This is a genomic window from Streptomyces sp. NPDC091271, assembly GCF_044757505.1.
Classification (GTDB): Bacteria; Actinomycetota; Actinomycetes; order Streptomycetales; family Streptomycetaceae; genus Streptomyces.
On record NZ_JBIVVD010000007.1, the window covers coordinates 280,508 to 507,641 of the forward strand.

Consider the following 227,134-nt stretch of genomic DNA (forward strand, 5'->3'; position numbering starts at 1 on the left):
CGCGCAACCGGTGACCGTGGCAGCGCCGTGCAACCGGTGGCGGCCGGGCGCCCCGGCCGCCACCGATGATGCCCGCGACAGGGGTCAGAACTCCTCGTGCGTATCGGGGTCCCCGCCGAAGCGGTGAGGCGGCCGGGCCCCGATCAGGTCCAGCTCCCGCTGTGTCAGCTCGAAACCGAACAGATCGAGATTCTCCCGCTGCCGCCCGGGATCCGCGGACTTCGGGATCGGCACCGCCCCCAGCTGCGTGTGCCACCGCAGCACGACCTGGCCCGGCGTCACACCGTGAGCCCCGGCGGTGGCGACCACCTCGGGCGCCTCGAGCACCTGGCGCCCCCGGGCCAGCGGACTCCAGCTCTCCGTGACGATGCCCTTCGCGTCGTGCACCGCCCGCAGCTCCTCCTGCGGGAGCAGCGGATGCATCTCGATCTGGTTCACCACGGGCAGCACACCCGTCTCCCGCTCCAGCCGGTCCAGGTGCTCCGCCGTGAAGTTGGAGACACCGATGGACCGTACGAGGCCGTCCTCACGCAGCTTGATCATCGCCTTCCAGGTGTCGACGTACTTGTCCACCCGGGGCAGCGGCCAGTGGATGAGGTACAGATCGACGTACTCCAGCCCCAGCTTGCCGCGCGACTCCTCGAAGGAGGCCAGCGTCTCCTCGTAGCCGTGGTGGCGGCCGGGCACCTTGGTCGTGACGAAGACGTCCTGCCGCGGCACCCCGGAGCTCGCGATGCCGCGACCGGTACCGGTCTCGTTCCCGTAGTTCAGCGCGGTGTCCACGAGCCGGTAGCCGGCCCGCAACGCCCCGGCGACGGCCTGCTCGGCCGCTCCGTCGTCGAGTGGCCAGGTGCCGAGGCCGACCGCGGGGATGGTGCTGCCGTCGTGGAGATTGCGGACCGGGGGCGGTGTCTGGCTCATGGTCTCCCATTTCGTTCGCGTACCGTCCCCGCCAGCGTAGGACGGGCCGTCGGGCGCGGCGCGCGGCGGCCCGGACCCCGTCAGCAGAGGTCGTTGTGCCACTCACCGTCCTCCCGAACCCAGGAGGACCGCTCGTCGTACTCCGGCTCGCCCACGCCGTAGGTCACCCGTGCGTCGTTCTCGTGGACGCTGTCCACGGACAGCCGCTTCAGGGTGTACGTCTTCCCGAGCTGCTCGGCCGTCTGCGTCGCCCGGTCGACGAGCGCCTCGAACTGAGCCTCGGACATGTCCTTCCGGCAGCGCGTGGAGACGAGCGCGTAGGCGGCGTCGGTGTCCGGCTCGTAGTAGGCCGCCACGTACGCGCGCACGGACGATTCCAGTGCCGCCGTGTCCACCGGGGTGGTGGGCGACGTGGACGGACCGGTGGAGCGGGACGGGGACGGCGCGGCTCCGGGGGGCGTTTCCGGTTCCTGGGTGCAGGCGGTCAGTGCGGCCAGAGCGACGAGCACGGAGAGTCCGGCACGAGTGATGTGTGTGGTGCGCATGCACCCTATGTATCGAAGGTGCGTGCGAGTCGTCGGCGATGTAGTCGATCTGTGACCGTGGAATCGCGGCGGACCTCGCCGGGCGGGCCGATGACTTTCGCCCGAAAGTGGTGTCGGAACAGGTGGAAGCAGACGGACTGCCGGGACCCATGACCCCTGGCACGAGGCGAAGGAGCGGGACCATGGCGAAGCTGACCCTCACCACGTTCGTGTCCCTCGACGGCGTGATGCAGGCGCCCGGAGGCACCGACGAGGACACCAGCGGCGGCTTCGAGTACGGCGGCTGGCTGGTGCCCTTCGCGGACGACGGCATGGCGGCCTTCGTCAACGAGGTCTTCGACCGGTCGGGCGCCTATCTCCTCGGGCGGCTTACGTACGACATCTTCGCGGCCTACTGGCCCCGGGTCACCGACCCGCAGGACCCGATCGCCACACGTCTCAACACCCTGCGCAAGCACGTCGTCTCCACCACCCTGACCGACCCGGAGTGGGAGAACACGACGGTGGTCTCCGGCGACGTGCCGGCCGAGGTCGCCCGGCTCAAGGAACGGACGGCGGAGGGTGAGCTGCAGATCCACGGCAGTGGCACACTGGCGCGGTCCCTCCTGGCGCACGGCCTGATCGACGAGGTCAACCTGCTCGTGTACCCGGTCTACCTGGGCGGCGGCAAGCGGCTCTTCCCGGAAGGCGGGAAGCCGACGGCCTTCGAGCTGACCGGTGCCCGGACCACCGGAAGCGGCATCGCGATCCACACCTACCGGCCGACGGGACCTGCCCGGTTCGGAGACTTCGAACCCAGGGCCTGACAAGGGCCGGGCCAAGGTTCACCACTCGCGAGGCGGTGTCCAGTCGGGGTGGCGCCCCAGGGCGGACAAGAAGAGGGGGAGCGTGCCGGTCCCTTCGTCCGGAGGGACGGCAGGGCGGAACGCGGAGCCCGGAACGCGCCGTGCGTCACCGTCCGGTACGGCCCGTGCGAGCGGCAGGGCCGCGCGGAGCACAGGTTCCGGCAGGCGGACGGAGAGCCCGAGAGCGGCGGCCACGTCCCACGCGTGCGCCACGTAGTCGATGAAGTGGAAGCCGATCGCCCGGAGACCGGGCACCGCCCGCTCACCGATCTCCGGCAGGGCGAACGGTCTTCCCGGCAGGCCCGGGGCGGCGAAGGCGTCCAGGACCGCGTCGGCGGCGACCCGGTAGGCGCCGGCCGGGTCGTCCCCGAGATCCGGGAGCCGCCAGGCACCGGCGTCGCTCCCTTCTCCGCGCGCGGCCGCCGCGAAGCCGTGATGCTGCGCGGTCATGTGTTCCACCAGCTCCCGCAGGGTCCACCGGTCACACGGGGTCGGCCGCCGCCAGTCCTCGGGGCGGGCCTGTGCCACGACACGGACGGACTCCAGGACGGCGGTGCGGTCGAGCAGGACGATGTCCATCGCTGCCTCTCAGTTCCAGGGCTCGGTGCCGGTCAGGATCCGCTCCGCGCACGCCCGGACCGCCGTCGGCCAGGGGCCGGTGTCCGGGCCGGAAAGCGCGGAAGGTGTGGCCTCCCTGAGGTTCGACCGCATCACTCCGCGCCCTCGGCACGCCCGGACGATCCGCATGTGGTCCGGGCGGGCGACGAATCGCGTCAGGGAGGCCTCGTCGGTCCGGACCGTGACCGATCCCGAACGGTTCAGCCGGAGGCCGGTGCCCGCCCGGAGCCGGACGGCGACCGCCCCGGGCGTCTGCGGCCGGCTCCGCCGCAGTCGAAGGCCCTCGACCGCGGGGGTGCCCCACAAGCGGTGCGTGACGAATTCGGTGACGCTGACGACGACGGCCGAGCCGGGATCGATGCCGTGCGCGGCGGGGCCGTAGGTCCAGGACGTCTTCCGGATACCGGACGGCATGGCCGTACCCTCCGTCGAGGTGGACGGGCCGGACCCGTGTCCGGCCTCCCGGGTGACCATATAACTAAACGAACGGTCGTGCAGCTATTTCCGTCCAGGGGCCACCGGCAGCGCGGAAGGGTCGGTGGCGACAGTGTGCAGCCGCCCCAGGATGGCCCGCGTCGCCTTGGTGTAGCCCGGGTTGTTGTTGTGAAGCACGGACTCCGCGTTGGCCAGTTCCATGAACGCGATGAGCTCGAAGGCCAGCTGCGAGACGTCCGTGTCCGCGACGAGTTCCCCCCGCACCCTGGCCTCCTCGAGCGTCTCCTCCACGAAGGTGACCCAGCCCGTCTGCGTGGAGGCCAGCGCGTCGTGCACCTTGCCCTCCCGGGAGTCGAACTCGGCGATGGTTGCGTAGAAGAAGCAACCGCCACTGAACACCCGGCGCTGCGAGTAGGAGAGCCAGCTCTCACACATCCGCCAGACACGGCCCAGCCCGGGCGGAACCGCCCTGGTCGGAGTCAGCACGTGCTCGACGAAGACGGTCACCGCGGCGCGCACCGTGGCGAGCTGCAGCTCCTCCTTGGAGCCGAAGAGGGCGAACACCCCGCTCTTGCTCAGCTTCAGCTCCGTGGCCAGCCGGCCGAGCGACAGGCCCTCCAGTCCCTCGGTCGAGGCGACGTGGACCGCGCGCCCCAGCACCAGCTGCCTGGTCTGGTTCCCCCGCTCGACCCGTCCGTCCAGCCGCGCTCCACCCATGTGCCAACTCCGTGTGTCCGAGCGTCCCAAGACCGACATTCTAGGAGGAGCCGACACCCCCGGGGGACCGCTTCCAGCAGTGACGAACCCTGCGAACAGGTGGCCGAGTCACCCTGCGGACAGAGCTTTCCGAGCGCGGCGGCGTTCGGTACGGTGATCGCTCCCCGTGTGAGCCGGCGAGGTCTCCACATCGCTCCCCTTGTGGAGAACCAGGAGAACCAGGTGTCCGCTGCCGTCCTGCCCGCACTCGCCCCGCCCCGCCGCGCGTGGGTCACCGATCTGCCCCTCCTGCTCGTCGCCGCGGTCTGGGGGGCCAGCTACCTCGCGGCCAAGGGCATCACCACGACGCACACGGTGATCGCCGTCCTCGTGCTCCGCTTCGCGATCGTGCTGCCCGCCCTGGCCGTCGCCGGGTGGCGCGGGCTGCGGGCGCTGAGCGGCGCGCAGTGGCGGGGCGCCGGCCTGCTGGGGCTGGTGCTCAGCGGGATCTTCCTGCTGGAGACGTACGGGGTCGTGCACACGTCTGCGACCAACGCGGGGCTCATCATCAGCCTCACCATGGTCTTCACCCCGCTGGCCGAGGCCGCGGTCACCCGGGTCAGGCCGCCGGCCGCCTTCCTGGCGGCGGCGGGCCTCTCCGTCGCGGGCGTGGTGCTGCTGACCCAGGGCGCCGGCTTCACCAGCCCCTCGGCAGGGGACCTCCTGATGCTGCTCGCGGCCGTCGCCCGTACGGTCCACGTCCTCGCGATGGCGCGCATCAAGTCGGTCCAGGACGCCGACTCGCTCTCCCTGACCACGGTGCAACTCGGCAGTGCGGTCGCCGTCTTCGCCGTACTGGCCGCCCTGCCGGGGACCGGGCCCGCGCCCTGGACTGTGGCGGCGGGCTTCGGCGCCGCCGAGTGGGCGGGGCTGCTCTTCCTGTCCGTGTTCTGCACGCTGTTCGCGTTCTTCGTGCAGATGTGGTCGGTACGCCGCACCTCTCCGTCCCGCGTCAGCCTGCTCCTCGGTACGGAGCCGCTCTGGGCCGCGGCCGCAGGCATCGCGATCGGCGGCGAGCGCCTCGGCGCGCTGGGTGCGCTCGGCGCGGTACTCGTGCTGACGGGCACCGCGTGGGGGCGCCGCCGCGCGGACGTCACGTCCTGACGCCGCGTCCAGCCCTCGCGTCCCGCGTCACGTCCTGATCGAGTCCGCCGCGATCATCACGGCTCCGCCGGTCACGACCAGCACGATGTTGACGAAGAGTCCGTAGCCGTCGAGGAAGTCGAGCTTCGCCACCAGGACCCACAGCCGGAACCAGCCTGTCCACTCGTACAGCAGTCCTGCGGCGCCCTGCGCGAACACGATGAATCCCACCGACTCCACGAATTTCTTCATGGTCCGAGCCTGGAGTTGGCCGCCCCGGGCCCGCGTCGGCCACAGGTATGCGGCTCACCGACGGAAGTCTCGGATCGTACGACTTCGGTATCTCCCTGGCACGGACAGACGTCTCCGGGCCCTCCACGTGCGTAGTTTTGTCGACATGACACGTACGGAGTACCGCTGGCTGCTGCCCTCCGCCCTGGCCGACGACGAACTGTCCGGCTCCCGGGGCGGCTCGCGGCGGACCGTGCGGGACTGGGCCGTCGACATCACGGCCTTCCTCTGCGCCGCGGGCTTCGGGATGATCGCCCTCGCGGCGATCGAGGCCGACCCGACGACACCGGACGGTGTCGTTCTCGCCGACTCGCTCATCGGGGCGGCGTCGTGCTGCGTGCTCTGGGTCCGGCGCAGGTGGCCCGTGGGAGTCGCCGTCGGCCTCACGGTGCTCAGCCTGGTGGAGCCCGTCGCGGCCGGGGCCATGCTGATCGGGCTGTTCAGCCTGGCCGTGCACCGTCCGTACAAGCAGGTCGCGCTCGTCGGAGCGGGCGCCCTCGTCGTCGCGCCCGTGCAGCCGATGCTGCGCCCGGATCCCGAGGCGTCGCTCTTCGCCTCCACCGTCATCGGGGTGCTGCTCGTCCTCCTCGTGCTCAGCTGGGGCATGGTCGTACGGTCGCGGCGGCAGCTGGTCGTCACCCTGCGCGAACGCGCGCGCCGGGCGGAGGCCGAGGCCGCGCTCCGGGCCGAGCAGGCGCAGCGGCTGGCGCGGGAGGCCATCGCCCGCGAGATGCACGACGTCCTCGCCCACCGGCTGACGCTGCTCAGCGTCCACGCCGGCGCCCTCGAATTCCGGCCCGGCGCGCCCCCGGCCGAGGTCGCGAGAGCCGCCGGAGTCATCCGCGACAGTGCCCACGAGGCGCTCCAGGACCTCCGCGAGATCATCGGTGTGCTGCGCGGACCCGGCGACAGCGACGACGGCAACAGGCCCCAGCCCACGCTCGTCACCCTGGACGCCCTGATCGACGAGTCCCGCTCGGCGGGCATGGCCGTCACGCTGGCCAACAGCGTCCACGACCCGGCACGGGCGCCCGCGGCCACCGGACGCACGGTCTACCGCATCGCCCAGGAAGCGCTGACCAACGCCCGTAAGCACGCGCCCGGAGCCCCCGTCGACGTCACCGTGGCGGGCGGGCCGGGCGACGGGCTGACCATCGAGGTCCGCAATCCCGCCCCCACCGAGCCCTTCGAACCGGTCCCCGGATCCGGTCAGGGACTCATCGGCCTCACCGAACGGGCCGGCCTGGCCGGCGGCAGTCTGGACCACGGACCGCGTCCCGGCGGCGGATTCGCGGTCAAGGCCCGGCTACCGTGGCCGGCATGAGCACTCCTACGTCACCGGACAGGCCACCGGTCCGGCTGGCCGTCATCGACGACGACCCGCTCGTGCGTGCCGGACTCGCCCTGATGCTCGGCGGCGACAGGGGCATCGACCTCGTGGGGGAGGGCGCCGACGGCACCGAGGTAGCCGCCCTCGTCGCCCGTACCCACCCCGACGTCCTGCTCATGGACATCCGCATGCCGGGCATGGACGGGCTGGCCGCGACCGAGGAGCTCCGGCGCCGGCCCGGCGCGCCCGAGGTCATCGTCCTGACCACGTTCCACGCCGATGAGCAGGTGCTGCGCGCCATCCGGGCCGGGGCGGCGGGCTTCGTCCTGAAGGACACCCCGCCGGCGCAGATCGTCGAGGCGGTCCTGCGCGTCGCGGCGGGTGAGCCCGTCCTCTCGCCCGCCGTCACCCGCAGGCTCATGGCCCGCGCGGCGGGAGACCCGGCGGACGACCGCCGGGGCCGCAGGACACGCGCCAGGCAGCGGTTCGCCGAGCTCGGGGAGCGCGAGCAGGACGTGGCCTCCGCGGTCGGCCGGGGCAGCTCCAACGCCGAGATCGCCGCCGCGCTCCATCTGAGCGTCGCGACGGTCAAGGCGCACGTCTCCCGGATCCTGGCCAGGCTCGAACTCAACAACCGTGTCCAGATCGCGCTGTTGGTGCACGACGCGGGTCTCCTCCATGAGGACGAGGACGGGGCGCCGGACAGCCGCCTAGGCTGAACCGGTCAGACCGGAAGAGGGGGCGGGACGATGACAGTGGTCGATCTGCGCGGGGCGGCGGACTTCGGCGCGAATCCGTACCCGTACTACGCGAAGCTGCGCGCCGAGGGGCCGGTGCACCTGGTCCGTACCGACGACTTCGAGCGGATCTGGATGATCGTCGGTTACGAGGAGGCCCGGGCGGCCCTCGCGGACCAGCGCTACAGCAAGGACTGGCGTACGACGGAGCGCTTCTCCGCGTCGAGCAACCCGATCAACGCCAACATGCTGGAGATGGACGCCCCGGACCACACCCGGCTGCGCAGACTCGTCGCACGCGAGTTCACCGCCCGGCGGATCGAGGCGCTGCGCCCGCGCGTCGAGCAGATAACCGGGGGCCTCCTCGACGCGATGGTGCCCGCCGGGAGCGCGGACCTCATCGACGCGTTCGCCTTCCCGCTGCCGATGACCGTGATCTGCGAGCTCCTCGGCGTACCCGACATCGACCGGGACGCCTTCCGCCAGATGTCCAACGCCATCGTCACGCCGGTCTCGCCGGAGAAGGAGAGCGAGGCGGTCCACGCGATGGGCGCCTATCTGGAGGAGCTGATCGAGGACAAGCGGTGCGCCCCGGGCGACGACCTCATGAGCGCCCTGATCCAGGCACGCGACGACGAGGGTGACCGCCTGTCGCCGGACGAACTGATCGGCATGGCCTTCCTGCTCCTGGTCGCAGGACACGAGACGACCGTGAACCTGATCGCCAACGGCGTACGCGCACTGCTCGACCACCCGGACCAGCTGGCCCTGCTACGCGCCCGGCCGGAGCTGATCGACGGCGCCGTCGAGGAGATGCTCCGCTACGACGGGCCCGTGGAGACAGCCACTTTCCGCTTCACCCGCGAACCCGTCGCCATCGGCCCGGTCGTCATACCGCAGGGCGAGGCCGTGCTGGTCGCCCTGGGCTCCGGGGACCGGGACCCCGGCCGCTATCCGGACCCGGACACCTTCGACATCCGGCGTGAGGCGCAGGGGCACCTGGCCTTCGGGCACGGCATCCACTTCTGCCTGGGCGCACCACTGGCCCGGATGGAGGGCCGCATCGCGATCCGCGCCCTGCTGGAGCGCTGCCCCGGACTCGTCAGGGACCCGGACGGTGGGGAGCCCGACTGGCTGCCGGGGCTGCTGCTCCGGGGCGTCCGCCGCCTTCCGGTGCGCTGGTGAGGTGAGATGGCGCCCATGACCGCACTCTCCGTGGACACAGCACAGCAGGTACTCGACAGCCAGCCGTTCAGCGGGCTCGTCGGCGCGCGGATCACGGCGTTCGGGGACGGCGCGGCCGTCCTCGAGGTCGACGTGCGTGAGGAGCTCACCCAGCAGAACGGCTTCCTGCACGGCGGGGTGCTCTCCTACGCGGCCGACAACGCGCTGACCTTCGCCGCCGGGACGACGCTCGGAGCGGCCGTCCTGACCGGTGGTTTCTCGATCCAGTACGTCCGTCCGGCGAGCGGCCGCACCCTGAGCGCCCGTGCCGAGGTGGTCCACACCGGCCGCAGACAGGCGGTCGTGCGCTGCGATCTGTACACCGTGGACGACGAGGGGGCGGAAACCCTGTGCGCGGTCGCGCAGGGGACCGTTCTCTCCGCCCGCCCGGTCTGAAAGGAAACGCGTTGACCACCCAGGCCCTGTTCGACCTCGGCGCCTTCGGCGAGGACTTCATCCGCGACCCGTATCCCGTCTACGCGCGCTTACGCGCCCTCGGGCCGGTGCACCGGGTCCGCATCCCGGAGGGCGCGGAGGCCTGGCTGGTCGTCGGGTACGAGGCGGGGAGAGCCCTCCTCGCCGACCAGCGGCTCTCCAAGGACTGGCGCGCCGCGTCGCCCTCGCTGGGCGTCGGAAAGGTGTCCGTGGGCACATCCATGCTGGGCAGTGACGCCCCGGTCCACACCCGGCTGCGCAGGCTCGTGGCCCGGGAGTTCACCCCGCGCCGAATGGAACGGCTCGTCCCGCGCGTCCAGGAGCTGACGGACGCGTTCCTCGACTCCATGACCGACGGCCCCGGCCGGTCCGCCGACCTGGTCGAAGCGTTGTCGGTCCCCCTGCCGATGGCCGTCATCTGCGAGCTGTTGGGTGTGCCGTCCCTGGACCGGCAGGCCTTCCGCGCATGGTCCGACACCGCTGTCTCGTCCCTCGACGCCGAGGCGCGCGGCCGGGCCAAAGCCGCCATGACCGCGTATCTCGCCGGGCTGGTCGAGGAGAAGCGCGCGGCCCCCGGGGACGACCTGATGAGCGCGCTGATCCACACGTCGGACGACGACGGCGACCAGCTCTCCACCGACGAACTCATGGGCATGGCCTGGCTGCTGCTCGTCGCCGGACACGAGACCACGGTCAACCTCATCTCCAACGGTGTCCTGAGCCTGCTGACGCATCCCGGGCAACTCGCGGCGCTGCGCGCGGATTTCGGACTGATCGACAACGCGGTCGAGGAGACGCTCCGCTACGAGGGGCCCGTCGAGACCCCCACCTACCGCTTCACCACCGAGCCGCTCGACGTCTCGGGCACGGTGATCCCCGGCGGTGGCGAGCTCGTCCTGGTCGCGATGGCCGACTGCGACCGCGATCCCGCCCGCTACCCCGACGCCGACCGCTTCGACATCACGCGGGACGCCCGCGGGCACGTTGCCTTCGGCCACGGCATCCACTACTGCCTGGGTGCGCCACTGGCCCGCATCGAGGCCCGCACCGCCATCCGGTCGCTCCTCGAACGTTGTCCGGAGCTGCGGCTCGACGCGGACCCGGCCGGCCTCTCCTGGCGTACGGGCATGCTGATCCGGGGCCCCCTGAGCCTGCCGGTGGCCTGGTAGCGGGCTCACGGCCCGGTCCACGGCAGGGGGAGCGGCGTCAGTCCTCGGCGATCTCCGCCATCCGTACGGGACGGCGCTCCCGGCGCGACAGCTCGCACGCCTCGGCGACGCGCAGCGCGTGCAGCGCCTCCCGGCCGTCGCACGGGTTCAGGAGCTCGCCGCGTACGACGGCGAGGAACGCGTCCAGCTCCGCCTCGTACGCCGGGGCGAACCGCTCCAGGAAGCCCGGCCACGGCTTGGCGGGCGCGGGCGGCCCCTGCGGCTCGGCGGACGTGAGCGGCGTACGGTCGTCGAGGCCGACCGCGATCTGGTCCCGCTCGCCCGCCAGTTCCATGCGTACGTCGTAACCGGCCCCGTTGCACCGGGTGGCCGTCGCCGTGGCGAGGGTGCCGTCGTCCAGGGTGAGCAGCGCCGCCGCCGTGGCCACGTCGCCCGCCTCCCGGAACATCGCAGGGCCCGCGTCGGACCCGGTGGCGTACACCTCGGTGACCTCACGGCCCGTCACCCAGCGCAGGATGTCGAAGTCGTGCACCAGGCAGTCCCTGAACAGCCCGCCGGAGAGCGGGAGATAGGCGGCGGGCGGGGGAGCGGGGTCGGAGGTCGCCGCCCGTACGGTGTGCAGCCGGCCCAGGGACCCGCCGCGCACGGCGGCGCGCGCCGCGGCGTAGCCCGCGTCGAACCGGCGCATGAAACCGAGCTGGAGCTCACTGCCCGCCCGCTCGACCTCGCGCAGCGCGCCCAGCGTGCCCGCCAGGTCCAGCGCGATGGGCTTCTCGCAGAAGGCGGGCACACCGGCCCGGGCCGCCCGGCCGATGAGATCCGCGTGCGCCGAGGTGGCCGAGGTGATCACGACGGCGTCCACTCCCGAACCGAGGACCTCCTCCGCGGACGCGAGGGCTGTGGCACCCGTCCGTGCCGCGACCACCGAGGCACGGGCGGTGTCGGGATCCGTCACCACCAGGGAGGCGACCGCGGGATGGTGTGCCAGGACGCCCGCGTGGAAGGAACCGATGCGGCCCGTGCCGATGAGTCCGATGCGCATGGACCCAACGTGCCGCCCCCCAGGCGCACTGTCAACTATATGTCCTGACAAATCGAAGGGTGTGGTGCGACCGTACGGGGTACGCTCCGTGCCGTGCCCAAACCCGCTGCCGACTCCGCCGCCCTCGGGCTGGGTGTGGACCGCACCAGCCCCGTCCCGCTCTACTACCAGCTGGCCCAGCAGCTGGAGGCGGCCATCGAGCAGGGGCGGCTCGCACCGGGCAGCCTTCTCGGCAACGAACTGGAGCTCGCCGCACGGCTCGGGCTCTCCCGGCCCACCGTCCGCCAGGCCATCCAGTCCCTCGTCGACAAGGGGCTCATGGTGCGACGGCGCGGTGTCGGCACCCAGGTCGTGCACAGCCGCATCAAGCGTCCGCTCGAACTGAGCAGCCTCTACGACGACCTGGACACGGCCGGCCGGAAACCGGCGACCCGCGTCCTGCGCAACACGGTCGAGGCGGCGGCACCCGAGGTCGCCGCCGCGCTCGGTGTCGAGGAGGGCAGTGACGTCCATCTCGTCGAGAGGGTGCGCTACGCGCACGACGAGCCCGTGGCGCTCCTGCGCAACCACCTGCCGCCGCAGCTGCTCGACCTCTCCACCGAGCGGCTGGAGGCGACCGGTCTGTACCGGATGATGCGTGCCACAGGAATCACCCTGCACAGCGCCCGGCAGACGGTGGGGGCCCGCGCCGCCACCGCCGAGGAGGGCGAGCTGCTCGCGGAGCCCGCGGGCGCGCCGCTGCTGACCATGGAACGCACCACTTTCGACGACGGCGGGCGGGCGGTCGAATTCGGCTCGCACGTCTACCGGGCCTCGCGGTACGCCTTCGAGTTCCAGCTGCTCGTCCGCCCCTGATTCCCCGGTCGGCGGCCTCCGGTAAGAATGTTCGGACAAAAACGTTGACGCGGTCATGCTAGGTCGCTAGAACGACGGGAGGGCGCGGCCCGCGCCCCTGCCGGTCCACACCGGTCCGGGCTCGGGGATACTTGGCCCGCCGGGCGGCGAGTCCGCCCTCCCCGGCTTCACCAGGCAGCACAGCGAGCAGCACAAGAAGGGCACGGCGTCGTGGCAAGGGTTCGGACAGGGGTACGCGCGATGGGCGCCGTGCTGGCAGCGGTACTGGCAGCCTCCCTCGCGGGATGCAGCAGCACCGGCGGCAAGCGGGCGGAGGAGCGCGCCGCTCAGGCCGCCGAAGGCCGGTCCGCGGTGAACACGCCCCGCTGGACGTTCGCCATGGTCACCCACTCGGGTGATGGCGACACCTTCTGGGACATCGTCCAGAAGGGCGCCAAGCAGGCGGCCGACAAGGACAACATCAACTTCCTCTACTCGCACAGCGACGAGGGCCAGCAGCAGGCGGAGCTCGTCCAGACCGCGATCGACAAGAAGGTCGACGGCCTGATCGTCTCGCTGGCCAAGCCCGACTCGATGAAGACCGTCGTGGCCAAGGCGGTCAAGGCGGGCATCCCCGTCATCACCGTGAACTCGGGATCCGCCGAGTCCAAGGCCTTCGGCGCCCTGACCCACATCGGCCAGGACGAGTCCATCGCGGGCGAAGCCGTCGGCGACGAGCTGAACACGCGGAAGCGCAAGAAGGTGCTCTGCGTCCTGCACGAGCAGGGCAACGTCGGCCACGAGCAGCGCTGCGCCGGGGCGAAGAAGACCTTCGGCGGAACGATGCAGAACCTCTACGTCGACGGCACCAACATGCCCGACGTCCAGGCGTCCATCGAGGCGAAGCTCGACTCCGACAAGAGCATCGACGCGGTCGTCACCCTCGGCGCCCCCTTCGCCGCCGCAGCCGTCAAGGCGAAGAAGACCGCGGGGAGCGAGGCCGAGATCGACACCTTCGACCTCAACGCGAGCGTCGCCACCGGGCTGAAGGACAAGAACCTCGGCTTCGCCGTCGACCAGCAGCCGTACCTCCAGGGGTACGAGGCCGTCGACCTGCTCTGGCTCTACCGCTACAACCAGAACGTCCTCGGCGGCGGTCTGCCCGTCCTGACCGGCCCCCAGGTCATCACCCGCGACGACGCCGACGCGCTGGCGGAGTACACGAACCGGGGGACCCGATGACCGCGACCGGGCAACCGGCGGCGCCCCACACCGACGAACGCCTGCTGCGCACCTCCCCGCTGCGCAAGCTCCTCGGCAGGCCCGAGCTCGGCTCGGTCGTCGGGGCCGTGGCCGTCTTCCTCTTCTTCGCGATCGTCGCCGACAGCTTCCTGCAGGCCTCCAGCCTCGGCACGGTGCTGTACGCGGCCTCCACCATCGGGATCATGGCGGCGCCCGTGGCGCTCCTGATGATCGGCGGAGAGTTCGACCTGTCCGCCGGTGTGATGGTGACCAGCTCCGCGCTGATCTCCTCGATGTTCAGCTACCAGATGACTGCCAACGTCTGGGTCGGCGTCTTCGTGTCCCTGCTGGTCACGCTGGGCTTCGGCGCGTTCAACGGCTTCATGCTGACCCGCACCAAGCTCCCGAGCTTCATCATCACGCTCGGCACGTTCCTCATGCTGACGGGCCTGAACCTGGGCTTCACCAAGCTGATCAGCGGCACCGTGTCGACCAAGGCCATCGGGAACATGGAGGGCTTCGACTCCGCCCGTAAGGTCTTCGCGTCCTATCTCACCATCGGCGACGTCGAGCTGAAGGTCACCATCCTGTGGTGGGCGGCGCTCGTCGCGATCGCCACCTGGATCCTGATCCGCACCCGCTTCGGCAACTGGATCTTCGCCGTCGGCGGCGAGTCCGACGCCGCACGCGCGGTCGGCGTCCCCGTGATCCGCACCAGGATCGGGCTCTACCTCGGGGTCGCCTTCGCCGCCTGGGTCTCCGGGCAGCACCTGCTGTTCTCCTACGACGTGGTGCAGTCCGGCGAGGGCGTCGGCAACGAGCTGATCTACATCATCGCGGCCGTCATCGGCGGCTGTCTGATCACCGGCGGCTACGGCTCCGCGATCGGGTCCGCCATCGGCGCGATCATCTTCGGCATGACCAGCAAGGGCATCGTCTACGCGGAGTGGAATCCCGACTGGTTCAAGTTCTTCCTGGGAGCGATGCTGCTCCTGGCCACCCTGCTCAACGCATGGGTACGCAAGCGTGCGGAGGCGACGAAATGACGGCCACCCAGGCTCCGGCCCCCCGGGACACGGCCGGCCCGGCGCTCGTCGAGCTCGACGGCGTCAGCAAGTACTACGGCAACATCAAGGCCCTGGAGAACGTCTCGCTGGAGGTGCGAGCGGGGGAGATCTCCTGCGTCCTCGGCGACAACGGCGCCGGCAAGTCCACCCTCATCAAGATCATCGCGGGGCTGCACCGGCACGACGCCGGGACGTTCCTGATCGAGGGCGAGGAGACCACGCTCGCCAACCCGCGCGACGCCCTGGACCGGGGCATCGCCACCGTCTACCAGGACCTGGCCGTCGTTCCGCTGATGCCGGTCTGGCGCAACTTCTTCCTCGGCTCCGAGCCGACGAAGGGCTCCGGCCCCTTCAAGCGCCTCGACGTACGGCGGATGCGCGAGACGACCCGCGCGGAACTGCTGCGCATGGGCATCGACCTGCGTGACGTCGATCAACCCATCGGCACCCTGTCAGGCGGTGAACGCCAGTGCGTGGCCATCGCCCGTGCCGTGTACTTCGGGGCCAAGGTCCTCGTCCTCGACGAGCCGACCGCGGCGCTGGGCGTCAAGCAGTCGGGGGTCGTGCTCAAGTACGTCGCGGCCGCCAGGGACGCCGGGCTCGGCGTGGTCCTCATCACGCACAACCCTCACCACGCGTACCTCGTGGGCGACCGTTTCGTGCTGCTCAAGCGTGGCGCGATGTCCGGGAGCCACACGAAGGACGACGTCACACTCGACGAACTGACCCGTCAGATGGCCGGTGGGAGCGAGCTCGACGAGCTCAGCCACGAGCTCGAACGAGCCCCCTCGCCGGACCACCTCGGCGGCCGGCCCGTCGGTGACGACACCCCGTAAACCGCGTTCCGCACCCCCCGCCCCGGGGCCGAGGACCGGTTCCGGGGGTGGGGGAATGGCAGAATCGTGTGCGGCGGGCGCCGTCCGCCGCCGGACGGATCACCGACCGGCCCCCCGACCTGCGCAGGGACGATGAGCACGTACCGCGACTTCACACACCGCGGCTCCGCCCGCGCCACCGTCCTGCGGACCGTAGGCACCAAGGAGCGGCGCTCGCACCTCACGGCACCCAGGGTTCCCACAGTCGGCATCGACATCGGCGGCACGAAGGTGATGGCCGGAGTCGTCGACGCCGACGGCAACATCCTGGAGACCCTGCGCACCGAGACGCCGGACAAGTCCAAGAGCCCCAAGGTCGTCGAGGACACCATCGTCGAGCTGGTCCTGGACCTCTCCGACCGGCACGATGTGCACGCCGTCGGGATCGGTGCGGCCGGCTGGGTCGACGCGGACCGCTCCAAGGTGCTGTTCGCCCCGCACCTGGCGTGGCGCGACGAACCCCTCCGCGACGCCATCGCCTCCCGGCTGGTGGTCCCCGTGATGGTCGACAACGACGCCAACACGGCGGCCTGGGCGGAGTGGCGCTTCGGCGCCGGCCGCGGCGAGGACCACCTGGTCATGATCACGCTGGGCACCGGCATCGGCGGGGCGATCCTCGAGGACGGGCACGTCAAGCGCGGCAAGTACGGCGTGGCGGGTGAGTTCGGCCATATGCAGGTGGTGCCCGGCGGGCACCGCTGCCCGTGCGGCAACCGCGGCTGCTGGGAGCAGTACAGCTCGGGCAACGCCCTCGTGCGCGAGGCCAGGGAGCTGGCCGCGGCGGACTCCCCGGTGGCGCACGGCATCATCGAGCGGGTCAAGGGCAACATCCCGGACATCACCGGGCCGCTCATCACCGAACTGGCCCGCGAGGGCGACGCCATGTGCGTCGAGCTCCTCCAGGACATCGGCCAGTGGCTCGGCGTGGGCATCGCCAATCTCGCTGCCGCCCTCGACCCGTCCTGCTTCGTCATCGGCGGGGGCGTCAGCGCCGCCGACGACCTGCTGATCGGCCCGGCCAGGGACGCCTTCAAACGCCACCTCACCGGCCGCGGCTACCGCCCGGAGGCCCGCATCGCGAAGGCCCAGCTCGGCCCCGAGGCGGGTATGGTCGGCGCCGCGGACCTCGCCCGTCTGGTCGCCCGCAGGTTCCGGCGGACCAACCGCCGCCGGGTCGAGCGCTACGAGCGGTACGCGCAGTTCTACGACCAGGCCGCGAGCACCATCCGGAACACGCGCAGCACCCGCCCTGTCGAGTGACCGGGGGCCGCGCGCCGCGGCTCCCGGCCATCCGCACCCCGCTCCGTACCGCAGCTTCGAGGGATCACCGATCATGACCGCAGCCGAGCACCACATCGTGCCGCGCCAGCCTCCTACGTCCGGCTCTTCGGGGTCGTCCGGGTCGTCCGGGGCGTCCGGTTCCTCGGGCTCCGCCGGCGCCTCGGGTTCTTCGGAATCCTCCGGGGACGGCGGCGGCACGCCCCCGGAGGACCGGCGCAGGGTGGTCAGACGGCGCCTGATCACGCTGACCATCATCGTGCTGCTCATCGGCATCCCGGCCGGCTATCTGGTGATCTCCGCGGGCCAGAGCCGCCGTTCCGGCAAGGACAAGGAAGCCGAGGCCGCAGCCCAGGGGCTGCGCGAGGACTGGCCGTCCGGCATGCAGCGCCGGATCTTCGAGCTGCCCGTTCCGGGCAATGCGCAGGGAGTCCAGTACTACGAGACGAACAACTGGAAAGCCAGCCGGATGTACGTGAAGTTCCGTACGACCTCCGCCGGGCTCGACCGCTTCCTGAGCGGTGTCGGCACCGGCCGTGCCGCGCTGGAGACCGGCAAGGTCACCATCGGCGAACGGGACATCAAGATCACCGGGTGGTATTTCGGACCGGGCGTCGACTGGGCCGGCACGGTCCACAAGAACAAGGACCCGCGCCCCACCCAGAACATCACCGTCAACATGACCGATCCGGCGGCCCCGGTCGTCTACGTGGTCTCCGCGTCGACCCCCTGACGGGAAGCGGACGGGCCGCTCATTACCCTGGAGCGAGTGAGTGAAGTGAGCGAGACGACCCCGCAGCCCGCCCGGCCCCCGCGGACGGCCAACCCCGAGCCCCTGCAGGGCGAAGTGATCCGGCAGCTGCCCCAGGCTCCCCAGCCCGTGCCCGGCCAGGCGTACGCGCAGGCCGCCGGCCCGACGGCTGCCCAGCCGCCGCAGGCGGCCGCCCCGCCTCCGCAGCAGGTGCCCGCCCCGGCCCCGCAGCCGGCTTCCGGGCCGCAGTACGCCCAGCCGTACGCGGGTCGGTCCGCCGCGGCACAGCCGTACGACCAGCCGCAGGCCCCGCAGCCCGCGCCGGCCCAGCCGTACTCGCATCAGCCCACCGGCCCGCAGCATGCTCAACCACAGGCCCCGCAGCCCGCCCCCGGGCCGCACACCCAGTCCCAGCCGCAGGCCCCGCAGCCGCCCCAGGGCGGCCCCGGCGGTGCGCAGCCGGTCGGTCCTGCGGCGCAGGGGCCGGGGGCCGGTCCCGGACCGCAGACGGCGCAGGGGCCCGGGCGGCTGCTCCAGTACCGCTTCGACGGTCCGGAGGACGCCCCCGTCCTGGTCATCGGGCCCTCGCTCGGCACCACCTGGCACATGTGGGACCGCCAGATACCGGAGCTCTCCCAGCACTGGAGGATCTTCCGCTACGACCTCCCCGGGCACGGCGGAGCGCCCGCGTACCCCGCCGCGGCGGTCACCGACCTCGCCGACCGTCTCCTGGCCACACTGGACAGCGTCGGCGTCCAGCGCTTCGGATACGCCGGCTGTTCCATCGGCGGCGCAGTCGGCGCCGACCTCGCGCTGCGCCACCCGCACCGGGTCGCCGCCCTCGCGCTCGTCGCCGCGTCGCCCCGCTTCGGCACCGCCGACGAATTCCGGCAGCGCGGAGTGATCGTCCGCAGCAACGGCCTGGAGCCGATCGCCCGGACCTCCCCGGAGCGCTGGTTCACCCCTGGCTTCGCCGCCGCCCAGCCGGCCATCGTCGAGTGGGCCGTCCAGATGGTCCGCACCACCGATCCCGGCTGCTACATCGCCTCCTGCGAGGCCCTGGCCGCCTTCGACATCCGTACGGAACTGCCCCGTATCGGAGTGCCGACCCTCGTCCTGGTCGGGGCGGAGGACAAGGTCACCGGTCCCGCCGAGGCCCGGACCCTGGTCGCGGGCATCCCGGACGCCCGGCTCGCCCTCGTCCCCGGCGCCTCCCACCTGGCCCCGGTCGAGCAGCCCGCCGCCGTCACCGACCTGCTGCTGATGCACTTCTCGACCGCCTGGCAGGACACGCTGGCATCGATCCCCGTGCCGCCGTCCCCGGGCTTCTCCGCCCCGTTCGCCCCCGTCGTCCCCGTCGCGGAGATCGCGGCCGCGGCCGACCTGCCCGACGCCTCCCCCGCGGGACGCAGCGACCGGTACGACCGGGGGATGAAGGTCCGGCGTGAGGTGCTGGGCGACGCGCACGTGGACGCCGAGACTGCCGCGTCCGACACCTTCACCGACGACTTCCAGGACCTCCTCACCCGCTACGCCTGGGGCGAGATCTGGAGCAGGGAGGGACTCGACCGCAGGGCCCGCAGCTGTGTCTCCCTCACCGCCGTCGTCGCGTCCGGGCATCTGGGCGGGCTCGCGCAGCACGTCAGGGCGGCCCTGCGCAACGGGCTCACACCGGTCGAGATCAAGGAGGTGCTGCTCCAGACCGCCGTCTACTGCGGCATCCCGGCGGCAGGCGCGGCGTTCGAGATCGCGCAGTCCGTGATCCAGGAGGAAACCACCCCGCCCGCGTAGCAGGATGGGTGCATGAACGCTTCGTCTCTCACCCTCACCAAGAAGATCCACTCCTGCGTCCGCCTGGAGCGGGACGGGCAGACGCTCGTCATCGATCCGGGTGGGTTCGCCGAGGACGACGCCGCGGTCGGTGCCGACGCGATCCTGGTGACGCACGAACACCCGGATCACTTCAACGAGGCGCGGCTGCGCGCGGCGTTGGAGGCCAACCCCGCCGCGCGCGTGTGGACCCTGCGCAGCGTGGCCGAGCAGGTGTCCGCGGCGTTCCCGGGGCGCGTGCACACGGTCGGCCACGGCGACACGTTCACCGCGGCGGGACTCGACGTACAGGTGCACGGAGAACTGCACGCGGTGATCCACCCGGACATCCCGAGGATCACCAACATCGGCTTCCTCGTGGACGGTTCGGTCTTCCACCCCGGCGACGCCTTCACGGTGCCCGACCACCCGGTGGACACGCTGATGCTGCCGGTCATGGCCCCCTGGAGCAAGATCTCGGAGGTCATCGACTACGTGCGCGAGGTGAAGCCGCGCCGTGCGATCGACATCCACGACGCCCTGCTCACCGACCTCGCCCGACCGATCTACGACACGCAGATCGGCGCGCTGGGCGGCGCGGACCACGGCCGGCTGGCACCGGGCGACGCGACCCGTCTCTGACCCGGCTGTCAGTGGGAGCGGTTAGGTTTACTGCATGCGCATCGCCACGTGGAACGTCAATTCGATCACCGCCCGGCTCCCCAGGCTGCTGGCCTGGCTGGAGAGCAGCGGCACGGACGTGCTCTGCCTCCAGGAGACCAAATGCACGCTGGAGCAGTTCCCCGCCGAAGCGCTGCGCGAGGCGGGTTACGAGTCCGCGGTCAACGCCACGGGCCGGTGGAACGGCGTGGCGCTGCTCTCCCGCGTCGGCCTCGCGGACGTCGTGACGGGCCTGCCCGACGGCCCGGACTACGAGGGAGTGCAGGAGCCGAGGGCGGTCTCGGCGACGTGCGGCCCCGCCCGCGTCTGGTCGGTCTACGTCCCCAACGGCCGTGAGGTCGCCCACGACCACTACGCCTACAAGCTGCGCTGGCTGGAGGCCCTGCAGAAGGCCGTCGCCGCGGACGCGGCGAAGGCGCTGCCGTTCGCGGTCCTCGGCGACTTCAACATCGCGCCTACGGACGAGGACGTCTGGGACCCGGCGCTCTTCGTCGGCGCCACACACGTCACCCCCGCCGAGCGGGCGGCGCTCGCGGCGCTGCGCGAGGAAGGGCTCTCAGACGTGGTGCCGCGCCCCCTCAAGTACGACCACCCGTACACCTACTGGGACTACCGCCAGCTCAGCTTCCCGAAGAACAAGGGCATGCGCATCGACCTGGTCTACGGCAACGCCCCCTTCGCGGCGGCGGTCAAGGACAGCTACGTCGACCGTGAGGAGCGCAAGGGCAAGGGAGCCTCCGACCACGCCCCGGTGGTCGTGGACCTCGACGTCTGACGGCCGGCCCCAAGTGTCAACTTCGGGTTGACGCACCATGGGTGTCAACCTAGGGTTGCCCCATGACGAAGCCTCTGCGTCCCAATCCGCCCATCCGCCTGGACGACCTGATCGACGCGATCAAGGAGACCCACAGCGACACCCTGGAGCAGCTCTCCGGGGCGGTGGTCGCCGCGGATCACCTGGGTGAGATCGCCGACCACCTCATCGGCCACTTCGTGGACCAGGCGCGCCGCTCCGGCGCGTCATGGACGGACATCGGCCGGAGCATGGGCGTCACCCGGCAGGCCGCCCAGAAGAGGTTCGTGCCCAAGAAGCCCGGCGAGGCCTCGGACCTGGATCCCAGCCAGGGCTTCGGCCAGTTCGACCAACAGGCCAAGAACGTCGTCGTGGGCGCCAGCAACGAAGCCCACGCCGCCCGCAACGACGAGGTGGGGGTGGCGCACTTGATCCTGGGCCTCCTGGCCGAGCCGGACTCCCTCGGTGCCCAGGTGATCGTCGGGCAGGGGGTCGCACTGGAAGCGGTCCGGGAGGCGGCGGCACTCGCCCTGCCGGCCGCGGCCGGCGAGGTCCCCGAGCTGATCCCGTACGACGCCGGGGCCCGCAAGGTCCTCGAACTCACCTTCCGGGAGGCCCTGCGCCTCGGTCACAACTTCATCGGGACCGGGCACATCGTGCTGGCCGTGCTGGAGTTCGAGGCAGGCGCGGGCGTGCTCACGGGACTCGGCGTCGACAAGGACGTGGCGTCGTCCGACGTCGCCGCGGCGGTCGCCGCCGAAACCGGGGAGCCGGCCCCCGACGCCCGGAGCTGAGAAACGCGAACGCGCTGCGGATGCCGCCCTTCGCCGGGGCGGCATCCCGCGTCTGCGGATCGCCTCAGTGCACGGAGAACCCGCCGTCGACGAAGAGCGACTGCCCCGTGACGTAGGAGGAGGCGGCACTCGCGAGGAACACCGCGGCGCCCTCGAAGTCCTGGGCCAGCCCGTTGCGTCCCACCATCGTGCGGGCGGCCAGCGCCGCCACCCGCTCCGGGTCGGACGACAGCCGCTTGTTGAGCGGCGTCATCACGAATCCGGGCACCAGCGTGTTGCAGGTGACCCCGTACGGCGACCATGCCTCGGCCTGCGAGCGGGCCAGCGACTCCAGCGCACCCTTGGAGACCCCGTACGCCCCGCTCTGCACGAACGCGCGGTGTGCCTGCTGGGAGGTGATGTGGATGATCCGGCCGAAGCCACGCTCCGCCATACCCGGACCGAAACGGCGGCCCAGCAGATAGGGGGCCTTGAGGTTCACCGTCATCGTGGTGTCCCAGACGTCCTCGTCGAGCTCGCTCATCGGCGGCCGCAGGTTGATGCCCGCGCAGTTGACGAGGATGTCGGGCTCGCCGAACGCGGCAGCCGCCCCCTCGCCGGCCGTACGCACGCCTTCGGTGGTCCCGAGGTCGGCGCTCACCCATGCCGCCCGGCAGCCGTCGGCGTCGAGTTCGGAGACGGTCCGCACCAGTTCCGCCTCCCCGCGTGCCACGACCACGACGCTCGCGCCGGCGTGCGCGAGGGCCCCCGTGATGGCCCGGCCGATGCCGGAACTGCCGCCGGTCACCACGGCGACCCGGCCGTCCAGTGAGAAGAGTTCGGAAAGATAGTTCTGCGACGTCATCCTCGTACATTAAAGAGGTGGCCGGCGGGTGTACGGGGCGGGTCCCGGAACCGGAACGATCGCGCGCCCTGCGGTGCCGAAGCCGTCCGGGGTGGGATCCTGGTGCTATGAACATTCCCTTCCTGGACAACTGGCGGAAGCGCCAAGGCGGTACACGGGCGATGGCTCTCGCGGCCGCCGTCGAGACCGATCCCGACGGCGTGGCCGAGCTGTTCGCGGAATGCGAGTTGCTGCGCGCCCGGGCAGGGCAGTGCGGCCTCGAACTCGATGACAGCCCCGCCTCGTTGTCCGCGCTCGACCAGCTGACGCCGATCTGGCGGGACGACCCGGAGGAGCTGCCCTGGGTGGGTAACGACGCGGGACTCTACCTCGGCACCGTACTGGTGCGTACCGTTCCCGGGGCCGCCTGGGACATCCTGGCCGGCGGCAAGCCCGTGGTGCGCCTGGGTTCCGGGCGGGAGATCGATGTGGTCGCCGCCGGTCTGGACTGGGCGATGTCGGGAAGCCCCGAGCTCTCCGAGATGTACGCGGAGTCGGCGGAGAGCGGCCCGGAGGCCAAAACGCGATAAACAGCCTTATGCGCCGCCGGTGCGTGTCGGCCCCGAAGCGCGTGTTCACCCCGGATAGTTTGCGCTGACCTCGACACAAGCGATAAGTGGGTAGGGCAGCGTATGGCCGTCGATCCGTTGATCGAGCTGCGGGACGTCAACAAGTACTTCGGGAAGTTGCACGTACTGCAGGACATCAATCTCACCGTCGGCCGCGGGGAGGTGGTGGTGGTCATCGGCCCCTCCGGATCGGGTAAATCAACGCTCTGCCGGACGATCAACCGGCTTGAGACGATCGAGTCCGGTCACATCGCCATCGACGGCAAGCCGCTCCCCGAGGAGGGGAAGGGCCTCGCGGAGCTCCGGGCCGAAGTGGGCATGGTCTTCCAGTCGTTCAACCTGTTCGCCCACAAGACCGTGCTGGCGAACGTCTCGCTGGCGCAGCTCAAGGTCCGCAAGCGCAAGAAGGACGAGGCCGACCAGCGCTCCCGGGAACTTCTGGAGCGGGTCGGGCTGGCCTCGCAGGCGGACAAGTTCCCCGCTCAGCTCTCCGGCGGCCAGCAGCAGCGCGTCGCCATCGCCCGCGCCCTCGCCATGGACCCCAAGGCGCTCCTCTTCGACGAGCCCACCTCCGCGCTGGACCCCGAGATGATCAACGAGGTCCTCGAGGTCATGCAGCAGCTCGCCCGGGAGGGCATGACCATGGTGGTCGTCACGCACGAGATGGGCTTCGCCCGGTCCGCCGCCAACCGCGTGGTCTTCATGTCCGACGGATGCATCATCGAGGACCGCACGCCGGAGGACTTCTTCACCTCCCCGGAGAGCGACCGCGCCAAGGACTTCCTGTCCAAGATCCTCAAGCACTGACAGGGGGCACCGTGTTGCGTACGAGGAACATCGCGGCCGTGCTGGTCTGCCTCCTGATCGCCGCGCTCGCCGCCGGCTGCGGCAGGGAGGGCAGCCCGCCGGTCAAGGGGCCGAAGGCGGAGGCCTTGCCCCGGTACAAGGTCGACACCACCTTCCGGCTGCCGGAATCCAAGACCTGGAAGAAGGCGAAGAGGCGTGGCCATCTCGTCGTCGGCGCCAAGGAGGACCAGCCCTATCTCGGCGAGAAGGACCCGGCCACCGGGATCTACTCCGGCTTCGACATCGAGATCGCCCGCATGATGGCGGCCTCCCTCGGCTTCGATCCGGACACGATCCGCTTCCGGACCATCGCCTCCGCCAACCGGGAGACGGCACTCCAGAACGGGCAGATCGACTACTACGTCGGCACCTACACGATCAACGACATGCGCAAGAAGATCGTCGGCTTCGCCGGGCCCTACTACATGGCCGGCCAGGGGCTGCTGGTGCGCACCGACGAGAACGACATCCACGGCCCGCAGGACCTGGCGGGCAAGACCGTCTGCTCGGCAGCCGGGTCCACGCCGTACCAGCGCATCGCCGCGGACTTCCCCGAGGCGGATCTCGTCGCGTACGACACCTACTCGATCTGCGTCGACAACCTGCTGACCTTCCAGGTCGACGCCGTCACCACGGACGACGCCATCCTGCTGGGCTTCGCCGCCAAGGCACCGGACGAGATGAAGGTGGTCGGCAAGCCCTTCTCCGAGGAGCCGTACGGCATCGGCGTCCCGCGTGGTGACAACGCGCTGCGCGCCGCTCTCAACGACGCCCTGGAGGCCAACGAGAAGAACGGCAACTGGAAGAAGGCGTTCGAGGCGACTCTGGGCCTGTCCGGGGTACCCGCCCCGAAACCGCCGCCCATCGACCGCTACCCGTCGAACTGAGGGGCCGGCCACCACCATGGATGTACTGACAGAGAACTGGTCGCTCTACGGCAAGGGCTTCCTCGGCACCGTCGAACTCACCGTCTACGCCTCGATCCTGGCGCTGGTGCTCGGCTTCGTCATGGCCTCGTTCCGGGTCGCGCCGGTCGGCTCGCTCCGGGTGATCGGCACCGTCTGGGTCGCGGTGCTCCGCAACACCCCGCTGACACTGCTGTTCTTCGCCGTGCTGCTCGGTCTGCCGCGCTTCGGCCTGGTGCTGCCCTTCCAGGTCTTCGCGGTCCTCGCCCTCGGCTGCTACACCTCGGCCTTCATCTGCGAAGCCCTGCGCTCCGGCATCAACACCGTGCCCACGGGACAGGGCGAGGCGGCCCGGAGCCTGGGCATGTCCTTCAGCCAGACACTGGGCAACGTGGTGCTGCCCCAGGCCTTCCGCTCCGTGATCCCGCCGGTGGGCTCGACGCTCATCGCCCTGGCCAAGAACTCCGCGATCGCCGGGGCCTTCAGCGTCACCGAGCTGCTGGGCACCTACAAGACCCTCAACGAACTCGGCTACAGCATCATCTGGTCCTTCATCTGGATCGCCGTCGGATATCTGATCATCACCCTCGCCATCAGTGCGATCTTCAACGTGTTGGAGAAGCGCTGGGGAGTCGCCCGATGACCCACTCCACCGCCTCCGCCTCCGCGCTCTACGACATCCCCGGGCCCGCCACCCGCAAGCGGCACTTCCTCTACGGGATCATCTCGACGGCCGTGATCCTCGCGCTGTTCGGCTGGGTCCTCTATCTCCTCTTCGACACCGACCAGTTCACCAGCGAGAAATGGACGCCCTTCACCTACAAGGGCATCCAGGAGCTGCTGCTGCGCGGACTCGGCAACACCCTGAAGGCTTTCGCGTACGCGGCGGTCCTCTCCCTCGCACTCGGGGCTGTACTCGCCGTCGGGCGGCTCTCCGACCACAGACCGGTGCGCTGGATCTCGACGCTGCTGGTCGAGTTCTTCCGGGCCATGCCCGTACTGGTGATGATCTTCTTCATCTTCGTCGCCCTCAAGGTCCAGCCGCTGCCGGCGCTGGTGGCCGGACTGACCCTCTACAACGGGTCCGTGCTCGCCGAGGTCTTCCGGACCGGGATCAACTCCGTGGAGCGGGGACAGCGGGAGGCTGCGTACGCGCTGGGCATGCGCAAGACACAGGTCACCACCCACGTCCTCTCCCCGCAGGCCGTCCGCGCGATGCTGCCCACCATCATCAGCCAGCTGGTGGTGGCGCTCAAGGACACCTCGCTGGGCTATCTGATCACCTACGAGGAGTTCCTCCACGCCGGCAAACTGATCGCGTCGAACCTCGACTACGATCTGCCGTTCATCCCCGTGGTCATGGTGATCTCGCCCATCTACATCGGTATGTGCATGCTGCTCTCCTGGTTCGCCACCTGGGTGGCCAGACGGCAGCGGCGCAACCCGAAGACGGAGGGGACGGGCGTCGCCGCCGCCGAACCCGGAACGGTGCTGCCGGGCCGTCTGCAGTAGCCCTCGATCCGCCCGGCAGCAGCCGGTGATCACTCCTCGTACCCGGAACCGTTACGCCGTTCGTAGCGGTGCCCGGTGGGGGAGAAGGTCAGCTGCGCGCCGGCCGGGTCGCGGCCGCTGCGGCGAGGACCGGCGAAGGTCACGAGGCGACGTGTGACCGGCCTGGAGCCGTGGGCGTGGAGCGCGGCTCCACGCCCACGGGAAACGGCCGTCCCGATGCCGGATCGTTCCGCGGAGAGACGGGCTGTCATACCCCCCGGCCGCACCCGGTCGCCCCCCGAAGGGAGATCGTAGAATCCTCCTCGCGGGCACGGCGAACGACCGTTCCCGCAGGGGATTTGTCATGCGTTACGCCGATGGGCCCAGCACGCACCGGGAGATCCGGATCTCCGCCGGCCCCGCGCGCGTCTGGGAGATCGTGGCCGATGTCGAGGCCATGGCCGGATGGAGTCCCGAGCTGCTGGAGGTGGAGTGGCAGGACGGCGCCACCTCCCCCGCGGCGGGCGCGCGCTACATCGGGCACAACGAGCACCCCGTGAACGGCCGTTGGCGCACCATCGCCCACTTCACCGAGTTCGAGCCCGGCCGGAACCTCACCTGGTGCGTCCTGGACGTCGACGGCCGGTACGGCGAGACAGCCGAGGACCCGGAACACCGGATGGCGACCTGGTCCTTCACACTCGCCCCGGACGGCGACGACACCGTGCTGCGTCAGTCGGTCACGATCGGGCCCGGCCGCAGCGGACTCAACGCCTACATCGAGCGCACGCCCGAGCACGAGGAGGCGATCATCGCCTACCGCTTCGACGAACTGGGCAAGGGCATGGACGCCACCCTCGAGGGCATCAGGGCCGCGGCGGAGCACCGGCAGGGGTGAGGGCGGGCCAGGTCCGGCAGTGCGGGCGCCGGACTGCCACGGAATCCTTCGACGTCAGGGAGTTCGGACATGGAGCCCCGGCCGATCCGGTGTCCATCGTCAGGCACGCCGTGTCGTCCATGACCCCTCCTTCGCCGCATCGAGCAGGACCTGGCAGGTGTAGCGGAACTCCTCCGTGAGCCGGGTCGCCTCGGTGACGAGGACGCCGTACGGGACAGTGGGGTCGGAGAGGGACAAGGACAGGCGGTCGGTCACCTCGATCACCTCGTCGCGGCGCGCCTGGGCCTCGTCGGTGAGGCGGTCCAGCCGTTTCGCCTGCTGCAGCAGGGTCGTCTCGTCCAGCGTGGTCAGCACCTCGGTGACCGCGCCGCCCGCCTCCAGGAACGCCCCGTACCGCTGCAGGAAGGGCTGGAGGGCCTCGCCCCCCTCGCGGGACCGGTCGAGGCCGCGGGTGAGGGCGGCGACCTGGTAGAGCATGCGCTCCAGGGCGCCGAGCACGGCCTCGTACCCCTGGAAGCCCGGGTGGCCCCGGTAGCGGCGCCACAGGCGCCGGGGATTGAGCAAGGTGCTCTCCTTGGCCGTCCGGAGTCCGGACTGGGCCTGCTTGATCATCTCGCCGGTACGCGCCGCGCGGTCCCGCCAATCCGCGGCGGTGTCCTGGTCGGGCACCCGATCGGCGAGCACCGGATAGATGTCGGTGAGGAGGTCGTGGAGGGTCCGAGCGAGGTTGCGGATGCTGTACTCGGCACTCCGGTAGCGCAGGGGAGGGGCGACGAGGATGTTGACGGCAGTGCCGATCGCACAGCCGATGAGTACGAGCACCACGATCTCCCCCAGCCGGAAGAACCGTTGCGAGTCCCCTGACGACGAGGTGTAGGTCGAGAAGGCGAAGAAGGCGGCGGTGGCCACCTGCGGCCCCTGGACACCCAGAACGGGCCAGCGGCCGATCGCGAGGGCGATGAGGGCCACCAGCACGAAGGTCAGCAGATCCGGGCCCGCCAGGTAGCCGAGTGCGGCTTGGACCAGTACTCCCGCGACGACCGCACCGACGTACCGGAGCGACTGTACGACCGAGCGGTAGACCGTCACCTGCATGATCAGTACGGCGGAGAACGGTGCGAACGCCGGCGAGGCGGCGTCGAGGACGTCGTACGCGATCACCCAGGCGAGGGTGGCGGCGAGGGTGCTCTTCCCGACGACCAGCAGGGTCGCGCGCTCGTCGCCCGCGTACGAGAAGGCGCGCTGCCACCACCCGGCCGCGGCGGTGAGCCGCCCTGCTCCCGTGTGCTCGCTTGCAGAGCCGTCAGCCATGAACGTCCACGTCCTCCTTCGATCAGAACCCGCTGGGGCGGCCGGGTCCCCCGGGGCGGATGGGGCCAGGGGAGGACATATCTGTTCCCCGAACGGAGCGGCCAAATCCACTTCGGCCCGTCAGTCGTCGGGAGTCCCGAGGAGGAGTGCCCCGACTGCGTCGACTACGCGTCGAAGCGCCGCCGAGCCGCTTCGATCTCGTTCAGGTACCGGCGGGTCCACGCGCACATGCCGTTGACCGTGTCGCGCAGCGCGGCGCCCGCCTCGGTGAGGCGGTAGTCGACGCGTGGCGGCACCTCTGCGTAGACGGTCCTGCGGACCAGCCCGTCACGTTCGAGCCCTCGCAGCGTCCGGGCGAGCATCTTGTGGCTGATGCCTTCCACCACGTTCCGCAGTTCGGTGAACCGGAGGGTCCGCTCTCCCAGCACGTTGATGATCAGCAGGGCCCACTTGTTGGCCACACCGGCGAAGATCTCGCGGGCCAGGGAGTCGGCTCGCGTGACGTCCCCCTCATCGGATCCGCGACCGACCTGCTCGGTAACCACGAGGTTCCCTTCTCACTGCAAAGTGCGTTCTTCCATGTCAGAGCCTACTCACCTACGGTTTCTGAGTAACCGAAAGTAACCGCCGCCCGTATACGGGCCGCGGCTGACACGAGGTGGAACCGCTCATGAGCATCCTGAGGACGTACGCCCGCCTGTGGACCGACGACCTCGACCGAGCGCTGCCGCTCCTCGCGGAACTCACCGGCGCGCAGCCGGATCTGCGGCTGGCGTTCCACTCCGTGGAGCTGGCCGCCATCGGCGACTTTCTCGTCATCGCGGGCCCGGCCGAGGAGCGCGCGAAGTACGCGCATGCCTCCGCCACCGTGGTGGTCGAGGACCTCGACGCCCTCGCCACGACCCTGAGGGCCGCCGATGCCACCGTCACCACTCCCACGACGAGTGGCCCGACGGGGCGGTTCCTCTACGCCCGCCACGCCGACGGGGCGGAGGTCGAGTACGTCGAGTGGACCCCGGAGCTGGTGCGGCGGCTCATCCCCCGGTGACGGCGCCGGGTGGAGGCCGTCAGGCCGCGCCGGTCTCAGCCGGAGGCGCGGTGGGAGGTGCGGGGCGCGGCGGGCAGTGGGGCCTGTGCCGCGCGTGTCACGTCGCCGACCAGTTCGACGACATCGGGGCCGTACGCCTGGGAGTTGACCACTTTCAGGAGCAGCACGAAGGATCCGCCGCGGTGCTTGCGCTGGAGCTTCTCGTAGTTGCGCATCAGATACCGGGAGGCGGCCTGATTGGTGATGGCGCGCTGGCCGCAGAGGAGGAAGACGGGCCGGGCGTCCGGGCCGCCGGTGAGGCGGGCGAGCAGGACGTGTTCGGAGGTTCCGGGCTCCAGCCGGTAGCGTTCCGAGCCCACCTGGAAGGCGGCGCGGTCGGGGCCGGGTTCCGGCCCGGTGTTGATCTTCACGCCCGGCAGCAGGGACTGAAGGTGCGCGGCCATCCGCCGGTTCGACCCCGGGCCGCCGACGCAGAACTCCGTACGTTCGCCGAAGCCCTGCTGGGCGGTGTCGTGGGACACGATCTGGGCGTGTGCGGCGCAGTCCTTGATGAGAGCGGAGAGTTCGAGCAGCGCGAAGACGTCGTGGCGGTGGACCGCGCCGTCGCCGCCTGCGTCGCGGTTGACGACGAGCAGGCACTCGGAGTTCCCCGGCAGCCCGAAGAAGGCCTGCTTGCGGCGGAGTCTGCGCCGCCACAGGTACGTCCGGGCGAGCCAGCCGACGGCGGCGCTGATTCCGGCGGCTATGAGACCGAGCACGATGTTGCGCACGTCGTCATTCATGAGCGGGCATAGTAGCGGCCGTTCGGACGTGTGGCCGAGGCGGTCCTGACGATGCGGGTGTTACGGCGTTACCCTGCGCGGACGATCCTTCACAGGAGGTACGGATGCGTCATTCCGTCGGCCGGAATGTGTCGTTCCCACTCGTGATCGCCGTCATCGGCTCGCTCGGCGCAGCGGCCCCCGCGGCCTCGGCGCCACCCGGGCCGCCTCCCAAGTCCCCGGTGGCGGTGGGGTACGGGGGGGCGGTGTCGAGTGTCGACGCGGACGCCTCGGCGGCCGGTATCGAGGTGCTCCGCAAGGGAGGCAACGCCGTCGACGCGGCGGTCGCCACCGCCGCCGCACTGGGCGTGACCGAGCCCTACTCGGCGGGGATCGGAGGCGGTGGGTACTTCGTCCACTACGACGCGAGGACGGGCAGGGTGCAGACCGTCGACGGCCGCGAGACCGCGCCACGCAGCGCGGACTCCTCGCTCTTCCTGGAGAACGGGAAGCCGATCCCCTTCGCCGACGCCGTCACCAGCGGACTCGGGGTCGGCACGCCCGGCACGCCCGCCACCTGGGAGAAGGCTCTCGACGCCTGGGGCAGCAAGCCGCTCGAGCGGCTGCTCGAACCGGCCGAGCGACTGGCGCGCGACGGCTTCGTCGTGGACGAGACCTTCCGCTCCCAGACCGCCGCCAACGAGGCCAGGTTCGCCGACTTTCCCGCGACCGCGGAACTCTTCCTGCCCGGCGGCGAGTTGCCGGTGACCGGATCGGTGTTCAAGAACCCCGACCTCGCCCGTACGTACAGGACACTGGGCCGCGAGGGCGTCGACGAGCTGTACCGGGGCGACCTGGCCCGGGACATCGTGTCGACGGTACGCAAGCCGCCCGTGGACCCGGCGGCGACACGTGTGGTGCGTCCGGGAGATCTGACGACCGGGGACCTGAGGTCCTACCGCGCTCTGCACCAGGCCCCGACGAAGACCGCCTACCGGGGCCTCGACGTGTACGGCATCGCGCCGTCCTCGTCAGGGGGTACGAGCGTGGGTGAAGCCCTCAACATCCTGGAGGCGACGGACCTTTCGAAGGCGAGCGAGACGCGGTACCTCCACCGCCTGATCGAGGCGAGCAGGATCGCGTTCGCCGACCGGGGGCGCTGGGTGGGCGACCCGGCCTTCGAGGACGTCCCGACGCGGGAGCTGATCAGCCAGCGCTTCGCCGACTCGCGGGAGTGCCTCATCAAGGACGACGAGGTCCTCACCAGCCCGCTCGCTCCGGGCGACCCGCGCCACCCGGCACGCTGCGCCACGGGAGGCAGGGCCGCCCCCACGACGTACGAGGGTGAGAACACGACGCACCTGACGACCGCCGACAAGTGGGGCAACGTCGTCGCGTACACCCTGACGATCGAGTCGACGGGCGGCAGCGGTATCACCGTGCCGGGGCGGGGCTTCCTGCTCAACAACGAGCTGACCGACTTCTCGTTCGCGCCCGCCGACCCGGCGGTCCACGACCCGAACCTGCCGGGCCCGTCCAAGCGTCCGCGCTCGTCGATCTCGCCGACCGTGGTGCTGGAGCACGGGAAGCCCGTGCTGGCCCTGGGGTCGCCGGGCGGTGCCACGATCATCACCACCGTCCTCCAGTCGTTGACCGGCCACCTGGACCGAGGACTGCCGCTGGTCGACGCGATCGCCGCGCCCCGTGCCAGCCAGCGCAACTCGCCGACGACCGAGATCGAGCCGGGGCTGTGGGACAGCCCGGTGCGCGGAAAGCTGGAGGCCCTCGGACACGTGTTCAAGGAGAATCCGGAGATCGGGGCGGCCACCGGCGTCCAGCGGCTTCCGGACGGGCGCTGGCTCGCGGCCGCCGAAAAGGTGCGGCGCGGCGGTGGCTCGGCCATGGTGGTGCATCCGGGCGGTCGTTCGTGACCGGTCGGCGGTAGCTGCGGCCTCGGGGCCGGTATGTCGCGCTCAGCAGCGTCGTACCGGCCCCGAGGTCTTCACACGGCCGGCCGCGTCCATGGCGCGCCGCCGTCGGCAAGGATGAGCCCGCCGGGGCTCCTCGCGTCCAGTGAAAGGGCACCCACGACCGTGCGTACGCGAATGCTGGTCCTCTCCGCGCTCTCCGGCGCCGCTCTGCTCGCCTCGGCACTCCCCGCCGCCGCGGCCGGGGACGGGGGGAGCCCGGTCGGTGCGGCCGAACTGCTGGCCAAGGTGAAGAAGTGCACCCGGATCTCCCAGGGGGAGTACCGGACCGATCAGAACGCCGCCGCCACGGTCCCGGTCTGCGGGACCGACGATGCCGTGTTCTGGGAGGCCGACATGGACATCGACTGCGACGGCCGGATCACGACCGCCTGCAACACCAGGACCGACCCCGCGTTCCAGCCCCGGACGGCGTTCCAGGGGGCGGACGGCAAACCCCTGGACTCTGCCAGGGTGCCGTACGTCGTCGTCCCCGGCCCCGGGCCGCTGTGGAACTACGCCAGGTCGGGGATCAAGGGCGGTGGTGTGGCCGCCGTCATCCACGACGGCAAGGTCCGCTACGCCGTCGTGGGGGACACGGGGCCCACCGGGATCATCGGCGAGGGTTCGTACGCCCTGGCCGAGGCGCTCGGCATCGATCCGGACCCCAGGACCGGGGGTACGGCGTCCGCCGTCACCTACATCCTCTTCAAGAACTCCGAGGCGTCGCCGATCGAGAGCCCCGCCGCCGCGGTGAGCGCCGGTGAGACGCTCGCCCGGAAGTTCGTCGGGGCGTCCTGAGCGGCGTGCGGTCAGAGGGCCGTCAGGACGCGGCCCTCGACGGATCTGTCTGTCCTGAGTCACACCGCGCCAATTACAATACCGGCCCTAGCGGTATTAGAATGACGGCATGGTACGGAACCCCCTGACACCCGAAGAGCGCCGTCGCGGCGAGCGGCTCGGCGAAGTGCTGCGTGCGGCGCGCGGCGGACGCAGCATGGTCGCGGTCGCGGCGAGCGCGGGAATCTCGGCCGAGACGCTCCGTAAGATCGAGACGGGCCGGGCCCCCACCCCCGCCTTCTTCACGGTCGCGGCGCTGGCGGGAGCCCTCGGGCTGTCGATGGACGAGCTGCTCGCGCTGTGTGTGCCGGTGCCCGTCCCCGGGCCGCTGCCGGAGCCGGGGGAGCTGCCGCTCACGGCGTAGGCCGAGTAGTGTCGCGCCCGTGACTCTCCAGGACTTCGCCCGCAGTGAGTACGTCAGTCTGACCACGTACCGGAAGGACGGCACGCCCGTCGCCACGCCCGTCTGGGCCGCGGCGGACGGTGGCGTGCTGTACGTCTGGACGCGGTCCGACTCCTGGAAGGTCAAGCGACTGCGCAACGACAGCCGGGTCCTCGTCACCGTCTGCGACGCCCGCGGCCGCGTCGCCGAGGGCGCGCCGAGCGCCGAGGGGACGGCCCGGCTGCTCGACGGCACCGGGACCGCGGCGGTCCGCAAGGTCCTCGCCCGCAAGTACACCTGGAAGTTCTGGCTCGTGGACTGGCCCGCCATGGTCGCGCGACTCGGCAAGCGGCCCCACACCGGGATCGCCGTCACCCTCTGACGGGGGCGCGCCGGCTCCTGCCGCGCTCCGGACGCACCCTGTCGGAAAAGCGTGCGTAGTCCTCCCGTAACACGCCTGCGGTCGAATGCCCGCGGACTGGAACGCTCCAGTCCCTGGCGACCGGTGAGGGCGACGGTGACAGTGGATCAGCGTGCTGTGGAAGTAAGGGCGTTCGCGGAGTACCTACGGGGCCTTTCTGACCTGCTCGATCCCGGGCAGGGCTGGTACGGGGTCTTCTGCGCGCGCGACCCCGACGGCATGCGCGCCTGCTTCGACGGCTCGGAGGTCCCGCCCTGGGACGTGGTCGAGTCGTTGCTCCAGGACCTCGCCGCCGTGCGCGGCACCGTGTACGCCGCGCGGGAATCCGTACGCGCCGCCGCGCTGTGTGCCGCGTCGGCGGCCGCCTACGACAGGCGGCCGGGTGGCCGGCAGGCCCTCGTCGACCGGCTCGGCGTGATGCTCCGGGAGCAGTCGTACGCGGCCCGGCGGATGCGGGCGGCCGGGGCGGACGGGGCGCTTGAGGCGTACGGGGAGACGGAGGCGATGGCCTGGGCGCGGGACGATCACGCCCGTGCCACGGCCCGCTGCGCCGAGCTCCGCAACCGGCTGGCGGCAGTGGAGACGACGGTCCCGGACGACTGGTTCCGGGGTCAGGGGGACGCGGACGCGCCGGGCCCCGGCAGCGCGCCCACGGTTCCCGGCCCCCGCCTCCCGGAGGAGCCCGCGGCCCACGCCGCGCAGCGTGGTCAGGAAGCGGGGCCGCAGGCCGGGCCCGCCTCCGCGAGGAAGCGCCGGAAGCCGGGCGGGGCGCGCTTCGCGGGCCTGGACCTCGACGACGGGGCGGAAGCCGGGCCGGTTCCGTCGGGCGTGCCCGGGCTGCCGGCCCCCTCGCGGGCCGCCTCCGTCCCGCGCGGGGCCCGTTTCGGCGGCGCCGCGGCCGAGGACGACCCCGGTCCGGCCGCGCCGCCGGCGGCGGAACCCGACCCCGTCGCCCGCCGGGCCGCCGAGGACGCCGTCGCGCTGCTCGTACGGCTGCGCGCGGAAGGCCGCACCGGAGAGGCGCATGTCGTGCTCTGCGAGGCCGCCGCGTGGCCCGCCGGACATCTGCCGGTGCTCGCCGTCGCGCTGCACGGGGCCGGCCTGGACGCCGACCGGGCGACCCTGCTGTGGGAGGTGTCCTCGCTGCCGCCCGCCGAACTCGCCGCCGCCGCAGGCGCGCTGGCCGCAGCGGGCCGTGCCGACGACTGCGGGCAGCTGCTCCGGCAGGGTGTCGCCCGCCCCGCCGGCGAGATCGCCGACGCCGTGGTCGCACTCGACCGGGCGGGCCTGGAGCCGGAGGCGCGTGCGCTGCTGGGCGCGTTCGTGCGCGCACGGACCCCGCAGGACGCGGCCCGCGTCGCCGAGGGCGGACCGCGTCACCTCGTCCCCCAGTTGCTCGCCGCGGCCCGGGAGGTGTCGGCGGCGCGGGAGTGGGATGTGATCCACGCGCTGCGGGTTGCGGGCATCGCGGCACCGTAAGGCCACGAACCCTGTGGTCCATGCACGTCACCAGCGTGCGCGGGCTCGGCGAGATAAATCCGAAATCACCCTTTATCGTCGGTCGAGGCAGCGCCGCACACGTGGCACATGTCCCCCCAGTGATGTGGAGGCACCATGCTTACCCAGGAGATCACTCTCACCGCGACACCGGCCCAGACCAGCACGCTGAGCGCCCTGATGGCGGAGCCCGAGGCGGCCGTCAGCGACGCTCCGCTCTACACCCCCGAGGGCGCGGGCCTCCTGCTCGCACTCCTCCTCCTGTCTCCCAAGGAGCCGAAGGAGCCCCGGGGCAAGTGAGTTCCCACTCCGCATTCGCCGAGGCGGCCGACGCCCTGGCAGACAGTGTCCTCGGTGCCCTCAACGGCACCGGGGGCGCTGTGCAGCTGGCGCGGTACGTCGACGACGCCCCTGACACCCTCGCGGCGCTGGCGGCCGTCCGGGTGCTGGGGGCCGACGTCTTCAGCCCTCATCTCCTGGCCGCCCACCCGCTCCCGGCGCAGGACGCCGCCGTCGTGCTCAAGGCCTTCGACGCCTTCCCGCCGTCCGACGCCCCCGAAGAGGCGGCGGTCGCCCGGCGTGACCACGCCACCGCGGTCCTGTTCGCCCGGCTCTCCGGGGACGACACCCTGAGCGCTGTCGTGCCCGCACCCGCGGACGACGCCGGGGCCGGTCCTGGCGAGGACTGGAGCGGCTGGTCCGTGCGGATGGCGCAACTCGCCCCGCTCGCCACGCTCGGCCTCGACGGCCCGGTCCACGAGGCGGCCCGCCGCGACGTCCTGTCGCTGAGCCGCGGAGTCAGCCGCTCGATCCTCCGCCGCGACTTCCCCACCGCCGTGCGCCTCGTCCGCTGGCTGGCATGGCTGCGGCACGAGGGCGTGGAACTGCCCCTGGACCCGGACATCGCGGCCGAGCACGTATGGCTGGTGGGCGGGGCAGGTCCGCGCGCCGCCCTGGACCTGGCGATCGCCCGCCACTTCCTCGAACAGCGGCCCGGCACGGCCCCCAAGGAGGCGGCACACACATGACGACGATCCCCGAGCCGGTCACCCGGGCTGCCCGCACCATGGCGGACCGGGCACTGTCGTGGCTGCACGCCAACCGGAACCTCGGCGGCCTGCCGCCCGGCACGACCGAGACCATGGCCGACCCCGACAGCGTCTACAAGCCCCTGGGGGAGACCACCCTCGCCGCCTCACTGATCCTGCGCGACGGTGTCGCCGGACCGGGCCGCCTCGCCGCCGCCCAGAGTCTGATGGACTTCACCTGGGAACAGTTCAGGGGCGGCGACATGATCTACGAACGCCAGCTCCGCCACACGCTGATGACGGACCCGCTGGAGATGTACGCCCCCTTCGTCCGCTGCGGCTACCGCCACGAGGCGCTGGACCGCCTCCTCGTCCACCGCTCCCGCATGCGCTCCGTGAGCAGCGTCGAGGTCCTGCCGAACCGGCGGCTCGCCGTCGCCAACGCCGCCCGGGTCGTGGGCCTGGAGCACACCGAGGACCTGGACGCGCTGGCCGGAGCCACCTGGCTCGGTGCGCGGCCGGAGCCGTGGGCCATCAACTGGATCACCGCCTACGCGATGACCCACACCGTCTTCCACCTCACCGACTGGGGCGGCAACCCGGGCGGACTGCCGCCCGAACTCGCCGACTACGTACGCACCTGGCTCCCCGTCTGGATCGACATCTGGCGCGAGGTGGGCCAGTGGGACCTGGTCACGGAACTGCTCGTCGTGGGCGCCTCGATCGAGGACCCCTACTGCCGGGCGGAGGACTGGGAAGCCGTCGCGGCGCTCCAGCACGAGGACGGACTCGTGCCCCGCGACAGCGACCCGGTGGACGACGACCCGCAGCGGCGCTTCACGGACCATCAGCACACCGTCGTCGTCGCGGCCGTCGCCGGATCCATCGCCCTCGCCCGGGCGGCGGGGCAGCGGTGACGGCGTGACACCACCGCCGCTGACCACCGCGCTCCAGCCTCTCCTGGCCGCGGCCCAGGGGCCGGCGACGGTGGTCGCGGCGGTGCGGGGCGCCGAGCGGACGGTGCTCTGCCGGGGCCCGGCGGGGGAGGACAGCCGGTTCGAGACGGGCTCCCTGACGAAGACGTTCACCGCCCTGCTGCTCGCCGAGCTGGCCGCCCGGGGCGAGGTCCGCTACGGCGACCGAGCCGACCGCTACCTGCCCTTCCGGCTCCCCGGACCCCCGCTCACCCTCCTCCACCTCGCCACCCACACCTCCGGGCTGCCACGGCTGCCCCCGGGGCTGCTCGGCCGGGCGGTACGCAGCGGATGGCTCAGCAACCCGTACGCCGGCTTCTCCGAGGACGACCTGCTCGCCTCGCTGTGCCGTACCCGGCTGCGGCACCGCCCCGGTAGCCGGGTCCTGTACTCCAACTTCGGCGGCGGCCTGCTGGGCCATGTACTCGCGAGGGCTGCCGGTGGGGCCGGCAGCGACTATCCCGCCCTGCTGGCCGAGCGCGTCACCGGCCCCCTCGGTCTCACCGACACGGACTGCGACCCCAACCGCACCCAGATCACCGGGCATTGGCACGGCCGCCCGCGCCCCGCCCTGCTCATGCCCGGGCTGACGGCCGCCGGAGCCGTACGGTCCAGCGCCCGCGACCTGCTGCGTGTCCTGGCCGCGCTCCTGGACCCGGACACCGCCCCGCACCCCGCGCTGCGCACCGCGCTGGCGGAGGTGCAGCGGCCCCGGCTGAGCATCCCCAGAACCGGTTCCCGGCTGTGTCTCATCTGGAACCTCCGTCCGCGCCCGTCCGGCGCGCTGCTCCACCACTCCGGAGGCACCCGCGGATTCACCGCCTTCGCGGGCTTCCTCCCCGGCTCGGCCACGGGCCTCGTGGCCCTCACGAACACGGCTCCTACCCCGCTCGCACCGTTCGTCCAGTCCGCCTACGGAGCCCTGCGGGGACTGGACGCCACCCCCTCCGGGACGGTGTGGACCGCTCGGGTGTGAAACATGATCGACTCCGCCGGTTCACGGCGATGGTCTTGCCCCGTTGTGTGACGGGGCTTACGTTCTCCTCCTATGCACCGTGTCTACGGGCGTAGAGAACGTAGAGGCTCTCTGACGCCGCGTCGAAGGAGCAGCTCATGTCCCACGTCGTACGCGCCGCACTCGTCCAGGCGACCTGGACCGGCGACACCGAATCCATGATCGCCAAGCACGAGGAACACGCCCGCGAGGCCGCCCGGCAGGGTGCGAAGATCATCGGCTTCCAGGAGGTGTTCAACGCCCCCTACTTCTGCCAGGTCCAGGAACCCGAGCACTACCGCTGGGCGGAACCCGTCCCGGACGGGCCGACGGTCGTGCGCATGCGCGACCTCGCCCGGGAGACGGGCATGGTGATCGTCGTGCCGGTGTTCGAGGTCGAGCAGTCCGGCTTCTACTACAACACCGCGGCGGTGATCGACGCCGACGGCACGTACCTCGGCAAGTACCGCAAGCACCACATCCCGCAGGTCAAGGGGTTCTGGGAGAAGTACTACTTCAAGCCCGGCAACGTCGGCTGGCCGGTCTTCGACACCGCCGTCGGCAAGGTCGGCGTCTACATCTGCTACGACCGGCACTTTCCGGAGGGTTGGCGCCAACTCGGACTCAACGGAGCCCAGTTGGTGTACAACCCGTCCGCCACCTCGCGTGGTCTCTCCGGCTATCTCTGGCAGCTCGAACAGCCCGCGTCCGCCGTCGCCAACGAGTACTTCGTCGCAGCGATCAACCGGGTCGGCCAGGAGGAGTACGGCGACAACGACTTCTACGGCACGAGCTACTTCGTCGACCCGCGCGGGCAGTTCGTCGGTGACGTCGCGAGCGACAAGGAGGAGGAACTCGTCGTACGGGACCTGGACTTCGGGCTGATCGAACAGGTCCGTCAGCAGTGGGCGTTCTACCGGGACCGCAGGCCGGACGCATACGACGGGCTGGTGGAGCCGTGACCGGACTGCACGAGCGGCACCTGGCCGTCAGCCCCGACTGGCTGTCCCTCTACTACCGGCATCCCCTGGAGCTCACCCACGGGGAGGGCCGACACGTCTGGGACGCGGACGGCAACCGCTACCTCGACTTCTTCGGCGGCATCCTCACCACGATGACCGCGCACGCCCTGCCCGAGGTGACCAAGGCCGTCTCCGAGCAGGCCGGCCGGATCATCCACTCCTCGACCCTCTACCTCAACCGCCCGATGGTCGAGCTCGCCGAGCGGATCGCCACGCTCTCCGGCATCCCCGACGCCCGGGTCTTCTTCACCACTTCGGGCACCGAGGCCAACGACACCGCCCTGCTGCTCGCCACCGCCCACCGCGGGTCGAACCAGATCCTGGCGATGCGCAACAGCTACCACGGCAGGTCGTTCTCGGCCGTCTCCATCACGGGCAACAGGTCCTGGTCGACGACGAGCCTCTCGCCGCTGCAGACGCTGTACGTCCATGGCGGGGTCCGCACCAGGGGACCGTACGCGGAGCTGAGCGACGAACGGTTCATCAAGGCCTGCGTGGCCGACCTGGAAGACCTCCTCGGGCACACCCGGGGCGTCGCGGCACTGATCGCCGAACCCGTGCAGGGGGTCGGCGGGTTCACCGCGCCGCCCGACGGGCTGTACGCCGCCTTCCGCGAGGTCCTCGACCGGCACGGCATCCTGTGGATCTCCGACGAGGTGCAGACCGGCTGGGGGCGCACGGGCGACCACTTCTGGGGCTGGCAGGCGCACGCTTCGAGCGGGCCGCCGGACATCCTCACCTTCGCCAAGGGCATCGGCAACGGCATGTCCATCGGAGGGGTGGTCGCCCGCGCCGACGTGATGAACTGCCTGGACGCCAACTCCATCTCGACGTTCGGCGGCTCCCCGGTCACCATGGCCGCCGGACTCGCCAACCTCTCGTACCTGCTGGAGCACGACCTCCAGGGCAACGCCCGGCGGGTCGGCGGCCTGCTCATCGAGCGGCTCCGTGCGGTCGGCGCGGGCTCACCGGCCGTACGCGAGGTGCGCGGCAGGGGGCTCATGATCGGCATCGAGCTCGTGAGGCCGGGCACCGACGAGGCCGACCCGGACGGAGCGGCGGCCGTACTCGAAGCGGCCCGCGCGGGCGGGCTGCTCATCGGGAAGGGCGGCGGCCACAACACCAGCGTCCTGAGGATCGCGCCGCCCCTGTCGCTCACCGTCGCCGAGGCCGAGGAGGGCGCGGAGATCCTCGGCCAGGCGCTGCACGCGGCCACCTGAGGGCGGGAGCCCCGCGGCACCTCCCCGGCCGTGGGGCAGCCCGCTTCCCCGTACGTCATCACGCACCGGGCCTGCGTGTGCAGGCCGGTTCCGCCACCGCGAGGAGAGGTACATGAGCCGCACCGTCATCCACGGCGGCCTCGTCATCACCGCGTCGGACGAGATCCACGCCGACGTACTCATCGAGGGCGGGCGCGTAGCCGCCCTCGCCGCCCACGGCACCGACGTCGCGGCCGGCTGGAGCGCCGACCGGAGGATCGACGCCACGGGGAAGTACGTGATCCCGGGCGGCGTCGACGCGCACACCCACATGGAGATGCCGTTCGGCGGGACCTACGCCGCCGACACCTTCGAGACCGGCACCCGGGCCGCGGCCTGGGGCGGCACCACCACGATCGTCGACTTCGCCATCCAGACCATCGGCCGCTCGCTGCAGGAGGGGCTCGACGCCTGGCACACGAAGGCCGACGGCAAGTGCGCCGTCGACTACGCCTTCCACATGATCCTCTCGGATGTGAACAAGTCCTCGCTCAAGGAGATGGACCGCCTGGTGGCGGAGGGCGTCACCTCGTTCAAACTGTTCATGGCCTACCCGGGAGTGTTCTACAGCGACGACGGCCAGATCCTCCGAGCCATGCAACGGGCCTCCGGAAACGGCGGCCTGATCATGATGCACGCCGAGAACGGCATCGCCATCGACGTACTGGTCGAGCAGGCACTCGCGGAGGGGCGCACCGATCCGCGCTACCACGGCGACGTGCGCAAGGTGGCCCTGGAGGCCGAGGCCACCCACCGCGCGATCCAGCTCGCGAGGGTCGCCGGATCGCCGCTGTACGTCGTCCACGTCTCCGCCGACGAAGCCGTCGCCGAGATCGCGGCCGCCCGCCACAAAGGGCTCCCGGTCTTCGGTGAGACCTGCCCGCAGTACCTCTTCCTCTCCACGGACAACCTCGCCGAGCCCGATTTCGAGGGCGCGAAGTACGTCTGTTCGACCCCGCTGCGCCCCCGGGAACACCAGGAGGCGCTCTGGCGGGGGCTGCGGAACAACGAGCTCCAGGTCGTCTCCACCGACCACTGCCCCTTCTGCTTCACCGGTCAGAAGGACATGGGCCGCGGTGACTTCTCCAAGATCCCGAACGGCCTTCCGGGGGTGGAGAACCGCATGGACCTCCTCCACCAGGCCGTCGTCGACGGCCATATCTCGCGGCGGCGCTGGATCGAGATCGCCTGCGCCACCCCGGCTCGGATGTTCGGCCTCTACCCGAGGAAGGGGACGATCGCGCCGGGCGCGGACGCGGACATCGTCGTCTACGACCCGGAGGCCGGGCAGACCATCTCCGCCAGGACGCACCACATGAACGTCGACTACTCGGCGTACGAGGGAAAGACGGTCACCGGCCGGGTCGAGACGGTGCTGTCGCGCGGTGTCCCGGTCGTCGAGGGCGGCGCGTACGTGGGCCACGCCGGTCACGGGGCCTACGTACCGAGGGGGTTGAGCCACTACCTGTGACCGGTGGCGTCACTTCTCGGTCCCCGTGCCCGGGGCGGCGTCGCGGTGGCGGTGTCCGGGGAGCATCTCCTGCACCTTGGCCTTGAGCCCCTGCTTGATCATGCCGCCGCGGTCACTGTCCCCCTTGACGATCGAGGACACCACCGCCTCGGCCTGTTCCCGGGTGGCGTGCGGGGGGATGGGCGGTACGGCAGGGTCGGTACGGAAGTCGATCACGAAGGGACGGTCGGAGCCGAGTGCCTGCCTCCATGCCGCCTCCACCTGGTCGGGCTTCTCCACGCGGACGCCACCGAGACCGATGGACCGGGCGAAGTCGGCGTAGGGCACGTCGGGAAGGGCCTGGGAGGGCAGGAACTGGGGGGCGCCGGACATGGCGCGCATCTCCCAGGTGACCTGGTTGAGGTCCTGGTTGTTCAGTACGGCGACGATCAGCCGCGGGTCCTGCCATTCCGGCCAGTACTTGGCGGCGGTGATGAGTTCGGCCATGCCGTTCATCTGCATGGCGCCGTCGCCGACGATCGCGATGGCCGGACGCCCGGGGTGGGCGAACTTGGCGCCGATGACGTACGGCACGCCAGGTCCCATCGTGGCGAGCGTGCCGGACAGGGAACCGCGCATCGTCCCGCGGATGCGCAGATGGCGCGCGTACCAGTTGGCGGCCGAGCCGGAGTCGGCCGCCAGGATCACGTCGTCGGGCAGCAGCGCGTCAAGGGTGTGCACGACGTACTCGGGGTTGATGGGGTCCGCCTCGACGGCGGCCCGCCGCTCCATGACGTCCCACCAGCGGGCGGTGTCCTTCTCGATCTTCTTGCGCCAGGCGCCGTGCTTCTTACGCTCCAGTCGCGGCAGCAGTGCCTTGAGGGTTTCCCTGGCATCCCCGACGAGGTTGACCTCGAACGGGTACCGCATTCCGACGTTGTGGGGGTCGATGTCGATCTGGACGGCGCGCGCCTGGTCGAACTCCGGCAGGAACTGGCTGTAGGGGAAGCTGGAACCCACCACAAGGAGTGTGTCGCAGTCCTGCATCAGCTCGTAGGACGGCCGGGTGCCGAGCAGGCCGATCGAGCCGGTGACGTAGGGCAGGTCGTCAGGCAGAGCGTCCTTACCGAGGAGCGCCTTGGCCACGCCGGCCCCGAGGACGTCGGCGAGTTCCTGCACCTCGGCCCGGGCGCCTCGCGCGCCCTGGCCGATGAGGAGGGCGACCTTCTCGCCGGCGTTCAGGACTTCCGCTGCACGGGTGAGCTCCGTGTCGGCCGGGACCGGCGCGTACGAGGGCATGCCGAGACTGGACGGCACCATCTTGAACGCGTGGGTGGGCGGGGAGTAGTCGAGGTCCTGGACATCGGCCGGGATGATCACGGCCGTCACCGTCCGCCTGCTGTAGGCGGTGCGCATCGCACGGTCGATAACGTTGGGCAGCTGTTCGGGGACGGTCACCATCTCGCAGAAGTCGGAGGCGACGTCCTTGTACAGGCTCAGCAGATCGACTTCCTGCTGGTAGGAGCTGCCCATGGCGCTGCGGGCGGTCTGCCCGACGATCGCCACCACGGGGACGTGGTCCAGTTTCGCGTCGTACAGGCCGTTGAGCAGATGGATCGCGCCGGGCCCCGAGGTCGCGGCACACACACCGACCTTGCCGGAGAACTTGGCGTAGCCGACGGCTTCGAACGCGGCCATCTCCTCATGCCGGGCCTGAACGAACTGGGGCTTGTTCTCGGCGCGGCCCCACGCCGACAGGAGCCCGTTGATTCCATCGCCCGCGTAGGCGAACACGTGGTCGACCTCCCACTCGCGCAGGCGTTGCAGGACGTAGTCGGACACCTTCATCTGGCGTTCCTCTCATGCGCTGGTGTTACAGGCGGTCACGATCAGGGGGCGGCGGCGCCGCGGGGCAATCCGTACCACCGCCTGCCTGCACGTAACGGATACCTGGTGCCCGCTGAGGCGATTGCCAGACACCCGCCCGGACGCCGAACAGGGCTGAGGGAACACCTCCGGGGGAGGGACGAGCCGGCGGTGGCACTCAGTTACCCTCGGCCTCGGCGGGCTGTTGGGCCCAGGCGGAGGCGATCGTCTCCGGGGTGGTGGAGCGGGGCAGACCTGTCAGGTCCTGCAGCTGGGTCGGTCGGTACGGGGTCGGGCCGTGCCACTCCAGGAGCATCACGGTGGCATCGTCGTCGAGGCGGCCGCGGTGATACGCCAGGTGGTGCCCGATCAGCCGGCGCAGGGTTTCGGGGACGGGGAGGCCGTCGGCGTGGTGGCGGATGAGGAAGTCGGTCAGGCCGTCCAGGCCGAACTCCTGCCCTCCCCGGTTACGCGCCTCCGTGATGCCGTCGGTGTAGAGCACCAGACGGTCCCCGGGTTCCAGCTGGTCGCTGCGCAGGGTGCCGGGCAGGTCCAGGCCGGTCCCCAGGGGAGGTGCGGGCGGGCAGGACAGGTGCACGACGGTGCGGTTGCCGCGGATGACGACCGGGGGGTGGTGGCCGTAGTTCGTCCAGGTCAGCACTCCGGTGGTCAGGTGGAGGTCGGCCAGGATGCTCGTGGCGTAGCGGCTGCCCGCGAACTGCTCGGTGAGGGTCGCACCGACGCCTTCGGCCGTTTCGAGAAGACCGGCACCCTGGCGACGGTGGTTACGGGCCGCGGCGAGGGCGAGGTTCGCGGTCAAGCCGGCGGCGGTGTCGTGCCCCATGGCGTCGAAGACCGACAGATGCACGGTCTCCCCGGTCAAGGCGTAGTCGAAGGCATCTCCGCTCACCTGGTAGGCCGGTTCCATGACCGCGCTGATCAGGAGACGGTCGGTGGCGAAGGTCCGCGGCGGCATCAGCTGCCATTCCATCTCCGCGGCGACCCGCATCTTCCGGCGGCGGACCAACCGGGAGTACGAATCGCTCGTTTCCCGCTTGCTCTCCAGGAGGAGGGCCACGAGCCCGGCGAGCCTGTTCAGATCCTCGTCCGCCTCGACCTGCGCGCCCGGCACACCGACCCGTAGCACACCCAGACGCTCCGCGCCGTCCAGCAGCGGGACCCACCACTGACCCTTGGCGGAAGCCGAGGCCGGAAACACCCTTCCCAGCTGGAAGGCTCGTCCCGCCACCGTCCCGTCGACGGACAACTCAGCCGGGACGTCGGCACCACCGGGGCCGATGTCGACGTTGCCGGCCAGTAGGCACAGCCGCTCCTGTTGCAGATCGGCCAGATAGATCCGCACCTGAGGCCAGCCCGCCCCGGCAGCGTGCGACGCCACCGTCCCGGGCAGCTGCTCCAGAGTCATCAGATGACTCGCAGCGATCAGGTCGCCCAGCAAGTGTGCACGCGCCGCTTCCACGCTGTTCATCAACGAACACCCTAGGTCCGCGAAAGGAGGACATGTCCCTACGACACCGGATGCGGGGGAAATGCCGCCGAGCCCGTCGGAACCGTGGTGTCCCGGCGCCGGGTCAGGGTGAGGTCCGCTGGTCGTCGCTGTCCTGGCGGAGCCGGTCGGTGTGGCGGGTGACCGTGTCGACGCGGGCGGCCAGGTCGGGGTGGCCGGCCGACAGGTGCCGACGGGTGTCCGTGAGCGGAGCGATGAGGTTGACCGCTTCGTTGTCGGCGAGGGCGGCGGAGAGCCGGGCGGTCGAGGTGCCGGGGAGGTCGGCAAGGGCGGTGATCTGGCCGGCGAGCTGCCGCAGGTCGGCGGCATTCTCCCGAGCCCACGTGGTGACGGTGCGGTCGGCGGCGCGGTGGTTGCGGGTGGCTTGCACACGTTGTTCGCCGGTGGTGCCGGGAGCTCCGGGGCGTACGCGCAAGTAGCGGCGCTCGGCTGCCTGGCGGCTGGCGACCCCGAGGGGATGGGCGAGGTCGGCCCAGCTCGTGCCCGCGGCGCGGGCCGCTTCGATCAGTCCCGGCTCCCATTCGGCCAGTTGGTCGCGGAGTTCGCGCAGAAGAAGCAGGGCGGCCACAGCCTGCTCGGAGTTCGCCTGCCCGCCCTCTGCCAGGTGCGGCCCTGGTCTCCGAGCGGCCCGGACGGCCTCGTCGATGGTGTTCAGCGCCGCTGCGGCCGCGGCGAAGGAGGCCGGCTCGCCGCCCGAGGGGGAGGGGTTCATGAAAGCTCCTTACGGCCGTCATCCGAACAGTGACATTGGAAGTTGTCATCCATTGGACGACATGCTACAACGGTGTCAGACGAAGCGCATTGGCAGTTTCTGCCTGACCAGTGGAGGTGTTTTCGCAATGTTGATGCGCACTGACCCGTTCCGCGAACTCGACCGTCTCGCCCAGCAGCTCACGGGCGTTTCCGGCACCTGGTCCAAGCCGTCGGCGATGCCGATGGACGCGTATCGCGAGGGCGAGGAGTACGTGATCGCCCTCGACCTGCCCGGCGTCGCAAAGGACGCGATCGATATCGACGTCGAACGGAACATGCTCACCGTCAAGGCTGAGCGCCGTCCCGTCGCGACCGGCGAGGACGTACAGGTGGAGCTCTCCGAGCGGCCGCTGGGTGTCTTCTCCCGCCAGCTGGTCCTGGCTGACACGCTGGACACGGAGCGCATCAGGGCCGACTACGACGCAGGGGTGCTGACCCTGCGGATCCCGATCGCCGAGCGGGCCAAGCCCCGCAAGATCGCCATCGGCGGAGAACCCGATCACAGGCAGCTCGGCACCTGAACCACCCGTGCTCACCCGCCCGCAGGACAGCTGAACGCGGGAGGCGCTTCACCGCAGGCCCCTCCTCGGTGCTCGGCACCCCGTGTGGCGGGTGAGCCTCAGGCCAAGCCTGTCGTCGGCCACCCGACGTCGCTGAGCAGCTACCCAACCGCAGCGCGGCTGCCGGCCCCTGCCCGGTCGCAGCGGCAGCCGCCCCGTCGAGAAAGGCATTCCACCGATGCGCTCCCTGCGTGAACCGTCCCGTGCCACCGCGGGCGTGACGTTCGATCAGATGTTGGAACGGATCAGGTACGAGGGTGCGTATCCCACGCGCGAACGAGCCGAGGCCGTCACCCACGCCGTGCTGTCCGGACTCGGCCGGCAGCTGACCGGGGCCGAACGTGCCGATCTCGCCGCCCGCCTGCCCGCCGAGGCCGCCCTCCCCCTCACCGCGCAGATCTCTGACCCCGACCCGCTCACCGGCTGGGGATTCGTCAAGGACCTCGCGGCTCGCACAGGCGGAACCCCCGCCACCGCGCGGTGGGACGCCGGAGCCGTCCTCGCCACGGTCGGCCATCTCGCCGGTTCCGGTCTCCTCGATCGCGTCCTCGCCCGGCTCCCCTCCGGATACGCACTGCTGTTCGGGCGGGCAGAGCTCATCCAGGCCGCGTGAACGGCTTCGGCGAGAGACGGTCGAGGGCAGGGAAGCTCTTGCGCACGGCCACAGTCCGTGCGCCGCGACGGGGCGAAGGCCGCCAGGTCGCGACAAGGGCCCCCGCCAACAGCAGTTCGGCGATGTCGCCGCCGTAGTACATGATCTCCGCACCACCCCGCACCTGGCTGACGGGTGCGCGCACGTCGATCAGGAACCCTCCGTACATCAGCTGGGAGATCGGCGCGTGCGCCGCGACGGCGACGCCGAGCGCCACCAGGCGGGCCGGCACGCCCGGTCGGCCAGGGGCAGGGTCCGGGCCGGCGATGGCGTGGGCGAACAGGCACCCGGACAACAGGAAATGGGCGAGCACCAGCCGGTGCGGGCCCGGTGCGTCCATCGTCGCGTTGTAGACGGGCGTGGAATAAAGGACCGCGAGAGTGCCGGTGCTCAGCACCAGGGCGGGGACCGGGTGAGTCACCAGGCGCACCGGCCGGCTGTGCAGGAGACCGGTCAGTCTCCGGGCCCGCCTGGCGGGCAGCGTCCGCAGCAGGAGGGTCACCGGCGCTCCGAGGACCAGGGCGAGCGGCGCGTACATGCCGATGAGCAGGTGCTGCACCATGTGCCCGCGGAAGTCCTGGTGGGCGAACGTGGACACGGGCGGGAGCAGAGCCGCGGCGAGCAGGGCGCATCCGGTCAGGAAGCCGGCCGACCGCCACCGGCACCACCTCCGTACGGGATTGCGTCCGTGCGCCCGGTGAACGAGGAGGAGATAGGCGCCGGCGAGCAGAAGCACAGCGGTGAGGGGCGGAAGAACCTCCCACACCTCACTGCTGCCACCGCGGCCATGGCCATGCGTGCGGTGCGCGTCGCCGCCCATCAGGCGCTCTGCCCGGAACCCTCGGGAGGCGCGTGTGTGCCTGGGTCGAAGGGCTTGCCGCCGCGCCGCACGAGATGGCCGGCGACGAGGAGGATGACGCCCAGGAGCAGAAAGCCCATGTCCCACCAGATCCGGTGAGGGCCGCCGTGGACGTGATGGATGCCGAGGATCTGGTGGTCCAGGAGGCCCTCGACGATGTTGAACAGGCCCCACCCCGCGAGGACCCAGCCCCACAGCACACGTGAGGTCCACACCCGGCGCCGGTTGTGGGTCACGCGGCTGTAGAGGATGCCCAGGCCGAGCAGGACCGCCAGCCAGCAGATCGCGTGGAAGACGCCGTCCCACACGGTGTTCATCTCCAGCCCCGACACCGTGTTCGGTGAGTAGTACTTCACCCCGATCCGGTCGTCGTTCGTACCGGTCAGCATGTGGTGCCACTGGAGCAGTTGATGCAGCAGAATGCCGTCGACGAACCCGCCCAGCCCCACGCCCAGCACGATCCCCGGCAACCGGATGCTCCTGGGCGCGATGCCCGGTGGCGTCTCACGTGTACGGGTGGCCATGATCGGTCTCCTCCGCGTCAGGGAGCCCGTCCTCAGGCCTTGGACCTACCGGCCCTGCCGGCCGGCCTCTTCGCGGCCGCCTTGCGGGCAGGGGACGCGGCCTTGGCGGCCTGCTGCTCGGTCGTGGTACCGGCGGTGGAGAGAGAGCCGCCGGTGCTCTCCAGGTGAGCCCGGACGAACCACTGGAACTGCTCCAGGGAACGGAGATGCTCGATGAGAAGGTCCTCGGTGACCGCATCGATCGAACCGGCCTTGGACGCCGCCGCCCGGTGGTCCTTGATGACGCCGGTGTAGACGAGGTCCAGGGCGCCGAGGTGCGCGAGGGTGTCGGCGCGGCCGATGCTGTAGTCCTCCCAGGTGCGCCCGGCCACCAGGGCGCCGGGGGTGCCCTGCGGTTCACCGCCGAGCGCGGAGATGCGCTCCGCCGTGCCGTCGGCCATGGCCCTCACGGCGGCTGTCTGTGGGTCGAGCATCTCGTGGACGGCGATGAAGTGAGGACCCACCACGTTCCAGTGGATGTGCTTCAGGGTGAGCGCCAGATCGTTGAGGGCGTGCAGGCGCGTGCTCAGCAGTGAGATGAGCTGCTTGCCCTCCTTGGTGGTGAGGCCGGGGACGGTGTAGCCAGGGGTGGAAACTGCCATGACTTCTCCCTCTATGGTGATTTACGCATTTCCCTCTGCCCTCTCCTGGGGGATCCCTAACAGAGGGGCGGTGGTCCGCGCCGCAAAGCACCTGCGGGGGTGACGCCCGTCTGCCCACTTGCCTGGTCACTGCTCCGGGTCCGGGAGACGCTGTCGCCAAGTCCACGGGTGTGTTACCCGAATGCGTCGCCCACGAGCCTTAATGTGAAGGGGATTTCCCCTCTCCTTGCGTCGGAGGCAAGTGTGTTCAACGGGACAGTGCAGGCATTCAGTAGTGAAAAAGGCTATGGCTATATTCTGCCCAGTGCGGGTGGACCGGAGATCATCGTCCATTTCTCCGCCATCATGGAAGGCACGTGCACGGAGCTCGCGGCGGGTCAGTCCGTCTGCTTCGACGTCGTCCAGGGGCAGCGCGGACCTCAGGCCGAGCGAGTACAGATCCGGTAGCCGTGGTGTCCGCGGGATTCAGATGCCGCTCATCAGCCGGACTTCCACGCGAGCGCCGACAACCCGCGTCTCGAAGGCCGGCTGGGGTGCGGTCGCGGGCCCGCCCACGTTCCAGCCGTCGGCCAGCCGGAAGACACTGCCGTGCCAAGGGCACCGCACACAGCCGTCGCTGACAGTGCCCTCGGACAGCGGGCCTCCCATGTGACTGCACGCATCGGCGAGGACGTGCACCTCGTCGCCGCTCTCGCGGACGACCACGACGGGCACTCCGTCGACATGGCGCCGGACCGGCCGGCCGACCTCGAAGTCGGACACGGCGCCGACTTCGTGCCACCCGGCGCCCACCGTGTTCGAGACCGATTCCGCGTGGTTGGCCCCCGACGCCTGGCGGTACGCCAAGTGGCCGCCGAGCGCGCTGCCGACCCCGACCACGGACAGTCCCGCGAGCCCGAGGGCCTTCCCCAAGCCGGAGCGCCCCCGCAGGCGAGCGACCAGCGACCCGCCGTACAGAACCACGGCCGTGCCGTTCACCGCCGCGTGGACGAGTCCCACACGCTTCTGCCGAGGCCCCTGCTCAGCCCAGTCGACCCAGCCCGTGAGGGCCGCCGGCGCGGCGGCCGCGATCCCGACGCCGATCAGGACACCCGCCGCGCGTCGCTGCCCGGGGAGGCAGTCGAGCACCGCTGCGGAGAACCAGGTGCCGATCGGCACCTCCACCAGTACCGGGTGGACGGGGTGGCCCAGCCAGCGTCCGTGCAGCACGTCCCGCCAGGCGCCCAGGGGAAGTGCCCGGACGCGGTTGCTCACCAGCTCGACCGCCGAGTCGAGCGCGGAGGCGCGTTCCAGCCGGTCCATGCCCCGGAGGACGCGGCCGGGGCCGAGCGGCGACGGCAGCATGCGGCGCACCGCCCGGAGCGCGGTGCCACCGGTACGACCGCGGTCATCGATTCCTGAAGTCTCGTCCATACAAGGCGGGTAACCGCTCACCGACGCCGAAAACGGTCTTGCCGCTATGTCCCTCCGAAGGGGGAGACTGTGTGGAGGCCACACGTCCCGCGTCAGTGTTCGGCGGACTCGACGGCGTCCCTGATGCCGTGCAGGGCTTCCTGGAGGCCGTCGTCGATCTGTCGTCCCTCGGCGCTCTCGGTGTGGAGCTCGACCGTGAGCTTCGACGTGTCCGCGCCGTCGCCGGGCACGACGTGGAGACGGCCGCGATAGTCGTGAGGGCCGGGTGCGCCCCATTCGAGACTCCTGCCGTCTTCGATCACACGGATCCAGGCCTCGCTGGTGACGTCCTGCTCAGGGGCGTCAGGCGGGTCGATGTGGGCGGTGACGGTGACCTGGTCACCGCCGTGCGGGCGGACGGAAGTCAACCGCGGCAGATAGGCGGGCAGGTTCTGCACGTCGGCGAGGTAGGAGAACAGCCGCTCCGGCGGCACTGTCACTGTGATCGTCTTGTCGTAGTCGCCCATGCCTCTCGCTCTGCCCGCCCCGGTCTCCCGCCGAAACGCAGCCCGGCCCGTGTCGCTCGCGTGGCGCAGCGACCCGCGCCGCTCCCGGGCGGCCGGGCGGTCCCCGCCCGTGCGTGCGGCAGCATGAGCAGGATGAACTCTCGTACGCAGCCGGATCGGACGCCCGACGGCCGGTACATCGTGGTGAACGGCCGGCGGTGGCGGGCGACGGACCCGGAGATTCCCGAGGAGGTCGCCGCCGGTCTGCGCCGTCACCTCATGGCGGCCCGGCGTGCGGTGGCCGCCGCGCGCCGGAACGAGGACTCGGCGGCCGAGGCCGCGGCGCGAAGCCGGGTGCACACGGCGAAGGTGGCGCTCGGTGAACGCGGCACGCCGTGGTGGGAACAGCCCGTCACCGAGCGGCGCCGGCGCTGGGAAGCCGGGGCCGCCGAACTCGATGCCGACGGGACGGAGGAGGCACCTTAGACGCCGGGGCGGGCGGGGTACGAAGGGCGCGGCGGGACGGCCGCCGAAGGCGCACGCTGTGCGAGCTCTACTCGTCCCAGGGGATCTCCGTCGACGCGAGGTAGGTGAGCCCGCGCTGCTGCCAGAGACGCGCGTGGCGGGCGACCCGGACGCGGTGGTCGTCCCAGCGGGGTGCCCTTCCGGCCCACGCTGCTGCCGCGACGGACGGAAGGCGCGGCAGCAGCAGGACGGTGACGTCGTCGAGCCCTTCGACCGACTCGCTGAAGACGGTCGCCTCGACGCCGGCGACGTGGTCGTCGGGGATCGCGTGGGAGGCGGGGTCCCAGGCGGCCGTGTGCTGGACGCCGAGGGGCCGGTAGGCGGGGAATCCGACACGTGCCGCGGTCGAGGCCTGGGCGGACGGGACGACCTCGGGGGCGTACGCGCGGTCCAGGTAGAGGTGGGACTGCGGGGACAGGAGTACGCGGCCGCCGCCTTCGAGGATGCGGGAGAGGTCGTGGTCGCTGGGGGCGAAGAACCGCTTGAGCGCCGCGATCAGCTCGGGGGTGTGGCCCGCCGCGAGAAGTTCGGGGCGGCCGGCGAGCTCCTCCGGGGTGTCGGGCAGGTCCATCATCGGCACGTCCACCCAGAACTGCGCGATGTCGTCCGGGCCGATGCCGGCGCGTGAGGACTCCTGCCAGGCCAGTGGGCGCTTCCCCGACTCCCGTACGAGCGAGCGCAGTTCACGGATCGCGTGCGCGAAGCTGTCCGGGGTCGCCCCGACCGCCTCGTCGCCGCCGACGTGCACGAACGGGCCGTCGGTCAGCCGGCACACGTCGGCGAGCACCGAAGCCACGGCCTCACGGGTGCCCGGGTCCGCGAGGTCGAGCGGTGGGACGTACGGGAAGCGCCCTTTCAGGCCCTCGGGCGCCGGGGCGTCCGGAAGGCCGGGCAGTGCCTCGCGCAGGGTGGCGCAGTGGCCGGGCAGGTCGATCTCGGGGACGACCGTCACGAAGCGTTCGGCGGCGTACTGCTGGAGGGCGTCGTAGTCCTCGGCCGTGTAGAAGTCGCGCGGGGTGCCGTCCGGCCCGGCGGCGGTGAGTTCCGGGGTGCCGGGGATCTCGAGGCGCCAGCCCTCGTTGTCCGTGAGGTGCAGGTGCAGCACGTTGAGCTTGTAGAGCGCCGCCAGATCGATGACGCGGCGCACCTCTGCGGGTGTGAGGTGGTGGCGTGCCGGGTCGATCAGGAGGCCGCGCCAGGCGAAGCGGGGAGAGTCGCGCAGTTCCTGGCAGGGGATGGGGCCGGTGGAGGTGGCGATGAGCTGGAGGGCGGTGGCCGCGGCCCGGAACACTCCGGTGGGGGTGGCCGCCAGGCAGGTGATGCCGGACCCGGTGACCGTGAGGCGGTAGGACTCGTCGACGGGTTCGGCGGCTCCGCAGGGGGCGACGCCCACCGTCCGGCCGTGCGGCCCGGGTGTCTCGTCGAGGGCGAGCGTCAGGGTGGCCGCCGCGGTGTCCGCGCGGTCACCCAGGTGGGGTTCGAGCAGCGTCCGGACGGTCCCTGCCATCGCGGTCAGGCGGTCGTCCGCCGCGTGGATCCGCCACGGCCCCGTGGCGTGCGGACCCGGGCCGGGGGCGGCCGCGTCCTGCCGCTCGGGCTGGGGAATGACGGCGTTCATGGTCTCCTCCACCGGCTGCTCTCTGCGGATGTGCGGACTGGGATCCCGCGGTGGGGCGCTGAGGTCGTTGCCTCTTCCTGCAGGCCAGGTGCGCCTGTACGCTAACACGAAAACCGATCAATGAACGCTTTTCACGGGGCGGGGGCCGGCTCACGCGGTCCTCCGCCCCGCTGCGGAAGGAGCTCCCCTATGACGCCCCCGACCGGGCCAGGACTCGCACTCCCGGATGGCTTCCTGCTGGGCGCCTCCACCTCCGCCCACCAGGTCGAGGGGAACAACGTCTCCAGCGACTGGTGGGCCATCGAGAACCGGCCCGGCACCTTCGTCGCGGAGCGCAGCGGAGACGCGGCCGACAGCTTCCACCGCTGGCCCGAGGACATGGACCTGCTCAGCGAACTCGGCTTCAACGCCTACCGGTTCAGCATCGAGTGGGCCCGTGTCGAGCCCGAGCGCGGACAGGTGTCGCGGGCCGCCGTCGCGCACTACCGCGCCATGGTGCGCGGAGCACTGGAGCGCGGGCTGACACCGGTGGTGACCCTGCACCACTTCACCTCCCCGCGGTGGTTCAGCGCCCTCGGCGGCTGGGCCTCGCCCGACTCGGCGGACCTCTTCGCCTCGTACGCGCGCGTCGCCACGGAGATCCTCCTGCCGGGCGTGCGGCACGTCGCCACCATCAACGAACCGAACATGATCGCGCTGATGCACACGCTGATCCGCGGGGCCGGGCTCGCGTCGGGAGACAGCACCGGACGGGCGGCGGACGGTGAGCGGACCGGTGCCGCGCTCGACCCCGGTTCCGCGGAGCCGGACGCCTCCGTCGCGCAGGCGCTGATCCGCGCCCACCGGGCCGCCACCGCCGTCCTGAAGGCCGCCGACCCGACGCTCCAGGTGGGGTGGACGGTCGCCAACCAGGCCTACCGAGCCGAACCCGGCGCGGAGGAGGCCATGGCGGCGTACGCCCGGCCACGGGAGGACGTCTATCTGGAGGCCGCCCGCGAGGACGACTGGATCGGAGTCCAGGCCTACACCCGCCACCGGGTCGGGAAGGACGGCCCGCTGCCCGTCCCGCCGGGTGCTCCCACCACACTCACCGGCTGGGAGGTCTACCCCGAGGCGCTGGGGGAGGCCGTACGGCACACCGCGGACGTCGTCGGCCCGCGCGTCCCGGTCCTGGTCACGGAGAACGGCATCGCCACGGCCGACGACGAGCAGCGCATCGCGTACACCACGGGGGCCCTGGCGAGCCTGGCCTCGGCCATGCGCGACGGGATCGACGTCCGCGGCTATCTGCACTGGAGCGCCCTGGACAACTACGAATGGGGCTCCTACCGGCCGACGTTCGGGCTGATCGCGGTCGACCCGCGGACCTTCGCGCGTACGCCCAAGCCGTCCGCCGGATGGCTCGGCTCGCTCGCCCGGGCCGGCCGCATCCCGGACGGACCTGACGGACCCGGCGCGCCCGACGGACTCCCGGCGACCGGGCCCGCCCGTGTCCGCGGCGCCGGTTAGGCTGCTGGGCATGGCGAAACGGGGCCCGTACGAAAAGGGCGAGGCGAAGCGCACCGAGATCCTGCAGGCGGCTCTGGAGATCTTCGCCACCGAGGGATACCGGGGCACCTCGCTGCGCAAGGTGGCCGCGAAGTGCAGCCTCAGCCTGCCCGGCCTGATGCACTACTTCAGCTCCAAGGAGGATCTGCTCACGCAGGTCCTCCGGATGCGCGACGAGACCGCCCGGGCGCGGCAGGACGAGCGCACCAGCCCGGAGAGCTACCGCGAGATCATCCGGGAGGGGGCGAAGACCCCGGGCCTGGTGGAGCTGTTCGTCTCCATGGCGGCAGCGGCCGGCGACCCCGGGCACCCGGCGCACGCGCACTTCGCGGAGCGTTATCCGGTCCTGCGTGAGCGTGTCGCCGGCTATGTCCAGGCGCGGATGGACGAGGGGCGGATGACCACGGAGATCCCCGCCGACCGGCTGGCGGTGCTGCTGCTCGCGGTGGCCGACGGCATCCAGCTCCAGTGGCTCATCGACCGTACGACGGACATGGAGCAGCCGATCGACGACATCATGCGGTTGCTCGCGCTCGACGCGGAGGGCTGAGAGGAGCGTGGGCACCGGCGATGGCCGCCGGTACCCACGCTCCTCCTCGCGGAGGCCTGTGACGGTGTCAGGCCGGGGCGGGGAGCCCCGCGGCTTCCATGACAGCCGTCGTCCACGGCACCCACCGCGGGTCGGGGCCGGCCGACGGCTCCCAGGTCATCGCCGTGCAGACGTAACCGACCGCGAGTCCGCTCTCCGGGTGGGCCATGCCGAGGCGGCCGCCCGCGCCGGCGTGCCCGAAGGAGCCGGTGCCCAGCAGGGGCTCGCCGGGGCGAGGCAGTTCGAAGCCGAGCCCGAAGCGGGAGCGGTCGGGGCCGTCGAACCGGTGCAGCGGCGCGGGCTGCGGCAGATGGTCGGTGTGCGGGGTGCGCGCCAGGTCCAGGGCGCGGGGTGACAGCAGCCGTATGCCGTCGACGCGGCCGATGAGCGCGGCGTACAGCCGGGAGAGGGATCGGGCGTTCCCGATGCCGCCGGCGGCCGGTATCCCGGCGGCCCGCCCCTCCCTTCGGCCCAACGCATCGATCACACCGGCCACTTCGGCCGCCGAGGCCCGCAACGAGGTGCCGAGCGGGTGGTCCGGCGCCAGGCCGAACCCTCCGACAGCCGCCGCGATCCGCTCGGCTGTGGGCGGCGGGCCGGCGGACTGAGGTACGAACCGGTGCTCCTCCCGCTGCGGCAGGCCGATCCACAGATCCAGGCCCAGCGGCCCGGCCACCTCGTCGGCGAACAGCCGGCCGATGCTCCGTCCCGACACCCTGCGGACGACCTCGCCGACCAGATGCCCGTAGGTCAGCGCGTGGTAGAGGAACGCCGACCCCGGTTGCCATACGGGCCGCATCGCCGCGAGCGCGCGTGTCCGCGCTCCGCCGTCGAGCAGGCCGGGCAGCGGTGTCCCCCCGGGGTCGGCTGTGAACGCGGGGAGGCCCGCCCGGTGGGCGAGCAGGTCGGCGACCGTGGTCTCCCCCTTGCCCGAGGCGGCGAACTCCGGCCAGGAGCGGGCCACCGGTGCGTCCAGGTCCAGGAAGCCGCGCTCGCTGAGGAGGTGGGCGCAGACGGCGACCAGGGCTTTGGAGACCGACATCAGGACGCAGACGGAGTCCGGGCCGAACGGCCGGGGTCCAGGGGCTCCTGTGCCCGGGCCCCCGGCGGCCGGGCTCCCTGCGCCCGGGACCTCCGTGCCCGGGCCCCCGGCGCCTGTGACCGCCGCACCCGTGGACCACAGGTCCACGACCAGCCGGCCGTGGTGGTGCACGGCCAGCTGGGCGTGACCGGGATCCCGCGCCTGGCCCTGTGCGAAGGCCTCCCGCACCGCCTCCCAGCCCGGCCGCACGCTTCCGGCCACCGTCGGGTGCCCTGTCATCTCACCCGTCCCCGGCGGGCGTGCCGGCTGCGGCCAAGGCCGTCAGCTCCGCCACCCCTTCGGGCCCCACGGGGCTCTGCGGGAACTCGGCGACCACCTCCAGGGGCATACCGGCGAGGAACCGCGCCATCGTCGGGTTCTCCATGGCGCCGGCGGCTGCTCCCGCCGCGGCCCGGGCGGCCATGAACCTCTCCATCAACAGCGGACCACCGACCGGGTGGTTCAGCCATTCCGCGATCGTGCTGCGGCCGCTCAGTGCGACGCCCGACGGATCACCCTCCACGCTGATCACGGCCGACCCGCGGATGTCCCGGGAGGACGCGCCGGCCTCGATGCCGTAGTCGCCGCCCTCGACCCGCCAGCCGGCCTCGCGTGCGCTGTAGTAGGCGAGTTCACCGCGCGGAATCCCGACGGCGACCTCACGGCTCTCACCGGGGGCCAGGGTCACGGACACGAAGCCGCGCAGCTCCCTCGGGGGGCGGGCGACCGTGGACCCGGCCGGTCCGCTGCTGTAGATCTGGACCACTTCGCGTCCGGGGCGCCGGCCCGTGTTGGTGACGGTGACGCTCGCGGAGAAGGCGTCACCGTCCCGCTCGACCCGCAGGCCGGAGTACGTGAAGGACGTGTACGAGAGGCCGTGCCCGAAGGGGAAGGCGACCTCGCGTGCCGCGGCGTCGTAGCCCCGGTATCCGACGAAGACGCCTTCGCCGTAGCGGACATGCCCTTCCTCCCCCGGGAAGGAGAGATGGCTCGGTGAGTCCTCGAGGCACAGCGGGACGGTCTCGGCCAGCTTGCCCGACGGGTTGACGGCGCCGAAGAGCACCCGGGCCAGGGCGCCACCGCCCGCCTGTCCCAGCAGCCAGCCCTCGACCAGGGCGGGGACGGTGTCGTGCCAGGGAGCGGTGCGCACCACGCCGCCGTTGGAGAGCACGGTCACCACACGCGGGTTAGCCGCGACCAGGCGTTCCAGCAGCAGGAGTTGCTCCTCCGGCAGGTCGATGTGACCGCGGTCGAACCCTTCGGACTCGTCGGCGGCCGACAGGCCCAGGAAGACGACGACGGTGTCGCAGGCAGCCGCCAGGCGCACGGCCTCGTCAGCCAGGGCCCCGGCCGTATCCGCCGCCTCGCCGCCGGGGGCCGGACAGCCGGGGGCGAAGTCCACGCGGGCACCGTCGGCAAGTTCGCGCAGCTTGTCCAGGGGCGTGTCGAGCCGGGTCGGGGTGACCTGGGAGCTGCCCGCGCCCTGGTAGCGCGGCGTGCGTGCCGGCTCGCCGATGACCGCGACGCTGCCGCTCGACGGGTCGAGCGGCAGGACGTGCCGCTCGTTCTTGAGGAGGACGACGCACCGGTCGGCGGCCTCCCCGGCGAGACGGTGGTGCTCGTCGGCCGACATCCGGGGGCCGGGGCGCCCGCCCTCGCCCGCCCGCCGGGCGAAGAGGGCCAGCCGCTCCACGGAGGTGTCCAGCACCGACTCGTCGAGCTCTCCCGCCGTCACCGCCGCGACGACCTCGGCGTCTGTGCGGCCGTGCGTGCCCGGCATCTGGAGGTCGAGCCCGGCGCGGAGTGCGGCGACCCGGTCGCGTACGGCCCCCCAGTCGGACATGACGACGCCGTCGAAGCCCCACTCGGTACGCAGGATGCCGGTGAGCAGCCGGGAGTTCTCGGAGAGGAGCGTGCCGTTCACCGCGTTGTAGGAGCACATGACGGACCAGGGGCGGTCGCGGCGGACGATGCGTTCGAAGGCCCGCAGATAGATCTCGCGCAGCGGGCGCTCGTCGATGTCCGCGCTGACGCGCATGCGGTCGGTCTCCTGGTTGTTCGCCGCGTAGTGCTTGAGTGCGGCGCCGACGCCCGACTCCTGGAGCCCCCGGACCATCGCACCGCCCATCTCGGCAGTCAGCAGCGGGTCCTCGGAGAAGTACTCGAAGTTCCGCCCGCACAGCGGGGACCGCTTGATGTTGATGCCGGGCCCGAGCAGGACACGGATCCCGTGCGAGGCCGCCTCGTCTGCGAGTGCACCCGCCACGCGGTGGGCGAGCTCCGGGTCCCAGCTGCTGCCCAGCGCCACGGCCGGCGGATAGCAGGTGGCCGGGGCAGCACTGTGCAGATCGATCTGGCCCCCGTCGCCGCTCTCCTTCGGGAGCCGCAGCCCGTGCGGACCGTCGGACATGGTGACGGCGGAGATGCCCGCCTCCGGCGCGGCCGTCGTGACGAAGTCACCGGCGCCACTGGTCAGGGACGCCTTCTCGGTGAGGGAGAGCCGCGGAGCGGCCGGTTCCGTGGCCGGGGGAGGAGGGGGCTGCTGGGTCATGCGGCACCTAACGGGTCGGGGCGGGAGGAGCGGCTGGGCGGCGGCCGGCCGGGCGGTGCCCGGTCCCGGGCGATCTGAAAACCGTAAATTGATCGGTTTTAGACGTCAAGGGGGCGCGTCGCACGTCAGTCGTGCGGCGGGCATGCGGTGCGCGGGTTCCCGCGCGACCCCTTGACGGTTAGAAACCGTTCAACGTACGGTTTTCGCGCTCGAGCCGCGCCGCTCCGGGACAGTGCAGTGCACAGCGTCCTGAGGCCGCGCCTCCTTTCCCTGAACGAAACGAGGAACGGTCATGCCCCCTGCCGGTCAGCCCTCTTCACGGGCCGGACTCTCCGCCCGCTCCCGCCGGGCGGTGCGCGTCCCGCTCGCCGCCGTCACCGTCATGGCCGCGCTGGCCGCCTCCGCGGGAGCCGCCTCCGCCGGCCCCGCGGAACGCCCGGGCGTGAGCGGGAAGGAGGCCGTCCGGTACGTCGCGCTCGGCGACTCCTTCAGCTCCGGACCGGGCGTACCCGACCAGACCGACGCGACCTGCGGCCGCTCGTCCAGGAACTACCCGTCCCTCGTCGCGGCGGAGCTCGGCGCCGCCTCGTTCACCGACGCCACCTGCGCCGGGGCCGACACGAGCCATATGACGAACCCGCAGGAGACGGCGCCTCCCCAGCTCGACGCCCTGCGGCCCGACACGACCCTCGTCACCCTCGGCATCGGCGGCAACGACCTCGACCTGGCCGGCATCCTCACGCGCTGCGTCATCCTCGGCCAACTGGCCCCGTACGGCGCTCCCTGCAAGAGCAGCTACACGCTGCTCGGCACCGACGAGATCGGCTCCCGCATCGCCACCACGGCCCCGAAGGTCGCCGCGGTGCTCGCGGAGATCCACGGCAGGTCACCGAACGCCAGGGTGCTGGTGGTGGGATACCCCGCGATCTTCCCCGACGACGGGACGGCCTGTCGCCCGACGGTGTCCCTCGCGACCGGCGACTTCCCCTGGATCAGGGACAAGGAGAAGCAGCTCAACTCGATGCTCGCGCAGCAGGCGGGGGAGCGGCGGGGCGTGTACGTCGACGCGTACGCCCCCTCCGTCGGGCACGACGCGTGCAAGCCGGCCGGCGTCCGCTGGATCGAGCCCGGGGACACGGCGGAGGCGGCCGGGTTCCATCCCAACGCCGCCGGGCACAGAAGCACGGCCGATGCCGCACTCGCGACGCTCACGCGCTGACGGGGGCGTCCCTCCCCGCACCGTCGTCGGGGTCGAGCCCGAGCCGGGCCAGGAACGCGCGTACCAGCGCCTCCATCGGCACGGCCTCGGGCTCCAGCAGCCACTGTGTCTGGAGGCCGTCCATCAGGGCGAGCAACTGGACGGCCACCACGCCGGGTTCCACGTCGGGGGGCGAAGCGCTCTCGGCCTGCAGGGCCCCGACGAGTCCGGTCAGCTCCGCCCTGACGACGCGGTAGCGCTCCCTGAAGTAGTGATGCGCGGGATGGCCCGGGTCGGTCGCCTCGGCGGACAGCTTCGTGTAGAGCGCGACCATGCCGTGTGTCCGGCTGTTGCGCACCACCAGGTCGACCAGGCCGCGCAGCCGGTCGGACGCCTGCGCCGGTGTCCCCGGCCGGACGATGTCGGGGAAGACGGTCTGCGCGTCCGTACGGTCCCGCTGCGCCAGCACCTCCAGGAGCATGGCCTCCTTGCCCGGGAAGTGGTGGAGCAGCCCTGCGTGGGTCATCCCGGCGTGCGCGGCGATGTCGCGCAGCGAGACCGCGTTGAAGCCGGTTCGGGAGAAGAGCTCCGTCGCCGAGTCGAGGATGCGGGCGCGGGTGCGCTCGCCCTTCGTCAGGCGTTGCGGGACATCCTCGGGTCGGTCACTCAACTCGGCGGCCTCCTGCCGTCGTGGGGCAGCCGTCCGCCCTGCCGCTCGCAGGGCCGGCCTCGAGGGCGGTCCACCGCGACTGTCCTGACCTGCGGGTTCGTCATGCTCACCCGGAATTTACCAGGCGAGCGAACTCGTGCCGTAAAAACCTACCAACTGGTTAATTCCGTGTGTAGGCTCACCGCCACTCTCACCCGGGACGTCCTTCCCCGGCCCTCCAGACGGAGCGAATCCATGAGCAGAACCACTCGGAGCGGGGCTCTCGCCGCCGCCCTGGCGATGTCCCTCGCCCTCGCGGGATGCGCGGGCTCGGCCACCAAGAGCTCCGGCGACTCGCAGCTGGACATCGCCACGCTGACCTTCCCTCAGAGCCTGGACCCGGCGCACGCCGTGGGCAGCGCGCTGCCGTTCTTCCAGGCCGCCTACGACACCCTGGTCAAGCGGGAGCCGAACGGTGACTTCAGCCCGATGCTCGCCACGGAGTGGACGTACAACGAGGACGCCACCGAGCTCGCCCTCACCCTGCGCGAGGACGTGAAGTTCGCCGACGGCACGGCCTTCGACGCGGCCGCCGTCAAGGCGAACATGGAGCACTTCAAGAAGGGCGGCGGGGCCGACGCGAAGTGGCTGAACGGTCTGGAGGCCGTCGAGGTCGTGGACCCCACGCATGTGACGCTCGAGCTCGAGCAGGCCGACCCGGCCATGCTCTTCTACCTGAGTGACGCGGCGGGTCTGATGGCGAACCCCGCGAAGTTCGCGAAGGCCGACAGCCTCAAGACCACCCCTGACGGCACGGGCCCCTACCGCCTCGTCAAGGCGAGGACGACCATCGGGACCAAGTGGGTCTACGAGCGGAACAAGGACTACTGGGGCGAGAAGGCACCCTACGAGAACCTCGCGATCAGCTTCTTCGACAACGAGACGGCGATCGTCAACGGCATCAGGACCGGCCAGGTCGACGCGGCCCTCCTGCAGAGCGCCGACCAGCAGATCAGCATCGAGTCCGACCCCCGGGTGAAGACGACGAAGCAGGAATTCGACTTCCAGGGGCTGCTGCTGTTCGACCGCGCCGGCGCGCTGACCCCCGCCCTCAAGGACCCCCGGGTCCGTCAGGCGCTCAACCTCGCGATCGACCGCGACACGATGCTCTCCACCATCCGGCAGAAGCGGGGCAAGGTCACGGCCCAGGTCTTCGGCCCCGACACCCAGGGCTACGACCCGAAGCTGGACACCCACTGGTCCCACGACCCGGCGAAGGCCAAGAGCCTGCTGAAGGCCGCCGGTTACGCCAAGGGCTTCGAGCTGAAGCTTCCCCGGATCTCCGCGATCGTCAACGACGCCCTGGCCGCGTCGCTCGTGACCGACCTCAAGGCCATCGGCATCACGCTGGTCTGGGACGACCTCGACGGCAGCTCGGCCGTCCAGAAGGTGTTCACCGACCGCGCCTACTCCGGCATGGTCATGAACATCGGGCAGTCCTCGTCCGACTGGGTCGTCGTCAACGAGCTGGTGACTCCCGGTGCCTTCAACATGTTCGGCACCACCGACGCCACCGTGCAGAAGCTGATACCGCGGATCCGGACCGGCACCGGCGCGGAGGCGAAGCAGGCGGCGACGGCGCTCAACACGCACCTCGTCGAGGAGGGCTGGTTCGTGCCCTTCTACCGGATGACCTACCTGCACGTCTCGGACGGCACGGTGAAGATCACCCCGCAGTCCGGCATGGCCGTTCCGTCGATCTACAACTACGCCCCCGCCTCATGACGCCCCGCCGGGGGCCGTCCCCGAGGCGGGACCGCCCCCGGCGGCCGGCCGCGCACAGCCGAGTGCCGAACAGATACCGAGTGCCATGCTGAACTTCATCGCCCGAAGGATCGCGGCGGGGGCTGTGCTCCTGGTCGTCATCTCCCTCCTCTCCTACCTGCTGCTGTCCGTCTCCGACGCGGACGTCGGCAGGCAACTCCTCGGCCAGGGCGCCGACCAGGCTGCCGTCGACGCCAAGAACGCCTCGCTCGGCCTGGACCGGCCCGTCCTCGTGCAGTACGCCGACTGGCTGGCGCACGCCGTCCGCGGCGACCTGGGCACCTCCTGGTTCACCAGCGAGGACGCCGGGACCGCGGTCGCAGGCCGGCTGCCGGTCACCGCGAGCCTCACGCTGGGAGTCACCCTCGTCACCACCGTCGTGTCGTTCCTGCTCGGCGTCTGGGCGGGCGTCCGGCGCGGAGCGGCCGACCGCTTCGTACAGATCCTCGGGGTGGTCGGGTACGCCCTGCCGGGATTCCTCGTCACCCTGGTGATCGTCCTCGTCTTCGCGGTCAACCTGAACTGGTTCCCGGCGATCGGGTACACCCCGTTCACCGAGTCGCCCAGCGCCTGGCTCTCCACCGTCACACTCCCGGTCCTGTCCCTCGCGGTCGCCTCCGTGGCGGGGGTCTCGCAGCAGGTCCGGGGCGCCGTCGTCGACGTGCTGCGCCAGGACTACGTCCGTACGCTGCGCGCACGCGGACTGCCCACCTCCCGGATCGTGTTCCGGCACGTCCTGCGCAACGCGTCCGCGCCGGCGCTCTCCGTCCTCGGCATGCAGTTCGTCGGCCTGCTCGGTGGTGCGGTGCTCGTGGAACAGATCTTCGGGCTCCCCGGCATCGGAAGCATGACCGTCACCTACACCACCCGCGGTGACATCCCCGTGATCATGGCGCTGGTCATGTTCACCGTGATCGGCGTCGTCCTGATCAATCTCCTGGTCGACACCATGATCGGCTGGCTCAACCCGAAGGCGAGGGCCGCATGAGCGAGAACCTCCCGGCCAACGCGGCTGCCGCGTCCCACCCGTCCGCCCCGGACCCAGGCTCCGCCGGCGGCAGTCTGCGCAGGCTCCTGCGCAACCCGCTCGGCGCGATCTCCGCAGGGATGCTCCTCCTGCTCGTCGCCGGCGTCGTCCTCGCGCCCCTGATCGCACCGCAGGCCCCGGACGTCTCCTCGCTCGGCGACGCGTTCGCGGCGCCCGACGGAGCGCACCCCATGGGCATGGACTCCGCGGGCCGGGACATCCTCTCGCGCATCCTGTACGGCGGACGCAACACACTGGGCGGGGCGGTGGTCGCCCTGGCGATCGCCCTCGCCCTGGGAGTGCCGTCCGGCCTGTACGCCGGTTACTACGGCGGCCGGTTCGACTCCGTCGCCAACTGGGCCGTCAACCTCGTCATGGCGCTGCCCGCGATGGTGGTGCTCCTCGCCTCCCGCGCCATCCTCGGCCCCAACGTCTGGGTGCTGATGATCGTGCTCGGGGTGCTCGTGGCCCCCGCCTTCTTCCGTCTGGTCCGCGGCATCGTCGCCAACGTCCGCAAGGAGCTGTACGTCGACGCCGCGAAAGTCTCCGGGCTGTCCGACACCCGCATCGTCGCCCGGCACATCCTGATCGTCGTCCGCGGCCCCCTCATCATCCAGGTGGCCCTCGTCGCCGGAATCGCCATCGGTCTCCAGGCCGGTCTGGAGTTCCTCGGCGTCGGCAGCGGCTCGGCGGCGACCTGGGGCGCGATGCTCAACGAGGCGTTCCAGAACATCCAGCGCGCGCCCCTGCTCATCCTCTGGCCCGGACTGGCCCTCGGCCTGACCAACGGCAGCCTCGTCCTCCTCGCCGGGGCACTGCGCGACGTACTGGAGGACCGCGGAGGCGAGCCGGCCGGGCGGCGGCGCAGGAGGCCCCGCACCCAGGCAGCACCGCCCGCGCCGGTCGTGGACAGCCCGTCGGAACCGGGCGCACTCCTCTCGGTCCGTGGCCTCACCGTCACCTACGCCCGCCCGGACGGTACGGGCAAGGAAGTGGTGCACGGCATCGACCTCGACGTGCACCCCGGCGAAATCGTGGGCCTGGTGGGGGAGTCGGGCTCCGGGAAGACCCAGACCGCCTTCTCGGTGCTCGGGATCCTGCCCGAGGGCGGGCGGGTCGCCTCGGGCAGCGTCATGATCAAGGGCCAGGAGGTCGTCGGGCTGCCCGAGCGCGCTCACCGCGGGCTGAGGGGAGGCACCGTCGCGTACGTGCCGCAGGAACCCATGAGCAACCTCGACCCCGCCTTCACCGTCGGCAGCCAGCTCATGGAACCCATGCGGCACGTCCTCGGCATCTCGCGCAAGGAGGCCGCCGAACGGGCTATCGACCTGCTGCGTCTGGTGGAGATCCCCGACCCCGCGCGGACGATGCGGCTGTACCCCCACGAGATCTCCGGGGGCATGGCCCAGCGGGTCCTGATCGCGGGCGCCATGTCCTGCGACCCGGAGCTCCTCATCGCCGACGAGCCCACCACGGCCCTGGACGTCCGGGTCCAGGCCGAGATACTCGGTCTGCTGCGCAGGCTCCAGCAGGACCGGGGCCTGGGCGTGCTTCTGGTGACCCACAACCTCGGCGTCGTGGCGGACCTCTGCGACCGCGTCGCCGTGATGAGCGACGGCAGGATCCTCGAGACCGGAACGACCGACCAGGTCCTCCGCTCCCCCAGGGACCCCTACACCCGGACCCTGCTCGGCGCGGTCCTCGACGACGCCCCGGTCCGGGCGCCCTGGCAGCCCCGAGAGGCGAGGAGGACCACCGCATGAGCAGCACCGCCACCACCGAATCCACCGTCCCCGAGGCCCTGTTGCGGATCAGGGACCTCCGGGTCTCCTTCCCGGGCAAGGGATGGCGCGCCCCGCGCACCGAGATCCTCAAGGGCGTCTCCCTCGACATCCGGCCGGGCGAGACCCTGGGACTGGTCGGCGAGTCGGGCTCGGGCAAGACGACGATCGGGCGCGCCGTCCTCGGGCTCGTGCCGGCCCGCTCCGGCAGCGTCACCTTCGACGGCGAGCGCATCGACACGGCGAAACCCTCGCGCCGCCGTGAGCTCAGCCGCGACCTCCAGGTCGTCTTCCAGGACCCGTACACCTCGCTGAACCCCTCACGCACCGTCGGGGACACGCTCAGCGAGCCCCTCCTGGGGCACGGTGCGAGCGTCCGGGAGGCACGCGGCCGGGTGGGCGACCTCCTGGAGCGGGTCCACCTCCCACCGGACGCGGCGAGCCGCCTGCCCAGGGAGTTCTCGGGCGGCCAGCGTCAACGTGTCGCCATCGCCCGCGCGCTGGCGCTGCGTCCCCGGCTCGTGATCTGCGACGAACCGGTGTCCGCGCTCGACCTGACCACCCAGCGCACGGTTCTCGAACTGCTGCTGGAGATCCAGGAGGAGACGGGCGTCGCCTACCTCTTCGTCACCCACGACCTCTCCGTCGTGCGCTTCATGAGCCACCGGGTGGCTGTGATCAAGGGCGGGTCCCTCGTGGAGACGGGAGACGCCCACGACGTCACCACCGACCCCCGGCACCCGTACACCCGGGCCCTCATGCTGTCCGCTCCCGTGGCCGACGTCGCGGAGCAGCGGCGTCGCAGGGAGTCGGCCGCCACCCTCGGCGGGGAAGCGGCCGCACCGACCGCCGACGCCGGCTGACGCCTACGGGGCGGGGCAGGGCCGGCCCGTCGGGAGGTTGCCCGACGAGCCGGCCCGGCACCGCCCCGTAGGTACGGCGCACGGGCTCCGGGGGGAGCCCGTTCACCGGGTCTCGGTGACCTCCATGAAGCCGAGTGCGTCGACCAGCGCGCCCAGATCGAGCTCCGGGCCGCGCCGCAGGGAGCCGAGCGCGGGGGCGGCGGCCGCCGGAGTGCGAGCGGGGTGCGAACCCGTCGTCGGCCGCGCGCCGCCCTCGTCCTGCTCCGCGGCCCCGAACCCGGCGCCCGCGCGGGGCCGGCGGGGATCGTCGCCGGCCCTGGGGAGTACGGAAACGGGTGCCGGGGCCACTGATCTCAGCGCGGCCTTGCGTACGGCCCAGAGGAGGTCGGCGGGATCGGCGGTCTTCGCCGACACGGCCAGGCGTTCGGCCGCCTCCAGGAGGACGCTGCGGGCCAGTTCCCCGTCGTTCTCCAAGGCGTCGAGCGAGACGGCGGCCGTGAGCCAGCGGTCGTCGCCGACGGCCTGGCTCACCAGTTCGGTGAGCAGTTCGTGGCGGGTGACCGGAGGGCGGGCGACGGTGGGGTGCATGGACAGGTCCTCCCGAAAGCGCGGCGAATGGAAGGTGCGGGCAGGTCGGACGGTGTGGCGCCGGGCGCGCCCGAGGAGCCGGATCAGCCCGCCGCCGGCCACGGCGCGGGGGCCGCCCACGGCGCGGGGGCCGCCTCCGACAGCGGCGGGAAGGCGAAACCGGTGGGAGCCAGAGGGCCGGGCCGCTCCGGGATGCCCGCCGAGAGCAGGTACACGGCGAACTCCTCGTCGGAGTCGACACCGAGGAACCGTTCCACCTCGCTGTCGGCGAAGGCGACCGTCTGGAAGGGGCCCAGACCCAGCCCGGTGGCGGTCAGGGCGAAGGTCCGGCCGTAGTGGTCGGCGTCGTGCATCCACCGCCGGTAGGCATGGGGGTGGCGGTACTTCCACGCGAGCCGGTCGGCGACAGCCGTGGTGAAGACCGTGAACGCGCCCTCGTAAGCAGGCTCCTGATGGTAGGTCAGCTCGGCCACACGTTCGCGGGAGGCGTCCGTGCCGAGCAGCTCCAGGGCATGTCGGGCGGCCGAGTAGTGGTAGAGGCCCGGCTGGACCCCCTCGACGTCGTAGGCCACGACGTACGCCTCGGCCTCGTGCCGGCCGCCGGCCGGGGAGCCGGCCCTGGCCCGCTGGGCGCCGGAAGGGCCGCCGTGGAGGGAGCGGTGCGGGGCGAAGCTGTGGAAGAGCAGGGTGCCGAGCTGGTCGAGCGAGACCGGGGCGCCGCTGAATCTGCGGTGGCTGCGCCGGGTGGTGAAGGCCGGCCCGGCCGGTGCGGCCAGGCGCAGCGGCCTGCGCGGCAGCAGCACGACGGGGCTGCCGGGGTACTCCTTGAAGATGCCGGGGGAGCCGTCCTCGCCCACGAGGTCCTCGGCGAGCTCCACGCGGGCGGGGGAGTGCACCAGGCGCTCGGCGTCCCGGGTCTCGTGGAACCGCCCGGCGACGGTGTCCCGGCGGTCCCGCAGTGGGGGAGCGTCCTCGTACGGCACCAGCACACCCAGCTCCGTGAGGGTTCCCACGGCGCTGCGGACCCGGTCGTGCTGCTCGGCGGGGAACCGCCTCGCCAGCTCGTCCGTGTCGGTCCCCTCGCCGGCTTTCGAAAGGAGGTCGAGCAGATCGGGGGTGATCTCGATCCAGCGACGCTCCCCGGGAATTCCCATGCGTAACCCGTCCGGATGCCAGCTGCAGACCAGGTGATCCCGGCGGCGGACCTTCATGGTGGAATCTCCTTGTCTGTTTCTGGACGCACCGGGGGCGTTGCGGCGGAAGGCGATTGTTGATGCGGCGGGGCGTGTCCGGCTGCGGGACAGGGTCCGTCTCGCAGCCGGAACGCTTACCGCCCAGGCCCCTCGTCAGTCGTGCGGGGGTATTTCCCTGCCTCCCCTCGAATTACCGAACCGGCGAGGTGAGTTCTCCGCGTTGATTAATGACACCACTCCGCGGACGCCGGGTACATACATTTTCGGAGGTACTCTGTGCGCTATCAGAAATCCTGAACCCGTATCAGGAATTCGAAATGCTAACTTTCCTTCGGCTTACGGGAAATGAACGCGAAGGCGAGCACGGCGGCCAGCGCGGACACCCCCGCCACCACCCACAGACCGGTGTGGATGCCCACGTTGAACGAGGCGCTGACGGCCTCCGTGACCTCAGGCGTGGAACGGCCGGCGCTGTTGCCGCCCTCGCGCGCCACGGCCACGACCTGCGTGGCGACCTCCGGGGGCACATGGGCGGTGTCGAGCCGGTCCGGCAGCGCGCCGATGAACCGTACGGCGAGCACCGAGCCCAGGACGGCGGTGGCGAGCACCGAGCCGACCTGACGGAAAGCGGTCACCGCGTTGGAGGCCGCGCCCATCTGGGCCGGCTCCGCCACGGCGAAGGCCGCGGCGGTCGACGGGGCGACCACGAGGCCGCTGCCCAGGCCGAGCAGCGCCAGGCCGACGGCCGTGATCCCGTACGTGCTGTCGGGCTGCTGCCGGACCAGGACGATGGCGGCGGCGGCCGTGACCAGTGAGCCCACGGCGAGCAGCCGGGCGGGCCCGACCTTGCCCGCGATCCGCTGCGCCACCAGGGTGGACAGGACGAACGCGACCATCGCGGGCAGCAGCTTGAGGCCGGTGGCCATGGGCTCGGTGCCCTGGACCCGCTGCAGGAACAGCACCTCGAGGAAGACGACGCCGACGAAGGTGAAGAGCGCGCTCGCCGCGACCACCAGCGTGGCGGACAGCGGGACCGAAGCCATCATGCGTACGTCCAGCATGGGCACCGGCGCCCGCCGTTCGACCAGGACCAGTGCGGTCAGGGCGACCACCGCGACCACCAGGGTGGTCACCACCACCGGGTCGCCGTAGCCCTCACGGCCGCCGACCGCGATCCCGTACACCAGCGTGCCGAGGCCGACGACGGACAGGAACTGGCCCGGCAGGTCGAGGGCGCGGTCGGGGACCTTCGTCTCCTTGACCGCGTAAAGGGTGACGGCCACGGTCACCACCGCGAGCGGGGCGTTCACCAGATACACCGCGGGCCAGTCGAACCGGTCCAGCAGCGCACCGCCGAGCAGCGGGCCCACGGCGAGGCCGACGCCGGACATGGACACCCAGATGGTGATGTAGCGCAGCATGCGCGGCAGATCGACGAAGAACGTCGTGGTGATGATGGCGAGTGACGTCGGCAGCACCAGCGCGCCGCCGACCCCGCTGATCGCCCGTCCGACGAGCACCTGCGGGAAGCCGCTCGCGGTCGCCACCACGAGTGAACCGGCGGCGAGCGCGACCACGCCGATGACGAACACACGGCGTCGGCCGAAGCGTTCGCCCAGTGCGCCACCGGAGAGCACACAGGCGGCCACGACCAGGGTGTAGGTGCTCGACACCCAGCTCAGGTCGGCGGGGGCGACGTGCATGTCCACCTGGAGGGCACGCAGGGTCGAGATCGCCGCCGTCACCTCGATGAACGACATGAACAGCCCGAGGCAGGCGGCGGTCAGCACCAGCCCGCCGCGCGGGATCACCGGCTTCGGGGGCGTGTCGGCGGGAGCCTGTCCCGTGACGGCGCTCATCGGCCCGCCTCCTTGTCGGCCAGCCGCTTCACCGCGTCGTCCCAGCCGGCGGGCAGGCTCTCGCGGGCCGCCGGGTAGAAGACGAACACCGAACGGGCCATCACCTTGCGGAGCCGGCCGACGATGCCCTTGTGCGGGTCCGAGCGCGAGAACGTGTCCAGGGCCTCCTGGTCGCTCCACGCCGACAGGGTCCAGAAGGTCTTCTTCAGCGGTTCGGCCCGCAGCGAGGCGCCGATGACGCCGGGCGCCGACCGCACCTGCTTCCAGACCACGAGGGACAGCAGGAAGAACCGGGGGACGTGGAGCAGCGAGCTGACCTGAAGCTTGGACGCCATGACCACGGCTTGGCCGGAGTCGGCGGTCGCTTCGTCGGCGGCTGCCCCTGGCATCCAGGGAATGGTGGGCATGGAAGCCTCTCCTCTACTACTGCGACATGACACAGGGCTCTGGGGGCAGGGTTACCTGCCTCCTACAAGAGCCCACCCTGGCCTCGATCCGGACAGTCACGAAGGATGAACTTCGGATGGTGCGCGGAGTTGGCCGAATAGCGGCTACGAGCGCAGAGACGTTCGAATCCGGACACCGTTCTTTCAGCCCATCGGATCTTCCGATGGACACTCGGGCATCCCCGATCCGGTGATTGACCCCCGCGCGGCGGCAGACCTACGTTTCTGGCCATGCCGGCCCCGTCGCCGGACACAGTTCACACCGCCGTCGTCACACCCCGCCGTCGCAGCGACGCCGCCGTCACACCGGCCGTCAACGCCGCAACGGGGCACAGGCGAACTCTCCGCCCCAGAGGTCTCACTCCTCTGCGCCCCAGCCGTCGTCGCGCCGCCGCGACCGGTTCCACGAGTACCGCTCACGCCGAAGGGCTGCCTGCCATGACCACCCGTGTCGCTGTCGTCGGTGCCGGCATATCCGGACTGTCCGCCGCCCACCACCTGCCGGACGACGTCGAAGTCACCGTGTACGAGAAGGACGACCGGCCCGGAGGTCACGCGCTGACCGTCGAGGTCGAGGAGGAGGACGGCCGGACGATCGGCATCGACACCGCCTTCGTGGTCTTCAACTCCCGTACCTACCCGCAGATCACCGCGTTCTTCGAGGAGATCGGCGCCCCCGCCCTGGACCACACGGGCGGATTCGACTTCTTCGACCTCGACCGTGGCCTCGACTACGGAACGACCGAGTTCGAACTGACCGAGGAGGAGATCGCCAAGCGCTATCCGGCCGACTTCCTCACCCTGTGGCGGGACGCCGAGCGCTTCCACCGCGAGGCCCCGCGCGACTTCCTGCGCAAGCGCACCGACATGGCGCTCGGTGAGTACCTGAGCAGGGGCGGATACTCCGACGCCTTCAAGTACGGCTACGTCGTGCTGCTCGCCACCGCCGTCTGGTCGGTCCCCGCCGAGCTCATCTGGGAGATGCCCGCCACGACCGTCATCGCCTTCTTCATGTCCCACGACCCCGGCGGCCTCGGCGGCCGCACGGTCAACTGGAAGACGGTGGCCGGCGGCAGTATCGAGTACGTACGCAGGGTCGTCGCCGGCATCCACGGCAAGGTCCGCACCTCCAGCCCGGTCACCCGGGTCCGCGAGGAGGCCGACGGGGTGGTCATCGGCACGGCCGACGGCGAGGAGCGCTACGACTACGCGGTCCTGGCCTCGCACGCGGACCAGACACTCGCGATGCTCGAACAGCCCACCGCGCTCCAGGCCGACATCCTCGGCAAGGTCCGCTACAGCTCCACCAGCGCCGTCCTCCACACCGACCCGGCGGCCATGCCGCCCAACCGCGAGCGCTGGCAGAGCTGGAACTACGGCCTCAAGACCGTGGACGGGCGCACCCGCACCTGGGTCGCGTACTACATGAACTCGCTCCAGGGCTTCACCGCGAGCAAGGACTACTTCGTCACGCTCGACTCGCCCATCGTCCCCCGGGACGAACTCGTCATCCGCGAGCTGCCGTTCACCCACCCGATCATCGACCTGGACGTGCGCACCATGCAGCGCACCATCTACTCGGTCAACGAGACCGGACGCGTCAAGCTCGCCGGTTCGTACTTCCACTCCCCGAAGATCGGCCACGACCTCATCGGGTCCCACGAGGCCGGCTTCGTCTCAGGGCTGAAGGCCGCCGAGTCCATCACCCGTGATCTCCGTCCCCACGCCGTCAAGAAGTGAATCGAGGTACTCCCATGCAGACTGTCACCGTAACGGAAGCACAGGCCTGGCTGGTCGAGAAGCTGGCCGTCCGCCTGGAGGTCGAGGCCTCCGAGATCGACGTCGAACGTTACTTCGACGAATTCGACCTCGACTCGACCGAGGCCCTCATCCTCGCCGGCGAGCTGGAGAAGTGGCTCGGCTTCGAACTGGAGGCGACCGCCCTCTGGTACCACCCGACCGTGGCCGCGCTCTCCGAGCACATAGCCGAGGAGAGCGCGAACCATGTCGCCGCGGCCTGACCCGTCCGCACCCCGCCCCGTACTGCGCACCCTGCGGGACGCGGGCGGGAACGCGGCACACCGGATCTGCGCCGTCCACCCGGGCGCGCTCGCGGCCGGTGAGTGGGAGGCGCTCGCCGGGCAGCTGCCCGATGACACCGCCCTGTACCTGCTCGACCTGGGCAACGTCCCCGAGTTCCTCGCCGCGGCCCTCGACCCCCGCGCACCCGTCGTGTCCGTCGGGGCGCTGGCGGCCCGCTGCCTCGACGAACTCGCCGCTGCGGGCGCCGACTCCGCGCCGTTCTCGCTCGTCGGCTGGTCCTTCGGCGGCGTCGTCGCCTACGAGATCGCCACCCGGCTCGAAGCGGCCGGGCGCGGCGCCGTCCTGCGGGACCTCGTCCTGCTCGACAGCATCGCCCCCGTCCCCGCCTTCAAGCGCACCGACGAACTGCTCGACGCCTCGATGCTCCTCGACTGGTTCGCGATGTACCTCGGGGCGAAGCGCCGCAGCCCCTTCACCGTGAGCGTCCCGTCCCTCGCCGCACCCGAGGACGGACTGCCCCAGGTGCTCGACGCCGCCGTCGACCAGGGGCTCCTGCCGCGGGGCACCGAACTCGCCGGACTGCGCAAGCTGTACGCCGCCTACCAGGGCGGCCTGTCCCGTAACAACCGCTGCACCGCCCCGTACGAGCCGGGCCCCATCGAGCGCCCCCTCACCCTCGTCAAGCCGGAGCGCTCACTGCTGCCCGACAGCGGGGACCTCGGCTGGAGCGGGCTCAGCGCACATCCCGTACGACAGGTGGCCGTCCCGGGCGACCACTACACCATGCTCCGGGACCCCGAGGCCGTGAGCGCGCTCGCCGGACTGCTGGCCGGCTCCGCCGTCGTCTGAACACATCCCGCGGACCCGCGCCCTGCCCACCCGCCGAACTTGAACGAGAGGACCGTCGTGCACCACTCACGTCTGGCCGAGACACCCATCGCCATCGTCGGGTTGGCCGGCCTGTTCCCCCAGTCGCGCAACGTGCGCGAGTTCTGGCACAACATCGTCGACGGCAACGACTGCATCGAGGACGTACCGGACACCCACTGGAACCTCGACGACTACTACGATCCAGACCCCACGGCCGAGGACAAGACCTACGCCCGGCGTGGCGGGTTCCTGCCCGAAATCGCCTTCAACCCCATGGAGTTCGGCCTGCCGCCGAACACCCTGGAGGTCACCGACATCCTCCAGCTCCTGTCGCTGACCGTCGCCCGCGACGTCCTGCGCGACGCGGGCACCGAGGGCTCCGGGTGGTACGACCCGACCCGCACCGGGGTCATCCTCGGCGTCACCGGCGCCAACTCCCTGACGCAGCCGCTCTCCGCACGGCTCCAGACGCCCGTCCTCAAGGAAGTGGTCCGCAGCGTCGGACTGAGCGAGGCCCAGGCCGAAGAGGTCGCCGAGCGCTTCAAGAAGGCCTACATCCCGTGGGAGGAGAACTCCTTCCCCGGCATGCTCGGCAACGTCGTCGCCGGCCGCATCGCCAACCGCTTCGACCTCGGCGGCACCAACTGCACCGTGGACGCGGCCTGCGCCAGCGCACTCGCCGCTGTCAAGCTCGCCGTCAGCGAGCTCGTCGAAGGCCGATCCGACCTGATGATCACCGGCGGCTGCGACGCCGAGAACACGATCCTCATGTACATGTGCTTCAGCAAGACCCCGGCGTTCTCCAAGAGCCAGATCATCCGGCCCTTCGACGAGTCCGCCGACGGCACCCTGATCGGCGAGGGCATCGGCATGCTCGCCCTCAAGCGGCTCGCCGACGCCGAGCGCGACGGCGACCGGATCTACTCCGTACTGCGCGGCATCGGCACCTCGAGCGACGGCCGATTCAAGAGCATCTACGCCCCGCGCGCCCAGGGCCAGCAGCTCGCCCTGCGCCGCGCCTACGAGGACGCGGACGTCCCCGCCGGCTCCATCGAGCTCTTCGAGGCGCACGGCACGGGCACCGCCGTCGGCGACCACACCGAGCTGTCCGCCCTCGGCTCCTTCGTGGCCGAGGGGCAGGACGCCCGCGGCTACGCCGCCATCGGAAGCGTCAAGTCCCAGATCGGGCACACCAAGGCGGCGGCCGGCGCGGCCGGACTGATCAAGCTCTCGCTCGCCCTGCACCAGAAGGTCCTGCCGCCGACCATCAACGTCGAGCAGCCCAGCGCCGCCGTCGACCCCGCCGAGACCCCGTTCTACGTCAACTCCCAGGCCCGGCCCTGGATCGCCGACCCGGGCCGCGACAAGCGGCGGGCCGCCGTCTCCTCCTTCGGCTTCGGCGGCACCAACTTCCACATGGTCCTGGAGGAGCACGACACCACCGGCGGCAAGGTGCTCGGCCCCGTCGCCCGCACCGGCCTCTGGCACGCCGCCGACCCCGAGGCCCTCGTCCGGCGCCTGGAGCAGGGCGCGGCACCCGACCCGCTGGGGTGGGTGCCCGCGGGCGATGCGCGCATCGGCATCGTGGCCGGCTCGGACGAGGAGTTCGAGACACTGCGCGCCACCGCCGTCGAGCTGCTGCGGGCCAAGTCCGGCGCGGACGCCTGGCAGCACCCCAAGGGGATCACCTACCGGCGCTCCGGCGTCCCGGCCGGCACGAAGTCCGCCGCGGTCTTCGCGGGCCAGGGCAGCCAGTACGTCGGCATGGGCCGCGAGGCCGCCCTCGCCGTCCCGCCCGTGCTCGCCGCGTACGACAGGGCCAACCGTCTGACCGCGGGGGCCGAGACGCTCGGCCGCGTCGTGTTCCCGCCGCCGGCCTTCGACGACGCCACGCGCAAGGCCCAGGAGGAGTCGCTGCGGCGCACCGAGTTCGCCCAGCCCGCGATCGGAGCGCTGTCCGCCGGACAGTTCGCCTGGTTCAAGGAGCTCGGGTTCGCCCCCGACGGTGTCATCGGACACTCCTTCGGCGAACTGACCGCCCTGTGGGCGGCCGGCGTCCTCGACGACGACGGATTCACCGAGCTGGCCCGCGCCCGCGGCCTCGCGATGGCCCCGCCCGCCGACGCCTCCGGCTCCCACGACCCCGGCGCCATGGCCGCCGTACGCGGCGAGCTGAGCGCGGTCGAGGCACTCGTCGCCGGCTACCGCGACGTGTCGGTCTGCAACATCAACGCCCCCGGACAGATCGTGGTCGGCGGCCCGACCGCGGAGATCGACCGCCTCGTGGCGGACGCCGCGAACGGCACGATCCCCGCGAAGCGGCTCCCCGTCTCGGCGGCCTTCCACACCCGGTTCGTCGCCCACGCCGCCGACGCCTTCCGCGAGGCGGTCTCGGGCGTCGCCTTGAACGCCCCGCGCATTCCCGTCTACGCGAACACCCCGGGCGCCTCCTACGGTGCCGACCAGGCCGAGAGCCGCCGCACGCTGGTCGACCAGCTGCTGCGGCCGGTCGCCTTCGCCGACCGCATCGAGGAGATGTACGCCGACGGCTTCCGGGTCTTCGTGGAGTTCGGCCCCAAGCGGGTCCTCTCGGACCTCGTGGACCGCGTTCTCGAGGGCCGCGAGGGCGTGCGGACCCTCGCGGTCGACGGCGGCCCCGCCAAGGACGGCGAGCTCGCCCTCAAGCGCGCCGTCATCGAACTGGCGGTCCTGGGCCTCCCGGTCTCCGGCATCGACAACCACAGCGCCGAGGTGCCCGAAGTGCCTGCGGGCAAGGGCATGGCGATCCCGCTGCGAGGCATCAACTACGTTACGGAGGCCCGCCGTTCGGCGTACCGCGACGCGATCGCCGAGCCCTCGCGCGAGGCGACGCCGACGGCGCAGCCGGCCGCCCAGCCGGCTGCCTCGCCCGTGTCCGAGCCGGTGACACAGTCGGCGGAGGGCGGTGCTGAGGTTCTGACCGCGGTGGCCCGAGAAGGGCTCGACCTCCAGGCCGAGATCCTCGACGCGCACGTCGAGACGATCCGCGAGGCGGTGAAGACCCTCGAACTGTCGGTCCGTTCCGGCACCCACCCCGACGCCGACGCGGCGCTGCGGCTCATCGAGCAGCACGGTGCGTCGATCACGTCGGCACACGAGCGCGCGACGCGGCTCCTGATCGACGCGCTGAAGAGCGAGGAGGCACCTGCGGCCGCGCCGGTCGAGCCTGCCGTTGCTCCGGTGGTGGCGGAGCCTGCGCCTGTACAGGCCGAGACCTCTCCGGCGCCTGCCGCTCCCGCTGCTCCGGTGGCGGAGGTGGATGCTGCGGTGTTGGGGGCGCTGCTGGAGGTGGTGGCGGAGAAGACGGGTTATCCGGTGGAGATGCTGGAGCCGGGTATGGATGTGGAGGCCGACCTGGGCATTGACTCGATCAAGCGGGTTCAGATCATGGGGGCGCTTCAGGAGCGTTTCCCGGTCTCCGATGAGGTGGATCCGGAGCGCATGGGTGAGCTGCGGACCCTGGACGACATCGCCGGCTTCCTGGCTTCCGCCTCCGGTGCGACCGCTTCGGGTGAGCCTGCTGCCGCCCCAGCTGCCGCTGCTCCCGCTCCCGCTGCTCCCGCTCCCGCTGCTCCCGCTCCCGCTGCTCCCGCTCCCGCTGCTCCCGCTCCCGTCGCTCCTGCCGCTCCTGTGGTGGTGGAGTCTGCCGTCTCTGCGCCGTCCGACGAGGTGAACGCCGCTGTGTTGGGGGCGCTTCTCGAAGTCGTGGCGGAGAAGACGGGTTATCCGGTGGAGATGCTGGAGCCGGGTATGGATGTGGAGGCCGACCTGGGGATCGATTCGATCAAGCGGGTTCAGATCATGGGGGCGCTTCAGGAGCGTTTCCCGGTGTCGGGTGAGGTGGATCCGGAGCGGATGGGTGAGCTGCGGACGCTGGACGACATCGCCGGCTTCCTGGCCTCGGCCTCCGGTGCGACTGCCCCGGTTGCACCTGTCACCGCTCCGGCCCCTGCTGAGCCGGCTCCGGCCGTCGCTGCTTCCGTGCCCGTGACTGAGGTGCCTGCTGCTTCTGGCGAGGTGGATGCCGCTGTGTTGGGGGCGCTGCTGGAGGTGGTGGCGGAGAAGACGGGTTATCCGGTGGAGATGCTGGAGCCGGGTATGGATGTGGAGGCCGACCTGGGGATCGATTCGATCAAGCGGGTTCAGATCATGGGGGCGTTGCAGGAGCGTTTCCCGGTGTCGGGTGAGGTGGATCCGGAGCGGATGGGTGAGCTGCGGACGCTGGACGACATCGCCGGCTTCCTGGCCTCGGCCTCCGGCGCGACGGCTCCGGCCGAGCCTGCCGCCGCTTCCGTCCCCGCTGCTCCCGCTCCTCTTGCTCCTGCCGTCTCTGCGCCGTCCGACGAGGTGAACGCCGCTGTGCTGGGGGCGCTGCTGGAGGTGGTGGCGGAGAAGACGGGTTATCCGGTGGAGATGCTGGAGCCGGGTATGGACGTCGAGGCCGATCTCGGGATCGATTCGATCAAGCGGGTCCAGATCATGGGGGCGCTCCAGGAGCGGTTCCCGGTCTCGGGTGAGGTGGATCCGGAGCGGATGGGTGAGCTGCGGACGCTGGACGACATCGCGGGCTTCCTGGCATCCGCGTCCGGTGCGAGCGCGCCTGCTGAGCCCGCTCCCGCCCCCGCTCCTGTGGTTGCGGAGTCTGCGGTCTCTGCGCCGTCCGGCGAGGTGAACGCCGCTGTGTTGGGGGCGTTGCTCGAAGTCGTGGCGGAGAAGACGGGTTATCCGGTGGAGATGCTGGAGCCGGGTATGGACGTGGAGGCTGACCTCGGGATCGATTCGATCAAGCGGGTCCAGATCATGGGGGCGCTCCAGGAGCGGTTCCCGGTCTCGGGTGAGGTGGATCCGGAGCGGATGGGTGAGCTGCGGACGCTGGACGACATCGCCGGCTTCCTGGCCTCCGCCTCCGGTGCGGCCCCAAGTGGTTCGGCCGCAGAGAGTTCCGGCCCCGCCGTGGAGTCCCCCCTCGTCATCACCTACCCCCAGGCGGACGGCGTGGGAAGGACCTTCGCGGCCGTACGCGAACTCCCCGCGGTCTGCCGTGTCGTACGGGCCTACGCGGAGCAGCCCGTCGCCCTCGTCCTCGACGACGGGTCGACGCTGACCCGGCCGCTGGTGGCCGGTCTGCGCGCCGACGGCTGGAGGGTGGAGGTCGTCGTACTGCCGGGCGCCACCACATCCGCGGGTGAGGCCGACTCCGTCCGCCCGCTCCGTACGTGGGACGAGAAGGAGCTCGCCGCGGCTGTCACGGCCGAACGGCTCGACCTGGTCGTGCAGATGGCCGCCGAGGCCGGACAGGAGTGGACCGAGGCGGCACGCCGTCTGGCGCACACCGTCCTCGTCGCCAAGCTGACCCAGGGCCCGCTGAAGGCAGCGGCCGGTGACCGGGCCGCGTTCGTCGCGGTGACCCGGCTGGACGGAGCCAACGGCTACCGCGGCAGCGGCACCGGATCCGCCCTCCTCGGCGGTGTGAGCGGACTCGTCAAGACGCTGGCGATCGAGGTCCCCTCGCTTTTCACGCGCACCGTGGACTTCGCTCCGGGTCTGGACGACCGCACCGTCGCGGCACGCTTCCTGGACGAGATCCACGACGTGTCGGCCGACCTCGCGGATGTGGGTGTCGACCCGGAGGGACGCCGCACGATCGTGCCGTCCGCCGAGCCGCCGGCCGCTCACGTGACGGCCGTACAGGAGATCGGCGCCCGGGATCTGCTCGTCGTCACCGGTGGCGCCCGCGGCATCACCGCGGACTGCCTCCAGGCGCTCGTGCAGGCCCGCCCCGTGGGTCTGCTGCTGCTCGGCCGTAGCCAGGTGACCCCCGAGCCCGAGTGGTCGGCGGGTGTCGACGGCGCGGCGCTCAAGGGCCTCATCGCCAAGCGGATCACCGCCTCGGGGGAGAAGGCCACCCCGCGCGGTGTCGAGGCCGTCTACCGCGAGCTGACCGGCAGCCGCGAGATCCAGGCCAACCTCGACCGGCTCCGGGGGACCGGCGCCACTGTCGAGTACCTCGTGGTGGACATCACCGACGCCGCCGCGGTCCGGACCGCTCTCGCTCCGTACGCCTCGCGTGTCACGGGTGTCGTGCACGGCGCCGGTGTCCTGGCCGACCGGCTGATCGCGGACAAGACGCCGGAGGAGATCGCCCGGGTCCTCGGTACGAAGATCGTCGGCCTCGGTCACGTGCTGGACGCACTCCGCGGCTCGGCCGACCTGCGTCACCTGGTGTTCTTCTCCTCGGTCGCCGGATTCTTCGGCAACCGGGGCCAGTCGGACTACGCCGTGGCCAACGAGGCGCTCAACCGTCTCGCGGTGCGCCTCAGGCAGGAGCTGCCCTCGGCGCGCGTGACCTCCGTCAACTGGGGTGCGTGGGACGGCGGGATGGTCACCGACGACCTGCGCCGGATGTTCGCCTCGCGTGGTGTGGCGCTGGTTCCGGTGGCGACGGGTGCGGGCATGTTCGCCGAGCAGTTCACCGCCGCCCGCGGCCAGGACACGGTCGTCGTCGCCGGGCCGCTCACCCCGCTGTCCGCTCCGCCGGCCGAAGGCTCCCCGGCCTCGCCGACCCTGCTCGTCGACCGTACGCTCGCGGACATCTCCGCAGACCCCCTGCTCGCGGACCACACGATCGGCGGCAAGCGGGTGCTGCCCGCCACCGCCGCGCTCGGCGCCCTCGTCAACACCACCGAGAGGGTGACCGGCAAGCAGGTCACCGAAGTGTCCGCGTTCAAGGTCTTCAAGGGCCTGGTGATGGACGCGGCGGAGGGTGAGGGAGCCGACGCCTCACGGCTGCGGCTGTTCATCGAGCCCGGACCGGCCACCCGCCCGCACGCGATCGAGGTACTGGCCTCCGCGGTGGACGACGCCGGACGGAGCAGGCCGTCGTACGGGGCGAGCCTCTCCACGGACGTGCCGCCGATGCCCGCGGACCGTACGGACCTCGCCCGTGCCGCGCGTGCGGCGACCCGTACGGACGCCGCTCCGCTGTACCGGGACGGCACGCTCTTCCACGGTCCGGCGCTGCGCGGGATCCGTTCGGTGCTGGTCGCGGAGGAAGGACTGCTGCTGCTCGGCGCACGGCTCGGTGACGGGCGGCCGGCCCGCGGTGCCTACCACGGCCGGTTCCACAGCCCGGTCATCGCCGATCTGCTCCTCCAGTCCGCGCTGGTCTGGGTGCGACGGTTCCGTAACCGCGCCTCCCTGCCGATGGAGATCGGCAGCGCCCGCTTCCACGCGGAGCTCCCCTCCGACCAGGAGTTCCTGATCGCGGTGGAGAACGTCACCTCCGGGCCGAGCGGCATCAGCTGCTCCATCACCGCGCTCGACCGGGAGGGCCGTGTGCTCCAGGTCCTCGACGGTGTGGTGGTCGTGGAGGACCCGCAGCTGGAGGGCAAGTTCGGAGCGGCGGAAAGGACCGGGACCGCCGCCGTCTCCGTCTGACGGCGACCGGGCGGGTCCGGCCCCGGCCCCCTCCGGGGCCGGACCCGCCCGGTACCTCCCGGGCCGCACGGGCCCCGTGACCGACGGGACGCCGGTCCCCTGGTGACCCGGCCCGTACCACCCCACTCCCGACCCCTGACTCCCGAACCGAACCATGCGGACACCCGGAGGCTGACCCAACCATGGGCAAGTACGCGATCGTCGGCCTGGCCTGCCTCTTCCCGGGGGCCGGGACACCCGACGACTACTGGCGCAACCTGATCGAAGGTGTGGACTCACGCACCGACGGGGACGACCGTGTCTTCGGGCACGCCCCGGAGGCCCGGGAGACCGACCCCGAGGACAGGCACCGCATCTACTGCACCAGGGGCGGTTTCCTGGACGAGTACGACGAGCGTGCCGCAGGACTCGACCCGAAGAACTACCGCCTTCCCGCCGACTATCTGGCCGGCCTGGACCGCTCGTTCCACTGGGCGCTCCGGGTGGCCGGGGACGCGCTGGCCGACGCGGGCCACCCCCCGACCGCGGACGGCCGGCAAGGACGGAGGACCGGGGTGGTGTTCGGGAACTACCCGTTCCCCACCCCGGCCTCCGGCCGCTTCGCCGGTGAGCTCTGGGACTCCGCCGTGGCCGACGGTCTCGCCGAGGCCGGTCTCCCCGTGCCCGACGGCCTGATCACGCCCGGCGCCCCGGACCCGTCCGGTGCGGTCACCGCGCACAACCTCTGGGCGGGCGGCATGCCGGCCCGCGTCGTCGCGGCCGCCCTGGGCCTGGAGGGCCCGAGGTTCACCCTCGACGCCGCGTGCTCCTCCGCGCTGTACGCGCTGAAGCTCGCCTGCGCCCATCTGGAGACGGGCCGGGCCGATCTCATGCTGGCGGGGGGCGTCTGCGCACCCGACCCGACCGTCATCCACCTGTCCTTCTCCGACCTGCGCGCCTATCCGCAGGACGGCTTCAGCCAGCCCTTCGACGCCCGCTCCCGGGGCATCGTCACCGGGCAGGGGGCTGCGATGATCGCGGTGAAGCGGCTCGCCGACGCCCGGCGTGACGGCGACCGCATCCACGCGGTGATCGACGCCCTCGCCCTGACCAACGACGGCCCCGGCAAGCACCTGCTCGCGCCGAACGAGGCCGGTCAGCTCGCCGCGTACGAACTCGCCTACCGGGAAGCCGGGGTCGACCCGTCCGCGATCCAGTACCTGGAGTGCCACGCCACCGGTACACCCCTCGGTGACAGCACGGAACTCGGCGGCGCCGAGGCCTTCTTCGGCCGCGGCCCGCTGCTGGGGTCCGTCAAGGCGAACATCGGCCACCTGCTGACCGTGGCCGGCATGTCCAGCCTCCTCAAGGTCGTCCTCTCGCTGTCGCACGGTGTCATCCCCCCGACGATCGGCGTGGAGCAGCCGCTGCCCGGCACGATCGCGGACCGGGTCGTACGCGAGGCCGTGCCCTGGCCGGACCCCGCCCCCGGCGCGCCCCGCCGCGCGGGAGTCTCCGCCTTCGGCTTCGGCGGTACGAACGCCCACGTCGTCCTCTCCGCACCGGAGACGCCGGAGGCACCGGAGACGCCGGCCGCACCGGCCACCGCGGCCGCACCGGAAGCGCCCGCCGCCCCCACCGAGCCGCCCCCGCTCGCCGTGATCGGCATGGGCGCGCACTTCGGCTCCTTCGCCACCCTGGACGAGTTCGAACGCGCCGGCTACGAGGGTCTCGTCGGCGTACGCCCCCTGCCCGAGCAGCGCTGGCGCGGCTTCGAGACCGTGGAGGGCGGCCCCCTGGACCGGGCAGGTCTCGGCGGGGACGCGGCTCCCCGGGCGGCCTACATCGAGGACTTCGAGGTCGACACCACCTCGTACCGCATCCCGCCCAAGGACCTCGCGCACTTCAACCAGCAGCAGCTGCTGCTCATGCGTGTGGCCGAGGAGGCGCTGCACGACGCGGGGTTCGAGCGCAAACGCCCCGGTGGCAAGGCCGGTTCCGCCGCACGGCGGGTCGGCGTCGTCATCGGCATGGAGATGGAACCCAGCGCGCACGGCCACGGCTCCCGCTACGAGCTGGGGCGCAAACTGACCGAGTGGTGCGCGGCGGCCGGCGTCGACCCGTCGCCGCAGCAACTCGCGGAACTGACCCGGGCCGCGCGGGACGGCGTCCACGACTCCATCGAGCCCAACGAGGTCCTCAGCTACATCGGCAACATCATGGCGAGCCGGGTCTCCTCGCTGTGGAACCTCACCGGCCCCTCCTTCACTCTCTCCTCGGACAGCGCCGTCGGCGTCGAGGCGCTGGACGTGGCCCGGCTGCTGCTCCTCGACCCCACCGTGGAAGCCGTCCTGGTCGGCGCGGTCGACCTCGCCGCCGGACCGGAGAGCACCCTCGCCCGCGAACTGCTCGAACCGGGCACCGTACGGGACGGGCTGCGCATCCTGGGGGAGGGCGCGGGCGCCGTGGTCGTCACCCGGCCCGACGCCGTCCCGCAGGGGCGCAGGGTGTACGCCACCGTCGAGTCGATCGCGGTGCACCACGCGCCGGACGTCACCCCCGCCGCGAGCGCCGAACTCGTCGAACGCGCCGCGGAGGACGCGCTCGCCGCCGCCGGAATCGGTCCGTCGGACGTCGAGCTGGTGGAAGCCGGCGGAGCGCATCCCGCGGAGCTCGACGGACTCGCCCGCGTCTGGAGCGCCGAGCGGGCGGGCGGCGAGCTGCGTACCGCCCTCTCCTCGGCCCGCCGGGCCGTGGGCGACACCGGGTGCGCCTCCGGACTCGCCGCTCTCATCCGGGCCGCGCTCTGCCTGCACCACGCCTACTTCCCCGTGGCCCCCGAGGGGGTCGCGGCGGACCGGACCGAGGGCTCCGCCTTCTTCCTGGCCGCGGACTCCCGGCCCTGGCTGCGTTCCCACCGCGAGGGCAGACGCGCCGCATCCGTCAGCGTCGTCGGCGCGGCAGGCAGCCACGCCCACCTCGTGCTCACCGGCGGTCAGGTGCGCGGTGAGATCACCGAGGCCGACTGGACCCGTTCCGGCGGGGGAGTGGTCGTCCCGGTCGGCGCGGACGACTTCGACGGACTGCTGCGGCGGCTCGGCGAACTCCGTACGGCCATCGGTGCGGACATCGGTGCGGCCGAGGCCGGAAGCGACTGGCGGACGGACTTCGCGGACCGGCCGGCGAAGGTCAAGGCCGTGCTCGTCGCGGACGACCAGGCCGGCCTCGTCCGGCAGATCGACCAGGCGCTCAAGGACCTGCCCGGCGTGTGGAGTTCCGGCGGCGAGTGGTCCTCGCCGTCCGGGAGCTGCTTCACCGCCAGGCCGATCGGCCCCGACTCCAAGGTCACCCTGGTCTTCCCTGGGGCCTTCAACTCCTATCTGGGCCTGGGGCGTTCGATGTTCCGCGCCTTCCCCGGGCTGCTTCCCCGCTTCGAGGCCCAGGCCGAGCTCCCCGCCGACCTCCTGCGCAGCGCGGCGCTCTACCCCCGCTCCCGGGAGCCCCTGGGGCGGCGAGAGCTGATGCGCATGGAGGGCGAGCTCGTCGAGGACATCCCGCTGATGCTGGCGGCCGGCACGAGTTACGCGCTGCTCTCCACGGACCTGGTGCGGGAGGTGCTCGGCGTCCCCGTGCACGGAGCCCTCGGATACAGCCTGGGCGAGAGCAGCATGCTCTTCGCCACCGGAGGGTGGGTCAAGAGCGCACGCGGGGACGAGAAGATCAGCGCCTCGCCGCTCTTCGACGACATGCTGCGCGGGCCCAAGCGCACCGTGCGCGCCCTGTGGAACCTGGCCGACGAGGTCCCGGACCCGCAGGTCTGGGCCACCCACGTCCTGCTCGCACCCGCCGACGACGTACGGGCGGCACTGCGCCGCTACGACCGGGTGTTCCTCACCCACGTCAACACGCCGCAGGAGGCGGTCGTCGCGGGCGACCCGCAGCAGTGCCGCGACCTGATCGCCGAACTGGACTGCCGCAGCGCCCGCTCGCCCGCCAACCACGTGATGCACTGCCCGGTGGTGGACGGGGTCCTGCCCGAGCTCGCCGACCTCAACCGCTACCCGACCGGCGACGTCGGGGGCCTGGTCCTCTACAGCAGCCGGCACTACGCGCCGGTGACGGACTTCGACGCGGACACGGTGGCCGGGAACATCGCGGTCACCCTGCGCGAGACGGTCGACTTCCCCCGGCTGGTCCGGCGTGCGTACGACGACGGCTACCGCTGCTTCATCGAGGTCGGCCCGAGCAGCACCTGCTCGCGGTGGATCCACGAGACCCTGGGCGACGAGCCGCACCTCTCGGTCTCGGTGGACCGGCGGGGCGCCCGCGGGGCGACCGACATCGCCCGGCTGGCGGCCCGCCTCGCCGCCCATGGCATCCCGGTCGACCTCAGCGCCTTCGCCCCCCTTCCGGACAGCCGTCCGGACCGCTCGCCCGGTCTGCGGGCCTTCCTGGCGGGCGGCGCACCGGTCCCGCCGCTGGTGGCCTCCGCAGCGGCCCCGACAGTGGCCGCGCTGCCGCGGAGTCAGGCCCCGGCCTCCGTGCCGCGTGTCCCGGTTCCGCGCACCCCGGCCCCACAGGCCCCGGTGGCCGTTCCGTCCGCGCTCGCCGCTCCGCCCGTCGTGCCTGCCGCGCCGAGCGCCCGGCCCGCCGCCGCTCCCGCCACCACCCCCACCGCCCCGCCCGCCCGTCCTGCCGCGCCGGTCGCGACGGTCGCGGCGCACCCCGACAGCCCGGCGGAGGCCACGACGGCCCTCGTGGCCCAGGGCTCTCTCCTCGCCGATCCGGCGCCCGGCACGGGCGCCGAAAACTCCACGGAATGGGACACCGCGATGCCGACCCACCCCTCCGCGCAGCCGCCGACGCCGTCCCTGGCGTTGGAAAGGGAGCCCGTCACGATGATTCCGGCCGGTGCCCAGGTGCCGCCCGCGAACGCCCCCGAGCCCCCGCCGGCGGGCGCCGTGTCCGGTACGCCGCAGCCGGCTCCCGCGAGGAGCCAGGCGCTCACGGGCGACGAGACCGCGGCCGTGCTGGTGCGCGGGCTCCGCAGCGAGATGCTGGAGGCCCACCGCGAGGTGCTCGCGGCCCAGCGGGAGCTGCGCGACCAGCTCGTCTCGCTCCTGACCGAGGGGGGCACCCCGCCGCCCCGCCCGCCCAAGCCCGAGGGCGTGATCTGGGACGAGCACGACCTCCTCGAATTCGCCACCGGCAAGGTCGGCAACGTCTTCGGCCCCCGTTTCGCGGAGATCGACGAGCACCGCCGCCGTGTCCGGCTGCCCGCCCCGCCCTACCACTTCGCGACCCGGGTCACCGCCCTGGAGGCCGAGCCGGGAGAGTTCAAGCCCTCCTTCATCCGCACCGAGTACGACGTACCGGTGGACGCCTGGTACGCCGTCGACGGTCAGGTCCCCCCGGCCGTCACCATCGAGGCCGGCCAGTGCGACCTGCTGCTGATCAGCTACCTCGGCGCCGACTTCACCAACCGCGGTGACCGCGTCTACCGCCTGCTCGACAGCAGTCTCAGCTTCGTCGGAGACCTGCCGCGCGTCGGCCAGACCCTGCGATACGACATCTGGATCGACCAGTTCGTGCGGCAGGGGGACACGCTCCTGTTCTTCTTCCACTACGACTGCTACGCGGACGGGGAGCTGATCCTCAAGCTCAACAACGCCTGCGCCGGCTTCTTCACCGACGAGGAACTGGAGAGCTCCCTCGGCATCCTCCAGGCCAAGGTCCGCCCGCCCGTCGGCGACGGCACGTTCACCGGGTCCAGCTCCTTCAAGCCGCTCGCCCGCACCGAGCGCACCGCGCTGGGCCCCGCCGACCTGGCGCGTCTCGGCGAAGGCCGGATCGCCGACGTGTTCGGGCCGGGACACGCCCAGCCCGCCGGCTGCAACACCTCGCTGAGGCTCCCCACCGAGCGGCTCCGCATGGCCGACGAGATCACCGTCCTGGACCGCAAGGGAGGCCCCGCAGGACTCGGGCGCATCGAAGCCGTCAAGCATCTGGTGCCGGACGGCTGGTACTTCACCAGCCACTTCCCGGACGACCCGGTACTCGCCGGTTCACTGGTCGCGGAGGGCGCCGTCCAGCTCCTGGAGGTGTACGCGCTCTCCCTCGGGCTTCACCTGTCCTTCCCCGACGCCCGCTTCCAGCCCGTCCCGGACCTGCGGACCGAGGTCAAGGTCCGGGGGCAGATCACGCCGGAGCACGAGAAGATCGAGTACCAGGTCGACATCACCTCCCTCACCCTGGTGCCGCGCCCCGCCATCACCGCCGACGTGGTCGTGCTCCGCGACGGCAAGCCGTCCATCGGCGTCAGCGGGCTCGGCATCCGGCTGGTGGAGAAGCCGGGCGCGCCCTACCGCCCCGAAGCCGGGGGGACGGTCCCGCACTTCCTGGGCCGGCTGAGCCCCGCGAGCGGAAAGCCCGCGCTGCTCAGCGAGTTCCACATGGCCCACGCCGCCAAGGGCGACCTGGCCACGGCCATGGGACCCGAGTTCGAGGTCTACGCCGACAGCCGCGCCCCGTACATCCCCAACGGCGACTTCCTCTTCGTCGACCGCGTCATGGAGCTGGAGGGAACCCGGGGCGTCCTCAAGCGCGGGGCCGTCATGGTCACCGAGTACGACTCCCCGGACGACGCCTGGTACTACGACCACAACGGCCACCCGCACATGCCCAACTGCGTTCACATGGAGTCCAGCCTCCAGGCGGCCATCCTCCTCGGCTACTACCTGGGCGCCACCCTGCCCTTCCCCGAGGAGCAGTTCAGCATCCGCAACCTCGACGGCCGAGCCACCCTGGTCAAGGACGTCGATCTGCGCGGCAAGACCATCCAGCACCGGTCGACGCTGCTGTCCAGCGACCAGATGCCCGGCTCCATCCTGCAGAACTACAGCTACGAACTGTCCGCGGACGGCGAGGTCTTCTACCGGGGCGAGTCGCTCTTCGGCTACTTCAGCGCCAAGGCCCTGGAGAACCAGGTCGGCCTGGACAAGGGCAAGCACGTGGCGCCCTGGATCGACCGCCAGGCCCGGCGCCCGGAAGCCCGCCGCGTCGACCTCGACGCCTACCGGGCCGCCGAGGCGTCCCGTCCCGGGCCGCGTATCGGCCGGGACCACCTCGACCTCGTCCAGTGGGTCGACATCGTGGCCGGCGGCGGCGACCACGGCCGCGGCTATCTGCGCGGACACCGCACGATCCGCCCGGACGACTGGTACTTCTCCTGCCACTTCCACCGTGACCCGGTGATGCCCGGTTCGCTCGGCGTCGAGTCCCTGCTCCAGGGCCTCCAGGTCTACGCCGTGGAGACCGGCCTCACCGACGGCCTCGTCAACCCTCGCTTCGCCCTGCTCTCCGAAGCCGAGACGACCTGGTCCTACCGGGGCCAGATCCTGCGCGACGACCCCGAGATGGAGTTCGACGTGCACATCAAGGAGGTGCGCCGCGCACCGGGCCGGATCCAGCTGGTCGGCGACGCGAGCGTCTGGAAGTCCACCCTGCGGATCTACCACCTCGGTGGCATCGGCATCGAGATCCACCACGACCAGGCCTGATCCCGCGTACGACCGACAGGAGACGCAGCATGACCACCGATCAGCACCGGCCGCGGTGGGCCGGGCCGGGAGACCCGGCCGTCGGCGACACCGGGGTCTACGACACCCTGATGCGCCTGGACGAACCCGTCTACATCGTGCGCGGGCCGTACGGACTGGGCGCGGCCGCCGGCGGGACGCTCACCGGTGACGGCCCCCACGAGGTGGTCGCCGCCGTTCCCCCGCTCGGCCCCGAACGGCTCGGCAGCGCCGCGTTCCTCGCCGCGCACGGCCTCCAGCAGGCGTACATGAGCGGTGCCATGGCCAACGGCATCGCCTCCGCGGACCTCGTCGTCGCGATGGCCCGCGCGGGGTTCCTCGGCTCGTACGGAGCGGCCGGACTGCTCCCCGAGGCGGTGGAGAAGGCACTGATCCGGTTCCGCGACGAGATCCCCGGCCTCGGCTACGCCTGCAATCTCATCCACAGTCCGAGCGAGGACCGCCTCGAGCGGACCTCCGTCGACCTCTTCCTCAAGTACGGCGTGCCCTGCGTGGAGGCGTCCGCCTTCCTCAAGCTGACGCCGCACCTGGTCCGTTACCGGCTCGCGGGCCTGCGGGCCGGCGGCCCGAACGGGGTCATCGCCGCCAACCGCGTCATCGCCAAGATCTCCCGCACCGAGACCGCCGAACTCTTCATGCGGCCCGCCCCCGAGGCCATGGTGCGCGGGCTGCTCGCGGACGGTCTCATCACCGAGGAACAGGCCCGTCTCGCGCCCCGGGTACCGCTCGCCGACGACATCACCGTCGAGGCGGACTCCGGGGGCCACACCGACCGCCGGCCGCTGCCCGCCCTGCTGCCCGTCATCATGCGCCAGCGTGACGCGATCATGCAGGAGGCCGGATACGCCGAGCGCATCCGGATCGGGGCCGCCGGCGGCATCGGGACCCCGGACGCGGCGGCCGCCGCGTTCGCGATGGGCGCCGACTACATCGTGACCGGCTCCGTGAACCAGTCCTGCGTGGAGGCGGGCACCTCCCCGCGCGTCAAGGAGATGCTCGCGCAGGCCGGCATCGCCGACTTCGACATGGCCCCCGCCGCCGACATGTTCGAGATGGGCGTCGAGCTCCAGGTCCTCAAGCGCGGCACGTTCTTCCCCATGCGCGCCAAGCAGCTGTACGACCTCTACCGCACGTACGACGGCATCGAGGCGCTTCCCCAGGACGTACGGACCCGGGTCGAGCAGCAGATCTTCCGGCGGCCGCTGGACAGCGTCTGGGAGGAGACCGCCGAGTACTTCGCCCGTCGCGACCCGGGACAGCTCGAACGGGCCGAGGGGCACCCCAGGAGGCGGGCGGCGCTCGTCTTCCGCTGGTACCTGGGCATGGCCTCCCGCTGGGCGAAGACCGGCGAGGCCGACCGGGCGGTCGACTACCAGATCTGGTGCGGACCCGCCATGGGCAGCTTCAACTCCTGGGTGCGCGGGACCTACCTGGCGGCGCCCGAGCACCGCGGGGTCGCCGACGTGGGGCGGCAGATCATGAAGGGCGCAGCCTTCCACCAGCGGCTCGCCATGCTCAGAGCGGCAGGCGTCGCCTTCCCCGCGGGCATCGCCACCCGGCCGTCGCCGGAGGACTCCGCGCCCCGCGACTCCTCCGTCGGGGTGGGGCAGTGACCCTCATCGACGCGCCGGCCCCGGCCGCCGTGCACGCACACGCGGCGCCCCCGGCCGGGGCCTTCGCCGGGGCGGAGCGCCTCGACCGGCTGCTCGGCGACCCCTGGTCGACGGAGAACCCGTACGGCTTCGCGGCAGGCGTGGCCCGGGACGCAGCCGAGGAGTACCCGCACGAGGCCGAGGCCCGGCTCCGCGCGGAGGACTTCCACCTGTGCCACCTCCCCGGCGCGCTCGGCGGGACCCTCCGTTCCTTCGAGGACACCCAGATCCTCGTCCGTGTCGCCGCCCGGCGCGACGTCAACGTCATGCCCGCCACCATGTTCAGCATCTCGGCGGTCATGACCGTGCTCGCCACCGGGACGGAAGCCCAGCACCGGACCGTCGCCCACTGGCTGCGCGAGGGCCGCACGATCGCCTTCGGGTTCTCCGAGGAGCAGGCCGGCAGCGATGTGCTCGCCAACAGTTGCCGCCTGACGCCCGAAGGACTGCTCAACGGCACCAAATGGCTTGTGGGTAGAGGTAGTTCGGCCGACGCCGCCGTGATCGTGGCGCGTACCGCGGAGCGGGGTGCCGGTGCGTTCACCGCCGTACTCCTGGGGCCGGGGGAGCTCTCCGGCCCTCAGGTGAGGCGGCACGCGCCGCAGCCCACCACCGGGATGCGCGGCATCGACTTCGCCGACCTGGAGTTCGACGGGCTGCCCGTGCCGCCGGAGGCAGTCGTCGGTGACGTCGGCAGCGGTCTGGCGGGCGCGCTGCGCGCCCAGCAGATCGTCCGGATGATGTCCACGGCCGGCTGTCTCGCCACCGCCGACACCGCGCTGCGCACGGCGCTGCGGTTCGCGGCCGAGCACCGCACCGGCGGAGAACGCGTCGCGGACACCCCTTACGGTTCACGTGAACTCGCCCTGGCGGCCGCCGAACTGATCGCCACCGACCTCACGGTGCTGACCGCCGCACGCCAGGTGCACGTCGCGCCCGGCACGTTCGGCCTGGCCTCCGCCGTCGTCAAGGACGTCGCCGTCCGTCTCACCGCGGACTGCGTCACCCGCGCCCACGCCCTGATCGGTGCCCGGGCGGTCCTGCGGGACGGTCCCGGCGCCGTACTCGGCAAAGCGGTGCGCGACAACGCCATGGTCGCGGTCATCGACACCAGCGTGCTCGGCAACCTGCGCGCCCTGGCGATGCACCTCCCCGGGTACGCGCCCGCCTTCCCGGACGACCGGGAGGGCCCCGCCGTGCTGGATGAGCCCGCGCGGGAGCGGCTGCGCGCGGTGTTCGCCCTGGGCGACCCCACGTCGCTGCCCCGACTGGACCCCGCCGCACTGGACCTGGGAGTGCGGCCCAAGGACGATGTCCTGCTCGGATTCGCCGCGTACGCCCCGGTGATCGGCGAGGAGCTGAGCGGCCGGGGCGAGGACCGGGCGGCCGCACTGGTCGCCGGGGTGCGGTCGGCGCTCGCCGCGGTGGTCCACGACGCGGCCGGCGCCCAGCGTGACCGTGCCCGGTCCGCGAAGGTCTCCCCGGAGGCCCTGGACCTCGCCGGCAGGCTGTCCCTGCTCCGCGCGGCGGCCACCGCCGCTCTTGTCTGGTGGTACCACCGCGACGGGGACGGCCTCTACGGCGCCGCCCCCGGCGACACCGCCTGGCTGGTCCCCGTACTCACGCTGCTGACCACCCTCGCCGACGGCCGCGACCCACGCACCGCGCCGTACCGGGATCTCGCCCCGGCCGGACGCCTGGTCACCGCACTCGACGCGTCACAGCGTCTGTTCACCGCGCTGCCGGTGCGGCTGAGCGACACACCAACGAAGAGCGACAGGAACGAGGAGGTCGAGGAGCGATGACCGATCTGCCGGCCCTCATGGCCGACCTGGAACGCCACATGGGCGATCCCTTCGACGAGGACGGGCCCCTCTCCTTCGGCCGCGTCCTCGAACTGGACGAGCGGGAGACGTACCCCGACGAGTTCGTCGACCTGCTCGCCTCCTGGGGACTGTACGACTGGAGCATCCCCGCCGAGAGCGGCGGCCGGGCCGTCGACATCCAGGACGGCTTCAACCTCTACCGGCTGGTCGCCCGGCGCGACCCGACCACCGCGACCGCCATGGTCATCAGCACCATCAGCTACATGCCGCTGTGGGTCGCCGGCACCCCGGAGCAGCGCCGGTACTTCGCCGACCTGATCAAGAGCGGATCGAAGCTGGCGTGGGGCCTCTCGGAACGGGAGCACGGCAGCGACATCCTCGCCAACGGGACCACCGCCCGCAGGACCGAGGGCGGCTGGGTGCTCGACGGCGAGAAGTGGACGATCGGCAACGCCACCGTCGCCGACGTCGTGATGGTCTTCGCCCGTACGTCGGAGAAGGGCGGCCCCGGCGGGTACTCCGTCTTCGCCGTCGAGAAGGGGCGGCTCGAGGACGGACAGTGCGAGCCCCTGCCGCACGAGCCGCTGCACGGCCTGCGCGGCCTGGACATGAGCGGGATCCGGCTGCGCGACTGCTTCGTGCCCGACTCCGCGGTGGTGGGGCGGCCCGGCCAGGGCCTGGAAGTCGCCCTGAAGAGCAGCCATCTGGTCCGCATCGCCATCACCAGCATCGCCATGAGCTGCGCGGACACCGCACTGCGCGCGACCCTCGATTTCGCGACCCGGCGGATGATCTTCGGCGGGCCGGTCTCCGAGGTGCCGTACTCCCAGCGCCAGCTCGTGGAGAGCTACGCCGACCTCCTCGTCGCCGACGCGCTGACCACCGGCGCGATACGCAGCCTCCAGCTGACACCGGAGCAGTCGAGCATCTGGTCCTCGGTGGTGAAGTACTTCGTCCCCACCCTGCTCCAGGAGACGCTGGCCAGGCTCGCCATCGTGCTCGGCGCCCGCCACTACCTCCGGACCCACCCCCGGTACGGGATCTTCCAGAAGGCCGTGCGGGACTGCGCGGTCGCCGACTTCGCCGACGGCAACACCGTCGTGAACCTCAAGAACATCGCCCTTCAGCTCGGGAACCTCCTGGACACGGCGGTCACCCAGGACCCGGAGAAGGTGGCGGGCGCGGTGGAGAGGACCCGCGCGCTCTTCGACCCGGCCCACCCCATGAAGCCCTACCGGCCCGCCGAACAGCAGCTGTTCAGCCGCGGCGTCGACGACCCGGTGCTCGCGCTCCGGTCGGCCGTCGACGACCTGCACCAGGCCGCGGCCGCCGCCGCCGGGACCGACGCCGCACGTCTGGCCGCCGCGGCCGACGCCGCGGGGTCCGTCGCCGACGAGCTGGACCGCATCGCCGTTGAGCACCGCAAGCTCTTCGCCGACCTCGGCAAGGGCGCCGGACAGTCCGCCGAACTGTACGACCTGGCCAAGCAGTACACGTTCGTCTCGGCTGCCGCCGCCGTCGTCCACCTCCATCTGCACGGCCACGACAGCGTCCATCCGGCGCTGCGCTCGCCGGCGGTCCTGCTGGTCTGCCTGGAGCGGCTGCTCAAGCGCTTCCACCCCACGGTGAGCGTGGCCGGGCCCCAGGAGATCAGCGAGGTCGCGGACGCACTGTCCGCCGCGCACCGCGAGGGCCGCCTCTTCTCGTTCCGGTCCTTTTCCGTCAACTGGTGAATCAAGGAAGGAGACCGATCCCATGGACAGCACGGCACCGTTCGCCGACCCGCTCGCCGACACGGCCGAGGTCTGGCTGCTGGCGGAGGAGGACGTGGACCGGTTCGCCGAGGCGACGGGCGGCGCCGCGTTGCTGACGGACGAGGAACGGGCCCGGCACGACCGGCTCCTGTTCCCGGCGGCCCGTCGCCGCTTCCTCGGCGCACGTCTCCTCTCCCGTCAGGTCCTGTCGCGTTACGCCGACGTGGCCCCCGACTCCTGGCGGTTCAGGACCGGCACCTACGGACGCCCCGAGGTCGAGGGGTGCGCCTGGGGGCTCGACTTCAACATCACCCACACCAACGGTCTGATCGCGGCCATCGTGGTCCGCGGCCGGACCGCCGGCGTGGACGCCGAGGTCACCCCTGCCAGGCCCGAGGCGATGCAGTTCGCGCCGAAGGTCTTCACCCCGCTGGAGAACGAGGTCCTCCGCCGCAACCGGGAGGGCGAGCGAGGCCACGCCTTCGCCGACTCCTGGGTGGCCAAGGAGGCGTACACCAAGGCCACCGGGATGGGTATGTGCCGGGGCTTCGACGCCTTCTCCGTCCACCGGCTCAGGGACGGGAGCCTGGCGGTCGTCGACGAGGACATCCCCGAGAAGGACCGGGACCTGTGGCAGGTGCAGGTCCTCCAGATCTGGGACCGGTACGCGCTGGGCGTCGCCATCCGGGCCGACCGGGGCGACGCGGGCCCGCTGCCGGTCAGGTTGCGTTCGGCGATCCCCGACCTCCTGCCGGAGCAGGCGCTCCGATGACCGGTCCGGCCCGGAACCACCGCTGTCCACCTGTGGCCGGTCCCCTACCTGACGTCGTAACCGCTTGCCCCGCACACCCCCCAGCGGATTGCATTGTCGTACTCCCGTTGACGGCGTTCGAAAACCTTGCCCCCACCCCTCACGAAGGGAATTCCCATGCCCCGTAAAGCGAACGCGGAACTGCTGGCGGGGTGCGCACGTGGAGAACAGGCGTCCTGGGACGCCATGGTGGAACGATTCGGCAGACTTGTCTGGTCCGTTGTCCGGAGCCATCGGATGAGCGACGCCGACGCCGAAGACGTACGACAGCTCACCTGGCTCCGACTCGTGCAGAACGTCGAGCGGATCCGGGACCCGGAACGCGTCGGTGACTGGCTCGCCACCGTCGCGCGCCGGGAATCGCTCAAGGTCCTCTCGCGCAGGAAACGACTCGTCATGGTCGGTGACAGCGAGACCCTCGACGGACTCTCCGGTCACAGCGAGAGCCCCGAGCAGATCACGCTGCGCGCCCAGCGCAGGGAGGACGCCCAGCGGGCCATCGACACCCTCTCCGAGCAGTGCCGCGGCGTGCTGATGCTGGCCCTCGCGGACCCACCGGCCTCGTACGACGAGATCTCCACCGCGCTGGCCATGTCGGTCGGCTCCGTCGGCCCCATCCGCACCCGCTGCCTGCGCAGACTCCGCCGCGCGCTGGCCGCCGCGGACGCCGGCGAACGCCTCCCCACGGCGGCGGGCCATGCCCGCTGCCCCCTCGTTTCGCTACATGCGGACCTGTCCGGTCCGCGACACCGGAAGGCTCTGGTGGGGGGAAGCCCCGAAGCGGGGGCCGCACAGGCCGGGCCGGCCGGACAGGAGTGACGCGCATGTCCCACTACGACGTGAACGAACTGGTGCGGTCGATCGTCATCGACACGCTGGGAATTCCCACGGACCTGTACAGCACGGATCTGGTCTTCTCCGCCGATCTGGGACTCGAATCCCTGGATCTGCTCGACATATTCTTCCGGATCGAATGCACCGCACCGGTCATTCTCTCCGTGGAGAAATGCGGGGAGTATCTCCAGGGAGCGGTCCCCGACACGGAGTTCTGCGACGCCCGCGGAATTGTCAGCGGGCGCGGTATGGCGCAGCTGACCACCGTCATGCCGCAGCTCGACACCGTCCGGTGGGACGGGAAGCTCACCCTCGACCGCATGCTCGCGGAAATGACCGTCGGCAACCTCATCTCCATGGTCGAGAACCTCCTCGCCGAAGGGCAGGCCGCCCATGCCTGAAACGGCGAACCCGGCGGCCGGGCGCGGAGGCCACCCGCCCGTCCGGGCCGACAGCGTCCTCAGGGTGGGCAGCTACGGCGTCGACACGCACGCCGTCGAGCGGCTGGTCGCCTGGCACGGACCGGGGGCCCTCCAGCTCTCGTCCGGCGGCGGCTCCGTCGTCGGCTGGGCGTTGCGCCAGGCCGCCCTGCGCGCCCTCGCCGCGCCGCCGAGGATCGCCTCCCGGTGGAACGACATCCTTCTCCGCGGCAGCGAGGAAGGCCCCTGGACCCTGGTCTTCCGGGGCGAACTCGCCCGGTTCGCCGAGCTCGTCCTGCACGGGCACGTCTCCCTGTCGGTGACCTCCGGCCCCGGCCGGATCACCGCCCACGCCGTTCTCACCCGTGCCGACACCACCCGACCCTCCTCCCGAGAATCCGAGGTACCCAGGTGAGCACCGTCACCGAAGCCGGCCTGCTGACGAGCCGCGAGATCATCACGGGCGACGAGCTGGGCAGCGTCCCGCTCGCCACCTCCGGCGCCGTCCTCTCGGCGGCCCGCCGGGCGGCCGCCGCCGCACCGCGTTGGGCCGCGACGCCGGCCGCCGAACGGGCCGCGATCCTGAACCGCGCCGCCGACCTGCTGCTCGAACGCGCCCAGGAGGCCCAGGACCTGCTGGTCAGGGAAGGCGGATCCATCACGGGCAAGGCCTTCTACGAGGTGCACGCCGGCGCGGCGGAGCTGCGCCACGCCGCCGAGCTCGCCACGGCGCCCCAGGCGCCGCACGGCCCCGGCTCCGACCCGGGCCGGGAGACCGAGGTGCGGCGCGTACCGCTGGGCGTCGTCGGCGTGATCGTGCCCTGGAACTTCCCGGTGCTGCTGGGCATGCGCTCGGTCGCCCCCGCCCTGGCGCTGGGCAACACCGTCCTACTCAAGCCCGACCCGCACACCCCGTTGAGTGGCGGCCGGCTCTTCGCGGAGGTGCTGGCGGCGGCCGGGCTGCCCGAGGGTGTCCTGGAGGTGGTGTACGGCGACGCGGACGCGGGCGCCGCACTCGTCCGGTCGCCGGACGTCGCGATGGTCTCCTTCACCGGATCCACCGAGGTGGGCCGCGAGATCGGTGCCGCCGCGGGACGGCTGCTCAAGCGCGTGGTCCTCGAACTGGGCGGGCAGAACGCCTACGTCGTCCTGCCCGACGCCGACATCGAGGCCGCTGCCTCCGCCGGCTCCTGGGGCTCGTTCCTGCACCAGGGACAGATCTGCATGGCCGCCCGGCGCCATCTGGTCCACCAGGACGTGGTGGAGAGCTACACCGAGGCCCTGGCCCGCCGCGCCGCGGCGCTGCGCATCGGCGACCCGTACCGTACGGACGCCCAGATCGGCCCGGTCATCGACCGGGGCCAGCTCACCCGGATCGCCACCGCGGTCGAGGACGCCGTCGCGCAGGGGGCCCGCCTGGTCACCGGCGGCCGTGTGCAGGGGCAGTTCTTCCCCCCGACCGTGCTGGCCGACGTGACGCCGAAGATGTCCGTCTTCCACGCCGAGGTGTTCGGCCCCGTGGCCACGGTGACCTCCTTCGCCGACGAGGAGGAGGCCGTGGAGCTCGCCAACACCTCGGACTACGGCCTCACCGCCGCCGTCTACACGTCGGACGCCGGCCAGGGCCGGGCCCTGGCCTCCAGGCTGCGCTGCGGTGTCGTCCACGTCGGCGACCAGACGGTCAACCACGACCCCCACCTGCCGTTCGGCGGGGTCGGCGCCTCGGGCAACGCGTCCGGGTTCGGCGGACAGGCGGCGATCGACGCCTTCACCCGCTGGCACACCCTCACCATCAGCAGCCCGGCGCGCTCCTACCCCTTCTGAGAGGAAACCATGGATCTCAAGGTCGTCACCGAACCGCGCATCGCCTCGGCACCCGAGGGCACGGTGGTGCTGCTGATCGGCACCCGGATCAACAAGTTCTGGATGGTGCACCGCTGGGTGCCCGTCATCGCCTCGATGATCCCGATGCTGATCGAGCTGAAGAAGAACAAGGACCACGGGTTCCTCTACTCGCGCGCCTGGTTCAACCGGACCGTGATCATGCTCCAGTACTGGCGCAGCATGGACGATCTGATGCGCTACTCGCACAACACCAGTGGCAAGCACCGCTCGATGTGGGCCTGGTTCAACCGCGCGGTGCGCAACGACGGCGCCGTCGGCATCTTCCACGAGGCCTACATCGTCGACCCGGCGCGCATGCACACCGTGTACCGGAACATACCCGTGTTCGGGATCGCCGCCGCCACGGAGTCCGTCCCGCAGCGGGTGCGTCCTCCCGTGCCCGGCGCCGCCGGCGCCGAGAAGGCCTGACACCGTCGTGCGCCAGGGGCAGGAGCCGGCACGCGCCGGTCAGGACGTGAGCGTCTCCGGCCCCGGGGCGCGTGCCGCCGTCCCCGAAGACGACACCCTCCCGGCCGACGAGCCGCTCACCGACGAGGACATCAACGTCTACCGACAGCTCCTGGAGGTCTCACCGGACGCGGCCGAGGCCGCGGCACAACTCGGTCTGACGTCCGACAGGTTCGCCGGGTCCGTCCGAAGGCTGACGGCCCGGCAACTGCTGCGCCCCGACGGGCCGCACCGTCTCGAGGCTCTCTCCCCGGGGCTCGCGGCGGTCACGCTGACCACCTCCTCCCAGACCCGGGTGCGTGAACTCCTGCGGCGGATCGACACCACCCACCGCGAACTCGGCCCGCTGGGGCCCCTGTACGAGCGACAGGTGCGCCGGGGCCTCGAAGGCGGCGCGACCGAACTGCTCACCGACGGGGAGGCCGTGCGCCACCGGCTCGCCGAACTCTCCGCGCAGGTACGGCACAGCGTGCTCACGGCGCACCCCACCATGGGCAGCCCCGAGACGCTGCGCGCCGCCAGGGATCTCGACCAGGACCTCCTGGACCGGGGTGTGCGGTACCGCACCGTCGTACCGCACACCGCCCGCCGGCAGCGCGAGGCGCTGCACCACATGACGCACCTCAACGGCCTCGGCGCCGAGGTACGGTCAGCCGCGGTGATCCCCGGGCGGCTGATCATCCTCGACGACGACACGGCGGTCGTGCCCACGGCGACGGGCGGCGCGGCGGTGCTCCGCGACCCCACCGTGGTCACCTTCCTCACCGTGATCTTCGACCACATCTGGGAGCACGCCCGGCCGGTCGGCACGGGCGGTGCGGACAACGAGGTCTTCGAGGACGTCGAACTGGCCGTCCTGCGCCACCTGGAGCGCGGCAGATCCGACGACTTCATCGCCCGCAAGCTGGGGATCTCGACCCGCACCATGCGCCGCTACCTCGCCGGGCTCTGCGAGAAGCTCCAGGTCGAGACCCGCTTCCAACTCGGTCTCGCGGCCGCGCGGCTGGGCCTGCTCAGTGATGCCCGGCCCCAGGACGACGGTGGATAGGAATTCCTGATCGGCCGCATCGGGAAACCCCGTCGAGGCGGCTGGACCGGGCCGCGGAGCGGGGCGGATAGTTTCCACGAGCGCTCGCTCACATACCCCCGGGGGGACAGCATGAACGGCACGGCCTTCGCCGGGCGTCGCCTACGCGTCGTCGTCTCCGGCCTGTCCTCCGACGCCCACCTGTGGAACCTTGTGCACCTCCAGCTGTTCTTGGAGGACCGAGGACACGAGGTGGCGAACCTGGGCAACACGACGCCCGACGCGACGATCGTCGAGGCCTGCCGCACCGGCCGCCCCGACCTGCTCGTCATCAGCTCGGTCAACGGCCACGGACGGACGGACGGACTCCGCCTGATCCATACCCTCCGCGCCGTGCCGTCACTCGCGGCCCTGCCCGCCGTTATCGGCGGCAAGCTGGGCATCGACGGCCGCGACCACTCCGACGCCGACGCGCGGCTGCGGGCCGCCGGATACGACGCGGTCTTCGACGACGCCGCCGAGGGCGGACCCGAAGCCGGCCTGGTCCGCTTCGACGCGTTCCTCGGCCGTCTGACGGCCGGCCACTCCCGTGGGCGGCCCGGCGCAGGGGCCGGAGCCGCCTGATGACGGCCACCGACCGGTTCACCGGCTTCGTGGACCGCGCGCACGCCGCGGGGCGTCTCGTCGTCCAGCCGCGCATGGGCTTCGGCGAACTCCACCGCATGCGCGCCGGCCTGGCCGCCGTACGGGAGGCGGACGCCACCACCGTGGGCACCGTCACCCTGGACAGCTACACCCGGTGTCTCGACGACGAAACCGCGCGTCGCGCGCTGCGCGACGACCCCGCAGGCCTCAACGGCTTCCCGCTCCTCGCCCACGGCGTCCCCGCGGTGCGGACCCTCCTCCAGGACTGCTCGTCGGCCGCCTTCCCCGTACAGGTCCGTCACGGCACGCCCCGGCCCCTGCGGCTCTTCCGCGCGATGGCCGAGGCCGGGGTGGACGCCACGGAGGGCGGCCCGGTCTCGTACTGCCTGCCCTACGGCCGGGTGCCGCTCGCGCGGGCGGTCGCCGAGTGGAGCGCGGGCTGCGAGCTGCTTGCCGCACAGCCCGTGCCCCCGCACATCGAGACCTTCGGCGGCTGCATGCTGGGTCAGCTGTGCCCGCCGTCGCTCCTGGTCGCTCTCGCGGTGCTGGAGGGCATGTTCTTCCAGGAACACGGACTGCGCGGCATCTCCCTCAGCTACGCGCAGCAGATCCACCAGGGGCAGGACCTGGAGGCACTGGCGGCGCTGCGGCGGCTCGCAGGCGAGCGGCTGTCCACCACCCACCACATCGTGCTCTACACCTTCATGGGCGTCTTCCCGCGGACCGAGGGCGGCAGCCGCCGTCTCCTCGCCGAGAGCGCCCGCCTCGCCGTCCACGGCGGCGCCGAACGCCTGGTGGTCAAGACCCCGGCCGAGGCGCACCGCATACCCACCGTCGAGGAGAACGTGGCGGCACTCGAGTACGCGGCCTCCGTGGCCGCCACCACCTCGGACGGCGCCGACGCACCCCGTGCCACCTCCTCGGGCCTCTACGAGGAGGCCCGCACCCTGGTCGACGCGGCCCTGGAGACCGGCCGCACGCTCGGCGACTGCCTGGTCGGTGCCTTCGCCCGGGGTGTCCTCGACGTGCCCTTCTGTCTCCACCCCGACAACGCCAACCGTGCGCGCGCCACGATCGACGCACGGTCCATGCTCGGCTGGAGCCAGGCCGGCGGAATGCCCGTGACGGCCGGGGGAGCGGCGCCGGTCACCGCGCGCCACCTGACCGAGCTGCTCACCTTCAACCGTCGGCGCTTCGACCGCGACGTCCGACGCCACCCGCTGAGGAGCGCCTCATGACCCGCCCCGTCCCGGCTCCGAGGCTCCGCGCCACGGGCCGTTCCCTCTCCCGCCCCCCGGCCCCGGCGCCGCACGGCCCGTCCCGCGCTGCGGCCACCCCAGGGCCGCACGACGGCGGGTCCTCGGAGTCCCGCCGGACCGCCACGGCCACGCTGCGTGCCGCCCGCGCGCGGGGAGCCCTGCGGGCCGCCGTCTCGCAGGGCATCCACGGACTCTCGCGGTGCACGCCGGAGGGGCGCTGGACCGGCCTCGACACCGACATCGCGCGCGCCGTCGCGGCGGCGGCCCTCGGCGACCCCGAAGCCGTCGACTGGCGCCCCGTCACGGCCGGTGACCGGCTGACGGCCCTCGAAGCAGGGCATGCCGACCTGACGACGTGCAACCTGACCTGGACCATGGGACGGGAGGCCACCCGCCGGGTGCTCTTCGCCGGAGTCACCTGCTACGACGGCGAGGGGTTCCTCGTCCCGGCGGACTCGGAGGTCACCGGCCCCGAGGACCTCGCCGGCCGGCGTCTGGCCGTCCACAAGGGCTGCACCACCACGTTCAACCTGGAGGCCTGGTACGGCCCGCGGGGCCTGGAGGTCGAGCCCGTCCCCTTCGACGACCCGGCCGACGCCCTCGCCGCGTACGCGGACGGTGACTGCGCGGCCTACGTCCTGGACCGTACGGCGCTCGCCGGCGCCAGATCCCGGCTGCCCCGGCCGCGGGACCACCACATCCTGCCGGTCTCCATCTCCCGCGAGCCGATGGCCGCCGCGGTCCACGAGACCGACCCGCAGTGGTTCCGCCTGGTCCGCTGGGTGCTGCAACTGCTGCTGGCGGCCGAGTACGAGAGCCCCGGGGCCGCGGCCCGGCACGCGGGGCCTCACGGCCCCGCGGTCGGCCTCGACGAACGATGGGCCGACCGGGTCCTGTCGGCGGTCGGCACCTACGCCGACGTCTACGAGCGCAACCTCGGCGCCGCCTCCGGCCTCGACGTGCCCCGTGGACTCAACCACCTGTGGACGTCGGGCGGGCTGCACTATCCCGTGCCCCTCCACTGACCCGCCCCTCGTCCAGAACGGAGAAGTCTGATGACTCTCGTCACCGACCCCGCAGCCCCTCGTATCGCCGTGATCGGCGCCACCGGAGCCGTGGGCAGCACCCTCATCGAGCTTCTCGAGGAACGCGGTCTGCATTACCGCGAGTTGTACCTGGTCGCCTCGGTCCGCAGCGTCGGCCGCCAGATCCCGGTCGGCGGACGGCCGCACGAGGTGCTCTCCCTGGAGGACTTCGACTTCGGTCTCGTCGACATCGTGTTCTTCTCCGCCGGAACGTCCGTCAGCAGAGCCTGGGTGCCGGCCGCCGTCGCCAAGGGCGCCCTGGTCATCGACAACACCCGCGCCTACCGGATGGACCCCGACACCCCTCTCGTCGTGCCGCAGGTCAACCACGCGGTCCTGGACCGGCCTCCGGGGAGCGGTGTCATCGCCAACCCCAACTGCTCGACCATTCCTCTGGTCCGGGTACTGCAGCCGGTGGAGCGGCGCTGGGGGATCCGGCAGGTCGTCGTCAGCACCTACCAGGCCGCATCGGGGCAGGGGCACCAGGGCATCGAGGAACTTCTGGAAGGCGCCGAGGTGGCCCTGCGCGATCCGGACGCCGACCTGCCGTCCGAGCGGTTCAGTCCGCCGCTGGCGTTCAACGTGGTCCCCTTCATCGACGAGCTCCAGGACAGCGGATTCACGCTGGAGGAGCAGAAGATGGTCCAGGAGTCCCGGAAGATCCTCGGCCTGCCCGATCTCGAGGTCACCGCGACCTGTGTGCGCGTCCCGGTCGTCAACTCCCACTCCGAAGCGGTCTGGGTGGAGACGGACGAACCGGTGGACCGACGCGAACTCGTCGGGCTGCTCGGCCGTCAGACCGAGGTCACCGTGCACGACGCCGAGAACCGCTCCGCCTTCCCCACCCCGCTCAACGCCGGCCACCCCGATCATGTGCACGTCGGCCGGGTGCGGGTGTCGCCGCAGAACCCGCGCGGCTTCTGGCTGTGGCTCGTCTCCGACAACCTGCGCGTGGGCGCGGCCCTCAACGCGGTCCAGATCGCCGAGTACGCCCTCGGCCGCGGCTTCCTGTCGGGAGGAGAGCGGTGAACACGCCGGTGGTACTGAAGTTCGGCGGCTCCACCTTCCGCACCCCCGAGGCCTATCACGAGCTCGCCGCCGGACTCGACGAGCGCATCCGCCGCGAGGGCCGGCCCATGGCCGTCGTGGTGAGTGCGATGCAGGGGGAGACCGAAGGGCTGCGCGACCGGCTGCACGAGGTGAACGACCGGCCAGGGCCGGACACCGCCGCCGGCCTGCTGACCACGGCCGACCTGGTCAGCGCCCATCTGCTGGCCACCGCCCTGCACCGCAGGGGACGCGGCGCCACGGTCCTCGCGGGACACCAGCTGGGGCTGACCACCAACACCTCGTTCCTCTGGGCCCGCGTGACCAGGATCGATCCCGGCCCGCTGCGCCGGGCCCTCTCGGAGTACGAGGTCGTGGTGGTGCCCGGGGGCCAGGCGGTGGACGCCGAGGGGAGGCCGACCTGGCTGGGCAAGAACAGCTCCGACCTGTCGGCGCTGGCGGTCGCCCGCGCCGTCGGAAGCCGCTCGTGCGAGATCCACTCCGACGTCGACGGGATCTACACCTCCGACCCCCATCTGATCACCGGGGCCAGGATGCTCCGGGAGGTCTCGTACAACATGGCGGCCCTGATGTCGCTGTACGGGGCGAAGGTGCTGCACCGCCGCGCCGTACAGCTGGCGCTGCGGCACCGGATCGAGATCGTCCTGCGTCTCAACCGCGCCCCCTACACGGCCGGTACGACGATCAGCGGGGCGGGCACCCAGGCGGCGGCCGTGGTCTTCAACCAGCGGTCCGTGGTGCTGGACTACCCCGACGAGGCGCGTGCCGACGCCGCGCACCACGCCTTCCACCTCGAAGGGCTCGACGCCGTGCGGCTCAACCGCCGTCCGTCGGTGGCGGTCGTCGGCGGATACGTCGACACGGAGGGGGTCCAGCACCGGCACGGGGTGGCGCCCGGGCGGGTGGCGGGAGTGCCCGTGGCGGAGATGCGGGGGAGCAAGGTCACCACGCACGTGGCCGACGGCAGCGCCGAAGCGCTGCGCCTGGCCCAGCAGTTGCACGACGGCCTGGACTTCCCGGCCCCTCGGGCCGGTATACGAGTGGGGGTATGAGTGACATGAGTGAGTCGACCATGACCTTTACGGACCTGGCGCTGCCCGACGCCGTACGGGAGGCGATCGGCCGGCAGCTGGCGGACCTGCCCGATCCCGGACACGACATCGACGCGACGACGGCGCGCTGCCATCAGATCTTCGCGGGGCTGCCCCTCGGACTCCTGCGCACCGTGCTGGACTTCGGCAGGCACATCGACACCCCGGGTGTCGCACTGGTGCGCAACCTCCCCGTCGACGCGGAGACGGGACCCACTCCACTCGACGGCGGCCCGGGCCGGGGCAAGAGCGGATTCGTCAGTGAGGGAGTGCTGCTGGGCCTGACCGGCCTGCTCGGCGAGGTGCTCGGTGTGCTCACGGAGAAGGGCGGCCGACTGGTCCACGACGTCGTTCCGGTCGCCGGCGGTGCCCGGACGCAGACCAACCAGAGTTCAGCGGTCTTCCTGAACTTCCACAGCGACATCACCTACGACGCCACCGGCCGCTACGACGTCGCCAACCCGGACTTCCTCGTGCTCAACTGCCTGCGGGGCGACCCCTCGGGAGCGGCGGTCACCTATTACGCGGATGCCCGCGACCTCTGCCGCCGACTGGACGGCGGCGCGCTCGAGCTGCTGCGCCGTCCGCTCTTCCGGCTCAACGCGCCGGGCAGTTACACACGCAGCGCCGCGGGCGGCGCGGAGGTCCTGTCCGACCCGGTGCCCGTGATCAGCGGCACCGGGCCATACCCGGAGATCGCGGTGTCGGCGAACGGTGTGCGCGCTCTCGACCGGGAGGCCGAGGCTGCCTTCGAGCACCTTCAGGAGGTCGCCCGGGAGGTGGCGCACGCCGTACGGCTGGAGCCGGGTCAGGCCCTGCTCATCAACAACCGCAAGGGCATCCATGCCCGTTCGCCCTTCGAGGCCCGCCACGACGGATCGGACCGGTGGCTGCAGCGGACCTATGTGCGGCGGAGCCTCTGGGACATCCGGTACCGGGTCACCCCCGAGGACCGCCGCGTGCACTTCTGACTCTCACCTGCCGTACTCGTCCCGCACCCCCCCGGGTGCCGCGGGCGCTACGGCGTCCGGCGCGGCCAGTGCAGCGTCCCGGAATCGGCCCGGAGTGTTTCGAGAACGGTCGCGGAAAGTTTCCTCTGGAACACGGTTGCTCCTTGGTATTTCAGCGCGGATTCAGGAAAGGGAGGAGAAGGTGACGGCGGATCTGGAACCGGCCGGCGGCGCGGGCGGGACGACGTCCCACTTGTCGTCGGCGACGATTACCCGGCCGGACGTTTCGTTCGTTCCGGTGCTCGTGGACGTCATCTCGACGGAGTGAAAGATTCCGATTGTCAGTGCGGTTGCGGCGATGCCGTGAGTCAGGAAAGTGCGAGCCTTCATGTCGTGTCCCCCAGCGAGTCTCATTCGTTTGCGGCCCCGTCCGGGCCGCAGTGGAAATCTGTCAGTTCCGGAGATCCAGTTCGAGTGCCGCGGGGTGTCCTATGATGGAGCGGCAGCAAGTGGATAGCGACATATCGGGCATTCGATGGGGGCTGGTGGCCGATGGACGAGCATCACGAGTTGGACGAAGTGGCCGTCGCGACTTATGAGTTCGCGTTGCGGGCCGGTTCCTTCGGGGACGACGACGTCGCCGGCCATCTCGGCGTCGATGTCCGCCTGGTCACCCAGGCGCGCAAGACCCTGCAGGACATGAGGCTGCTGGCCTCGGCGGGGACCGGCCGGGCGGTCGTCGCGCTCGACCCCGAGATCGCCGAGGCGGAGCTGGTCACGCCTCTGGAGCTGTCGATCGCCCAGCGCCGCCGGGAGATCTCGAGCATCCATCAGCAGTTGCGTGTCCTGTCCTCGATGTACCGCGCGCGGGCCCAGCCCGTGGCCGAGGACGTGCCGATCCGCGTCCTCGACGACTTCGAGGACGTCAGGCGCGAGATCGACCTGGCACGAAGACGGTGCACGGACGAGCGCATCACCCTTCAGCCCGGTGGGGGCCGCAGCGCGGAACTGCTCGACCAGGATCTTCTCCAGACCCTGGAGATGCGGGAGCGCGGCATCCGCATCCGGACCCTCTACCAGCACACCGCACACGCCAGTCTCGCCACCCGCGCCTACGTGCGCCAGATATGCGAGGCGGGCGCCGAGGTCCGCACCGCCGAGGAACTCTCCGAGCGGCTGATCATCTACGACCGGAAGCTCGCCTTCATCCCCAAGGAGCGTACGGGCAAGGAGCCGCCCGGCGCGGCGCTCGTCACCGACCCCACGATCGTCGCCTATCTGTACCGCTCCTTCGAGTCCGTCTGGCAGGGGAGTCAGACCTTCGACATCGGTGGGGCCTCCGAGTACCACCATGCCGAGGACCTGCGGATATCGGTCGTCCGTCTGATGGCCATGGGCCTCAAGGACGAAGTGATCGCCCGCCGACTGGGAATTTCCACGCGCACATGCCGCCGTCATATCTCCGGAATCATGGGGGAGGTAGGAGCGACGAGTCGCTTCCAGGCGGGCATCCTGCTCGCGAAGCAAGGGCTGGATCAGGGCGACGAAAGCGTGACCGTTTCCTGACGGCGTCTGTCCTCGATGAGACAGCTGGTTGTTCTGGCCCGCCCCTCCCATGGGCTGATTTTCTTGTGTTCGCCACGTTCGGCGAAAACCGGACCTCGGAGGGGACATGGATATTCGGCAGTTGGCGACGTTTCACAAGGTGGGGACGCTGCTCAGTTTCACTCGTGCGGCGGCTGAACTGAAGTATGCGCAATCCAGCCTGACCGCCCACATCAAGAGCCTCGAGGAATCGCTCGAGGTAAGCCTTTTCGACCGGCTCGGTGGCCGGATCGAGCTCACCGACGCAGGGCGGCGGCTCCTGCCCTACGCCGAGCAGATGCTCACGCTCGCCGGTGAGGCGCGGGGCGCCGCCCTGGGCTCCGACGAGCCCACGGGCGCGCTCACCGTCGGCTCGATGGAGAGCATCACCTCCTACCGCATGCCGATGCTGCTGGAGTTCTTCCACCACCGTCACCCCGCCCTCCAGATCGTCCTCCGCCCCAGCCTCTGCGCCGAGACCTGCCACGCCCTGCGCCAGGGCCTGTTCGACCTGGGCTTCCTCATGGAGGCCGAGACCCGGCACCCGGGGGTCCAGACGGAGGTCCTCGGTTCCGAGCCCCTCACCCTCGTCGCCTCCCCGGGGCACCCCCTGGCGCAGGCGGAGAAGGTGACCACCGAGGCCCTCCGCGGCGTACAGGTCCTCTCCGCCGAAGCGGGCTGCGCGTACCGGGAACTCTTCGAGGCGGAACTCAACGACGGCACCGGCGAGTCGCTGCCCTTCCTGGAGTTCGGCACGATCGAGTCCATCAAGCGAGGGGTGTCCGCCGGACTCGGTGTCAGCCTTCTCCCCACGGCCACGGTCGCCGACGCCCTGGGGGCCGGGACCCTGGTCTCCCTGCCCTGGGCGATCCCCTTCACGGTGTACACCCAGATCGCGTGGCGCCGGGGCAAGACCCTCACGCGCGAGATGCGGGTCTTCATCGACCAGACGATGCGGTTCCTCACCGAGGAGTACGCCCAGTAGCCGGCCTCTCCTCCACGACTCGCCTGAGCGGCGGTCGTCGTACGAGGTTCGACAGGGTCCGATGTGGAAAGCTCTACCGGAGCACGTCGCTCACGGACGCGCCCGCGGAGCCGCTCCGGCGTGCCCCGGGACACCTGAGGACCGTGGCTCGGAGAGTTCCCGAGCACAGCCGGTCCCGGCCTCCACATCCCCGAGCTCCCCGCCGGCACTGGACCAGGAGTATCTGCCATGGATTTCGGACTCGTCCTCCAGACCGATCCCCCCGCCTCGGCTGTCGTCGGACTCATGCGCCGCGCGGAGCGGAACGGGTTCCGCTACGGCTGGACCTTCGACTCGGCGGTGCTCTGGCAGGAGCCCTTCGTCATCTACAGCCGGATCCTGGAGCACACCGAGCGGATGGTCGTCGGCCCGATGGTGACGAACCCGGGGACCCGCACCTGGGAGGTCACCGCCTCCACCTTCGCCACGCTCAACGAGATGTACGGCAACCGGACCGTCTGCGGTATCGGGCGCGGCGACTCCGCGATGAGGGTGGCGGGCCGCAAGCCCAACACGCTGGCCCGGCTCGGTGAGGCGATCGAGGTGATCCGCGATCTCGCCGAGGGGCGCGAGGCGACCGTCGACGGACAGCCGGTACAGATCCCGTGGGTCAAGGACGGCAGGCTGCCCGTCTGGATGGGTGCGTACGGGCCCAAAGCCCTGGCGCTGGCAGGGGAGAAGGCCGACGGCTTCATCCTCCAGCTGGCCGATCCCTATCTCACCGAATGGATGATCAAGGCGGTACGCGACGCGGCCGCCTCGGCCGGACGCGACCCGGACTCCGTCACGATCTGCGTCGCCGCACCCGCCTACGTGAGCGAGGACCTGGACCACGCGCGCGAGCAGTGCCGCTGGTTCGGCGGCATGGTCGGCAACCACGTGGCCGACCTCGTCTCCCGGTACGGGGAGCACTCCGGCCTCGTGCCCGAGGCCCTCACGGCGTACATCGCCGGACGCTCCGGATACGACTACAGCCATCACGGCCGCACCGGGAACCCTGACACGGCCTTCGTCCCCGATGAGATCGTGGACCGGTTCTGCCTCCTGGGACCTGCCGAGGCCCACATCGAGAAGCTCCAGCTCCTGCGCGATCTCGGCGTCGACCAGTTCGCCGTCTACAACATGCACGACGCGCGTGAGGCGACCATCGACGCCTACGGCTCGACGGTCATCCCCGCACTGTCCGCCTGACGCGTGGGTCACGGACGGCCGGCGGACGGGCCCGATGGCCGGCGCACGCGGCCGGGTGCATGCCCCCGCATCTGCGGGGCAAGCGGAAGGGACACCCCGAAGCAAGGAGCCCCTCATGATGATTGTCGGCATTGTCGCTGTATGTATCGTTCTGGCCGTCCTTGCCTTCTTCGTGCCCCGCCTCTCGCGGCACCCCGAGCGCGGGACCCAGCGCACCCTGGGAGCCGGATCACGCGCCGGCGGCAAGGCCCCCGGCGTTCTGGGCCGGATCTTCAGCAAGCCCTTCCGCAGCAGCTCCAAGGCTGTCGGCCGCAGCGGCTCCGCCGGTCGCAACGCACGAGGCCGCATGCCTTTCTGAGAACGCGTGCCGGAGCCCGATCCCGGTGAGGGAGGCTCCCGCCAAGCCGCCCCTCGGAGGCCTTCAGGCCGACTGCCAGCGATCGAGGTGTGACATGACGCCTGCGGCCGAATCGTTCGTCCACCCGGCGCTCTTCTACTGGGACGTCAAGGAGTACCTGGCCGGAACGGTGCCGTTCATCCGGGACGGTCTCGCCGACGGAGAACCGGTGGCGGTGGCCGTCCCAGGCCCCAATCTCGAGCTGCTGCGCGCGGAACTGGGGGCGGCCGCCGGAGCGGTGCGGCTCATCGACACGAACGAGGCCGGGCGCAATCCCGGCCGGATCATTCCCAAGGTGCTGCGGGCGTTCGCCGACGCCCACCCCACCGGGCGGGTGCGGATCATCGGTGAGCCGATCTGGCCGGGCCGTACCGCCGCCGAATACCCCGCCTGTGTTCAGCACGAGGCGCTGATCAACGCGGCCTTCCGCGGTCGTGAGGTCACCATTGTCTGCCCCTACGACGCCGTCCGGCTCGATGCCACGGTACTCACCGACGCGTACGCCACGCACCCCGTGGTGGTCGACGAAGGGCGTGAGATCCACAGCAGCGGCTACGACCCCGACCGGATCGCCGCCGCCTACAACCAGCCGCTGGCCCGGCCGTCGCGCGCCTCGGCCTTCGTGTTCGATGCCGAGCGGCTGCCCGCCGCGCGCGACTTCGCGGTCGCACGGGCCGGGCGTCTGGGGCTCATGGGCGAGCGCCTCGAGGACTTCACCCTGGCCGTCGCCGAGCTGACCACCAACAGCGTGGTCCACGGTGGCGGATCGGGCACCGTGCGGGTCTGGTCGCAGGGCGGCCAGGTGTTGTGCGAGGTGACGGACTCGGGGCAGCTCAGCGACCCTCTGGCCGGCCGGCGCCCGGCCACGCGGGACCAGCCCGGCGGCCGTGGTCTGCTCATGATCCACCACCTCACCGACCTGGTCCGCGTCCACACCGACGCCGAAGGAACCGCGATCCGCTTCCACCTCGCCGGCTGACCGACGACGACAGTTAGCCATGGCAAACAATTGACATGAGGCAACTGACGCGCATCTACTGATCATCCGCGACGACCGCCGATGAGTGGTCTTCCTCCCTGTGTCCGTACGGGGTGGGTCCTCCGGAGCGCGTGCCCGCCTCGTGATCTAGGGTGGGCGGGCCTTCGAGCTCCCGCTCCCCCCACCGACGCTCGCGGCCTCGCTCGCCTCACGCGGGCGGAGCACGCGCGTGAACCCATCCGATTGCGATCCGCCCTTGATAAGACACAACGGCATCCGGCCGGGCCGATGAAGATTCCCCGGCCGACGTTCCGCACGCCGCCCTCCTCCAGACGTCCGGAACACGGGCACACCGCCGGCGCCGCCCCGGGCCATGAGCCCGTGGCACCACCCGGACCGGACGGCCCCGCCGACATAGGAGCCACTCCGGAGATCCTGACCTCCGACGAGATCAAACTGGTCCGCGCGAGTGTCGAGGTCGTCGAGCCGGTGGCAGGCGAGGTGACGGTGTACTTCTACGCCATCCTGTTCGCCCGCTACCCGCAGGTCAGAGACCTGTTCCCGGCCAACATGGATGTGCAGCGGGACCGGTTGCTGCGCGGCCTGCTGCGCATCGTGGATCTGGTCGACGATCCGGCGAACCTGGTGAGTTTCTGTACCCGGCTCGGCCGTGACCATCGCAAATTCGGGGCGTTGCGAGACCACTACCCCGCGGTCGGAGCCTGCCTGCTCGACGCCTTGGCCCGCTACGCGGGCCCCGCCTGGAGCCCCGAGACGGCGGACGCCTGGACCCGTGCCTACACCGCGGCAGCCGATGTGATGGCCCAGGCCGCCGAGAGCGACGCACAGCTGCGGCCGGCGGTCTGGCCTGCCGAGATCATCCGCCACGTGCCACTGGGTCACGGCATCGCCGAGATCACCGTCCGCCCGCAGGACCCGTACCCCTACGCCGCCGGGCAGTACGTGAGCATGGAGACGCCCTGGCAGCCCCGAGCGTGGCGCTACTACTCGCCCAGCCACGCCCCGCGCCCCGATTCCACCCTCAGCTTCCACGTCCGGGCCGTGAACGGCGGACAGGTCAGTACCGCTCTGGTCCACCGGGCCCGAACCGGCGACTTCGTACGCCTGGGGCCGCCGCAGGGCGACATGGTCCTGGACCCCCGGGGGGCCCGCGACCTGGTGTGCGTGGCCGGCGGTACCGGCCTCGCGCCCATACGGGCCCTGGTGGAACAGGCCGCCCGCAACGGTTTCCAGCGCAACGTGAACGTGTTCATCGGGGCCCGCACGGGCGAGGAACTCTACGGCCTCGACGACATGCTCAGGAGCGCCCAGCGCCACCACTGGCTCACGGTACGGGCGGCCGTGTCCCACCAGCGCATCCCCGGACGCGAGGGCATGCTGCCCGACGTGCTGCGCGAGTTCGGGCCCTGGTACCACCACGAAGCCTTCCTGTCCGGCCCGGTCCCCATGGTGACGGCCGCCACCCAGATCCTGCTGGACCACGGAGTGCCCCGGGCCCGCATCCACCACGACCCACTGGAGGGTGTTCCGGCACTGGAACCATCCTCGACACCCGTACGACCCGACGAGAGGCGCCAGGCACTGTGAACACCCCCCACCACGACGGCACACCCTCACTCGGGGAGCGGCTTCTGCAGCAGCAACTGGGCACCACCGAACGCGCCGACGACTTCTACGCCCGCCAGGTCCACGGGGGACTCACGCCGAGCATGCGCGAGTTCATCGCGCGCCAGCCCATGGTGTTCCTGTCCACAGCCGACGCCCGCGGGAACTGCGACACCAGCTTCCGCGCCGGCCCGCCGGGTTTCGTGCAGGTGCTGGACGAACACACCCTGACCTACCCCGAGTACCGCGGGAACGGTGTCCTGGCCAGCGCGGGAAACATCACCGAGAATCCCCACATCGGCCTGCTGTTCATGGACTTCAGCGAGCACCACATCGGACTCCACGTCAACGGCGCCGCCCATCTGCGCGCCGCCACGGAACCGCAGTCCCACGACCGGACGCTCACCCCCACCGGCGCGGGACGTACACCACAGATGTGGATCCACATCACCGTCCACGAGGCGTACATCCACTGTTCCAAGCACATACCTCACCTGCAGGCGGCCCCCCGCGAACGCGACGCCGCCCGCAACCGCCCCAAGGACGCCGTCTACTTCACCGCCCCGCAGCCCGAGGCCCCGGCGAACGCGGCACCGTACCCGGGGACCCACAGGGCGCCGTCCCGCTGGTAGTGCGCACGGCCGAGCGAGCGTCTCAGGGGTGAGCGCCCCAGTCGAGGCGCAGCACGGCGAGGTCGTCGGAGTGCCGTCCGGCGTTCAGCTCGTTGGTCTCCTTTATGAGGAGGTCGACGTGGCGGGCCGGGTCCGCCGGCGGCAGGTTGTCGATCAGCGTGAGCAGTCCCTCGACCCCTAGCCGTTCGCTCGTCGCCCCGTTGTGCCCTTCGGTGAGGCCGTCGGTGTAGAGGGTGAGTGCTCCGTCGGCCGGGAGCGGGATGACCGTGGAGGGCCAGCTGCGCAGCCCGGGGACGATGCCGAGCGCGATGCCGTGCGCGGCGGTCAGTTCACGGGTCCCCTCGGCCGTGGTGAGGAGGGGCTCGTGGTGGCCGGCCAGGTGGAGGGTGGCGGTGGCGGCGTCCTGGTCGACGGTGAGGAGGGTGCAGGTGGCGAACAGCTGGTGGCTGCCGCGCTCGGCGGTCAGGATGCGCTCCATCAGGTGCAGCAGGTCCTCGCCGCGGTGTCCACCGAGTACGAGGGAGCGCCAGGCGATGCGCAGGCAGACGCCGAGGGCGGCGGCGTCGGGGCCGTGTCCGCTGACATCGCCGACGACCGCGTGCAGGAGCCCGTCGTCTCCCTCCACCACGTCGAGGAAGTCCCCGCCGAGCAGAGCCATCGCGGCGCCCGGCAGATAGCGGGAGGTCACCCTCACCGTGGAGGTGTCGAGGATCGGCTGGGGCAGCAGTCCGCGCTCCAGGCGGGCGTTCTCCTCCGCCCGCACCCGGGCGACCTGGGCCAGGGCGCTCGTGCGCTCGGTCCGGCTGCGGTAGACGGCGTAGCGCACCGTCCGGTGCAGCAGGTCCGCTTCGACCTTGCCCTTGACCAGGTAGTCCTGAGCTCCTGCGGCCATGGCGTCCGTGCCCGCCTGGGCCTCGGACAGTCCGGTGAGGACGATGACCGCGGTGTTCGGGGCCAGGATCCGGACTGCGGCGACCGCCTCTATGCCCGACACGTCGGGCAGGTGCAGGTCGAGGAGGATGCAGTCGATCGGGGCGAGGGCCAGTTCCGTGCGGGCCTCGGCCAGCGTGGTCCTGGTGGTCAGTTCGAACGGCAGGCCGGTGTCGTGCAGGAGCTCCTCGACGAGCAGGGCGTCACCCTCGTCGTCCTCGATCAGCAGGATGCGGTACATCGGCTCGTCGGACGCCGCCGCCGCCGCGGCTGTCGTGGCTGTGGTCATCTCATCCGCTCCGTACCGGAGCGGGTGGCCTCCGGCAGGGACGACGGGCCGGGATTCTCCGGCGGTTCCGGCGCCAGGGTGAAGGTGATGCGCGTGCCCTCCTGGTATGCCGTGTCGACGGAGATGGTGCCTCCGTGGAATTCGACGACCTTCTTGCACATCGCGAGACCGATGCCGCTGCCGGAGTAGACGTCCTTGGTGTGCAGCCGCTGGAAGATCACGAAGACCTTGTCGGCGTATTCCGGTGCGATGCCGATGCCGTTGTCGGTGACGGTGAACCGCCACAGTTCGTCCTCCCGGGCCGCCGAGACATGGATCTTCGGTGTCTCGCCCGGGCGACGGAACTTGACGGCGTTGCCGATCAGGTTCTGCCAGAGCATGCCCATCTGGGTGGGGTCGGCGACCAGCGTCGGCAGCGGGTCGTGGGTGATCGTCGCGCCGGTCTCCTCGATGCCGACGCTCAGCCCGGACAGGGTCCGCTCCAGCACCTTGCCCAGGTCGAGGTCCTGGTGCGTGTTGTTCACCCGTCCGACCCGCGAGAATTCGAGCAGGTCGTTGATGAGGGTCTGCATGCGGTTCGCCCCGTCGACCGCGAAATCGATGTACTGATCGGCCCGGTCGTCGAGCTGCCCGCCGTAGCGCCGCTGAAGGAGCTGGGTGAAGCTGGAGACCTTGCGCAGTGGCTCCTGGAGGTCGTGGGAGGCCACGTAGGCGAACTGCTCCAGCTCGGCGTTGGAGCGCTGCAGGTTCGCGGCCTGCGCGTCGAGGCGCTGGAGTGACTCCTCGCTGAAGGCCAGCTCCCTCACGAGACGGCGGCGCATGAAGTCGATCTCGCTGCTCAGACGCCTCAGGTCGGCGGGCCCGGTCGGGATGATGGGGTGGTCGAAGTCGCCGCCGGCGATGATCCGGGCGTCCGTGCCGAGCTGTTCCAACGGCCGGTTGATGCCGCGGCGCAGTCCTTCGAAGACGATGGCGGTCAGCACGACCATCAGTATCGCGATGGCGCTGAAGACCCAGTTACGCAAGGCCATCGTGGTCTTGAGGTCGTCCTTCACCCGGACGCCCTCCGCGCGCAGCCGTTCCTGTTGCTTGCTCAGGGCCTCGCGTACCTCGTCGAAGGTCTTCTTGCCTTCCGCCGCCCGTTGGGCGGCCAGCGGTGAGGGCGAGCCGCCCGGTGCGGCGGCGATCGGCCGTGCGATTCTCTCCTGCCACTCGGCCGTGGCATCCTGCACGGCCTTGAGGTCGTCGAGGCCGGCCCGGTCGCCGTGCAGCAGCTCGGTGAGCTCCATGGTCACGGCCTTCTGCTTGGCGAGGCCCTCCTTGTAGGGAGTCATGAACTCCGCCTTGCCGGTGAGCCCGTACCCACGGATGCCCGTCTCCTGGTTGAGCAGAGCCGACTCCAGGCGGATCGCCTGTGTCATGGCGGGCGACCGCACGTCCGCGAGCTCGCTGCTGATCGACGCGCTCCGTGCCAGAACCCATGCACCGGTCGTTCCGAGAAGGGCCAGCACCACCAAGGAAACGGCGACTCCCACGCGAAGCCACCGCCGGGTCGTCCACGTGGAAAACCACCGCGTACGCGGTGGTTTCGTATTCCCGGTCATTCGCTGGACTCCTCGCTGCCTCAGCCGCCCGGAGGAGCGGCCAGCACACTCTAAGGGGTGACAACGATTGTTGTCACCGAGAGCATCGAGGCCCTAGAGTGCTGGTCATGCCAGGCAAGAACTTCGAACTGCGGACCACGCCGGACGAGACGGCCGTCATCGCCGACGCAGAGGTCGACAGTCTTGCGCAGCGTCTCGCTCGCCGTTTGCTGGAAACCTCGCCAGGTCCGGAGCCGGACGACCCGGCGCCGGCTCTGGCTCTGCTACACGTGCTGGAAAACCTTCAGCGGGCAGCTGAGCGGCTCCAGCGGGAAGCAGCCGTGTCTGCGGCCCGTGCGGGTGCCGGCTATCCACAGCTCGGTGCCGCCTGCGGTATGAGCCGACAAGGCGCACGGCGCCGCTGGCCAGGCCTCTTCCACCACTCCGACGAGAATCCCACGGAGCACCCGATGATCAGCACCACCCCCTCCCGCGCGTTCGACGTTCTGCTCGTCGAGGACGACATGGCCGACGCCATGCTCATCGAGGAAGCTCTCGCCGAGCGCGGAGCCCGCAATCTGGTTCAGGTCACCGACGGTGTCGCCGCCCTGGAACACCTGCGCGCCCCGGGCAACTCGCGGCCCGACCTGATCGTTCTCGACCTGAACATGCCCCGGATGAACGGCCGTGAGCTGCTGAAGGTCCTGAAGAACGACGAGGACCTGCACACCATTCCGGTGGTCGTCCTCACCACGTCCACCGCCCCGGACGACGTGACCGGCGCGTACAGCAGTCACGCCAACGCGTACGTGACCAAGCCTGTGAACCTGCAGGAGTTCGAGCGGGCCGTCCAGAGCATCGACGCCTTCTATCTCGACACCGCGACCCGGCCGCGCCCCTGAACGGCCATGTCGTCGAGCCGCGGCTCAGGACTGCGCCGGTGCCCGGCCCAGCACGGCGCTGACGTCCACCGTCTCGTCGGCGGGCGGGGTGGCCGTGGGCACCGGCTCGTCGAAGCCGGAGAAGTCCACGGCCGCGTCGGCCCCGTCACCCAGTACGGTGATCCGCACCGGGTAGTGCTCGCCACCGGTGTCGACGTACGCCGTCAGCTTCTGTCCGTGCAGGGTCCTCGTGACCGGCACGGTCCGCACGCCGTCGACCGTCGTCACCTTCTCCTTGCTGAACGTCCCGGTGTCGTTGTCGGCGTTGTCGGAGACCAGTCCGCGGAAGGTGTCCAGATCGCACGCCTCCACGACGGGCCGCAGCCTGGAGTCCGAGGCGGAGCCCTTCATGTACCGCCCGGCGAGAACGGCCTCGAAGGCCGAGCCGCCCACGGGGACCTGGTTCTCCCAGAAGTCCGCGTCCGGCTTCAGCCAGACGGAGTCGCCCCGTTTGACGATCTCGACGGAGCCCTTGTCCTCGCCGAGGTCCACGCCGCCCGCGCAGTTGCCGTTCCGGTCCAGGCTGAGGTCGACCGTCATCGGAGGCCGGCCCTCCCCGAGGTCGCCCCGCGCGCGCAGATGTACGGAGCTGACGTCCAGCAGCGCGTCACGGGAGCGGTCGGCGATCTGCCCGGCGGGGAGCGATTCGATGTCGTCGTCCCCCTGGGCCGCCGTGGTGCCGGTGACGGCGAGCACGACCACGGCCGCACAGGCGGCGGCACGAGTGGCGATGCGCTGTCCTGTCACGGCGCCTCCTCGGAAACGTCCCTGTTCAGGGCCTTCGCGAGTGGGATTCGCCCCACCTGGTGAGCGTACGCCCGCGCACGGTTGCGTGCACGGCGGGCCGGGTGCACGGAGGGTGAGAACCGGTGGGTTTCCGGCTACGGAACGTGAGGGGCCGGCTGCCCCGGTGCCCATCACCGGCACGGGGCACTTCTCGAACGCCGGCCACCTTCGCAGCTCCTGCACGCACCCCAGCACTATGACCAGGAGCTGGATCGCTGCCCCCGGCCCACCGCGGCAGCGACGACCAGAGGGCGCCCTCCGGCCGGGAGGCGCCGGGCCAGGCACCCGGGCACAGCCTGGCCGCCTCGAACAGCGCCGGCAGCGACCAGGAAGCCCCGTGCTGCGAAACGGAGTTACGGTCGAGTGAGAAGTCGGTCCACCGGTGGCGCCGTGCCTGGAGGAGGGGTCGGCCGTTCATTCCTGAGGACCTGGTCCAGACCCTGCGAGCCTGACCGGCTGCTACCGCGAACTCGCCGTGCCCCGCCCCGCATGACAGTGCTGCGCCCCTACTGAGCATCACTGCCATGGGGTTGGGCCGGGATCTCGCTCCTCTTCCTGCCGATCGTCCTCGGCCGGCCCGGGAGTGAGTGCCGGTCAGGTATCGATGCTCATTCCGGCGCGGAGCTTGCGCACGATGCGGGTCAGCAGTCGGGAGATCTGCATCTGCGAGATGCCCAGCTCGGCTCCGATCTGTGCCTGGGTCATCTCGGCGCCGAAGCGCATCTGGATGATCAGGCGTTCACGGTCGTCGAGCTGTTCCAGCAGTGGGGCGAGGGTGTGCAGGTTCTCGACGGTCTCCATGGCAGGGTCCCACTCGCCGAGCATCTCGGCGTAGGTCCGCTGGTCCTGACTGTCCTCGCCGTCGGAAGAGGGAGCGTCCAGGGAACCGGCGGAGTAGCCGTTGGCCGCCACCAGGCCCTCGATCACCTCTTCCTCAGCGAGTTCGAGGTGAGTGGCGAGCTCCTTGACCGTGGGGTCCCGGTCGAGCTTCGAGGAGAGCGTTTCCTTGGCCTTGGCCAGTTCGACCCGCAACTCCTGGAGCCGGCGCGGCACGTGCACGGACCAGGTGGTGTCCCGGAAGAACCGCTTGATCTCGCCCACGATGTAGGGGACCGCGAAGGTGGCGAACTCCACTTCGCGCGACAGGTCGAACCGGTCGATCGCCTTGATGAGACCGATCGTGCCGACCTGGATGATGTCCTCGGTGTCCTCCCCGCCCCGGCCGCGGAACCGCTGCGCGGCGAAGCGGACGAGCGAGAGATTCATCTCGATCAGGGTGTTGCGGGCGTACTGGTGCTCGTGGGTACCCTCCTCCAAGGTCTGGAGGCGGTCGAAGAACAGCTTCGACATGGCGCGCGCATCCCGCGGCGCGACCTTCCCCGCGTCCTCGATCCACGGCAGTCCCAGAACTCCGGCATCCGTGCCGGCAGCTGTCCGCGCAGCGCTCATGTCATCCGACTCTGCAGCCATGTCATGGGCTTCGGTGGTTCGCACCGACATCGCGGTCATGGTTCGCCCTTCCTCTGATTCTCTCTTTCGGGCGACCGCTTACCCCGCGGCTACACAGTCATTCCTGCACTCCTCCGACCTTTTCCATGAGAGCGAGCACGGCGTGCGGCAGCGCTGCCGCAGAGTACGGAGTCGGCGAAGCGGGGGACGGGGCAGGATGCCCCGGACCGGCAGCTGCCATTGCCCGAACCCGGACGGCAGGCGCGCCAGCAGAACCCGCGCCGTTGCGCAGCTGTATATGGCTCACGGAACGAAGCGAACGGCCCTAGCGCCCTGGGAGTCCCTGCGGTGATGGCGCTCTACGCGTACGCCCGCGCCCGGGGTACAAAATGCAGTAGCTCGCCTTCGGTGCGGCATGTGATGTTTTCGAGAACGGGGCGACCCAGCTGCAGTCCAGCAGTGGGAGTGCGCTGATCGCCACACGCTCGCACATGGAGAGCTATGGCGCTCTGGCAGGCGTAATCCAATTCGATGCGATGCGGAAACTTGAGCTCACCCACTCATCCGCGCGATCGAGCGCGTGGAAGACGGCTTCTGCCGACGGGTGACCTGTAGGCCTGGTGGCGGCGCTGATCAGTGGCGGCCGTGGGCGCTGTCGGAGGCTCCGCCGAAGAGCCGTGCGACAGCACGGAAAGGCAGGGTCACGACGGTGGCGATGGCCCCTCCGATAGAACGAATTACATCTGCGATTGCCTTGAGCATTGGTTACTCTTTCGCTTCTTTTCCGAGGTCACCGTGCGGAGGAGTCCGCACGTGGTGTTGATCAGCTGATACCCACTTGCTTTACGGGGAAACTCGCCCTCCTGAACGCCGAAGGGGGAGCGGTTCGCTGCCGTCGATAAAATATGTTGCGGGAGATGTAGCTGGCGGTCGTTGTCCTGCCGCGCGATTTTCGCTCGTTCCGAAGCGGCGTTTTGAGGGCGCGCTGGCCGGGCGGTGCCACAGCGGCAACGGGAGGCCGCAGCGGATTGCGTGGGAGGGCGAGACCGAACACTGGCCACCGGGGTCCGTCGCGGAACCGCCGTCGATCGCACCGCCATGCAGGCGTTCACGCGCGGACGGGCCGGGGTCCCGCCGTCCGGCTCTCTCGCCCCCCGGTGCCGGCCCACCGAGGCGCCGGCCAGCCCGTGACTCGCCAGGTCGGCCGGAACCGACTGCCATCTCTGTGCCGGGCGGGGGCCCACTCGGTGGCCACTACCTGGAGGAACCAGCTCGAGCGGGCGTGGCCTTCAGGACCGCAGAGGACGCCGGTGCCCGAAACGCCTGCGTCCCGGGCACCCTGCGGGGGGCAACAGCCGTGAAAGTTCTGGTGGATCCGTAAGTCCCCGGCAGCCTCAGGCTTGGCCCGGGGGATTCCCCGGGCCGGAGGTCCGGCGGTATTCAGCGTTGATGCGCTGCGCTTCCTCGAGCTGGTCCTCGAGGATGATGATGCGGCAGGCGGCCTCGATGGGGGTGCCGTGGTCGACGAGCTCCCTGGCGCGTGCGGCGATGCGCAGTTGGTAGCGGGAGTAGCGGCGGTGCCCGCCCGCGGAGCGTAGCGGGGTGATCAGCCGGGCTTCGCCGATGGCGCGGAGGAAGCCCTGGGTCGTGCCGAGCATGTCTGCGGCCCGGCCCATGGTGTAGGCGGGGTAGTCGTCGTCATCGAGACGGCCGAGCGAGTCGTCTGCGGTCATCGCACCTCTCTGTGGAACGCGTGGAGGGGCCTTGGTGCCGTACCGGCACCAAGGCCCCGAAGGAACTGCTACACCATCTGCCGACTCTCGTACTGCGTCGGCCTTCTGTATCCGCTGACCCGACCTGAATGCTGTCGGGGGCGCGGGGATCGCGGTTGCTTGACCGGAGACCACCTCACTGTCGATGTCCTGCGGTACCCGGGCTCAATGCGTACACCCGGGCGATCCTGATGGCGCGGGGCTCCTCCGTTCTTCCCTCTGGGATCGATCACTTACTACTGCTGGTACTGCCTTCATGCGTACTGCCGGTGACCTGATCGAGCGCCACCCTCCGGCAGCCAGCCCCGTCGCCCGTCCTGCGTCTGCCCTGGCTCGGAACCCCACTGCCGAACTTCCCGGTACGCGCGTCCGCAGCCGACGCCTTTATCGAGGAACTGCTCACAACAGTGCTGCTGGTACTGCGAACTGCACTCACGAGCAGCCACTTCGATACTGCTCCACGGCGGCCCCTGATCACTGCGGGCCACCCGGTCCGGTCGTCAGTCCCGTCGCCGTCCTGCGAACACCCTGGCTTCGGAACTCCACCACCGAACCGTCCTGCGCACTTCAACTGCGTGTACTGCTGCCCGGCAGTTCGTCCCTGCCGGGCCCTGTTGATCTCGGCTACAGGAGAAACCATAGCTACGCCGCTGCTCAATGTCTACTCCGGGCGACATAGATTTTCGCGTGCTCGACGGAGAGGTAATCGCACCCCTCAAGGTTGAGAGTTCGCCGGGCGGGGCACCACTGCCGGGCAGGCAGGATCGAGCATGATCGAGATAAGAGAGCAGGGGGACCCCCGATGGACACCATGTGCGGCGAAGCCCCGACCGTTCGCTCCGCGACCGCCGTCGCAGACGCGCGCGAAGCCACCCGGGTCTTCCTCGAAGCCCTGGGGCAGCCGGCCGTCGACCCGGAAGCGGCCGACACCATCGTCCTGGTCGTCTCCGAACTCGTCACGAACGCCCTACGCCACGGTGGCGGCTCGTACACCCTCCGCCTGACCGCCCACCCGGAACTCATCGAGGTCGCCGTCGACGACCCCAGTCCGCGGGCGCCGCACATGCGCATCCCCGACCTGAAGGACGGCACCGGAGGCTTCGGCTGGGGCATGGTCAACCACCTTGCCCATTCCACCAACGTGACCCACCGGCCATCCGGCGGCAAGACCGTCGCCGCCCTTCTCGCCAGGCAGCCCGGGTAGCGCCGACCAGGGAGTGGTGCGGGACGTTCCGTCGTGCAAGCGGCTCGCGCCCCGTGCTGCCGGTGACGGCGGAACGAGCCGCCGCGCAGGCGTCGGCGGTGTGGCGATGCGCTGTCCTGTCACGGCCGCCGTCGTCGCTCCATACCGCGTTGCCGGCAGCCGGGTGCCCCGCCGCAGCAGCGCGGCGGCCTGGCGCAGGTGCTTGTCGTAGCCGGGCTGCTGGGCAGGTACGGAAGGAGGTGCGGGATCACCAGCCTCAAGAGAGACCGTGCCGTCGCCGCGCGCTACGACAGGCTCGCGGTCCGCTTCGAGGCGACTGCCCTATTCGCTGCCATCAAAGAGTGAGCGGCCCTACACGGTGGGATCCACGTTCCATGCCGCGGGCAGATCGCTGTCGCAGAAGACGCAGACGAAGTCGTCCTCACGCACGATGTTGTGCTCCTGGCACTCGGGGCACCGCCGGAACACAACCTCGTGGGTGAAGCCGGAAGGCCGCTGGAGCCCTACAGCGTCCAGAGCACGGGCGACCTCCGCCCAGGAGCTGACGTCCGGGCAGTACCCGGTGGACTGGTTGCTGACCTCGCTCACGGCCCACCGGTCTGCCTCGCTCATGAAGCCGATTTCGCCAGCACCCAGAACCATGTCTCCGCCGGCACAGGCCACGTGCTCGCTTCGCCGCGGTGCCAGCCGAAGCACACCGTCCATACCGACCACGAAGGTGAACGGTTCGGCCAGCTCCGCCGCCGACTGCTCCACGATCCAGCCACCGAAGTCAGCCGCCGAGCCGATACGTCGACCGCCGTCACCAGACAGGAGCGCGACCTGCAGCTCCACCGGTCCGACATATCGATAACTCCGCCCCCGCCCAGTCACGTCAGCCAACCTAGAGCACTTCCGACACACGCCCTGGCGGCGGCTGTGCGTCGACCGAGGTGACCGGGGCCATGGCGTCCGGAACCGTGCCATGGCTTGTCTCTGCTTCCACTGAGCGGAAGGATGCCGTTCATGGCAGGCAATGCCGCGAGGCCCGGACGCTCGGTGACCAGCCGCGCGCTGGCGATTCTCGGGGTCTTCGACGAGCGGCACCGTCAACTCGGCCTCACCGACCTTGCTGCCCGGGCCGGCCTCCCTGCCGCGACTGCGCACCGACTGGTCGGCGAGCTCGTCACGTGGGGCGCGCTGAGCCGCACCGAGGCGGGGACGTACGTCGTCGGGCGCCGCCTGTGGGACATCGGCCTCCTCGCGCCGGTACACACGGGGCTGGGACAGATCGCCTCCCCATACCTTCACGACCTGTACGGCGCGACCGGGGCCACCGTCCACCTCGCGGTACGCGAGGGCCGGCGGGCGCTGTACGTCGACCGGCTCTCCGGGCACGCTTCGGCGCCCGTCGTCAGCGCGATCGGCTCACGTCTGCCGTTGCACACGACGGGAGTCGGCAAAGTCCTGCTCGCGCACGCGCCGGCTGACATCCAGGCCGCGGTGCTTGACGACCTTCCACGGGTGACGCCGCATACGGTGACCCAGCCCGGCCGGTTGCGCCGCCAACTGGAGAAGGTGCGCGAGGACGACTTCGCCACGACGGTGGAGGAGATGAGCCTGGGCGCGCGCTCTGCGGCCGTGCCGATCCGGGCCGGAGGCATCGTGGTGGCGGCGCTCGGGGTCGTGGTACCGAGCCTCAAGCGTGACAGGACGCGCCTGGTCAGCGCCCTGCAGGTGGCGGCCCGGGGCATCGGACGTAGCATCCCCGGGCCGGTCGCCGGCTGACTGCCTTCCACTGGACGGAAAAGCATCATTGCCGGGGACTGTCGAGCGGTCCGAGAATGCGGGCCATGACCTCCTCACGCATCCACAGCCGCACGCAGATCGCTATCGTTGGGGCCGGGCCCGCAGGGCTCATGCTCTCCCACCTGCTCGCCCTGGCCGGGATCGACTCGATGACGGTGGATCTGCGCAGTCGCCGGGAGATCGAAGAGACTCACCGCGCCGGGATCCTCGAGCAGGACTCGGTCGACCTGTTGCTCGACACCGGCGTCTCCGACCGGGTACACCGTGATGGCTACCGCCACGACGGCATCGAGCTGGCCTTCGGAGGGGCCGGCCACCGGATCGACTTCCAGGGTCTGGTCGGCGCCTCGACCCAGCTCTATCCCCAGACCGACGTCTTCATCGACCTTGCCGACGCCCGGCAACGCGACGGCGGCGACGTCCGGTTCGGTGTCACCGACGTGTCGGTCGACGACATCGTCTCCGATTCCCCGGTCCTGCGGTTCACCGACGCCGACGGCATCCGTCACGAGGCGCGCGCCGACTTCCTCGTGGGCACCGACGGGTCGCGGAGCCTGTGCCGTCGCCAGGTGCCGGAAGCGGCGCGCACCCAGTACTTCCGCGAATACCCGTTCGCCTGGTTCGGCATCCTCACCGAAGCACCGCCCAGCGCGCCGGAGCTGATCTACAACCACTCCCCGAAGGGCTTCGCGCTGATCAGCCAGCGCACCGAGACCCTTCAGCGGATGTACTTCCAGTGCGAGCCTTCGGAGAACGTCGACGAATGGTCCGACGACCGGATCTGGGACGAACTCCAGTCGCGGGTCGGGGCCAACGGTCACCGCCTGAAGGAGGGGCCGATCACCTCCAGAACCGTGCTGCCGTTCCGCAGCTTCGTCCAGGAGCCGATGTACCACGGGCGGCTGGTGCTGGCCGGCGATGCCGCGCACACGGTGCCGCCAACCGGTGCCAAGGGCCTCAACCTGGCCCTTGCCGACGTGCGTGTGCTGGCCGAGGAGCTCGAAAGGGCGATCCAGAGCGGGGACGCCACCCCGCTCGCAACCTACAGCCAGCGGGCCCTGGACCGGGTTTGGAAGGCTCAGCACTTCTCCTACTGGATGACCACCATGCTGCACACACTGCCGGGCGCCACCCCATTCGACGTCCGACGCCAGGAGGGCGAGCTGGCGGCGGTGACCGGCTCGTCCGCAGGGTCGACCTACCTCGCCGAGGCGTACACCGGCTGGCCGGAGGGGCGATGAGCAGGGCAACACCCGGCGAGGGCAACCGCAAACCGGTTGGGACATCCGTTGGTACTGCTCGATGGATGAAGTGCTACATGCACCCGTACGCGACCTGGCGTAACGAAAATGGTGCCTGGCCTTGCATGATCGCCGGTGACGGAGGGGTCGACCTGTTGCGCAGGCGCTGAAGCGTAGGCCGACGCGCCGTCCTGTCAGCGCCGTGCCCGCGGGAACATCCCTGGTCAGGGCCTGTGCGGGAGAGATTCACCCCGCCTGGCGAGCGCACGCCCGCGCACGGTTGTGCGCGCGGGCGGCTCAGTGCACGGAGGGTGAGGTTCAGCGCTGTTTTCGGCTACGGAGGGTCGGGGAGCACAGCCCTGAAGATCACCGGAACTCGACCGGAATCAAGGGGAGACATGAAGCTGTTCAAGGGGAACGTCGTCCGCACGCTGGCGCGGGTTACTGCCGTCACCGGTCTGACCGTCGCGCTCGCCGTGCCGGCCACCGCCGCGGTGGCTGTCGCACCCGCTGCCGCCATTCCGCCGGGCCTGTCGTGCGACACCGGCAAGCACGCGATCGACGACTACACCGGCTACGCGCTCTGCCGGAACAACGGTTCGGCCACGCAGACCTTCTGGGTGCACCTGGTCTGCGGCTGGTCGCCCGACGTGGACGGTGAGCACGTCACGCTGAGGCCGGGCGAGTCCGGGCAGTCGACCGCCCACTGTGCCGGCCTCGGTTCGGGGATCGGCGAGATCCACGTGCGCCCGTAGTACCCGCTGCCGGACGCCCGTCTCCCGCATGTACTCCCGGAGGGCATCACCGCCCGGGGGAGGGAGATGGGTGCCGGGCCGTGTGCGGGGTGCTTGAGCGGACCTCCCTGGCTCGTTACTCTCCGGTAGACCGCTCGGGCGGACTCCGGGCGGACCCCGGGGCCGGTGCTCCGGCGGACGCGAGGAGGCGGTGGCGATGTCCTCAGCAGACCCCACGGAGCGGACCGGGCCGACCAGGCCGGTGGAACCACCGGTACAGCCCGGACTCACGGACTGCGCCCGGGAGCTGGCCGAGGGCCGGACGACCTCGTCCGCGCTCGTCTCCGCGGCGCTCGCGCGCATCGAGGCGAGCCGTCACACCCTCAACGCCTTCCGCCAGCTCCGTACGGAAGCCGCCCTCGCCGAGGCCGCCGAGGCCGACCGGCGGCTGGAGGCGGGGGAGCGGCTTCCGCTGCTCGGGGTGCCGGTCGCCGTCAAGGACGACACCGACGTCGCCGGGATGCCCACCTACTTCGGCTGCGACGGCACGCTGCCGCCCGCCACCGCCGACAGCGAGGCGGTCCGCAGGCTCCGGGCCGCCGGGGCGGTCGTCGTCGGCAAGACCAACTCCTGCGAGCTGGGCCAGTGGGCGTTCACGGAAGGGCCCGCCTTCGGTCTCACCCGTAACCCCTGGAGCACCGCGCACACGCCCGGGGGTTCGTCCGGAGGCTCCGCGGCGGCCGTCGCCGCGGGGCTCGTCCCCGCCGCACTGGGTTCGGACGGTGCGGGTTCCATCCGTATCCCCGCAGCCTGGACCCACCTCGTCGGCATCAAGCCGCAGCGCGGCCGGGTCTCCGTCCACCCCAACAGCGACGCCTTCCAGGGCCTCACGGTCAACGGTCCCCTCGCCCGTACCGTCGCGGACGCCGCCCTCCTCCTGGACGCCGCGGCGGGACCGCACCCCCGGGACGCGCACCGCCCGCCCGCCGTCGACGCGTCCGCCGCCGCCCGGCGCGACCCGGGCAGGCTGCGCATCGGCCTCTCCCTGCGGCCTCCGCTCACCCTCACCCGCAACGCGCCCCACCCGGAGGTCCTGCGCGCCGTCACCGCCCTCGCCGAAGTCCTCGCCCGGCTCGGCCACCACGTCGAGGAGGCCCACCCCCGCTACGGGCTCATCGGCCTCTCCTTCGTCCCCCGGGCCACCGCCGGCATCGCCGAGCTCGCCGCGCTGCACCCCGAGCCCGCGCTCCTCGACCCGCGCACCCGCAGCGCCCTGCGCACCGGGACCCGTCTCGGCGGCCGGATCGTGCGGGCCGCCCGTGCGCGGGAGGTACGCCAGCACGCCAGGATCGGCGCCTTCTTCGACACGGCCCGGGGCGGTCACGGTTACGACGTGCTGCTCACCCCGACCACGGCCGCCCCGCCGCCACGGGTCGGTGCGTTCGACCGGCTCAGCGCCTGGCGCACCGACCTCGCGATGACATCGGCCTGCCCCTACGCCTGGCCCTGGAACGTCCTCGGCTGGCCCGGCGTCAACGTCCCGGCGGGCTTCACCCGCGACGGTCTGCCCCTCGGCGCCCAGCTCCTGGGCCCCTCCCGCAGCGAGGCCCGGCTCATCTCGCTCGCCGCCCAGCTGGAGGCCGACCGGCGCTGGTACGAGCACCGGCCACCGGCCCAGGGTGCGATCGGCGCGGCCGACGGGCGTTGACCACCCGCGGCGTTCACGTGCGCTCCCCGGCAGTCGTCCTCATGGCGGCCTCGACGCGCTCGACGGCGCATATCGCGCCGAAGGCGATCAGATGGACCAGGCAGTGGTCCGTGAACGGCGGTACGCGCCAGGCCGCCACGTCCTCGTCGGTGATCCGGTACGGGGCCCGCGCAGCGAGCAGCGCGAGCCTGGCTCCCGGCCTCTCCGTCCGGTCCGGCAGCGGTGCGTTCAGGGGCAGCGGTGTGACACCGTCCCAGCCCGCCACCGACTTGCGGACGAACGCGGCGTCCTCGTCGCTCAGCAGCCCCGCCCCCTGGTGCGCGGCGGACAGCAGCGCGCCGTAGGCCGTACCGACCGGGCTGCCCGCCGCCCACGGCGGGGCCTCACCGGCCGTTCCGAGCAGTGACAGGGACGTGCCGGGGCGCAGGTCACGGCGCACGGTCGCCGCCAGCGAACGGCCCGCCGTCCTCCGCACCAGCCGGTACTTCTCCACACCGCCCGGCAGCATCTGTTCGGACAGCAGCGAGGACACCACCCGGTTGATGAAGTGGAAGGCGAGCGCCGTCCCCACGTACTCGGCGGTCTCGTGCTCCGGGAACGGCCGCGGCCTGGTCATGTCCTTGCCCCAGGCGAGCAGGCTGCGGTCGCCGGAGTCCTCCGGCTCGCCACCCTCATCCTCACCAACTACGGTCTCGACGAGTACGTCTTCGACGCCCTGCGCGCCGGGGCCGCCGGATTCCTGCTCAAGGACACCGAACCGGCCGAACTCCTGAGGGCCATCGAGGTCGCGGCGGGCGGCGAGGCCCTGCTCTCACCGTCCATCACGCGCCGGCTGATCGGCGAGTTCGTCTCCAGGCCCCCCGACCGTGCCACCGCCCCGGGCCTGGAGACGCTCACCCGCCGTGGGCGCGAGGTGACCGCTCTGGCCGCCCGGGGGCTGTCCAACGAGGAGATCGCCGTCCACATGGTGGTCAGCCCCTTCACGGCCAAGACCCACATCAGCCGCGCCATGACGAAGCTGGGCGCCCGCGACCGGGCCCAGCTGGTCGTCTTCGCGTACGAGTCCGGGCTGGTCGAAGCGCGCAGGACCCCCGGCACTCCGCGCCCCGCCGGACAGGAGTGACCGGTTCCGCCGGAATGGGCGCGGGCCACTGTGGAGAGGGGGCCGGTCACGAGATATCTTGATGTCAAGCAATGTTGCAGACGTGGAGCGGAGCACCCGGTGACTGACTCGACCATCATCTATACGCACACCGACGAGGCCCCTGCCCTGGCGACGTACTCGTTCCTGCCTGTCATCGAGGCGTACGCCTCGACCGCGGGTGTCACGGTGGAGCGCCGCGACATCTCCCTGGCGGGGCGGATCATCGCCGGCTTCCCGGAGCGTCTCAAGGCCGATCAGCGTATCGATGACGCGCTCGCCGAGCTCGGTGAGCTGGCCAGGACTCCCGGCGCGAACATCATCAAGCTGCCCAACATCTCGGCCTCGATCCCGCAGCTGAAGGCCGCGATCGCAGAGCTCCAGGAGCAGGGCTACGCGCTTCCGGACTACCCGGACGACCCGCAGACCGACGAGGACAAGGACGTCCGCGCGCGGTACGACAAGGTCAAGGGCAGTGCGGTGAACCCCGTCCTGCGTGAGGGCAACTCCGACCGCCGCGCCCCCGCGTCGGTCAAGAACTACGCCAAGGCGCACCCGCACCGCATGGGCGCCTGGACCGCCGACTCGAAGACGAACGTCGCCACCATGGGCGTCGACGACTTCCGCTCGACGGAGAAGTCCGTCGTCATCTCCGAGGCCGGCTCCCTGCGCATCGAGCTCGCGGGCGACGACGGCACCACCACGGTGCTGCGCGAGTCCGTCCCGGTCCTCGAGGGCGAGGTCGTGGACGCCGCCGTCATGCGCGTCGCCGCGCTGCGTGAGTTCTTCACCGCACAGGTCGCGCGCGCCAAGGCCGAGGACGTGCTGTTCTCCGTGCACCTGAAGGCCACGATGATGAAGGTCTCCGACCCGATCATCTTCGGTCACGTGGTCCGCGCCTTCTTCCCGAACACTTTCGCCAAGTACGGCGACGCGCTCGCCGCGGCCGGTCTGACCCCGAACGACGGCCTCGGCGGCATCCTCAAGGGCCTCGAATCCCTGCCGGACGTCGGCGCCGAGATCAAGGCGTCCTTCGAGGCCGAGCTCGCCGAGGGCCCCGCCCTCGCGATGGTCGACTCCGACAAGGGCATCACCAACCTGCACGTGCCGAGCGACGTCATCGTCGACGCGTCCATGCCCGCCATGATCCGCACCTCCGGCCACATGTGGGGCCCGGACGGCAACGAGGCCGACACCATCGCGGTCCTGCCCGACAGCAGCTACGCGGGCGTCTACCAGGTCGTCATCGACGACTGCCGCGCCAACGGCGCCTTCGACCCGTCGACCATGGGCTCCGTACCCAACGTCGGTCTGATGGCGCAGAAGGCCGAGGAGTACGGCAGCCACGACAAGACCTTCGAGGTCCCCACCACCGGCACGGTGCGGGTCGTCGACGGCAAGGGCGACGTCGTGCTGGAGCAGGCCGTCGGAGCCGGTGACATCTTCCGGATGTGCCAGACCAAGGACCTCCCGATCCAGGACTGGGTCAAGCTCGCCGTCACCCGCGCCCGCGCGACCGGCAACCCGGCCGTGTTCTGGCTCGACGAGGGCCGCGCGCACGACGCCAACCTCATCGCCAAGGTCAACACCTACCTGGCCGAGCACGACACCGACGGCCTGGACATCTCCATCCGGACACCGGAGGAGGCCACGGCCTTCTCCCTGGAGCGCATCCGCCGCGGCGAGGACACCATCTCGGTCACCGGCAACGTGCTGCGTGACTACCTCACCGACCTGTTCCCCATCCTCGAGCTGGGCACCAGCGCGAAGATGCTCTCCGTCGTCCCGCTCATGAACGGCGGCGGACTGTTCGAGACGGGCGCCGGCGGCTCCGCGCCCAAGCACGTCCAGCAGCTGGTCAAGGAGGACTACCTGCGCTGGGACAGCCTGGGTGAGTTCCTCGCCCTCGCGGTCAGTTTCGAGCACCTCGCCACCACCACGGACAACGCGCGTGCCAAGGTGCTCGCCGACACCCTGGACCGGGCCACGGGCACCTTCCTCAACGAGGACAAGTCCCCGAGCCGCAAGATCGGTGGCATCGACAACCGCGGCAGCCACTTCTACCTGGCGCTCTACTGGGCCCAGGAGCTGGCGCGGCAGACCGACGACGCCGCGCTCGCCGAGGCGTTCGGACCGCTCGCCAAGACGCTGTCCGAGCAGGAGCAGACCATCATCGACGAGCTGGCCGCCGTCCAGGGCAAGCCGGCCGACATCGGTGGCTACTACCAGCCCGACCCCGCGAAGGCGGAGGCCGTCATGCGTCCGTCGGCCACCTTCAACAAGGCCATCGCGACCCTGGGCTGACCCCCCCCGCATCGCGCTGAACGACGGCCGCCCCCGGCAGGTGCCCACCTGCCGGGGGCGGCCGTGCGCGTTCCGGGCTCCGCCCTGTCCGGCGCCGAAGCGCGCCTACGGCACCCGCGCCGTCCACTCCGCGCTGCTGAACTTCGTCGCGGCCAGCTCCTCCGCCCGCGTCAGCTCCTCGTGGGTGACACCGCCGGTGGCGAGTCCGTAGCGGTCGCGGAAGGACCGCACCATGCGGTCGATGACCGCCTCCCGGGGCAGGCCGGTCTGACGGCGCAGCGGATCGACCCGCTTCTTGGCCGACCTGGTGCCCTTTTCGGACATCTTCTCCTTGCCGATGCGGAGGACATCGAGCATCTTGTCGGCGTCGATGTCGTAGGACATGGTGACGTGGTGGAGGATCGCGCCCGGCCCGCCGTCAGGGCCGACCATGCGTTTCTGGGCGGCTCCTGCGATTTTGCCGACGTCCGTCGCGATGTCGTTGAGGGGCTGGTACCAGGCCTTGATTCCCATGTCGCCGAGCGCGTCGAGGACCCATTCGTCGAGATAGGCGTAGGAGTCGGCGAACGAAAGTCCTGAGACCAGGGAGGAGGGGACCGAAAGGGAATACGTGATGGTGTTCCCGGCCTCCACGAACATGGCTCCGCCGCCCGAGACGCGGCGCACGACCGTCACGCCGTGGCGCGCCGCCCCCTCGGCATCGACCTCGTTGCGGAGGGACTGGAAGCTGCCGATGATGACGGCCGGGGCGCCCCACTCCCAGACACGCAGTGTCGGGGGCCGGCGCCCGGCGGCGACCTCGGCGGTGAGCACCTCGTCGAGGGCCATGTGCAGGGCGGGGGACTGCGGTCCCTCGTGGATGAGCTGCCAGTCGTAGTCGGTCCAGTCGGTGGCCTGCGCGAGTGCGCGCCGGACCGCCACCGCGACGCCCTCGGCGGTGATCCCGTACATGACGGTGCCCTCGGGCAGCATCGCTTCGACGCGGGCGGCCAGACCTGCGGCGTCGGTGTCGGAGGGGGCGCCTTCCAGGGACTCGTCGATCGCGGTGATCGCCTCGTCGGGTTCCAGGAAGAAATCGCCCGCGACTCGTACGTCGCGCAGCACGCCGTCCTGGTTCTTCAGGTCGACCACCACGAGTTTTCCGCCAGGGACCTTGTATTCGCCGTGCATTGCCGGGCCTCCGATGAGTTGAACCGCTTGTGACGTCAGCGCTCGCGAGGCTCGTTGTCTTCCCCGCGCGTGACCATCGGTAATGAGGCTGCGGGAAAGGGGGGGGCAGGAAGGCGCCGCAACGCGCGGTGGTTCCGGTGCGTAGTCATGGCGGCGCCTCCTGACGCCGCGGCCCAGGTCGCCGCGGGGCGCGGAGCGGCAGGTTCCGGGCATCCGTATACGAACCGGAGGCCGCAGCCGGGCCTTCGCGGCCCCGGGACCCGCAGGTGAGGGGTCGTGCCGGGGCGACCTCAGGCGCTCCGTTATCCGATCGTCAGGTAAAACCCGTCCGCTATGTGAGCCGAGGCCTTGCCTTGCGGACTGTATGCGAAATACGGTCGGCGATATTCCTTGATCACCCCTGGCGGGAGGTAGGCCCCCGTGCGCCGAAAAGCGGTTGCCCTGGTGGCGGTTGCGTTGGTGTCCCTCACCTCGGGCTGCGCGTCGTTGCAGTCCTCGGCGACCGAAGTCGGTGGTGTGCGCATGACCGATGACCGGTCCGTACGCGACGGCGGGACACTCACCGTCGCTCTCAACTCCGACCCCGACAAGCTGGACCCCACCCTCGCGCAGACCCTCGTAGGCCGCACGGTCTTCGCGAGCATGTGCGAGAAGCTCTACGACATCGACGAGGACGGCACCGTCGTGCCGCAGTTGGCCTCGTCGCTCCCCACCACCTCGGCCGACGGCCGTACGGTCACCTTCCAGGTGCGTCCGGGGGTGAAATTCAGCGACGGGACCCGGCTGGACGCCGACGCGGTCGTCACCTCGCTGCTGCGCCACCGCGATCTCCCCGGATCCGCGCGTTCCACCGAACTCGCACCGGTCAGCAAGGCCGAGGCCACCGGGCCGCTCACGGTGCGTCTGACGCTCGACCACTCCTACGTCCCGCTCACCGGCGTGCTCGCCGACCGGGCCGGGATGGTGATGTCACCCACCGCGCTCGAGAAGTACGGGAAGAACTTCACCAACCACCCCTCCTGCGTCGGCCCCTTCCGCTTCGTCGAGCGCGTCGGCGGGGACCGGATCGTGCTCAAGAAGGACACGAACTACTACGACGCCGACCAGGTGCACCTCGACGGTGTGGTCTACAAACCGATCCCCGACGGCAACGTCAGGCTCGCCAACCTGCGCTCCGGCGACCTCCAGGTCGGCGACCAGATGGCCCCCGTCGACGTACAGAGCGCCCTCACGGAGCCGAAGCTCCAGCTGTTCAACTCGCCCTCGCTCGGCTACCAGGGCATCGGGCTCAACGTCGGCAACGTGAAGGGCCTCGGACAGAAGCCCGGGAAGATCGACACCCCGATCGCCCGTGACGTCCGGGTCCGCGAGGCCTTCGAGCTGGCCATCGACCGCGACCTGCTCAACAAGGTCGTCTTCCAGGGCATGTACGAACCGGCCTGCGGCCCCATCTCCCCGCAGTCCGCCATCGCCCCGGGCGTCGAGCCGGAGGACTGCCCCCGGCGTGACGTCGACCGCGCGAAGAAGCTGCTGAAGGAGGCCGGGGTGAAGACCCCGGTGAAGATCGAGCTGAAGACCTCCACCACCCCGGAGCAGGGGCGCGTGGGCCAGGTGCTCCAGGCAATGGTCAAGGAGGCGGGATTCGAACTGTCGCTGCGTCCCACCGAGTACGCCACCATGCTCGCGGAGACCGACGCCGGCGACTACGACGTCTTCACCAGCGGCTGGTCCGGCCGGCTCGACCCGGACGGCAACGTCTCCAACTTCCTCAAGACCGCGGGCGCCATGAACGCCTACGGACTCGGTGACCCGGAGATCGACAAGCTGATCGCCGAGGGCCGCAGCGTCGCGGACCCCGCACGGCGCACGGAGATCTACGACGAGCTCACCCGGCGCGTCCAGGACGCCCACGCGCTGATCTACCTCTACCGGCAGAAGAACTACGTCGTCGCCGGCAAGGACATCGCGGGCATCCACGTCTACGGCGACGGACTGGTCCGGGTCAAGAATGCGGGGTACACCCGATGACGAAGTACCTGCTGACGCGACTGCGTCAGTCCCTCATCACGCTCTTCCTCGTCAGCGTCGTCGTCTTCGCGGGCATCCGGGCCCTGCCCGGCGACCCGGCGCTCGCGCTGGCCGGTGAGGAACGCAGCCCCGAGGCACTCGCCGCCATCCGCGAGAGCTACGGCCTGAACGACAACGTCGTCGTCCAGTACGGACGGTTCATCGGCCACGCCCTGACCGGCGACCTCGGCACCTCCTCCCGTACCGGCCTGCCCGTCGCCGACGCGATCGGCCAGGCCCTGCCCGTCACACTGGAACTGGCCGCGCTCTCGCTGCTCCTGGCGATCGTGGTCGGCATCGGCGCCGGAGTGGTCGCCGCAGTGCGGCGCGGCAAGCCGGAGGAGTGGATCGCCAACGCCATCGCGCTGATCGGCCTCTCCATCCCGACCTTCTGGCTCGGCATCGTGCTCGTCCTCGGATTCGCCATCGCCGTCCCGGTGTTCGCCGCCTCCGGTTACGTACCCTTCGGCACCGATCCCGTCGACAACCTGCGCCGCATGGTGCTCCCCGCGATCGTGCTCGGCTCCGGCCTCGCCGCTGTCGTGATGCGTCAGACACGGGCCGCGATGCTCGACTCGCTCTCCGCCGACTACGTCAGGACCGCCCGCGCCAAGGGCCTGTCCAGTGGCTCCGTCGTCGGCGGGCACGCGCTGCGCAACTCGCTCGTCACCGTCGTGACCGTGCTCGGCCTCCAGCTGGGTCATCTGATCTCCGGCGCCGTGGTCACCGAGCAGATCTTCGTCCTCCCCGGCTTCGGCAAGCTCACCATCGACGCCGTCTTCACCCGCGACTACGCCACACTCCAGGCCGTGGTGCTCTGCACCTCCGCCGCGTACATCCTCATCAACCTGCTGGTCGACGTGGTCTATTCGGTCATCGACCCGCGCATCCGACTCGGAGGTGCCCGGTGACCACCGCGACCACAGTGCTCCCCACCCCGCCCGAGGCGGACAAGCGGAAGTCCGGCGGCGGCAGGCTGCGCGCCCTGCGCAGGAACCGGCTCGCGCTCACCGGTGCGGTCATCGCCGCCGTCTTCATCCTGGCCGCCCTGTTCGCCCCGCTCATCGCCCCGTACGACCCCTCGCAGCCCGACTTCGGGAACGTCCTGGCCGAGCCCAGCGCCTCGCACTGGCTCGGTACGGACGACCTCGGCCGCGACCAGCTCTCCCGCATCGTGCACGGCGCCCGTGCCTCCATGCAGGTCGGCCTCGTCGCCGTCGTGCTGGCCTTCCTCGTCGGCGTACCGCTGGGGCTGCTCGCCGGGTACTACGGCCGGCTCGCGGACACCGCCGTGTCCCGCCTCACCGACACCATGCTGGCGTTCCCCTTCCTGGTGCTCGCCGTCGGACTCGCCGCGATCCTCGGCCCGTCGCTCACCAACGCGACCATCGCCATCGGTATCTCGCAGATCCCCGCCGTCATCCGGATCACCCGGGCGGAGACCCTGCGGCTCAAGCACGTCGACTACGTCGCCGCGGCCGTCGCCAACGGCGGCGGTGACGGCACCGTCCTCTTCCGGCACATCCTCCCCAACGCCACCTCCGCCCTGATCGTCCAGGCGACCGTCGGCATCCCCGCCGCGATCATCGGCGAGGCGCTGCTGAGCTTCCTCGGCCTCGGTGTCCAGCCGCCGAACCCCTCGCTGGGTGTGATGCTTTCGGGCGCCCAGTCCTTCCTGGCGCCCGCCCCCTGGCTGGCCGTCTTCCCCGGCCTCGCGATCGTCGCGGCGACGCTGGCCTTCAACCTGCTCGGCGACGGGCTGCGTGACGTCCTGGACCCCCGAGGAGCGACCCGATGACCGAGACCGTTCTCGAACCCGCGCGGAAGACGGCGGCCGAACCCGCCCTGAGCGTGCGCGACCTGTCGGTCTCCTTCCACTCCGACACCCGCACCGTGCACGCCGTCGACGGGGTCTCCTACGACCTGGCACCCGGCGAGGTCCTCGCCGTGGTGGGGGAGTCGGGCTGCGGGAAGTCCGTCACCTCGATGGCGGCCATGGGCCTGCTCCCGCCGACCGCCCGCATCGGCGGTTCGATCAGGCTCGGCGGGCGCGAACTGGTCGGTGCTCCGGAGAAGGAGCTCCGAAACGTCCGCGGCAAGGACATCGCGATGATCTTCCAGGAGCCGATGACCTCGCTGAACCCGGTCCTCACCGTCGGCCGGCAGATCGGCGAAGTGCTCCGCCGGCACCAGGGGCTGAGCCGCAAGGAGGCCAGGGCCCGCGCCGTCGAGCTCCTCGAACTCGTCGGGATCCCGGCGCCGGCACGCCGGATCGACGAGTACCCGCACCAGCTCTCGGGCGGTATGCGGCAGCGCGTCATGATCGCGATCGCGGTGGCCTGCGACCCGGCCGTCCTCATCGCCGACGAACCGACGACCGCCCTGGACGTCACCGTGCAGGCCGGCATCCTCGAAGTCCTCCAGTCCCTGCGCGAGCGCCTCGGCACCGCCATCCTCCTGGTCACCCACGACCTCGGGGTCGTCGCAGACGCCGCCGACCGGGTTCTCGTCATGTACGCCGGACGAGCTGTCGAACAGGCCCCGGTCCACGACCTGTTCGCCTCCGGACGGCACCCGTACACCCGTGGTCTGCTCGGCGCCGTGCTCCGGCCCGGCGGCGAGGGCAAGCGACGCCTGCCCGAGATCCCCGGCCTGGTCCCGAGCCTGGACAGCCAGCCCGACGCCTGCACCTTCGCGCCCCGCTGCTCCCGCGCCGACGACACCTGCACGGGCGCCCGCCCCGGCTTCCGTGCCGTCGACCCCGAGGTTGGAGCGGACGCGCCGCACCGGACCGCCTGCTGGCACCCGTACGCGGAGACCGATGCCGAGGCCACCACCGAAACGCCTACGCGCCCCGAGGACCTCGGACCGCGACCCGACCAGGAGGCCGGAAAGTGACCACCGCACAGACCGTCCCCGCCCCGCGCGACGCCGACGGCGAGGACGCCGCCCCGCACCCTCCGGTGCTGGAGATCAGCGGCATGGAACGGCACTTCGGCGCCTCCGGCGGCGGCACCGTCCGGGCCGTCGACGGTGTCTCGATCACCATCGGCCGCGGCGAGGTCGTCGGCCTCGTCGGCGAGTCCGGCAGCGGCAAGTCGACCGTCGGCCGCTGCGCCGTACGCCTCGACGAACCCACCGCCGGCACCGTCCACATCAACGGCACCGACATCAGCCACCTCTCCCGCCGCGCCCTGCGTCCCCTGCGCAAGGACTTCCACCTGGTCTTCCAGGACCCCTCGTCCTCGCTGGACCCCCGGATGACCGTCGGCCAGATCATCGCCGAGCCCATCCGGCTGCACCGCCGCGCCCGTGGAGCGGCCGTACGGGAACGGGTCGAGCAGCTGCTCGGCCAGGTCGGGCTGCGCCCCGAGCACGCCGACCGGCACCCCCACGAGCTGTCCGGCGGGCAGCGCCAGCGCATCTCGATCGCCCGGGCCCTGTCCTGCGACCCCGACCTGGTCGTCGCCGACGAACCCACCTCGGCGCTCGACGTCTCGGTCCAGGCGTCCGTGCTCAACCTCCTGGCCGACCTCCAGCGCGACCGGGGCTTCGGCTGCCTGTTCATCACCCACGACCTGGCCGCCGTCGAATTCCTCGCCGACCGGATCGCCGTGATGTACCTCGGGCAGATCGTCGAACAGGCCCCGACCGCCGAGCTGTTCGCCGCCCCCAAGCACCCCTACACGCAGGCACTGCTCTCCGCCGCGCCGGTCCCCGACCCCGTCGCCCAGCGCTCGCGCGAGCGCATCGTGCTGCACGGCGAGCTGCCCAGCCCGCTCGACCCTCCACCCGGCTGCCGCTTCCACACCCGCTGCCCGCTCGCCGTCGACCGGTGCCGCACCGAGATCCCCGCCCTGCGCGAGATCCCCGGCGGGCGTCAGGTCTCCTGCCATCTCGTGGCCGAGGACGGCACCGCCCCGGACGCGGCAGGCTGACGGGCCTCGCCTGCCCTCCGTACGATCCACGAAACACCACAGAACCTCGCACGCCCGCAGCAAGGAGCCGCACCCGTGTTCACCACCCGCCCCACCCTCCAGGGCACCTTCGGCATGGTGTCCTCCACCCACTGGTTGGCCTCGCAGTCCGCGATGGCCGTCCTGGAGGACGGCGGCAACGCCTACGACGCCGCCGTCGCCGCCGGATTCGTCCTGCACGTCGTCGAGCCGCACCTCAACGGACCGGCCGGCGAAGTCCCGATGATCCTCGCGCCGAAGGACGGCGACGTGCGCGTGCTGTGCGGCCAGGGCCCCGCCCCCGCCGGCGCGTCGGCCGCGCACTACCGCTCGCTCGGCCTCGCCCTCGTCCCCGGCACCGGACCGCTCGCCGCCGCCGTACCCGGCGCCTTCGACGCCTGGATGCTGCTGTTGCGCGACCACGGGACGAAGACCCTCGCCGAGGTCCTGCGCTACGCGATCGGATACGCCGAGGACGGCCACGCCCCCGTCGAGCGCGTCGGCCAGACGGTGGAGACCGTCCGTGAGCTCTTCGAGACCGAGTGGCCGACCTCCGCCGAGGTCTATCTCCCCGGTGGGAATGCGCCCGAGCCCGGCAAGCTGTTCCGCAACCCCGCCCTCGCCGCCACCTGGCGCCGCCTGACAGCCGAGGCCGAGAAGGAGGGCGGCACGGACCGCGTCGCGCAGATCGACGCCGCCCGGGCCGTCTGGCGCACCGGCTTCATCGCCGAGGCGCTGGTCCGCCAGGCCGCCGTCCCCACCATGGACACCAGCGGAACCCGCCACACCGGCACCCTCACCGCCGCCGACCTGGCGGACTGGTCCGCGACGTACGAGGCGCCCGCCACGTACGACTGGAACGGCTGGACGCTGGCCAAGGCGGCCGGCTGGAGCCAGGGCCCCGCCTTCCTCCAGCAGCTCGCCCTCCTCCCGCCCGAACTCCCCGCCTACGGCTCCGCCGAATACGTCCATCTGCTCATCGAGGGCTGCAAGCTCGCGATGGCCGACCGCGAGGCGTGGTACGGCGACGCCACCGGCGTACCGCTCGACGCGCTGCTCTCCGAGACGTACAACGACGAGCGCCGGACTCTGGTCGAGGACACCGCCTCCCTGGAGCTGCGCCCCGGCAGCCCCGACGGCCGCACCCCGGTCCTCAGCGTGCACGCCCACGCCGTCGCCTCCGGCGAGGCGGGCTTCGACGCCATGGGCATCGCGGTGGCCGGAGCGGGCGAACCGACGGTCGCGAAGGAGGGCGCGGGCGAGCCGACGGCCACCGCGGACCGTGCCGGCGAGCCGACGGTGGCCAAGGACGGCGCGACCCGCGGCGACACCTGCCACCTCGACATCGTCGACCGGTGGGGCAACATGGTCGCCGCCACCCCCAGCGGCGGCTGGCTCCAGTCCAACCCGGTCGTGCCCGAGCTCGGCTTCCCGCTCGGCACCCGGCTGCAGATGGCCTGGCTCGACGAGGACCTGCCGAACACGCTGACCCCCGGCCGCCGCCCGCGCACCACCCTGACCCCGTCACTCGCCCTGCGCGACGGAGTCCCCGTCATGGCGTTCGGCACCCCCGGTGGCGACCAGCAGGACCAGTGGCAGCTGCACTTCTTCCTCGCCGTGGCGCTGCGGGACCGGGTCCGTGGCGGCCTCGACCTCCAGGGCGCCATCGACGCTCCCAACTGGCACAACGACAGCTTCCCCGGCTCCTTCTTCCCGCGCGGGATGCGCCCGGGCAGCGTCACCGTCGAGGAAGGCATGGACCCGGAGGTCGTCGCCGAGCTGCGCCGGCGCGGTCACGACGTCACGGTGGGCGACGCGTGGTCCGAGGGCCGGATGTGTGCCGTCGCCAGGGACCCGGAGACCGGCGTCCTGTCCGCCGCCGCCAACCCCCGCGGGATGCAGGGCTACGCGGTCGGCCGCTGACCACCTGCCCGGGGTGCCCCCGGCGGACCGTGCTTAGCTTGAGTCATGATCGATGACTTTCTGTACGGGAACGCCGGGCACACCGGGCCGGCGGCCGAGGTGGAGGCCGCGGTCCGGGCAGCGGCCGCCGCCGAGATCATGCCGCGCTACCGGCAGCTGGCCGCACACGAGATCGTCGAGAAGAGCGGCCCCCACGACCTGGTCACCGCCGCCGACCGTCTCGCCGAGGAGCACCTCGCCGCGTCCCTGACCCGGCTGCTGCCCGGCTCGGTGGTCGTCGGCGAGGAGGCCGTCCACGCCGATCCCACGGTCCTGGACGCCCTGGGCGGCGACGCACCCGTGTGGATCGTCGATCCGGTCGACGGCACCCGCCAGTTCGTCCACGGCGAACCCGGCTTCTGCACCCTGGTGGCGCTCGCCCGGCACGGCGAGGTGTACGCCTCGTGGACGTACGCCCCCGTCCTCGACGAGATGGCCGTCGCCGTTCGCGGCCGCGGCGCCACGCTCAACGGCACGGCTCTGCACAGTGGGACACCCGCCCCCGGCGCGGTGCTCAAGGTGGCCATGTCCCACCCCGACTACACCTCCGACGCCCAGAAGCGCGCCCTGCTCGGCCTGCGGACCGACGGCATCGACGCCCGCGCGTGCGGATCGGCCGGTCTGGAGTACCTCGCGGTCGCCTGTGGCGCGCAGGACGCGGTCGCGTTCAACTGGGAGTTCGCGTGGGACCACGCGGCAGGGCTGCTCCTGGTCACCGAGGCTGGCGGCGTCCAGTCGACGCTCTCCGGCGCTCCCTACCGGATCACCGGCGGAAACGACCTGCCGTTCACCGCGGCCAGGGACAGGACCACGGCGGAGAGGGTTCTCCAGGCTCTGCGGGCCGGCGGAGAGGCTTAGGGCCGTACGGCTGTGGCCGGTGCGGGAGCCCCGCACCGGCCACAGCTGGAGTGCTCGTACCGTTAGTTGCCTGCCGCCGCACGCCGGCGGACGGCGTAGATGATTCCGCCGCCCGCGGCCAGCGCCGCCGCAGCCGCGCCCACCATGGGCACGGTGGAGTCGGAGCCGGTCGCCGCCAGGTTGCCGGCCGTCATCGTCTTCGGGTCGGAGCCACCGGTGGAGCCACCGGCCGTGGAGCCACCGGAGGCGGGACCGCCGGAGGTGTCCGTACCGCCGGCCGACGAGGAGCCTTCGGTCGAGGAACCGCCGGTCGTGGAACCACCCGTCGAGGAACCGCCGGTCGTGGTGCCGGTACCGGCATCGATCACGATCTCCGCGGTGTCGTTGGCCGCGTTCTTGTCGAAGGGCCTGTCCGCCCCGGTGAAGGAGACCTTCCCGGTCGCACCCTCGACGGCCTTGTCGATCCGGAGGACGAACGGGTACGTCTCGCCACCCTCCTCGTCCACCCACGACTGCGAGGTGCCGCAGGTGTAGTGGGTCTTGGTGACCGGGCTGCAGTAGTCGTGCGCCTTCACGACCGAGGTGCCCGGGGGGATACGGACGTCGACGGTCGCGGCGCCCTGGCCCAGCTCGCGGTAGACCCAGGCCGGGCCCTTGTTGAGGAACTTCACCGACGCGGTGACCTGGTCGCCGACCTTGCCTTCCAGCCGGGCACCGGTCAGCGCGAAGTCGGCCGTGTTGACCGCGGTGACGTCGGCCGAGGAGGAGCCCTCGCTGTGACTCGCACGGTCGGCGTCGGTCGCCGGACCCTTCTCGACCAGCTTCAGCGGTGCGCCCGTGCCCGGCACGGGGTCCGTCCCGCCACCGTCGCCCGTTCCGGGATCCGTGGCCTCGACGGTCATGCGGACCGTGTCGTACAGCGCGTTGTCCAGCGCCTCGAGCCCGACCGGCTTCTCCGGTACGTAGACGACACCCGGCTTCAGCGGCTGCTCGACGGCGCACACCGCGAGGGTCTTCTCAGGCTCCTCGTCGGCCGAGGACTGCGTCGAGTAACGGCAGTTGCCGTAGGAATCGGCCGTGCCGAGACCCGACGTGACGGAGTACGTCACCCAGGTCTTCGCGACCTCCTCGGTGCCCTTGTTCAGTACCGAGAACGGCACGTCGACGCCGCTGCCGGGCTGCGCACCCGTGACCGGCGCCAGCGGCCCGATCCCGAGGTCGGGCTCCGCGGCGACGGCGACGGCGGGCAGGGAGGCGAGCCCGGTCAGCGCGGCGGCGGCGAGTACACCGACCACGATGCGCGACGGACGGCGGCCGGGAAGGGGGTGAGTCATAGAGGTTCCCTCGTCATGGCGTGCGGTGGAAAAATGCCGTCTCCGGCACAATCACTTACCGCGACAGAAGACGCTTACGACCGTCGAACGGTTGCATGCGCGCGCCACCGATAGTTCACCTGCCCGAAAGTCCCTGGACACCGCTGACGGGCGGGGAGTTGCCGTCCAGGACAGCCTGAACATCCCGTACGACCCCGGCCGCCGTCTCCACCGCCTGCGCGTCCAGGCCGCGCAGAGCGGCGGCCACCCGGTCCGTGAAGTCCGCCGGGGTGCCCGGCAGAGCGGCGGCGGAGGCGAGCGCCCCCTTCTCGTTCAGGCACCAGGTGCGGTGATGGGCGTGCAGGGCCTGTGCGAGGATCCCGAACGCCTTCGACAGGCAGAGGGCGACATGGAGCGTGTCCCCGGACGGGGCCGACTTGCGGGCTGAGGCCACGGAGAACTCCGCCTCCCACGCCGCATCGGTCAGCGCGCGGCGCAGCGGCTCGGGGTAGGAACGCGTCGCGTCCTGAAGGGAGGTCAGCTCGCCACCCGGGTCCACCAGCACTCGGCCGAGGGCGACCTCACCCACGTAACACGAAGACCAGAAGCCCAGCGGATGGCCGGGCTGGATCCCCACCTCGAAGCGCCCCGCCCGGCAGTCCGCCCACACCGACTCCACCCGGTCCAGATCGCGCAGGATCCAGTCGACGGCGACACCGTCCACCGTCAGCCACGCCCCGCCGTTCACCCAGGGGCCCCACCCGCCGGGCCCCGCCACGTCGGCCGGCGTCCCCTGGACCTCGGACGCCAGTGCGACGAGGGCGCCCAGATCCGGGGCGCCCCGGTAGTAGACGCCGAGATCCCAGTCCGAATCGGGACGATGGGTGCCACGGGCGCGGCTTCCGCCCAGGGCTACGGCCTCGATACCGGACACCTGGGCGAGCCGGGACGCCATCGCGGCGACGGCGGGGGAGGGCAGGCATGCGTTGCTCATCGGACGGGAGGCTACCCGGAGCCCCGTTGTCGGCGTGCATGAATATCCTGGGTGCCCTGGCCATCGGCTGACAAAGGAGTCCGAAGGTGCCATCGATGCTGGATGCCGTCGTCGTGGGGGCGGGCCCGAACGGGCTGACAGCCGCTGTCGAGCTGGCCCGCCGCGGTTTCGCCGTGGAGGTGTTCGAGGCCGGGGAGACCGTCGGGGGCGGTGCCCGCACCGAGGAGCTGACCCTTCCCGGCTTCCGTCACGACCCCTGTTCCGCCGTGCACCCGCTGGGCATCGGTTCCCCCGCCTTCAAAGCGATGCCGCTCGCCCGGCACGGCCTCGAATGGCTTCAGGCGCCGCTCTCCCTCGCACATCCGTTCCCTGACGGTTCCGCCGCGGTGCTCACCGGGTCCGTCGGGGAGACGGCCATGTCGCTGGGTCCGGAGGACGCGGGCGCCTACCGCAGGCTGGTCGCACCCTTCACCGGCCACTGGGACACCCTCGCCGCGGACTTCCTGCGCACCCCGTGGGACGGTCTGCCCCGCGATCCGTACCGCTGGGCCCGCTTCGGGCTGGACGCCGTCCAGCCGGCCACGCTGCTCTCCCGGCGCTTCAAGGGGGAGAAGGCGCGCGGTCTGCTCGCGGGCCTCGCCGGGCACGCCATCGCGCCTGCGAGCGGTCTCGCGACCGGCGGGATCGCACTGCTCTTCGCGCTCGCGGCGCACGAGAACGGCTGGCCGGTGCCGCGCGGCGGCTCGCAAGCCATCTCGGACGCCCTCGCCGCCTTCCTGCGCGAACAGGGCGGCACCATCCGCACAGGCATCGAGGTCAGACGCCTCGACGAACTCCCGCCCGCCCGTGCCTACGTCTTCGACACCTCACCGACCGCGCTCGCCCGGATCGCCGGACTCGGCGGCGCCTACGACCACTACCGTTACGGGCCCTCCTGCTTCAAGATCGACTACGCGCTGTCGGGCCCGGTGCCGTGGACGGCCGAGGAGGCCCGGCGCGCGGGCACGGTCCATGTCGGCCCCTCCGCCGCCGAGATCGACGCCGCCCTGCGCGCCGCAGTGGCCGGCCGCGACCCGGACGTCCCCTTCCTGATCACCGCCCAGCCCAGCATCGTCGACCCGACCCGCGCCCCCGAGGGCCGCCATGTCTTCTGGGTGTACGGGCATGTCCCGTCCGGCTGGGAGGGCGATGCCACCGAGGTCATCGAGCGTCAGCTGGAGCGGTTCGCCCCCGGGTTCCGCGACCTGGTCCTGGCCCGCGCCGTCGCCGGACCGCCCCGCCTCGCCGTACGCAACGCCAACTACGTCGGCGGCGACATCGCCACCGGGGCGTTCGCCGGGCTGCAGACGGTGCTCCGCCCCAAACTCGCCCGCGTGCCGTACGCCACCGCGCACCCCGCGGTCTTCCTCTGCTCGTCGGCCACCCCGCCCGGCCCCGGTGTGCACGGTATGTCGGGGCACCACGCGGCGAAGGCGGTGTGGCGGCGGCTGCGGGCGGCGTGATGTGCGGAAGCGGCCATGGCCGGCGGGCCACGGTGCCGTGCCGGTCGGCGCGTCGCCGTCCCGTCCCCGGTCACCCGCGGCCGAGCAAGCGGCACGGCAACGCCCGCTCGCTCGCACGGCCGTCCCCGCCGCGCTCCACCCGGTACAGGCGCGCGTCCGGGGCCCGGGTGACCGTTTCCTGTACACGCCCGTCCGTGAGGAGCACCCCCACGCCGTCGTCCAGCGCCCACCCGCCGGGCAGCATGCCGGTGGCCACGGCGTCCTGGTAGGAAGGCCGGCGGCCCGGCTCGCTGTCGTAGTGGGGACACACCGACCCGGGCACAAGGCCGAGCCCGTCCCGCAGGAACGTCAGCGGGCCGAAGGAGTCGGTGTGCGAACCCTCGGCCCAGCAGTTGACGCCGGCACTGATCCCGCACAGCAGCGTCCCCCGCTCGGCCGCCTCCCGCAGCAGTTGGTCCACGCCGTGCACGCGCCAGACCGCGAGCATGTTCGCGGTGTTGCCGCCGCCGACGTACACCACGTCCTGCGAGAGTAGAAACGCCCGCAGAGCGACGTCGTCCAACTCCCTTTGAAACAGCGGCAGCACGGAGGGCTCGCAGCGGCGTGACCGGAAGGCGCTCCCGAACTGCTCGACATAGGCCGACGCGTCCCCGCTCGCCGTGGGGACGAAGCACACCTTGGGCCGGGCGACGCGTGCGTGGGAGAGCAGCCAGTCGTCCAGCAGCCCGTCCTCATCCATGGAGAAGCCGCCTCCGAGGAGTGCGACACGGGGAGCGGGAACGACGGCCACGGGAGTGTCCTCTCAACAGGCGGGCGTACAGGAGAAGGTGCTCCGCACTCTTCCCAGATCACGGCCCCTGGCAAACGAACAGCCAGGTACAGGAAGCCGGGCCGGCCCGGAGATTACCTCAGCGGTAATCGACCCTCTGCGACGAGTGCGGCAGGCTGCGGAGCACAAGGCAGGGCGGCACACCGACGGTGAGCCGCCGCCCGGTCAGGCTGCCCACCGGCGAGGTGTGAAGCAGGGCCGTTTGCCGCAGACGCGCCGTCCGGCGCACCCGTAGAGACGAGAGGACACCGCCGTGACCATGCACGAGGACGCTGTCGAGCGCTACTTCACCGCTTGGAACGCTGCCACCTCCGAGGACCTGGCCAAGGCAGTCGCCGCCGCGTTCACCGAGGACGGCACCTACACCGACCCGCTGGGTGAGGCGAAGGGGCACGAGGGGATCGCCGCGGCGATCGCGGGCGCCCATCAGCAGTTCCCCGGGTTCGCGTTCGAGCCCACCGGTACGCCTGACGCGCACCACAACCTGGTGCGCTTCACATGGGACCTGGTCTCCACCGCCGACGGGTCCGCTCCCGCCGCCGGCTTCGACGTGATCACGCTCGCCGACGACGGCCGCATCAGCGGCGTCGCCGGCTTCCTGGACCGCCTGCCGGGTGCGTGACCTCTCCCTCAGCCCGCCTCCTGAAGAGCGGCGGCCGTCTCCGTGTCCGCGGGCAGGAACGTCTCGACCGCCAACTCGGCAACGGTCACGTCCATCGGTGTGTTGAAGGTCGTCGCCGTCGAGATGAAGGACAGCACCCGGCCGCCCGCCTCGATCCGGAGCGGCAGTGCGTACGGGTGGAACGCCGGGCCCTCTCCGTCCGAACCGGCAGGCGGGCCCCCCGCCGGGGCCGTATAGGCGGCCACCTCCTCGTAGAGGCCGCGCAGCGCTTCGGAGGAACGCAGCGCGGCCTGCCGCTCCATCCGTTCCAGGAGGTGGCCACGCCATTCGCCCAGGTTGCGGATCCGCGGGGCCAGGCCCTGCGGATGCAGCGTCAGACGCATGGCGTTCATGGGCGGCCGCAGCAGGTGACCGGCCACCCCGTCGAGCAGCAGTCGCACGCCCTTGTTCGCGGCCACCACGTCGTACATCCCGTCCATCACCAGGGCGGGATAGGGCTCGTAGGCGGCCAGCAGCTGATCCAGGCCGGCCCGCAGCGTCGTCATGGCCGGTGCGGTCAGCGCTGTCTCCGGGTACGAGGGGGCGTAGCCCGCTGCCACGAGCAGCGCGTTGCGGTCCCGTACGGGAATGTCGAGGTGGTCGGCGAGATGCAACACCATCGACCGGCTCGGTATGGACCGGCCGGTTTCGATGAAACTGATATGGCGTGCGGAACTGTCGGCCCTGAGGGCCAGTTCGAGCTGGGTGATGCCCCGCAGCTTGCGCCAGCCCCGCAGCAGGCTTCCGGCGTCCACGTCATCGACCGTCCTGGTCATGGCAGTCGTCATGACCAGGACGGTACTAAAGCGTGTCGCAGAAGACTGGGGGAGGGCATTTCTCGTGTGCGGGCGGGGTGTTGACCGTGGACGGCACCTGATCCCGGCCCGGGGCCGGAAGGGCCGACCTCAGCGACCCGACCACAGGCTTCTCCAACACGCTTCAGGCGACGCCCATCGGCTCCGCTCAAAGAGTGATGGTGAACGCCACCCGGTCGAGTCCGGGGCCGTCGTAGTCCGGTTTCACGGCTGAGGCCGTGAAGCCGAGTCGGGTGTGGAATGCCTGCGACGCGGTGTTCTCCGGGCTGGTGATGCAGTGCACGGAACGGCGCCCGTGCGACCGGGCGAGCGCGAAGAAGGCCCGGTACAGGGCACGCCCGACACCCTGCCCGTGCAGGGCCGGATCGACGCCGACGAAGTGCACATAAGCGGTCTCGGGCTCTGTCTGTGACAGGAAACCGACCAGGAAGGCGGCAACTTCCCCACTGTCGCGTTCGACCAGAAAACTGGTGGTGGTGAAGTGCTGGAAGTACAGCCGGGGCAGCAGCAGCGCACGTTCCACCGCCCCTGCCTCCCCCTTCAGGCCACCCCACCACGTGTCCAGTACGGCGAGCACGCGGAGATGGTCCACGCCGGCAAGGTGTCGGGCCCTCAGGCCAACGGGAAGGTCGTCGATCATCTGAGCAGTCTGTCAGCCCCGCGAGGCGCATCGCGAACCTGGCCCAGCAGACCGTCGTCGCCGCCTGCGAAGGACACCTCCCGCACAGCGTGGGCCTCGGCTGTGCAGTTCATCGGCAGCGGGTCTCTCGTCCTTGTCCTGCGGCGCATTGCGCGGGGGACGCGAGGGCCCCCGCGCCAACAACGGATCAATGCACCTACCTAGGGCCTGTCCGGCGGATCATGTGTGCAGTGGCCCGGAGAGTCCGGGTTGGAGGCCGGTGGCTGTCAGAGGGCGATCTTCATGAGGTGCTGGTGGAGCGTGTCGTGTCCCTCGGGCGTTGGGTGGAGACCGTCGGCGAGGAGGTCGGGGCGGTCACGCAGGGGTTCCCACAGGTCGAGGTGGTCGATGTGATGAGCGGTGCACCAGGAACGCAGGGTCTCGCGAAGTAGCAAGGCGCGTTCCAGGGTGAAGGAGAGTCCTTCATAGGCGGGGGCCTGGTCCTCGTCGAGCCAGATGGGTCCGACGACGACCAGCCGCGCACCGTAGGTCAGGGCCGTTGCTGCCAGCGTGTCGAGACTCTCTTCCAGGCGTAGCTGGCCGTTGCCAGCCGCGGCCACGTCGTTGATGCCTGCCGCGACCACGAGCGTGTCGGGGCGGCGGGCCGGCAGCAGAGCGGGGGTCTGCTCGGCGACCTCGGCGAGGGTGGAGCCCGGGACAGCGAGGTTGAAGACGCGGCTGTCGGTCTCGTCCGTGGCGATATGGTCGGTGGCCAGGCGGGCGGCCCAGCCGCCCTGCGGATCGCAACGGCCGTAGGCAATGCTGTCGCCGACGATCACGATGCGGGATGCGGAGCGTAGCGGCCGCGCGTCTAGGTAGGCCCATGCGGTTGCGCCCGAGGAGAGCCGGGTGCGCCGGCGGACATAGTCGTCGACCTCGTAGTCGTCGGCGGCGGCCAGGTCGGCATCCGTGAGGTGCAGCACGGCACCCTCGACCTCGGCGCCGATCCGGCGCGCCAGTGTGAGATGGACGTCGAGGCCGCTGGTGGCGATCACCTCCGGGTCTGTGATCCGGAGAGGCCGCGCCGTGTGTCCGGCCAACGCCGCCGGCGTCTGGGGAACGGACTGCCCAAAGAGGGTCTTCTGGACGCGCTCGTCCAGGAGAGTGCCAAAGGAGAACAGCGTATGAGGGCGGGGATCGTTCACGGAAATACGGTCTTTCTGGGGCAGAGTGCGCAAAACGGCGCCCTCGATGATTGAACTATTACCCGATATTAGGGCCTTCGTCGGGTGGTCACGGCTGCCCCTGTTCAAGGATTTCGGCTTCGAGGACGGTGATGCGTTTGTCCGAGAAGCGGAGGTCGGAGCGTGCTCCTTCGAGCCGTTCCTGAAGTTTGCGATGCTCCTGGGTCAGTTGCTGGACTCGGTGCTTGAGGGTCGTGTTCTCGCTGATCAGGTGCTGGACGGACTCGCCGGGGACCATCCGGTCGAAGTCACGGATCTGCCCCATGAGCTCGCCGATCCGTCGCCGCTGGACCAGGACCTCTTTCTGAGTGCGGTTGAGTTCGGCTTCGGCGTTCGGCGCCAGGTCGCCTCGATGCGTTCGTGTCCGGCCTAGGTGTTCTGTCCGGCGGATCACTGGCGGAGCCAGAGTCGGATCGCTGCGGCGGTGACGGTGCCGTGGAAGACGTAGGCCCGTTTGTCGTAACGGGTCGCTACTGCACGGGAGTTCCTGAGCCGGTTGATGGTCCGCTCGACCTCGTTGCGGCGCCGGTAGTGGTCACGTTCGAAGCCCGTTGGTCGGCCGCCTTCTCTGCCTTTACGGCGCCGGTTGGCCCGCTGGTCCTTCGGCTCGGGGATCGTGTGCCGGATGTGGCGTCTTCGCAGGTAGCGGCGGTTTCGGCGGGAGCTGTACGCCTTGTCGCCGCTGACGTGGTCCGGCCGGGTCCGGGGCCGTCCGCCCAGCGGCCGGGGAACCCGGATCCGGTCCAGGACCTCGATCATCTGCGGGGCATCACCCCACTGACCGGGAGTGATCAGTAAAGCCATGGGGCGGCAGCCGCCTTCACCGGCAAGGTGGATCTTGGAGGTCAGCCCGCCCCGGGACCGTCCGAGTCCCTCATCGGGGCGGTGGTGCCGGGGCGTCGTCCTTTTTTCGGGACCCGCGGCCTGGCCTTGCGGGCGCCGGCCGCGTGCTGGTTGGCCCGGCAGGACGTCGAGTCGACGCCGACCATGCCCCAGTCGATCCGCCCGGCGAGGTCGGCGTCGGCCTGGACCGCCTGCAAGAGCCGGTCCCAGGTGCCGTCCGCGGACCAGCGGCGATGCCGCTCGTAGACGGTCTTCCACGAACCGTAGCGTTCCGGCAGGTCGCGCCATGGAACACCGGTACGGACCCGGAACAGGATCCCGTTGAGTACGATCCGGTGATCGTTCCACCGGCCACCCCGACTACCCGGCAAAGGCAGATGCGGCTCCAGCAGCGACCACTCGCGATTTGTCAGATCCCCCCGGCCCATGACCCAACCAACGACCGACCGGTCGGAAAGTCACATGATCCGCCGGACAGGCCCTAGAGGGCATCAGGGCCCCGCTCGCCCGTGCGGACACGCACGGCCGTCTCCACGGGCATCGCCCACACCTTGCCGTCGCCGATCTTGCCGGTGCGGGCGGCGCGGACCACCGCTTCCATCACCGGCTCCGCGTCCGCGTCCTCGACGAGGACCTCTATACGGATCTTCGGCACCAGGTCCACCCGGTACTCGGCGCCCCGGTAGACCTCGGTGTGGCCGTGCTGGCGCCCGTATCCGCTGGCCTCGGTGACCGTCAACCCGTTCACACCGAGGTCCTGCAGAGCGGTCTTCACCTCGTCGAGGCGGTGCGGCTTCACGACGGCGGTGATGAGCTTCATGGGGCGGTGCTCCTGTCCTGGGAAAGAAGTGCGGAGTGGCCCGGGGTCTGCGCGGCGGCGTGACCCAGGCCGCCGTGATCGTAGGCGCTCTCCGCGTGCACTGTCTGGTCCAGGCCCGTGAGCTCTTCCTCCTCGGACGCCCGCACACCCATCAGCCGGTCGATCGCCTTGCCGATCCCGTACGTCACGAGGAAGGTGTACGCGGCCACGGCGAGCACCGCTACGGCCTGCCGGACGAGCTGTCCCGCTCCGCCGCCGTAGAGGAGGCCCTCGGCGCCCCCGGTCATCGTCGCCGTCGCGAACAGCCCTATGAGCAGCGTGCCGACGACTCCTCCCACGAAGTGCACCCCGACGACGTCCAGGGAGTCGTCGTAGTCGAAGCGGAACTTCCACGCGACGGCGTACGAGCAGACGACTCCGGCTACAAGCCCCACGGCTGCCGCGCCGAGCACCCCGACGGTCCCGCAGGCGGGGGTGATCGCGACCAGGCCGGCGACCACACCGGAGGCCGCGCCGAAGGTGGTCGGGTGGCCGTCACGCCGCTGTTCGACGAAGAGCCAGCCGAGCAGCCCGGTGCATCCGGCGACGAGGGTGTTGAGGACCGAGGCGGCGGCGAGGCCGTTGGCGCCGAGAGCCGAACCGCCGTTGAACCCGAGCCAGCCGAACCAGAGCAGGCCCGCGCCGAGCATCACCATCGGCAGGTTGTGCGGCCGCATCGCGTCCTTCTTGAAGCCGATGCGGGGGCCGATCACCATGGCGAGGGCCAGGCCCGACGCGCCGCAGGCGATCTCCACGACGAGACCGCCGGCGAAGTCCAGGGCGCCGAGCGAGTCCTTGATCCACCCGCCGGGTCCCCACACCCAGTGGGCGACGGGAACGTATACGAGCAGGGTCCACACCGGCACGAAGACCAGCCACGCCGCGAACTTCATACGGTCCGCGATCGCTCCGCTGATCAGCGCTGCGGTGAGGATCGCGAAGGTCAGCTGGAAGGTGGTGAACAGCAGGGTGGGGACGCTGCCGGTGAGGTCGTCGGGGCCGATACCGACCATGCCCACGTGGCCGAGGCCGCCGATGAGCCCGGCGAACGTGTCGTCGCCGAAGGCCAGCGAGTAGCCGGCGACCAGCCACACGACGGTGACCAGCGCGATCGACACGAAGCTCATCATCAGCATGTTGAGTACGCTCTTCGTGCGCACCATGCCGCCGTAGAACAGGGCGAGGCCCGGCGTCATCAGCAGGACGAGAGCGGTGGCGGCGAGGAGCCAGGCGGTGTCGCCGGTGTCGAGGCCTGCCGAGGCCAGGGTTGTGGGGGTCAAGACGGGGTCCCTCCTCGGGGCACGGTGGGGTCCGGCCCAGAGAGAGTCGCGGGCGTGCGTTTCACGGAGGGCGCCGTCGCGTTTCCGGGATGTTTCATTGCGGGAAGGTGACCGAAACCTCACCGGGAACCGACACGATGGCCCCCGCCGGCCCGTCCGGATCGGACGGACGGGCCGGCGGAGGAGCATGGGCGGCTACGGCTACGGCGTCACCTTGTTGCCGCCGAAGGTCACGACCAGGGAGCCGTCCGCGGCGAACGACCAGTCCATCGCACCGGCGTACGCCGAGCAGGACGAGCCGTTCGAGCCGGTCCAGAACTGGTTGGAGCTGTCCGCGTCGCCCACCGTCTTGTCGTTGGAGCCGTCGTCGCCGCGGCAGGAGACGTTGTCACGGAACACCGAAGTGCCCTTGTCGAAGGAGAAGTTGCGTTCGGCGTTGTCGATGCTGACATTGCCCGACACCGCCATCGAGCCCGGGTTGCTGTTGTAGGTGAATCCGTGGTGGCCGTTGTTGTAGGCGATGTTGCGCCGGACGATGTGGTCCACCTCGATGTCGTCACCCCCGAGCTTGTAGCCGTTGCGGTCGCCGTCGGAGTTCACGGTCCCGTCGGACAGGGTCCCGTTGTCGTAGGAGAGGGAGTCCTCGATGGTCACCGATCCGATCGGGCCCGTCTCGGACTTGGTGTAGAGGTCCCAGCCGTCGTCGATGTTGTTGTGGGACACGGTGTAGCGGAAGACGTTGCCGGGGCCCGAGGTGAGCTTCGAGGCGAAGCCGTCTGCGTCCTCACCGTCCGAGTCCGCGTTGTCGTGCGACTCCGAGCTCAGGATGAGGTTGTCGGCAGGCCACTCGTCGTCCGGGGTGTCGGAGGCGATCCGCGAGATCTGCAGGCCCGAGTCGTGGTTGAAGCGCGTCACGACGTGTTCGATGACGTTGTCGCTGCCGCCGACGAAGATCCCGTTGTCACCGGCGTGCTCGACGACGATGCCGTCGATGTGCCAGTAGGCGCCGTTCACGGCGAGCCCGCGGTTCGCCGGATCCTCGCTCATGGCGGCGAAGTCGAGGACGGGGGTCTCGTCCGGGTAGGCGGCGAGCGTCGTGCGGGCACTCGCCGTGCCGTCGTTGCCCGGCGGGATGGTGACCGTCTCGGAGTACTCGTACGTCCCGCCGCGCAGGTAGACCGTCCCACCGGAGGTGACGCGGCTGATCGCCGACGAGAGGGTCGTCGGGTCCGACTCCGTGCCCGCCGCGTCGTCGCTGCCGCCGGGCGCCACGTACAGCGCGTCGGCGGCCACCGCGGCCGAGGCGCCGGCCGTTCCGGTCGCGGTGGCCGCGTGGGGGGCGGACGTGGCCTGAGCCATGGTGCCGGACAGCGCGATGGCCGATCCGGCGAGCAGGCTGATACACGCGATGACGGACTTCTTCTTCTGCATCGATCGTCTCCTGGTCGGTTGGTTCGTCCGGCCGGTGGGCGCCGCGAATCCGGAACTCGGGCCGGGGTACGACAGCGCGATCTGTTCGAGTTTCTGAACAGACCGCGTCACCGGTGCCACACTGGGTGGGGGGCAAGCGCTTTCTAGGACCGTAAGTGCGTGTCGTGACCACGTCAATAGATCTGTACGTGATCAAAGTTCATGAATCTGAACACCAATCCAGTGTGGGGAGCCGTCGGCGGCCGTGAAACCGTCTCGGATTTCCGCGCGAGGTCGATGTCGGATTTCCGCCAGCCGACCGGTCCCTCCGTGCCCGATGCTTGGACCATGCACACCGACACCGAGCGCTGCGTGAGGGCCGTACAGTCGAAGGACGCCCGCTTCGACGGCTGGTTCTTCACGGCGGTCCTGACCACCCGGATCTACTGCCGGCCCAGCTGCCCGGTGGTGGCGCCGAAGGCCCGGAACATGACCTTCTACCCCAGCGCCGCCGCGTGCCAGCAGGCCGGCTTCCGCGCCTGCAAGCGGTGCCGGCCCGACACCAGCCCCGGCTCCCCGGAGTGGAACGCCCGCGCCGACTCCGTCGCCCGGGCCATGCGGCTCATCCAGGACGGCGTCGTCGACCGGGAAGGCGTACAGGGACTCGCCGCCCGGCTCGGTTACTCCGCCCGGCAGGTCGAGCGCCAGCTCCTCGCCGAACTCGGCGCGGGCCCGCTCGCGCTGGCCAGGTCCCAGCGCGCCCAGACCGCCCGGCTCCTCATCGAGACGACCGGACTCCCCATGGCCGAGGTCGCGTTCGCGGCCGGGTTCTCCTCGATCCGTACGTTCAACGACACCGTGCGGGAAGTCTTCGCGCTCGCCCCGGGCGAGCTGCGAGCCCGGGCGGAACGCGGAGCCCGCGTGCCCGTGGCCCCGGGGGTCATAGCCCTTCGCCTCCCGTACCGCGCCCCGCTCAACCCGAGCAACCTCTTCGGGCACCTCGCCGCAACCGCGGTCCCGGGCGTCGAGGAATGGCGCGACGGCGCCTACCGCCGCACACTCACCCTGCCGCACGGGCACGGCATCGTGGCGCTGTCCCCGCAGCCCGGCCACATCGACTGCCGGCTCTCCCTCACCGACCCCCGCGACCTGACCCAGGCCGTCAGCCGCTGCCGCAGACTCCTCGACCTGGACGCCGACCCGGTCGCCGTGGACGGCCGGCTGCGCTCGGATCCGCTGCTCGCCCCGCTGGTCGACGCTGCTCCGGGGCGCCGGGTGCCGCGCACGGTCGACGCGGCGGAGTTCGCCGTACGCGCTGTGCTCGGCCAGCAGGTCTCCACGGCCGCCGCTCGTACCCACGCCGCCCGTCTGGTCAGCGCCCACGGGGCCCCGGTGGAGGACCCCGAGGGCGGTCTGACCCATCTCTTCCCGACCCCCGAGGCGCTGTCCGGGCTCGACCCCGAGGCGCTCGCCCTGCCGCGCAGCCGCCGCGCCACGCTCACCACCCTCGTGACCGCCCTCGCCGACGGGTCCCTGAACCTGGGGGAGGGGACGGACTGGGAGAGGGCCCGCGTGGCACTGGCCGCGCTGCCGGGCTTCGGCCCCTGGACGGTCGAGGTCATCGCCATGCGGGCCCTCGGGGACCCGGACGCCTTCCTCCCCACCGACCTCGGGATCCGCAGGGCGGCCGGGCAGCTCGGGCTCCCGGCCACCCCCGCCGCCCTCACCGCATGTGCCACGCGGTGGCGCCCCTGGCGGGCGTACGCGGTGCAGTATCTGTGGACCGTCGACGACCACCCCATCAACCACCTGCCCACCTGAGGACGACCATGACCACCACACCCACATCGACCAGGCAGCACGCGGTCGTCGACAGCCCGTACGGGGCGCTCACCCTGGTCGCGACCGATGGCGTGCTGTCCGGTCTCTACATGACCGGGCAGCGGCACCGCCCGCCCGAGGAGACCTTCGGCGTACCCGACGCGCGGCCCTTCGACGAGACCGTCCGCCAGCTGCACGCCTACTTCGCAGGCGAGTTGAAGGAGTTCGACCTCCCGCTGCGCCTGCACGGCACCGACTTCCAGCGCGGTGTCTGGTCCGAGCTCGTACGCATCCCGTACGGCGAGACCCGCTCCTACGGGGAGCTGGCCGACCGACTCGGCAAGCCCGGAGCATCCCGCGCGGTGGGCCTCGCCAACGGCAGGAATCCGGTCGGGATCATCGTGCCCTGCCACCGCGTGATCGGAGCCTCGGGGAGCCTGACGGGGTACGGCGGCGGGCTGGACCGCAAGCAGCGGCTGCTCGCCTTCGAGCGGGGGAGCGAGTGCGAGGTGCCCGCCTTGTTCTGAGCGGGGGCGGACGGGGCCGGACACCCGGCCCCGTCCCGCGCCGCGCCGTGGGCTCAGCCCGTGAAGATCTCGACGACCGACCAGATCGCGAGACCGAGCATGCAGACACCGCCGATGCGCTGCACCGTCTTCAGCGGCACCCGCTTGGCGATGAACCGTCCCGCCAGGAGGGCCAGCGCGGACACCGACATCAGCGCGATGGCCGAACCGATCGCCGTCGACCAGGCGCCGTTGCTCGCGGCGAGGTTCGCGGTGGTGATCTGGGTCAGGTCACCCCACTCGCTGATGAACACCGCCATGAAGGCGGTCGAGTAGACCGGCCAGAAGCCGGTGACGGTCTTGATCTCCCCGTCCTCGTCGTCGTCACCGCCACCACCGCGCAACAGCATGAACGCGCCGAACGCGAAGAGGACGGCGGAGACCAGCTTGACGATCCAGTCGGGGAGCAGGCCGATCAGACCGCCCGCCCCGACCGCGATGGCGACGTGCACGATGAACGCGGACGACGTGCCGAACCAGACGTAGAGAGGGCGCATACGCGTGCCCATGGCCAGCGAGGCGAACATCGTCTTGTCGGGGAGCTCCGCGAGGAAGATCAGCCCGAAGGCGGTGAGGATCGCCAGGGGGTCGAGATGCATTCCGGGTGGCCTTCTGTGAGAGCCGGGCTCCGGGACTTCCGCGAAGCGCCGCTCGGGCTTTTCGGAGGACCACTCGGCCCGGCATGACGGCAACGCCCGCAGGGCGCGGACGTGTCATACCTGACCGAAGGTCTCGCCCGCCCGTGGAAATCCGCGGACCCGGCCACCGGGAACCCGGAGGCTCCAGTGTGTCGACGACCGGTTTGCAGGGCTACTCCCCTTCGCAGCCGTCAACATTACCTCACCGGACCGGTGGGGGAGCGGCTCGGTAGAGTCCTACGATGATCAGCCACGCAGTCCCTGGGAGCGCACCCGCATGAGCCGCCGACAACACAAGGCCGCCGCGCCCGGCCCGTCCCGGCCCACGGTGAGCGTCTGCCGGGGCTGCTGCTGCGGCACCGAGAAGATCCCGGGAGTGGACCACGCCGGGCAGCTCGCGCAACTGCGGCAGACCGCGGGCGGGACCGCGACCGTGCGCGCGGTGGAGTGCCTGGACGCCTGCGAGCACGGCAACGTCATCGTCGTACAGCCCTCGGCCGAGGGGCGCCGGGCGGGCGGCCGGCCGGTCTGGCTGGGACTGGTCAACGATCCGCACGCCGTCGCCGACATCGCCGCCTGGGCGGCGGACGGCGGACCCGGCATCGCGGACGCCCCGGAGATCCTGGACCTGTACACCTTCAGCCCTTCCCGCCGGATCCGGGCCGGGCTGGAGGACTGAGCGCCTGCCGGCCGGCCTCCGGCGGCCGCCCGTCCGCGGTCGCCGCGTCCGGCCGCGGACCGTTCGCGGCGACCGCCGACTCGACGAACGAGGCGACGAGTGGCCGGCGGTCCGTCTCCGGCCAGGCGAGGACCAGATGACTGGCCGGTGCGTCGGTCACAGGGACGCAGACCACCCCTGGGGGGACGGGTTCGACGAGCGAGCGCGGCAGCACGGCGATCGTCCGGCCGAGGACGATCATCTGCATCATCTGCGCCACATCGGCGATCTCCGGCCCGGTCGCCCCGTCGGACACCCCCCTCCAGCGCGGCAGCGTCTCGTGTTCGAGGTCCGTCAGGCGCAGTTCGGTGCGTGAGGCGAGAGGGTGGTCGCGGGGCAGGATCGCGACGCGCCCCTCGACGTGCAGCGTCTCGTGTGCCAGGCCCGTGAGGTCGTCGAAGGGCGTGTGGAGCAGTGCCACATCCGCCCGGCCGTCATGCAGCCGTTCGACCCGGTCGGTGGCCCCGCCGAACAGGATGTCCACCTGGCGCGCGTCGGGTTGCAGGGAGTAACGGGCGAGGATGCCGGACAGCAGGCCCGCATCGCCGCCCGCCTTGATCACCAGCCGCAGGTGGGCCTGGGTCTCACCGGCCCGGCGTGCGTTCCGGGACGCGGCGGCGACCGCGTTGAGCGCGTGGCGGCCGTGGTGCAGCAATGCCTCCCCGGCGGGCGTGAGCGAGACATGACGGCTCGAGCGCAGGAGCAGCTGGACACCCAGGCGCGACTCGACGCGTCGGACCGCCTTCGACAGCGCCGGCTGGGCGATCGACAGACGCTGGGCGGCGCGGCCGAAGTGCAGCTCCTCGGCCACCGCGACGAAGTACTCGAGCTCCCGCGTCTCCAGATCAACCATGCCTGAAGGTTATCGCCGAAGAACCAACAGGTCTTGGACATCACCGGCAGTGCACGGGTTCGATGAGTACATGATTCAGCACACGATGATCGTCTCGTTCAATGACTCCGTTCCGGACGCCGAGCTCGACCGATTCCTGAAAGACATCGAACAGTTGATGCGTGGCTCCGGGACGATCCGGACCTTCGCGGCCCAGCGCCACATCCGCGTGCCCGCCGACGACCACAGTCCGGTGTTCGCCGCCACGGCCGTCGTCCAGTTCGGCTTCGCCGACCTCGACGCGCTCAACGCCTCGTTCGCGGCGCCCGGAGCCGAGGCACTCATCCGGCGCTGGCAGGCCCGATTCCCGTACAAGGTCGTCTGGGTGAACCACGAGCCGCTCTCCTGACCGGCCCTGGTCGACCACCGGCCCGCCGGCCTGCGGTCAGAAGGCGCCGTTCCCCGCGGAGAGCCGCTCCAGCAGTGCCGGCAGGGCCGTCCCGATCGGTTCGCGTACGGTCTCCTCGGCCAAGTCGTCGTACGGGGTCGGCTGTCGGCTCGGCGTTCACCACGACGAGCCGGGCCCCGTGCTCCACCGCGATGCCCGCCAGCGAGGCCGCGGGCTGCACCTGGAGCGTCGTACCCACGGCGATGAACACCTGGCTGGCCTTGGTGATCGCCATGGCGTCGGCGAGCACCTGAGGATCCAGGCGCTCGCCGAACATCACCGTCGCCGGCTTCAGGATCCCGCCGCAGACCGTGCACGGCGGGTCCGCCTCACCGGCCTCGACCCGGGCCAGCGCGTCCGCCATGGCCGACCGGGCGTGGCACCGGGTGCAGACCACCTCGTGCGCCGTGCCGTGGAGTTCGACGACCTTACGGGCGGACAGGCCCGCCCGCTGGTGCAGTCCGTCGATGTTCTGGGTGATCACCCGGACCGGGGTGCCCGACCGTTCGAGCGCGGCCACCGCGCGATGGGCGGTGTTCGGCTCGGCGCCCAACGCCGCGCCGGTGCGGCGCATCTGCCAGGAGCGGCGCCGGATCTCCGGATCGGACATGTAAAAGTCGTACGTGACGAGCTTCTCCGCCTCCGGGTCCTTCCGCCAGAGGCCCTGCGGCCCGCGGTAGTCGGGGATGCCGGAGTCCGTGGAGATGCCGGCGCCGCTGAGGATCGCGACGAGAGTCATGGCCCGAGCCTACGGACGGCTCCCGGCACCCGCGACGCTATTTCCGCAGGGGCACGGCTCAGGTCTCCTCCGTGTCCGGCGCCACCACGGATTCCTTCGTGCCGGCCGACAGCAGTCTCTCCGCGAGTGCGTGACACCGTCCCGCGAGCTCCGGAGGGTCGAGCACCTCGAAACCGTGTCCCAGCAGGAGCACCCGCATCAGCACGAAGTCGAGGTCGTCGGCGCCGCACAGGACCTCGCAGCGCTCCTTCTCCCGCGGTCGCACGACGGCCGCCGAGGCGGGGATCTGCGCACGCACCGTGCCGGCTGGGGCGTGCACGAGGAAGCGCGCCTGATGTGCGTAGACCCGGCTCGCCACACCCTCCTGCACATACGTCGCCGCGTCGGGCGCCGCGCGCGGGGCGAAGCGCCAGGTCCGTGCGGAGACCTCGGTCATCCGGTCGACGCGGAAGCTGCGCCAGTCGTCGCGGTCGAGGTCGTAGGCGAGGAGATACCAGCGGCGGTCGGAGGCGACCAGACGGTAGGGCTCGACCCGGCGCCGTCGCACCCCGCCGCTCCCTGAGGGGTAGCCGAAGCCCGCCTCGACCACGTCGCGGCAGGCTCCGGCCAGTGTCATCAGGGCCCCGGGGTCGACCGGCACCCGGCCTCCGTCGAAGAACTCCACCGAGCCGGAGAGCGCGCGCACCTCGTGCCGCAGCCGGGTGGGCAGCACCCGGTCGAGCTTGGTCAGGGCCCGGAGCGCGGCGTCCCCGGCGCCCCCGACCGCGCCACCCGCGCCGGCGAGCAAGGAGACGGCGGTGGCGATCGCCTCCTCGTCGTCGAGGAGCAGCGGCGGCAGGTCCTGCCCCGGGCCGAGCCGGTAGCCGCCGCCGACACCCAGGTCCGCGTGGACCGGATAGCCGAGCTTGCGGAGCCGCTCGACATCGCGGCGCACCGTGCGCGGTGTGACCCCGAGCCGGTCCGCGAGTTCGGGGCCGGTCCAGACGTGGCGCTGCTGGAGCAGCCCGAGCAGGGTGAGCACCCGCTCCGTCGTGCTCCGCTCGTCACCGCCCGCCACGCCCATACGGCTCACCCTGTCAGAGAAGGCGGACCGATCCTGTCCTCCAGGGGTGCCAGGGTGGTTCCATGGAGGCAGACGAAATGGACTGGAACCGGACATTGTGCGAGCAGTGGGAGTTCCACTGGAACCATCGGATCCGAGCCCGGCTGGAGGGCCTCACCGACGACGAGTACGTCTGGTCGCCGGTGCCGGAGGCCTGGAGCGTGCGGCCGCGCTCCACCTCGACGGCACCCGTACAGGCCGGTGCCGGGGGCTTCACGATCGACTTCGCCTTCCCGCAGCCCGACCCGGAGCCCTTCACCACGATCGCCTGGCGGCTCGGTCATGTCATCGTCGGCGTCCTCGCCGCACGGAACGCGGCACACTTCGGCGCGCCGGCGGCGTCGTACGAGAGCTGGGAGTACGCCGGGGACGCGGCCACCGCGCTCGACCAGCTCGGGACGCAGCTCGACGTCTGGCTTGCAGGGGTGCGGAGCCTCGGCGACGCCGGGCTCCGGGTCCCGGTCGGCGAGAAGGAGCCCTACCCCGAGGCGCCCATGGCCGACCTCGTGCTGCACATCCACCGTGAGCTGATCCACCACCTGTCCGAGGTCTGTCTGCTGCGCGACCTCTACCTCCACACGCATCACGCGACGAACGGAGCAACCCGATGAGCCACCACTTCCAGGTCACCTTCGACGCCCACGACCCGCGGGCGCTGTCGTCCTTCTGGCGCGACGTACTGCGCTACGTCCACCCCGGCCCGCCCGGGGTCGACCTGCCGGAGGGCGCCGACCCCCTGGCCGCGTGGGACGACTTCCTCGCGCGGATCGGCGTACCGGAGGAGCAGCGCAACTCGAGGTCGGCGATCGAGGACCCCGAGGGGCACGGCCCGCGCGTGTTCTTCCAGCAGGTCCCGGAGGGCAAGACCGCCAAGAACCGTGTCCACCTCGACGTCCGCGCCGCCCCCGGACTCCAGGGAGAGGAGCGGATGGCGGCGCTGGAGGCCGAGTGCGAACGGCTCGTCGCGCTGGGAGCGACGCGGGTACGCCGCGACGAGCCCGCTCCTCCGATGAGCGCCGGTTTCATCGTGATGACCGACCCCGAGGGCAACGAGTTCTGCCTGGACTGACGGTGCCGCAGGGCCCGTCACGTGGTTTCGGACAGCCATGGGCAGATCAGGGGTGGTCCGGATAGGGTCGGGGCGGCGCGACTGCCTGTTCGAAAGCAAAGGGATACAAGGTGACGGACGGAGCAGTGATGGAGACCCCCCACGTGCTCGTGGCGGCGGACAAGTTCAAGGGCTCGCTGACGGCCGTGGAGGTCGCGGAGCGGGTGACGGCCGGGCTGCGGCGCGCCGTGCCCGGGGTGCGGGTCGAGACCCTGCCCGTCGCGGACGGCGGCGACGGCACGGTCGCGGCGGCGGTGGCCGCCGGATTCGAGCGCCGCGAGGCGCGGGTGACCGGACCGCTGGGGGACCAGGTCACGGGGGCGTACGCGGTACGCGGCACCACCGCCGTGGTGGAGATGGCCGAGGCCTCGGGCCTCCAGCACCTCCCCGCGGGGGAGTTCGCCCCGCTCACGGCGACCACGTACGGCTCCGGGGAGCTGCTGGCGGCCGCGCTCGACGCGGGCGCCCGGACGATCGTGTTCGGCGTCGGCGGCAGCGCCACGACGGACGGCGGCGCGGGCATGCTCGCCGCGCTCGGAGCCCGCTTCCTGGACGGCGACGGCAAGCCCGTCGGCCCCGGTGGCGGCGCACTCGCCGAGCTGGCCGAGGCCGACCTGTCGGGGCTCGACCCCCGGCTCGCGGACATCGACCTGATCCTGGCCAGCGACGTCGACAACCCGCTGACCGGGCCGAAGGGCGCCCCCGAGGTCTACGGGCGGCAGAAGGGCGCCACCGAGGAAGACATCGCGGTCCTCGACGCGGCACTCGTGCACTACGCGTCAGTGCTGGGCCCCGAGACCGCCGAGCTGCCCGGAGCGGGCGCCGCCGGAGGCATCGGCTACGGCGCACTGGTCGCGCTGGGCGCGCGCTTCAGGCCCGGCATCGAGGTCATGCTCGACGTCCTGGGCTTCGCCCCCGCGCTGGCCCGCGCCACGCTCGTCGTCACCGGCGAGGGTTCGCTCGACGAGCAGACCCTGCACGGCAAGGCCCCGGCGGGCGTCGCCGCCGCGGCGCGTGCCGCGGGGGTGGAGGTCGTCGCCGTGTGCGGACGCCTCGCGCTGCCGCCGGAGGCCCTGGGCAAGGCGGGCATACGCCGGGCCTACGCCCTGACGGACCTGGAACCGGACCCCGCCGTCTGCATGGCACAGGCCGGGCCCCTGCTGGAACGCGCGGCCGAGGCGATCGGCCGCGACTTCCTGTCCTGACGTGTCGTCATGAGGGGGGCGCCGGGCGGCCGGCACCCCCCTCACGGCTGCGACGCCGTCAGCGTGTACGCGTCCAGCGCCAGCATCATCTCGATCAGCTCACGCGGCCGTGACAACGACCGGGAGGTCAGCCGCTCCAGCCGCCGCAAGCGGTTGAGCACGGTGTTGCGGTGGCAGTACAGCCGGCCGGCCGCCCGCCCAGCGGACCCCCCGCACTCCAGCCACGCCTCGAGCGTCCGCACCAGCAGTGCCCGGTCCGCCGGATCCAGCGCCAGCAACGGGCCGAAGACATCCGCGACCAGCCGGGCCGCCAGCTCCGGCTGGCTCACCACCAGCGCCGCGGGCAGCCGATCCTCCAGCCGGACGACCGCCGCAGCGCCGGGCGGGCAGGTCAGCAGCGCCGTCTCCGCCAGCCGGCGCGCGGTCCCCAGCCCCGCCAGGCCGTCGGCCACCGGACCCATTCCGCCGGGACCCGGACACCCCACCAGCAGGGCGGTGAGCACCCCCGGATCCCGGTCACCCAGAGCGATGACGACGGTCTCGCGGTCTCCTCGTCTCCGCAGGAAGCACCGCAGCCCCTCCGCCTCCAGCGCCACGCACGCCGGCCCGCCCTCACCCGCCCGCACCACCGCCACCGCGTAGCGGCCCCGCTCCGGCAGACCGAGACCGCTCGCCGCGCGCGCCGCCAGGCCGGGCTCCGAGCGACCCTCGAGCAGGGCGTCGAGCAGTGCCGGGCCCCGCTCGTCACCGCGCCGCCGCATGTCTTCGCTCCGTTCCGCAGCCATGGGTCTCTCGTCCGGATCATGCCGGGCTCGTGTGCTCCCCGATCCGGACGAAAGACCCGCCCCGCTCATGGCTGGTGAGAATGCCACCGGCCGCACCGGGGAGGATCGCGCATCACCTCCCTCTGTGCACCCGCACAACCGGGCCGTTCGAAGACTGGTCTCCCGCAGCGATTGCGCCCGGGACCGTGGACGCGCGCCCCGCCCGCTGCTGGTCTGTGGCACCACAACGACCAGTCGGAAGGAGGAGGACGCATGGCAACGCTCGAGATCCGCGAACTGTCCGTGGGCTACGGCCCGGTACGGGCACTGCGCGACGTCTCCGTCGACGTGCCGGCCGGCGCGATCACCGCTGTACTCGGTGGCAACGGCGCCGGCAAGACCACGCTGCTGCGGGCCGTATCGCGGACCCTCGGCTTCCACCGCGGCACGGGCACGGGCACCATCCGCTTCGACGGCCGCCCCCTGGACGGGCTCCGCCCCGCCCAGGTGGTGGCGGCGGGAGTGATCCAGGTACCGGAGGGGCGGCAGGTGTTCGCCCGGATGACGGTGGCGGACAATCTGCGGGCGGGTGCCCTCGGAGCACGCGGCGGGCGGAAAGCGGCGGCCACCGCCCTCCAGCGCGTACACGAACTGTTCCCCGTGCTCGCCGACCGCGCGCACCAGCGGGCGGGTCTGCTCTCCGGCGGTGAGCAGCAGATGCTGGCGATGGGCCGGGCCCTGATGGCCGCGCCCCGCCTGCTGCTGCTCGACGAGCCGTCCCTCGGGCTCGCCCCGCTGATGGCTGCCAGGATCGCCGAGACGATCCAGGAGATCAACGCGGGCGGCACCTCCGTCATGCTCGTCGAGCAGAACGCGGCCATCGCGCTGCGGCTCGCCTCCACGGCGTACGTCCTCGATGTCGGCGAGGTGGCGCTCGACGGCCCGGCCGACGAACTCGCCGCCTCCGACGAGGTGCGCCGGCGCTATCTAGGGGTCGTCGACGAGACGGCCGCCGAGGACGCCGCCCAGGCGGAAGGCGTCACCCGCACCCTGAGCAGGTGGTCCGCGTGACGACCGCTCCGGCCCCTCTCGCCGTGCGCGACGTGACCGTGCGCTTCGCCGGACTCACCGCCCTCGACGCGGTGTCCTTCACCGTCGAACCGGGCAGTGTGCACGCCGTCATCGGACCCAACGGCGCGGGAAAGTCCACCACGTTCAACGTGCTCTCCGGCGTCTACCGCGCCACCTCGGGCAGCGTGCACCTCGGTTCCACCGAACTCACCGGTCTCGCCCCGCACAGGATCGCCGACCTCGGCGTCGCCCGCACCTTCCAGAACCTGGCCCTGCCGCCGCACGCCACCGTCGCCGAAAGCCTCATGCTCGGCCGGCACCGGCTCACCCGCGCCGGGTTCGTGGCCTCCGGACTGAGGCTGCCCTCCGCGACCCGCGAGGCCCAGCGCAATCTCGAACGGGTGCGGGAGATAGCCGAGTTCATCGGCCTGGACAAGGAACTCGACTTCCCCGCCGCCGCCCTCCCGTACGGGAAGCAGAAGCTCGTCGAGCTCGGCCGCGCCCTGTGCATGGAGCCCGAGGTCCTGCTCCTGGACGAGCCCATCGCGGGCATGACCGCCGACGAGCGCCGCCGCACCGCGGCCGTCGTCGCCGGTGTGCGCGACAGCCTCGGCATCTCGATCGTCATGGTCGAACACGACATGGGGGTGGTGATGCGGCTCGCGGACGCCGTGACCGTACTCGACTTCGGACGCAGGATCGCGGGTGGCACGCCCGCCGAGGTGCAGAACGACCCGGCCGTCGTGCAGGCCTACCTGGGGGCACAGGAATGACCACCTTCATCGAACTCCTCCTCGGCGGGCTCTCCATAGGGTCGGTCTACGCACTGATCGCCCTGGGCTTCGTCGTCATCTTCAAGGCGACCGAGGTCGTCAACTTCGCCCACGCCTCGCTGCTGCTGGCGGGCGGTTACGTCACCGCCGTACTCCACGACGACATCGGCTTCTGGCCGGCCCTCGGCGTCGGCATCGCGGGCGCGGCGGTCGTCGGCTCGGCGGTCGAGTTCTTCGTCATGCGCCGCTACCGGGGGAGCGACCAGAGCGTCCTGGCCATCGTCACCATCGGCGTCGACATCCTCCTCACCACCGAACTCGTCCGGCGCATGGGGACGGACGTGATGTCGCTGGGCGACCCGTGGGGCGACGACGTCGTCACCATCGGGGGCGTCACCCTCGCCGAGACCCGCATCGCGGCGTTCCTCGTCGCTGGGCTGCTCATCACGGTGTTCCTGCTCGCCTTCCGCTTCACCTCGTGGGGCGTCTCCATGCGGGCCGCCGCCGAGAACCCCCAGACCGCCGCGCTGATGGGCATCCGCCTCGTCCGGGTGTCCCTCTCCGCCTGGGCGGTCGCGGGAGCACTCGCCGCGGTCGCCGCGCTCTTCCTCACGGTGTTCCCGACCCCCGGCCTGGAAAGGGCCACCTCACTCGCCGCCCTCAAGGCGTTCCCCGCCGCGATCCTCGGCGGACTCGACTCGACGACCGGGGCACTCGTCGGAGGTCTCGTCGTCGGAGTCACCGAGTCACTCGCCACGGGCTACCAGAGCGACCTCTCCTTCCTGGGACGCGGCATCGGTGATCTCGCGCCCTACCTGGTGATGGTGGTCGTCCTGCTCGTCCGGCCGGCGGGACTCTTCGGTACGAAGGAGCTCTCCCGTGTCTGAAGCCGTCAAGGACGTCACGGGGGCCGCACCCGCCGCCGGGGCGTCGTTCACCGACCGGCTGCGCCGGCCCGCCCCGTACCTCTGGCTCGCCGGCTCGGCGCTGCTCCTCCTGTTCCCGTTCTACCTGGACAGGTTCTGGCTCCAGGCCGGACTGTTCGCCATGGCCGCCGCGATCGGGGCGATCGGGCTCAACCTGCTCACCGGCTCCACCGGCCAGCTCTCCATGGGGCACGCCTTCTTCCTCGCCGTGGGCGCGTACGGCTACTGCATCCTGGGGGGCGAGAGCAGCACGGAGAACGGGCACGCCCTCACCGGCCTAGGCCTGCCCACCTGGCTCGCGGCCGTCCTGGCCGTGCTCCTGGCGGGAGCGGCCGGTGGGCTCTTCAGCCCCATCGCGGGACGGCTGAGCGGCGCCTATCTCGGTATAGCCACGCTCGCACTGATCTTCATCGGCCAGCACGTGCTGTTCAACGCGGGCTCGCTCACCGGTGGCTTCAACGGCCGCCCGGTGCCGCCCCTCTCGCTCTTCGGGTTCACCTTCGACGATGCCGAAGTGGTCGTCGCCGCAGTGCCCTTCCAGTCGTCCGAGAAGCTCTGGTACCTGGGGCTGGCCGCCCTGCTGGCGAGCGGGCTCTTCGCCCGCGGGGTGCTGCGCGGCAGGCCCGGCCGGGCACTCAACGCCATCCGGGACCACCGGATCGCCGCAGGCGTGATGGGGGTGCCGGTCGCCCGGTACCGGGCCGGTGTCTTCGTCCTGTCCTCGATGTACGCGGGCCTCGCGGGCGTCCTGCTCGCACTGGTCTTCCAGCGGACCGTGCCCGAGTACTTCGGCATGATCCTGTCCCTCGAATACCTCGCCATGATCGTCATCGGCGGGCTGGGCAGCGTCGCGGGAGCCGTCGTCGGCGCCGCGTTCGTGTCGCTGCTCCCGCAGGTGCTCACCCACTACAGCGACTCCCTCCCCCTGGTGTCCGCCCCTGGTACGGGCGGAATCGCACCGGGCGAGGCGTCCCGCTATCTGTACGGCGCCGCGGTCGTCGCGGTCGTCCTGTTCCTGCCCGGCGGCATTGCGCGTCTGAAGAATCCAGGGGAGAAGAAGAAATGAAGCTACGTGTTGTCGGAGCCGTTGTCGCGGCTCTCACCCTCACCCTCGTGGGATGCAGCGAGAAGGCGAAGTCGTCCGAGGACGGCGCCGCGGACAAGAACGGTGTGAAGACCGGGGAGGGCGTCACCGACTCGAAGATCACCCTCGGTGCCCTGACCGACATGACCGGGGTGTACGCCTCGCTGGGCAAGAGCGTCACCCAGGCCCAGCAGCTCTGGGTGGAGGAGACCAACAAGGCCGGCGGCATCTGCGACCGGCAGATCGAACTGACCGTCCGTGACCATGGATACGACCCGCAGAAGGCGATCGGCGCCTACACCGAGCTCGAGCCGGAGGTGCTGGGCTTCACCCAGTTCATCGGCTCCCCGTTCGTCTCCGCCGTCGAGTCGCGCATCGACGGCCAGGACAAGGGCATCGTCCTGCCCCAGGCCTGGTCCGCGAACCTGGTCGGATCCAAGTACGTCCGCGTCATCGGCGCCACGTACGACGTCGAGACGATCAACCTGATCGACTTCCTGCTCGAAGAGAAGCGCATCGCGAAGGGCGACAAGATCGGCCATGTGTACTTCGAGGGCGACTACGGCGAGAACGCCCTGGCCGGATCGAAGCACGCTGCCCAGGAAGCCGGCCTCACCGTCGTCGAGCAGAAGATCAAGCCGACCGACAACGACATGACCGCCCAGGTCTCCGCGCTCAAGCAGGCCGGCGTGAAGGCGGTCGTCGTGAGCGCGGGCCCGCGTCAGGCGGCCTCCCTGGTCGGTGTCGCCGCGGCCACGGGCTTCGACGTCCCGGTCGTCGGCAACAACTCGGCGTACGCCCCGCAGCTCCTGGCGACCCAGGCGGGTGCCGCCCTGCAGAAGGACTACTACATCGGCTCCTCCACCCTGCCCATCGGTGACGCGGCGGCAGGCCCGACGAAGCTCGCCAAGGCCTACGGGACCAAGTACCCGAAGGACGGCCTCGACAACGGCGTCATCGCCGGATACAACGCGGCGACCGTCTTCGGCGAGGCGCTGAAGAAGGCCTGCGAGTCGAAGGACCTGACCCGTGAGGGTGTCGACAAGGCGCTGCTCACCATCAAGGACTTCGGCGCCGACTTCGGGATCTCGCACGACTTCACCGACCCGTCGGCTCCCTCCACCCGGGAGACCGTCGTCATGAAGCCGGACGCCAAGACCCCGGGCGGCCTCAAGGTGGTCCGTCCGGCTGAGGTGGCCCCGGCCGCCGAGTCCTTCACGCTCAAGCCCTGACCCTCCCCGCACAGTGACGGGCCCGGCCGCGATGGCCGGGCCCGTCGGTGTGCGGCCAGTGGGTGTGCGGCCAGTGGGTGTGCGGTCAGTGGGTGTAGGCCTCCACCTCCGACAGCTGACCCGCCGGCCAGCCGGTGTTCGCGGTGAACGTCAGCCGCAGATGGCGGACCGGTGTCCCGTCGAGCGGCACCGTCACGGTGTTACCGCTCGACGGGGTGAAGGTGTAGCCCGCGGGCGCCTTGAGCGTGCTGTAGGCGGAGTTGTCGGTGCTGCCCGAGACACCGACCGTCTGTGTGCGTGCCGCCCAGGCGGCGGCCGGAGGAAGCTTCAGCACCAGCCGCTTCACGGCCTTCGCGGCACCGAGGTCCACGGTGACGGACTGCGGGAAGGCGTTGTTACGGCTCTCCCAGTAGGTGTCCGCGTTGCCGTCCACCACGTTGGCCGCGCCGTAGACGTCGGCGTGACCGGTCTCGGTGACCGTGCGTCCCCGGGCGAGGTTGCCCGTCTCCTCGGGCGGATCCGTCGGGTCCGTGGGATCGGTCGGGTCGGTGGGGCCGCCGCCCCCGGGGACTCCGCCGTTGGTCCACACCGGGTCCGGCCAGACACCGGTGCAGGCGGGCGGATTCGCGTACCATCCCGAGTTGCCGGCGCCCTGGGTGATCTGGAAACCGCTGCCGACACAGTTGTGGATCGGGTTGGACTGGGCGATGTGCGTGGCGACGACCTTGTTGAACGAGGCCGTGCCCGGAGCCTGGATCTGCAGCGCGTACGTACCCGCGCCGTCGATCTTGATGTTGTCGAAGTGCAGTCCGTTGCTCGCGCCCTCGATCAGGTGGATCGCGGCGTAGGAGCTGTCCAGGATCTCGCTGTCGGTGATGTTGATGGTGGCGCCGCTGATCGGCTCGTTGAGCCCGCTGAACCAGATCGCGCCGACCCCGAAGCGCCAGTTGTAGTCGTTGTTCCCGGTCCGGATCAGGGTGTTGCGGGCAGCCGTGTGCGTGCCCGAGACAGCCGTCCCCTGGCCGGAGTTGACGCCCGGATAGCGGTTGGCGATGTGCAGGCCGCCGCCGTTGGTGACCGTGTCCGACATGACGTTGTCGGAGATCGTGATGTCCCTGCCGCCGTAGGTGACGATGTTGTTGGCGAGGATCGGCAGGATCACCGTGTTGAACGTGAACTTGTTCTTCACGTTCGGGACGTTCTCCGCCCACATGGCCAGCCCGTCGTCCCCGGTGTTGCGGACGAACGTGTTGGTCACCGTGGAGTTCGTGACGCCGTAGTGGAAGTTCACACCGTCGGCGGTCTGGTCCAGGATCCGGCTGTTCCTGATGGTGAAGTCGTCCATCGGGCCGTCCATCCAGGCACCGCACTTGGTGTGCTGCATCCAGACGTTGTCGACGACCGAGTGGGACATGGCCCCGCCGATGGCGTTGACCTGGTCGTTGTCCACCCGTTCACGGATGTCGCCGATGATGGCGAAGTCCTTGAGGGTGACATCGCTGCTGCCGCCCTGGGCCGCGTACTTGCCGTAGACCCCGACCGCCTTGCTGCGGTCGGTGGGATGACGCCCCGTCAGAACGCTGTACCAGGGCCCGGCGCCGCGCAGGGTCACCCTGTCGACGACGATGTGGTCCTGGACCTTGAAGGTGCCCTGCGGGATGTACACCTCCTTGCCCTGGGTGCGGCCGGCGTCCACCGCGGCCTGGATCTTCGTGGTGGAGTCGGCGGCACCCGTCGGGTCCGCGCCGAAGTCGCTCACCACGTCCAGCGCCCCGGACGGCCTGCCGACGGGGGCGCCCACCTGCTCGAAGTCCGCCAGGTCGATGGTGAACGACGGTGAGGCGGCGGTCGAGGTGACCTGCAGCCTGACCTTCGTACCGGCGGCCAGGGTGGACCCGAACATGGTCCGGGTCTCGTCGTAGAAGTGATGCGGATTGCTGTCACCAGGGCTGTTGTTGAAGGGGTAACCCCCGTAGTACCAGCCGTACTTCGACGTCACCGGCACGCTCTTGAGCGAGGTGCCGCCCACCCGCAGGTCGAGAGAGGCGTCCCGGCCCGTCCCGGCCGCGTTGTCCGGCAGCGAGTAGCGGAACGTCATGGCGTTCGCGGGGGCGGTGAGCGTGAACTCGACGTACTCACCCGCGGAGTCGAGGGTCACTGCCTGCCGACCGGACGCTTCGGAGGGCAGGGCGCCGTAGAGACGGTCGGGGCCGATCAGGGTGCCGTTGGTGGCGGCGTACTCGGCTTCCTGTTCCTTGAACGGGACGGTGGCGCCCCGGCCGGATATGCCGACCGGGGAGGGCGCGGGGACCGCGGCGGCCTGAGCGGCCGGAGCGCCGGCCAGGACCACCGCCGCCGCGGTGCCGACGGCGGTGAGGGCCAGGGAGAGGGAGGCGGACACGGAGCGTCTGAACAGACGGTGTCTGGGTGGTGGGGTCACGTGTGGGTCGTCCTTGCGGCTCGTGGGGGCTCTTCGGACGCCCCACAGGCTAGGAGCACCGATGTAGGAAAGTCCACGCTGCTGCGCAAAAAAATGTCTCCTCAGCTCAAAATCAGGACTCCGCACCGTGAAAACCGACCTCTCCGACTCGGGTGGCCACCGGGCAGGGTGATTCGATGAGCCTTGAATAATTCCTTCTGGTAGGTTTTTTTTCAGGATCAGGGTCGGCCGAGGGGGGAGATCATGGGTGTGGGGATTTGCGGGTCGGGGGAGTGCGGCGGGAGCTACCTCGTCTTCTCCGACGTGGACGAGACCCTGGTGGGGCTGAAGACGATGTTCGACTTCCTCCGCTTCGTCTCGGTGCCGTGGTACGAGCAGGTGGCCGGCGGGATACGCGCCCTGAGCGCGGCAGGGATACCGCGGTCGGAGGTGAACCGCGCGTTCTACCGGCTGTGGGCGGGCCGGAGCGTGGAGGAGACCGAAAGGCTGGGCACGGAGTGGTATGCGCTGCGGTCCGCCGGAGCGGACTTCTTCCTGCCCGGCACCCGGGCCGAACTCGCGCGCCACCGTGCGGCCGGAGCCGGTGTCGTCCTCGTCTCCGGATCGTTCCCGCCGTGCGTCGCGCCGATCGCCGCCGAGGTCGGCGCGGCGCACGTCCTGTGCACCGAACTCCTCGTCGAGAACGGGAAGTACACGGGTGAGATCCGGGAAGCGGTCATCGGTGAGGGGAAGCGGTCCGCGGTGCGCAGGACCCTGCGACTCCACCCCGGCATCGACGCCCGCGACTGCTGTGCCTACGGGGACCACGTCTCCGACATCCCGATGCTCGACTGTGTGGGCCGGCCGTACGCGGTCGGTGACGATCCGGGGCTCGCGGGCTACCCGCGGTCGCCCGGGGCCCGGTACACGGCGGATCCGTCAGCGGCCGCTCACCGGGCGGGCGGCAAGGAGGTCCGCGATGTGGGCGACGATCGCGCGCCGGTGTCGGTGCAGGAAGAAGTGCCCACCGGGGTACAGGCGTTGATGGAAGTCCGCTGATGTCAGAGTGCTCCATCCGCCGACTGCGGCGGGGTCGGCCAGGGGGTCCCCGCTGCCTCCCAGAGCCAGGATCGGACAGTCGAGCACGGTGGGGCGGGCCCGGTCGGTGAAGGCGGACGTCAGTCTCAGGTCGGCGCGCACCGCGGGCAGCCACAGAGGTCTCAGCGCCCGGTGGCGAAGGAGTTCGGGCGGCGTGCCGCCGAGCATCTCGAGGCGCTCCAGCAGTTCCTCGTCCGAACAGGCGGGCGCAGCCGTACGGCCACCCGTCCCCACCGGTCCGCTGCCGGACACCACCAGGAGCCGCGGCAGCGCACGTCCCGCCGCCCGCAGACGCCGGGTGGTCTCGTAGGCGAGACAGGCTCCCATGCTGTGGCCGAGCAGCGCGAAGGGCTCGTCGGAAGGCCGTCGGGCGAGATGGTCGAGGACCCCGTCCGCCAGCTCCGTCATCGTCTCCGCAAGGGGCTCGTCGCGACGGCCGCCACGGCCCGGGAGCTCCAGGGGGACGAAACACGGACCTGCCCCCGTCGTGGACGGCAGCCACTCACGGTAGGCCTCGGCACTCCCTCCCGCGTGCGGCAGACAGTAGACGCGGATCCGGTCCTGCGGGCCCGGTGTCACGGTCCTGCCTGTACCGGGTGAAGGGCGGGTAGGGCGGTCGGGAGACGGCGGACCCTCGTGCGGGAGGCGCCGGCCCTGCTCGGGGCGCGGTGGATGGCGCCCGACACGGCGGACAGCGGCAGGCAACTGCCCCCACCCCGTAGCGCGATGATCTCGGCGGCGACGGAGACCGCGGTCTCCTCCGGCGTGCGGGCGCCGAGGTCGAGGCCGATCGGCGAGCGCAGCCGCGCCAGTTCGGCGGGGCCGAGCCCGGCTGCGCGCAGCCGGGCCAGCCGGTCCGCGTGGGTGCGGCGCGACCCCATGGCTCCCACGTAGCCGAGCGGCAGCCGCAGGGCCCTGAGCAGCAGAGGGACGTCGAACTTCGCGTCGTGGGTGAGTACGCACAGCGCGGTGCGGCCGTCCAGCGCGGACGACTGCGCGTCCAGATAGCGGTGGGGCCAGTCCACGACGACCTCGTGCGCGTCGGGGAAGCGGGCGGTGGTGGCGAACACCGGGCGGGCGTCGCAGACCGTCACGTGATAGCCGAGAAAGCGGCCGGCGCTCACCACCGCCGCGGCGAAGTCGACAGCGCCGAAGACCAGCATGCGTGGTGGCGGCGCCCACGTCTCCACCAGCACCGTGACCGTCCCCGGTACGTCCCCGGGGCACGGGCGGCCGTCCGGGGCGAGAGTGAGCACGCCCGTGCGGCCCGCTTCGAGCAGGGCGCGCGCCTCGGCCTCCACGGCGTGTCCGAGGGCGGTGTGCCGCGACGGGAACCCGGTGTGACGGCCCTCGGGTGTGACGACGAGCCCGAGTCCGAGCAGGCTGTCAGGACCGTCGGCCACCCGTGCCAGCGCCACCGGGAGCCCGGCCGCGATCCGGGCCAGCACGGTGGAGAGGAGCGGAGTGATGCCCCCGGTGTCCGCAGCCGGCCCGGCGTGGCCGACCGGCTGGACCAGGATCTCCAGCTCCCCGCCGCAGGTCAGCCCCACGGCGAAGGCATCGGTGTCGCTGTACCCGAACCGTTCACGCAGAGGCCGCCCCTCCGCGAGGGCCCGCAGGCACAGTTCGTACACCGACGCCTCCACGCAGCCGCCCGAGACGCTGCCGACGGCGCTGCCGTCCTGGCGGACGGCCAGTGCCGCGCCCGGCCCGCGGGGGGCGCTGCCCGACACCCGCGTGACGGTGGCGACGGCGTACGGCTCGCCGGCCGCGTGCCAGGACCGCAGCTGTTCGGCTATGTCGCGCATGTCAGGACTTTCTCCTTCTGGGAGTGCGGGAGCAGCAGTGCTCCGTACGGTGCGCCCTGCTCCTGCTCACGCAGCCACTCCAGGGCGAGCGACCTGGCCGTCACCGGACTCCCGGCGGCGCCGCGCCAGGCCACGGCGGCTACGTGGCCCGGGTCGCAGGGCAGGTCACGTACGGCCCAGCCCTCGGGGTGCCGTGCGGGTTCGGTGCCCAGGTAGTCGGCGCTCAGGCCGCGGCTGAGTCCTGTCCCGATGCCCTTCAGATAGGCCTCCTTACGGGTCCAGAGGCGCCCGAAGGCGTGTCTTCGCGCGGTGTCGTCGAGAGCGGCCAGTTCCGTGTACTCGTCGGGGTGCAGCGCCGGGGCGCAGATCTGCACCGTCTCCGCGCCGGGCAGCTGTTCGACGTCCACACCGATGGGCATGGACGAGAGCCCCAGCAGCACCAGACCGCTGCCGTGGGACAGGGAGAAGTGGGTCGGCGCCCCGCCGGCGCGCCCCGCCTGGTCCGGATGCACTGCCGGTCTGCCGTGCGGTTCACCGCAACCGGGGCACGGCTCGCGTACGAAGACGATCTCCGCGGCGGGCAGGCCGAGCCGGTGGCCGAGCAGCCGGCGCAGAGCGATGTGCGCCAGCGCGTACAGCCGGCCGCCCGCGGAGCGGCGGCAGGTCCCGGCCCGTTCGCGCTCGGCGTCGTCGAGCACCGTGCGGTCGAAGTCGTCGTCGGCCGTGCCGGTGGAGGGCTGGCGGACCAGCCAGAGCTCCGTCCCGCCCGCGGCCCGGCCGGGCGCGCTCACGCCGCGGCCTGCTCGTAACGCGCGGTCACGTGGTCGATCAGGTCGTCGACGACGGCAGCGGTGAGCACGACATGGAGGCTGACGGGGACGCCGAGCTCCGCTTCCAGGCGGCGTTGGAGCTCCAGGGCGGCCATCGATCCGACGCCCAGCTGCCGCAGGCCCGCCCGCCCGTCGCTCAGTCCGCCGGGCGGCACACCGAGAGTACGTCCCAGCGCGCGGCGCACATGACCGGCGAGGTCCTCGCGAACAGGAGAGGTGGGAGGGACAGGAGGGGCAGGAGAGGCAGGGCGGGAGGGGTCGAGGCGGGGCATGAAGCTCTCTCTTTCTGTGCCGGGCCAGGAGGCCAGGAGGCCAGGAGGCCGGGAAACGGGGTCAGCGGCGGGCGAGCAGCAGGTCCAGCACCCTCGGCGGGTGCAGCGGCAGCCTCCCGACGTCGCCCGTGAGCTGGAGGGCGTCACGCACGGCGTTGGCGACGGCGGCGCCCACGCCGGCGGTGCCGCCCTCGCCGGCACCGCGCACGCCCAGCGGATTGCCGGGTGCCGGTGAGTCCTCGTACAACTCGACCTGGATGTCAGGCACATCGGCCGCGCGGGGCCACAGGTAGTCGCGGAAGGTGAGGGAGAGCGGTCTGCCGAGTTCGTCGTAGCGGAATTCCTCGAAGAGCGCCCCACCGATCCCCTGCGCGACGCCACCGACGAGCTGGCCGTGGACGGACCGCGGGTGGACGGCGCGGCCGATCTCGTAACTGACCGCGTAACGCAGCAGGGTGACCTTTCCGGTACGGGGATCGACCTCGGCCTGCGTGTAGTGGGCGCCGTACGGATAGGTCATCCCGTCGGCGACGTACGTGCCACGCCCGATGAGGCCCGGCTCCTCCCCGGTGCGGATGAACCGCGGGGTGAAGCAGGCGGCGGCGACGGCCGCCAGCGGCACCCTCCGCTCCGGGGCGTCGGCCACGACCACCTCGCCCCCGGCCATGACCAGTCGGGACGTGTCCGTCTCCAGGAGCACGGCCGCTACCCGTCTGGCCTTGGCGACCACCGCCTCCGCGGCCAGTTTCACCGCCGTTCCGCCGACCACGGTGGAACGGCTGGCGAAGCTGCCCGCGCCGTCCGGCAGGATGTCCGTGTCGGAGAGGACGACCTTCACGGTCCCGGCGGGAACATCCAGCTCCTCCGCCGTGATCTGGGCCATCACCGTCTCGATGCCCTGCCCCGATCCGGCCCCGCCCATCGACACGCGCACCGCGCCGCCCACGCCGATGTCCACCACGGCGCTGTCGTGGCCGAGCCCCGCCTTCTCCAGCAGGACCGCGCATCCGGTGCCCACCAGCCGGCCCGCCGCCCGAGCCGCACGGGCCTCGGCGCGCCAGTCCTCGTATCCCACGGCCGTCCGGGACTTGTCGAAGTGCTCCAGGTGGTCCTTGCCGTCCAGCAGCATCGGGGCTCCGAAGACCTGCATCGGCCGGCGGTGCGGAAGCTCCGTGGCGTCGAGCAGATTGCGGCGCCGCAGCTCGACCGGGTCGATGCCCAGGCGTGTGGCGGCCAGATCCATGGCGTGCTCGCGTACGAAGTTGTTCTGGAAGCGGCCGGGGGCACGGTACGTACCGATCGGCGTCTTGTTCGTCATGACGATGTGGACGTCACTGCTGCACGCGGCGAGCCGGTAGGGACCGCAGATCATGGCCGAGGTGAGGGCCGCGACCACCGCGCCGTGCGTGCGGATGTAGGCACCGCTGTCCAGCCACGCCTCGTCACGCAGCCCCAGCAGCGTCCCTTCGTCGTCGAAGGCAAGCTCGATGCGGTGGTGCTGCTCGCGGGCGTGGTTCGCCGCCAGGAAGTGTTCCTCGCGGTCCTCGGACCACTTGACCGGGCGGCCGGTCAGCCGGCACAGGAACGGAACGAGGAGGTCCTCCGGATAGAACTCGCCGCGGATCCCGAAACTCCCGCCGGCGTCGGACTCCAGCATGTGGATGCTGTGTTCGGGCAGGCCGAGCAGTGTGGTGAGCACCCTGCGGTTGAAGTAGGGAACCTTCGTCGCTCCCCAGATCGTCATGCGCTCCGCGCGCTCGTCCCACTCGGCGACCAGCCCCCGGGGCTCCAGCGGGGTGCCGCTGTGGCGGCCCGTACCGAGCTCGGCGGTCACCACGTGCGGGGCGGTGCGGAAGACCTCCTCCACGTCCCCGTACGCGAAACGCACCACGCCCACTTCGGCGTCGGCGCCGCCCAGGCTCTCCGGCCGCCCTCCGGCGGCGCCCCGGGCGTCCAGCGCGACAGGCAGCTCCTCCAGTTCCATGGTCACCAGGTCGGCGGCGTCCTCCGCCACATAGGGGTCGTCGGCCAGGACGACCGCGACCGGTTCGCCCACGTAACGGACGAACCCGGTGGCCAGCGGGGACTGCAGGTAGGGCGTGAAGTCGAGCCCCGGGTGCGGCTGGCGTACCGGGATGCGCAGGTCACCCGGCAGGTCCGCGACGGTGTACACACCGGTGACACCGGGCAGCCGCTGAGCCTCCCGGGTGTCCACACCGATGAGCCGGGCGTGTGCGGACGGCGAGCGGACCACACGCATCCACAGTTGGCCGGGACGCGTCACGTCGTCGTGGAAACGCCCCCGGCCGGTCAGCAGACGCTGGTCCTCCAGCCGGGTCACGGACAGACCTATGGCGCTCATGAGGTCTCCTCGGGGGAGTCGGCCAGGGCGGCCAGGGCGTCGACGATGGAGCCATATCCCGTGCAGCGGCACAGGTTGGCGCTGACGCACTCCCTGATCCGCGCGCGGTCCGCGGCGGGTTCCGCGCGCAGCAGACCGGTGCCGAGCATCAGGAAACCGGGGGTGCAGAAGCCGCACTGGAGGGCGCCGTGCTCGCTGAAGGACGTCTGCAGCTCGCCCAGTTTTCCGTCGGGGGCCAGCGATTCGACGGTTTCGACGACGGCGCCGTCCGCCTGTGCGGCGAGCATGAGGCACGACCGCACGGGGGCGTCGTCCACCAGGACGGTGCAGCTTCCGCACTCACCCTGGTCGCAGCCGACGGTGGTGCCGGTCAGACCCAGCTTCCGGCGCAGGGCGTCGGCGAGGCCGCGCCAGGGTTCGACCGAGATGGTCCGCTGCTCTCCGTTGACCGTGAGACGCACGGAGCGTTCCGCGGTGCCTGTGGGGGAGTCCATCGCCTGCCTGCTTTCTCTGGAACGTCGGGTGGGAGATCGGGAATGACGGGCTTTCAGGAGTCGGCCGGTACGGCGGCCCGGGCGCGGGAGACCGACCGCTCGAAGGCCTGCAGGAGCATCGCCTCGGCCGCGCGGCGGCGGTAGGAGGATTCCGCGAGCTCGTCGGACGGAGGGTCGGGCAGCTCTGCGACCGCTTCCCCGACCCTGTCCTGCCAGCCCCCGTCCGGCCGCGTGCCGCACAGGGCACGCTCCAGCGCCGGCAGCCGCACCGGGCGGTCGGCGGTGCCGGCCAGGGCGGCCCTGACCGAAACGGCGAGACCGTCGGGACCGAGGCGGACCGCGGCGCCGGCGGCCACCAGGGGCAGTCCGCCCTCCTGGAAGGCCGTCTCGGAGAGAGCGGCAGCGGGCTCCGGCCGGGGCAGGAGTACGTCGGTCAGCAGTTCGTCTTGGGCGAGGACGGTGCGCCCGCCACCCGCGAACAGGTCCTGTACAGGGAGCGATCGCGCCCCGTAGGCCCCGCGTACGGTGACCACCGCGTCCATGAGGACGGCGAGAAGACACCACTCCGCCCGCGGGTCCGCGTGCGCCAGACTGCCGACCAGGGTCCCCCGGGTCCGCACCGGCGGATGCCCGATGAGCCGCGCGGTCTCCGGCACCACCGCGAAGCCGGGCGGCAACCGCTCGGCAGTCTCCAGGTCGTGGTGGGTGGCGAGGGCGCCGATCCGCAGGCCTTCGCCCTCCCCGCCGAAATGCCGCAGCCCGGGCAGCCGGCCGATGTCCACGACGGCCCCGGGCCGCACGGCGCGGCGGTTCAGCTGGGGGATGAGGCTCTGCCCACCCGCGAGCACCCGCGCCGTGCCCCCGAAGGAGCCGAGCAGCGCGATCGCCTCGCCGACGGAAGTGGGCTGGTGATAGGCGAACCGGACCGGCTTCATGATCTCTCCTGAGCGGGGTGGGACGGGTACGGAGGGGAGGGGCGTACGGTGGCGGCCCGCCGGAGTACGGGGGCCGCCGACCGACTCAGGGCTGGGCGACGGGCGGCACCCGCAGGGACTCGTGTCCCAACTGCCGCATCAGGTCGACGATGTCGAAGTGGGCCGAACGCTCGACCACCTTCTCGCCGTCGAACCGGTCGATACCGATGGCGGTGAAGGTGACCCGCTTGCCGCTCGGCGGCAGTCCCCGGAACGGGCCCAGCTGGGTGCCGATGCACTCCACGCGGGTCACCACCAGGTCACCTTCCGCGGTCTGCTCCTGGACGAGGTCGCTGATGTCCGGGAAGGCGGTACGGAAGGCACGCACCCACGTACGGACGCCCTCCGGGCCGCGCAGGTCGAACTGCGGCCAGTAGAAGTCCTCGGCGAAGATCTCGTCGGCCAGTTCCAGACGGTTGTTGGTGATGATCTCCTCGAACAGCAGCGCGATACGCCGCTTGCGGTCCGCGAGGACGGACGGGGCTGTCCCGGTCATGGTGAGGCTCCTTCGGGGATACGGGCAGGGGGCCGGGCGGGCCGGCCCCCTCGGAGGGCTGGTTCAGCGAGCGGCGGCCGGGGCGGTGGCCACGGGCTTGGGAGGACGCGGCAGCCGGGTGCTCATCAGGCAGGCGAGCAGGACCAGTGCCAGGTCGATGGCGGCGACCCAGGTGAGGGCGTCGCCGTAGGCGGAGACACTGTGCCGGGTGCCGACCGCGGCGAAGAACACGGTGCCCAGTACGGCGACACCCGCGGCGCTGGCGAACTGCTGCGACGTGGTCAGCACTCCCGCGGCCGCCCCCGCCTGTGCCGGACGGGCACCCGCCAGCACGGCCCCGGTCACGGCCGGTACCGCCAGTCCGTTGCCGAGACCGATGAGGATCATCGGGGCAACCAGGCGCAGCGCGGTCGTGGCGTCCCCGGAGAGCTGGACGTCGATGACGAGCGCCAGCATGCCGACCGCGGCCACGGCCGTGCCGATGGTGATCAGCCTGGCGCCCTGCCGGGCGGCGATGCGCGGGGAGAGGATCGAGGCGATGGCGAACGCCAGGCCCAGCGGCGTGAACATGATGCCGGCCTTCAGAGGGCTGAGCCCGAGACCGGTCTGGAAGACCAGGGTCAGGGCGAACATGAAGCTGAAGAAGGCGCAGAAGGCTCCGAAGCACACGACGAGGCCCTGCACGAACACCTTGTTGCGCAGCAGGAGGGTGTCGAGCATCGGCTGCCCTCCGCGGCGCAGCAGGGTGTTCTCCCACTTCAGGGTCAGCGCCATCAGGGGCACCGACGCCACGAGGCAGATCCAGGCCCAGACCGGCCAGCCCTCGCTGCGGCCGATCACGAGGGGGAGCAGGAAGAGGGCCAGCGAGACCGAGATCCCGAGGGCACCCAGCGGGTCGAGCCTGACGCCGGCGCCCGGCGCCCGACGGGGCAGCAGACGCAGCGCGAAGCCGACGGCGGCCAGCCCGATCGGCACGTTGACCAGGAAGATCACGCGCCAGCCGAGGCCGAGCACGTCCACCTGGAGCAGTACGCCGCCCAGGACCTGGCCCGCCACGGCGCCGACGCCGATGGTGACGCCGAACCAGGCGAGTGCCTTCGCACGCTCCGCCGCGGGGAAGACGCTGGTGATCGTGGCCAGCACCTGCGGCACCATGGCCGCGCCGGTGAGGCCCTGCAGCAGGCGGGCGCCGACGAGTTCGCCCGAGTTCTGCGCGAGTCCGCACAGCAGCGAGGCGAGGGTGAAGGCCAGCGTGCCGTAGAGGAACATCGCCCGGGAGCCGAGCAGGTCCCCGAGACGTCCGCCGGTGATCAGTCCGCTGGCGTACGTGAACCCGTAACCGGCCACGATGAGTTCGAGTGCGGCCTGGCCGGCGCCGAGGTCGTGTTCCAGCGACGGCGCGGCGACGTTGACGACGTAGAGGTCGAATTGGGCCATGAACATGGCGGCGAGGAGGACGGGCAGCATCAGCCAGCGCTTCGCGTAGGGCGCCGGCGGCTGGGCTGCGGGTGGCTCCGGGCGCGGCTGGGCGGCCGTGTCGGTGAGCTGGGACATGATGGCGTTCGCTTTCTCGGGATCCTGGGCGGTGCCCCGGACGGGCCGGTGCGGCGGGGGGCCGCACCGGCCGGCTGATGGGTGACGTGCGGTCAGGCGGCGGACACGGCGGGCAGGCGGGCCTTCTCCAGGCGCCAGTCGACCTTCGCGTAATCGGCCTCGGCCAGGGCGATCGCCTCGTCCAGTCCGCGTACGACGGGCAGACCGAAGTGCCCGACGATCGTCGTGAGGCGCTCGGGAACGGAACCGCCCACGGGCAGGTACGGAATGGCCAGGTCGTCCAGGGCGCGCAGCAGCAGTTCGTCGCACCGCGCCCGGAAGCCCTCGTTCATCGGCCGGTGGCCGTCGGCGCCGAGCGCGAACTCGTTGCGCAGATGGACGAAGCCGTCGAAGCCCTCCTTGACGTGCTGGCGGAAGGCGTGGCCGAGCTGGTCGGCGACCTCGCCGAAGAAGAGCATCTCGGCCGTGGGAGGGGACGGCACTCCGGTGTCCGCCCCGGGGTCCATGCCGAACTCGACACGGGCCGCGGCGTACGTCCACTCCTGCAGCGACGAACCGTCGGCCACGAAGTTGTCGCCCAGCAGTGCCTCGCTGACGGCACGGCCGACATGGCGGCGGACCGCGAGCTGGATGTACTCGGCGGGGGTGACCTCGGTCAGGGCCTTGCCGGGAACGGCGTCCGGCATGATCTCCCGGATCGTCCGTGCGGGCGATCGCGGGATGCCGGTGTAGTGGGCGAGGGCCATGGTGGTGAAGGTCTTGCCGGCCGAGTACGTACCGGATATGGACAGTCGCATGGGTGTACTTCCTGTAGATGGGGGGCCGCTCAGGCCGTGGCGGCCTTGGCGTCGGCGGGCAGTTCGTGGGCGAAGGTGGCGCGCATCCGGATGCCCGCCAGCTCGCCGCTCAGCTCGACGCTGCGCCAGACCGCGCCGCGCAGCGGGAGCGTGCGCTTGGCCGTCACCGCGGTGGTGGCGGTGAGGGGCAGGGCAGGCGCCCGGTCTCCGGCCGTCAGAGGCTCGGGGGCCCGGGGCGCCTCGAGCGAGGTCTGCATCATCCAGAGCGTGTTGCTGTTCTCCCGGGAGACGGAGTCGAGTTCGTACATGAGCACCTGGGCCAGCTGGAGGGTGACGACGAAGCAGTCGATCAGGGAGACGGAGGGCTGCCGCGCTCCCTCGACGCCCTCGGTGGGCTCCGGGCTGCCGGCGACCGGGGTGAAGGCGACCGCTCCGTGCGCCGTCAGTTCGGGGACGGAGACCCGTACGTCGTTCACCGTGTGCCGGCGGAGCTTGAAGCCCTCGCCGTAGAAGCGGGGTTCCCCGGGGCCGAGGAGGCCGGTCAGGGAATCGTGGACGACGCCGGTCGTCGCCTCCGCCACGACGGGGTGGACCAGTTCGCATCTCACCCGCAGCCCGCCCACCGAGCAGTCGTAGACGGACCGGTGCAGACCAGGCTCGTCCGGTTCGGGGCCGGTCCGCGTCAGGGAGGCGGAGAGCGGGATGTCGTTGAGCACCTCCTGAGGGGTTGTTCCCGCACGCAGCACCACCTTGGCCAGCCGTACGGTCCTGCGCTCCGCGGCGCCGAGGCCCCAGGCGTGGGCCGTGTGGGCCTCGGCCAGCTGGACACCCAGCACCAGCGCGTCGACGGTGCTCAGGTGGGGCCGCAGGTCGACGCCGGCCTTCTTCTTCGACCAGTCGGCCGGATACGTGATGTCGGCGGTCGCGGTGACCCCGGCGTCGCACGCCCGGGCACCGGTGACGGCCACCGTGTGGACGTCGTAGACCGCACGCTGGTAGCCCCGTGAGAAGAAGCGGCCCTCGGCCGGGCCCAGGTAGTCGTCGATGGAGCGCAGCAGCAGTTCGGTCGCAGCCATGTCAGACCGCCGCACCGGCTGCGAGAGCCTGGTCGTAGGCGTCCACGAGGTCCTGCACCGTACGCATGTCGGTGATGGAGAACTGCTCCTCGAACGGGTCGACGTCCAGCTCCGCCTCCAGCTCGATGAGCAGCTGGGCGAGCATGAGGGAGTTCAGGCCCAGTTCCATGAGGGGGACCGGCGGGGCGACGGCTTCGGCCAGCTCCGGATCGAGCACCAGATCGCGTACCCGGACGACGACGAGTTCGGTTATCTCGGCCTTGCTCAACATGTGATTCCTCCATCTATGACAAGGGACTGACCGGTGACGAAATGGGCGCGGGGAGAGGTGAGGAAGAGGATCGCGTCGGCGATCTCCTCGACGGTTCCGAGCCTCCCCAGCGGCGTGCGGTGCTGGATCTTCTCCCGGTTGCCGGCGGTGACCTCGGCGGTCATCTCGCTGTCGAAGAAGCCCGGGACGATCGAGTTGACCCGGATGCCGAACGCTCCGAGTTCACGGGCGAGGCTGCGGCTGAACCCGTCGAGTCCCGCCTTCGCCGCCGCGTAGACGGAGACTCCCCGGTAGCCGCGGATGGCGTTGATCGACGAGACGTTGACGATGTTGCCGCCCTGACGGGTCATCAGCCGGGCGCACGCCTGGGTGAGCATCATGGGGGCGAGCAGATTGGTGGTGAGGAGGGTGTCGATCCGCTTGGGCGCGGTCGTCAGGAAGAGCTCCTGGTGGAGAACGCCCGCGTTGTTGACCAGCAGGTCGGCCCGCCCGAAGCGCCGGTTGACACCCCGTACGAAGGCCCGCATGGACGCCGGTTCGGTGAGATCGGCGGCCTCCCAGTGGAAACGGGTCGGGTGGAGCCGCTCACTGTCGGCCGTGAAGTCGTTGGCCGTCCGGCTGAAGGTCGCCACCCGCCAGCCGTCGGCGAGCAGGCGCTCCACCAGGACGCGCCCCAGACCACGGCTGCCGCCGCTGACCACCGCGACGCGGCCGTCCTCGGGCGCTCCGTCCGGTGCTCCCTCCGGCGTCGCGGACCCGGCCACGGTGCCGGGCACCGCACCGGCCGGCGCCGTCACACCAGGCTCCGGGTCTTCTTGAAGCGGTCGTTGTGGTGCTCGGCCTCGGATATCTCCACGACCGCGGGGACCTTGTACGCTTCCAGCCTGCCCCGGCAGTGGACCCGGGCCCGGCGGCCGAACCCCTCGTGGTCGGCGCCGGCGGTGAGGCGGACGACGGCCTTGACCACCATGCCGGTGACGTGGCTCGGACGCCCCGACACCGTGACGTCCGCCACCTCGTCCAGTTCCAGGAGGACGTTCTCGACCTCGCTGGGGTAGACCTTCTCCCCGGCGACGTTGATGATCTCCGAACGCCTCCCCAGGATGCGGACGTACGGGCCGTCCACCTCCACCGCGTCCTGGGTGTTGAAGAATCCTTCGTCGTCGAAGGGTGCGGGGGCGTTGAGATAGCCGAGCATCGCCATGTCCGAGCGGATCCAGAGCACGTCCTCACGCACCTGGTACTCGAACCCCGGCCCTCCCAGGCGCACCCACAGGGTGTCGTCCCCCTTCGACCTGGTCGGCAGGATGCCGAGTTCGGAGAGACCGTACGTCTGCTTGAGGCGGACGGCGGGCAGTGCCGCCTTCAGCCGCTGGAGGGTGCCGAGCGGCATCGGCTCGGTGCCGTAGGTGACGAGGGTGAGGGAGCTGAGGTCGTGTCGCTGGTACGCACCGGAGATCAGCAGCATGTTGAGGAACGTGGGGGTGGTCGGCAGTACCCGTATCCCGAAGCGCGCGACCGCCGCGCAGACGGTGTCCGGTGTGCGTTCCGGCAGGGTGACCACGGTGCCGCCCTGACTGAGTGTGTGCAGCAGCGTGTTGATGCCGCCGATGTGGTCCAGGTTGAGGAAGGCCAGCGTGGACTGCGGCCTGGTGGGTTCGCCGTACCGGGCGAGCACCTTCGTGAAGTCCAGGACCGTCGCCTTGCTGCGGCCGGTCGTGCCCGAGCTGAACAGCACCAGGCCTGCCCGCCCGGCCGAACGCAGCCGCCCGTACAGCTCGTGGTCCGCGGCCCGTCCGGACCGTGCGAAGGACTGGCCGGTGCCGTCCGCGCCTATGGTGACGACTGCCTCGACCTGGGCGATCTCGTGGAACTCAGCCCGCTTGGCCTCGGGGAGCGGAGTCAGCGGCACGAGCACGACGCCGCGCTCGACGAGAGCGAGCAGGGCGGCGCAGGTCTCGAAGGACCCGGGCCCCTCCAGGGCCACGACCTGGCCCGCGGTGACCGCGTGGTCGTCCAGGAACGTCCGCCATCGCGCGATGCCGGCGACCAGACCGGTGTACGTGTATCGCACCGAATCGAAGACGATCGCGTCCGCGTCACCGAATCGGTGCAGACGCGCCAGGAATGATGTGATCATTTCGTTTCCCCCTTTTGTGCCGAAGCTGTGCGCCGGCTGCTCGGGTCGCGTGGTGAACACGGCGACCGTGACGAGAGCGGCGGGAACATGAGAAAGGTGTGTCGGGGACACCGGGCCGCACTGTCCGGGGAGGACTTCGTCGTCCCCCGCGGAGGCGGTCGTCCGGCCGGGACGACGCCGCGATGCGTGCTCCGGCGGCAGCTTCCGGACGCCGTCCGCGAGCGCGGCTTCCTTGCTGTGACGATGACGCTACGAAGTTCAAGTGCGCCTGAAGCAAGTTCAGTTGTGAGTGTCGAGCGTCACTCGGTGCCGCCGCGGGCCGGCGGCCATCTCCTCAGGCGTAGGCCGGGACAGGCGCCCCGGCCGGACGGCCCGTTACGGAGGCCGACGGGTCCGGACGGCCGCCCCGGACGTTCGTCTGCTCGGCGGTGAGGGGGAGTCGCTGCTCCGCCCGTCCGTAGGACGCGAGCCTGTCGTCGACATGACGCAGGCACCGCGCCAGGCGGGCGGACTGGTCGTCCAGCCGGCACCTGTGGGCCTCCAGCAGGGCGCGACGCTCGGCGACGCTCTCCTCGCCCTCGCCCTGGCGCACCAGCTCCACGTACCGCGTCAGATCGGCCACTGTCATCCCCGTCTCCCGCACCTGGGCGAGGAAGTCGAGCCAGCGCAGATGAGAGGTCTCGTACGACCGGCGCCCGCCCGGGCCGCGGCCCACATCGGTGACCAGCCCCATCTCCTCGTACCAGCGCAGCGTGTGTGGCCGCAGTCCGGTGAGCTGGGCGACCTCGGTGATCGTGTAGTGGTGTCCGTCCGGCGGACGGTTTCGCTCAGGCATCGTCTGACCCCCTGGTAAGGACAACGCGTAAGAACCTGACCGGCAGACTCAGCCGATCGATGAACACGATGCTATCGAAAAATTCGTCCGCGAAGGTTTCTTTATGGCCCGGAACGGCTTGACATTGCCTTCCCTTGGTGTGTCGTGAGGGCGGCTCGAACGCGTTTCACCTGGGGGTATGGTGATTCGTTCCTGAGCTGCGGTGACATTCGTTCTTGAACGTTTATTTACAGACGGCTCGTCCCCGCTCGCACGTATGCGAACGGGGACGGGGGTGTGCGCTGCCGGTGGCTGACCGCCGCTCAGCCCAGGCCGGGCAAGGACTCCTCGGCCCGCGCGTACGAGGTGGCGGCCGGTTCCATGCGCAGGACGCCGTGGCGGGCGGCGGTCTGCACGTCGCGCCACAGGCGCTGGACGTCGCCGGCGGCGTCGCGTACGTGCGCGCCGCCCGCGCCGAAGAGCTGGTTGGCCGCCTCCAGCAGGAGACCCGCGGCGAACGCCGCGTCCCGCTGGTTGACGGCCGTGAGGGACGCCGTCACCGGTTCCGTGTCCGCGCGGAACGCCGCGCGGGCCAGCAGGAGATGCGCGGCGTCGATGCGGGCCGAGGACACTGCCAGCGCGTCGCGCACGGCCGGGCTGTCGTAGGCGCCTCGCCCGCCGGTGCCAACGGCGTCTCCCGTCGCCCAGTCGGCCCACGCCCTCCGGAGCGCGTGTGCGGCGCCCAGTGCGGTCGCGCAGAAGATCAGGCCGCCCGCCAGCTGTGCCGGGGCGCGGTGCGGACGGTCGGCGCCGCGGTTGCCGGTGCCGTCCAGCATGCCGGTGAGAGAGAAGGAGCGGTGGGCGGGCACGAGGATCTCGCACGCCTCGACGGCGTCGCTCGCGGTGCCCCGCAGCCCCGTCGCGTTCCAGGTGCCGTGGACCGTCAGCTCGCTCGTCGGTACGGCGAGGACCCGGATGTCCGGCCTCCCGTCGTCCGGGGAGGGCCCGGTCACCGGTGTCGCCAGCAGGACCCAGTCCGAGTACCGGGCGCCGCTGACGCACTCCCACACGCCGTTCAGTCGCAGGCCCGTCGCCGTCGCCACCGCGGAGCCGGCCGGCGGCGCGACCGCCGAGGCGATCCGCGCATCGGGACCGGCGGCCCACAGTTCGTGCCGCCCGCGCTCCGGAAGGCAGGAGGCGAAGCGCCCGTGCGCTGCCCACAGCGCACCGCACCAGGCGGCCGACGGGCACTCCTGGGCCAGGGCCGTGACGTCCGCGAACAGTGCGGAGAAACTCCCGGCTCTCCGTCCGCCGTGTCCCACGAAGTGGGCGGGCAGGCCTGCATCCGTCACCGCCTCGACGGTCGCGGGGGACAGCCGCCCCTCCCCGTCGGCCCGACGGGCGTCGGCGCCTGCGGCGGCAGCCGCTCGCAGGGCTTCCGGGCGGGGCGCCGGCAGCCAGGCCTCCGGAACGGCCGGCAGGGCGAAGAGGGGGTCCGTGGTGGACGGAGGCGTGATCGCTCGTTCTGTCATGTGAAGTGCTCCCTGGATCCGGCTTCCGATGTGCACTGAACATTCGTGGGAGAAGGTATTTTTATGTAAGATGGTCGTTCTCCAGGTCGGCGGAGGTAATGGGATGGCAAAGCAGGAGCGTTCGCGGCGTACGTACGAGCAGTTTCTGGACGCCGCCGCGGAGGAGTTCGCGCAGTACGGCTACTCGGACGCGAACCTGCAGCGCGTGGTCGACCGGACCTCCCTGACGAAGGGAGCGCTCTACGGGCACTTCGCGCGGAAGGAAGACCTGGCGGAAGCGCTCAGCGGTCATCTGGCAGCGTTCCTGGATGAGCTGGGCGAGCGCGGATCGGGGCATGACCTGACCGAACTGCGTTCGCTGACCTTGGAGTTCGCGCGTGAGGTGGAGGCCGATGCGCGGGTCAACGCGGGGCTGCGCCTCATGCTCGACGCCGCGCAGACGGAGCCGGGGGTGCCCGGTCGCCTACGGTGGCCGCCGCGCTCCGCGCACTCCGTGAGCCGTGCCTCGCCGGATGCCGCAGCATCCGGCGAGACACCCCCGCATCAGGCCGGAGAGCCGGCCGACCTGGCCCTGGTCATCCTGGTGGGCGCGTACGTCACTGCCTCCGCGGCGGACCGGAAGGGCCTGGCCGGGCGCGTGGCCGCGCTCTGGAGCGCCGTCTCGGCCGCATCGCGCGACGAGGGTCAGGCCGGGCCGTGATCGGCAGCCGCCCCGCTGGCGGCGAGCTCCCCGGGCAGGCCGGGAGGGCCGGCCCACGTGGAGAGGCAGGTGGCCAGCAGGGTGCCGTTCTGGACCGCCTCGACGGTCAGCGTGCCGGGCGCGGCCGGGCCTTCGCACGGCTGCCGCCCGCTCACCACCAGGCTGATCGGCGCGTTGAGTTCGCCGAAGGCCCGGCAGTCGACCGACATCCCAATGAGTACGGTCTCGCCGTCCGCGGACCGCGCGTCCGTCGTCGCGTTCCCGTCGTCCCCGTTCAGCAGGAGGTGGCCGAGTTGCCGGAAGCCCTCCAGCATGACCATGAGCGGCACATGATCGCTGGGGTGGTCGAAGTAGATGGCGTGCCGGAGGTCGACCAGCAGTTGCCAGGACCCGTCGGCACCCAGGCCCAGGACGCTGTCCTTGGTGCGCAGCCGCCCGACGGACGACGGCGGGACCCGCGTCGTCCCGATCGCCGGGGAGTCGGCGTCCGCCGGTGCCGCGCCGCGCCCGCGCAGACCGCTGTACGTACGGTCGTTGACGGCTACGGCGCTGATCTCCCCCTCGCCGCACACCTGCCCGCCGATCGTCAGCACCACCGTCAGACGCATCCCGTAGCGGCGCGGCGGACGGTTGCCCACCCACTCCCACCGGGCGTCGAGCACCACCGGCAGCGGCGCGTCCCCGATGCGCAGCAACTCCGGCCGGGTGATGCGGAATGCCGTGCCGCTGCCGACGAACCGGTGGGTGAGCGGCACTCCGTAGAAGCGGTGGGCCAGGTAGACCAGGGTCTGGCGGACCGTCTCGGCCAGCAGCAGCGGATCGCTGATGCCGGAGCGGCTCGGTGAGTAGAGGGCGTGGTCCCGGGGCCACTGTGCCGCCACCAGGAACCGGTCCTCCCCGGTGCGGACCGAGTCGGTCACGAACACCTCGGCGACGGCGGCGCGGTGCACCATGTGCCGGGGGACGGGCTGGAGGTAGTCGAGTGCGCGCGGGGCGAAGCCGTTCGCCGGTTCGTCACCGCCCGCACCGGGTCTGGTGCCGATCCCCTGGATCTCGTAACCGTCCGTGCGCTGATCACTGCTCCGAAGCATCTCAAGTCCCCCCAAGTGGACCAGCGGAGGCAGAGCGCCTCAGCAGGCGAGCAAGATGATACCGTTACGAAGGTATATTTCAAGCTGGTACTTGGAGCCGGTGGTCCGCATACCGAGAGGTAGCGATCTCCGAACCGACCACGACCCACCAGGAAGGTCGCTGATGGCCGCCGAGAAGAAGACTGCGACGCCTGCCCCAGCCGCGCGAGAGGGTGGCCGGGCGGAGCAGGCGTCAGGGCCCAAGCAGCAACGCGCGGTCCGTACCCGCCTGCAGGTGCTCGACGCGGCCGCGGAGGCCTTCGCCGCCCGCGGCTACCCGAGTGTGACGATCATGGACGTCGCCGAACTGGCCGGGATGACGAAGGGTGCCGTCTACTTCCACTTCGCCAACAAGGAGGCGCTGGCGCAGGAGGTGGCGGCGAAGTTCTACGAGAGGCTCGGCGTGGTGGTCGAGTCGGTGCGGCAGGACGGGCTCTCGCCCCTGGACGAGGTCTCCGAGCTGCTGATGCGCACCGCTCAGGCCTTCCGTGAGGACGTGGTGGTCCAGGCAGGCGCGCGGCTGCAGATCGAGTACGCGCTCATCGGCGCCGACCTTCCCGCGCCGTTCGAGGGGTACACGGAAGCCCTGTGCGGGAGCTTCCGCCGGGCGCGGGCCGCCGGCCTCCTGGCTCATGGGGCCAACCCCGAGGTGCTCAGCAGGGTGCTCGCGGCGGCCTTCTTCGGCGCGCAGCACATCTCCTGGATCCAGCATGGGCGTGCGGATCTGGGCGTCCGGGTCCAGGAGCTGCTGTCCACGCTCCTGCCCCGCGTCGAGGTGCTTCCCTGACCGCTGGGGCGGAAACGTCCGGCGGGACGGGTGGAGGCGGGTGGGGGCTGTCGCTGTCCCGCCTCCGCGGTCCTGTGCGGGGGCCGTCGGCCGCAGTGTCTTCAAGAAGTGAAGTTTGACATGTCCATTGACACGTCGACCGTCGTGCTGGCTTCATGTGGGCAACACATGGGAGCGCTCCCAGGCACCTCTGCCCGCCTTACCCCCCAGAAGGGCGACGACGGATGAAGTCACCGACGAGAAAGTGGCTGGGCCCGGTCCTGGCCGCCATCACCGCGACAGCCCTGCTGATGGCGCTGTCCGGTCCGGTCGCGGCGCAGCCGGCGGACCGGGACCCCGCGCCCATGGCCCGTACGGCAGCCGCCGGCACCGGCACGGACTGGCTCCACACCGAGGGCAACCGGATCGTCGACAAACAGGGCAACCTGGTCTGGCTCACCGGTGCCAACTGGTTCGGCTTCAACGCGACCGAGCGGGTCTTCCACGGTCTCTGGTCCGCCAACCTGGACACGATCACCCGGCAGATGGCGGAGCGCGGCATCAACATCGTCCGCGTACCGATCTCCACCCAGCTGCTGCTGGAGTGGAAGAACGGTCAGGCGGCCGTCTCCAGCGCGGTCAACACCTGGGCCAACCCCGAGCTCGAGGGCAAGACGACGCTGGGGGTCTTCGACGCCTTCCTCGGGGTGGCGGAGAAGTACGGCATCAAGATGATGCTCGACGTCCACAGCGCGGAGGCCGACAACTCCGGCCACGTCCACCCGGTGTGGTGGAAGGGCGCGATCACCACCGAGCAGTTCTACTCCGCCTGGGAGTGGGTGACCGCCCGCTACAAGGCGAACGACACCCTCGTGGCGATGGACGTCAAGAACGAGCCCCACGGCAAGCAGTCCGACAGCCCCCGGGCCAAGTGGGACGGCACCACCGACCAGGACAACTTCAAGTACACCTGCGAGACGGCCGGCAAGCGCATCCTCGCGATCAACCCGGACGTCCTCGTCCTGTGCGAGGGCATAGAGATCTACCCGAAGGACGGCGCGAACTGGTCCTCCACCTCCGCGGCCGACTACCACGGCATGTGGTGGGGTGGAAACCTGCGCGGGGCGAAGGACCACCCGGTCGACCTCGGCGCGCAACAGGACCAACTCGTGTACTCCCCCCACGACTACGGACCGCTGGTCCACCAGCAGCCCTGGTTCGAGGGCGCGTGGGACCGCACCACGCTGGAGCGCGACGTCTGGGACCCCAACTGGCTCTACCTGCACAAGGAGGGCACCGCACCGCTGTTCATCGGTGAGTGGGGCGGTCACCTCGACGGCGGCCCGAACGAGAAGTGGATGAAGGCGCTGCGCGATCTGATGGTGGAGAACGGCATCCACCACACCTTCTGGTGCCTCAACCCCAACTCGGGTGACACCGGTGGGCTCTTGGGCTACGACTGGGCCACCTGGGACGAGGCCAAGTACGCCCTGCTCAAGCCGGCCCTCTGGCAGTCCGGCGGGAAGTTCGTCAGCCTCGACCACGAGGTCAGGCTCGGCGGCGAGGGCAGCACCACCGGTATCGCTCTGGGCGACCTCTACGGCGGCTGAACCCGACCCGCGCCCCTCCGCACCACCCCCTGAACGCCCTGGGGTGCCGATGAACCCCACCGCCTCAGCACCCCAGGGCTCTCCATCGCTCAAGGGCTCGACGTTCGTTGTCCCCCGGCTGCACGAGGGTGAACCGCCGGTATCCCGCGGTTGAACCTTCGCCGGGCAGGCGAAGCAGGGCGACGCCGGCGGAACCCGCGCGGCAGCCGCGCCGGTCTTCTCGGCCGAAGCGTGTCAGTCGCCCCGAGGAGCCCCCCGATGCCGAGCACCACGTCCGCCGAGACCTGTACCGCCCCGGCGAGCGGCAGATCCGCGACGCCCGAAGGCCGCCACGCACCGCGGCTCGACATCCAGGGGCTGCGCGCGGTGGCCGTCGGGCTGGTGGTGCTCTCCCACGCGGGCGTGACCCAGGTGGGCGGCGGTTACATCGGTGTCGACGTCTTCTTCGTGATCTCCGGCTTCCTCATCACGTCACTGCTGTTACGCGAACTCGCCACCACCGGACGGGTGTCGGTGCGTTCCTTCTACGCCCGCAGGGCACTGCGGCTGCTCCCCGCGTCGTCCCTGGTCATCGCCGTCACGCTGGGCGGGGCGTGGCTGTTCCTGTCGAAGGCGCGGCTCGCCGAGTACGCCGGTGACGCCCTCGCCAGTGCGCTGTACGCGGTCAACTTCCGGCTGGCGGCGGCCGGTACGGACTACCTCGCCCAGAACAGCCCGCCGTCGCCGTTCCAGCACTTCTGGTCCCTCGCCGTGGAGGAGCAGTTCTACCTGGTGTGGCCGCTGCTCCTGCTGCTCACCTGGCGGGTCGCCCGCGGCCGGCGCCGCCCGGTCGCGGTGCTGCTCGGGGCGCTGTGCCTGGGGTCGTTCGCGGCGGGCGTCCTCGTGACGAACGTTTCGGCGCCCTGGGCGTACTTCGGCTCCTTCACCCGGGCCTGGGAACTGGGTGCCGGCGCCCTCCTGGCGCTGGGCACCGGCCGGCTGGAACGGCTGCCCGCCGCACTCGCGGCCTCCCTGACCTGGCTCGGCCTGGCCTGCGTCACGCTGGCCGCGGTCCGGTACGACGAGGGGACGCCCTTCCCCGGCTACCCCGCCCTCCTGCCGGTCGCCGGTACGGTGCTCGTCCTGGCCGGAGGCTGCGCGCCCACCCCGCACGGCGCGGGATGGCTGCTCGGGCGGCGGCCGCTGGTGTGGCTCGGCGGACTCTCGTACGGCTGGTACCTGTGGCACTGGCCGCTGCTGGTCATAGCCCCGGCGGCGCTGGGCCGCGCCGACGGAACGGCCGGCGTGCCCCTCGCGCTCGGGCTGTGCGCGGCGGCGCTGGCCCTGGCATGGCTCACCCTGCGCCTGGTCGAGAACCCGGTCCGCTTCCACAGGACCTTCCACAGGCGCCCCCGCCGCGCCCTGGTTCTCGGGGCCGCGCTGACGGCGGGAGCCTGGGCGCTGTCCCTGACGGCGGCGGCGGTCCCGCCGACGATCGAGGTGGGCGGCCCCGCCCCCGCGCTGGCGCGCGCACTCTCCGACGCACCGGACCCGCGGGCCCGACTCACCCAACTGCTGGCAGCGGCCCCCACCGCCCTGCCGAGCAACCTCACCCCGCCCCTGCCGGAGGTGAAGTCCTCCCGCTCCGCGGTCTACCGGGACGGCTGCCACGTCGACCACTCCGCCACCGGCACCCGGCCCTGCGTCTACGGCGACCGGACCTCCTCCCGTACGGTCGTCCTCTTCGGCGACTCCCACGCGGCCCAGTGGTTCCCGGCCCTGCAACGGCTCGCGACCACACGCGGCTGGAAGCTGGTGTCGCTGACGAAGGCCTCCTGCAAGGTCGCCGACCTGACCATCGTGAACGGCCACAAGCCGTACACCGCCTGCGACACCTGGCGCTCCGACGCCATGGCGAGGATCAAGGCCCTGCGCCCCGACCTGGTCGTCGCCTCCTCCTCGGACGCCGGAGACCCGGAGCGCCCCGCCGCCGACCCCCTCCGCCAGTGGACCACCGGCTTCGAGCGCACCTTCCGCGACCTGGGGGCATCCGGGACCCGGGTCGCCGCCCTGCTCGACACCCCATGGCCCAAGGGCGACCCGGTCGACTGCGCCGCCAGGAACTCCCTGCAGCTGCACGCCTGCGCGAACCACCTGCCGGACGCGATCCGCGACGCGACGCGCGGTGCAGCTGTCCGAGCCGCAGCGTCCACCACGGCCACCACGGTCGTCGACCCCGTCCCCTGGCTCTGTGCGCCCCGCACCGGCATCTGCCCCGTGGTCGTCGGCGACACCCCCGTCCACCGCGACGGCAGCCACCTCTCCGAGGCGTACGCGGAGGCGCTCGCCCCGGTCCTGGCGCCGGCGCTCGACCGTCTCGTGGGTGCGCCCTGAACCGGCCCTGTGCCGCCTGCCGCGCGGACCCGGTCGCCCTCAGTCGTCCGGCCGCAAGGCGTTGATGAGCAGCAGGGCGATGTCGTCGGTGCCGGGCGTGGCCCGCTTCGCGTACCGCACGAGCGTGTCGGCGACGGACTCCATGTCCTGCTCCAGGGCCAGGGCGAAGTGCGCGGCCAGTTCGGCAGTGGCGTCGTCGAAGTCCACGCCCGGCGCCTCCACGAGCCCGTCGGTGTACAGGGCGAGCGCGGCACCGGGCGGCAGCGGAATCTGCGCCGTCGGGTAGCGGGCCGCGGGTTCGATGCCGAGGAGGAGGCCGGGCGGCAGGTCGAGGACCTCGGTCTGTCCGTCCGGCTGCCGCATCAGCGGTGCGGGATGGCCCGCGGTGGCCAGGCAGGCGTTGTTCCTGGCCAGGTCGAGGTGCACGTAGAGACAGCTGGTGAACAGGCCGGGGTCGAGGTCGGTGAGCAGCCGGTTGGTGCGTGCGAGGACCTCGTCGGGTGGCGCGCCGGCAGACGCGTGTACGGCGGTGCGGACCTGTCCCATGAGCGCGGCGGCGTTCTCGTTGTGCCCCTGCACGTCGCCGATGGCCGCGGCGGCCGTCGTGTCGTCGAGCCGGATCAGGTCGTAGAAGTCCCCGCCGACGCCCATGCCCCGGGTCGACGGGAGGTAGCGGGCCGCCACGTCCAGACCGGTGATCGCGGGCAGGCTGCGGGGCAGGAGGTGCGCCTGCAGGCTGTGCGCGAGGCGGTCCTTGGTGTCGTAGAGGCGGCCGCGGTCCAGTGCCTGGGCCAGCAGACCCGCGATCGACGTCAGCAGGGCGCGTTCCTCGGGTTCGAAGGAGTGCGGCCGGTCGTAGGCCAGGACCAGGGAGCCGACCGGGCGACCGGAGACGATCAGCGGGAGGAAGGCGCAGGCAGCCACCGCGTTGCGCAGGCGGGCCGAGGGATAGGCGCGCTCCAGGTCGGCGAAGGTGGGGTAGAAGTCGGGGATGCCCGTCATCAACACATGCGCGGCGGGAGTGGGCGAGGTCAGGGGCGCACCGTCGAAGCGGTCCATGAGCGAGGGGTGGCTGCCCCGCCCGCCCTCGACCCGCAGCCGGCCCTCCGCCGACGTCATCATCACGAGGGTCTGGATCCGGAACGCGGGCATCACCTGGTCGCCGGCCAGCTCGATCACGTCCTGCGTGCCCACGGCCTCGGTGAGCGTCGCCGCCAGATGCATCAGGTGGTACAGGGCGGTGGCCCGGCTCGGCACGCCCGAGGAGGGAGGAAGAGCCGGCGCCGGAACGTTCGCGGGGCCCGGCTCCGTGGTCGGCAGGATCCGGACGCTGATGCCGGTGGCGGTCGGGAAGAGGTGGAAGGCCAGCCACTGATCAGGCGGCCGGACCACGGTGAAGCTCGTCTGCTGCCGGCTGATGACGGCAGCCCGGTAGTGATCCTCGACGGCGGGATCGTGCAGCCAGGGGAGCGACACCCAGGGCAGTGTGCCGCACACGTCCTCCGCCCGGCTTCCCAGCAGTGCCGCGGCGGCATCGTTGAGGTAGGTGACGGTCCCGTCGAGCGCCAGCGCACAGCTACCGCCGGGCAGCCTCTGGACGAACTCCGCGGCCTCCGCGGCCTCCGCCGGGTCCGGCTCGGGAGGCTCCGGCGGAGGCAGCACCCGTGGCAGGGCCCCCGGGAGGACCGGGTAACCACTGCTCTCCGCCTGGTGCAGGAGCAAGCCGATGCCGTGGCAGCCTCTGACGACGGCCTCGCGCTCGGCGGGCGTCACCTGCGGGGGATGCGAACCGGGCCACAGGAGCACCAGTCCGCCCCGCTCGGCGGAGGCGGTACGGATGGGGGCGGCCGCGAGCGCGAACTGGTACGGCAGCACGAGCGCGGCGCGCGGATAGCGACGAGCCAGTTCCTCCTGACTGCCGAGCCAGATCAGGCACCGCAGGCGTACGGCGTCCGCCACCGGCATCGGCGCGGACAGCGGGACCCGGGTCCACGGGTCGGCCAGCTGGCCCGGCACCCCCGCGAGTACGGCCAGATGCAGCGTGGTGCCGTTCCGCGGCAGCAGGTACATCATCGCCACGGACGCACCGGTCTCACGTACGACATGGGCGACGGCGCTGTCCAGCAGCTCCGTGCCCGAGCCTGTCGCGGCGACAGAGGCGGCATGATCCTGCACGCCTTCCAGCGTCCCCCGTGACAGGCGCCCGCGCACCCGCTGGCGGACGCCGGACGTGTGGGCCCGCACCGCACGCAGGAGGGCCCGGATGCTGGGGAGCATCCGGGCCCTCGTCGATCTGCGTTCCGCGTGGCTACGGGAGCTGCGCCGCCCGTGCCTCACGTCGGTTGTCACGGAAGGTGTTCACCCGCCGCGCCGTGGCGAAGAGCGGGATCACCGCCCCCAGGACGACCTGGAGCGCACAGCCGGTCTGGAGGAGCAGCTGGCCTCCGGGGGCGTCGAACGCCCACGCGGCGAGGAGCCCCATCGCGGCCACGATCCAGCTGAGCATCGCCACCGCGAGGACACCCCGCGGCTTCGGGTACTCGACCCGGCTGACCATCAGCCACGCCACTCCGACGATCGCGAGCAGCGTCGGCACGAAGGGGAGCTCCAGGAGCACGATCGAGACGACCGTGAGCGCTCCGAAGGGGCTCGGCATGCCCTGGAACATGCCGTCCTTCAAGGTCACGCACGAGAACCGCGCAAGCCGGAGCACCACCGCCAGCAGCACCACGATCGCCGCGAGCGCCGACACCCGCTGGTGTGCGTCGTCCGCGACCATTCCGTACACCAGCACGAAATATGCCGGAGCGAGGCCGAAGCTGATCAGGTCGGAGAGGTTGTCCAGCTCCGCACCCATCGGGGAGGAGCGCAGCTTGCGCGCCACGAGTCCGTCGAACAGGTCGAACACGGCCGCCATGAGCATGAGGATCACCGCGGTCGCGGCGGAGTGCCTGGCCATGCCCGACTCGTCGCTGCCCGTGAGGTGCGGGATGAGGATCCCCGTGGTGGTGAAGTACACCGCCATGAAACCGCACGTGGCGTTACCGAGGGTGAGCGTGTCCGCTATCGACAGCCGCATCGAGAGCGGCATGTCCTCGGCGTCGTCCTGGTCCTCCGCCTCGGGCACCCAGCTCGCCTGGGTGTCAGGATCAATCACGGTCAATTCGGGTCACCCCCGCGGTCGTGGCCTGGCCGACCTCGACCGCGACATCGACACCTTCCGGAAGGTAGATGTCCACGCGCGAGCCGAAGCGGATCAGACCGATGCGTTCGCCCTGCTCCACCTTCGTGCCCTGCGGGATGTAGGGGACGATGCGACGGGCGACCGCTCCCGCGATCTGCACCATCTCGATGTCGCCGAGCTCGGTGTCGAAGTGCCAGACAACGCGCTCGTTGTTCTCGCTCTCCTTGTTGAACGCCGGGACGAACCCACCCGGGATGTGCTCCACGGAGGTCACGGTGCCGGCCAGGGGGGCCCGGTTGACGTGAACATTCAGCGGGCTCATGAAGATCGCGACGCGGGTGCGCCCGTCCTTCCACGGCATGATGCTCTGCACCACACCGTCGGCCGGCGAGATGACGCGGCCCTGGGTGATCTCGCGCTCGGGGTCGCGGAAGAACCACAGCATGCCCGCCGCGAGCGCGGTGGTGGGCACGGCCACGGCCGCCCAGCGTCCGGACCTGCGGGACCGGGCGAGGCTGAGGGCCGCGGTGGCGACGGTCGGGAGGAGCCACGGCGATGCTCCGCGCGCAAGGCGGACCCCGCCGCGGGATGCAGAGATTTGGCTGTCGGGCATGGATGACCTTCGTAGCGGATGATGCCGCGCTGGCAACGGGGGGACGGCGGCTTTCCGGCGATGCTATCGGGTGCGAGCGGCAACTGGGCAAGCCAGCAGCCGAGTCGGACAGCTGAAAGGCTCCCGACGAGGTTGACCGGGTGTGATGTTCTTCGCCACCAAATCACCTCGTAAGGGACATATCAGCCCTGGAACCGGTACTCCTCGAGCAGCCGGCGACCGATGATCATTTTCTGGATCTCGGCGGTACCTTCACCGATCAGCAGCATCGGGGCCTCACGGTAGAGGCGCTCGATCTCGTACTCCTTGGAGAAGCCGTAACCGCCGTGGATACGGAAGGCGTCCTCGACGACTTCCTTGCAGTACTCGGAGGCGAGGTACTTCGCCATCCCTGCCTCCAGGTCGTTCCGCTCCCCGGAGTCCTTTTTGCGTGCCGCGTTCACCATCATCGCATGCGCCGCTTCGACCTTGGTGGCCATTTCAGCCAGTTTGAACTGGATCGCCTGGTGCTGGGCGATCGGCTTTCCGAAGGTCTCGCGCTGCTGGGCGTACGAAACGCCCAGTTCGAACGCACGTTGTGCGACGCCACAGCCACGCGCGGCGACATTCACGCGCCCGACCTCGACACCGTCCATCATTTGGTAAAAACCTCGGCCCGTCGTGCCGCCCAGCACTCGATTGGCCGGAATGCGCAGTCCGTCCATGATGAGCTCGGTCGTGTCGACGCCCTTGTAGCCCATCTTGTCGATCTTCCCCGGGATCGTGAGACCCGGACGGACCTCGCCGAAGCCCGCCTCCTTCTCCACCAGGAAAGTGGTCATCGACTTGTGCGGGGCGGTGCCCTCGGGGTGTCCTTCGTCACTCCTGCAGAGGACTGCGACCAGCGTGGACGTGCCGCCGTTCGTCAGCCACATCTTCTGACCGTCGAGGACGTACTCGTCGCCGTCCTTGACACCCTTGGACGAGATCGCGGAGACGTCGGAACCGAGCGCCGGCTCGGACATCGAGAACGCGCCCCGCACCTCACCCAGCGCCATCCGCGGCAGGAAGGTGTCCTTCTGCTCCTGCGTGCCGTGCTGCTTGAGCATGTAGGCCACGATGAAATGCGTGTTGATGATGCCCGACACACTCATCCAGCCCCGGGCGATCTCCTCGACGCACAGCGCGTACGTGAGGAGCGACTCGCCCAGACCGCCGTACTCCTCCGGGATCATCAGCCCGAACAGGCCGAGTTCCTTGAGTCCTTCGACGATTTCCGTCGGATATTCGTCGCGGTGCTCCAGCTGGGTCGCGACAGGAATGATCTCCTTGTCGACGAAATCCCGGACCGTGGAGAGAATCTCCTGCTGGACGTCCGTCAGACCGGCGGTCTGTGCGAGTCGGCTCATGGCTACTTCTCCACGTTCTTGCTCGTCGGCTGATCGATCTCGGGGCGGCCCGGCTGCTCCCCGCCGCGCTCCTTGATGTACGTCTCGGTGGGGACCATCACCTTGCGGCGGAACACGCAGACCAGCGTCCCGTCCTGCTTGTAGCCCTTCGTCTCGACGTACACGATCCCGCGGTCGCTCTTGGACCTCGACGGCGTCTTGTCGAGCACGGTCGTCTCGCCGTAGACCGTGTCACCGTGGAAGGTCGGTGCCACGTGCTTCAGCGACTCCACCTCCAGATTGGCGATCGCCTTTCCGGAGACGTCCGGCACCGACATGCCGAGCAGCAGCGAATAGATGTAGTTGCCGACGACGACGTTCTTCCCGAAGTCGGTCGTCCTCTCGGCGTAGTTGCTGTCCATGTGCAGCGGGTGGTGATTCATGGTCAGCAGGCAGAAGAGGTGGTCGTCGTATTCGGTGACCGTCTTTCCGGGCCAGTGCTTGTAGACGGCACCGACCTCGAACTCCTCATAGGTGCGTCCGAACTGCATGTCAGGCCTCCGGGGCTTCGAACTTGGAGGTGCGCCGCATACCGGCGGCGCGGCCCTTGCCCGCGATGACCAGGGCCATCTTGCGGCTGGCCTCGTCGATCATCTCGTCGCCGAGCATCGCCGAGCCCTTCTTGCCGCCCTCCTCGGAGGTGCACCAGTCGTAGGCGTCGAGGATGAGCTCGGCGTGGTCGTAGTCCTCCTGCGAGGGCGAGAACACCTCGTTCGCCGCGTCGACCTGACCGGGGTGCAGCACCCACTTGCCGTCGAAGCCCAGCGCCGCCGCACGGCCCGCGACCTCGCGGTAGGCGTCCACGTCGCGGATCTGCAGGAACGGCCCGTCGATCGCCTGGAGGTCGTGCGTGCGCGCCGCCATGAGGATGCGCATCAGGATGTAGTGGTACGCGTCCGCCGGGTAGCCGGGCGGCTGCTGGCCGACGACCAGGGTCTTCATGTTGATCGAGGCCATGAAGTCGGCCGGGCCGAAGATCAGGGTCTCCAGGCGGGGCGAGGCGGCGGCGATGTCGTCGATGTTCACCAGGCCCTTGGCGTTCTCGATCTGCGCCTCGATGCCGATCTTCCCGACCTCGAAGCCCATCGTCTTCTCGATCTGGGTCAGCAGCAGGTCCAGCGCGACGACCTGCTGCGCGTCCTGGACCTTGGGCAGCATGATGCAGTCGAGGTTCGGGCCCGCGCCCTCGACGACCGTGATGACGTCGCGGTACGTCCAGTGCGTCGTCCAGTCGTTGACCCGCACGACACGGGTCTTGCCGCTCCAGTCACCGTTGTTCAGGGCGTCGACGATGTGGTGCCTGGCGCCCTCCTTGGCCAGTGGCGCGCAGGCGTCCTCCAGGTCCAGGAAGACCTGGTCGGCCGGCAGCCCCTGGGCCTTCTCCAGGAACCGCGGGTTCGAGCCCGGCACGGCCAGACAGGAGCGGCGCGGGCGCAGACGGTTCACGGGCTGGGTCATGCGGGGACCTCCAGAGGGTCGAGCTTGTTCGCTTTCCGGATCTCGTCGACGATACGGCCGATGATCTCGGTGATGCCGAAGTCCTTCGGGGTGAAGACGGCGGCTACGCCGGCTTCGATGAGGGCGTGCGCGTCGGCGGGGGGGATGATGCCGCCGGCGATCACCGGGATGTCCGGCGCACCGGCCTCGCGCAGCCGGTGCAGCACGTCCGGCACCAGCTCGGCGTGCGAGCCGGACAGGATGGACAGACCGACGCAGTGCACGTCCTCGGCCAGCGCGGCGTCGGTGATCTGCTCGGGCGTCAGCCTGATGCCCTGGTAGACCACCTCGAAGCCCGCGTCCCTGGCGCGTACGGCGATCTGTTCGGCGCCGTTGGAGTGCCCGTCGAGGCCGGGCTTGCCCACCAGTAGCCGAAGTCGTCCGACGCCCAGGTCCCCGGCGGTGCGGGTGACCTTCTCGCGGACCAGGGCGAGCGGTGTCCCCGCCTCGGCGGCGACGGCCACCGGCGCGGAGGAGACACCTGTCGGCGCCCGGAACTCGCCGAACACATCGCGCAGGGCCCACGCCCACTCACCCGTGGTGACGCCGGCCCGTGCGCACTCGACGGTCACCTCCATCATGTTCGCGGTGCCCGCCGCGGCCTTCTTCAAGGCCGTCAGCGCCTCGGTGGCGCGGGCCTCGTCGCGGTTGTCGCGCCACTCGTGCAGGGCCGCGACGACCCGGGCCTCGTTCTCGGGGTCCACCGTCATGATCGCGGCGTCGAGGTCCGCGGTGAGCGGGTTGGGCTCGGTCGTCTCGTAGATGTTGACGCCGACGATCTTCTCCTCGCCGCCCTCGATCCGCGCACGCCGCGCGGCGTGCGAGGAGACGAGCTCCGACTTGAGATAGCCGGACTCCACGGCGGCCATCGCGCCGCCCATCTGCTGGATCCGGTCGATCTCGGCCAGCGACTCGGTCACCAGCTCGTCGACCTTGGCCTCGACGACATGCGAACCGGCGAAGATGTCCTCGTACTCCAGCAGGTCGCTCTCGTGCGCGAGCACCTGCTGGATACGGAGCGACCACTGCTGGTCCCAGGGGCGCGGCAGCCCGAGCGCCTCGTTCCAGGCCGGCAGCTGCACCGCCCGGGCGCGGGCGTCCTTGGAGAGCGTGACGGCCAGCATCTCCAGCACGATGCGCTGGACGTTGTTCTCCGGCTGCGCCTCGGTGAGCCCCAGGGAGTTGACCTGTACGCCGTAGCGGAACCGGCGCTGTCTGGGGTTCGCGATGCCGTACCGCTCGCGCGTCACCTGGTCCCAGATGCGGCCGAAGGCGCGCATCTTGCACATCTCCTCGATGAAGCGGACCCCCGCGTTCACGAAGAAGGAGATGCGGGCGACGACGTCACCGAACTTCTCCTCCGGCACCTGGCCGGAGTCGCGCACGGCGTCGAGGACCGCTATGGCCGTCGACATGGCGTACGCGATCTCCTGGACCGGAGTGGCTCCCGCCTCCTGCAGGTGGTAGCTGCAGATGTTGATCGGGTTCCACTTCGGGATGCGGTTGACCGTGTACGTGATCATGTCGGTCGTCAGCCGCAGCGACGGGACCGGCGGGAAGACGTGCGTCCCGCGCGACAGGTACTCCTTCACGATGTCGTTCTGCGTCGTGCCCTGGAGCTTGTCCGGGTCCGCGCCCTGCTCCTCCGCGACCACCTGGTAGAGGGCCAGCAGCCACATCGCGGTGGCGTTGATCGTCATCGAGGTGTTCATCTGTTCCAGGGGGATGTCCTGGAACAGCCGTCGCATGTCACCGAGGTGCGAGACGGGCACGCCGACCCGGCCCACCTCGCCGCGGGCGAGCACGTGGTCGGGGTCGTAGCCGGTCTGCGTGGGCAGATCGAAGGCGACCGAGAGACCCGTCTGGCCCTTGGCGAGGTTACGCCGGTAGAGCTCGTTGGACGCCTCGGCGGTCGAGTGACCGGCGTACGTCCGCATGAGCCACGGCCGGTCCTTCTGACGTTCGGTCATGGTGGACCTCAGACGTTACGGAAGCGGTTGATGGCGTCGATGTGCTGCTCGCGGAGCTCCGTGTCGCGCACGCCCAGGCCCTCACGGGGCGCCAGCGCGAGCACGCCGACCTTGCCCTGGTGCAGGTTGCGGTGCACGTCGTACGCGGCCTGGCCGGTGTCCTCCAGGGAGTAGACCTTGGAGAGCGTCGGGTGGATCTTGCCCTTGGCGATCAGCCGGTTCGCCTCCCACGCCTCGCGGTAGTTGGCGAAGTGTGACCCGATGATCCGCTTCAGCGACATCCACAGGTAGCGGTTGTCGTACTCGTGGTTGTAGCCGGACGTCGAGGCGCAGGTGACGATCGTGCCTCCCTTGCGGGTCACGTACACGCTGGCGCCGAAGGTCTCGCGGCCCGGGTGCTCGAAGACGATGTCCACGTCCTCGCCGCCCGTCAGTTCACGGATGCGCTTGCCGAAGCGCTTCCACTCACGCGGGTCCTGGTTGTGCTCGTCCTTCCAGAACCTGTAGTCCTCGGCGTTGCGGTCGATGATCGCGGTGGCGCCCATCTTCCGGCAGATCTCCGCCTTCTGGTCGCTGGAGACGACGCAGATCGGGTTGGCGCCGCCGGCCAGCGCGAACTGCGTCGCGTAGGAGCCGAGTCCGCCACTGGCGCCCCAGATCAGCACGTTGTCGCCCTGCTTCATGCCGGCGCCGTTGCGCGAGACGAGCTGGCGGTACGCGGTGGAGTTGACCAGGCCCGGGGACGCGGCCTCCTCCCAGCTGAGGTGCTTCGGCTTGGGCATCAGCTGGTTCGACTTGACGAGTGCGATCTCGGCCAGGCCGCCGAAGTTGGTCTCGAAGCCCCAGATGCGCTGCTCCGGGTCGAGCATCGTGTCGTTGTGGCCGTCGGAGGACTCCAGCTCCACCGAGAGGCAGTGCGCGACGACTTCGTCGCCCGGCGTCCAGGCGTTGACGCCGGGCCCGGTGCGCAGGACGACGCCCGCGAGGTCGGAGCCGATGACGTGGTACGGGAGGTCGTGGCGCTTGCTGAGGTCGCTGAGCTTGCCGTACCGCTCCAGGAACCCGAAGGTCGAGACGGGCTCGAAGATCGACGTCCACACGGAGTTGTAGTTGACCGAGCTGGCCATGACCGCCACCAGGGCCTCGCCCGGGCCGAGCTCGGGAACCGGCACGTCCTCGACGTGGAGGGACTTGCGGGGGTCCTTGTCGCGGCTGGCGACGCCGGCGAACATCTCGGCCTCGTCCTTGTGCACGGTCACCGCGCGGTACGACTCAGGGATGGACATGGCCGCGAAGTCCGCGGCTGAGCTGTCCTGCGATTGGATCGCGTCCAGGATTTCCTTCACGGTGTGCCTCCGGCGGAGCAGTGTCTCGGGAACGCTTGGCGGTCCCTGCGATCGGGTCGGGGAGCGGTGCGGTGTGGAGGTGTGCCGTCGGTTCGGCGGGTGGTGCTGTGTGCCTGCTCGGTGGAGCAGAAGGGGGTGCCTGTGACGCAGGCGTCCGGGCGCGCGGACACGTGGTCTGCGGGGACAGCCGGCGTACGAGAGATCTCTGCACGCCGGCCGCCCGGACACCTTCAACGTATGGCACTGCGTGACAGGTGACAAGGCACCCAGTGCCAACAATTTCTCTCAGTTGTCATCTCGTAGGCACGCATGAGCAACATCATGGTTGGTATGTCTCATTGCTCCGCCTTTTGTGGCGGCTACGGCGCGGTGCGGTACACGTACGGCGTCGTCGTGCTCAGGGCCGTGAAGCCGAGCCGCCGCAGGATCGGGGCGGACCGGTCCGTCGCGTCGACCTGGAGGAAGCGGTAGCCGAGCCCGGCGGCGACACGGGCCCGATGGGCGATCAGGGCGCGGTAGATCCCCCTGCCCCGCCATTCGGCCGCCGTACCGCCGCCCCAGAGCCCGGCGAAGCCGGTGCCGGGGTGCATCTCCATCCGGGCCGAGCTCACGGGCTCGTCGCCGACCAGGGCGACCACCGCGACGAACGTGGCCGGTGGGGCGTCGGCGAGACGGGCCAGGGTCTGATGGCGCAGCCGTGAACCGTCGGTGCCGAAGGCCAGCTCATGGGCCCGGACCATGAGATCCACCCCGGCTGCGTCGGTCACGTTCCGCAGCCGCACTCCCTCGGGGAGGGCTACCACCCCGGCCTGGTCCGCGACCGGCGCCACCAGCAGCGTCTCGGGCGGCTCCGGCTCGAACCCGGCCGCGGCGAGAAGGGCGCCCAGGCCGGGCGGGCCGTCATGCGCGTACAGCTTCCACTCGAACTCGCCGGCACCCCGGGCGGTGTAGTGCTCCACCTGCGCCGCGATCTCCGACCCCGCGCGGGCGGGGGAGAGGTCCGGAGCCGTCCACACGACGCCGTTCCAGTCGTCCGGGCCACCGGTCTGCCGTACGACGTCACCGACCCGCTCGACGTGCGTGCCGGGGCCGTCCGGGCGGGCGTGCTCGCGCATCTCGCGGTCGAAGAGGGCCAGCATCTCGTCAGGTTCCATGCGCGCATCCGAGCACTCCCTCCCCGGCCCGGCCACCGGGTTTCTCCCGACGGTGCGTCAACCGGCGGCCGTGGGGCAGATGAAAGTGATCTTGATATGACCGCAACGGACAAGGGGTGGGGTACGCGATGGGTATACAGACGCGCAGAACGGCCCGGAAGGGCCGCAGGCGTGAATTCGACGTCAGGCGGACGGCGTTCGGCTTCGCGTTCCTCGCGCTCCTGATCTGCGGCGCCGGACTCGCGGTGCGCACGGCCCTCAGGAGCGCCGAACGGCACCCGGTGGTCGCCGTCGTCTCGGCCGTCGCGCTGGTGGCCGCGGTCGTGGTGCTCCTGCGCCTGCGCCGCAGCCGCAGGACGGCCGCCAGGGCCGCGGCGGCAGCCGTCGAGACCGCCTACGAGGTCGTGGACGCGGCCCTGGAGGAGCTGCCGGAAGCCGACGCCGTGCCGCCGCGCCCCGAGCCGGTGCGGACGGTCGACTACGCGGCCATGGACCCGTACGACTTCGAGGAGGCCGTGGCCGCGCTGTGCAGGCGGGACGGCTGCCTGGACGCCGAGGTCGTCGGAGGGGCCGGAGACCTGGGCGCCGACGTGGTGGGCACCACGCCCGACGGCCGCCGCCTGGTCGTGCAGTGCAAGCGGTACACGAGCGACAACAAGGTCGGCTCGCAGGACCTCCAGCGCTTCGGTGGTACCTGTTACGCGGTGCACGGCGCCGAGGCGGCCGTCGTCGTCACCACCGGCGAATTCACCGATCCGGCTCTCGAGTACGCCGAGCAGTGCGGCATCGTCTGTGTCGGTCTCGACGGGCTCACCGCGTGGAGCGAGGGCGCCGCGCCGCCCTGGTACGCGAGCGCGTCCGTCCAGCCCGCCGAGGGGTGAACCCCGCCGGGGCCGGGCTCAGTGCTCCTTCAGCGCCTGCTGGATCGTGCGCATGATCTCGTCGAGCGGCGCGTCGGTACGGGCCACGGTGACCAGCACCTCGCCCTCCCTGGACACCGAGGCCGCAGGGGCCTTCCCGGTCTCGCCCCCCACGGTCCGCCCCGCCCCGATCCCCGTGCCGAAGGTCTCCCGCACGATCGCGAACGCGTGGTCGAGCTGGGACTCCACGTCGCCCTGCCCGTCCGCCCGAAGCCAGCGCCGGAGCACATGGTTGTGCGCGGTCACGACGGCGGACGCGGCGACCTCGGCGAGCAGCGGGTCGTCATTGCCCACCTGGTGGTCACGCTCGTCGAAATGGCCCAGCAGATAGCGCGTGAACAGCCGCTCGTAGCGGGCCACCGAGGCGATCTCGGCCTCGCGGAGCGTGGGCACCTCACGGGTCAGCTTGTAGCGCGCCACGGAGACCGCCGGCTTCGCCGCGTACATCTTCATGACCTCCTTGATGCCGCGGCACACGGTGTCGAGCGGGTGCTCGTGCGCGGGAGCGGCGTTGAGGACGGCCTCGGCCCTGACGAGGGTGTCGTCGTGGTCCGGGAAGATGGCCTCCTCCTTGGAGCGGAAGTGGCGGAAGAACGTACGCCGGGCGACCCCGGCCGCCCCCGCGATCTCGTCGACCGTCGTCGCCTCGTACCCCTTCGTCGCGAACAGTTCCATGGCCGCTGCGGCCAGTTCACGGCGCATTTTGAGTCGCTGGGCGGCCGCCCGGGTGCTCGCGGCACTCTCAGGGGCGTCCGCCGAGGCGGAGGAACGAGGGGACTTGGCGGGTTGGGACATGAGGTGAACGTAACCCATCGGCGCAGGGGAGTGCGCCTGTGGGGGCGGGTCGCCCGAGGGTCCCAGCAACCCGCCCCACCCCGCCCCGACGTCAGCGGCGGGCATATTCGCGGAAGCCGCGCCCCGTCTTGCGGCCGAGGCAGCCCGCGGCCACCAGGTGCTCGAGCAGCGGCGCCGGGGCGAGGCCCGGGTCGCGGAACTCGCTGTGCAGAACCTTCTCGATGGCGAGCGAGACGTCCAGGCCGACGACGTCCAGGAGCTCGAAGGGGCCCATGGGGTAGCCGCCGCCCAGCTTCATCGCCGCGTCGATGTCGTCGAGCGTCGCGTAGTGCTCCTCGACCATCTTGATCGCGTTGTTGAGGTAGGGGAACAGCAGCGCGTTCACGATGAAGCCCGCCCGGTCACCGCAGTCGACCGGGTGCTTGCGCACCTTCACGCAGACCTCGCGGACCGTGGCGTGCACGTCGTCGGCGGTCAGCACCGTGCGGACCACCTCGACCAGCTTCATCGCGGGCGCCGGGTTGAAGAAGTGCATCCCGATGACGTCCTCGGGACGCGAAGTCACCCGGGCGACCGCCACGACCGGCAGCGACGAGGTGGTCGTCGCGAGCACCGCACCCGGCTTGCAGACCTTGTCCAGGGTCTGGAAGAGCTCCCGCTTGATCTCCAGGTCCTCGGCGACCGCCTCGACCGCGAGATCGACATCGGCGAAGGAGTCCAGGGAGCCCGCCGGGGTGATCCGGGCGAGGGTCTCGTCCCGCGCCTCCTCCGTCAGCCTTCCCTTGGAGACGGAGCGGCCCAGGGACTTGGCGATCCGCGCCTTGGCCGTGTCCGCCTTCTCCTGGCTGCGCGCGGCGAGGACCACGGTGTACCCGGCCTTCGCGAAGACCTCCGCGATGCCCGAGGCCATCGTCCCCGACCCGGCCACCCCCACCGAGGAGACCTCGCGCCCGGTGACCGCGCCCGCGCTCTCCACCGGGGTCAGGGCGTCCGGCACCACGGTCTGGCCGCCCGGGGCGTCGTAGGTGTAGAAGCCCCGGCCCGCCTTGCGGCCGGTCAGACCGGCCTCGCTGAGCTGGCCGAGCACCGGCGCCGGCGCGTGCAGCCGGTCGTGGGACGCGGCGTACATGGCCTCCAGCACCGTGCGGGCCGTGTCGATGCCGATCAGGTCGAGCAGCGCCAGGGGGCCCATCGGCAGCCCGCAGCCCAGCTTCATGGCGGCGTCGATGTCCTCACGGGAGGCGTAGTTGGCCTCGTACATCGCCGCGGCCTGGTTGAGGTAGCCGAACAGCAGACCGTCCGCGACGAAACCGGGGCGGTCGCCGACCGCGACCGGCTCCTTGCCCAGTTCACGGGCGAGCCGGGTGACGCTCTCCACGGCGGGCGGGGCGGTCAGTACGGAGGAGACCACCTCGACGAGCTTCATCGCGGGCGCCGGATTGAAGAAGTGCAGGCCCAGGACACGCTCGGGGTGCTGCGACTCGGCGGCCAGCCGGGTCACGGACAGGGCGTTCGTGCCCGTCGCGAGGATCGCGGTGGGGGAGACCACCGCGTCCAGCTCCCGGAAGACCTGCTGCTTGATCTCGTACGTCTCCGGCACGACCTCGATGACCAGCTCCGCCTCCGCGGCGGCCTGGAGATCGGAGAACGTACGGAACCGGGCGAGGACGTCGCGCCGCTCCTGCTCCGTGATCCGCTCGCGGCGCACGGCACGCTCGGTGGAGGCCTCCAGGGTGGCGACGGCCTGCCGCGCGGCGGCTTCGTCGATGTCGATGCCGATGACCTCGCGGCCCGCGCGGGCCAGGACCTCGGCGATGCCGGTGCCCATGGTGCCGAGGCCGACGACGGCAATGGTGGTGAGCGGGGTGTCCATCACGGGACTCCAGGGTGAGTGACGACTGTGAGGAGCACGGCGGCGCGCAGGGTCGGAATCAACCGGCGCTCGGTGTGCGGGAATTGCGTGTCGTGGTGCACGGTTCCGGGCGCTCTGGGCGCACCGGGGGGAAGGGTGACGGACTCTGTCCCGGAGCCACGTCTCACGAACTGCCGAACCGACAAGCACTCCGGGTGGCTGCGTCACCAGGCCACTGGAGCCGGCGGGTGTGTGTCCCGCTCACCTGAGCTTAACCGGCGAGTAACGAGCGCGCCAGCCCTGGCGGCCTGTGCACTGGCACACAGTTCGCCGACCACAGTGCGTTCACCACTCTAAACTCAGCGTCATGGATGAGGAGTTCCGCTCGCTTACGGACAGGCTCGGGGACGAGGCCGGTCAACCGGAGGTTCTTCGCCGGCTGATCACCACCGAGGACGACGAGGAGCTGGCCCTGGTCCTCATCGAGCGCGAACGCCCGCTGTGGGCCCGCGAGATCGCGGCGTTCCGGCTCGGCTGCCGGGGCGACCGCCGGGCCTTCGAGGCGCTGGTCCTCCTCCTCAACCACCGCGACCCCGAGCGCTGCGTCTCCGCCGCGCACGCCCTCAGGCTCCTCGGCGACCCCCGGACCCCGAGAGCGGCCGCCGCGCTCGCCACCAACAGCATGCGTACGGCCTACGCCCTGCATCCGGTGCGGCTGCTGACCGCGCTGCGCGCACCCGAGTCGGTGCCCGCCCTGGTCAGCACCCTGCACCGGCTGCTGACCCCCGACGAGCCGCACTGGCGCGTCGCCCTCGCGTGCGTCGAGGGACTGGGGAGCCTGGGTGACGGCCGGGCCCGCCCGGTCCTGGAGGCGGCCCTTCCGCACCCCCGGCTCGGCATGGCGGCGGCGGAGGCGCTCAGGCGGCTGCCGGCGAGGTGAGGGGCGCATGGTCTGACCCATCACCGCCCGGCGGCCGCCAGCGGAGCCAGGAAGGGGCTCGGCGGGCCGTGTCAGAAGATGTCCAGACTGTCGCGGGCCCGGGTGGTGGCGACGAACAGCAGCGAGCGTGCCTGCTGGACCTCGCGCCTGTAGCGCACCGGATCGGTGCTACGCCTCCGGTTCACGTCGTCCCTGGGGATCAGCCCGTCGCTGACCCCGGTGACGATCATGCGCTGGTACTCGGCTGACAGTCGGGATGCCCGTTCAGGGATTCCGCTGTCCTGCTGTGCCGAGCCATGTTGCGCTCACTGCGCGTTGGCGGACCTCGGCGCGGCTATCCGAGAATCTCGTCGTTGGAATCGAACTGATGTTGATCAACAGGGAGTGCCGGGAAGTAGTCAGTCTCCGCTCGCCCTGTGAGAACGGCCAGAAGGAAGGACGCGCACCGAGCGTCATGGTGTTCCCACAACGGCCCACGGCCCTCGTTGAACATGACCGTCCAATCGTCCGGCTCCTGTCCCGGCTTCACCAGCCAATACAGCATTGCCCCTGTGCCCTCGATGTAGGCCCGGGGCAGTACCTTCGTACCGGACTCCTGGAGCTGAGCAGGCCTGGGCTCGACCTCCCACAGCTTCTCGAGGGTCTCGTCCCTTTCGGTTGCTTGCGCGAGCAGCTCGTAGTCGTCGTCCGGGCAGGCAGGATCCAGAAGCCAGATCGTCTCGTCGAAGACGCCTCCCCCGTACGTCTCGACAAGCTGCCGGTAGTCGCCGGCAGCGCGGTGCCGAGTGCCCGCTCGACGGCCTGCCAGTCCCGGGACCGGCCTGGACCGGAAGGCGCGACGAGTTCGGTGAGGCGTTCCACGGCGGGGTGCATGATCGTCTCTATCTGTACCAGGTCAGACGCGTTTGGCGACGTACAGGACAGTGACGATGTTGGTGTTGCTGCCGCCTTCGTAGGGCGTGAAGCTGAAGCCCTTGTCGCTCCGGCCTTCGATGGTCAGGCCGATCGGTACGACGTCGGTGGGGTCGTTCGTCCGGTAGACGGGCGTGACGGAGTACCTGATGGGGCGCGCCGAGCAGACCGGTCTTGTTCAGCTTCTTGTTCGCCCGCCCCTACCCGCATTCGCCGGGCTCTTCCTGCGAGAACCGGTGGAGGCTCGTCTGTGGTCACCGGCCAGTTCGGCATCGATTCGTTCAGTCAGCTGTGGGCGTTCTCCCATGCCTCGCGGATCGCGGCCGGAATGCGTCCGCCGACGGATACTTGGTGACCGTTGGCCCGAGCCCATTCCCGAATGGTCTCGCTGTCGACGGGCGGCCGGGCCGGGGCCTGTGGTGGGGCCCACAGCGTGGGGTCCGAGGGGACGAATGCCGTCGTCGGTTCGAGGACGTCCTTGGGGAACTGGGGCACGGATGTCTCACCGCTCAGTACGGAGACGAGGAACTCGGTGAGGGTCCCGTCGTAGGTGAACCACCGAGGCCCGCGGGCTTCGTTCACGGCGACACGCCAGGCGTCCGGGGCAGTCCGTGGTTCAGTGATCCAGAAGAGGTGCTCTCCGTTGTCGGTGCCGCCCATCGGCAGGAGTTGCCGGGGGTCGTACGGAACAGGGTAGGTGCCTCGGTCGTGGTCCAGCTGCAGCTGCTCGCGGATCCTGGCGGGCATCGGGCCGGTGAGGTCGACCCATTCAGTGACCCCGTCGGGTTGGTAGATGCGCAAGTAGTCGGCGAAGGACCCCGGGCCGTAAGTGGATGCGAGCCGCTTGTAGTCCTCGGGAAGCGGCACACCGAGAACGCTCTCGACCTGGTGCCAGTCGATGGGGCGGCGGCGCCTCGCCTCTTCTGGTGGCGGGCAGAGTCGGGTCAGGGCGGCGAAGTCGGTCACTGGATTCCTCTGGCGCGTCGATTCAGCTGATCTGCGTGGTCAAGATTCTCGAACTGCTTGTCGAGGTGGAAACCACCTGATCCATTGGTTCACAGCTCGGCCCAGACCGTCTTGCCGGGTGCGCCGATCCGTGGAGTGACACCCCAGCGGGTGGCCAGGTGTTCGACGAGGAGGAGCCCGCGGCCGGTCTCGGAGTCCGGGGGTGGGGTGGTGGGCCGACCGGTGCCGGCGGGGCGGCGTTCGGTGCGGGTGTCGGTCACCTCGGTGCGGATTACCTCCGCTGTCACGGTCAGTCGTACGCGGAAGTCGCGTCCTGGGACGTGGCCGTGCTGCACGGCGTTGGCGCAGAGCTCGCCTGTGATGAGCGAGAGCGTCTCGTGGGCGGGGGAACGGTAGGGGATGCCCCAGGCGTCCAGCCGTTCACCTACGAGCAGCCGGGCGAGGCGGGCACCGCGCGGGGTGGACGTGAAGCGCATGACGAACTCGTGGCCGGTGTGCGGTGGCGCGCTCTTGTGCGAGGCGGTGGGGGAGGGAGTCATGGGAGTGAGGTTGGCGGGAGCGACACCCCGCCCACCAGCAGCAACGCTTGTACGGGGGCCGGTTGTACAGGCTGCAAGGGCTTGCGTACGCCCCTGACAGGCAGGGGGCTTTTTCGGGGGAGCGGATCGCATTCGGGTACGCAGCGTGAGTGCTGTGCGTAGTTTTGTGACGGACAGAGGGTGCGCGGTGGACGTGGTGGGGTGAGCGATGGCGGAGACGGAACGGGACGACGGAGCCGTGGGATTCCTGCGGTGCTTCGGGATGCAGCTGAGGCTGCTGCGAGAGCGAGCGGGCCTCACGCGGGCTGAGTTGGGGGCGCGACTGGGGTACGGGGAGGATCAGATCGCCTCGGTGGAGCTGGGGCGGCGCATCCCGAAGCCGGAGATGATCGACCGGGCGGATGAGGTGCTGGGGGCGGGCGGGCTGCTTATCGCGATGAAGGCTGAGGTTGCTCGGGCGCGGTATCCGTCGTTCTTCCAGCGTGCGGCCAAGCTGGAAGCGGAAGCGGTTGAGCTGCACGCTTATGTCGCACATGCGATGAAGGGACTCCTGCAGAGCGAGGAGTATGCACGGGCCGTGTTCAGGCAGTGGCGACCGCTACTGGACGAGGAAGTCATTGATCAGAGGCTTGCGGCGCGCATGGAGAGACAGGAAGTTTTCAGTCGGCGACCGGCACCAAACATCAGCTTCGTTGTCGAGGAAGCCGTGCTTCACAAACGAATTGGTGGAGTCGACGTCTGGCGTGGGCAGTTGGAGCAGTTGCTGCTGATCGGACAAAAGCGAAACGTGGAGATCCAGGTGATGTCACTGGAGCGCGGTGAGCATGCCGGGCTGGCGGGGCCCTTCACCTTGATGGAAACCAGGGACGGGCGGAGAGTCGCCTACACGGAGGTGCAGAGCGACGGCCGCCTGCACACCGAGCGGAGTAGGGTCCGAGAACTGGAGGCTACGTACGGGACCATTCGGGGGCAGGCCTTGGCTCCGCAGGAATCGATGGTCTTGATCGAGAAGTTGTTGGGAGAAGCATGAGTGTGGATGGAGCTGGCCGCTACGCGGTCGAGCTTGCCTGGTTCAAGAGCAGCTACAGCGCCGGAGATGGAGGTGACTGTGTGGAGGTGGCCTTGGCCTGGCACAAGTCCAGCTACAGCAGCGAGGAGGGCGGCGAGTGTGTTGAGGTAGCTGACTGCCCGCACGCTGTCCACGTTCGCGACTCGAAGGACATCACACGCCCCGGCCTGGCCCTCGTCCCGTCGGCTTGGACCACGTTCATCGGATTCGCCCGCGGGGTGTGAGGCGGGCTGGGCGGTGCCTTAGCCCGCCCGGCGCGTCAACCCCACCTGGTCAGCTCAGCCACGAAGTCGTCGTACGAGCGGTTGCTGCCCTGAGGTTTGGCGAGCAGCCCTCGCTCGTACGCCGCCTTAGCGATCAACGCGCCGTCGCTCTCGCGGAACGTGGGAGAGCCGAGCTTGCCCTTCAAGGTCTCCTTGGGGTGCTTGAGCATCCCCCGTAGCTGAGCCGGCACCTTCCAGCGGGGGCGGACGTGCGGGAAAGCGCCAGGGAAGAGGAGTAACCACGCCTCCGACTCCCAGGCCGCCAAAGCGAGTGCCGCATCGCAAGGGCTCTGGCGCGCGAGCTCTTCGGACAGAGTCCTGCGTACGGTGCGGTAGCGGTTGTCCGTGAAGCCGTCCAGGTCTTCGTGGACGGCCAGACCGACCAGCGGGCCGCGCTGCTGGAGCGCCTTACCGTTCCTATTCAGTGAGCAGGAGTGAGTCTTGTACCCATTCTTGCTCGCTGCGGACATCCCGAACGGTTTTGGGTGTCCTGGTCGCCCGCGTTCTCGCCGCGTCCGGTGGCACGGATCGTGTCCGTGGTCCGGGGATGCGGGGGCGGGGTCCCTCACGCCCTCGTGCACGCCGGTCGGCCTGGACGGTCCGATGCCCGTGCACATCACTCTGGTGTGCACGGGGCAGTGCCGTCCGACGCCGGATCGGGTGTCCGAGGGCGCGTCGCCCGATCGCGATACCGGCGGCATCGTGACGGGACATTCTGCGGCGGGGCGTGGTCAGCGGTTTCTGCCAGTGCTGACCACCCCACCTCGAGGTGTAGGCCGGATCGACCGCCACAATGGCCAGACCATGTTCTGCTGCCATGGATACGAGCCGGGACTTGAGCCTGCCGGTCGGGATACCGGAGATCAGCTGCCGGAACCGTTTCCTACGGCCGTGCTTCTCCCGCGTCTTCTCGGCGCTGAAGTCGAGGTCCTCGACCGCGATCGCACCCACACCGGTATGGCGGGCCCAGTGCAGGAGGCGGGTGAGGGCGTGGCGCAGTTGCGCGTCACGGTGGTGGGCGGTTCCGGTCAGGTCGTAGGGGAAACGGTGGGGTTCGCCGACCGGGTTGCCGTGGAGGTCGAGGCGGTAGGCGGCGAAGTGGTCGGCGTTGGTATCGACCCCGATCACACCCTGGGCCAGGGCCGCTTCCATGGGAATGGTGAGCACGGTGGGGCGTTGCCAGGACGCGGTCAGGTACCAGCGGCCCCTGGTGGTGTCGTAGTGGATGCGGTAGGCGACGGCCCGGTTCGCTTCGACACGGTCGGCCCACTCCGCACCCCGATGCGCGAAGCCGATGGTTGAGGTGAGGGTGTAGCGGCCGTGCTTGGCGTTGGCGAGGTGGGCGAGTGGGGCGGGCAGTTTGATGCTGACCTGGCCGTCCAGGGTGACACGGATCGTCTCGTTCCCGTACCGCTTGCCCGACTCACCGTCCGCCGCCAGGAACCACCGCTCCACCTCCCACCGCTCCCGCCATTCACCTTCGGTGAGCCCTGCCTCGGCGAGATGGTGGCGGGTGTTGAACAACCGCTTCCCGCCCCGGACCACCCGTACCCGCCCCGCCTGCCAGTCCGTTACCGCAGCGGCATGGCGGGCTTCCAGGGCTTTGAGGCGGCGGGACTTGTGGAACCACTCGCTCCGGGACCGGTAACCACCCGGCCCGCGCTTCGAACCCGCCGCTCCGATGGGAAGCGACAGGCGGTGCCGCAGCACCTTGATCCCAGCCTCAAGGCTGCGGATGTGTGCGGTTTGGGAGCGCCGGGCGAGTGCCCACTGATCATGCGTCGCCTTCGTGATCGCCCCCGCGATCCTGGACGACGACACCTTCGTCAGCTCCCGCTTCCGCGTAGCCCAGGTATCAGCACCATGGTTCGGGCCGTCCGCGCACCGGGCCTTCAGGTCACGGGAGGCAAGCGCACCCTGATGGGCTCCAACAACCCGCAACACGTGTACGTCCTGCGAGGTGAGGTGCTTGAGACGGTCCCGCACCGCCACCCCCGAAGGGCCCGGGGCCACGAACGACGCCGCCAACTCCCGCACACCACCCACTGATGGCCACACCCTCCGCCCGCCAACCGCTGAACAGCCCGTCACCCGACACAACGAGCCACCACCACCAAGGTCACCCATTCGACCCCAGAACTCCCGTCCCCACCCTCACCCACCGCGCCACCGGACTCACTCCCGGACACCCCAACGCACTTGTGCACACTCAACCGACAGCAGCTCAATACCCTTGGCCTTGCCAACCAGCGTGCTTACGGCTGTGGCGAGTTCGCGCCCGGTCTTCTTCTTCAAGCGCACCGGGTCGTTGATGCGCACGATCTTCGCCGAGCCCAGGTTCGGGTGGTGCTGGCGGATGATCGACGCCAGGACGTCGCAGTCGTTGGCGTCTTCACCCGCGAGCACGATGACGCCTCGGCCCTGGCGGGGGATGAGCGGTGCCCTACGGCTCACAGTTCACCGCCGGTGAGGTCGCCTCCGAGCACGCCGGAGAACCACAGTTCGCCGAGTGGTTGGTCACCGGATTCCTCGACGATGGCGTGCACCTCGTCAGCGGTGAGTGCCGGAATGATCGATGCCCCGTCCTCGTCGCGGTCGCAGACGATGAACTCCTCGGGTTCCAGCCGGTCCACCAGTGCGGGGGAGTGGGTGGCGACGAGGAACTGGCTGCGTGTGGAGGCCTCGCGGAGTCGTTCCACGATCAGTTCCAGGGCCTGGGGATGCAAGCCGTGGTCGATCTCCTCGACGCAGGTGAGGGCCGGCGGGTCCGGGTCGTAGAGCATGGCGAGGAGGCCGAGCAGGCGGACGGTTCCGTACGAGGCGTCGGCGAGCGGGGTGGGCCGGCGCAGGCCCCGTTCGCGGAGGATGACGGTCACCTGGTCGGCTGAGCCGCCGAGCCTGGCGAATTCGATGTCGTCGAGCTGGGGCAGCACGGTCCGGGCGTCGGCTACCAGGTCCTGCCAGGTCTCCTCGGCGGAGCTGAGGTAGTAGAGGAACTCCGCGAGGTTGTCCGCGTCGGGTGAGAGATCGAAGAAGCGGCTGCGGCGGAGGCGGGCAGGAAGTCGCGCGGCGGGTACGTCGACGTCGAACACCCGGAACGTGGAGAGCTGCTGGGCGACCTTGGAGACCTCTTCGCCGCCGTCCGAACTGGCCAGGCGCGGCAGGGTGGACAGCCCACTGCTCAGCCGCTGGATGCCGAAGCTACCGCTGTCGGACTCCTTCCCGGCCCGCTTGTCGACGACCTTGGCTTCCTCGCCGGAGACGGTGATGCGTCGGCCGCGTCCTTGTGTGCGCTTGAACTGGAAGCTCTCGATGCGGGACAGGCTGTAGGCGTCCTCGCTGCTGCGGAGCTTGCGGCGGCGGACGGTGAGCTCGTACTCGTCGGGTGCGTTGACGCTCGCGTGGGTCGTCCAGGTCGCCTTGAGCCGGATCGACATGGACGTGGGCGGCTTGGGACCACCCCAGAACGCGACCTCGTCGAAGCCGCCGCGTGCGTCCAGGGCGGGCTGGAGGTCGGTACGGATGATGTCCGAGAGCAGGTCGAAGACCTTCAGCAGGTTGGACTTGCCGACCCCGTTCGGCCCCACCAGGACGGTGAGGGGGCCGAGGAGGACGGTCACGTCACGGAGACTGCGGAAGTTCTCCACGTGGAGTTCGAGCAGACGGCCGGGCATGGTCGCGAACCTATCGGGTGAGTGGGATAGCGGTCATGTCATTCCGGGACGGGCGCGGTTTCCGGGGTGAGGGCCGGCTCGGGCGGGGGCCAGCGGCCTGCGGCGATCTCGGCATCCAGGCGGGCCTGGAAATGGGCGTGGGCGGCGCGCATTTCGGGTTCGCTGTGGGCGACGGGATGTCAACGGTGCGTCACGGGTGGATGTCAGGCGACTTTGCCGACGGGATGAGCGGGCGCACGTACCGGAGTTCGGGGATCATGGCCCCGCCCGTCTCCGAGGCCTCCTCCGCGCCGTCCGGCCGGAACCCGGCCCGCTCGTAGAAGCGGCGGGCCCGCGCGTTCTCCTTCAGCACCCAGAGGGACATCGCGGCGGATCCGTCCGCACGGGCCCGCGCGGTGACCTCCGTCAGCAGCGCGCGCCCGGTGCCCGTGCCGATGTGGTCCGGGTGCACGTAGAGGGCGTACAGCTCCGCGCTTCCGGGCCGGGCGCTCTCGTCGCGGCAGGGGCCGTAACAGGCCCAGCCGGTCACCGCGGCGTCCGGTGTCCCGGCCACCAGGTTCACCGGCCCGCCGCCTGCCGAGAGGCGTGCGCGCCGGCGCTCGGCGTCCTCGCCGACGTCCATCGCGTCCAGGTACGCCTGCGGGATCATTCCGGCGTACGCCCACCGCCACCCGCGCACCCGGATGTCCGCCACGGCGGCGCAGTCGTCGACGGTCATGTCACGTACACGCACGCCGGGGGCGTACGCGGGACCGGGGCGTGTGGTCACGCGCTCCATCCTGGCGTACGCCCCCGGTGGGGGGCCCGGTATTTCTCAGCCGCGGAAGCCGAGCAGACCGTGCAGTGTCTTGCCCTTCAGGTTCGCTCCGGCCTTCGTGGCGGGGGCCGGCTTCGGCTCCGGCAACGCGTCGCAGACCGCGTCCGCGCCGCTGCCGCCGCCCGACGGGAGGGTGCCGTCGGTGAGGTAGTCCACCAGGTGCGCGTCCAGGCAGTCGTTGCCGCTCAGGGTGATGCCGTGGTTGCCGCCGCCCTGCTCGACGACGAGGCTCGACCCCTTGAGCCTGCGGCTCATGGTGACGCCGCCCTCGTAGGGTGTGGCCGCGTCGTCGGTGGCCTGGAGGACCAGCGCGGGCGGGATCTCGTCGTTGGTGACCCGCACGGGCTCCAGCGGCTCCACCGGCCAGGTGGCGCACGGGGCGTTGTACCAGGTGTTGTTCCACGACATGAAGGGCGCCTTGCGGTGTGCCTGCCAGGTGTCGTTGCGCCAGGTGCTCCAGGTGCGGGGCCAGCCGGCGTCGCGGCACTGCACGGCGGCGTAGACGGAGTAGCCGTTGTCGCCGCTCCTGTCCACGGCCGCGAAGTCCTTGTACGCGGTGGCCAGCGCGTCCTGGTCCTTGTCGTTGACGTACGCGGCGAACGTCTCGGCGAGGCGCGGCCAGTAGCCGTTGTAGTAGCCGCCCGGCATGAAGGTGTCCTCCAGCTCGCCCGGCCCGACCTTGCCGGCCGCGGGGTGCTTCTTCACCGCGTCGCGCATCCGGTACCACGCGGCCTCGACCGCGGCCGGGTCCTTGCCGAGCTTGTACGTGGCGTCGTTCTTCGCGATCCACGCCATCAAGGCCTTGTGGCGGGCGTCGAACGCATGGTCCTGGCCGAGGTTGTCCTTGTACCAGACGCCGTCCGGGTCGACGACCGAGTCCAGCACCAGGCGGCGCACGTGCTCGGGGAACAGCTTGGCGTAGACCGCGCCCAGGTAGGTGCCGTACGAATATCCGAAGTAGTTGATCTGCTCTGCGCCGAGTGCCCCGCGGATGGTGTCGAGGTCCTTCGCGGCGCTGACGGTGTCCATGTACGGCAGCAGGTCGCCGTGCTTCTCGCCGCAGGCGGCGGCGAAGGAGGCGGCCCGGTCGCGCGCGGTCTTCTCCGCCTCGTAGGAGTCCGGCACGGAGTCGGGGCGCACGGGTTCGAAGTACTTCGGCACGCAGTCCAGGGCGGGGGTGCTCTTCCCGACCCCGCGTGGGTCGAACCCGATCACGTCGTACTGCGCGGCGAGCTTCGCGGGCAGCGAGGACGCGACGAAGCCCGCCATGGAGAGGCCGCTGCCGCCGGGGCCGCCGGGGTTGACCAGCAGGGGGCCCTGCGAGGTCTTCGCTGTGTGCGGGATCCGGGAGAGGGCGAGGGTGACCTTCCTGCCCGACGGGTTGTCATGGTCGAGCGGCGCGCGGACGGTTGCGCATTGCAGCGCCGGATACGTCTTCGTCCCGCAGCCCTTCCATGAGAGCGGTGCTGCGGCGGGTGTCGCGGTGGACGGCGCGGACGCGGTGGACGGCGCGGCGGTCACCAGACCCGCGACCGTGGCGCCGACGGCGACCAGAATTCCTGCACGTTTCGTCATAGGGCCTCCCGTGGTCGGGGAACGCGGCTGTGGGTGGCACAGCCCCCGCCGCATGCTTCCCGGATCCGGACCGGGCAGGACATATGTCGTCGAGAGTTGACCCGTTCGGGCAGGGAGACCGGTGCGGTCAGAGCAGGGTCAGCTGGGTGGGGCCCGGCGCGTGACCGTCCGCGAGGGCCGGCGGGGTCTCGCGGGCGAGGCGGCGGGCGCCGCCCCGGTCGGCCGGGCCGATGCCGAACTCGGCCGCGAGCTCGTGGACCCGGCGGGTGATGGATCGCTGGTACCAGGTCGGCGCGTACGCCCCGTCCGCGTACATCCGTTCGTACCGTCGCACCAGGTGGGGGTGGTGCTGTGCGAGCCACCGCATGAACCACTCGCGGGCGCCGGGCCGCAGGTGCAGGACGAGCGGCGTGACGGAGGTGGCCCCGGCGGCGGCGATGGCACGGACCGTGGCGCGCAGCTGGTCGGGGTGGTCGCCGAGGAAGGGGATGACCGGGGCCATCAGCACACCGCAGCCGATCCCGTTGTCCGTCATGGCGCGGACGACGTCGAGGCGTCGCTCGGGCGAGGGGGTGCCCGGCTCGACCGTGCGCCACAGTTCGGGGTCGGTGAATCCGACGGAGACGGAGACGCCGACCTCGGTGACCTCGGCGGCCTGTCGCAGCAGATCGAGGTCGCGCAGGATCAGAGTGCCCTTCGTGAGGATGGAGAAGGGGTTCGCGTGGTCGCGCAGCGCCGCGATGATGCCGGGCATCAGCCGGTAGCGGCCCTCGGCCCGCTGGTAGCAGTCGACGTTCGTGCCCATCGCGATGTGCTGACCGTGCCACTGGCGGGAGGCCAGATGACGGCTCAGCAGCTCGGCGGCGTTGACCTTGACGACGATCTGGGAGTCGAAGCCGACACCGGTGTCCAGGTCCAGATAGCTGTGGGTCTTGCGGGCGAAGCAGTACACGCACGCGTGGGTGCAGCCCCGGTACGGGTTCACGGTCCATTCGAACGGCATGCGGGAGGCCCCGGGCACCCGGTTCACGATCGAGCGGGCCCGGATCTCATGGAAAGTGATTCCCCTGAATTCCGGGGTGTCGAAGGTGCGCGTCGTCACCGCGTCCGCGGCGAAGAGCGCACCGTTACCCGTCTTTGTGGTGTTCTCTGCCAGATTGTCCCAGCGCATGAACGCCTCCTTCGTAGCACTCCGCAGAGAATAGAACATACGTTCCCTTGATCGTGCGCGGCGGAGCGTGAGGCCCGATTTTGAGGCGCCGTACCCGAGGTGGTTGGCTCAGCAGCACCCCGAACAACCGAGTGCTGGAGGAGCAGGCATGGCGCAGGTCGAGGCCACGACAGAGCGAATCATCGCGGCGGACGCAGAGACGGTGTTCGACGCGCTGGCCGACTACAAGGAGGTCCGGGGCAAGGTGCTGACCGGGCACTTCAGCGAGTACGAGGTGCGCGAGGGCGGGGACGGGGAAGGCACCCTCGTCCACTGGAAGCTCCAGGCCACGAGCAAGCGGGTCCGCGACTGCCTGCTCGAGGTCACCGAGCCCACCGACGGGCAGCTGATCGAGAAGGACCGGAACTCCTCGATGGTCACCACCTGGACCGTCACCCCGGCCGGTGAGGGTAAATCCAAGGCCGTCGTCTCGACGGTGTGGAACGGCGCGGGCGGGATCGGCGGGTTCTTCGAGAAGACCTTCGCGCCCAAGGGGCTCGGCCGCATCTACGACGAACTGCTGCAGAACCTCGCCACCGAGGTGGAGAAGTAACGCTGCTTCCCCCGGCTGTTGGCGTCGCGGCCGGCCTCACCGGAACGGGTGGTTTTCCGGGGTGGCCGGTTGCGCGTCGCAGTGCCTCCCACCGGCGCATAAGCCCTCTGAATGCGCCCTGCGTGCGCCCGGTCGCGTTTGCCCCGCCTCGCCGCCTGATGCGAGAAATGGGCGGCGCAGCTGCGACGAGGGGAGCGTTACGTGGTGGGTGGGATCACTCTGGTGAAGGACGAGCCGGGAGGCACGGAGTACGGGGCGCCCGGTTCCCGGGCGGCGCCCGGCACCGAGGCGGAGTACGCGCCGCCCCCGCCGCCGTCCGCCGCCGGGCCGTCCGCGCCGCCGGACGAAATCAGCCCCCGCAGGATCCGGCTGGTCTTCCTCGGGCTGATGCTCACCCTGCTGCTCGCGGCGCTCGACCAGATGATCGTCGCCACCGCCCTGCCGAAGATCGTCGGTGAGCTGCACGGCCTGGACAAGATGTCCTGGGCGGTCACCGCCTATCTGCTCGCCTCCACGATCGGTCTGCCGCTCTACGGGAAGCTCGGCGACCTCTTCGGCCGCAAGGGCGTCTTCCAGTTCGCGATCGTCGTCTTCATCATCGGCTCCGCCCTGGCGGGCTGGTCGCGCACCATGGACGAACTCATCGCCTTCCGGGCCGTCCAGGGCATCGGCGGCGGCGGGCTCATGATCGGCGTCCAGGCGATCATCGCGGACATCGTCCCGGCCAGGGAGCGGGGCCGCTACATGGGCCTCATCGGGGCCGTCTTCGGCCTCGCCTCGGTGGCCGGACCGCTCCTCGGCGGCTTCTTCACCGATCACGCCTCCTGGCGCTGGTGCTTCTACATCAACGTGCCGTTCGGCCTCGTCACCCTCGCCGTCATCGCCCTCGTGCTGAAGCTGCCCAAACCCGCGGTACGCCCCCGCCTCGACGTGCTGGGGGCGCTGCTGCTGGCCGTCGCGTCGACCTGCCTGGTGCTGCTCACCAGCTGGGGCGGGACGGAGTACGCCTGGGGCTCCCGGACCATCCTGGGGCTCGCCGCCGGGGCTGCCGGAACGACTCTGCTCTTCCTCGTCGTCGAACACCGGGCCGCCGAACCCATCATCCCGCTGCGCCTGTTCCGCGACTCCGTCTTCAACGTCACCTCGCTGGTCGGCGCGGTCATCGGGGTCGCCCTCTTCGGGGCGGCCAGCTATCTGCCGACCTACCTCCAGATGGTCGAGGGCGTGTCCGCCACCGAGTCGGGGCTGCTGATGCTTCCCATGATGGGCGGCATCGTCATCTCCTCCGTCGTCTCCGGCCAACTGGTCTCGCGTACGGGCCGCTACCGCGTCTATCCGCTGGTGGGCGGAGCCGTGTCGGCCGTGGGCATGTGGCTGCTCTCCCTGCTCGACACCGGCACCTCGGCGCTGGAGTACGGCATCTGGCAGGCCGTCCTGGGCATCGGGATCGGCCTCGTCATGTCCATCCTGGTGCTGGCCGTGCAGAATTCCGTACGCCCTTCCGACCTCGGCACCGCCACCAGCGCGCACAACTACTTCCGGCAGATCGGCGGCAGCGTCGGAGCCGCGATCTTCGGCACCCTGTTCGCCGGGCGGCTCGGTGACGCGCTCGGGGTGCGGCTCCCCTCCGGCGCCGATCTGCCCGACGCCGAGTCGATCACCCCTCAGCTGGTCCACTCCATGGAGCCCGCACTGCGCGACGCCTACATCCAGGCGTACGCCGACGCGATGCCGCGGATCTTCCTCTACCTGGTGCCGGTGCTCCTGCTCGGCCTGTTCCTCGCCTTCTTCCTCAAGGAGAAACCGCTGGTGTCCCACCACATCCCCCAGACGGCCCCCGACCCGACCGAGGCGCACTCCACGATCCCCGCGGCCCGCACCGACCCCGGCCCGCTCTCCGGGGTCCCGGTGTGCGGATGCGTCCAGCACCCCGACGGCACGACGGTGGGGCGGGCCGCCCTCACCCTCATCGACGTCCAGGGGCGGCAGGTCGGACGCGGAGCGAGCGCCGACGACGGGCGGTACGCGCTGAGCGCGCCAGGAGCGGGGGCCTACGTGCTGATCGCCGCGGCGGGCGGGCACCAGCCGCAGGCCGTCAGCGTCACCGTCAGCGACCGGCCGGTGGAGCTCGACGTGGTCCTGGGCGGGGCGGGACGGCTCGCCGGAGCGGTCCTCACACCCGACGGAGCGCCCGTCCGCGACGCGGCGGTCACACTCACCGACGTACGGGGCGAAGTCGTCGCGACGACCCGCACCGGACGCGAGGGCGCCTATGTCATCAGCGAGCTGGTGGCCGGTGAGTACACCCTCGCCGCCAGCGCGCAGGCCTTCCGCCCCGCCGCCCTCCCGGTCAGCGTGCAGGCCGCCCGGGAGACCAGGCAGGACATCGAGCTGGCGGGCGGCGCCGTGCTCCGCGGGATCGTGCGCGCTCCCGGCGGCCGGGCCGTCGAGGACGCCCGGGTCACGCTCCTGGACGCGGCGGGCAACGTGGTCGACACCCTGACCACCGGCTCGGACGGGGCGTTCCGGTTCGTCGACCTGTCGACCGGCGAGTACACCGTGATCGCCGCAGGCTATCCGCCGGTCGCCACCGTGCTCCAGCTCCCCGGAGGAGGCCGGACCGAACGCGACCTCCAGCTGGGCCACGAGGACTGACCGTCCGTCCGGCCCGGGGCGGGTGTGCGATCCGCACACCCGCCCCGCTCACGGCAGCAGCCGGGGCTTCCGCCTCGCCGCGACGTCCTCGACCCAGCCGAAGCAGACCACGGCGGCGGCGATCAGCACCCAGGCGACACCGAACTGCCACCAGGGACTGTCCAGCGGCAGATGCCGCTCCAGCGCCGGCACCTCCCACATGAGGTCGATCAGCGGCACCGAGGCCATCAGCGCCACCTCGTGCCAGAGATAGACCGTCACCGCGCGGGCGTTGAACACCGTGACGACCCGGTCGGCCACCCGGTGACGTACGAGTCCGTCGAAACGGGGCCTGAAGCGCAGCAGGAGCAGCACGAACCCGGCCGACCACAGCGCCTGGGCGAGCGGCAGATCGTCCAGGTCGAACGAGCCCTCCGCCGGGTGCCCGGCCGCCCACCAGGCACCCGCGGCCATCAGCGGCACCGCGACCGCCACCGCTCCCGCGCCGCGCAGCCGGCCGACCACACCGTCGCGGTGCGCGAACCCCAGCAGCCAGCAGAACAGGAACACCGAGGCGTCACTGATCGCGCTTCCCAGCCGGCCGTCCGGCACCCCGGACACCGTCTCCAGCACCACGACGGGCACCAGGGACAGGGCGAGCACGGGGAGCGGGGCGAGCCGGAAGAGGCGCAGCAGCAGCGGAGAGAGCAGGACGAACCAGAGATAGGCGCGCAGATACCAGAGCACCGCCCAGGCCTGCTCACCCCAGGCGTTGCCGGGCGGATCACCGACCGGCAGCACCCACAGCAGGACGTCGGGCCCCGGCACCCAGCCGTGCAGCAGCATCGCCACGCCGAGCACGAGCCCGAACAGCCACACCGGGATCAGCAGCCGCCGCAGCCTGCTGCGGAGCACGCCGGGAGCGGGCCGCTCCAGTGAGCGGGCCATGAGGGATCCGGCGAGCGCGAACATCACGCCCATGGACGGGAAGACGTATCCCAGCCAGGGCCACTCGAAGGTGTGGTAGGTCACCACCCGGACGAGCGCCACGGCCCGCAGCACATCGAAGGAACGGTCGCGGCCCGTGGCCGTGGCGGCCGCGGCGGGCGGCGCGAACGCCGCCCTGCGGTGCGCCCCGGCCACTACGAGGCCCCCACGTGGGGCGTGCCCACCTCACCCGTGCGTTTCAGCTTCTGCCAGCGCAGCCGGCCCCCGGTCGCCGCCGTGACACAGGAGTGGATCAGCACGAGGTACATCAACTGCCGGTAGGCGAGCTGCTGGAGGGGCATCATCAGCAGGTACCGGTACTTCTCCCGGTCGAGGCGGAAGGCGTACGCCGCGCAGAGCAGCTGCACGGCCAGGATCGCCAGCCAGGCGAGCAGCGAGGCCCGGAAGTCCACGAAGACCATCGCGTAGACGGTGAAGACGTCGATGAGCGGCGCGAAGACCGGTGTGACGATCTGGAAGAGGACGACGAGCGGCATGCCGACGCGGCCGAAGCGCCCGGAGGGCCCCCGGTCGGTGACGGACCGGCGGTGCTTCCACAGCGCCTGCATGGTGCCGTAGCTCCAGCGGTAGCGCTGACGCCACAACTGGCCCAGGGACGCCGGTGCTTCGGTCCACGCCCGGGCGTGCTCGGCGTAGACGACGCGCCAGCCCGCGCGGTGGAGCGCGATGGTGATGTCGGTGTCCTCCGCCAGCGTGTCCTCGCTCATCCCGCCGGCCTCCAGCACCGCCTGGCGGCGGAAGGCGCCGATGGCACCGGGGATGGTGGGCATGCAGCGCAGCAGGTCGTACATCCTGCGGTCCAGGTTGAAGCCCATCACGTACTCGATGTGCTGCCAGGCACCGATCATCGTGGACCGGTTGCCGACCTTCGCGTTGCCCGCGACGGCGCCGATGCCGGCGTCGGCGAACGGCTGGACGAGCTGGTGCACCGCGTCCGGTTCGAAGACGGTGTCCCCGTCCATCATCACGACGATGTCGTGACGCGCCTGCCGCACACCGTTGTTGAGGGCCGCGGGCTTGCCCGCGTTCTCCTGCCGGATCACCCGGACGTTGGGAAGGCCGAGCGATTCGGCTATCTCCGCCGTGCCGTCCGTCGATCCGTCGTCGACGACCAGGATCTCGATGGGATGTGTGCTCGCGGCGAGGGAGTTGAGCGTGGCGGCGATGCACTCCTTCTCGTTGTAGGCCGGAACGATCACCGTCACCGGCCCGGTCACCTCGGGGCCCCAGGTGAACCGGCGTCTGTTGCGCTGCCGGTGATGGCGCCGGGCGAGCAGGAGCATCAGGCCGAAGCGGCCCAGGACCGCCACCCCGACGACACCCAGCATCGTGGCCAGCCCCGGCACGGTCCACTCCGCGACCGTGACCGCGGCGAGCAGGGCGCGACCCTCCCACACGCTCGCGGTGTCCGCCTTGCGGTGGGCGGCCTGCGCCGAGTCGCCCTGTGCGCCGCCGTCCTGTACGGGGCCCGGGGGAGCGGCAGCGTCCGCGTCCTCGCCGTCGGCGCCGGCCTGCTGCTGGGCGCCGCTGACGGTGGTGAAGGTGTAACCCTTCGCCTTCATCTTCTTGATGTACTCCGGCAGCGCGGCCAGGGTCTCGGAGCGGTCGCCGCCCGCGTCGTGGAAGAGCACCGAGGCACCCTCGCCGTCCTCCGGCGTAGCCCACTTGACGATCTTGGAGACACCCGGCCGCTGCCAGTCCTCGCTGTCGGTGTCGATGAACACGCTGGTGTAGCCCATCGCGCCGAGGCGCTCGTAGACGGGCCAGCTGTAGTCGTCGATCGCATCGGTCTTCGAGGAGTACGGGGCGCGGAACAGCGTCGTCGTGATGCCGGCGGCGCCCGCCAGCGCGAGCTGCGTCTGGGCGATCTCCCGCTTGACGCGGGCCTCGCTCTGATAGGAGAGATCGACGTGGGTGAAGGTGTGGACCCCCACCTCGTTGCCCTCGTCGACCATCCTGCGGACGACGTCCGGATAGCGCGCGACCATCGAGCCGACGAGGAAGAAGGTGCCCGGCACGTCGTTCTCGTCCAGGATGTCCATCACCTTCCCGCTCCACTCGGGATCGGGGCCGTCGTCGAAGGTGAGCACGATGGTCTTGTCCGGCACGGACTGCGTACGGGCGGTACCGCCGGGGAAGCTCAGGATCGGCCCGCCCTCCAGCACCTCGGCGGGCACCGAGTCCGCGGAGGCTCCGGTCCGGACCCGCTGGTCGTCACCGATCTCGGCGCGCAGATAGCCGTCCAGCAGCATCATGCAGACGAGCCCCAGCAGAAGCAGCAGGGCCATGATCACGCGGGGCCGGGGGACGGCCTGGCGCCCCACGCGGCTGATCCTGCCGGGCGTGGCGTGCCGACGGCGGGAAGCGGCCATCAGTTCGCCCCGCCCGATGCCGATGCCGACGCCTGGCCGGACGGCGTCGCTCCGCCGGACGCCGGCGGCGTCGGCGCGCCGCTCGGGGGCGCGGTCCCGCCCGGTGGCATGCCGTAACCCGGCCGGGTCCCGCCTCCCGGGCCGGCTTCGGCGGC

General features: G+C 71.0%; 207 protein-coding genes and 2 pseudogenes (1 of these 209 only partly in view). 115 read left to right on the forward strand and 94 right to left on the reverse strand.

What is annotated here, in order from left to right; genetic code table 11:
- Positions 1-84: 84 nt before the first annotated feature.
- Both ACIQM3_RS28355 and ACIQM3_RS28360 read right to left on the reverse strand, forming a co-directional pair.
- Positions 85-921 carry an aldo/keto reductase gene (locus ACIQM3_RS28355; RefSeq protein WP_401629036.1) on the reverse strand — a complete coding sequence of 279 codons (837 nt, stop codon included), beginning with the start codon at positions 919-921 and terminating at the stop codon, positions 85-87.
- A gap of 80 nt (positions 922-1,001) precedes the next feature.
- A complete protein-coding gene (locus ACIQM3_RS28360; RefSeq protein WP_401629039.1) occupies positions 1,002-1,466 on the reverse strand; it encodes a hypothetical protein in 465 nt (154 codons plus the stop codon).
- Positions 1,467-1,648: 182 nt separating this feature from the next.
- Between ACIQM3_RS28360 and ACIQM3_RS28365 the strand changes: the two genes are divergently transcribed.
- Positions 1,649-2,272, forward strand: coding sequence for a dihydrofolate reductase family protein (locus ACIQM3_RS28365; RefSeq protein ID WP_401629041.1), 624 nt, complete (start codon positions 1,649-1,651; stop codon positions 2,270-2,272).
- An 18-nt stretch (positions 2,273-2,290) separates the two neighbouring features.
- Here ACIQM3_RS28365 and ACIQM3_RS28370 read toward each other — a convergent pair whose 3' ends face one another.
- The 3 genes from ACIQM3_RS28370 to ACIQM3_RS28380 form a co-directional block, all read right to left on the reverse strand.
- A complete protein-coding gene (locus tag ACIQM3_RS28370) occupies positions 2,291-2,890 on the reverse strand; it encodes a TIGR03086 family metal-binding protein (protein WP_401629044.1) in 600 nt (199 codons plus the stop codon).
- Positions 2,891-2,899: 9 nt separating this feature from the next.
- Positions 2,900-3,343, reverse strand: coding sequence for a hypothetical protein (locus ACIQM3_RS28375; RefSeq protein ID WP_401629048.1), 444 nt, complete (start codon positions 3,341-3,343; stop codon positions 2,900-2,902).
- Between the two features lie 84 nt (positions 3,344-3,427).
- On the reverse strand, positions 3,428-4,081 hold the full coding sequence (locus tag ACIQM3_RS28380; protein ID WP_401629051.1) for a TetR/AcrR family transcriptional regulator: 654 nt from the start codon (positions 4,079-4,081) through the stop codon (positions 3,428-3,430).
- Between the two features lie 222 nt (positions 4,082-4,303).
- Between ACIQM3_RS28380 and ACIQM3_RS28385 the strand changes: the two genes are divergently transcribed.
- Positions 4,304-5,224, forward strand: coding sequence for a DMT family transporter (locus ACIQM3_RS28385; protein ID WP_401629054.1), 921 nt, complete (start codon positions 4,304-4,306; stop codon positions 5,222-5,224).
- Positions 5,225-5,251: 27 nt separating this feature from the next.
- Here ACIQM3_RS28385 and ACIQM3_RS28390 read toward each other — a convergent pair whose 3' ends face one another.
- On the reverse strand, positions 5,252-5,455 hold the full coding sequence (locus ACIQM3_RS28390; RefSeq protein WP_401629056.1) for a hypothetical protein: 204 nt from the start codon (positions 5,453-5,455) through the stop codon (positions 5,252-5,254).
- Positions 5,456-5,600: 145 nt separating this feature from the next.
- Here ACIQM3_RS28390 and ACIQM3_RS28395 point away from each other — a divergent pair, with 145 nt between their 5' ends.
- The 5 genes from ACIQM3_RS28395 to ACIQM3_RS28415 are packed head-to-tail and all read left to right on the forward strand — an operon-like array spanning position 5,601 to position 10,389.
- Positions 5,601-6,818, forward strand: coding sequence for a sensor histidine kinase (locus tag ACIQM3_RS28395; protein ID WP_401629059.1), 1,218 nt, complete (start codon positions 5,601-5,603; stop codon positions 6,816-6,818).
- The gene (locus ACIQM3_RS28400) at positions 6,815-7,543 is read left to right on the forward strand and encodes a response regulator (protein WP_401629062.1); all 729 of its coding nucleotides are present in this window, start codon (positions 6,815-6,817) and stop codon (positions 7,541-7,543) included. Before ACIQM3_RS28395 ends, ACIQM3_RS28400 begins: the two co-directional genes overlap by 4 nt.
- 30 nt (positions 7,544-7,573) lie before the next feature.
- A complete protein-coding gene (locus ACIQM3_RS28405; protein WP_401629064.1) occupies positions 7,574-8,746 on the forward strand; it encodes a cytochrome P450 in 1,173 nt (390 codons plus the stop codon).
- Positions 8,747-8,761: 15 nt separating this feature from the next.
- Entirely contained in the window at positions 8,762-9,181 is a 420-nt protein-coding gene (locus ACIQM3_RS28410) for a PaaI family thioesterase (RefSeq protein WP_401629066.1), read from the forward strand.
- A gap of 11 nt (positions 9,182-9,192) precedes the next feature.
- Positions 9,193-10,389: a cytochrome P450 gene (locus ACIQM3_RS28415; RefSeq protein ID WP_401629068.1), complete on the forward strand. Its 1,197-nt coding sequence runs from the start codon at positions 9,193-9,195 to the stop codon at positions 10,387-10,389.
- A 37-nt stretch (positions 10,390-10,426) separates the two neighbouring features.
- Here ACIQM3_RS28415 and ACIQM3_RS28420 read toward each other — a convergent pair whose 3' ends face one another.
- Entirely contained in the window at positions 10,427-11,431 is a 1,005-nt protein-coding gene (locus ACIQM3_RS28420) for a Gfo/Idh/MocA family oxidoreductase (RefSeq protein WP_401629071.1), read from the reverse strand.
- A gap of 93 nt (positions 11,432-11,524) precedes the next feature.
- Here ACIQM3_RS28420 and ACIQM3_RS28425 point away from each other — a divergent pair, with 93 nt between their 5' ends.
- From ACIQM3_RS28425 to ACIQM3_RS28470, 10 genes are all read left to right on the forward strand, one after another.
- Positions 11,525-12,286: a GntR family transcriptional regulator gene (locus ACIQM3_RS28425; protein ID WP_393762919.1), complete on the forward strand. Its 762-nt coding sequence runs from the start codon at positions 11,525-11,527 to the stop codon at positions 12,284-12,286.
- 240 nt (positions 12,287-12,526) lie between these two features.
- Positions 12,527-13,507 (forward strand): sugar ABC transporter substrate-binding protein, encoded by a 981-nt coding sequence (locus tag ACIQM3_RS28430; RefSeq protein WP_401629788.1) that lies wholly within the window; start codon positions 12,527-12,529, stop codon positions 13,505-13,507.
- On the forward strand, positions 13,504-14,553 hold the full coding sequence (locus ACIQM3_RS28435) for an ABC transporter permease (RefSeq protein ID WP_401629074.1): 1,050 nt from the start codon (positions 13,504-13,506) through the stop codon (positions 14,551-14,553). Before ACIQM3_RS28430 ends, ACIQM3_RS28435 begins: the two co-directional genes overlap by 4 nt.
- Entirely contained in the window at positions 14,550-15,410 is an 861-nt protein-coding gene (locus ACIQM3_RS28440) for an ATP-binding cassette domain-containing protein (RefSeq protein WP_401629077.1), read from the forward strand. The genes ACIQM3_RS28435 and ACIQM3_RS28440 overlap by 4 nt, the downstream gene beginning before the upstream one ends.
- A gap of 132 nt (positions 15,411-15,542) precedes the next feature.
- Complete coding sequence (locus ACIQM3_RS28445; protein WP_356714477.1) at positions 15,543-16,709, forward strand: ROK family glucokinase; 1,167 nt, start codon at positions 15,543-15,545, stop codon at positions 16,707-16,709.
- Between the two features lie 73 nt (positions 16,710-16,782).
- Positions 16,783-17,460 (forward strand): hypothetical protein, encoded by a 678-nt coding sequence (locus ACIQM3_RS28450; protein WP_401629081.1) that lies wholly within the window; start codon positions 16,783-16,785, stop codon positions 17,458-17,460.
- A 546-nt stretch (positions 17,461-18,006) separates the two neighbouring features.
- The gene (locus tag ACIQM3_RS28455) at positions 18,007-19,269 is read left to right on the forward strand and encodes an alpha/beta fold hydrolase (protein ID WP_401629790.1); all 1,263 of its coding nucleotides are present in this window, start codon (positions 18,007-18,009) and stop codon (positions 19,267-19,269) included.
- Positions 19,270-19,281: 12 nt separating this feature from the next.
- A complete protein-coding gene (locus ACIQM3_RS28460) occupies positions 19,282-19,929 on the forward strand; it encodes an MBL fold metallo-hydrolase (protein ID WP_401629083.1) in 648 nt (215 codons plus the stop codon).
- A 34-nt stretch (positions 19,930-19,963) separates the two neighbouring features.
- The gene (locus tag ACIQM3_RS28465; RefSeq protein WP_401629086.1) at positions 19,964-20,743 is read left to right on the forward strand and encodes an exodeoxyribonuclease III; all 780 of its coding nucleotides are present in this window, start codon (positions 19,964-19,966) and stop codon (positions 20,741-20,743) included.
- Positions 20,744-20,805: 62 nt separating this feature from the next.
- Positions 20,806-21,555: a Clp protease N-terminal domain-containing protein gene (locus ACIQM3_RS28470; protein WP_401629088.1), complete on the forward strand. Its 750-nt coding sequence runs from the start codon at positions 20,806-20,808 to the stop codon at positions 21,553-21,555.
- A 64-nt stretch (positions 21,556-21,619) separates the two neighbouring features.
- Here the strand turns inward: ACIQM3_RS28470 and ACIQM3_RS28475 are convergent, their stop codons facing one another.
- Positions 21,620-22,399: an SDR family NAD(P)-dependent oxidoreductase gene (locus tag ACIQM3_RS28475; protein WP_401629091.1), complete on the reverse strand. Its 780-nt coding sequence runs from the start codon at positions 22,397-22,399 to the stop codon at positions 21,620-21,622.
- A gap of 107 nt (positions 22,400-22,506) precedes the next feature.
- On the opposite strand from ACIQM3_RS28475, the gene ACIQM3_RS28480 reads away from it, so the two are divergent.
- From ACIQM3_RS28480 to ACIQM3_RS28505, 6 genes are all read left to right on the forward strand, one after another.
- Positions 22,507-22,968 (forward strand): DUF6278 family protein, encoded by a 462-nt coding sequence (locus tag ACIQM3_RS28480; RefSeq protein ID WP_393762939.1) that lies wholly within the window; start codon positions 22,507-22,509, stop codon positions 22,966-22,968.
- 102 nt (positions 22,969-23,070) lie between these two features.
- Complete coding sequence (locus ACIQM3_RS28485) at positions 23,071-23,814, forward strand: amino acid ABC transporter ATP-binding protein (protein WP_401629094.1); 744 nt, start codon at positions 23,071-23,073, stop codon at positions 23,812-23,814.
- 11 nt (positions 23,815-23,825) lie between these two features.
- On the forward strand, positions 23,826-24,740 hold the full coding sequence (locus ACIQM3_RS28490; protein WP_401629097.1) for a glutamate ABC transporter substrate-binding protein: 915 nt from the start codon (positions 23,826-23,828) through the stop codon (positions 24,738-24,740).
- A 16-nt stretch (positions 24,741-24,756) separates the two neighbouring features.
- Positions 24,757-25,401, forward strand: a complete 645-nt coding sequence (locus ACIQM3_RS28495; RefSeq protein ID WP_401629098.1) for an amino acid ABC transporter permease — start codon at positions 24,757-24,759, stop codon at positions 25,399-25,401.
- Entirely contained in the window at positions 25,398-26,270 is an 873-nt protein-coding gene (locus ACIQM3_RS28500; protein ID WP_401629101.1) for an amino acid ABC transporter permease, read from the forward strand. The genes ACIQM3_RS28495 and ACIQM3_RS28500 overlap by 4 nt, the downstream gene beginning before the upstream one ends.
- A 343-nt stretch (positions 26,271-26,613) precedes the next feature.
- Entirely contained in the window at positions 26,614-27,147 is a 534-nt protein-coding gene (locus ACIQM3_RS28505; RefSeq protein WP_401629104.1) for an SRPBCC family protein, read from the forward strand.
- Between the two features lie 99 nt (positions 27,148-27,246).
- On the opposite strand, the gene ACIQM3_RS28510 is transcribed toward ACIQM3_RS28505, so the two are convergent.
- Positions 27,247-28,458 carry an aromatic acid exporter family protein gene (locus ACIQM3_RS28510; protein WP_401629106.1) on the reverse strand — a complete coding sequence of 404 codons (1,212 nt, stop codon included), beginning with the start codon at positions 28,456-28,458 and terminating at the stop codon, positions 27,247-27,249.
- 164 nt (positions 28,459-28,622) lie between these two features.
- Positions 28,623-29,003 carry a winged helix-turn-helix transcriptional regulator gene (locus ACIQM3_RS28515; RefSeq protein WP_401629109.1) on the reverse strand — a complete coding sequence of 127 codons (381 nt, stop codon included), beginning with the start codon at positions 29,001-29,003 and terminating at the stop codon, positions 28,623-28,625.
- 125 nt (positions 29,004-29,128) lie between these two features.
- On the opposite strand from ACIQM3_RS28515, the gene ACIQM3_RS28520 reads away from it, so the two are divergent.
- Positions 29,129-29,506, forward strand: a complete 378-nt coding sequence (locus ACIQM3_RS28520) for a VOC family protein (RefSeq protein ID WP_401629113.1) — start codon at positions 29,129-29,131, stop codon at positions 29,504-29,506.
- Between the two features lie 35 nt (positions 29,507-29,541).
- Here ACIQM3_RS28520 and ACIQM3_RS28525 read toward each other — a convergent pair whose 3' ends face one another.
- A complete protein-coding gene (locus ACIQM3_RS28525) occupies positions 29,542-30,288 on the reverse strand; it encodes a hypothetical protein (RefSeq protein WP_401629116.1) in 747 nt (248 codons plus the stop codon).
- Positions 30,289-30,392: 104 nt separating this feature from the next.
- Between ACIQM3_RS28525 and ggt the strand changes: the two genes are divergently transcribed.
- From ggt to hydA, 12 genes are all read left to right on the forward strand, one after another.
- A complete protein-coding gene (gene ggt, locus ACIQM3_RS28530) occupies positions 30,393-32,198 on the forward strand; it encodes a gamma-glutamyltransferase (protein WP_401629118.1) in 1,806 nt (601 codons plus the stop codon).
- Positions 32,199-32,360: 162 nt separating this feature from the next.
- On the forward strand, positions 32,361-33,035 hold the full coding sequence (locus tag ACIQM3_RS28535; protein WP_401629120.1) for a glycoside hydrolase family 75 protein: 675 nt from the start codon (positions 32,361-32,363) through the stop codon (positions 33,033-33,035).
- 109 nt (positions 33,036-33,144) lie between these two features.
- Positions 33,145-33,438: a helix-turn-helix domain-containing protein gene (locus ACIQM3_RS28540; RefSeq protein ID WP_401629122.1), complete on the forward strand. Its 294-nt coding sequence runs from the start codon at positions 33,145-33,147 to the stop codon at positions 33,436-33,438.
- Between the two features lie 19 nt (positions 33,439-33,457).
- A complete protein-coding gene (locus ACIQM3_RS28545) occupies positions 33,458-33,838 on the forward strand; it encodes a PPOX class F420-dependent oxidoreductase (protein ID WP_401629125.1) in 381 nt (126 codons plus the stop codon).
- Between the two features lie 135 nt (positions 33,839-33,973).
- A complete protein-coding gene (locus ACIQM3_RS28550) occupies positions 33,974-35,356 on the forward strand; it encodes a hypothetical protein (RefSeq protein WP_401629127.1) in 1,383 nt (460 codons plus the stop codon).
- A gap of 135 nt (positions 35,357-35,491) precedes the next feature.
- Complete coding sequence (locus tag ACIQM3_RS28555; RefSeq protein WP_401629130.1) at positions 35,492-35,674, forward strand: hypothetical protein; 183 nt, start codon at positions 35,492-35,494, stop codon at positions 35,672-35,674.
- Positions 35,671-36,402 (forward strand): hypothetical protein, encoded by a 732-nt coding sequence (locus ACIQM3_RS28560; RefSeq protein ID WP_401629133.1) that lies wholly within the window; start codon positions 35,671-35,673, stop codon positions 36,400-36,402. Before ACIQM3_RS28555 ends, ACIQM3_RS28560 begins: the two co-directional genes overlap by 4 nt.
- Entirely contained in the window at positions 36,399-37,319 is a 921-nt protein-coding gene (locus ACIQM3_RS28565) for a DUF6895 family protein (protein ID WP_401629135.1), read from the forward strand. Before ACIQM3_RS28560 ends, ACIQM3_RS28565 begins: the two co-directional genes overlap by 4 nt.
- A 4-nt stretch (positions 37,320-37,323) precedes the next feature.
- Complete coding sequence (locus ACIQM3_RS28570; protein WP_401629138.1) at positions 37,324-38,352, forward strand: serine hydrolase domain-containing protein; 1,029 nt, start codon at positions 37,324-37,326, stop codon at positions 38,350-38,352.
- Positions 38,353-38,489: 137 nt separating this feature from the next.
- Entirely contained in the window at positions 38,490-39,332 is an 843-nt protein-coding gene (locus ACIQM3_RS28575) for a nitrilase-related carbon-nitrogen hydrolase (RefSeq protein ID WP_401629141.1), read from the forward strand.
- The gene (locus ACIQM3_RS28580) at positions 39,329-40,612 is read left to right on the forward strand and encodes an aspartate aminotransferase family protein (RefSeq protein WP_401629143.1); all 1,284 of its coding nucleotides are present in this window, start codon (positions 39,329-39,331) and stop codon (positions 40,610-40,612) included. The genes ACIQM3_RS28575 and ACIQM3_RS28580 overlap by 4 nt, the downstream gene beginning before the upstream one ends.
- Positions 40,613-40,724: 112 nt before the next feature.
- Positions 40,725-42,122 carry a dihydropyrimidinase gene (hydA, locus tag ACIQM3_RS28585; protein WP_401629146.1) on the forward strand — a complete coding sequence of 466 codons (1,398 nt, stop codon included), beginning with the start codon at positions 40,725-40,727 and terminating at the stop codon, positions 42,120-42,122.
- A 9-nt stretch (positions 42,123-42,131) separates the two neighbouring features.
- Here hydA and ACIQM3_RS28590 read toward each other — a convergent pair whose 3' ends face one another.
- From ACIQM3_RS28590 to ACIQM3_RS28600, 3 genes are all read right to left on the reverse strand, one after another.
- On the reverse strand, positions 42,132-43,949 hold the full coding sequence (locus ACIQM3_RS28590) for a thiamine pyrophosphate-requiring protein (RefSeq protein WP_401629149.1): 1,818 nt from the start codon (positions 43,947-43,949) through the stop codon (positions 42,132-42,134).
- Between the two features lie 196 nt (positions 43,950-44,145).
- Entirely contained in the window at positions 44,146-45,456 is a 1,311-nt protein-coding gene (locus ACIQM3_RS28595; RefSeq protein ID WP_401629152.1) for a PP2C family protein-serine/threonine phosphatase, read from the reverse strand.
- 103 nt (positions 45,457-45,559) lie between these two features.
- Positions 45,560-46,207 carry a type III effector protein gene (locus tag ACIQM3_RS28600; protein ID WP_401629154.1) on the reverse strand — a complete coding sequence of 216 codons (648 nt, stop codon included), beginning with the start codon at positions 46,205-46,207 and terminating at the stop codon, positions 45,560-45,562.
- Between the two features lie 127 nt (positions 46,208-46,334).
- Here ACIQM3_RS28600 and ACIQM3_RS28605 point away from each other — a divergent pair, with 127 nt between their 5' ends.
- Positions 46,335-46,769, forward strand: coding sequence for an Hsp20/alpha crystallin family protein (locus tag ACIQM3_RS28605; protein ID WP_401629157.1), 435 nt, complete (start codon positions 46,335-46,337; stop codon positions 46,767-46,769).
- 217 nt (positions 46,770-46,986) lie between these two features.
- Entirely contained in the window at positions 46,987-47,421 is a 435-nt protein-coding gene (locus ACIQM3_RS28610; protein WP_401629160.1) for a DUF2267 domain-containing protein, read from the forward strand.
- Here the strand turns inward: ACIQM3_RS28610 and ACIQM3_RS28615 are convergent.
- Genes ACIQM3_RS28615 through ACIQM3_RS28625 form a run of 3 tightly spaced genes read right to left on the reverse strand, consistent with a single transcriptional unit; the run spans position 47,405 to position 49,484 of the window.
- Complete coding sequence (locus ACIQM3_RS28615) at positions 47,405-48,280, reverse strand: cytochrome c oxidase assembly protein (RefSeq protein ID WP_401629163.1); 876 nt, start codon at positions 48,278-48,280, stop codon at positions 47,405-47,407. The two genes, ACIQM3_RS28610 and ACIQM3_RS28615, sit on opposite strands and share 17 nt — an antisense overlap.
- Positions 48,280-48,843 (reverse strand): DUF2243 domain-containing protein, encoded by a 564-nt coding sequence (locus ACIQM3_RS28620; RefSeq protein ID WP_401629166.1) that lies wholly within the window; start codon positions 48,841-48,843, stop codon positions 48,280-48,282. The genes ACIQM3_RS28615 and ACIQM3_RS28620 overlap by 1 nt, the downstream gene beginning before the upstream one ends.
- Positions 48,844-48,875: 32 nt before the next feature.
- Positions 48,876-49,484: a Dps family protein gene (locus ACIQM3_RS28625; protein WP_401629168.1), complete on the reverse strand. Its 609-nt coding sequence runs from the start codon at positions 49,482-49,484 to the stop codon at positions 48,876-48,878.
- A 258-nt stretch (positions 49,485-49,742) separates the two neighbouring features.
- Between ACIQM3_RS28625 and ACIQM3_RS28630 the strand changes: the two genes are divergently transcribed.
- On the forward strand, positions 49,743-49,931 hold the full coding sequence (locus ACIQM3_RS28630) for a cold-shock protein (protein WP_393763039.1): 189 nt from the start codon (positions 49,743-49,745) through the stop codon (positions 49,929-49,931).
- A gap of 18 nt (positions 49,932-49,949) precedes the next feature.
- On the opposite strand, the gene ACIQM3_RS28635 is transcribed toward ACIQM3_RS28630, so the two are convergent.
- Positions 49,950-50,828: a Rieske 2Fe-2S domain-containing protein gene (locus ACIQM3_RS28635; RefSeq protein ID WP_401629792.1), complete on the reverse strand. Its 879-nt coding sequence runs from the start codon at positions 50,826-50,828 to the stop codon at positions 49,950-49,952.
- 161 nt (positions 50,829-50,989) lie between these two features.
- Entirely contained in the window at positions 50,990-51,403 is a 414-nt protein-coding gene (locus ACIQM3_RS28640) for an SRPBCC family protein (RefSeq protein WP_401629170.1), read from the reverse strand.
- Between the two features lie 132 nt (positions 51,404-51,535).
- Between ACIQM3_RS28640 and ACIQM3_RS28645 the strand changes: the two genes are divergently transcribed.
- Positions 51,536-51,868 (forward strand): hypothetical protein, encoded by a 333-nt coding sequence (locus ACIQM3_RS28645; protein WP_401629173.1) that lies wholly within the window; start codon positions 51,536-51,538, stop codon positions 51,866-51,868.
- 67 nt (positions 51,869-51,935) lie between these two features.
- Here ACIQM3_RS28645 and ACIQM3_RS28650 read toward each other — a convergent pair whose 3' ends face one another.
- Positions 51,936-53,525, reverse strand: a complete 1,590-nt coding sequence (locus ACIQM3_RS28650; RefSeq protein WP_401629175.1) for a family 20 glycosylhydrolase — start codon at positions 53,523-53,525, stop codon at positions 51,936-51,938.
- A gap of 189 nt (positions 53,526-53,714) precedes the next feature.
- Between ACIQM3_RS28650 and ACIQM3_RS28655 the strand changes: the two genes are divergently transcribed.
- Complete coding sequence (locus ACIQM3_RS28655) at positions 53,715-55,034, forward strand: glycoside hydrolase family 1 protein (RefSeq protein WP_401629177.1); 1,320 nt, start codon at positions 53,715-53,717, stop codon at positions 55,032-55,034.
- Between the two features lie 10 nt (positions 55,035-55,044).
- Positions 55,045-55,623, forward strand: coding sequence for a TetR/AcrR family transcriptional regulator (locus ACIQM3_RS28660; protein ID WP_401629180.1), 579 nt, complete (start codon positions 55,045-55,047; stop codon positions 55,621-55,623).
- A 67-nt stretch (positions 55,624-55,690) separates the two neighbouring features.
- Here ACIQM3_RS28660 and ACIQM3_RS28665 read toward each other — a convergent pair whose 3' ends face one another.
- On the reverse strand, positions 55,691-56,983 hold the full coding sequence (locus ACIQM3_RS28665; protein WP_401629182.1) for a serine hydrolase domain-containing protein: 1,293 nt from the start codon (positions 56,981-56,983) through the stop codon (positions 55,691-55,693).
- Between the two features lies 1 nt (position 56,984).
- On the reverse strand, positions 56,985-59,294 hold the full coding sequence (locus ACIQM3_RS28670) for a glycoside hydrolase family 3 C-terminal domain-containing protein (RefSeq protein WP_401629185.1): 2,310 nt from the start codon (positions 59,292-59,294) through the stop codon (positions 56,985-56,987).
- 292 nt (positions 59,295-59,586) lie between these two features.
- On the opposite strand from ACIQM3_RS28670, the gene ACIQM3_RS28675 reads away from it, so the two are divergent.
- A complete protein-coding gene (locus ACIQM3_RS28675; RefSeq protein ID WP_401629188.1) occupies positions 59,587-60,513 on the forward strand; it encodes an SGNH/GDSL hydrolase family protein in 927 nt (308 codons plus the stop codon).
- Here the strand turns inward: ACIQM3_RS28675 and ACIQM3_RS28680 are convergent.
- Complete coding sequence (locus tag ACIQM3_RS28680; RefSeq protein WP_401629191.1) at positions 60,503-61,162, reverse strand: TetR/AcrR family transcriptional regulator; 660 nt, start codon at positions 61,160-61,162, stop codon at positions 60,503-60,505. The genes ACIQM3_RS28675 and ACIQM3_RS28680 overlap by 11 nt on opposite strands.
- Positions 61,163-61,396: 234 nt before the next feature.
- On the opposite strand from ACIQM3_RS28680, the gene ACIQM3_RS28685 reads away from it, so the two are divergent.
- The 4 genes from ACIQM3_RS28685 to ACIQM3_RS28700 all read left to right on the forward strand — a co-directional run bounded on the left by ACIQM3_RS28685 (position 61,397) and on the right by ACIQM3_RS28700 (position 66,636).
- Positions 61,397-62,926 (forward strand): ABC transporter substrate-binding protein, encoded by a 1,530-nt coding sequence (locus ACIQM3_RS28685; protein WP_401629193.1) that lies wholly within the window; start codon positions 61,397-61,399, stop codon positions 62,924-62,926.
- A gap of 85 nt (positions 62,927-63,011) precedes the next feature.
- On the forward strand, positions 63,012-63,953 hold the full coding sequence (locus tag ACIQM3_RS28690) for an ABC transporter permease (protein ID WP_401629196.1): 942 nt from the start codon (positions 63,012-63,014) through the stop codon (positions 63,951-63,953).
- Positions 63,950-65,755 carry a dipeptide/oligopeptide/nickel ABC transporter permease/ATP-binding protein gene (locus ACIQM3_RS28695; RefSeq protein WP_401629199.1) on the forward strand — a complete coding sequence of 602 codons (1,806 nt, stop codon included), beginning with the start codon at positions 63,950-63,952 and terminating at the stop codon, positions 65,753-65,755. The genes ACIQM3_RS28690 and ACIQM3_RS28695 overlap by 4 nt, the downstream gene beginning before the upstream one ends.
- A complete protein-coding gene (locus tag ACIQM3_RS28700; protein WP_401629201.1) occupies positions 65,752-66,636 on the forward strand; it encodes an ATP-binding cassette domain-containing protein in 885 nt (294 codons plus the stop codon). The genes ACIQM3_RS28695 and ACIQM3_RS28700 overlap by 4 nt, the downstream gene beginning before the upstream one ends.
- Before the next feature lie 102 nt (positions 66,637-66,738).
- On the opposite strand, the gene ACIQM3_RS28705 is transcribed toward ACIQM3_RS28700, so the two are convergent.
- From ACIQM3_RS28705 to ACIQM3_RS28720, 4 genes are all read right to left on the reverse strand, one after another.
- Positions 66,739-67,224, reverse strand: coding sequence for a hypothetical protein (locus tag ACIQM3_RS28705; protein WP_401629204.1), 486 nt, complete (start codon positions 67,222-67,224; stop codon positions 66,739-66,741).
- 83 nt (positions 67,225-67,307) lie between these two features.
- Positions 67,308-68,435, reverse strand: coding sequence for a SagB/ThcOx family dehydrogenase (locus ACIQM3_RS28710; protein ID WP_401629206.1), 1,128 nt, complete (start codon positions 68,433-68,435; stop codon positions 67,308-67,310).
- A gap of 302 nt (positions 68,436-68,737) precedes the next feature.
- Complete coding sequence (locus tag ACIQM3_RS28715) at positions 68,738-70,276, reverse strand: MFS transporter (RefSeq protein WP_401629209.1); 1,539 nt, start codon at positions 70,274-70,276, stop codon at positions 68,738-68,740.
- Positions 70,273-70,683: a DUF3291 domain-containing protein gene (locus ACIQM3_RS28720; protein ID WP_401629211.1), complete on the reverse strand. Its 411-nt coding sequence runs from the start codon at positions 70,681-70,683 to the stop codon at positions 70,273-70,275. Before ACIQM3_RS28720 ends, ACIQM3_RS28715 begins: the two co-directional genes overlap by 4 nt.
- 477 nt (positions 70,684-71,160) lie before the next feature.
- On the opposite strand from ACIQM3_RS28720, the gene ACIQM3_RS28725 reads away from it, so the two are divergent.
- The 28 genes from ACIQM3_RS28725 to ACIQM3_RS28860 all read left to right on the forward strand — a co-directional run bounded on the left by ACIQM3_RS28725 (position 71,161) and on the right by ACIQM3_RS28860 (position 112,894).
- A complete protein-coding gene (locus ACIQM3_RS28725; RefSeq protein WP_401629213.1) occupies positions 71,161-72,462 on the forward strand; it encodes an NAD(P)/FAD-dependent oxidoreductase in 1,302 nt (433 codons plus the stop codon).
- A 14-nt stretch (positions 72,463-72,476) separates the two neighbouring features.
- Complete coding sequence (locus ACIQM3_RS28730; protein WP_401629216.1) at positions 72,477-72,743, forward strand: acyl carrier protein; 267 nt, start codon at positions 72,477-72,479, stop codon at positions 72,741-72,743.
- Positions 72,727-73,614 (forward strand): alpha/beta fold hydrolase, encoded by an 888-nt coding sequence (locus ACIQM3_RS28735; RefSeq protein WP_401629219.1) that lies wholly within the window; start codon positions 72,727-72,729, stop codon positions 73,612-73,614. The genes ACIQM3_RS28730 and ACIQM3_RS28735 overlap by 17 nt, the downstream gene beginning before the upstream one ends.
- A 57-nt stretch (positions 73,615-73,671) precedes the next feature.
- Positions 73,672-81,111: an SDR family NAD(P)-dependent oxidoreductase gene (locus tag ACIQM3_RS28740; protein ID WP_401629222.1), complete on the forward strand. Its 7,440-nt coding sequence runs from the start codon at positions 73,672-73,674 to the stop codon at positions 81,109-81,111.
- Positions 81,112-81,293: 182 nt separating this feature from the next.
- Positions 81,294-88,649, forward strand: coding sequence for a beta-ketoacyl synthase N-terminal-like domain-containing protein (locus tag ACIQM3_RS28745; protein ID WP_401629224.1), 7,356 nt, complete (start codon positions 81,294-81,296; stop codon positions 88,647-88,649).
- A gap of 29 nt (positions 88,650-88,678) precedes the next feature.
- On the forward strand, positions 88,679-90,301 hold the full coding sequence (locus ACIQM3_RS28750; RefSeq protein ID WP_401629227.1) for a PfaD family polyunsaturated fatty acid/polyketide biosynthesis protein: 1,623 nt from the start codon (positions 88,679-88,681) through the stop codon (positions 90,299-90,301).
- Positions 90,298-92,145, forward strand: coding sequence for an acyl-CoA dehydrogenase family protein (locus tag ACIQM3_RS28755; protein ID WP_401629229.1), 1,848 nt, complete (start codon positions 90,298-90,300; stop codon positions 92,143-92,145). Before ACIQM3_RS28750 ends, ACIQM3_RS28755 begins: the two co-directional genes overlap by 4 nt.
- Positions 92,142-93,899, forward strand: a complete 1,758-nt coding sequence (locus tag ACIQM3_RS28760) for an acyl-CoA dehydrogenase family protein (protein ID WP_401629232.1) — start codon at positions 92,142-92,144, stop codon at positions 93,897-93,899. The genes ACIQM3_RS28755 and ACIQM3_RS28760 overlap by 4 nt, the downstream gene beginning before the upstream one ends.
- A 22-nt stretch (positions 93,900-93,921) precedes the next feature.
- The gene (locus ACIQM3_RS28765; protein WP_401629235.1) at positions 93,922-94,692 is read left to right on the forward strand and encodes a 4'-phosphopantetheinyl transferase family protein; all 771 of its coding nucleotides are present in this window, start codon (positions 93,922-93,924) and stop codon (positions 94,690-94,692) included.
- 225 nt (positions 94,693-94,917) lie between these two features.
- Positions 94,918-95,550 carry a sigma-70 family RNA polymerase sigma factor gene (locus tag ACIQM3_RS28770; protein WP_401629794.1) on the forward strand — a complete coding sequence of 211 codons (633 nt, stop codon included), beginning with the start codon at positions 94,918-94,920 and terminating at the stop codon, positions 95,548-95,550.
- A 5-nt stretch (positions 95,551-95,555) separates the two neighbouring features.
- Positions 95,556-95,966 carry an acyl carrier protein gene (locus ACIQM3_RS28775; RefSeq protein ID WP_401629238.1) on the forward strand — a complete coding sequence of 137 codons (411 nt, stop codon included), beginning with the start codon at positions 95,556-95,558 and terminating at the stop codon, positions 95,964-95,966.
- On the forward strand, positions 95,959-96,399 hold the full coding sequence (locus tag ACIQM3_RS28780; protein WP_401629241.1) for a hypothetical protein: 441 nt from the start codon (positions 95,959-95,961) through the stop codon (positions 96,397-96,399). The genes ACIQM3_RS28775 and ACIQM3_RS28780 overlap by 8 nt, the downstream gene beginning before the upstream one ends.
- Entirely contained in the window at positions 96,396-97,808 is a 1,413-nt protein-coding gene (locus ACIQM3_RS28785) for an aldehyde dehydrogenase family protein (RefSeq protein WP_401629244.1), read from the forward strand. The genes ACIQM3_RS28780 and ACIQM3_RS28785 overlap by 4 nt, the downstream gene beginning before the upstream one ends.
- 9 nt (positions 97,809-97,817) lie before the next feature.
- The gene (locus ACIQM3_RS28790) at positions 97,818-98,297 is read left to right on the forward strand and encodes a DUF4188 domain-containing protein (protein WP_393765976.1); all 480 of its coding nucleotides are present in this window, start codon (positions 97,818-97,820) and stop codon (positions 98,295-98,297) included.
- A 7-nt stretch (positions 98,298-98,304) separates the two neighbouring features.
- Positions 98,305-99,384 carry a LuxR C-terminal-related transcriptional regulator gene (locus ACIQM3_RS28795; RefSeq protein ID WP_401629248.1) on the forward strand — a complete coding sequence of 360 codons (1,080 nt, stop codon included), beginning with the start codon at positions 98,305-98,307 and terminating at the stop codon, positions 99,382-99,384.
- Between the two features lie 111 nt (positions 99,385-99,495).
- Positions 99,496-99,987: a cobalamin B12-binding domain-containing protein gene (locus ACIQM3_RS28800; RefSeq protein ID WP_401629250.1), complete on the forward strand. Its 492-nt coding sequence runs from the start codon at positions 99,496-99,498 to the stop codon at positions 99,985-99,987.
- Entirely contained in the window at positions 99,987-101,246 is a 1,260-nt protein-coding gene (locus ACIQM3_RS28805) for a methylaspartate mutase (protein WP_401629253.1), read from the forward strand. The genes ACIQM3_RS28800 and ACIQM3_RS28805 overlap by 1 nt, the downstream gene beginning before the upstream one ends.
- Positions 101,243-102,292 carry a transporter substrate-binding domain-containing protein gene (locus ACIQM3_RS28810; protein WP_401629256.1) on the forward strand — a complete coding sequence of 350 codons (1,050 nt, stop codon included), beginning with the start codon at positions 101,243-101,245 and terminating at the stop codon, positions 102,290-102,292. The genes ACIQM3_RS28805 and ACIQM3_RS28810 overlap by 4 nt, the downstream gene beginning before the upstream one ends.
- 30 nt (positions 102,293-102,322) lie before the next feature.
- Positions 102,323-103,381: an aspartate-semialdehyde dehydrogenase gene (locus ACIQM3_RS28815; RefSeq protein ID WP_401629259.1), complete on the forward strand. Its 1,059-nt coding sequence runs from the start codon at positions 102,323-102,325 to the stop codon at positions 103,379-103,381.
- Positions 103,378-104,472 (forward strand): aspartate kinase, encoded by a 1,095-nt coding sequence (locus ACIQM3_RS28820; protein WP_401629262.1) that lies wholly within the window; start codon positions 103,378-103,380, stop codon positions 104,470-104,472. The genes ACIQM3_RS28815 and ACIQM3_RS28820 overlap by 4 nt, the downstream gene beginning before the upstream one ends.
- A complete protein-coding gene (locus ACIQM3_RS28825; RefSeq protein WP_401629265.1) occupies positions 104,469-105,482 on the forward strand; it encodes a TauD/TfdA family dioxygenase in 1,014 nt (337 codons plus the stop codon). Before ACIQM3_RS28820 ends, ACIQM3_RS28825 begins: the two co-directional genes overlap by 4 nt.
- A 531-nt stretch (positions 105,483-106,013) precedes the next feature.
- Complete coding sequence (locus ACIQM3_RS28830) at positions 106,014-107,027, forward strand: LuxR C-terminal-related transcriptional regulator (RefSeq protein WP_401629268.1); 1,014 nt, start codon at positions 106,014-106,016, stop codon at positions 107,025-107,027.
- 121 nt (positions 107,028-107,148) lie between these two features.
- Positions 107,149-108,030 carry a LysR family transcriptional regulator gene (locus ACIQM3_RS28835; RefSeq protein ID WP_401629271.1) on the forward strand — a complete coding sequence of 294 codons (882 nt, stop codon included), beginning with the start codon at positions 107,149-107,151 and terminating at the stop codon, positions 108,028-108,030.
- 228 nt (positions 108,031-108,258) lie between these two features.
- Complete coding sequence (locus ACIQM3_RS28840) at positions 108,259-109,260, forward strand: TIGR03842 family LLM class F420-dependent oxidoreductase (RefSeq protein WP_401629274.1); 1,002 nt, start codon at positions 108,259-108,261, stop codon at positions 109,258-109,260.
- 115 nt (positions 109,261-109,375) lie between these two features.
- On the forward strand, positions 109,376-109,618 hold the full coding sequence (locus ACIQM3_RS28845; RefSeq protein ID WP_393765965.1) for a DUF6411 family protein: 243 nt from the start codon (positions 109,376-109,378) through the stop codon (positions 109,616-109,618).
- A 94-nt stretch (positions 109,619-109,712) separates the two neighbouring features.
- Positions 109,713-110,636 (forward strand): anti-sigma factor RsbA family regulatory protein, encoded by a 924-nt coding sequence (locus tag ACIQM3_RS28850; protein ID WP_401629278.1) that lies wholly within the window; start codon positions 109,713-109,715, stop codon positions 110,634-110,636.
- A 381-nt stretch (positions 110,637-111,017) separates the two neighbouring features.
- Positions 111,018-112,244, forward strand: a complete 1,227-nt coding sequence (locus tag ACIQM3_RS28855; protein WP_401629280.1) for a globin domain-containing protein — start codon at positions 111,018-111,020, stop codon at positions 112,242-112,244.
- Complete coding sequence (locus tag ACIQM3_RS28860; protein ID WP_401629283.1) at positions 112,241-112,894, forward strand: pyridoxamine 5'-phosphate oxidase family protein; 654 nt, start codon at positions 112,241-112,243, stop codon at positions 112,892-112,894. Before ACIQM3_RS28855 ends, ACIQM3_RS28860 begins: the two co-directional genes overlap by 4 nt.
- 22 nt (positions 112,895-112,916) lie before the next feature.
- Here ACIQM3_RS28860 and ACIQM3_RS28865 read toward each other — a convergent pair whose 3' ends face one another.
- Together ACIQM3_RS28865 and ACIQM3_RS28870 are read right to left on the reverse strand one after the other, a co-directional pair.
- Positions 112,917-114,113 carry a PP2C family protein-serine/threonine phosphatase gene (locus ACIQM3_RS28865; RefSeq protein ID WP_401629286.1) on the reverse strand — a complete coding sequence of 399 codons (1,197 nt, stop codon included), beginning with the start codon at positions 114,111-114,113 and terminating at the stop codon, positions 112,917-112,919.
- On the reverse strand, positions 114,110-115,717 hold the full coding sequence (locus ACIQM3_RS28870; protein WP_401629288.1) for an ATP-binding protein: 1,608 nt from the start codon (positions 115,715-115,717) through the stop codon (positions 114,110-114,112). Before ACIQM3_RS28870 ends, ACIQM3_RS28865 begins: the two co-directional genes overlap by 4 nt.
- Before the next feature lie 107 nt (positions 115,718-115,824).
- On the opposite strand from ACIQM3_RS28870, the gene ACIQM3_RS28875 reads away from it, so the two are divergent.
- The gene (locus ACIQM3_RS28875; RefSeq protein WP_401629290.1) at positions 115,825-116,598 is read left to right on the forward strand and encodes a response regulator; all 774 of its coding nucleotides are present in this window, start codon (positions 115,825-115,827) and stop codon (positions 116,596-116,598) included.
- 24 nt (positions 116,599-116,622) lie between these two features.
- On the opposite strand, the gene ACIQM3_RS28880 is transcribed toward ACIQM3_RS28875, so the two are convergent.
- From ACIQM3_RS28880 to ACIQM3_RS28895, 4 genes are all read right to left on the reverse strand, one after another.
- Entirely contained in the window at positions 116,623-117,384 is a 762-nt protein-coding gene (locus ACIQM3_RS28880; RefSeq protein WP_401629293.1) for a hypothetical protein, read from the reverse strand.
- A 633-nt stretch (positions 117,385-118,017) separates the two neighbouring features.
- Entirely contained in the window at positions 118,018-118,872 is an 855-nt protein-coding gene (locus tag ACIQM3_RS28885) for an RNA polymerase sigma factor SigF (protein ID WP_401629296.1), read from the reverse strand.
- Between the two features lie 633 nt (positions 118,873-119,505).
- Positions 119,506-119,634, reverse strand: coding sequence for an LPFR motif small protein (locus tag ACIQM3_RS28890; protein ID WP_363198900.1), 129 nt, complete (start codon positions 119,632-119,634; stop codon positions 119,506-119,508).
- Positions 119,635-120,266: 632 nt separating this feature from the next.
- Positions 120,267-120,605: a MerR family transcriptional regulator gene (locus ACIQM3_RS28895; protein WP_401629299.1), complete on the reverse strand. Its 339-nt coding sequence runs from the start codon at positions 120,603-120,605 to the stop codon at positions 120,267-120,269.
- Positions 120,606-121,446: 841 nt separating this feature from the next.
- Between ACIQM3_RS28895 and ACIQM3_RS28900 the strand changes: the two genes are divergently transcribed.
- Entirely contained in the window at positions 121,447-121,848 is a 402-nt protein-coding gene (locus ACIQM3_RS28900) for an ATP-binding protein (protein WP_401629302.1), read from the forward strand.
- Positions 121,849-122,199: 351 nt separating this feature from the next.
- Here ACIQM3_RS28900 and ACIQM3_RS28905 read toward each other — a convergent pair whose 3' ends face one another.
- Positions 122,200-122,682 carry a hypothetical protein gene (locus ACIQM3_RS28905; protein WP_401629305.1) on the reverse strand — a complete coding sequence of 161 codons (483 nt, stop codon included), beginning with the start codon at positions 122,680-122,682 and terminating at the stop codon, positions 122,200-122,202.
- Positions 122,683-122,853: 171 nt separating this feature from the next.
- Here ACIQM3_RS28905 and ACIQM3_RS28910 point away from each other — a divergent pair, with 171 nt between their 5' ends.
- From ACIQM3_RS28910 to ACIQM3_RS28925, 4 genes are all read left to right on the forward strand, one after another.
- Positions 122,854-123,615 (forward strand): IclR family transcriptional regulator, encoded by a 762-nt coding sequence (locus ACIQM3_RS28910; RefSeq protein WP_401629308.1) that lies wholly within the window; start codon positions 122,854-122,856, stop codon positions 123,613-123,615.
- 65 nt (positions 123,616-123,680) lie between these two features.
- Entirely contained in the window at positions 123,681-124,877 is a 1,197-nt protein-coding gene (locus ACIQM3_RS28915) for a 4-hydroxybenzoate 3-monooxygenase (protein WP_401629310.1), read from the forward strand.
- Between the two features lie 398 nt (positions 124,878-125,275).
- Complete coding sequence (locus ACIQM3_RS28920; protein ID WP_401629312.1) at positions 125,276-125,632, forward strand: hypothetical protein; 357 nt, start codon at positions 125,276-125,278, stop codon at positions 125,630-125,632.
- Between the two features lie 196 nt (positions 125,633-125,828).
- Positions 125,829-127,319, forward strand: a complete 1,491-nt coding sequence (locus tag ACIQM3_RS28925) for an amidase (protein WP_401629315.1) — start codon at positions 125,829-125,831, stop codon at positions 127,317-127,319.
- A 13-nt stretch (positions 127,320-127,332) separates the two neighbouring features.
- Here ACIQM3_RS28925 and ACIQM3_RS28930 read toward each other — a convergent pair whose 3' ends face one another.
- The gene (locus tag ACIQM3_RS28930; protein ID WP_401629317.1) at positions 127,333-127,935 is read right to left on the reverse strand and encodes a hypothetical protein; all 603 of its coding nucleotides are present in this window, start codon (positions 127,933-127,935) and stop codon (positions 127,333-127,335) included.
- On the opposite strand from ACIQM3_RS28930, the gene ACIQM3_RS28935 reads away from it, so the two are divergent.
- Together ACIQM3_RS28935 and ACIQM3_RS28940 are read left to right on the forward strand one after the other, a co-directional pair.
- Positions 127,906-128,442 (forward strand): LuxR C-terminal-related transcriptional regulator, encoded by a 537-nt coding sequence (locus tag ACIQM3_RS28935; RefSeq protein ID WP_401629320.1) that lies wholly within the window; start codon positions 127,906-127,908, stop codon positions 128,440-128,442. The two genes, ACIQM3_RS28930 and ACIQM3_RS28935, sit on opposite strands and share 30 nt — an antisense overlap.
- Before the next feature lie 99 nt (positions 128,443-128,541).
- A complete protein-coding gene (locus ACIQM3_RS28940; protein WP_401629323.1) occupies positions 128,542-130,764 on the forward strand; it encodes an NADP-dependent isocitrate dehydrogenase in 2,223 nt (740 codons plus the stop codon).
- Positions 130,765-130,869: 105 nt separating this feature from the next.
- On the opposite strand, the gene ACIQM3_RS28945 is transcribed toward ACIQM3_RS28940, so the two are convergent.
- A complete protein-coding gene (locus ACIQM3_RS28945; RefSeq protein ID WP_401629326.1) occupies positions 130,870-131,934 on the reverse strand; it encodes a biotin/lipoate A/B protein ligase family protein in 1,065 nt (354 codons plus the stop codon).
- A 522-nt stretch (positions 131,935-132,456) separates the two neighbouring features.
- On the opposite strand from ACIQM3_RS28945, the gene ACIQM3_RS28950 reads away from it, so the two are divergent.
- The 7 genes from ACIQM3_RS28950 to ACIQM3_RS28980 all read left to right on the forward strand — a co-directional run bounded on the left by ACIQM3_RS28950 (position 132,457) and on the right by ACIQM3_RS28980 (position 140,777).
- Positions 132,457-133,962 carry an ABC transporter substrate-binding protein gene (locus ACIQM3_RS28950; protein WP_401629328.1) on the forward strand — a complete coding sequence of 502 codons (1,506 nt, stop codon included), beginning with the start codon at positions 132,457-132,459 and terminating at the stop codon, positions 133,960-133,962.
- Positions 133,959-134,912 (forward strand): ABC transporter permease, encoded by a 954-nt coding sequence (locus ACIQM3_RS28955; RefSeq protein ID WP_401629330.1) that lies wholly within the window; start codon positions 133,959-133,961, stop codon positions 134,910-134,912. The genes ACIQM3_RS28950 and ACIQM3_RS28955 overlap by 4 nt, the downstream gene beginning before the upstream one ends.
- Complete coding sequence (locus ACIQM3_RS28960) at positions 134,909-135,799, forward strand: ABC transporter permease (RefSeq protein WP_401629332.1); 891 nt, start codon at positions 134,909-134,911, stop codon at positions 135,797-135,799. Before ACIQM3_RS28955 ends, ACIQM3_RS28960 begins: the two co-directional genes overlap by 4 nt.
- Positions 135,796-136,899 (forward strand): ABC transporter ATP-binding protein, encoded by a 1,104-nt coding sequence (locus ACIQM3_RS28965; RefSeq protein ID WP_401629335.1) that lies wholly within the window; start codon positions 135,796-135,798, stop codon positions 136,897-136,899. The genes ACIQM3_RS28960 and ACIQM3_RS28965 overlap by 4 nt, the downstream gene beginning before the upstream one ends.
- 83 nt (positions 136,900-136,982) lie before the next feature.
- Positions 136,983-137,939 (forward strand): ABC transporter ATP-binding protein, encoded by a 957-nt coding sequence (locus ACIQM3_RS28970; RefSeq protein ID WP_401629797.1) that lies wholly within the window; start codon positions 136,983-136,985, stop codon positions 137,937-137,939.
- Positions 137,940-138,014: 75 nt separating this feature from the next.
- Positions 138,015-139,880: a gamma-glutamyltransferase family protein gene (locus ACIQM3_RS28975; protein ID WP_401629339.1), complete on the forward strand. Its 1,866-nt coding sequence runs from the start codon at positions 138,015-138,017 to the stop codon at positions 139,878-139,880.
- Between the two features lie 45 nt (positions 139,881-139,925).
- A complete protein-coding gene (locus ACIQM3_RS28980) occupies positions 139,926-140,777 on the forward strand; it encodes an inositol monophosphatase family protein (protein WP_401629341.1) in 852 nt (283 codons plus the stop codon).
- 62 nt (positions 140,778-140,839) lie between these two features.
- Here the strand turns inward: ACIQM3_RS28980 and ACIQM3_RS28985 are convergent, their stop codons facing one another.
- Positions 140,840-142,111, reverse strand: a complete 1,272-nt coding sequence (locus ACIQM3_RS28985; RefSeq protein ID WP_401629344.1) for an LAETG motif-containing sortase-dependent surface protein — start codon at positions 142,109-142,111, stop codon at positions 140,840-140,842.
- A 115-nt stretch (positions 142,112-142,226) separates the two neighbouring features.
- Positions 142,227-143,084, reverse strand: coding sequence for a nucleotidyltransferase domain-containing protein (locus tag ACIQM3_RS28990; protein ID WP_401629346.1), 858 nt, complete (start codon positions 143,082-143,084; stop codon positions 142,227-142,229).
- Between the two features lie 86 nt (positions 143,085-143,170).
- Between ACIQM3_RS28990 and ACIQM3_RS28995 the strand changes: the two genes are divergently transcribed.
- Positions 143,171-144,586, forward strand: coding sequence for a phytoene desaturase family protein (locus ACIQM3_RS28995; RefSeq protein WP_401629349.1), 1,416 nt, complete (start codon positions 143,171-143,173; stop codon positions 144,584-144,586).
- A gap of 70 nt (positions 144,587-144,656) precedes the next feature.
- On the opposite strand, the gene ACIQM3_RS29000 is transcribed toward ACIQM3_RS28995, so the two are convergent.
- Complete coding sequence (locus tag ACIQM3_RS29000; RefSeq protein WP_401629351.1) at positions 144,657-145,376, reverse strand: Type 1 glutamine amidotransferase-like domain-containing protein; 720 nt, start codon at positions 145,374-145,376, stop codon at positions 144,657-144,659.
- A 292-nt stretch (positions 145,377-145,668) separates the two neighbouring features.
- On the opposite strand from ACIQM3_RS29000, the gene ACIQM3_RS29005 reads away from it, so the two are divergent.
- Entirely contained in the window at positions 145,669-146,037 is a 369-nt protein-coding gene (locus ACIQM3_RS29005) for a nuclear transport factor 2 family protein (protein ID WP_401629353.1), read from the forward strand.
- An 8-nt stretch (positions 146,038-146,045) separates the two neighbouring features.
- Here the strand turns inward: ACIQM3_RS29005 and ACIQM3_RS29010 are convergent, their stop codons facing one another.
- The 8 genes from ACIQM3_RS29010 to ACIQM3_RS29045 all read right to left on the reverse strand — a co-directional run bounded on the left by ACIQM3_RS29010 (position 146,046) and on the right by ACIQM3_RS29045 (position 153,167).
- Positions 146,046-146,852, reverse strand: coding sequence for a helix-turn-helix domain-containing protein (locus tag ACIQM3_RS29010; protein ID WP_401629800.1), 807 nt, complete (start codon positions 146,850-146,852; stop codon positions 146,046-146,048).
- Between the two features lie 187 nt (positions 146,853-147,039).
- Positions 147,040-147,483 carry a GNAT family N-acetyltransferase gene (locus tag ACIQM3_RS29015; RefSeq protein ID WP_401629356.1) on the reverse strand — a complete coding sequence of 148 codons (444 nt, stop codon included), beginning with the start codon at positions 147,481-147,483 and terminating at the stop codon, positions 147,040-147,042.
- 314 nt (positions 147,484-147,797) lie between these two features.
- Positions 147,798-148,715 carry an SGNH/GDSL hydrolase family protein gene (locus ACIQM3_RS29020; protein ID WP_401629359.1) on the reverse strand — a complete coding sequence of 306 codons (918 nt, stop codon included), beginning with the start codon at positions 148,713-148,715 and terminating at the stop codon, positions 147,798-147,800.
- A gap of 88 nt (positions 148,716-148,803) precedes the next feature.
- Positions 148,804-149,019 carry a hypothetical protein gene (locus ACIQM3_RS29025; protein WP_401629362.1) on the reverse strand — a complete coding sequence of 72 codons (216 nt, stop codon included), beginning with the start codon at positions 149,017-149,019 and terminating at the stop codon, positions 148,804-148,806.
- Positions 149,020-149,144: 125 nt separating this feature from the next.
- A protein-coding gene (locus ACIQM3_RS29030) for an IS5 family transposase (RefSeq protein WP_401629364.1) occupies positions 149,145-150,025 on the reverse strand; the annotation gives its coding sequence in 2 pieces (ribosomal slippage) (positions 149,145-149,665 and positions 149,665-150,025; 882 coding nt in all).
- 53 nt (positions 150,026-150,078) lie between these two features.
- Positions 150,079-150,417 carry a P-II family nitrogen regulator gene (locus ACIQM3_RS29035; RefSeq protein ID WP_401629366.1) on the reverse strand — a complete coding sequence of 113 codons (339 nt, stop codon included), beginning with the start codon at positions 150,415-150,417 and terminating at the stop codon, positions 150,079-150,081.
- Positions 150,414-151,736, reverse strand: coding sequence for an ammonium transporter (locus tag ACIQM3_RS29040; RefSeq protein WP_401629369.1), 1,323 nt, complete (start codon positions 151,734-151,736; stop codon positions 150,414-150,416). Before ACIQM3_RS29040 ends, ACIQM3_RS29035 begins: the two co-directional genes overlap by 4 nt.
- A gap of 201 nt (positions 151,737-151,937) precedes the next feature.
- Positions 151,938-153,167 (reverse strand): right-handed parallel beta-helix repeat-containing protein, encoded by a 1,230-nt coding sequence (locus ACIQM3_RS29045; protein WP_401629372.1) that lies wholly within the window; start codon positions 153,165-153,167, stop codon positions 151,938-151,940.
- 327 nt (positions 153,168-153,494) lie between these two features.
- Here ACIQM3_RS29045 and ACIQM3_RS29050 point away from each other — a divergent pair, with 327 nt between their 5' ends.
- Complete coding sequence (locus ACIQM3_RS29050) at positions 153,495-154,967, forward strand: AlkA N-terminal domain-containing protein (RefSeq protein WP_401629374.1); 1,473 nt, start codon at positions 153,495-153,497, stop codon at positions 154,965-154,967.
- Positions 154,968-154,975: 8 nt separating this feature from the next.
- Complete coding sequence (locus ACIQM3_RS29055; RefSeq protein ID WP_401629377.1) at positions 154,976-155,494, forward strand: methylated-DNA--[protein]-cysteine S-methyltransferase; 519 nt, start codon at positions 154,976-154,978, stop codon at positions 155,492-155,494.
- A 53-nt stretch (positions 155,495-155,547) separates the two neighbouring features.
- Here ACIQM3_RS29055 and ACIQM3_RS29060 read toward each other — a convergent pair whose 3' ends face one another.
- Positions 155,548-156,132, reverse strand: a complete 585-nt coding sequence (locus ACIQM3_RS29060) for a TMEM165/GDT1 family protein (protein WP_401629379.1) — start codon at positions 156,130-156,132, stop codon at positions 155,548-155,550.
- A gap of 316 nt (positions 156,133-156,448) precedes the next feature.
- Here ACIQM3_RS29060 and ACIQM3_RS29065 point away from each other — a divergent pair, with 316 nt between their 5' ends.
- Positions 156,449-156,850: a (2Fe-2S) ferredoxin domain-containing protein gene (locus tag ACIQM3_RS29065; protein WP_401629382.1), complete on the forward strand. Its 402-nt coding sequence runs from the start codon at positions 156,449-156,451 to the stop codon at positions 156,848-156,850.
- Here ACIQM3_RS29065 and ACIQM3_RS29070 read toward each other — a convergent pair.
- The gene (locus tag ACIQM3_RS29070) at positions 156,810-157,742 is read right to left on the reverse strand and encodes a LysR family transcriptional regulator (protein WP_401629385.1); all 933 of its coding nucleotides are present in this window, start codon (positions 157,740-157,742) and stop codon (positions 156,810-156,812) included. The genes ACIQM3_RS29065 and ACIQM3_RS29070 overlap by 41 nt on opposite strands.
- Before the next feature lie 70 nt (positions 157,743-157,812).
- On the opposite strand from ACIQM3_RS29070, the gene ACIQM3_RS29075 reads away from it, so the two are divergent.
- Positions 157,813-158,130 carry a hypothetical protein gene (locus tag ACIQM3_RS29075; protein WP_401629388.1) on the forward strand — a complete coding sequence of 106 codons (318 nt, stop codon included), beginning with the start codon at positions 157,813-157,815 and terminating at the stop codon, positions 158,128-158,130.
- Positions 158,131-158,166: 36 nt separating this feature from the next.
- Here the strand turns inward: ACIQM3_RS29075 and ACIQM3_RS29080 are convergent.
- Positions 158,167-158,908, reverse strand: a pseudogene (locus ACIQM3_RS29080) (SIR2 family NAD-dependent protein deacylase).
- 58 nt (positions 158,909-158,966) lie between these two features.
- The gene (locus ACIQM3_RS29085; RefSeq protein ID WP_401629803.1) at positions 158,967-159,971 is read right to left on the reverse strand and encodes a helix-turn-helix transcriptional regulator; all 1,005 of its coding nucleotides are present in this window, start codon (positions 159,969-159,971) and stop codon (positions 158,967-158,969) included.
- 62 nt (positions 159,972-160,033) lie between these two features.
- Here ACIQM3_RS29085 and ACIQM3_RS29090 point away from each other — a divergent pair, with 62 nt between their 5' ends.
- The 3 genes from ACIQM3_RS29090 to ACIQM3_RS29100 all read left to right on the forward strand — a co-directional run bounded on the left by ACIQM3_RS29090 (position 160,034) and on the right by ACIQM3_RS29100 (position 162,323).
- Entirely contained in the window at positions 160,034-160,621 is a 588-nt protein-coding gene (locus ACIQM3_RS29090; RefSeq protein ID WP_401629390.1) for a DinB family protein, read from the forward strand.
- Positions 160,618-161,079 carry a VOC family protein gene (locus ACIQM3_RS29095; RefSeq protein ID WP_401629392.1) on the forward strand — a complete coding sequence of 154 codons (462 nt, stop codon included), beginning with the start codon at positions 160,618-160,620 and terminating at the stop codon, positions 161,077-161,079. The genes ACIQM3_RS29090 and ACIQM3_RS29095 overlap by 4 nt, the downstream gene beginning before the upstream one ends.
- Positions 161,080-161,207: 128 nt before the next feature.
- A complete protein-coding gene (locus tag ACIQM3_RS29100; protein WP_401629395.1) occupies positions 161,208-162,323 on the forward strand; it encodes a glycerate kinase in 1,116 nt (371 codons plus the stop codon).
- A 41-nt stretch (positions 162,324-162,364) separates the two neighbouring features.
- On the opposite strand, the gene ACIQM3_RS29105 is transcribed toward ACIQM3_RS29100, so the two are convergent.
- The gene (locus tag ACIQM3_RS29105; protein ID WP_401629398.1) at positions 162,365-163,108 is read right to left on the reverse strand and encodes a PucR family transcriptional regulator; all 744 of its coding nucleotides are present in this window, start codon (positions 163,106-163,108) and stop codon (positions 162,365-162,367) included.
- Positions 163,109-163,360: 252 nt separating this feature from the next.
- On the opposite strand from ACIQM3_RS29105, the gene ACIQM3_RS29110 reads away from it, so the two are divergent.
- Genes ACIQM3_RS29110 through ACIQM3_RS29130 form a run of 5 tightly spaced genes read left to right on the forward strand, consistent with a single transcriptional unit; the run spans position 163,361 to position 168,173 of the window.
- The gene (locus tag ACIQM3_RS29110; protein ID WP_401629400.1) at positions 163,361-164,158 is read left to right on the forward strand and encodes an ABC transporter ATP-binding protein; all 798 of its coding nucleotides are present in this window, start codon (positions 163,361-163,363) and stop codon (positions 164,156-164,158) included.
- Complete coding sequence (locus ACIQM3_RS29115) at positions 164,146-164,931, forward strand: ABC transporter ATP-binding protein (protein ID WP_401629403.1); 786 nt, start codon at positions 164,146-164,148, stop codon at positions 164,929-164,931. The genes ACIQM3_RS29110 and ACIQM3_RS29115 overlap by 13 nt, the downstream gene beginning before the upstream one ends.
- Positions 164,928-165,818: a branched-chain amino acid ABC transporter permease gene (locus ACIQM3_RS29120; protein ID WP_401629406.1), complete on the forward strand. Its 891-nt coding sequence runs from the start codon at positions 164,928-164,930 to the stop codon at positions 165,816-165,818. Before ACIQM3_RS29115 ends, ACIQM3_RS29120 begins: the two co-directional genes overlap by 4 nt.
- Positions 165,811-166,923, forward strand: a complete 1,113-nt coding sequence (locus tag ACIQM3_RS29125) for a branched-chain amino acid ABC transporter permease (RefSeq protein WP_401629409.1) — start codon at positions 165,811-165,813, stop codon at positions 166,921-166,923. The genes ACIQM3_RS29120 and ACIQM3_RS29125 overlap by 8 nt, the downstream gene beginning before the upstream one ends.
- Positions 166,920-168,173: an ABC transporter substrate-binding protein gene (locus ACIQM3_RS29130; RefSeq protein WP_401629412.1), complete on the forward strand. Its 1,254-nt coding sequence runs from the start codon at positions 166,920-166,922 to the stop codon at positions 168,171-168,173. The genes ACIQM3_RS29125 and ACIQM3_RS29130 overlap by 4 nt, the downstream gene beginning before the upstream one ends.
- A gap of 85 nt (positions 168,174-168,258) precedes the next feature.
- Here the strand turns inward: ACIQM3_RS29130 and ACIQM3_RS29135 are convergent, their stop codons facing one another.
- Positions 168,259-170,613 carry a discoidin domain-containing protein gene (locus ACIQM3_RS29135; protein WP_401629415.1) on the reverse strand — a complete coding sequence of 785 codons (2,355 nt, stop codon included), beginning with the start codon at positions 170,611-170,613 and terminating at the stop codon, positions 168,259-168,261.
- A gap of 243 nt (positions 170,614-170,856) precedes the next feature.
- On the opposite strand from ACIQM3_RS29135, the gene ACIQM3_RS29140 reads away from it, so the two are divergent.
- Positions 170,857-171,651 (forward strand): HAD family hydrolase, encoded by a 795-nt coding sequence (locus ACIQM3_RS29140; protein WP_401629418.1) that lies wholly within the window; start codon positions 170,857-170,859, stop codon positions 171,649-171,651.
- Here the strand turns inward: ACIQM3_RS29140 and ACIQM3_RS29145 are convergent.
- The 16 genes from ACIQM3_RS29145 to ACIQM3_RS29220 all read right to left on the reverse strand — a co-directional run bounded on the left by ACIQM3_RS29145 (position 171,532) and on the right by ACIQM3_RS29220 (position 187,110).
- A complete protein-coding gene (locus tag ACIQM3_RS29145; protein ID WP_401629420.1) occupies positions 171,532-172,269 on the reverse strand; it encodes a thioesterase II family protein in 738 nt (245 codons plus the stop codon). The two genes, ACIQM3_RS29140 and ACIQM3_RS29145, sit on opposite strands and share 120 nt — an antisense overlap.
- The gene (locus ACIQM3_RS29150) at positions 172,266-173,498 is read right to left on the reverse strand and encodes an XdhC family protein (RefSeq protein ID WP_401629423.1); all 1,233 of its coding nucleotides are present in this window, start codon (positions 173,496-173,498) and stop codon (positions 172,266-172,268) included. Before ACIQM3_RS29150 ends, ACIQM3_RS29145 begins: the two co-directional genes overlap by 4 nt.
- Complete coding sequence (locus ACIQM3_RS29155; RefSeq protein WP_401629426.1) at positions 173,486-174,289, reverse strand: 4'-phosphopantetheinyl transferase family protein; 804 nt, start codon at positions 174,287-174,289, stop codon at positions 173,486-173,488. The genes ACIQM3_RS29150 and ACIQM3_RS29155 overlap by 13 nt, the downstream gene beginning before the upstream one ends.
- Positions 174,286-174,600: an acyl carrier protein gene (locus tag ACIQM3_RS29160; protein ID WP_401629429.1), complete on the reverse strand. Its 315-nt coding sequence runs from the start codon at positions 174,598-174,600 to the stop codon at positions 174,286-174,288. The genes ACIQM3_RS29155 and ACIQM3_RS29160 overlap by 4 nt, the downstream gene beginning before the upstream one ends.
- A 61-nt stretch (positions 174,601-174,661) precedes the next feature.
- Entirely contained in the window at positions 174,662-176,962 is a 2,301-nt protein-coding gene (locus tag ACIQM3_RS29165) for a xanthine dehydrogenase family protein molybdopterin-binding subunit (RefSeq protein ID WP_401629432.1), read from the reverse strand.
- On the reverse strand, positions 176,959-177,456 hold the full coding sequence (locus tag ACIQM3_RS29170) for a (2Fe-2S)-binding protein (RefSeq protein ID WP_401629434.1): 498 nt from the start codon (positions 177,454-177,456) through the stop codon (positions 176,959-176,961). Before ACIQM3_RS29170 ends, ACIQM3_RS29165 begins: the two co-directional genes overlap by 4 nt.
- 53 nt (positions 177,457-177,509) lie before the next feature.
- On the reverse strand, positions 177,510-178,391 hold the full coding sequence (locus ACIQM3_RS29175; protein WP_401629437.1) for an FAD binding domain-containing protein: 882 nt from the start codon (positions 178,389-178,391) through the stop codon (positions 177,510-177,512).
- A gap of 85 nt (positions 178,392-178,476) precedes the next feature.
- The gene (locus tag ACIQM3_RS29180; protein ID WP_401629440.1) at positions 178,477-178,926 is read right to left on the reverse strand and encodes an ester cyclase; all 450 of its coding nucleotides are present in this window, start codon (positions 178,924-178,926) and stop codon (positions 178,477-178,479) included.
- A gap of 63 nt (positions 178,927-178,989) precedes the next feature.
- Positions 178,990-180,480 (reverse strand): MFS transporter, encoded by a 1,491-nt coding sequence (locus tag ACIQM3_RS29185; RefSeq protein ID WP_401629443.1) that lies wholly within the window; start codon positions 180,478-180,480, stop codon positions 178,990-178,992.
- Positions 180,481-180,572: 92 nt separating this feature from the next.
- Positions 180,573-181,277 carry an AAA family ATPase gene (locus tag ACIQM3_RS29190; protein WP_401629446.1) on the reverse strand — a complete coding sequence of 235 codons (705 nt, stop codon included), beginning with the start codon at positions 181,275-181,277 and terminating at the stop codon, positions 180,573-180,575.
- A 29-nt stretch (positions 181,278-181,306) separates the two neighbouring features.
- Positions 181,307-182,353, reverse strand: coding sequence for an AvrD family protein (locus ACIQM3_RS29195; protein ID WP_401629448.1), 1,047 nt, complete (start codon positions 182,351-182,353; stop codon positions 181,307-181,309).
- A 1-nt stretch (position 182,354) separates the two neighbouring features.
- A complete protein-coding gene (locus ACIQM3_RS29200) occupies positions 182,355-182,624 on the reverse strand; it encodes a phosphopantetheine-binding protein (RefSeq protein ID WP_401629451.1) in 270 nt (89 codons plus the stop codon).
- Positions 182,618-183,421, reverse strand: a complete 804-nt coding sequence (locus ACIQM3_RS29205; protein WP_401629454.1) for an SDR family NAD(P)-dependent oxidoreductase — start codon at positions 183,419-183,421, stop codon at positions 182,618-182,620. The genes ACIQM3_RS29200 and ACIQM3_RS29205 overlap by 7 nt, the downstream gene beginning before the upstream one ends.
- A complete protein-coding gene (locus ACIQM3_RS29210; RefSeq protein ID WP_401629456.1) occupies positions 183,418-184,764 on the reverse strand; it encodes a class I adenylate-forming enzyme family protein in 1,347 nt (448 codons plus the stop codon). The genes ACIQM3_RS29205 and ACIQM3_RS29210 overlap by 4 nt, the downstream gene beginning before the upstream one ends.
- Before the next feature lie 334 nt (positions 184,765-185,098).
- Entirely contained in the window at positions 185,099-185,599 is a 501-nt protein-coding gene (locus tag ACIQM3_RS29215; protein ID WP_401629459.1) for a MerR family transcriptional regulator, read from the reverse strand.
- A gap of 302 nt (positions 185,600-185,901) precedes the next feature.
- Entirely contained in the window at positions 185,902-187,110 is a 1,209-nt protein-coding gene (locus tag ACIQM3_RS29220) for an acyl-CoA dehydrogenase family protein (protein WP_401629462.1), read from the reverse strand.
- 103 nt (positions 187,111-187,213) lie between these two features.
- Here ACIQM3_RS29220 and ACIQM3_RS29225 point away from each other — a divergent pair, with 103 nt between their 5' ends.
- Positions 187,214-187,810 (forward strand): TetR family transcriptional regulator, encoded by a 597-nt coding sequence (locus ACIQM3_RS29225; protein ID WP_401629465.1) that lies wholly within the window; start codon positions 187,214-187,216, stop codon positions 187,808-187,810.
- On the opposite strand, the gene ACIQM3_RS29230 is transcribed toward ACIQM3_RS29225, so the two are convergent.
- Positions 187,795-188,901 (reverse strand): ScbA/BarX family gamma-butyrolactone biosynthesis protein, encoded by a 1,107-nt coding sequence (locus ACIQM3_RS29230; RefSeq protein WP_401629468.1) that lies wholly within the window; start codon positions 188,899-188,901, stop codon positions 187,795-187,797. The two genes, ACIQM3_RS29225 and ACIQM3_RS29230, sit on opposite strands and share 16 nt — an antisense overlap.
- Positions 188,902-189,064: 163 nt before the next feature.
- Here ACIQM3_RS29230 and ACIQM3_RS29235 point away from each other — a divergent pair, with 163 nt between their 5' ends.
- The 3 genes from ACIQM3_RS29235 (at position 189,065) to ACIQM3_RS29245 (ending at position 193,689) form a co-directional block, all read left to right on the forward strand.
- Complete coding sequence (locus tag ACIQM3_RS29235) at positions 189,065-189,727, forward strand: ScbR family autoregulator-binding transcription factor (protein WP_401629471.1); 663 nt, start codon at positions 189,065-189,067, stop codon at positions 189,725-189,727.
- Positions 189,728-189,951: 224 nt separating this feature from the next.
- Positions 189,952-191,316, forward strand: coding sequence for a glycoside hydrolase family 5 protein (locus tag ACIQM3_RS29240; protein ID WP_401629474.1), 1,365 nt, complete (start codon positions 189,952-189,954; stop codon positions 191,314-191,316).
- Between the two features lie 258 nt (positions 191,317-191,574).
- Complete coding sequence (locus ACIQM3_RS29245) at positions 191,575-193,689, forward strand: acyltransferase family protein (RefSeq protein ID WP_401629477.1); 2,115 nt, start codon at positions 191,575-191,577, stop codon at positions 193,687-193,689.
- A 39-nt stretch (positions 193,690-193,728) separates the two neighbouring features.
- Here the strand turns inward: ACIQM3_RS29245 and ACIQM3_RS29250 are convergent, their stop codons facing one another.
- The 9 genes from ACIQM3_RS29250 to ACIQM3_RS29290 all read right to left on the reverse strand — a co-directional run bounded on the left by ACIQM3_RS29250 (position 193,729) and on the right by ACIQM3_RS29290 (position 204,880).
- Positions 193,729-195,864, reverse strand: a complete 2,136-nt coding sequence (locus ACIQM3_RS29250) for a SpoIIE family protein phosphatase (protein ID WP_401629480.1) — start codon at positions 195,862-195,864, stop codon at positions 193,729-193,731.
- Positions 195,865-195,997: 133 nt separating this feature from the next.
- Positions 195,998-196,816, reverse strand: coding sequence for a CDP-diacylglycerol--serine O-phosphatidyltransferase (gene pssA, locus ACIQM3_RS29255; protein WP_401629806.1), 819 nt, complete (start codon positions 196,814-196,816; stop codon positions 195,998-196,000).
- A gap of 22 nt (positions 196,817-196,838) precedes the next feature.
- Entirely contained in the window at positions 196,839-197,486 is a 648-nt protein-coding gene (locus tag ACIQM3_RS29260; protein ID WP_104783882.1) for a phosphatidylserine decarboxylase, read from the reverse strand.
- 182 nt (positions 197,487-197,668) lie between these two features.
- On the reverse strand, positions 197,669-198,874 hold the full coding sequence (locus ACIQM3_RS29265; RefSeq protein ID WP_401629483.1) for an acyl-CoA dehydrogenase family protein: 1,206 nt from the start codon (positions 198,872-198,874) through the stop codon (positions 197,669-197,671).
- Between the two features lie 2 nt (positions 198,875-198,876).
- On the reverse strand, positions 198,877-199,404 hold the full coding sequence (locus ACIQM3_RS29270; protein WP_401629485.1) for a MaoC family dehydratase: 528 nt from the start codon (positions 199,402-199,404) through the stop codon (positions 198,877-198,879).
- 1 nt (position 199,405) lies between these two features.
- A complete protein-coding gene (locus tag ACIQM3_RS29275; protein WP_401629488.1) occupies positions 199,406-200,371 on the reverse strand; it encodes an HpcH/HpaI aldolase/citrate lyase family protein in 966 nt (321 codons plus the stop codon).
- The gene (locus ACIQM3_RS29280) at positions 200,368-202,380 is read right to left on the reverse strand and encodes a protein meaA (protein WP_401629491.1); all 2,013 of its coding nucleotides are present in this window, start codon (positions 202,378-202,380) and stop codon (positions 200,368-200,370) included. The genes ACIQM3_RS29275 and ACIQM3_RS29280 overlap by 4 nt, the downstream gene beginning before the upstream one ends.
- An 8-nt stretch (positions 202,381-202,388) precedes the next feature.
- The gene (gene ccrA, locus ACIQM3_RS29285; RefSeq protein ID WP_401629494.1) at positions 202,389-203,726 is read right to left on the reverse strand and encodes a crotonyl-CoA carboxylase/reductase; all 1,338 of its coding nucleotides are present in this window, start codon (positions 203,724-203,726) and stop codon (positions 202,389-202,391) included.
- A 359-nt stretch (positions 203,727-204,085) separates the two neighbouring features.
- Positions 204,086-204,880 carry a GNAT family N-acetyltransferase gene (locus ACIQM3_RS29290; RefSeq protein WP_401629497.1) on the reverse strand — a complete coding sequence of 265 codons (795 nt, stop codon included), beginning with the start codon at positions 204,878-204,880 and terminating at the stop codon, positions 204,086-204,088.
- Between the two features lie 128 nt (positions 204,881-205,008).
- Between ACIQM3_RS29290 and ACIQM3_RS29295 the strand changes: the two genes are divergently transcribed.
- Positions 205,009-205,761: a restriction endonuclease gene (locus ACIQM3_RS29295; protein ID WP_401629499.1), complete on the forward strand. Its 753-nt coding sequence runs from the start codon at positions 205,009-205,011 to the stop codon at positions 205,759-205,761.
- A gap of 18 nt (positions 205,762-205,779) precedes the next feature.
- Here ACIQM3_RS29295 and ACIQM3_RS29300 read toward each other — a convergent pair whose 3' ends face one another.
- The gene (locus tag ACIQM3_RS29300) at positions 205,780-206,595 is read right to left on the reverse strand and encodes a TetR family transcriptional regulator (RefSeq protein ID WP_401519082.1); all 816 of its coding nucleotides are present in this window, start codon (positions 206,593-206,595) and stop codon (positions 205,780-205,782) included.
- A 91-nt stretch (positions 206,596-206,686) separates the two neighbouring features.
- Complete coding sequence (locus ACIQM3_RS29305; protein ID WP_401629501.1) at positions 206,687-208,468, reverse strand: 3-hydroxyacyl-CoA dehydrogenase family protein; 1,782 nt, start codon at positions 208,466-208,468, stop codon at positions 206,687-206,689.
- Between the two features lie 346 nt (positions 208,469-208,814).
- Between ACIQM3_RS29305 and ACIQM3_RS29310 the strand changes: the two genes are divergently transcribed.
- Positions 208,815-209,387 carry an adenylosuccinate lyase gene (locus ACIQM3_RS29310; protein WP_401629504.1) on the forward strand — a complete coding sequence of 191 codons (573 nt, stop codon included), beginning with the start codon at positions 208,815-208,817 and terminating at the stop codon, positions 209,385-209,387.
- Between the two features lie 71 nt (positions 209,388-209,458).
- Here the strand turns inward: ACIQM3_RS29310 and ACIQM3_RS29315 are convergent.
- The 3 genes and pseudogenes from ACIQM3_RS29315 to ACIQM3_RS29325 form a co-directional block, all read right to left on the reverse strand.
- Positions 209,459-209,629 (reverse strand): annotated as a pseudogene (locus tag ACIQM3_RS29315) (DNA helicase); the annotation flags it as partial.
- A gap of 955 nt (positions 209,630-210,584) precedes the next feature.
- Positions 210,585-211,265 carry a histone-like nucleoid-structuring protein Lsr2 gene (locus ACIQM3_RS29320; protein WP_401629507.1) on the reverse strand — a complete coding sequence of 227 codons (681 nt, stop codon included), beginning with the start codon at positions 211,263-211,265 and terminating at the stop codon, positions 210,585-210,587.
- An 89-nt stretch (positions 211,266-211,354) separates the two neighbouring features.
- The gene (locus tag ACIQM3_RS29325) at positions 211,355-211,804 is read right to left on the reverse strand and encodes an ATP-binding protein (RefSeq protein WP_401629510.1); all 450 of its coding nucleotides are present in this window, start codon (positions 211,802-211,804) and stop codon (positions 211,355-211,357) included.
- Positions 211,805-212,012: 208 nt separating this feature from the next.
- On the opposite strand from ACIQM3_RS29325, the gene ACIQM3_RS29330 reads away from it, so the two are divergent.
- Both ACIQM3_RS29330 and ACIQM3_RS29335 read left to right on the forward strand, forming a co-directional pair.
- Positions 212,013-212,834, forward strand: coding sequence for a helix-turn-helix domain-containing protein (locus ACIQM3_RS29330; RefSeq protein WP_401629512.1), 822 nt, complete (start codon positions 212,013-212,015; stop codon positions 212,832-212,834).
- On the forward strand, positions 212,831-213,097 hold the full coding sequence (locus ACIQM3_RS29335; RefSeq protein ID WP_401629515.1) for a DUF397 domain-containing protein: 267 nt from the start codon (positions 212,831-212,833) through the stop codon (positions 213,095-213,097). Before ACIQM3_RS29330 ends, ACIQM3_RS29335 begins: the two co-directional genes overlap by 4 nt.
- Positions 213,098-213,132: 35 nt before the next feature.
- Here the strand turns inward: ACIQM3_RS29335 and ACIQM3_RS29340 are convergent, their stop codons facing one another.
- The 7 genes from ACIQM3_RS29340 to ACIQM3_RS29370 form a co-directional block, all read right to left on the reverse strand.
- Positions 213,133-213,306 carry a hypothetical protein gene (locus ACIQM3_RS29340; RefSeq protein WP_401629518.1) on the reverse strand — a complete coding sequence of 58 codons (174 nt, stop codon included), beginning with the start codon at positions 213,304-213,306 and terminating at the stop codon, positions 213,133-213,135.
- 247 nt (positions 213,307-213,553) lie between these two features.
- Positions 213,554-215,182: an IS200/IS605 family accessory protein TnpB-related protein gene (locus tag ACIQM3_RS29345; RefSeq protein WP_401629520.1), complete on the reverse strand. Its 1,629-nt coding sequence runs from the start codon at positions 215,180-215,182 to the stop codon at positions 213,554-213,556.
- Positions 215,183-215,311: 129 nt separating this feature from the next.
- Positions 215,312-215,542, reverse strand: a complete 231-nt coding sequence (locus ACIQM3_RS29350; RefSeq protein WP_401629522.1) for a hypothetical protein — start codon at positions 215,540-215,542, stop codon at positions 215,312-215,314.
- Between the two features lie 44 nt (positions 215,543-215,586).
- Positions 215,587-216,810: an AAA family ATPase gene (locus ACIQM3_RS29355; RefSeq protein WP_401629525.1), complete on the reverse strand. Its 1,224-nt coding sequence runs from the start codon at positions 216,808-216,810 to the stop codon at positions 215,587-215,589.
- A 190-nt stretch (positions 216,811-217,000) separates the two neighbouring features.
- A complete protein-coding gene (locus ACIQM3_RS29360; protein ID WP_401629527.1) occupies positions 217,001-217,588 on the reverse strand; it encodes a GNAT family N-acetyltransferase in 588 nt (195 codons plus the stop codon).
- 36 nt (positions 217,589-217,624) lie between these two features.
- Positions 217,625-219,202, reverse strand: a complete 1,578-nt coding sequence (locus ACIQM3_RS29365; RefSeq protein ID WP_401629530.1) for an alpha/beta hydrolase — start codon at positions 219,200-219,202, stop codon at positions 217,625-217,627.
- A 127-nt stretch (positions 219,203-219,329) separates the two neighbouring features.
- Positions 219,330-220,373: an Rv2578c family radical SAM protein gene (locus tag ACIQM3_RS29370; RefSeq protein ID WP_401629533.1), complete on the reverse strand. Its 1,044-nt coding sequence runs from the start codon at positions 220,371-220,373 to the stop codon at positions 219,330-219,332.
- 148 nt (positions 220,374-220,521) lie between these two features.
- Between ACIQM3_RS29370 and ACIQM3_RS29375 the strand changes: the two genes are divergently transcribed.
- Both ACIQM3_RS29375 and ACIQM3_RS29380 read left to right on the forward strand, forming a co-directional pair.
- Entirely contained in the window at positions 220,522-220,965 is a 444-nt protein-coding gene (locus tag ACIQM3_RS29375; protein ID WP_104783865.1) for an SRPBCC family protein, read from the forward strand.
- A 201-nt stretch (positions 220,966-221,166) separates the two neighbouring features.
- Positions 221,167-223,620 (forward strand): MFS transporter, encoded by a 2,454-nt coding sequence (locus ACIQM3_RS29380; RefSeq protein ID WP_401629536.1) that lies wholly within the window; start codon positions 221,167-221,169, stop codon positions 223,618-223,620.
- A gap of 48 nt (positions 223,621-223,668) precedes the next feature.
- Here ACIQM3_RS29380 and ACIQM3_RS29385 read toward each other — a convergent pair whose 3' ends face one another.
- The 3 genes in view from ACIQM3_RS29385 to ACIQM3_RS29395 are tightly spaced (each overlapping or abutting the next) and all read right to left on the reverse strand, a layout consistent with a single transcriptional unit that may run on beyond the window.
- The gene (locus ACIQM3_RS29385) at positions 223,669-224,742 is read right to left on the reverse strand and encodes an acyltransferase family protein (RefSeq protein WP_401629539.1); all 1,074 of its coding nucleotides are present in this window, start codon (positions 224,740-224,742) and stop codon (positions 223,669-223,671) included.
- The gene (locus tag ACIQM3_RS29390; protein WP_401629542.1) at positions 224,742-226,979 is read right to left on the reverse strand and encodes a bifunctional polysaccharide deacetylase/glycosyltransferase family 2 protein; all 2,238 of its coding nucleotides are present in this window, start codon (positions 226,977-226,979) and stop codon (positions 224,742-224,744) included. Before ACIQM3_RS29390 ends, ACIQM3_RS29385 begins: the two co-directional genes overlap by 1 nt.
- Positions 226,979-227,134, reverse strand: partial view of a hypothetical protein gene (locus ACIQM3_RS29395; protein WP_401629544.1) — the final stretch only. The gene runs 279 nt beyond the window's last position; 156 of the gene's 435 nt are visible here — the last part of the coding sequence; its start codon lies off the right edge, out of view — the gene reads right to left on this strand; it ends in the stop codon at positions 226,979-226,981. Before ACIQM3_RS29395 ends, ACIQM3_RS29390 begins: the two co-directional genes overlap by 1 nt.

Bases quoted from the DNA above. Each gene is read 5' to 3' on its own strand.
- ACIQM3_RS28495 (WP_401629098.1), top strand. From the start codon at position 24,757: ATGGATGTACTGACAGAGAACTGGTCGCTCTACGGCAAGGGCTTCCTC.
- ACIQM3_RS29310 (WP_401629504.1), top strand. From the start codon at position 208,815: ATGGATGAGGAGTTCCGCTCGCTTACGGACAGGCTCGGGGACGAGGCC.
- ACIQM3_RS28595 (WP_401629152.1), bottom strand. From the start codon at position 45,456: ATGAACAGCGTGGAAGCGGCGCGTGCACACTTGCTGGGCGACCTGATC.
- ACIQM3_RS28660 (WP_401629180.1), top strand. From the start codon at position 55,045: ATGGCGAAACGGGGCCCGTACGAAAAGGGCGAGGCGAAGCGCACCGAG.
- ACIQM3_RS28875 (WP_401629290.1), top strand. From the start codon at position 115,825: ATGCCAGGCAAGAACTTCGAACTGCGGACCACGCCGGACGAGACGGCC.
- ACIQM3_RS28600 (WP_401629154.1), bottom strand. From the start codon at position 46,207: ATGAACCCCTCCCCCTCGGGCGGCGAGCCGGCCTCCTTCGCCGCGGCC.
- ACIQM3_RS28605 (WP_401629157.1), top strand. From the start codon at position 46,335: ATGTTGATGCGCACTGACCCGTTCCGCGAACTCGACCGTCTCGCCCAG.
- ACIQM3_RS28370 (WP_401629044.1), bottom strand. From the start codon at position 2,890: ATGGACATCGTCCTGCTCGACCGCACCGCCGTCCTGGAGTCCGTCCGT.
- ACIQM3_RS28980 (WP_401629341.1), top strand. From the start codon at position 139,926: ATGATCGATGACTTTCTGTACGGGAACGCCGGGCACACCGGGCCGGCG.
- ACIQM3_RS28395 (WP_401629059.1), top strand. From the start codon at position 5,601: ATGACACGTACGGAGTACCGCTGGCTGCTGCCCTCCGCCCTGGCCGAC.
- ACIQM3_RS28990 (WP_401629346.1), bottom strand. From the start codon at position 143,084: ATGAGCAACGCATGCCTGCCCTCCCCCGCCGTCGCCGCGATGGCGTCC.
- ACIQM3_RS28520 (WP_401629113.1), top strand. From the start codon at position 29,129: ATGAGCATCCTGAGGACGTACGCCCGCCTGTGGACCGACGACCTCGAC.
- ACIQM3_RS29090 (WP_401629390.1), top strand. From the start codon at position 160,034: ATGGAGGCAGACGAAATGGACTGGAACCGGACATTGTGCGAGCAGTGG.
- ACIQM3_RS28950 (WP_401629328.1), top strand. From the start codon at position 132,457: ATGACCGATGACCGGTCCGTACGCGACGGCGGGACACTCACCGTCGCT.
- ACIQM3_RS29245 (WP_401629477.1), top strand. From the start codon at position 191,575: ATGCCGAGCACCACGTCCGCCGAGACCTGTACCGCCCCGGCGAGCGGC.
- ACIQM3_RS28945 (WP_401629326.1), bottom strand. From the start codon at position 131,934: ATGCACGGCGAATACAAGGTCCCTGGCGGAAAACTCGTGGTGGTCGAC.
- ACIQM3_RS28410 (WP_401629066.1), top strand. From the start codon at position 8,762: ATGACCGCACTCTCCGTGGACACAGCACAGCAGGTACTCGACAGCCAG.
- ACIQM3_RS29170 (WP_401629434.1), bottom strand. From the start codon at position 177,456: ATGGACTCCCCCACAGGCACCGCGGAACGCTCCGTGCGTCTCACGGTC.
- ACIQM3_RS29150 (WP_401629423.1), bottom strand. From the start codon at position 173,498: ATGCGCGACATAGCCGAACAGCTGCGGTCCTGGCACGCGGCCGGCGAG.
- ACIQM3_RS28475 (WP_401629091.1), bottom strand. From the start codon at position 22,399: ATGACGTCGCAGAACTATCTTTCCGAACTCTTCTCACTGGACGGCCGG.
- ACIQM3_RS28850 (WP_401629278.1), top strand. From the start codon at position 109,713: ATGACGCCTGCGGCCGAATCGTTCGTCCACCCGGCGCTCTTCTACTGG.
- ACIQM3_RS29275 (WP_401629488.1), bottom strand. From the start codon at position 200,371: ATGACCCAGCCCGTGAACCGTCTGCGCCCGCGCCGCTCCTGTCTGGCC.
- ACIQM3_RS28655 (WP_401629177.1), top strand. From the start codon at position 53,715: ATGACGCCCCCGACCGGGCCAGGACTCGCACTCCCGGATGGCTTCCTG.
- ACIQM3_RS28830 (WP_401629268.1), top strand. From the start codon at position 106,014: ATGGACGAGCATCACGAGTTGGACGAAGTGGCCGTCGCGACTTATGAG.
- ACIQM3_RS28885 (WP_401629296.1), bottom strand. From the start codon at position 118,872: ATGAGCGCTGCGCGGACAGCTGCCGGCACGGATGCCGGAGTTCTGGGA.
- ACIQM3_RS29100 (WP_401629395.1), top strand. From the start codon at position 161,208: ATGGAGACCCCCCACGTGCTCGTGGCGGCGGACAAGTTCAAGGGCTCG.
- ACIQM3_RS29260 (WP_104783882.1), bottom strand. From the start codon at position 197,486: ATGCCCGACAGCCAAATCTCTGCATCCCGCGGCGGGGTCCGCCTTGCG.
- ACIQM3_RS28505 (WP_401629104.1), top strand. From the start codon at position 26,614: ATGCGTTACGCCGATGGGCCCAGCACGCACCGGGAGATCCGGATCTCC.
- ACIQM3_RS28555 (WP_401629130.1), top strand. From the start codon at position 35,492: ATGCTTACCCAGGAGATCACTCTCACCGCGACACCGGCCCAGACCAGC.
- ACIQM3_RS28890 (WP_363198900.1), bottom strand. From the start codon at position 119,634: ATGCTCAAGGCAATCGCAGATGTAATTCGTTCTATCGGAGGGGCCATC.
- ACIQM3_RS28965 (WP_401629335.1), top strand. From the start codon at position 135,796: ATGACCGAGACCGTTCTCGAACCCGCGCGGAAGACGGCGGCCGAACCC.
- ACIQM3_RS29010 (WP_401629800.1), bottom strand. From the start codon at position 146,852: ATGACCAGGACGGTCGATGACGTGGACGCCGGAAGCCTGCTGCGGGGC.
- ACIQM3_RS28770 (WP_401629794.1), top strand. From the start codon at position 94,918: ATGGTGGAACGATTCGGCAGACTTGTCTGGTCCGTTGTCCGGAGCCAT.
- ACIQM3_RS29340 (WP_401629518.1), bottom strand. From the start codon at position 213,306: ATGCTCAAGCACCCCAAGGAGACCTTGAAGGGCAAGCTCGGCTCTCCC.
- ACIQM3_RS28500 (WP_401629101.1), top strand. From the start codon at position 25,398: ATGACCCACTCCACCGCCTCCGCCTCCGCGCTCTACGACATCCCCGGG.
- ACIQM3_RS28915 (WP_401629310.1), top strand. From the start codon at position 123,681: ATGACCTCCTCACGCATCCACAGCCGCACGCAGATCGCTATCGTTGGG.
- ACIQM3_RS28865 (WP_401629286.1), bottom strand. From the start codon at position 114,113: ATGACCACAGCCACGACAGCCGCGGCGGCGGCGGCGTCCGACGAGCCG.
- ACIQM3_RS29225 (WP_401629465.1), top strand. From the start codon at position 187,214: ATGGCAAAGCAGGAGCGTTCGCGGCGTACGTACGAGCAGTTTCTGGAC.
- ACIQM3_RS29055 (WP_401629377.1), top strand. From the start codon at position 154,976: ATGACCACCACACCCACATCGACCAGGCAGCACGCGGTCGTCGACAGC.
- ACIQM3_RS29375 (WP_104783865.1), top strand. From the start codon at position 220,522: ATGGCGCAGGTCGAGGCCACGACAGAGCGAATCATCGCGGCGGACGCA.
- ACIQM3_RS29200 (WP_401629451.1), bottom strand. From the start codon at position 182,624: ATGTTGAGCAAGGCCGAGATAACCGAACTCGTCGTCGTCCGGGTACGC.
- ACIQM3_RS28400 (WP_401629062.1), top strand. From the start codon at position 6,815: ATGAGCACTCCTACGTCACCGGACAGGCCACCGGTCCGGCTGGCCGTC.
- ACIQM3_RS28635 (WP_401629792.1), bottom strand. From the start codon at position 50,828: ATGCTGCCGTCGCCGCTCGGCCCCGGCCGCGTCCTCCGGGGCATGGAC.
- ACIQM3_RS28355 (WP_401629036.1), bottom strand. From the start codon at position 921: ATGAGCCAGACACCGCCCCCGGTCCGCAATCTCCACGACGGCAGCACC.
- ACIQM3_RS28900 (WP_401629302.1), top strand. From the start codon at position 121,447: ATGGACACCATGTGCGGCGAAGCCCCGACCGTTCGCTCCGCGACCGCC.
- ACIQM3_RS29065 (WP_401629382.1), top strand. From the start codon at position 156,449: ATGAGCCGCCGACAACACAAGGCCGCCGCGCCCGGCCCGTCCCGGCCC.
- ACIQM3_RS28625 (WP_401629168.1), bottom strand. From the start codon at position 49,484: ATGGCAGTTTCCACCCCTGGCTACACCGTCCCCGGCCTCACCACCAAG.
- ACIQM3_RS29365 (WP_401629530.1), bottom strand. From the start codon at position 219,202: ATGACGAAACGTGCAGGAATTCTGGTCGCCGTCGGCGCCACGGTCGCG.
- ACIQM3_RS29035 (WP_401629366.1), bottom strand. From the start codon at position 150,417: ATGAAGCTCATCACCGCCGTCGTGAAGCCGCACCGCCTCGACGAGGTG.
- ACIQM3_RS28730 (WP_401629216.1), top strand. From the start codon at position 72,477: ATGCAGACTGTCACCGTAACGGAAGCACAGGCCTGGCTGGTCGAGAAG.
- ACIQM3_RS28390 (WP_401629056.1), bottom strand. From the start codon at position 5,455: ATGAAGAAATTCGTGGAGTCGGTGGGATTCATCGTGTTCGCGCAGGGC.
- ACIQM3_RS28430 (WP_401629788.1), top strand. From the start codon at position 12,527: ATGGGCGCCGTGCTGGCAGCGGTACTGGCAGCCTCCCTCGCGGGATGC.
- ACIQM3_RS28540 (WP_401629122.1), top strand. From the start codon at position 33,145: ATGGTACGGAACCCCCTGACACCCGAAGAGCGCCGTCGCGGCGAGCGG.
- ACIQM3_RS28970 (WP_401629797.1), top strand. From the start codon at position 136,983: ATGGAACGGCACTTCGGCGCCTCCGGCGGCGGCACCGTCCGGGCCGTC.
- ACIQM3_RS29120 (WP_401629406.1), top strand. From the start codon at position 164,928: ATGACCACCTTCATCGAACTCCTCCTCGGCGGGCTCTCCATAGGGTCG.
- ACIQM3_RS28640 (WP_401629170.1), bottom strand. From the start codon at position 51,403: ATGGGCGACTACGACAAGACGATCACAGTGACAGTGCCGCCGGAGCGG.
- ACIQM3_RS28725 (WP_401629213.1), top strand. From the start codon at position 71,161: ATGACCACCCGTGTCGCTGTCGTCGGTGCCGGCATATCCGGACTGTCC.
- ACIQM3_RS28610 (WP_401629160.1), top strand. From the start codon at position 46,987: ATGCGCTCCCTGCGTGAACCGTCCCGTGCCACCGCGGGCGTGACGTTC.
- ACIQM3_RS28690 (WP_401629196.1), top strand. From the start codon at position 63,012: ATGCTGAACTTCATCGCCCGAAGGATCGCGGCGGGGGCTGTGCTCCTG.
- ACIQM3_RS28620 (WP_401629166.1), bottom strand. From the start codon at position 48,843: ATGGCCACCCGTACACGTGAGACGCCACCGGGCATCGCGCCCAGGAGC.
- ACIQM3_RS28800 (WP_401629250.1), top strand. From the start codon at position 99,496: ATGAACGGCACGGCCTTCGCCGGGCGTCGCCTACGCGTCGTCGTCTCC.
- ACIQM3_RS28925 (WP_401629315.1), top strand. From the start codon at position 125,829: ATGTCCTCAGCAGACCCCACGGAGCGGACCGGGCCGACCAGGCCGGTG.
- ACIQM3_RS29335 (WP_401629515.1), top strand. From the start codon at position 212,831: ATGAGTGTGGATGGAGCTGGCCGCTACGCGGTCGAGCTTGCCTGGTTC.
- ACIQM3_RS29215 (WP_401629459.1), bottom strand. From the start codon at position 185,599: ATGCCTGAGCGAAACCGTCCGCCGGACGGACACCACTACACGATCACC.
- ACIQM3_RS28525 (WP_401629116.1), bottom strand. From the start codon at position 30,288: ATGAATGACGACGTGCGCAACATCGTGCTCGGTCTCATAGCCGCCGGA.
- ACIQM3_RS29025 (WP_401629362.1), bottom strand. From the start codon at position 149,019: ATGGGGCAGATCCGTGACTTCGACCGGATGGTCCCCGGCGAGTCCGTC.
- ACIQM3_RS29305 (WP_401629501.1), bottom strand. From the start codon at position 208,468: ATGGACACCCCGCTCACCACCATTGCCGTCGTCGGCCTCGGCACCATG.
- ACIQM3_RS28685 (WP_401629193.1), top strand. From the start codon at position 61,397: ATGAGCAGAACCACTCGGAGCGGGGCTCTCGCCGCCGCCCTGGCGATG.
- ACIQM3_RS28675 (WP_401629188.1), top strand. From the start codon at position 59,587: ATGCCCCCTGCCGGTCAGCCCTCTTCACGGGCCGGACTCTCCGCCCGC.
- ACIQM3_RS28480 (WP_393762939.1), top strand. From the start codon at position 22,507: ATGAACATTCCCTTCCTGGACAACTGGCGGAAGCGCCAAGGCGGTACA.
- ACIQM3_RS28460 (WP_401629083.1), top strand. From the start codon at position 19,282: ATGAACGCTTCGTCTCTCACCCTCACCAAGAAGATCCACTCCTGCGTC.
- ACIQM3_RS29265 (WP_401629483.1), bottom strand. From the start codon at position 198,874: ATGAGCCGACTCGCACAGACCGCCGGTCTGACGGACGTCCAGCAGGAG.
- ACIQM3_RS29095 (WP_401629392.1), top strand. From the start codon at position 160,618: ATGAGCCACCACTTCCAGGTCACCTTCGACGCCCACGACCCGCGGGCG.
- ACIQM3_RS29060 (WP_401629379.1), bottom strand. From the start codon at position 156,132: ATGCATCTCGACCCCCTGGCGATCCTCACCGCCTTCGGGCTGATCTTC.
- ACIQM3_RS28760 (WP_401629232.1), top strand. From the start codon at position 92,142: ATGACCGATCTGCCGGCCCTCATGGCCGACCTGGAACGCCACATGGGC.
- hydA (WP_401629146.1), top strand. From the start codon at position 40,725: ATGAGCCGCACCGTCATCCACGGCGGCCTCGTCATCACCGCGTCGGAC.
- ACIQM3_RS29390 (WP_401629542.1), bottom strand. From the start codon at position 226,979: ATGGCCGCTTCCCGCCGTCGGCACGCCACGCCCGGCAGGATCAGCCGC.
- ACIQM3_RS28930 (WP_401629317.1), bottom strand. From the start codon at position 127,935: ATGACCAGGCCGCGGCCGTTCCCGGAGCACGAGACCGCCGAGTACGTG.
- ACIQM3_RS29280 (WP_401629491.1), bottom strand. From the start codon at position 202,380: ATGACCGAACGTCAGAAGGACCGGCCGTGGCTCATGCGGACGTACGCC.
- ACIQM3_RS28955 (WP_401629330.1), top strand. From the start codon at position 133,959: ATGACGAAGTACCTGCTGACGCGACTGCGTCAGTCCCTCATCACGCTC.
- ACIQM3_RS29240 (WP_401629474.1), top strand. From the start codon at position 189,952: ATGAAGTCACCGACGAGAAAGTGGCTGGGCCCGGTCCTGGCCGCCATC.
- ACIQM3_RS29050 (WP_401629374.1), top strand. From the start codon at position 153,495: ATGCACACCGACACCGAGCGCTGCGTGAGGGCCGTACAGTCGAAGGAC.
- ACIQM3_RS28815 (WP_401629259.1), top strand. From the start codon at position 102,323: ATGACTCTCGTCACCGACCCCGCAGCCCCTCGTATCGCCGTGATCGGC.
- ACIQM3_RS28375 (WP_401629048.1), bottom strand. From the start codon at position 3,343: ATGCCGTCCGGTATCCGGAAGACGTCCTGGACCTACGGCCCCGCCGCG.
- ACIQM3_RS28360 (WP_401629039.1), bottom strand. From the start codon at position 1,466: ATGCGCACCACACACATCACTCGTGCCGGACTCTCCGTGCTCGTCGCT.
- ACIQM3_RS28420 (WP_401629071.1), bottom strand. From the start codon at position 11,431: ATGCGCATCGGACTCATCGGCACGGGCCGCATCGGTTCCTTCCACGCG.
- ACIQM3_RS29130 (WP_401629412.1), top strand. From the start codon at position 166,920: ATGAAGCTACGTGTTGTCGGAGCCGTTGTCGCGGCTCTCACCCTCACC.
- ACIQM3_RS28810 (WP_401629256.1), top strand. From the start codon at position 101,243: ATGACCCGCCCCGTCCCGGCTCCGAGGCTCCGCGCCACGGGCCGTTCC.
- ACIQM3_RS29190 (WP_401629446.1), bottom strand. From the start codon at position 181,277: ATGCGACTGTCCATATCCGGTACGTACTCGGCCGGCAAGACCTTCACC.
- ACIQM3_RS28485 (WP_401629094.1), top strand. From the start codon at position 23,071: ATGGCCGTCGATCCGTTGATCGAGCTGCGGGACGTCAACAAGTACTTC.
- ACIQM3_RS28665 (WP_401629182.1), bottom strand. From the start codon at position 56,983: ATGACAGGGCACCCGACGGTGGCCGGAAGCGTGCGGCCGGGCTGGGAG.
- ACIQM3_RS28380 (WP_401629051.1), bottom strand. From the start codon at position 4,081: ATGGGTGGAGCGCGGCTGGACGGACGGGTCGAGCGGGGGAACCAGACC.
- ACIQM3_RS28565 (WP_401629135.1), top strand. From the start codon at position 36,399: ATGACGACGATCCCCGAGCCGGTCACCCGGGCTGCCCGCACCATGGCG.
- ACIQM3_RS28645 (WP_401629173.1), top strand. From the start codon at position 51,536: ATGAACTCTCGTACGCAGCCGGATCGGACGCCCGACGGCCGGTACATC.
- ACIQM3_RS28985 (WP_401629344.1), bottom strand. From the start codon at position 142,111: ATGACTCACCCCCTTCCCGGCCGCCGTCCGTCGCGCATCGTGGTCGGT.
- ACIQM3_RS28470 (WP_401629088.1), top strand. From the start codon at position 20,806: ATGACGAAGCCTCTGCGTCCCAATCCGCCCATCCGCCTGGACGACCTG.
- ACIQM3_RS29325 (WP_401629510.1), bottom strand. From the start codon at position 211,804: ATGACTCCCTCCCCCACCGCCTCGCACAAGAGCGCGCCACCGCACACC.
- ACIQM3_RS29180 (WP_401629440.1), bottom strand. From the start codon at position 178,926: ATGACCGGGACAGCCCCGTCCGTCCTCGCGGACCGCAAGCGGCGTATC.
- ACIQM3_RS28365 (WP_401629041.1), top strand. From the start codon at position 1,649: ATGGCGAAGCTGACCCTCACCACGTTCGTGTCCCTCGACGGCGTGATG.
- ACIQM3_RS28780 (WP_401629241.1), top strand. From the start codon at position 95,959: ATGCCTGAAACGGCGAACCCGGCGGCCGGGCGCGGAGGCCACCCGCCC.
- ACIQM3_RS28840 (WP_401629274.1), top strand. From the start codon at position 108,259: ATGGATTTCGGACTCGTCCTCCAGACCGATCCCCCCGCCTCGGCTGTC.
- ACIQM3_RS28700 (WP_401629201.1), top strand. From the start codon at position 65,752: ATGAGCAGCACCGCCACCACCGAATCCACCGTCCCCGAGGCCCTGTTG.
- ACIQM3_RS29110 (WP_401629400.1), top strand. From the start codon at position 163,361: ATGGCAACGCTCGAGATCCGCGAACTGTCCGTGGGCTACGGCCCGGTA.
- ACIQM3_RS29195 (WP_401629448.1), bottom strand. From the start codon at position 182,353: ATGGCTGCGACCGAACTGCTGCTGCGCTCCATCGACGACTACCTGGGC.
- ACIQM3_RS29165 (WP_401629432.1), bottom strand. From the start codon at position 176,962: ATGAGCGCCATAGGTCTGTCCGTGACCCGGCTGGAGGACCAGCGTCTG.
- ACIQM3_RS29220 (WP_401629462.1), bottom strand. From the start codon at position 187,110: ATGACAGAACGAGCGATCACGCCTCCGTCCACCACGGACCCCCTCTTC.
- ACIQM3_RS29230 (WP_401629468.1), bottom strand. From the start codon at position 188,901: ATGCTTCGGAGCAGTGATCAGCGCACGGACGGTTACGAGATCCAGGGG.
- ggt (WP_401629118.1), top strand. From the start codon at position 30,393: ATGCGTCATTCCGTCGGCCGGAATGTGTCGTTCCCACTCGTGATCGCC.
- ACIQM3_RS28435 (WP_401629074.1), top strand. From the start codon at position 13,504: ATGACCGCGACCGGGCAACCGGCGGCGCCCCACACCGACGAACGCCTG.
- ACIQM3_RS28765 (WP_401629235.1), top strand. From the start codon at position 93,922: ATGGACAGCACGGCACCGTTCGCCGACCCGCTCGCCGACACGGCCGAG.
- ACIQM3_RS29355 (WP_401629525.1), bottom strand. From the start codon at position 216,810: ATGCCCGGCCGTCTGCTCGAACTCCACGTGGAGAACTTCCGCAGTCTC.
- ACIQM3_RS29330 (WP_401629512.1), top strand. From the start codon at position 212,013: ATGGCGGAGACGGAACGGGACGACGGAGCCGTGGGATTCCTGCGGTGC.
- ACIQM3_RS29045 (WP_401629372.1), bottom strand. From the start codon at position 153,167: ATGCAGAAGAAGAAGTCCGTCATCGCGTGTATCAGCCTGCTCGCCGGA.
- ACIQM3_RS29235 (WP_401629471.1), top strand. From the start codon at position 189,065: ATGGCCGCCGAGAAGAAGACTGCGACGCCTGCCCCAGCCGCGCGAGAG.
- ACIQM3_RS28720 (WP_401629211.1), bottom strand. From the start codon at position 70,683: ATGCCCACCATTCCCTGGATGCCAGGGGCAGCCGCCGACGAAGCGACC.
- ACIQM3_RS28775 (WP_401629238.1), top strand. From the start codon at position 95,556: ATGTCCCACTACGACGTGAACGAACTGGTGCGGTCGATCGTCATCGAC.
- ACIQM3_RS28615 (WP_401629163.1), bottom strand. From the start codon at position 48,280: ATGGGCGGCGACGCGCACCGCACGCATGGCCATGGCCGCGGTGGCAGC.
- ACIQM3_RS28735 (WP_401629219.1), top strand. From the start codon at position 72,727: ATGTCGCCGCGGCCTGACCCGTCCGCACCCCGCCCCGTACTGCGCACC.
- ACIQM3_RS29290 (WP_401629497.1), bottom strand. From the start codon at position 204,880: ATGGAACCTGACGAGATGCTGGCCCTCTTCGACCGCGAGATGCGCGAG.
- ACIQM3_RS28445 (WP_356714477.1), top strand. From the start codon at position 15,543: ATGAGCACGTACCGCGACTTCACACACCGCGGCTCCGCCCGCGCCACC.
- ACIQM3_RS28805 (WP_401629253.1), top strand. From the start codon at position 99,987: ATGACGGCCACCGACCGGTTCACCGGCTTCGTGGACCGCGCGCACGCC.
- ACIQM3_RS28575 (WP_401629141.1), top strand. From the start codon at position 38,490: ATGTCCCACGTCGTACGCGCCGCACTCGTCCAGGCGACCTGGACCGGC.
- ACIQM3_RS29300 (WP_401519082.1), bottom strand. From the start codon at position 206,595: ATGTCCCAACCCGCCAAGTCCCCTCGTTCCTCCGCCTCGGCGGACGCC.
- ACIQM3_RS29140 (WP_401629418.1), top strand. From the start codon at position 170,857: ATGGGTGTGGGGATTTGCGGGTCGGGGGAGTGCGGCGGGAGCTACCTC.
- ACIQM3_RS29160 (WP_401629429.1), bottom strand. From the start codon at position 174,600: ATGCCCCGCCTCGACCCCTCCCGCCCTGCCTCTCCTGCCCCTCCTGTC.
- ACIQM3_RS28825 (WP_401629265.1), top strand. From the start codon at position 104,469: ATGAGTGACATGAGTGAGTCGACCATGACCTTTACGGACCTGGCGCTG.
- ACIQM3_RS29070 (WP_401629385.1), bottom strand. From the start codon at position 157,742: ATGGTTGATCTGGAGACGCGGGAGCTCGAGTACTTCGTCGCGGTGGCC.
- ACIQM3_RS28510 (WP_401629106.1), bottom strand. From the start codon at position 28,458: ATGGCTGACGGCTCTGCAAGCGAGCACACGGGAGCAGGGCGGCTCACC.
- ACIQM3_RS28715 (WP_401629209.1), bottom strand. From the start codon at position 70,276: ATGAGCGCCGTCACGGGACAGGCTCCCGCCGACACGCCCCCGAAGCCG.
- ACIQM3_RS28870 (WP_401629288.1), bottom strand. From the start codon at position 115,717: ATGACCGGGAATACGAAACCACCGCGTACGCGGTGGTTTTCCACGTGG.
- ACIQM3_RS28790 (WP_393765976.1), top strand. From the start codon at position 97,818: ATGGATCTCAAGGTCGTCACCGAACCGCGCATCGCCTCGGCACCCGAG.
- ACIQM3_RS28650 (WP_401629175.1), bottom strand. From the start codon at position 53,525: ATGAACGCCGTCATTCCCCAGCCCGAGCGGCAGGACGCGGCCGCCCCC.
- ACIQM3_RS28750 (WP_401629227.1), top strand. From the start codon at position 88,679: ATGACCACCGATCAGCACCGGCCGCGGTGGGCCGGGCCGGGAGACCCG.
- ACIQM3_RS28845 (WP_393765965.1), top strand. From the start codon at position 109,376: ATGATGATTGTCGGCATTGTCGCTGTATGTATCGTTCTGGCCGTCCTT.
- ACIQM3_RS29360 (WP_401629527.1), bottom strand. From the start codon at position 217,588: ATGGAGCGCGTGACCACACGCCCCGGTCCCGCGTACGCCCCCGGCGTG.
- ACIQM3_RS28895 (WP_401629299.1), bottom strand. From the start codon at position 120,605: ATGACCGCAGACGACTCGCTCGGCCGTCTCGATGACGACGACTACCCC.
- ACIQM3_RS29075 (WP_401629388.1), top strand. From the start codon at position 157,813: ATGATTCAGCACACGATGATCGTCTCGTTCAATGACTCCGTTCCGGAC.
- ACIQM3_RS29370 (WP_401629533.1), bottom strand. From the start codon at position 220,373: ATGCGCTGGGACAATCTGGCAGAGAACACCACAAAGACGGGTAACGGT.
- ACIQM3_RS28450 (WP_401629081.1), top strand. From the start codon at position 16,783: ATGACCGCAGCCGAGCACCACATCGTGCCGCGCCAGCCTCCTACGTCC.
- ACIQM3_RS28670 (WP_401629185.1), bottom strand. From the start codon at position 59,294: ATGACCCAGCAGCCCCCTCCTCCCCCGGCCACGGAACCGGCCGCTCCG.
- ACIQM3_RS28405 (WP_401629064.1), top strand. From the start codon at position 7,574: ATGACAGTGGTCGATCTGCGCGGGGCGGCGGACTTCGGCGCGAATCCG.
- ACIQM3_RS28705 (WP_401629204.1), bottom strand. From the start codon at position 67,224: ATGCACCCCACCGTCGCCCGCCCTCCGGTCACCCGCCACGAACTGCTC.
- ACIQM3_RS29175 (WP_401629437.1), bottom strand. From the start codon at position 178,391: ATGAAGCCGGTCCGGTTCGCCTATCACCAGCCCACTTCCGTCGGCGAG.
- ACIQM3_RS28910 (WP_401629308.1), top strand. From the start codon at position 122,854: ATGGCAGGCAATGCCGCGAGGCCCGGACGCTCGGTGACCAGCCGCGCG.
- ACIQM3_RS28695 (WP_401629199.1), top strand. From the start codon at position 63,950: ATGAGCGAGAACCTCCCGGCCAACGCGGCTGCCGCGTCCCACCCGTCC.
- ACIQM3_RS29105 (WP_401629398.1), bottom strand. From the start codon at position 163,108: ATGGCTGCGGAACGGAGCGAAGACATGCGGCGGCGCGGTGACGAGCGG.
- ACIQM3_RS29185 (WP_401629443.1), bottom strand. From the start codon at position 180,480: ATGTCCCAGCTCACCGACACGGCCGCCCAGCCGCGCCCGGAGCCACCC.
- ACIQM3_RS28920 (WP_401629312.1), top strand. From the start codon at position 125,276: ATGAAGCTGTTCAAGGGGAACGTCGTCCGCACGCTGGCGCGGGTTACT.
- ACIQM3_RS28465 (WP_401629086.1), top strand. From the start codon at position 19,964: ATGCGCATCGCCACGTGGAACGTCAATTCGATCACCGCCCGGCTCCCC.
- ACIQM3_RS28745 (WP_401629224.1), top strand. From the start codon at position 81,294: ATGGGCAAGTACGCGATCGTCGGCCTGGCCTGCCTCTTCCCGGGGGCC.
- ACIQM3_RS29270 (WP_401629485.1), bottom strand. From the start codon at position 199,404: ATGCAGTTCGGACGCACCTATGAGGAGTTCGAGGTCGGTGCCGTCTAC.
- ACIQM3_RS28710 (WP_401629206.1), bottom strand. From the start codon at position 68,435: ATGAAGGTCCGCCGCCGGGATCACCTGGTCTGCAGCTGGCATCCGGAC.
- ACIQM3_RS29085 (WP_401629803.1), bottom strand. From the start codon at position 159,971: ATGGGCGTGGCGGGCGGTGACGAGCGGAGCACGACGGAGCGGGTGCTC.
- ACIQM3_RS28590 (WP_401629149.1), bottom strand. From the start codon at position 43,949: ATGAAGGTGTCCGACTACGTCCTGCAACGCCTGCGCGAGTGGGAGGTC.
- ACIQM3_RS29295 (WP_401629499.1), top strand. From the start codon at position 205,009: ATGGGTATACAGACGCGCAGAACGGCCCGGAAGGGCCGCAGGCGTGAA.
- ACIQM3_RS29210 (WP_401629456.1), bottom strand. From the start codon at position 184,764: ATGATCACATCATTCCTGGCGCGTCTGCACCGATTCGGTGACGCGGAC.
- ACIQM3_RS28440 (WP_401629077.1), top strand. From the start codon at position 14,550: ATGACGGCCACCCAGGCTCCGGCCCCCCGGGACACGGCCGGCCCGGCG.